The sequence below is a fragment of the Streptomyces sp. FIT100 genome, assembly GCF_024584805.1.
GTDB lineage: Bacteria > Actinomycetota > Actinomycetes > Streptomycetales > Streptomycetaceae > Streptomyces.
Window position 1 is genome coordinate 6,438,720 of the sequence record NZ_CP075715.1, and the last position, 230,686, is coordinate 6,669,405.

At 71.6% G+C, this 230,686-nt stretch carries 183 protein-coding genes and 3 pseudogenes (2 of these 186 only partly in view); 95 read left to right on the forward strand and 91 right to left on the reverse strand.

Going from position 1 to position 230,686, the window contains the following annotated elements:
• From KK483_RS28920 to KK483_RS28940, 5 genes are all read left to right on the forward strand, one after another.
• Nucleotides 1-360, forward strand: partial view of an ABC transporter substrate-binding protein gene (locus tag KK483_RS28920; RefSeq protein ID WP_262008147.1) — the 3' portion only. 924 nt of this gene lie to the left of the window's left edge; the window shows 360 of its 1,284 coding nt (coding positions 925-1,284); its start codon lies beyond the left edge, outside the window; the stop codon is at nt 358-360.
• Entirely contained in the window at nt 357-1,316 is a 960-nt protein-coding gene (locus tag KK483_RS28925) for a carbohydrate ABC transporter permease (RefSeq protein WP_262008148.1), read from the forward strand. Before KK483_RS28920 ends, KK483_RS28925 begins: the two co-directional genes overlap by 4 nt.
• 149 nt (nt 1,317-1,465) lie before the next feature.
• The gene (locus KK483_RS28930; RefSeq protein ID WP_262009725.1) at nt 1,466-2,242 is read left to right on the forward strand and encodes a carbohydrate ABC transporter permease; all 777 of its coding nucleotides are present in this window, start codon (nt 1,466-1,468) and stop codon (nt 2,240-2,242) included.
• The gene (locus KK483_RS28935) at nt 2,239-2,910 is read left to right on the forward strand and encodes a hypothetical protein (protein WP_262008149.1); all 672 of its coding nucleotides are present in this window, start codon (nt 2,239-2,241) and stop codon (nt 2,908-2,910) included. The genes KK483_RS28930 and KK483_RS28935 overlap by 4 nt, the downstream gene beginning before the upstream one ends.
• Nucleotides 2,907-3,353: a hypothetical protein gene (locus tag KK483_RS28940; protein ID WP_262008150.1), complete on the forward strand. Its 447-nt coding sequence runs from the start codon at nt 2,907-2,909 to the stop codon at nt 3,351-3,353. The genes KK483_RS28935 and KK483_RS28940 overlap by 4 nt, the downstream gene beginning before the upstream one ends.
• Here the strand turns inward: KK483_RS28940 and KK483_RS28945 are convergent.
• The 15 genes from KK483_RS28945 to KK483_RS29010 form a co-directional block, all read right to left on the reverse strand.
• Nucleotides 3,343-4,236 carry a sirohydrochlorin chelatase gene (locus tag KK483_RS28945; RefSeq protein WP_262008151.1) on the reverse strand — a complete coding sequence of 298 codons (894 nt, stop codon included), beginning with the start codon at nt 4,234-4,236 and terminating at the stop codon, nt 3,343-3,345. The two genes, KK483_RS28940 and KK483_RS28945, sit on opposite strands and share 11 nt — an antisense overlap.
• An 8-nt stretch (nt 4,237-4,244) precedes the next feature.
• On the reverse strand, nt 4,245-5,141 hold the full coding sequence (locus KK483_RS28950) for an ABC transporter permease (RefSeq protein ID WP_262008152.1): 897 nt from the start codon (nt 5,139-5,141) through the stop codon (nt 4,245-4,247).
• Nucleotides 5,128-5,943, reverse strand: coding sequence for an ABC transporter ATP-binding protein (locus KK483_RS28955; RefSeq protein WP_262008153.1), 816 nt, complete (start codon nt 5,941-5,943; stop codon nt 5,128-5,130). Before KK483_RS28955 ends, KK483_RS28950 begins: the two co-directional genes overlap by 14 nt.
• A 37-nt stretch (nt 5,944-5,980) precedes the next feature.
• Entirely contained in the window at nt 5,981-7,108 is a 1,128-nt protein-coding gene (locus tag KK483_RS28960) for an aliphatic sulfonate ABC transporter substrate-binding protein (protein ID WP_262008154.1), read from the reverse strand.
• A 222-nt stretch (nt 7,109-7,330) separates the two neighbouring features.
• Nucleotides 7,331-8,680, reverse strand: a complete 1,350-nt coding sequence (locus KK483_RS28965) for a sulfate adenylyltransferase subunit 1 (protein WP_262008155.1) — start codon at nt 8,678-8,680, stop codon at nt 7,331-7,333.
• Between the two features lie 2 nt (nt 8,681-8,682).
• The gene (gene cysD, locus KK483_RS28970; RefSeq protein WP_262008156.1) at nt 8,683-9,636 is read right to left on the reverse strand and encodes a sulfate adenylyltransferase subunit CysD; all 954 of its coding nucleotides are present in this window, start codon (nt 9,634-9,636) and stop codon (nt 8,683-8,685) included.
• Between the two features lie 91 nt (nt 9,637-9,727).
• Complete coding sequence (gene cysC, locus KK483_RS28975) at nt 9,728-10,303, reverse strand: adenylyl-sulfate kinase (protein WP_262008157.1); 576 nt, start codon at nt 10,301-10,303, stop codon at nt 9,728-9,730.
• The gene (locus tag KK483_RS28980; protein ID WP_262008158.1) at nt 10,303-11,019 is read right to left on the reverse strand and encodes a phosphoadenylyl-sulfate reductase; all 717 of its coding nucleotides are present in this window, start codon (nt 11,017-11,019) and stop codon (nt 10,303-10,305) included. The genes cysC and KK483_RS28980 overlap by 1 nt, the downstream gene beginning before the upstream one ends.
• Entirely contained in the window at nt 11,016-11,195 is a 180-nt protein-coding gene (locus tag KK483_RS28985) for a hypothetical protein (RefSeq protein ID WP_262008160.1), read from the reverse strand. The genes KK483_RS28980 and KK483_RS28985 overlap by 4 nt, the downstream gene beginning before the upstream one ends.
• Complete coding sequence (locus KK483_RS28990) at nt 11,192-12,889, reverse strand: nitrite/sulfite reductase (protein ID WP_262008161.1); 1,698 nt, start codon at nt 12,887-12,889, stop codon at nt 11,192-11,194. Before KK483_RS28990 ends, KK483_RS28985 begins: the two co-directional genes overlap by 4 nt.
• A gap of 126 nt (nt 12,890-13,015) precedes the next feature.
• Nucleotides 13,016-13,099 carry a putative leader peptide gene (locus KK483_RS35380; RefSeq protein ID WP_313879519.1) on the reverse strand — a complete coding sequence of 28 codons (84 nt, stop codon included), beginning with the start codon at nt 13,097-13,099 and terminating at the stop codon, nt 13,016-13,018.
• A 156-nt stretch (nt 13,100-13,255) separates the two neighbouring features.
• The gene (locus tag KK483_RS28995) at nt 13,256-13,822 is read right to left on the reverse strand and encodes a GNAT family N-acetyltransferase (protein WP_262008162.1); all 567 of its coding nucleotides are present in this window, start codon (nt 13,820-13,822) and stop codon (nt 13,256-13,258) included.
• 121 nt (nt 13,823-13,943) lie between these two features.
• Entirely contained in the window at nt 13,944-15,326 is a 1,383-nt protein-coding gene (locus KK483_RS29000; RefSeq protein WP_262008163.1) for an FAD-binding oxidoreductase, read from the reverse strand.
• Nucleotides 15,327-15,459: 133 nt separating this feature from the next.
• Complete coding sequence (locus KK483_RS29005) at nt 15,460-16,743, reverse strand: helix-turn-helix domain-containing protein (RefSeq protein WP_262008164.1); 1,284 nt, start codon at nt 16,741-16,743, stop codon at nt 15,460-15,462.
• Between the two features lie 265 nt (nt 16,744-17,008).
• A complete protein-coding gene (locus KK483_RS29010) occupies nt 17,009-18,652 on the reverse strand; it encodes an acyl-CoA dehydrogenase family protein (RefSeq protein ID WP_262008165.1) in 1,644 nt (547 codons plus the stop codon).
• A 17-nt stretch (nt 18,653-18,669) separates the two neighbouring features.
• On the opposite strand from KK483_RS29010, the gene KK483_RS29015 reads away from it, so the two are divergent.
• Nucleotides 18,670-19,809, forward strand: coding sequence for a YihY/virulence factor BrkB family protein (locus tag KK483_RS29015; RefSeq protein WP_262008166.1), 1,140 nt, complete (start codon nt 18,670-18,672; stop codon nt 19,807-19,809).
• A gap of 282 nt (nt 19,810-20,091) precedes the next feature.
• Nucleotides 20,092-20,823, forward strand: a complete 732-nt coding sequence (locus KK483_RS29020) for an AraC family transcriptional regulator (protein WP_262008167.1) — start codon at nt 20,092-20,094, stop codon at nt 20,821-20,823.
• Here KK483_RS29020 and KK483_RS29025 read toward each other — a convergent pair.
• Nucleotides 20,763-21,155, reverse strand: coding sequence for a VOC family protein (locus KK483_RS29025; protein ID WP_262008168.1), 393 nt, complete (start codon nt 21,153-21,155; stop codon nt 20,763-20,765). The two genes, KK483_RS29020 and KK483_RS29025, sit on opposite strands and share 61 nt — an antisense overlap.
• A 127-nt stretch (nt 21,156-21,282) precedes the next feature.
• On the opposite strand from KK483_RS29025, the gene KK483_RS29030 reads away from it, so the two are divergent.
• Nucleotides 21,283-22,143 carry a response regulator transcription factor gene (locus KK483_RS29030; protein WP_262008169.1) on the forward strand — a complete coding sequence of 287 codons (861 nt, stop codon included), beginning with the start codon at nt 21,283-21,285 and terminating at the stop codon, nt 22,141-22,143.
• A gap of 5 nt (nt 22,144-22,148) precedes the next feature.
• A complete protein-coding gene (locus KK483_RS29035; RefSeq protein ID WP_262008170.1) occupies nt 22,149-23,273 on the forward strand; it encodes a sensor histidine kinase KdpD in 1,125 nt (374 codons plus the stop codon).
• A 279-nt stretch (nt 23,274-23,552) separates the two neighbouring features.
• Here KK483_RS29035 and KK483_RS29040 read toward each other — a convergent pair whose 3' ends face one another.
• Together KK483_RS29040 and KK483_RS29045 are read right to left on the reverse strand one after the other, a co-directional pair.
• Nucleotides 23,553-24,254: an MgtC/SapB family protein gene (locus tag KK483_RS29040; RefSeq protein ID WP_262008171.1), complete on the reverse strand. Its 702-nt coding sequence runs from the start codon at nt 24,252-24,254 to the stop codon at nt 23,553-23,555.
• A 639-nt stretch (nt 24,255-24,893) separates the two neighbouring features.
• Nucleotides 24,894-28,175: a DNRLRE domain-containing protein gene (locus KK483_RS29045; RefSeq protein WP_262008172.1), complete on the reverse strand. Its 3,282-nt coding sequence runs from the start codon at nt 28,173-28,175 to the stop codon at nt 24,894-24,896.
• Between the two features lie 719 nt (nt 28,176-28,894).
• On the opposite strand from KK483_RS29045, the gene KK483_RS29050 reads away from it, so the two are divergent.
• The 4 genes from KK483_RS29050 to KK483_RS29065 all read left to right on the forward strand — a co-directional run bounded on the left by KK483_RS29050 (nt 28,895) and on the right by KK483_RS29065 (nt 39,531).
• The gene (locus tag KK483_RS29050; RefSeq protein ID WP_262008174.1) at nt 28,895-36,571 is read left to right on the forward strand and encodes a ricin-type beta-trefoil lectin domain protein; all 7,677 of its coding nucleotides are present in this window, start codon (nt 28,895-28,897) and stop codon (nt 36,569-36,571) included.
• Nucleotides 36,571-37,023, forward strand: coding sequence for a hypothetical protein (locus KK483_RS29055; protein WP_262008175.1), 453 nt, complete (start codon nt 36,571-36,573; stop codon nt 37,021-37,023). The genes KK483_RS29050 and KK483_RS29055 overlap by 1 nt, the downstream gene beginning before the upstream one ends.
• A gap of 272 nt (nt 37,024-37,295) precedes the next feature.
• Nucleotides 37,296-38,609 (forward strand): phytase, encoded by a 1,314-nt coding sequence (locus tag KK483_RS29060; RefSeq protein WP_262008176.1) that lies wholly within the window; start codon nt 37,296-37,298, stop codon nt 38,607-38,609.
• Between the two features lie 151 nt (nt 38,610-38,760).
• The gene (locus KK483_RS29065) at nt 38,761-39,531 is read left to right on the forward strand and encodes a sensor domain-containing protein (protein ID WP_262008177.1); all 771 of its coding nucleotides are present in this window, start codon (nt 38,761-38,763) and stop codon (nt 39,529-39,531) included.
• 69 nt (nt 39,532-39,600) lie between these two features.
• Here the strand turns inward: KK483_RS29065 and KK483_RS29070 are convergent, their stop codons facing one another.
• Nucleotides 39,601-40,767 carry a serine hydrolase domain-containing protein gene (locus KK483_RS29070; RefSeq protein WP_262008178.1) on the reverse strand — a complete coding sequence of 389 codons (1,167 nt, stop codon included), beginning with the start codon at nt 40,765-40,767 and terminating at the stop codon, nt 39,601-39,603.
• 200 nt (nt 40,768-40,967) lie between these two features.
• On the opposite strand from KK483_RS29070, the gene KK483_RS29075 reads away from it, so the two are divergent.
• Nucleotides 40,968-41,234 (forward strand): hypothetical protein, encoded by a 267-nt coding sequence (locus KK483_RS29075; RefSeq protein WP_262008179.1) that lies wholly within the window; start codon nt 40,968-40,970, stop codon nt 41,232-41,234.
• Here the strand turns inward: KK483_RS29075 and KK483_RS29080 are convergent.
• Entirely contained in the window at nt 41,209-41,772 is a 564-nt protein-coding gene (locus KK483_RS29080; protein ID WP_262008180.1) for a cupin domain-containing protein, read from the reverse strand. The genes KK483_RS29075 and KK483_RS29080 overlap by 26 nt on opposite strands.
• Nucleotides 41,773-41,794: 22 nt before the next feature.
• A complete protein-coding gene (locus KK483_RS29085) occupies nt 41,795-42,919 on the reverse strand; it encodes a type III polyketide synthase (RefSeq protein ID WP_262008181.1) in 1,125 nt (374 codons plus the stop codon).
• 350 nt (nt 42,920-43,269) lie between these two features.
• Between KK483_RS29085 and KK483_RS29090 the strand changes: the two genes are divergently transcribed.
• Nucleotides 43,270-43,506: an acyl-CoA carboxylase subunit epsilon gene (locus KK483_RS29090; RefSeq protein ID WP_262008182.1), complete on the forward strand. Its 237-nt coding sequence runs from the start codon at nt 43,270-43,272 to the stop codon at nt 43,504-43,506.
• Between the two features lie 137 nt (nt 43,507-43,643).
• Here the strand turns inward: KK483_RS29090 and KK483_RS29095 are convergent.
• A pseudogene (locus tag KK483_RS29095) lies at nt 43,644-43,976 on the reverse strand (hypothetical protein); the annotation flags it as partial.
• Between the two features lie 289 nt (nt 43,977-44,265).
• On the opposite strand from KK483_RS29095, the gene KK483_RS29100 reads away from it, so the two are divergent.
• Entirely contained in the window at nt 44,266-44,694 is a 429-nt protein-coding gene (locus tag KK483_RS29100) for a DUF488 domain-containing protein (protein ID WP_262009726.1), read from the forward strand.
• Here KK483_RS29100 and KK483_RS29105 read toward each other — a convergent pair.
• From KK483_RS29105 to KK483_RS29125, 5 genes are all read right to left on the reverse strand, one after another.
• Complete coding sequence (locus KK483_RS29105; RefSeq protein ID WP_262008183.1) at nt 44,679-45,530, reverse strand: amidohydrolase; 852 nt, start codon at nt 45,528-45,530, stop codon at nt 44,679-44,681. The genes KK483_RS29100 and KK483_RS29105 overlap by 16 nt on opposite strands.
• Entirely contained in the window at nt 45,527-45,838 is a 312-nt protein-coding gene (locus KK483_RS29110; RefSeq protein ID WP_262009727.1) for an L-rhamnose mutarotase, read from the reverse strand. The genes KK483_RS29105 and KK483_RS29110 overlap by 4 nt, the downstream gene beginning before the upstream one ends.
• A 65-nt stretch (nt 45,839-45,903) precedes the next feature.
• On the reverse strand, nt 45,904-46,923 hold the full coding sequence (locus KK483_RS29115; protein ID WP_262008184.1) for an aldo/keto reductase: 1,020 nt from the start codon (nt 46,921-46,923) through the stop codon (nt 45,904-45,906).
• 129 nt (nt 46,924-47,052) lie between these two features.
• On the reverse strand, nt 47,053-47,865 hold the full coding sequence (locus KK483_RS29120; protein ID WP_262008185.1) for a VOC family protein: 813 nt from the start codon (nt 47,863-47,865) through the stop codon (nt 47,053-47,055).
• 53 nt (nt 47,866-47,918) lie between these two features.
• Nucleotides 47,919-49,022, reverse strand: coding sequence for an amino acid ABC transporter permease (locus KK483_RS29125; RefSeq protein ID WP_399015245.1), 1,104 nt, complete (start codon nt 49,020-49,022; stop codon nt 47,919-47,921).
• Nucleotides 49,023-49,773: 751 nt separating this feature from the next.
• Here KK483_RS29125 and KK483_RS29130 point away from each other — a divergent pair.
• The 11 genes and pseudogenes from KK483_RS29130 to KK483_RS29180 all read left to right on the forward strand — a co-directional run bounded on the left by KK483_RS29130 (nt 49,774) and on the right by KK483_RS29180 (nt 60,840).
• Entirely contained in the window at nt 49,774-50,979 is a 1,206-nt protein-coding gene (locus KK483_RS29130; protein WP_262008186.1) for an LLM class flavin-dependent oxidoreductase, read from the forward strand.
• Entirely contained in the window at nt 50,976-51,512 is a 537-nt protein-coding gene (locus KK483_RS29135) for a GNAT family N-acetyltransferase (protein ID WP_262008188.1), read from the forward strand. The genes KK483_RS29130 and KK483_RS29135 overlap by 4 nt, the downstream gene beginning before the upstream one ends.
• A complete protein-coding gene (locus KK483_RS29140) occupies nt 51,509-52,486 on the forward strand; it encodes an ABC transporter substrate-binding protein (RefSeq protein WP_262008189.1) in 978 nt (325 codons plus the stop codon). The genes KK483_RS29135 and KK483_RS29140 overlap by 4 nt, the downstream gene beginning before the upstream one ends.
• Before the next feature lie 33 nt (nt 52,487-52,519).
• Entirely contained in the window at nt 52,520-53,536 is a 1,017-nt protein-coding gene (locus tag KK483_RS29145) for an amino acid ABC transporter permease (protein ID WP_262008190.1), read from the forward strand.
• A gap of 68 nt (nt 53,537-53,604) precedes the next feature.
• On the forward strand, nt 53,605-54,357 hold the full coding sequence (locus KK483_RS29150) for an amino acid ABC transporter ATP-binding protein (protein WP_262009728.1): 753 nt from the start codon (nt 53,605-53,607) through the stop codon (nt 54,355-54,357).
• A gap of 48 nt (nt 54,358-54,405) precedes the next feature.
• Nucleotides 54,406-55,404, forward strand: coding sequence for an ABC transporter substrate-binding protein (locus KK483_RS29155; RefSeq protein WP_262008191.1), 999 nt, complete (start codon nt 54,406-54,408; stop codon nt 55,402-55,404).
• Nucleotides 55,405-55,564: 160 nt separating this feature from the next.
• On the forward strand, nt 55,565-56,122 hold the full coding sequence (ssuE, locus tag KK483_RS29160) for an NADPH-dependent FMN reductase (protein WP_262008192.1): 558 nt from the start codon (nt 55,565-55,567) through the stop codon (nt 56,120-56,122).
• Nucleotides 56,119-56,667, forward strand: a pseudogene (locus KK483_RS29165) (glutathione S-transferase family protein); the annotation flags it as partial. The gene ssuE and the pseudogene KK483_RS29165, both read left to right, overlap by 4 nt.
• Nucleotides 56,652-57,887, forward strand: a pseudogene (locus KK483_RS29170) (ATP-binding protein); the annotation flags it as partial. The pseudogenes KK483_RS29165 and KK483_RS29170, both read left to right, overlap by 16 nt.
• A 296-nt stretch (nt 57,888-58,183) precedes the next feature.
• Nucleotides 58,184-59,344: a ribosome small subunit-dependent GTPase A gene (rsgA, locus tag KK483_RS29175; protein ID WP_262008193.1), complete on the forward strand. Its 1,161-nt coding sequence runs from the start codon at nt 58,184-58,186 to the stop codon at nt 59,342-59,344.
• Between the two features lie 134 nt (nt 59,345-59,478).
• Nucleotides 59,479-60,840: a DNA-3-methyladenine glycosylase 2 family protein gene (locus KK483_RS29180; protein ID WP_262009729.1), complete on the forward strand. Its 1,362-nt coding sequence runs from the start codon at nt 59,479-59,481 to the stop codon at nt 60,838-60,840.
• A 339-nt stretch (nt 60,841-61,179) separates the two neighbouring features.
• Here the strand turns inward: KK483_RS29180 and KK483_RS29185 are convergent, their stop codons facing one another.
• Nucleotides 61,180-61,656: an SAM-dependent methyltransferase gene (locus KK483_RS29185; RefSeq protein WP_262008194.1), complete on the reverse strand. Its 477-nt coding sequence runs from the start codon at nt 61,654-61,656 to the stop codon at nt 61,180-61,182.
• A 39-nt stretch (nt 61,657-61,695) separates the two neighbouring features.
• The gene (locus KK483_RS29190; protein ID WP_262008195.1) at nt 61,696-63,087 is read right to left on the reverse strand and encodes a Tat pathway signal protein; all 1,392 of its coding nucleotides are present in this window, start codon (nt 63,085-63,087) and stop codon (nt 61,696-61,698) included.
• 370 nt (nt 63,088-63,457) lie between these two features.
• Between KK483_RS29190 and KK483_RS29195 the strand changes: the two genes are divergently transcribed.
• From KK483_RS29195 to KK483_RS29215, 5 genes are all read left to right on the forward strand, one after another.
• Entirely contained in the window at nt 63,458-64,078 is a 621-nt protein-coding gene (locus tag KK483_RS29195) for an ATP-binding protein (RefSeq protein ID WP_313879488.1), read from the forward strand.
• Nucleotides 64,079-64,581: 503 nt separating this feature from the next.
• A complete protein-coding gene (rfbB, locus tag KK483_RS29200) occupies nt 64,582-65,595 on the forward strand; it encodes a dTDP-glucose 4,6-dehydratase (protein ID WP_262008196.1) in 1,014 nt (337 codons plus the stop codon).
• A gap of 3 nt (nt 65,596-65,598) precedes the next feature.
• A complete protein-coding gene (locus KK483_RS29205; RefSeq protein WP_262008197.1) occupies nt 65,599-66,618 on the forward strand; it encodes an ATP-grasp domain-containing protein in 1,020 nt (339 codons plus the stop codon).
• Nucleotides 66,615-67,763: a DegT/DnrJ/EryC1/StrS aminotransferase family protein gene (locus KK483_RS29210; protein WP_262008198.1), complete on the forward strand. Its 1,149-nt coding sequence runs from the start codon at nt 66,615-66,617 to the stop codon at nt 67,761-67,763. The genes KK483_RS29205 and KK483_RS29210 overlap by 4 nt, the downstream gene beginning before the upstream one ends.
• Entirely contained in the window at nt 67,751-68,167 is a 417-nt protein-coding gene (locus tag KK483_RS29215) for a low molecular weight protein-tyrosine-phosphatase (protein ID WP_262008199.1), read from the forward strand. The genes KK483_RS29210 and KK483_RS29215 overlap by 13 nt, the downstream gene beginning before the upstream one ends.
• A gap of 23 nt (nt 68,168-68,190) precedes the next feature.
• Here KK483_RS29215 and KK483_RS29220 read toward each other — a convergent pair whose 3' ends face one another.
• From KK483_RS29220 to KK483_RS29235, 4 genes are all read right to left on the reverse strand, one after another.
• Entirely contained in the window at nt 68,191-69,360 is a 1,170-nt protein-coding gene (locus KK483_RS29220; protein WP_262008200.1) for a glycosyltransferase, read from the reverse strand.
• 189 nt (nt 69,361-69,549) lie between these two features.
• On the reverse strand, nt 69,550-71,898 hold the full coding sequence (locus tag KK483_RS29225; RefSeq protein WP_262008201.1) for a glycosyl hydrolase family 95 catalytic domain-containing protein: 2,349 nt from the start codon (nt 71,896-71,898) through the stop codon (nt 69,550-69,552).
• Nucleotides 71,899-72,079: 181 nt separating this feature from the next.
• Nucleotides 72,080-72,562, reverse strand: coding sequence for a DUF456 domain-containing protein (locus KK483_RS29230; protein WP_262008202.1), 483 nt, complete (start codon nt 72,560-72,562; stop codon nt 72,080-72,082).
• Between the two features lie 190 nt (nt 72,563-72,752).
• Nucleotides 72,753-73,751, reverse strand: a complete 999-nt coding sequence (locus KK483_RS29235; RefSeq protein WP_262008203.1) for a helix-turn-helix domain-containing protein — start codon at nt 73,749-73,751, stop codon at nt 72,753-72,755.
• A gap of 198 nt (nt 73,752-73,949) precedes the next feature.
• Here KK483_RS29235 and KK483_RS29240 point away from each other — a divergent pair, with 198 nt between their 5' ends.
• From KK483_RS29240 to KK483_RS29255, 4 genes are all read left to right on the forward strand, one after another.
• Entirely contained in the window at nt 73,950-77,711 is a 3,762-nt protein-coding gene (locus KK483_RS29240; RefSeq protein WP_262008204.1) for a S8 family serine peptidase, read from the forward strand.
• Between the two features lie 157 nt (nt 77,712-77,868).
• Nucleotides 77,869-79,371 carry a protein phosphatase 2C domain-containing protein gene (locus KK483_RS29245; RefSeq protein ID WP_262008205.1) on the forward strand — a complete coding sequence of 501 codons (1,503 nt, stop codon included), beginning with the start codon at nt 77,869-77,871 and terminating at the stop codon, nt 79,369-79,371.
• Between the two features lie 53 nt (nt 79,372-79,424).
• Nucleotides 79,425-81,167, forward strand: coding sequence for a pyruvate dehydrogenase (locus KK483_RS29250; protein WP_262008206.1), 1,743 nt, complete (start codon nt 79,425-79,427; stop codon nt 81,165-81,167).
• A 136-nt stretch (nt 81,168-81,303) separates the two neighbouring features.
• A complete protein-coding gene (locus tag KK483_RS29255) occupies nt 81,304-81,711 on the forward strand; it encodes an ATP-binding protein (protein ID WP_262008207.1) in 408 nt (135 codons plus the stop codon).
• Nucleotides 81,712-81,814: 103 nt separating this feature from the next.
• On the opposite strand, the gene KK483_RS29260 is transcribed toward KK483_RS29255, so the two are convergent.
• Together KK483_RS29260 and KK483_RS29265 are read right to left on the reverse strand one after the other, a co-directional pair.
• Nucleotides 81,815-82,912, reverse strand: a complete 1,098-nt coding sequence (locus tag KK483_RS29260) for a DUF2637 domain-containing protein (protein WP_262008208.1) — start codon at nt 82,910-82,912, stop codon at nt 81,815-81,817.
• 202 nt (nt 82,913-83,114) lie between these two features.
• Complete coding sequence (locus KK483_RS29265; RefSeq protein WP_262008209.1) at nt 83,115-83,972, reverse strand: (2Fe-2S)-binding protein; 858 nt, start codon at nt 83,970-83,972, stop codon at nt 83,115-83,117.
• A 151-nt stretch (nt 83,973-84,123) separates the two neighbouring features.
• On the opposite strand from KK483_RS29265, the gene KK483_RS29270 reads away from it, so the two are divergent.
• Nucleotides 84,124-84,918 carry a GntR family transcriptional regulator gene (locus KK483_RS29270; RefSeq protein WP_399015262.1) on the forward strand — a complete coding sequence of 265 codons (795 nt, stop codon included), beginning with the start codon at nt 84,124-84,126 and terminating at the stop codon, nt 84,916-84,918.
• A 125-nt stretch (nt 84,919-85,043) separates the two neighbouring features.
• On the forward strand, nt 85,044-86,723 hold the full coding sequence (locus tag KK483_RS29275; protein ID WP_262008210.1) for a hypothetical protein: 1,680 nt from the start codon (nt 85,044-85,046) through the stop codon (nt 86,721-86,723).
• On the opposite strand, the gene KK483_RS29280 is transcribed toward KK483_RS29275, so the two are convergent.
• Nucleotides 86,711-87,631, reverse strand: coding sequence for an SDR family NAD(P)-dependent oxidoreductase (locus tag KK483_RS29280; RefSeq protein ID WP_262008211.1), 921 nt, complete (start codon nt 87,629-87,631; stop codon nt 86,711-86,713). The genes KK483_RS29275 and KK483_RS29280 overlap by 13 nt on opposite strands.
• A gap of 81 nt (nt 87,632-87,712) precedes the next feature.
• Here KK483_RS29280 and KK483_RS29285 point away from each other — a divergent pair, with 81 nt between their 5' ends.
• The gene (locus KK483_RS29285; protein ID WP_262008212.1) at nt 87,713-88,300 is read left to right on the forward strand and encodes a TetR/AcrR family transcriptional regulator; all 588 of its coding nucleotides are present in this window, start codon (nt 87,713-87,715) and stop codon (nt 88,298-88,300) included.
• A gap of 102 nt (nt 88,301-88,402) precedes the next feature.
• On the opposite strand, the gene KK483_RS29290 is transcribed toward KK483_RS29285, so the two are convergent.
• Both KK483_RS29290 and KK483_RS29295 read right to left on the reverse strand, forming a co-directional pair.
• Nucleotides 88,403-89,176 (reverse strand): hypothetical protein, encoded by a 774-nt coding sequence (locus tag KK483_RS29290; protein ID WP_262008213.1) that lies wholly within the window; start codon nt 89,174-89,176, stop codon nt 88,403-88,405.
• Between the two features lie 225 nt (nt 89,177-89,401).
• On the reverse strand, nt 89,402-91,111 hold the full coding sequence (locus KK483_RS29295) for a PucR family transcriptional regulator (RefSeq protein WP_262008214.1): 1,710 nt from the start codon (nt 91,109-91,111) through the stop codon (nt 89,402-89,404).
• A gap of 282 nt (nt 91,112-91,393) precedes the next feature.
• On the opposite strand from KK483_RS29295, the gene KK483_RS29300 reads away from it, so the two are divergent.
• From KK483_RS29300 to KK483_RS29330, 7 genes are all read left to right on the forward strand, one after another.
• Nucleotides 91,394-92,284 carry a xanthine dehydrogenase family protein subunit M gene (locus KK483_RS29300; protein ID WP_262008215.1) on the forward strand — a complete coding sequence of 297 codons (891 nt, stop codon included), beginning with the start codon at nt 91,394-91,396 and terminating at the stop codon, nt 92,282-92,284.
• A gap of 2 nt (nt 92,285-92,286) precedes the next feature.
• Nucleotides 92,287-92,883: a (2Fe-2S)-binding protein gene (locus KK483_RS29305; RefSeq protein WP_262008216.1), complete on the forward strand. Its 597-nt coding sequence runs from the start codon at nt 92,287-92,289 to the stop codon at nt 92,881-92,883.
• Nucleotides 92,883-95,288 carry a xanthine dehydrogenase family protein molybdopterin-binding subunit gene (locus KK483_RS29310; protein WP_262008217.1) on the forward strand — a complete coding sequence of 802 codons (2,406 nt, stop codon included), beginning with the start codon at nt 92,883-92,885 and terminating at the stop codon, nt 95,286-95,288. The genes KK483_RS29305 and KK483_RS29310 overlap by 1 nt, the downstream gene beginning before the upstream one ends.
• A gap of 1,055 nt (nt 95,289-96,343) precedes the next feature.
• The gene (locus KK483_RS29315) at nt 96,344-97,807 is read left to right on the forward strand and encodes an NCS2 family permease (protein WP_262008218.1); all 1,464 of its coding nucleotides are present in this window, start codon (nt 96,344-96,346) and stop codon (nt 97,805-97,807) included.
• A gap of 45 nt (nt 97,808-97,852) precedes the next feature.
• Nucleotides 97,853-99,004 (forward strand): XdhC family protein, encoded by a 1,152-nt coding sequence (locus KK483_RS29320; RefSeq protein WP_262008219.1) that lies wholly within the window; start codon nt 97,853-97,855, stop codon nt 99,002-99,004.
• A 130-nt stretch (nt 99,005-99,134) separates the two neighbouring features.
• Nucleotides 99,135-101,549, forward strand: a complete 2,415-nt coding sequence (locus tag KK483_RS29325; protein WP_262008220.1) for an FHA domain-containing protein — start codon at nt 99,135-99,137, stop codon at nt 101,547-101,549.
• A 13-nt stretch (nt 101,550-101,562) separates the two neighbouring features.
• A complete protein-coding gene (locus KK483_RS29330; protein ID WP_262008222.1) occupies nt 101,563-102,390 on the forward strand; it encodes a hypothetical protein in 828 nt (275 codons plus the stop codon).
• A 46-nt stretch (nt 102,391-102,436) separates the two neighbouring features.
• On the opposite strand, the gene KK483_RS29335 is transcribed toward KK483_RS29330, so the two are convergent.
• Nucleotides 102,437-103,762, reverse strand: a complete 1,326-nt coding sequence (locus KK483_RS29335) for a streptophobe family protein (protein ID WP_262008223.1) — start codon at nt 103,760-103,762, stop codon at nt 102,437-102,439.
• A gap of 464 nt (nt 103,763-104,226) precedes the next feature.
• On the opposite strand from KK483_RS29335, the gene KK483_RS29340 reads away from it, so the two are divergent.
• Complete coding sequence (locus tag KK483_RS29340; RefSeq protein WP_262008224.1) at nt 104,227-105,489, forward strand: DUF6777 domain-containing protein; 1,263 nt, start codon at nt 104,227-104,229, stop codon at nt 105,487-105,489.
• A 30-nt stretch (nt 105,490-105,519) separates the two neighbouring features.
• Nucleotides 105,520-107,670, forward strand: coding sequence for a SpoIIE family protein phosphatase (locus tag KK483_RS29345; protein ID WP_399015272.1), 2,151 nt, complete (start codon nt 105,520-105,522; stop codon nt 107,668-107,670).
• A 263-nt stretch (nt 107,671-107,933) separates the two neighbouring features.
• Here the strand turns inward: KK483_RS29345 and KK483_RS29350 are convergent, their stop codons facing one another.
• From KK483_RS29350 to KK483_RS29365, 4 genes are all read right to left on the reverse strand, one after another.
• Nucleotides 107,934-109,676, reverse strand: coding sequence for a PP2C family protein-serine/threonine phosphatase (locus tag KK483_RS29350; protein WP_262008225.1), 1,743 nt, complete (start codon nt 109,674-109,676; stop codon nt 107,934-107,936).
• A gap of 325 nt (nt 109,677-110,001) precedes the next feature.
• Nucleotides 110,002-111,126 (reverse strand): PP2C family protein-serine/threonine phosphatase, encoded by a 1,125-nt coding sequence (locus KK483_RS29355; protein ID WP_262008226.1) that lies wholly within the window; start codon nt 111,124-111,126, stop codon nt 110,002-110,004.
• Nucleotides 111,119-113,317 carry an FUSC family protein gene (locus KK483_RS29360; protein ID WP_262008227.1) on the reverse strand — a complete coding sequence of 733 codons (2,199 nt, stop codon included), beginning with the start codon at nt 113,315-113,317 and terminating at the stop codon, nt 111,119-111,121. The genes KK483_RS29355 and KK483_RS29360 overlap by 8 nt, the downstream gene beginning before the upstream one ends.
• Nucleotides 113,314-113,718 (reverse strand): hypothetical protein, encoded by a 405-nt coding sequence (locus KK483_RS29365; RefSeq protein WP_262008228.1) that lies wholly within the window; start codon nt 113,716-113,718, stop codon nt 113,314-113,316. Before KK483_RS29365 ends, KK483_RS29360 begins: the two co-directional genes overlap by 4 nt.
• A 227-nt stretch (nt 113,719-113,945) precedes the next feature.
• Here KK483_RS29365 and KK483_RS29370 point away from each other — a divergent pair, with 227 nt between their 5' ends.
• The 3 genes from KK483_RS29370 to KK483_RS29380 all read left to right on the forward strand — a co-directional run bounded on the left by KK483_RS29370 (nt 113,946) and on the right by KK483_RS29380 (nt 116,263).
• Complete coding sequence (locus KK483_RS29370) at nt 113,946-114,824, forward strand: DMT family transporter (RefSeq protein ID WP_262008229.1); 879 nt, start codon at nt 113,946-113,948, stop codon at nt 114,822-114,824.
• A 64-nt stretch (nt 114,825-114,888) separates the two neighbouring features.
• On the forward strand, nt 114,889-115,641 hold the full coding sequence (locus KK483_RS29375) for a Clp protease N-terminal domain-containing protein (RefSeq protein ID WP_262008230.1): 753 nt from the start codon (nt 114,889-114,891) through the stop codon (nt 115,639-115,641).
• A gap of 163 nt (nt 115,642-115,804) precedes the next feature.
• Nucleotides 115,805-116,263 (forward strand): SPW repeat protein, encoded by a 459-nt coding sequence (locus tag KK483_RS29380; RefSeq protein WP_262008231.1) that lies wholly within the window; start codon nt 115,805-115,807, stop codon nt 116,261-116,263.
• A gap of 145 nt (nt 116,264-116,408) precedes the next feature.
• Here the strand turns inward: KK483_RS29380 and KK483_RS29385 are convergent, their stop codons facing one another.
• Nucleotides 116,409-118,496: a SpoIIE family protein phosphatase gene (locus tag KK483_RS29385; RefSeq protein ID WP_262008232.1), complete on the reverse strand. Its 2,088-nt coding sequence runs from the start codon at nt 118,494-118,496 to the stop codon at nt 116,409-116,411.
• A 216-nt stretch (nt 118,497-118,712) separates the two neighbouring features.
• Between KK483_RS29385 and KK483_RS29390 the strand changes: the two genes are divergently transcribed.
• The 5 genes from KK483_RS29390 to KK483_RS29410 all read left to right on the forward strand — a co-directional run bounded on the left by KK483_RS29390 (nt 118,713) and on the right by KK483_RS29410 (nt 125,815).
• On the forward strand, nt 118,713-119,636 hold the full coding sequence (locus KK483_RS29390; protein WP_262008233.1) for a MurR/RpiR family transcriptional regulator: 924 nt from the start codon (nt 118,713-118,715) through the stop codon (nt 119,634-119,636).
• Between the two features lie 316 nt (nt 119,637-119,952).
• Nucleotides 119,953-121,818 carry a methylmalonyl-CoA mutase subunit beta gene (locus KK483_RS29395; protein ID WP_262008234.1) on the forward strand — a complete coding sequence of 622 codons (1,866 nt, stop codon included), beginning with the start codon at nt 119,953-119,955 and terminating at the stop codon, nt 121,816-121,818.
• On the forward strand, nt 121,818-124,007 hold the full coding sequence (gene scpA, locus KK483_RS29400; RefSeq protein WP_262009733.1) for a methylmalonyl-CoA mutase: 2,190 nt from the start codon (nt 121,818-121,820) through the stop codon (nt 124,005-124,007). Before KK483_RS29395 ends, scpA begins: the two co-directional genes overlap by 1 nt.
• Nucleotides 124,008-124,013: 6 nt before the next feature.
• Nucleotides 124,014-125,018: a methylmalonyl Co-A mutase-associated GTPase MeaB gene (gene meaB, locus KK483_RS29405; protein WP_262008235.1), complete on the forward strand. Its 1,005-nt coding sequence runs from the start codon at nt 124,014-124,016 to the stop codon at nt 125,016-125,018.
• Between the two features lie 332 nt (nt 125,019-125,350).
• Nucleotides 125,351-125,815, forward strand: coding sequence for a peptidoglycan-binding protein (locus KK483_RS29410; RefSeq protein ID WP_262008236.1), 465 nt, complete (start codon nt 125,351-125,353; stop codon nt 125,813-125,815).
• A 336-nt stretch (nt 125,816-126,151) separates the two neighbouring features.
• On the opposite strand, the gene KK483_RS29415 is transcribed toward KK483_RS29410, so the two are convergent.
• Together KK483_RS29415 and KK483_RS29420 are read right to left on the reverse strand one after the other, a co-directional pair.
• Nucleotides 126,152-126,970 (reverse strand): alpha/beta fold hydrolase, encoded by an 819-nt coding sequence (locus KK483_RS29415; RefSeq protein ID WP_262008237.1) that lies wholly within the window; start codon nt 126,968-126,970, stop codon nt 126,152-126,154.
• A 111-nt stretch (nt 126,971-127,081) separates the two neighbouring features.
• Nucleotides 127,082-127,753, reverse strand: coding sequence for a DUF4097 domain-containing protein (locus KK483_RS29420; protein WP_262008238.1), 672 nt, complete (start codon nt 127,751-127,753; stop codon nt 127,082-127,084).
• Nucleotides 127,754-127,979: 226 nt separating this feature from the next.
• On the opposite strand from KK483_RS29420, the gene KK483_RS29425 reads away from it, so the two are divergent.
• Entirely contained in the window at nt 127,980-128,735 is a 756-nt protein-coding gene (locus KK483_RS29425; RefSeq protein ID WP_262008239.1) for a GbsR/MarR family transcriptional regulator, read from the forward strand.
• 102 nt (nt 128,736-128,837) lie between these two features.
• Here KK483_RS29425 and KK483_RS29430 read toward each other — a convergent pair whose 3' ends face one another.
• The 8 genes from KK483_RS29430 to KK483_RS29465 form a co-directional block, all read right to left on the reverse strand.
• Entirely contained in the window at nt 128,838-129,629 is a 792-nt protein-coding gene (locus KK483_RS29430; protein ID WP_262008240.1) for a FadR/GntR family transcriptional regulator, read from the reverse strand.
• Between the two features lie 5 nt (nt 129,630-129,634).
• Nucleotides 129,635-130,657, reverse strand: coding sequence for a D-erythronate dehydrogenase (gene denD, locus KK483_RS29435; RefSeq protein WP_262008241.1), 1,023 nt, complete (start codon nt 130,655-130,657; stop codon nt 129,635-129,637).
• Entirely contained in the window at nt 130,654-131,457 is an 804-nt protein-coding gene (gene otnI / locus KK483_RS29440; RefSeq protein ID WP_262008243.1) for a 2-oxo-tetronate isomerase, read from the reverse strand. Before otnI ends, denD begins: the two co-directional genes overlap by 4 nt.
• A 42-nt stretch (nt 131,458-131,499) precedes the next feature.
• Nucleotides 131,500-132,804: an MFS transporter gene (locus tag KK483_RS29445; protein WP_262008244.1), complete on the reverse strand. Its 1,305-nt coding sequence runs from the start codon at nt 132,802-132,804 to the stop codon at nt 131,500-131,502.
• 88 nt (nt 132,805-132,892) lie between these two features.
• Nucleotides 132,893-133,582 (reverse strand): aldolase, encoded by a 690-nt coding sequence (locus tag KK483_RS29450; RefSeq protein WP_262008245.1) that lies wholly within the window; start codon nt 133,580-133,582, stop codon nt 132,893-132,895.
• On the reverse strand, nt 133,579-134,910 hold the full coding sequence (gene otnK / locus KK483_RS29455; protein WP_262008246.1) for a 3-oxo-tetronate kinase: 1,332 nt from the start codon (nt 134,908-134,910) through the stop codon (nt 133,579-133,581). Before otnK ends, KK483_RS29450 begins: the two co-directional genes overlap by 4 nt.
• A gap of 1 nt (nt 134,911) precedes the next feature.
• Complete coding sequence (gene ltnD, locus KK483_RS29460; RefSeq protein WP_262008247.1) at nt 134,912-135,844, reverse strand: L-threonate dehydrogenase; 933 nt, start codon at nt 135,842-135,844, stop codon at nt 134,912-134,914.
• Nucleotides 135,845-136,166: 322 nt separating this feature from the next.
• Nucleotides 136,167-136,976, reverse strand: a complete 810-nt coding sequence (locus KK483_RS29465) for an SDR family NAD(P)-dependent oxidoreductase (RefSeq protein WP_262008248.1) — start codon at nt 136,974-136,976, stop codon at nt 136,167-136,169.
• 473 nt (nt 136,977-137,449) lie between these two features.
• On the opposite strand from KK483_RS29465, the gene KK483_RS29470 reads away from it, so the two are divergent.
• Nucleotides 137,450-137,965: a hypothetical protein gene (locus KK483_RS29470; protein WP_262008249.1), complete on the forward strand. Its 516-nt coding sequence runs from the start codon at nt 137,450-137,452 to the stop codon at nt 137,963-137,965.
• On the opposite strand, the gene KK483_RS29475 is transcribed toward KK483_RS29470, so the two are convergent.
• Nucleotides 137,897-139,078 carry a magnesium and cobalt transport protein CorA gene (locus tag KK483_RS29475; RefSeq protein ID WP_262008250.1) on the reverse strand — a complete coding sequence of 394 codons (1,182 nt, stop codon included), beginning with the start codon at nt 139,076-139,078 and terminating at the stop codon, nt 137,897-137,899. The two genes, KK483_RS29470 and KK483_RS29475, sit on opposite strands and share 69 nt — an antisense overlap.
• 657 nt (nt 139,079-139,735) lie before the next feature.
• On the opposite strand from KK483_RS29475, the gene KK483_RS29480 reads away from it, so the two are divergent.
• From KK483_RS29480 to KK483_RS29490, 3 genes are all read left to right on the forward strand, one after another.
• Nucleotides 139,736-141,493, forward strand: a complete 1,758-nt coding sequence (locus KK483_RS29480) for an ABC transporter permease subunit (RefSeq protein WP_262008251.1) — start codon at nt 139,736-139,738, stop codon at nt 141,491-141,493.
• Nucleotides 141,494-141,615: 122 nt separating this feature from the next.
• Nucleotides 141,616-143,079, forward strand: a complete 1,464-nt coding sequence (locus KK483_RS29485) for a nitrate/sulfonate/bicarbonate ABC transporter ATP-binding protein (RefSeq protein ID WP_262008252.1) — start codon at nt 141,616-141,618, stop codon at nt 143,077-143,079.
• A gap of 3 nt (nt 143,080-143,082) precedes the next feature.
• Complete coding sequence (locus KK483_RS29490) at nt 143,083-143,766, forward strand: MgtC/SapB family protein (RefSeq protein ID WP_262008253.1); 684 nt, start codon at nt 143,083-143,085, stop codon at nt 143,764-143,766.
• A 542-nt stretch (nt 143,767-144,308) separates the two neighbouring features.
• On the opposite strand, the gene KK483_RS29495 is transcribed toward KK483_RS29490, so the two are convergent.
• The 3 genes from KK483_RS29495 to KK483_RS29505 form a co-directional block, all read right to left on the reverse strand.
• Complete coding sequence (locus KK483_RS29495; RefSeq protein WP_262008254.1) at nt 144,309-144,725, reverse strand: metalloregulator ArsR/SmtB family transcription factor; 417 nt, start codon at nt 144,723-144,725, stop codon at nt 144,309-144,311.
• 109 nt (nt 144,726-144,834) lie between these two features.
• Entirely contained in the window at nt 144,835-145,770 is a 936-nt protein-coding gene (locus KK483_RS29500) for a CorA family divalent cation transporter (RefSeq protein ID WP_262008255.1), read from the reverse strand.
• 29 nt (nt 145,771-145,799) lie between these two features.
• On the reverse strand, nt 145,800-145,985 hold the full coding sequence (locus KK483_RS29505; protein WP_262008256.1) for a hypothetical protein: 186 nt from the start codon (nt 145,983-145,985) through the stop codon (nt 145,800-145,802).
• A gap of 602 nt (nt 145,986-146,587) precedes the next feature.
• Here KK483_RS29505 and KK483_RS29510 point away from each other — a divergent pair.
• The 6 genes from KK483_RS29510 to KK483_RS29535 all read left to right on the forward strand — a co-directional run bounded on the left by KK483_RS29510 (nt 146,588) and on the right by KK483_RS29535 (nt 152,209).
• Nucleotides 146,588-146,737 carry a hypothetical protein gene (locus KK483_RS29510; RefSeq protein ID WP_262008258.1) on the forward strand — a complete coding sequence of 50 codons (150 nt, stop codon included), beginning with the start codon at nt 146,588-146,590 and terminating at the stop codon, nt 146,735-146,737.
• Nucleotides 146,734-146,823 (forward strand): K(+)-transporting ATPase subunit F, encoded by a 90-nt coding sequence (gene kdpF / locus KK483_RS29515; protein ID WP_242330691.1) that lies wholly within the window; start codon nt 146,734-146,736, stop codon nt 146,821-146,823. The genes KK483_RS29510 and kdpF overlap by 4 nt, the downstream gene beginning before the upstream one ends.
• Nucleotides 146,824-146,855: 32 nt before the next feature.
• Nucleotides 146,856-148,520: a potassium-transporting ATPase subunit KdpA gene (gene kdpA / locus KK483_RS29520; RefSeq protein WP_262008259.1), complete on the forward strand. Its 1,665-nt coding sequence runs from the start codon at nt 146,856-146,858 to the stop codon at nt 148,518-148,520.
• Nucleotides 148,517-150,664, forward strand: a complete 2,148-nt coding sequence (gene kdpB, locus KK483_RS29525) for a potassium-transporting ATPase subunit KdpB (RefSeq protein WP_262008260.1) — start codon at nt 148,517-148,519, stop codon at nt 150,662-150,664. Before kdpA ends, kdpB begins: the two co-directional genes overlap by 4 nt.
• A 22-nt stretch (nt 150,665-150,686) precedes the next feature.
• Nucleotides 150,687-151,382: a potassium-transporting ATPase subunit C gene (locus KK483_RS29530; protein ID WP_262008261.1), complete on the forward strand. Its 696-nt coding sequence runs from the start codon at nt 150,687-150,689 to the stop codon at nt 151,380-151,382.
• A gap of 137 nt (nt 151,383-151,519) precedes the next feature.
• A complete protein-coding gene (locus KK483_RS29535) occupies nt 151,520-152,209 on the forward strand; it encodes a response regulator (protein ID WP_262008262.1) in 690 nt (229 codons plus the stop codon).
• 46 nt (nt 152,210-152,255) lie between these two features.
• Here KK483_RS29535 and KK483_RS29540 read toward each other — a convergent pair whose 3' ends face one another.
• The 6 genes from KK483_RS29540 to xylB all read right to left on the reverse strand — a co-directional run bounded on the left by KK483_RS29540 (nt 152,256) and on the right by xylB (nt 160,404).
• Nucleotides 152,256-153,356, reverse strand: coding sequence for an endo-1,4-beta-xylanase (locus KK483_RS29540; RefSeq protein WP_399016207.1), 1,101 nt, complete (start codon nt 153,354-153,356; stop codon nt 152,256-152,258).
• A 37-nt stretch (nt 153,357-153,393) separates the two neighbouring features.
• Nucleotides 153,394-156,603, reverse strand: a complete 3,210-nt coding sequence (locus tag KK483_RS29545) for a glycosyl hydrolase 115 family protein (protein WP_262008264.1) — start codon at nt 156,601-156,603, stop codon at nt 153,394-153,396.
• 409 nt (nt 156,604-157,012) lie between these two features.
• A complete protein-coding gene (locus tag KK483_RS29550; RefSeq protein ID WP_262008265.1) occupies nt 157,013-157,219 on the reverse strand; it encodes a hypothetical protein in 207 nt (68 codons plus the stop codon).
• Between the two features lie 255 nt (nt 157,220-157,474).
• Nucleotides 157,475-157,606: a hypothetical protein gene (locus tag KK483_RS29555; RefSeq protein WP_262008266.1), complete on the reverse strand. Its 132-nt coding sequence runs from the start codon at nt 157,604-157,606 to the stop codon at nt 157,475-157,477.
• A 322-nt stretch (nt 157,607-157,928) separates the two neighbouring features.
• A complete protein-coding gene (locus tag KK483_RS29560; protein ID WP_262008268.1) occupies nt 157,929-158,786 on the reverse strand; it encodes an acyl-CoA thioester hydrolase/BAAT C-terminal domain-containing protein in 858 nt (285 codons plus the stop codon).
• Between the two features lie 133 nt (nt 158,787-158,919).
• The gene (gene xylB, locus KK483_RS29565) at nt 158,920-160,404 is read right to left on the reverse strand and encodes a xylulokinase (protein WP_262008269.1); all 1,485 of its coding nucleotides are present in this window, start codon (nt 160,402-160,404) and stop codon (nt 158,920-158,922) included.
• 266 nt (nt 160,405-160,670) lie between these two features.
• On the opposite strand from xylB, the gene xylA reads away from it, so the two are divergent.
• The gene (gene xylA / locus KK483_RS29570) at nt 160,671-161,840 is read left to right on the forward strand and encodes a xylose isomerase (protein ID WP_262008270.1); all 1,170 of its coding nucleotides are present in this window, start codon (nt 160,671-160,673) and stop codon (nt 161,838-161,840) included.
• Between the two features lie 363 nt (nt 161,841-162,203).
• Nucleotides 162,204-163,469: an ROK family transcriptional regulator gene (locus KK483_RS29575; protein WP_262008271.1), complete on the forward strand. Its 1,266-nt coding sequence runs from the start codon at nt 162,204-162,206 to the stop codon at nt 163,467-163,469.
• Nucleotides 163,470-163,723: 254 nt separating this feature from the next.
• On the opposite strand, the gene KK483_RS29580 is transcribed toward KK483_RS29575, so the two are convergent.
• Nucleotides 163,724-165,625, reverse strand: coding sequence for a glycerophosphodiester phosphodiesterase family protein (locus tag KK483_RS29580; protein ID WP_262008272.1), 1,902 nt, complete (start codon nt 165,623-165,625; stop codon nt 163,724-163,726).
• 478 nt (nt 165,626-166,103) lie between these two features.
• Complete coding sequence (locus KK483_RS29585; RefSeq protein WP_262008273.1) at nt 166,104-167,204, reverse strand: LacI family DNA-binding transcriptional regulator; 1,101 nt, start codon at nt 167,202-167,204, stop codon at nt 166,104-166,106.
• 140 nt (nt 167,205-167,344) lie between these two features.
• Between KK483_RS29585 and KK483_RS29590 the strand changes: the two genes are divergently transcribed.
• The 4 genes from KK483_RS29590 to KK483_RS29605 all read left to right on the forward strand — a co-directional run bounded on the left by KK483_RS29590 (nt 167,345) and on the right by KK483_RS29605 (nt 172,900).
• Nucleotides 167,345-168,652, forward strand: a complete 1,308-nt coding sequence (locus tag KK483_RS29590; RefSeq protein ID WP_262008274.1) for an ABC transporter substrate-binding protein — start codon at nt 167,345-167,347, stop codon at nt 168,650-168,652.
• A 26-nt stretch (nt 168,653-168,678) separates the two neighbouring features.
• A complete protein-coding gene (locus KK483_RS29595) occupies nt 168,679-169,626 on the forward strand; it encodes a carbohydrate ABC transporter permease (RefSeq protein WP_262008275.1) in 948 nt (315 codons plus the stop codon).
• On the forward strand, nt 169,626-170,444 hold the full coding sequence (locus KK483_RS29600) for a carbohydrate ABC transporter permease (protein WP_262008276.1): 819 nt from the start codon (nt 169,626-169,628) through the stop codon (nt 170,442-170,444). The genes KK483_RS29595 and KK483_RS29600 overlap by 1 nt, the downstream gene beginning before the upstream one ends.
• 125 nt (nt 170,445-170,569) lie before the next feature.
• The gene (locus KK483_RS29605) at nt 170,570-172,900 is read left to right on the forward strand and encodes a glycoside hydrolase family 3 N-terminal domain-containing protein (RefSeq protein WP_262009734.1); all 2,331 of its coding nucleotides are present in this window, start codon (nt 170,570-170,572) and stop codon (nt 172,898-172,900) included.
• A 140-nt stretch (nt 172,901-173,040) separates the two neighbouring features.
• Here KK483_RS29605 and KK483_RS29610 read toward each other — a convergent pair whose 3' ends face one another.
• Complete coding sequence (locus KK483_RS29610; RefSeq protein ID WP_262008277.1) at nt 173,041-173,496, reverse strand: Lrp/AsnC family transcriptional regulator; 456 nt, start codon at nt 173,494-173,496, stop codon at nt 173,041-173,043.
• 148 nt (nt 173,497-173,644) lie between these two features.
• On the opposite strand from KK483_RS29610, the gene KK483_RS29615 reads away from it, so the two are divergent.
• Together KK483_RS29615 and aspA are read left to right on the forward strand one after the other, a co-directional pair.
• Nucleotides 173,645-174,667, forward strand: coding sequence for an asparaginase (locus KK483_RS29615; RefSeq protein ID WP_262009735.1), 1,023 nt, complete (start codon nt 173,645-173,647; stop codon nt 174,665-174,667).
• Between the two features lie 141 nt (nt 174,668-174,808).
• Nucleotides 174,809-176,272 carry an aspartate ammonia-lyase gene (aspA, locus tag KK483_RS29620; RefSeq protein WP_262008278.1) on the forward strand — a complete coding sequence of 488 codons (1,464 nt, stop codon included), beginning with the start codon at nt 174,809-174,811 and terminating at the stop codon, nt 176,270-176,272.
• 290 nt (nt 176,273-176,562) lie between these two features.
• Here the strand turns inward: aspA and KK483_RS29625 are convergent, their stop codons facing one another.
• Nucleotides 176,563-178,329 carry an acyl-CoA dehydrogenase family protein gene (locus tag KK483_RS29625; RefSeq protein WP_262008279.1) on the reverse strand — a complete coding sequence of 589 codons (1,767 nt, stop codon included), beginning with the start codon at nt 178,327-178,329 and terminating at the stop codon, nt 176,563-176,565.
• A gap of 48 nt (nt 178,330-178,377) precedes the next feature.
• Nucleotides 178,378-178,995, reverse strand: coding sequence for a TetR/AcrR family transcriptional regulator (locus tag KK483_RS29630; protein WP_262008280.1), 618 nt, complete (start codon nt 178,993-178,995; stop codon nt 178,378-178,380).
• A 168-nt stretch (nt 178,996-179,163) separates the two neighbouring features.
• Between KK483_RS29630 and KK483_RS29635 the strand changes: the two genes are divergently transcribed.
• Nucleotides 179,164-180,423: a Gfo/Idh/MocA family protein gene (locus KK483_RS29635; protein ID WP_262008281.1), complete on the forward strand. Its 1,260-nt coding sequence runs from the start codon at nt 179,164-179,166 to the stop codon at nt 180,421-180,423.
• Nucleotides 180,424-180,486: 63 nt separating this feature from the next.
• Here KK483_RS29635 and KK483_RS29640 read toward each other — a convergent pair whose 3' ends face one another.
• A complete protein-coding gene (locus KK483_RS29640) occupies nt 180,487-181,728 on the reverse strand; it encodes a GDSL-type esterase/lipase family protein (RefSeq protein ID WP_262008282.1) in 1,242 nt (413 codons plus the stop codon).
• 186 nt (nt 181,729-181,914) lie between these two features.
• On the opposite strand from KK483_RS29640, the gene KK483_RS29645 reads away from it, so the two are divergent.
• The 3 genes from KK483_RS29645 (at nt 181,915) to KK483_RS29655 (ending at nt 186,689) form a co-directional block, all read left to right on the forward strand.
• Nucleotides 181,915-182,265 (forward strand): hypothetical protein, encoded by a 351-nt coding sequence (locus tag KK483_RS29645; RefSeq protein ID WP_262008283.1) that lies wholly within the window; start codon nt 181,915-181,917, stop codon nt 182,263-182,265.
• 141 nt (nt 182,266-182,406) lie between these two features.
• A complete protein-coding gene (locus KK483_RS29650) occupies nt 182,407-186,027 on the forward strand; it encodes a CHAT domain-containing protein (RefSeq protein ID WP_262008284.1) in 3,621 nt (1,206 codons plus the stop codon).
• On the forward strand, nt 186,024-186,689 hold the full coding sequence (locus KK483_RS29655; RefSeq protein ID WP_262008285.1) for a hypothetical protein: 666 nt from the start codon (nt 186,024-186,026) through the stop codon (nt 186,687-186,689). Before KK483_RS29650 ends, KK483_RS29655 begins: the two co-directional genes overlap by 4 nt.
• A gap of 30 nt (nt 186,690-186,719) precedes the next feature.
• Here the strand turns inward: KK483_RS29655 and KK483_RS29660 are convergent, their stop codons facing one another.
• Both KK483_RS29660 and KK483_RS29665 read right to left on the reverse strand, forming a co-directional pair.
• Entirely contained in the window at nt 186,720-187,280 is a 561-nt protein-coding gene (locus KK483_RS29660) for a hypothetical protein (protein ID WP_262008286.1), read from the reverse strand.
• A gap of 106 nt (nt 187,281-187,386) precedes the next feature.
• Nucleotides 187,387-187,800 carry an arsenate reductase ArsC gene (locus KK483_RS29665; RefSeq protein ID WP_262008287.1) on the reverse strand — a complete coding sequence of 138 codons (414 nt, stop codon included), beginning with the start codon at nt 187,798-187,800 and terminating at the stop codon, nt 187,387-187,389.
• A gap of 117 nt (nt 187,801-187,917) precedes the next feature.
• On the opposite strand from KK483_RS29665, the gene KK483_RS29670 reads away from it, so the two are divergent.
• Both KK483_RS29670 and KK483_RS29675 read left to right on the forward strand, forming a co-directional pair.
• Nucleotides 187,918-188,232, forward strand: a complete 315-nt coding sequence (locus KK483_RS29670) for a helix-turn-helix transcriptional regulator (RefSeq protein WP_262008288.1) — start codon at nt 187,918-187,920, stop codon at nt 188,230-188,232.
• A 46-nt stretch (nt 188,233-188,278) separates the two neighbouring features.
• Entirely contained in the window at nt 188,279-189,073 is a 795-nt protein-coding gene (locus tag KK483_RS29675) for an aquaporin (protein WP_399015312.1), read from the forward strand.
• 105 nt (nt 189,074-189,178) lie between these two features.
• Here the strand turns inward: KK483_RS29675 and KK483_RS29680 are convergent, their stop codons facing one another.
• A complete protein-coding gene (locus KK483_RS29680; protein ID WP_262008289.1) occupies nt 189,179-189,586 on the reverse strand; it encodes a peptidoglycan-binding protein in 408 nt (135 codons plus the stop codon).
• A gap of 283 nt (nt 189,587-189,869) precedes the next feature.
• Here KK483_RS29680 and KK483_RS29685 point away from each other — a divergent pair, with 283 nt between their 5' ends.
• From KK483_RS29685 to KK483_RS29700, 4 genes are all read left to right on the forward strand, one after another.
• Nucleotides 189,870-190,571 carry a DivIVA domain-containing protein gene (locus tag KK483_RS29685; protein WP_262008290.1) on the forward strand — a complete coding sequence of 234 codons (702 nt, stop codon included), beginning with the start codon at nt 189,870-189,872 and terminating at the stop codon, nt 190,569-190,571.
• Between the two features lie 206 nt (nt 190,572-190,777).
• On the forward strand, nt 190,778-191,638 hold the full coding sequence (locus tag KK483_RS29690) for a hypothetical protein (RefSeq protein ID WP_262008291.1): 861 nt from the start codon (nt 190,778-190,780) through the stop codon (nt 191,636-191,638).
• 16 nt (nt 191,639-191,654) lie between these two features.
• On the forward strand, nt 191,655-192,698 hold the full coding sequence (locus tag KK483_RS29695) for a cation diffusion facilitator family transporter (RefSeq protein ID WP_262008292.1): 1,044 nt from the start codon (nt 191,655-191,657) through the stop codon (nt 192,696-192,698).
• A 41-nt stretch (nt 192,699-192,739) separates the two neighbouring features.
• Nucleotides 192,740-194,182, forward strand: a complete 1,443-nt coding sequence (locus KK483_RS29700) for a hypothetical protein (RefSeq protein ID WP_262008293.1) — start codon at nt 192,740-192,742, stop codon at nt 194,180-194,182.
• 178 nt (nt 194,183-194,360) lie between these two features.
• On the opposite strand, the gene KK483_RS29705 is transcribed toward KK483_RS29700, so the two are convergent.
• Nucleotides 194,361-194,960: a TetR/AcrR family transcriptional regulator gene (locus tag KK483_RS29705; protein ID WP_262008294.1), complete on the reverse strand. Its 600-nt coding sequence runs from the start codon at nt 194,958-194,960 to the stop codon at nt 194,361-194,363.
• A gap of 163 nt (nt 194,961-195,123) precedes the next feature.
• Here KK483_RS29705 and KK483_RS29710 point away from each other — a divergent pair, with 163 nt between their 5' ends.
• The 5 genes from KK483_RS29710 (at nt 195,124) to KK483_RS29730 (ending at nt 200,662) form a co-directional block, all read left to right on the forward strand.
• Complete coding sequence (locus KK483_RS29710; RefSeq protein WP_399016211.1) at nt 195,124-195,762, forward strand: ATP-binding protein; 639 nt, start codon at nt 195,124-195,126, stop codon at nt 195,760-195,762.
• Nucleotides 195,763-195,873: 111 nt separating this feature from the next.
• Nucleotides 195,874-196,545 carry an epimerase gene (locus tag KK483_RS29715; protein ID WP_262008296.1) on the forward strand — a complete coding sequence of 224 codons (672 nt, stop codon included), beginning with the start codon at nt 195,874-195,876 and terminating at the stop codon, nt 196,543-196,545.
• Between the two features lie 532 nt (nt 196,546-197,077).
• A complete protein-coding gene (locus KK483_RS29720; RefSeq protein WP_262008297.1) occupies nt 197,078-199,648 on the forward strand; it encodes a Pls/PosA family non-ribosomal peptide synthetase in 2,571 nt (856 codons plus the stop codon).
• 92 nt (nt 199,649-199,740) lie between these two features.
• Nucleotides 199,741-200,028 carry a DUF1905 domain-containing protein gene (locus KK483_RS29725; protein WP_262008298.1) on the forward strand — a complete coding sequence of 96 codons (288 nt, stop codon included), beginning with the start codon at nt 199,741-199,743 and terminating at the stop codon, nt 200,026-200,028.
• Nucleotides 200,029-200,137: 109 nt separating this feature from the next.
• Nucleotides 200,138-200,662, forward strand: coding sequence for a DUF1062 domain-containing protein (locus KK483_RS29730; RefSeq protein ID WP_262008299.1), 525 nt, complete (start codon nt 200,138-200,140; stop codon nt 200,660-200,662).
• A 45-nt stretch (nt 200,663-200,707) separates the two neighbouring features.
• Here the strand turns inward: KK483_RS29730 and KK483_RS29735 are convergent, their stop codons facing one another.
• The gene (locus KK483_RS29735; RefSeq protein WP_262008300.1) at nt 200,708-201,859 is read right to left on the reverse strand and encodes a hypothetical protein; all 1,152 of its coding nucleotides are present in this window, start codon (nt 201,857-201,859) and stop codon (nt 200,708-200,710) included.
• 232 nt (nt 201,860-202,091) lie between these two features.
• Between KK483_RS29735 and KK483_RS29740 the strand changes: the two genes are divergently transcribed.
• The 3 genes from KK483_RS29740 (at nt 202,092) to KK483_RS29750 (ending at nt 205,625) form a co-directional block, all read left to right on the forward strand.
• Nucleotides 202,092-203,057: a formylglycine-generating enzyme family protein gene (locus tag KK483_RS29740; RefSeq protein ID WP_399015318.1), complete on the forward strand. Its 966-nt coding sequence runs from the start codon at nt 202,092-202,094 to the stop codon at nt 203,055-203,057.
• Nucleotides 203,058-203,154: 97 nt separating this feature from the next.
• Nucleotides 203,155-204,630 (forward strand): sulfatase-like hydrolase/transferase, encoded by a 1,476-nt coding sequence (locus KK483_RS29745; protein WP_262008301.1) that lies wholly within the window; start codon nt 203,155-203,157, stop codon nt 204,628-204,630.
• Nucleotides 204,631-204,785: 155 nt separating this feature from the next.
• Nucleotides 204,786-205,625, forward strand: coding sequence for a DsbA family protein (locus KK483_RS29750; RefSeq protein WP_262008302.1), 840 nt, complete (start codon nt 204,786-204,788; stop codon nt 205,623-205,625).
• A gap of 144 nt (nt 205,626-205,769) precedes the next feature.
• On the opposite strand, the gene pflA is transcribed toward KK483_RS29750, so the two are convergent.
• From pflA to KK483_RS29770, 4 genes are all read right to left on the reverse strand, one after another.
• Nucleotides 205,770-206,486 (reverse strand): pyruvate formate-lyase-activating protein, encoded by a 717-nt coding sequence (gene pflA, locus KK483_RS29755; protein WP_262008303.1) that lies wholly within the window; start codon nt 206,484-206,486, stop codon nt 205,770-205,772.
• 89 nt (nt 206,487-206,575) lie between these two features.
• Entirely contained in the window at nt 206,576-208,846 is a 2,271-nt protein-coding gene (gene pflB / locus KK483_RS29760) for a formate C-acetyltransferase (RefSeq protein WP_399015322.1), read from the reverse strand.
• 106 nt (nt 208,847-208,952) lie between these two features.
• Nucleotides 208,953-210,368, reverse strand: a complete 1,416-nt coding sequence (locus KK483_RS29765) for a NarK family nitrate/nitrite MFS transporter (RefSeq protein ID WP_262008305.1) — start codon at nt 210,366-210,368, stop codon at nt 208,953-208,955.
• 379 nt (nt 210,369-210,747) lie between these two features.
• Nucleotides 210,748-211,611: an endonuclease/exonuclease/phosphatase family protein gene (locus tag KK483_RS29770; RefSeq protein ID WP_262008306.1), complete on the reverse strand. Its 864-nt coding sequence runs from the start codon at nt 211,609-211,611 to the stop codon at nt 210,748-210,750.
• Between the two features lie 256 nt (nt 211,612-211,867).
• Between KK483_RS29770 and KK483_RS29775 the strand changes: the two genes are divergently transcribed.
• Nucleotides 211,868-212,686 carry a GntR family transcriptional regulator gene (locus tag KK483_RS29775; RefSeq protein WP_262008307.1) on the forward strand — a complete coding sequence of 273 codons (819 nt, stop codon included), beginning with the start codon at nt 211,868-211,870 and terminating at the stop codon, nt 212,684-212,686.
• Nucleotides 212,687-212,746: 60 nt separating this feature from the next.
• On the opposite strand, the gene KK483_RS29780 is transcribed toward KK483_RS29775, so the two are convergent.
• The 9 genes from KK483_RS29780 to KK483_RS29820 form a co-directional block, all read right to left on the reverse strand.
• Nucleotides 212,747-212,935 carry an MbtH family protein gene (locus KK483_RS29780; protein WP_262008308.1) on the reverse strand — a complete coding sequence of 63 codons (189 nt, stop codon included), beginning with the start codon at nt 212,933-212,935 and terminating at the stop codon, nt 212,747-212,749.
• Nucleotides 212,932-216,867, reverse strand: a complete 3,936-nt coding sequence (locus tag KK483_RS29785) for an amino acid adenylation domain-containing protein (RefSeq protein WP_262008309.1) — start codon at nt 216,865-216,867, stop codon at nt 212,932-212,934. The genes KK483_RS29780 and KK483_RS29785 overlap by 4 nt, the downstream gene beginning before the upstream one ends.
• Nucleotides 216,864-217,091, reverse strand: coding sequence for a phosphopantetheine-binding protein (locus tag KK483_RS29790; protein WP_262008310.1), 228 nt, complete (start codon nt 217,089-217,091; stop codon nt 216,864-216,866). Before KK483_RS29790 ends, KK483_RS29785 begins: the two co-directional genes overlap by 4 nt.
• A 5-nt stretch (nt 217,092-217,096) precedes the next feature.
• On the reverse strand, nt 217,097-217,729 hold the full coding sequence (locus KK483_RS29795; RefSeq protein ID WP_262008311.1) for an isochorismatase family protein: 633 nt from the start codon (nt 217,727-217,729) through the stop codon (nt 217,097-217,099).
• Nucleotides 217,730-217,742: 13 nt separating this feature from the next.
• Entirely contained in the window at nt 217,743-219,383 is a 1,641-nt protein-coding gene (locus KK483_RS29800; RefSeq protein WP_262008312.1) for a (2,3-dihydroxybenzoyl)adenylate synthase, read from the reverse strand.
• A 53-nt stretch (nt 219,384-219,436) separates the two neighbouring features.
• The gene (locus tag KK483_RS29805; protein ID WP_262008313.1) at nt 219,437-220,633 is read right to left on the reverse strand and encodes an isochorismate synthase; all 1,197 of its coding nucleotides are present in this window, start codon (nt 220,631-220,633) and stop codon (nt 219,437-219,439) included.
• A gap of 61 nt (nt 220,634-220,694) precedes the next feature.
• Entirely contained in the window at nt 220,695-221,492 is a 798-nt protein-coding gene (locus KK483_RS29810) for a 2,3-dihydro-2,3-dihydroxybenzoate dehydrogenase (RefSeq protein ID WP_262008314.1), read from the reverse strand.
• Nucleotides 221,493-222,788: 1,296 nt separating this feature from the next.
• Nucleotides 222,789-224,735, reverse strand: a complete 1,947-nt coding sequence (locus tag KK483_RS29815; RefSeq protein WP_262008315.1) for an RICIN domain-containing protein — start codon at nt 224,733-224,735, stop codon at nt 222,789-222,791.
• 145 nt (nt 224,736-224,880) lie between these two features.
• Entirely contained in the window at nt 224,881-226,902 is a 2,022-nt protein-coding gene (locus tag KK483_RS29820; protein ID WP_262008316.1) for a hypothetical protein, read from the reverse strand.
• Nucleotides 226,903-227,148: 246 nt separating this feature from the next.
• Between KK483_RS29820 and KK483_RS29825 the strand changes: the two genes are divergently transcribed.
• The gene (locus KK483_RS29825) at nt 227,149-228,426 is read left to right on the forward strand and encodes an ROK family transcriptional regulator (RefSeq protein WP_262008317.1); all 1,278 of its coding nucleotides are present in this window, start codon (nt 227,149-227,151) and stop codon (nt 228,424-228,426) included.
• A 301-nt stretch (nt 228,427-228,727) separates the two neighbouring features.
• Here the strand turns inward: KK483_RS29825 and KK483_RS29830 are convergent, their stop codons facing one another.
• The 3 genes from KK483_RS29830 to KK483_RS29840 form a co-directional block, all read right to left on the reverse strand.
• Complete coding sequence (locus KK483_RS29830) at nt 228,728-228,949, reverse strand: helix-turn-helix transcriptional regulator (RefSeq protein ID WP_262008318.1); 222 nt, start codon at nt 228,947-228,949, stop codon at nt 228,728-228,730.
• Nucleotides 228,949-229,440, reverse strand: coding sequence for a DUF2975 domain-containing protein (locus tag KK483_RS29835; RefSeq protein WP_262008319.1), 492 nt, complete (start codon nt 229,438-229,440; stop codon nt 228,949-228,951). Before KK483_RS29835 ends, KK483_RS29830 begins: the two co-directional genes overlap by 1 nt.
• A 687-nt stretch (nt 229,441-230,127) precedes the next feature.
• Nucleotides 230,128-230,686 carry the 3' portion of an RNA polymerase subunit sigma-70 gene (locus tag KK483_RS29840; RefSeq protein ID WP_262008320.1) on the reverse strand. It continues 440 nt past the right edge of the window, so the window shows 559 of its 999 coding nt (coding positions 441-999); its start codon lies off the right edge, out of view; its stop codon occupies nt 230,128-230,130.

The window sequence follows — 230,686 nt, forward strand, 5'->3', positions numbered from 1 at the left end:
ATGTTCGTCGGGATCGCGGCCACCACCGAACACCCCGAGGAGTCCGCCGAACTGATCGACTTCCTCATCAACGACAAGGAAGCGGCGAAGATCCTCGGCGCCAGCCGCAGCATCCCCGTCAACGAGTCCATCCGCAAGGAGGTCGTCCCCGGCCTGAAGGACTTCGACCGCACCATCGCCGACTACCAGGCGAGCGTGGAGGGCACCCTCGAACCCCCGCCGCAGGCCCCGCCGGCCGGCGACAACGCCCTGCAGACCACGTTCGCCCGCGACTACGACCAGGTGTCGTTCGAGCGGATGACACCGCGCGAGGCCGCCGAGAACTACATCATCGAGGCGGAGGCGGAGCTGAGGCCATGACCACCACCGACATCCCCGCCGCCGGCGTACGCGCTGCGCGGCGCCCCGCACCGGGGGACAAGCGCCCCCGCCGCAGGCGCGAAGGCGCAGCCTGGGTGTTCCTCTCGCCCTGGGTGCTCGGCGCCGCCGTCCTGACGCTGCTGCCGATGGCCGTCTCGCTGTACCTGTCGTTCACCGACTACGACATGTTCAACCCCCCGCACTGGGTGGGCCTGCGCAACTACGTCCAGATGTTCACCGAGGACCCACGCTACTGGCGCTCGGTCGGCGCGACGCTCGGCTACGTCGTCATCGCCGTACCGCTGCAACTGGCGCTGGCGCTCCTCATCGCCCTCGCGCTCAAGTCCATGAAGCGCGGCAAGGCGTTCTACCGATCCGCCTTCTACGCCCCCTCACTCCTCGGCGCGTCCATGTCCGTCGCCCTCGTGTGGCGGGCAGTCTTCAACGACGGCGGCACGGTCGACAACCTGCTGTCCGCCGTCGGCATCCACACCGGCGGCTGGGTCAACCGGCCCGGCTGGGCGCTGCTCGCCGTGGCGCTGCTGACCGTATGGCAGTTCGGCGCCCCGATGGTGATCTTCCTGGCCGGACTCCAGCAGATCCCCGCCGAGCTGTACGAGGCCGCGGCCGTGGACGGAGCCAGCCGGTGGCGCCAGTTCGTCTCCGTGACACTGCCGATGCTGTCGCCCGTCCTCTTCTTCAACCTGGTGCTGCAGACCATCCAGGCGTTCCAGGTCTTCACGCCCGCCTTCGCGGTCAGCGCGGGCAAGGGCGGTCCTGCCGACTCCACGCTCTTCTACACGCTCTACCTCTACGACCGCGGCTTCGTCGCCTCCCACATGGGCTACGCCTCCGCTATGGCCTGGACGCTGCTGCTCGTGATCGGCGCCGTCACCGCGGTGCTCTTCCGCACCTCGCGCACCTGGGTCTTCTACGCCGACGAGGGGGACCGATGACCTCGACCACCGCAACTCCGGCGGACCAGGGGCCCGTTGACGGGAAGCCCGGCCTTCAGCCTGGCGTTCAGTCCGGCCTTCAGCCCGACCGGCAGCGCGCCCGGCGCCGTGTCGCGCTGCACGCCGTGTGCCTCGCCGCCCTGCTCGTGATGCTCTACCCGCTGGCCTGGCTGCTCGCCACCTCGCTCAAGCCCGCCGACGAGGTCATCGCCAGCCTGAGGCTGCTGCCGAGCCGTCTTGAGTGGTCGAACTACACGACCGCGCTCGACGGAGTCAGCGACGTGCCCGTCAGCAGGATGCTCGCCAACTCCCTGCTGATCGCGGGCGGAGCGGTCCTCGGCAACGTCCTGAGCTGCTCGCTGGCCGCGTACGCCTTCGCCCGGCTGCGCTTCCGGCTGCGCGGGCCGCTGTTCGCGTTCATGATCGCGACGATCATGCTGCCGCACCACGCGGTGCTCATCCCGCAGTACATCATCTTCAACCAGCTAGGCATGGTGAACACCTACTGGCCGCTGATCCTGCCGAAGTTCCTCGCCACCGAGGCGTTCTTCGTCTTCCTCATCGTGCAGTTCATGCGCGGGCTGCCGCGCGAGCTGGAGGAGGCCGCCCGGATCGACGGCTGCGGCCCGTTCCGCAGCTTCCTCCAGGTGATCCTGCCGCTCACCCGGCCCGCGCTGATCACCACGGCGATCTTCACCTTCATCTGGACCTGGAACGACTTCTTCACCCAGCTGATCTACCTCTTCTCGCCGGAGAAGTTCACGCTCACCCTCGCCCTGCGGTCGTTCGTCGACGCCTCCAGCCAGTCGGCGTACGGCCCGATGTTCGCCATGTCGGTCATCGCGCTGCTGCCGATCGTGCTGTTCTTCCTCGCCTTCCAGCGCTTCCTCGTCGAGGGCATGGCCAGCTCCGGGATCAAGGGATGAGCGCACGCGCCCGCGACACGGGCGAACTCTTCGGCCCGCGCACGACCCTGTTCGCGGACATGCTGAGCATCGGGCTTGCGACCGCGGTGGCCGGCCTGCCGCTGCTCACCGCCCCCGCCGCGCTGTCCACCGCCTGCGCGGTGCTCCGCGGCTCGGCCCAGGGCAGGCCCGCCACCGCGGGCCGGTACCTGTCCCTGCTTCGCAGACGCCTGCGGCCGGGCGACCTCGCCGCCGGCGCGCTCGCCCTCGCCGGTGTGCTGCTGCTCGCCGCGGACCTGGCACTGGCCCGGGCGGGGCTGCCGGGAGCGGGCGCCTTCGCCCTGGCCGCCGCCGTGATCGGCGCGTGCGCCGCGACCGTGGCCCTCCGCGCATGTGCACGCCCCGAGTCCCTCACCGACTGGCCCGCCGCGGTACGCGCCGCCGCCCGCGACGCCCTGCGCGACCCGGGCGACAGCGCCCTGACCCTCCTCGCCCTGGCGGCGGCCGTGCTCTGTGCGTGGGCGATGCTGCCGCTCGCCTTCCTGGCGCCGGGGCCGCTGGCCCTCGCGCTCACCGCGATCGACCTGAGGTCCGTGCCATCGGCGTCCCCGGGGTGTTCCGCATCCTCTCCGGTGTGCGGGGGCGGAAACCCAAGTCCGGACAGGGGAGAGGCGGAGACAGGGCCGTGACCAGCAGGATCACTGAACTGTGGTCGGCGCACACCGCGCCCGCTCGGGACGGGTTGTACAGGTCCGACGGTTCGGCGTGCGAGGTCGGGATCGACGGCGCGGCGTTGTCGTGGTTCGACCTCGGCGGCCCCCTCGACCTGGATGCGCTCCTCGACGCGGAGCCGGACGGCGTGACCGGTATCGATATCCATCCGCAGTGTCTTGCCGAGCTGCCGGGCGGGGCCGGCCATGTGTGCGGCGGCGACGGTGCACTCGGCTCGGAAGGGTTCTTCGCGCGGCTCGACTCGGGCAGGAACCTGGTGTGGCTGGTGTCGCCGGCCGATTCCAACCCGTTCGTGAAGGTGGAAGTCCGCGGAACGATCGCCAGGTTCGTCAACAACCTCGGCAACTCGATCACGGTTGACCTGGCGAGTCCCGCATTCGAGGCGCCGTTCAGCCCGTAGCCGCCAGCACCGGCGTGGCGCACGCCTGTGCGTACCGCTGCAGCAGCAGGCGCGCCAGCTCGGGGGAGGGGCCGAGGACGTCCGCCAGGATGTCGGCGCCCGCGGACTCGGCGCCCGTGGCGATGCGGTCCGGGAGGCGGCCCGGGGCGATGACGTACGGGGCCACCGCCACCCGGGCGACGCCTTCGGCGCGCAGCGCCCGCACCGCGTCCTCGGTGCGGGGCAGCGCGGCGGAGGCGAACGCGGGTCGCACGGCGCACCAGCCGGTGTGCCGCAGCTCCCGCGCTGTTTGAGCGATCACCGCGATCGCCTCCGGGTCTGAGGAGCCCGCCGCGGCCAGGACGACCCCGGTCGAGCGCTTGAACCGATCGACCTCGCGACGCCCAGGGGAGTCTCCGGCCGGGGAGCCGGCCCGCCGCGCAGCGGCAGTCGGATCCGGCGTCCCCCGGAGAAGTGCAGTGGCGGGCGTGAGACCCGCCTCGTACAGCCGCCGCTCCAGCGCGTCCAGGAGCAGCGGGGACGGGCCCAGCACCTCGGCCTGGGTGATGCGCAGGCGGGGGTGGCTGGTCCGGGCGTCGCGCAGGACGGCCGGGATGTCGGCCTTGGCGTGGAAGGCCCGCGTCAGCAGCAGCGGCAGCGCCACCACGTCCCGTACGCCGTCGTTCGCCATCCGCTCCAGGACCTGCGGCACCGACGGCGCGTTGAAGTCGAGGAACGCGGTCGACACACGCAGCGCCGGGCGCAGCGCCCGGACGCGCCGCACCAGGGCGTGGACGGTCGCGGCGTGCCGCGGGTCGCGGCTGCCGTGGGCGATGACGAGCAGGGCGGGGCTGTGGGCGACAGTGCTGTGGGTGACGGGATTGTGGGTGACGGGGCTGTGCATCACGGGGCTCAGTTCTTGACGAGCAGCCCGCGACTGCGGAGCACCCAGCGCTCCAACGGGCTGAAGATGAGCAGGTCGATGGCGATGCCGACGATCAGGATGAGGATGATCGCGAGGAACACGCCGGGCATGTCGATGTTGTTGCGGCCGTTCTCCAGCAACTGGCCGAGACCCAGGCCGAGATCGGGCGACGAGGCGATGATCTCGGCGGCCATCAGCGAGCGCCAGGAGAAGGCCCAGCCCTGCTTCAGACCGGCCAGATAGCCGGGCAGCGCCGCCGGCATGACGATGTGCCAGGTGCCGCGGAGGCCGGTGGCGCCCATCGTGCGCCCGGCCCGCAGGAAGAGCGGCGGGACCTGGTCGACGCCGGAGACGAGTCCGTTGGCGATCGACGGGACGGCGCCGAGCAGGATGACCGCGTACATCATCGAGTCGTTGAGACCGAGCCAGATGACGGCGGGCGGCACCCACGCCACCGACGGCAGCGACTGCAGGCCCGACAGGATCGGGCCGATCGCCGCCCGCACGAACCTCACCCGGGCGACGAGCAGGCCGAGCGGCGTGCCGATCGCCAGGGCCAGCAGGAAGCCGAACAGACCGCGCGACACGCTGGTCCAGATGACGTCCAGCAGGGTGCCCTGCAACCACATGTCGGTCAGGCCCGACCACACCGAGGCCGGCGCCGGCAGCTTGTCCTCCGTGGTGACCTTCGCGGAGACGAGGAGCTGCCAGAGGACGAGGACGAGGGCGATGGCGAGGGCCGGCGGCAGGACCTTCCTCACGAGGACCTCGCGCACGGGCGTCCGGCGGATCTCGACGGCGTCGAGCGCGTCCAGGCCCGCTTCGAGCCCGGCGAGGTCGTCCGCCTTCCGCGGCGCCCGGTCGGTGGTCTCAGTGCTGGCCATGGCGGCGGATCTCCCCACGCAGTTCTTCGGTGATCTCGAGCGACAGTTCGGCCACGGCGGCGTCCTCGATACGGCGCGGCTGCGGGATGTCCACCGTCCACTCGCGGGCCACCCGGCCGGGACGCGAGGACAGCAGCACCACACGCTGGGCGAGCCGCACGGCCTCGCGGACGTTGTGCGTGACGAAGAGGACCGACAGGTTCCCCTTGGCGGAGCCGCCGCTGTTCGCGGTCTGCCAGATACGGGTCAGCTCGCCGTGCAGCACATCCCGCGTGATGGCGTCGAGCGCCGCGAACGGCTCGTCCATCAGCAGCAGGTCGCTGTCCTGGGCGAGCGCGCGGGCCAGGGCCACGCGCTGGCGCATCCCGCCGGAAAGCTCGTGCACGCGCTTGCCGTACGCGCCGCCGAGCCGGACCAGCTCCAGCAGCCGCTCGGTCTCCGGGCGACGCTCGGACTTGGGGACCCCGCGCAGCCGCAGGGCCAGTTCGATGTTCTTGCCCGCGGTCAGCCACGGGAAGAGGGCGTGCTCCTGGAACATCAGGGCGGGCCGCCCGCCGGGCGTCGCGATCGCCCCGGCGGTCGGCGCGTCGAGCCCCGCGACCAGGTTGAGCAGTGTGGACTTGCCGCAGCCCGAGGCCCCCAGGAGGGTGACGAACTCGCCCGGCGCGACATCGAGGCTGATGTCGTCCAGGACGAGCTGGCTGCCGGCCGGGCCGGGGAAGGACTTCGAGACGTGCTCGATACGGGCGGCGTGGGACACCGCCGCGGTGCCCTCGGCAGCCTTGGCAAGAGTGCTGGCCATGGTCGTCACCTCCTGGGGTTCTTCGGGGACTTCGGACTTACTCGGCGCCGAGGCCGGCGTCGGACACCTCGGGCCTGCCCTCGGCCTTCAGCACCTTGTTGAGGAGCGTCAGGTCGTAGATCCCGTTCAGGTCGGGCTGTTCGAGCAGCTTCGCCTTGACGGCGTAGTCGGCCTGCGTCCTCAGCGTCGCGGCCAGCGGGTCGTCGGTGATCCGGATGCTCGGCCACGCCGGGTCGATGACCTTGGCGGCCAGTTCCTTGCCGGTCTCCGCCTTCAGCGCCGCGTTGGCCGACGCCTTGGCCTCGTCCGGGTTGGCGTTGATCCACGCGTTGGTCTTCACCGTGCCGCGCAGCACGGCCTCGACGACGTCCGGGTGCTCCTTGAGGAAGGTCTGCGACACGATGATGTTCGTGATCACGAACTGCTTGCCGGGCCAGAGGGTGGTCTCGTCGATGAGGACCTCGGCCCCCTCGGAGACCAGCTTGGACGCGGTCGGCTCGGGCACCCAGGCGCCGTCGATGGAGCCGGACTTGTAGGCGTCCGGGGTCACCTTGTTGTCGGTGCGGACCACGGAGACATCGCCCTTGCCGCTCTCCGCGTCGACCTTCCAGCCCTGCTCCGCGATCCAGTTGAGGAACGCGACGTCCTGCGTGTTCCCCTTCTGCGGAGTGGCGATCCTCTTGCCCTTGACGTCGTCCACCGACTTGATCTTGTCCGGGTCGACGACCAGCTTCACACCGCCGGAGGCGGAGCCGGAGATGATCCGCAGGTTCTTGCCCTCGGACTTGACGTAGCCGTTGATGGACGGCGAGGGGCCGATGAAGCCGATGTCGAGCGAGCCGCCGTTGAGGGCCTCGATCTCGGACGGTCCCGCGTTGAAGGTCTGCGGCTTGACCGTGGTGCCGCCGAGCTCCTTCTGGATCAGGCCCTGCTCGAGGCCGACCAGCGCGGTGGCGTGGGTGAGGTTCGGGAAGTAGCCGATCCTGACGGTGTCCGCGGAGAGCTTCCTGCCCTCGGCCGCCACCTCGGTCTTCTTGTCGTCGGCGGCTTGGGAACCGTAGCCGCAGGCGGTGAGTGCCACGGCCAGCAGAGGCAGTGCGGCGGCAGCGGCGAGACCGCGGCGCAGGGCAGTACGGGTCGTGCGGCTCGTACGTGTGGCAGGCACGGGAGGTTGTCCTCTCGGAAGCCCGGTGCTCACGCCCCCCGGTGGATCCGGGTGTGTCGGGACGCGGCCGGGAGCTCGGCTGGTCGATGTCTTCGTCTGTGGTGCGAGCGGGGTGTCGCGGCGGTCATCGCGCACATCGCGCGACACCTCCCGTGCCCGCACCGAGGGCGCCGCTGCCCACGCGGCCGCCCTCCTTCGCGAAGGTGGCGAAGGCGTCCGTCATCAGAAGTCCCACCCCTCGTCGTCCTGGACCGGCGCGGTCCTGGCGGTGGCGAAGGACTCGCCCGCCATGCCTGCCGCCAGGGTCGTGCCGTCGGCCGGGTCGATCAGCAGGAACGATCCGGTGCGGCGGGAGTCCGCGTACGTGTCGAGCGCGAGGGGCTCGGCGGTACGGACGCGGACCCGGCCGATGTCGTTGGCCACCAGCTGCCCGGGGGCCGGGTGCTGGGACAGGTCGTCGAGGGTGAGCCTCGACGGGATGTCCTTGACGATCGCCTTGACCGTGCGGGTGGTGTGCTTGAGCAGCACCCGCTGGCCCACCGTGAGCGGCTGGTCGGCGACATGGCAGACCGTCGCCTCGACGTCCTGTGTCGTCGCGGGCGCGTCGCCGCTCGGCACGATGATGTCGCCGCGCGAGACGTCGATGTCGTCCGCCAGGAGCAGCGTCGCCGACTGCGGTGTCCAGGCGACGTCCACCGGCGTCCCGAGCAGGTCGATCCCGGCGATCGTCGAGGTGAGGCCGGAGGGCAGCACGGTCACGCTCTCGCCGACCCGGAACGTACCGGCCGCGATCTGTCCGGCGTAGCCGCGGTAGTCGGGGTGCTCGGCGGTCTGCGGTCGGATGACGTACTGCACCGGGAAGCGCGCGTGGCAGCCGGTCAGGTCGTGGCTGACCGGCACGGTCTCCAGGTGCTCCAGGACGGTGGGGCCGCCGTACCAGTCCATGTTCGCGGAAGCCTCCACGACGTTGTCGCCGGCGAGCGCAGAGATCGGGATCGCCGTGATCTCGGGGACGCCGAGCTCGCTCGCGTAGGCCGTGAACTCCTCGGCGATGGCGGCGAAGACGGACTCCTCGTAGCCGACGAGGTCCATCTTGTTGACGGCGAGGACGACGTGCGGGACGCGCAGCAGCGCGGCGATCGCGGCGTGCCGGCGGGTCTGCTCGACCACTCCGTTGCGGGCGTCGACCAGGACCACCGTCAGCTCGGCCGTCGAGGCGCCCGTGACCATGTTCCGGGTGTACTGCACATGCCCGGGGGTGTCGGCGAGGATGAACCGGCGCCGCGGCGTGGCGAAGTAGCGGTACGCCACGTCGATCGTGATGCCCTGCTCGCGCTCGGCCCGCAGGCCGTCCGTGAGCAGCGCCAGGTCCGGGGCGTCCTGGCCGCGGGAGCGCGAGGCGTGCTCCACGGCCTCCAGCTGGTCGGCGAGGACCGACTTGGAGTCGTGCAGCAGCCGGCCCACCAGGGTCGACTTCCCGTCGTCGACGGAGCCCGCGGTGGCGAAGCGCAGCAGGGTGGTGGCCGACAGCTGCCCGGCGAGCTGCTCGGCCGGATCGGCGGTGCTGGTCATCTCTAGAAGTACCCTTCGCGCTTGCGGTCTTCCATCGCCGCCTCCGACAGCTTGTCGTCGGCGCGGGTCGCGCCCCGCTCGGTGAGCCGGGACGCGGCGATCTCGGCGATCACGGCGTCCAGCGTCGTCGCCTGGGAGTCGACGGCGCCGGTGCAGGACATGTCACCGACCGTGCGGTAGCGGATCAGGCGCGTCTCGACGCTCTCGCCGTCCTTCGGACCACCCCAGTCGCCGGCCGTCAGCCACATCCCGCCGCGCGCGAAGACCTCGCGCTCGTGAGCGAAGTAGATCTCCGGCAGCTCGATCCCCTCGCGCTGGATGTACTGCCACACATCCAGCTCGGTCCAGTTGGACAGCGGGAAGACCCGCACATGCTCACCCGGCGCGTGGCGGCCGTTGTAGAGCTGCCACAGCTCGGGGCGCTGACGCCGCGGATCCCACTGCGAGAACTCGTCCCGCAGCGAGAACACCCGCTCCTTGGCCCGCGCCTTCTCCTCGTCACGCCGACCGCCGCCGAACACCGCGTCGAAACGGTGCTCCTGGATCGCCTCGGTCAGCGGCACCGTCTGGAGCGGGTTACGGGTCCCGTCCGGCCGCTCCTTGAGCACACCACGGTCGATGTAGTCCTGTACGGAAGCCACATGGAGCCGCAGACCATGCTCGGCGACCACACGGTCCCGGTACCCGATGACCTCCGGGAAGTTGTGCCCGGTGTCCACATGCAGCAAGGAGAACGGGACCGCCGCCGGGGCGAACGCCTTCAGCGCCAGATGCAGCATCACGATCGAGTCCTTGCCCCCGGAGAACAGGATCACCGGCCGCTCGAACTCACCCGCCACCTCACGGAAGATGTGCACACCCTCCGACTCCAGCGCATCCAGATGCGTCAGCGCGTACGGGCTGTCCTCCCCCGCACCGCCCGCGGTACCGCTCACATGATTGATGCTGGTCGTCACGCTGCGCCCCTTTCGTGTGCTTCTCCGCCCGCACGGCGCAGAGGTGCGGCCATCGTCTTCGTCCGCGGACCGGCGGCCGTGCCCGCGTCGCTCACAGGAGTCCCCTCTCGCCGAGCAGCGCGTACAGCGACGCCGCGGACTCCTGCACGGTCTGGGTGTGCGACTCGATCCGCAGGTCCGGGGCCTCCGGCTCCTCGTACGGGTCGTCGACCCCGGTCAGGCCGCTGATCTCACCGGCCGCCTGCTTGGCGTACAGCCCCTTCACATCCCGCACGGAGCACACCTCCACCGGAGTGGCGACATGCACCTCCACATACGCGGTGCCCTCGGCGCCGTGGCGCTTGCGGACCGCCTCGCGGCTGTCCGCGTACGGGGCGATCACGGGGACCAGCACCGTGACGCCGTTCGACGCGAGCAGCTCGGCGACGAAGCCGATCCGCTGGACGTTGGTGTGCCGGTCCTCGCGGCCGAAGCCGAGGCCCGCCGAGAGGAACTCGCGGATCTCGTCCCCGTCGAGCACCTCGACACGGCGGCCCTCGTCGCGGAGCCGGCCCGCCAGCTCGTGGGCGATCGTGGTCTTGCCCGCGCTCGGCAGCCCGGTGAGCCAGACGGTGGCCCCAGTCACGTGCTTCCCCCCTGAGTTCTCGTCGTTCTCATCGGTCGTCATCAGCCGTGCAGTCCGCACTCGGTCTTGCCGCGGCCGGCCCAGCGGCCGGCACGGGCGTCCTCGCCCTCCAGGACCCTGCGGGTGCAGGGGGCGCAGCCGACGGAGGCGTAACCGTCCATCAGCAGCGGGTTGGTGAGCACGCCGTGCTCGGCGACATAGGCGTCCACGTCGTCCTGCGTCCAGCGGGCGATCGGGGAGACCTTGACCTTCCGCCGCTTCTCGTCCCAGCCGACGACCGGGGTGTTCGCCCGGGTCGGGGACTCGTCGCGGCGCAGCCCCGTCGCCCACGCGTCGTACGCGGTCAGCCCCTCCTCCAGCGGCTTGACCTTGCGCAGTGCGCAGCACAGGTCCGGGTTGCGGTCGTGCAGCTTCGGGCCGTACTCGGCGTCCTGCTCCTCGACCGTCCGGCGCGGGGTGAGCGTGATGACGTTGACGTCCATCACGGCCGCGACCGCGTCGCGGGTCCCGATGGTCTCGGGGAAGTGGTAGCCGGTGTCGAGGAAGACGACGTCGACACCGGGGAGTGCGCGGGAGGCGAGGTGGGCGACGACCGCGTCCTCCATGGAGGAGGTGACGCAGAAGCGCGGGCCGAAGGTCTCGGCGGCCCACCTCAGGATGTCCAGGGCGGTGGCCTCTTCGAGGTCCCGCCCGGCCTGCTCGGCGAGCGACCTGAGCTCGTCGGTGGTGCGCTCGTGACCGGCCTGAACCGCTGTCATATCTCGTTCCCTCCACCGTCGTTGCGCTGAACGCCCCGGGCGAGCAGCCCGAGGAACTTCAGCTGGAAGGCTCGATTGCATGCCGCGCATTCCCAGGCGCCGTGGCCCTGCTCGTTCGGACGCAGGTCCTCGTCGCCGCAGTACGGGCAGTAGAAGGGGGCGGCACGCTCGCTCACGACAGTGCCTCCTCCGACGCGCGCGCCGCCCAGGCCGCGAAGCGTTCGCCGTCCTCGCGCTCCGCCTCGAAGCGCTTGAGGACGCGCTCGACGTAGTCGGGCAGCTCGGCGGAGGTGACCTTGAGGCCGCGGACCTTGCGTCCGAAACCGGCCTCCAGGCCCAGCGCACCGCCCAGGTGCACCTGGAAGCCCTCCACCTGGTCGCCGTTGTCGTCCAGCACCAGCTGGCCCTTGAGACCGATGTCCGCGACCTGGATACGGGCGCAGGCGTTCGGGCAGCCGTTGATGTTGATCGTGATCGGCTCGTCGAACTCGGGGATGCGGCGCTCGAGTTCGTCGATCAGCGAGGCACCGCGGGCCTTGGTCTCGACGATGGCCAGCTTGCAGAACTCGATACCGGTGCAGGCCATCGTGCCGCGCCGGAACGGCGACGGCTGGACGCGCAGGTCCAGCGCCTCAAGAGCGGCGACCAGCGACTCGACCTGCGCCTCCTCGACATCGAGGACGAGCATCTTCTGTTCGGCTGTGGTGCGCACCCGGCCCGAGCCGTGTGCCTCCGCCACATCGGCGATCTTGGTGAGGACGGTGCCGTCGACCCGGCCGACGCGCGGCGCGAAGCCGACGTAGAACCGGCCGTCCTGCTGCCTGTGCACGCCGACGTGGTCGCGCCACCGCTGCACGGGCTGCTCCGGGGCGGGTCCGTCGACGAGCTTGCGCTCGAGGTACTCGTCCTCCAGCACCTGGCGGAACTTCTCCGCGCCCCAGTCCGCGACCAGGAACTTCAGCCGGGCGCGGGTGCGCAGCCGGCGGTAGCCGTAGTCGCGGAAGATCGAGATGACGCCCTCGTACACGTCAGGGACCTCGTCCAGCGGCACCCAGGCGCCCAGCCGGACACCGATCTTGGGGTTGGTGGAGAGGCCGCCGCCGACCCAGAGGTCGAAGCCGGGGCCGTGCTCGGGGTGGTTCACGCCGACGAAGGCGATGTCGTTGATCTCGTGGGCGACGTCCAGCAGCGGGGAGCCGGAGATCGCGGACTTGAACTTGCGCGGAAGGTTCGAGAAGTCCTTGTTGCCGACGATCCGGCGGTGGATCTCCTCGATGGCCGGGGTGCCGTCGACGATCTCGTCCTCGGCGATGCCGGCGACCGGCGAGCCGAGGATGACCCGGGGGGTGTCACCGCAGGCCTCGGTGGTGGACAGGCCGACGGCCTCCAGGCGGTCCCAGATCTCGGGCACGTCCTCGATGCGGATCCAGTGGTACTGGACGTTCTGCCGGTCGGTGATGTCGGCGGTGCCGCGCGCGAACTCCTGGGAGATCTCGCCGATGACCCGCAGCTGCTCCGTGGTCAGCCGGCCGCCGTCGATCCGGACGCGCAGCATGAAGTACTCGTCGTCCAGCTCCTCCGGCTCCAGGATCGCCGTCTTGCCGCCGTCGATCCCGGGCTTGCGCTGGGTGTAGAGCCCCCACCAGCGCATCCGCCCGCGGAGATCGTTGGGGTCGATCGAGTGGAATCCGGCCTTCGAGTAGATCGTCTCAATGCGTGTCCGCACATTGAGACCGTCGTCGTCCTTCTTGAACTGCTCGTTGCCGTTCAGCGGCGTGAAGTGGCCAACGGCCCACTGACCCTCGCCGCGGTGGCGTCCGGCCTTGCGGCGGGGCGTGGCGATAGCGGGTTTTTCAGGGGTGGCGGCCATGGCGGTATGTCCTTCGGGACTGCGGGAGGGATGCCCTGACCTGCACGGGCGCACGCCGACATGGTGCGGCGCGGAGGTACGCAGAGGTCGGGAGTTGTCTCGGGGATCGCGGCTGAGCTGGTTCGATCAGCTCGCCGGACAGATGGCGCTGGACATGCGGCCGAGGTCGACGTGCCGCCGACTCACCAAGGCAATTCCAGCTCGAGACATGACGGAAGCGTGTCACGGGACTTTGGAGCCAGTCCACCGCTATCCATCATCTGGACATCACTGTCCCGGATCGCGAGACAGTGTGTCGCTGGTCACCCGGCGCCGCCACGCAGGCCCTGCCGCGCGCGCCGCGCACCGCGAGGGCAGCCCTGCCGTTCAGCCGCGGGCGCCGGGCCAGGGCCCGGGGGCCACCGCCTCCGGCTCCTCCTCGACCTTGGTGTCGAAGAGCGTGAAGCCGCGCTTCCGGTAGTTGTCCATCGCGTGCGGCCCGTCCTTGGAGCAGGTGTGCAGCCAGACCCGCTTCGTCGGGGGCCTGCCCGGCCAGCGGTCCGCGAGGTCCCAGGCGCGCGCGGTCCCGTACGACAGCAGGTGGCCGCCGATCCGCCGCCCCCGGAACGCCGGGATCAGCCCGAAGTACACGATCTCGACGACGCCTTCCTCCTGCGCCTCCAGCTCGATGTACCCGGCGGGCGTGCCCTTCTCGTACGCCACCCAGGTCTCCACCCCGGGCCGGTTCACGGCCTCGTCCCACTGCGCGTACGTGAGACCGAGCCGGTCGGTCCAGTGGATGTCCCCGCCGACCGCCGTGTAGAGGAAGCGGCTGAACTCGGCCGACGGCACCTCGGACCGTACGATCCGCACCTCGCCCGAGGGCTCCGCGGCCGGGCGCAGATCGGCCGACGAGGTCTGCTCCAGGGACCACGTGGTCACAGTGATGCTCATGGCGGCCAGGGAACCACGCCTTCCCGCCGGGGACAAAACGCCTCCCGGCGTGGTCCGCACCCGCTGGGGGGTTCGGACCCTGCTCGGGGGTCCGCACCGTGCTCAGGGGTCCGCACCGTGCTCAGGGAGGCGCGGGCTCCACGTTCTGGTTGTGGCGGAAGACGTTGTCCGGGTCGTAGGCCCGCTTGACCTGCGCGAGCCGGTCGTAGTGGCCGCGGTAGGTGGACCGGACCCGGTCCTGGCCCTCGCCCTCGCCGATGAAGTTCACATAGGCGCCGCCCATGGAGTACGGGTGCAGGGCCCTCCAGTAGTCGCCGCTCCACTCCCTGACCGCGTCCGCCCGGGCCGGGTCCGGGTCGACACCGGCGATGACGCCGGACCAGACGGCGTCGCGGTAGTCCCAGGCCGTGTCGTCGCGGCCCACCTGGTGCGCGGCGCCGTCGACCGGGTACAGGTGCATCGTCGAGAGCGGCGTCGGCAGGCTCTGCCCGTACCTGAGATGGACGTCGATCGCGCCGTCGTCGATCCGGTCGAAGAAGTCACCCCGCCAGTACCACTGGTACCCCTTCGGGTACAGGTCGTCGTACATGCTCTGGAGCGCCGGGTACGGCATCGGCGTCGCGAAGTGGAAGGCCGGCGGGGCCGGCTCGTCCACGACGGTGAGCACCTTGTCGGTGCGGTCCGGGTCACCCGTCCAGCACCACAGCACACCGCACATCCGCCGCCCGTGGATCTCCTCAGGGAACGGCGGCCCCGGAGGCACGGTGAGCAGGGCGAAGAATCCGTACACGTCCATGGCCGCCCGCGGCAGGAAGTCGCGGTACCACCCCAGCACCTCGGGGGTCCGCTCGACCGGCCACAGACTCACCCCCACCCCGACCGTGTCCACCGGGTGCAGGCGGTACGTGAACGAGGTGACCACCCCGAAGTTCCCGCCGCCGCCCCGCAGCGCCCAGAACAGCTCGGGGCGCTCGTCCTCGCTCGTCGTCACGAAGGTGCCGTCGGCGAGCACGACATCCGCGCCGAGCAGATTGTCGGAGGTCAGGCCGTACTTGCGGGTCAGATAGCCGTGGCCGCCGCCGAGGGTCAGTCCGCCGACGCCCGTCGTCGAGTTGATGCCCGACGGAATCCCCAGTCCGAAGCCGTGGGCCGCATGGTCCAGGTCGCCGAGCACACTGCCGCCCCCGGCCCGGGCGGTCCTGGTGACCGGGTCGACGCGCACCCAGCGCATCAGGGACAGATCGAGGGTGAGCGCGCCGTCCGCCAGGCAGAGCCCGGGGCCGCTGTGCCCACCGCCGCGGACCGCGAGGTCCAGACCCCGCTCGCGGGCGAAGGCCACCGTGCGCATCACATCCGTCGCGTCCACGCACCGGGCGAACGCGGCGGGGCGCCGGTCGATCATCGCGTTGTAGATCGCACGGGCCTCGTCGTACCCGGCGTCCTGCGGGCCGATCACCGGGCCGCGCAGTGCGTCGCCCAGCGCAGCGAGAGTCGCGCCGTCCATGGGAGCTCCTCGGCGGGCGCACGCCCGGCACCACCCAGGGCCGTCCGGTCTCCGGTCCTGCCGGCCGCACTGTGGATCACTTTCAGGGTTCCATCGGCTCCCCGCCCGCGCAACGCGGCCTCGCCGGGGCTGTTCAGACGGGGTGCGACCGGGCCTCCGCGACCGCCGGAGCCGAGGAGTGCGGCAACAGGTCCGCCGGATGCGGCGGTCGCACGACCTCCACGTCGACCTCCTCGCTGAAGCGGTACGGCCGGTGCTCCAGCACCCCCGACAGATAGCGCCGCACCCGGGACATCTCCGCCCGCACCGTCACCGTCCGGGTCGGGTCGCCGAAGACGTCCGCCGCCAGCTCCGCCGCCGTACGCCCCTGCGGGTGGCGCGCCAGCACGTACAGCAGCTCGGCGTGGCGCGGGCTCAGCTCCTGCGTCCAGCTGCCCGCGGGCCCGGACACCGCGACCGTCCAGCGGCGCGGCCGGCTGACGTCGAGCACGATCCGGTGCGCCGTCTCCGCAGGGGCCGACTCGTCGGGCCGTACCAGCCAGCCGCCGGGCAGCGGCTCGACGGTGCACATGCCCAGCGACGGCAGCCACACCCGGCCCGCCCGGAACGACTTGGGCAGCGGCAGCCGGTCCACCGGCGCCATGCCCGTCACCGCCGCCGTCCACCCGTGCGGGTCCACGGCCAGCGCCCGGCCGCCGAGCCGGCACAGGATCGGCGCCGCCACCGACCGCAGCCGCTCGACGGTGCGCAGCCGCCGGTCGCGCAGCTCCGCCTCGGCAAGCCGGGCCACCGAGTCGACCAGCGCGAGCGTCGCCGGATGGAAGCTGGAGGCGGGGCCGCTGACATCGACGATGCCGAGCAACTGCCCGTCGCGCGGATCGTGCACGGGCGCCGCGGCGCAGGTCCAGTTGTGCAGGGCCTGCACGAAGTGCTCGGCCGAGTGGACCTGGACGGGCCGGCGCGCGGCGAGGGCGGTGCCGATCGCGTTGGTGCCGGTGGTGGACTCGTTCCAGGCAGCACCCTCCTCCAGCCAGATGCCGTCGGCCTTGCGCATGACGCTCGCGTTGCCCTCGCGCCACAGCACCCGGCCCTGATCGTCCGTCACCACCACGATCTGGAGCGAGGCGTCGGCGATCTCGGTCAGCCCACCGCTGAGGGTCCGCATGACCTCGCCGAGCACCGTGGCCCGCCGCCGGTGCTCGAGCTCGTCGGGCTGGAGCAGCACGCTGCTGGTGTCCCGGTCGGGGTCGAAACCGAGCCGGAACATGCGCTGCCAGGAGGCGTCGATGACCGGGCGGGGCGCGACGGGGGGCCGGCGGCCGGCGAGCGTCGCGGCGCGCACCTGATGCAGCAGGCGGCTCGCACCGACGGCGTCCATGGTGGCGAGCCGTGTCATGTCGAGAGCTGTGTTCTTCATCGATACCCCCGCCGCGCGTTGTGCCGGATGCCGTCCCGGCCGGTCGTACCGGTCCGGTGCCATCGGTCCGTTCGTCCGTCCCCATCGTGCCGCTCGCGCCCGCCCCGGGAGGACCGCTTCACATATCTCCTGCAACGGTCTGCAACTCTGGCAAACAACAGCCCGGTGCATGAAGGTGACATGAGCTGAGGGTGGTGCCGTGTCGGCGCAGCATCACCCTCGGCTCTTTCGCGACCCGTGCCCGTCATGCCTCGGCCCGTGCCCGTCACGCCTCGACCCGCGCCCGTTCCACCACCGCCGCCAGATCGAGCCCGTACGGCAGCGTCCCGAACGCCGCCCCCCAGTCCCCGCCGAGCCGCGAGGCGCAGAACGCGTCCGCGACCTGCGGCGGCGCCCAGCGCACCAGCAGCGCCCCCTGCAGCACCAGCGCCATCCGCTCGACCAGCCGCCGCGCCCGTACCTCCACGGTCTCCAGATCGGCCAGTTCGGTCAGCATCGCCTTGATCGCGCCGTCCAGCCGGTGGTCGGCGCCCCGCGCCCTTCCGACCTCCTGGAGATACGCGTCCAGCGCCTCCGGCTCGCGCTGGAGCGCGCGCAGCACATCCAGCGCCTGGACATTGCCCGACCCCTCCCAGATCGAGTTCAGCGGCGCCTCCCGCAGCAGCCGCGGCATCCCGGACTCCTCCACATAGCCGTTGCCGCCCAGGCACTCCAGGGCCTCCGCCACCATCGGCGTGCACCGCTTGGCGACCCAGTACTTGGCTGCCGGCACCGCGAGCCGCAGCAGCGCCCTGTCCGCCTCGCCGTCCGCGTCGTACGCGGCGGCGAGCCGCATCCCGAGGACCGTCGCCGCCTCCGACTCCAGCGCCAGATCGGCCAGGACGTTGCGCATCAGCGGCTTGTCGACGAGCGGGCCGCCGAAAGCGCTGCGGTACGAGGCGTGGTGGACGGCCTGCGTCAGCGCCTGCCGCATCAGCGCCGCCGAGCCGAGAACACAGTCGAGCCGGGTGGCCGCCACCATCCCGATGATGGTGCGGATCCCGCGCCCCTCCTTCCCGACGCGGCGCGCCCATGTGCCGCCGAACTCGACCTCGCCCGACGCGTTCGACCGGTTGCCCAGCTTGTCCTTGAGCCGCTGGATCGCGAAGGCGTTGCGCGTGCCGTCGTCGAGCACCCGGGGCACGAGGAAGCAGGTCAGCCCTCCGGGGGCCTGCGCGAGCACGAGGAACCCGTCGCACATCGGCGCCGAGCAGAACCACTTGTGCCCCGTCAGCTCGTACTCCCCGGCCGCCGCCAGCGGCACCGCGCGGGTCGTGTTCGTCCGTACGTCGCTGCCGCCCTGCTTCTCCGTCATGCCCATCCCGAACAGGGCCCCCGGCTTCCGGCCGGCCGGCCGCAGGCCCGGCTCGTACACCCGTGAGGTGAGCCGGGGCTCCCACTCGGCGGCGAGCACCGGGTCCGTGCGCAGCGCGGGCACCGCGGCGTGCGTCATCGACACCGGGCAGCCGTGCCCGGCCTCCACCTGCGACCAGACCAGGAACCCCGCGGCGCGCCGCACATGCCCGCCGGGCCGACCCCAGGCGTTCGTCAGCCCCGAGCCGACCGCCTTGCCCAGGAGCCGGTGCCAGGCCGGATGGAACTCCACCTCGTCGATCCGGTTGCCGTACCGGTCGTGCGTGCGCAGCACCGGCGGAAAGGCGTTGGCCTGTTCCCCCCACCGCTGGGCCTGGGCCGAGCCCGCGGTTCTGCCGAGCAGCGCCAGCTCCTCCCGGGCCTCGGCGAGGAGCCCCGGCGGCCCGGGCGCGAGATGCCGCTCCACCGCCTCGGCGAGCGGGCGGTCCGTCGTGAAGACGTCGTACCCCACCAGGGGCGGAGCCTGGTTGGTCACGGTGTGGGTGCTGGTCGCCATGCCGATACGGTAAGGAGGTGCAGGCAGCAAACGAAACACCCGAGCGGCCCCCCTCCGGCCGTCTCCACCGGGCGCAGGTCCTCTACCGCAACGTCTCCAAGCGGAGGCTGGCCTGGCTGCTGCTGAAGGACACCGTCAATTCCTGCATCGAGTACCGCATCCTCGGGCTCGCGGCGGAGGCGGCGTTCTTCACGCTGCTGTCCCTGCCTCCGCTGCTCCTGGGCATGCTGGGCCTGCTCGGCTACGTCGACAACTGGACCAGCACCACCACCGTCGCCTCGATCCAGGAGAACATCCTCGGCGCGGCCGGCACCGTGCTCTCCGACCGCGGCGTCAACGAGATCGCCAAGCCCCTGCTGGAGGACGTCACCCGCGGCGGCAGGCCGGACGTGATCTCCCTCGGCTTCGCGATCGCCCTGTGGTCGGGGTCGCGGGCCGTGAACGTCTTCATCGACACCATCACCGTGATGTACGGGCTCGACGGGCAGCGCGGCATCGTCGCCACCCGGCTGCTGGCCTTCCTGCTCTACCTCATCGCCCTGCTGATCGGCGCGGTCGTGCTGCCGCTCGCGGTGGTCGGCCCCGACCGGGTCGTCGAGTTCCTCCCCTTCGGGACGGAAGTCGTCGCCGTCCTGTACTGGCCGGTGGTGATCCTGCTCTCGATCGCCTTCCTCACCACGCTCTACCACGTGTCCGTGCCGGTCAGGTCGCCGTGGGCCGAGGACATCCCGGGCGCCCTGGTCGCCCTCGCGATGTGGGTGCTGGGCAGCTTCGTGCTGCGGATCTACCTGACCAGCACGGTGGAGGGCCCCACCATCTACGGATCGCTCGCGGCGCCCATCGCCGTACTGCTGTGGATCGGCATCTCCGCGTTCGCCGTCCTGGTCGGCGCCGCCGTGAACGCCGCCATCGACCGTGTCTGGCCGTCCGTCGCCACGGCCGCCGCCCGCGCCGCCAACGAGCGCGTGCGCGCCGCCCACGCCGCCGAGCTGGTCGCCAGGGCGCGGCTGGCGGAGGGGGAGAGCGAGGACTGGGAGGAAGGCGAGAACGGCGGGGTCATGCCGTCCGAGTTCCCCGAGCGCTGGTCGAAGTTCCTGCCCCCGGACGATGTGAAGTCCCGGCTCCAGTCGGGCCGGGACCACCGGCAGCGCCCCTAGGTCGTGCCGTCAGAGTCCCGTCCGCAAAGTCCCGTCCGCCCTGAGGACGCGCACGCGCTGCTTTCGACGACACGGCCAGGCCCTGCCGGGGCCGCTAGGGCGTGTTGCGAAAGTCCCGTCTGCGCGGCGGCGTCTGGCACGCACGCTCGCGGCGTTGTCGGTCGTCGGCGCAGCCCGCTGCGCTCTCCTTCCTCCGCCTTGCGATCGCACGCACCAGACGCCGCCGCGCCCGCCCTACGGGCGGACGACGCTACTTTCGCAACACGCCCTAGCCTCGGGGACATGTACGCGGAGCGGGCCTCGCGCCTCGACGGGGCCGTCGTCTGGAGCCGCAGCGAGTCCGGCGGCGGGCCGGTGGTGCCCGTGCTGCCCGACGGCTGCATGGACCTGCTGTGGAGCGACGGGAGGCTGCTCGTCGCCGGGCCCGACACGCACGCGTACGCCCCGCCCGGCACACGCGCCCGGTACGCGGGCGTACGGTTCCCTCCGGGCTACGCGCCCGCGTTCTTCGGGGTCCCCGCGCACGAGCTGAGGGACCGGCGGGCCGAGCTCGCGGAGCTGTGGCCCGCCGGACGCGTCCGGCGGCTGGCCGAGCGCATCGGGGACACCCCGGACCCGGTCGCGGAACTGGAGGCCCAGGCCCTGCGGCACGCCGCCGACGTACCGGCGCCCGATCCGCTGCTGAGGGCGGTCGCCGCCGCCCTGGACCGCGGCTGGTCCGTCGCCGCCACCGCCGAAGCCGTGGGGCTCGGCGCACGGCAGCTGCACCGCAGGTCCCTGGACGCCTTCGGGTACGGGCCCAAGACACTCGCGCGGGTGCTGCGGCTCCAGCGGGCCCTGGGGCTCGTACGGGCCGAAGTGCCCTACGCAGAGGCCGCGCTCGCCGCGGGCTGCACCGACCAGGCGCACCTCGCACGGGAGATGCGGGACCTGACCGGGCTCACCCTGGGCGCCTATGCCGCGTTGGCGAACAGCGAGACCCCCGAGCCGTCGGGGTCGAGCACGACCGCGTAGCGCTGCCCCCAGACGGCGTCCCAGGGCTTGAGGTGGCCGCGATGGCCTGCCGCGACGAGCTCTTCGTACACCTTGTCCACCTCGGCCGGGCTGTCGCAGAGGAAGCACAGACCGATGCGGTCACCGCCCTCGGGCCGGGTCCAGCCCGGATCGAAGGACCTGACGGTCTCCTCCGTGTCGAACAGCACGCGCAGTCCGCTCGGCAGCACCGCCTCGGCGTGCGGCGCGGAGTCGGCGTCCGCGGGGATGTCCAGGCCGAGACGGCGGTAGAAGGCGAGCGAGGCGGCCATGTCGGCGACGACGAGGCCGATGGCGTCGAATCGTGGAGTCATGCCCCCACCGTAGGAACCCGTCCGGCCCGTGGTCTTGTACGAATCGGACGCCTGCCAAGGGACCGCGTCACGGATTCGTAAGGGGGCGGGCGCACCGCCGGAGGCCCGGACGGACGAGACTGGGCGCATGCAGAACATCCTGGTCGTCGACGACGATCCGACCGTCGCCGAAGTCGTCACCGGCTATCTGGAGCGCGCCGGCTTCGCCGTGCACCGCGCGGCCGACGGCCCGCAGGCGCTGCGGGCGGCGGGGGAGCGGTGGCCGGACCTGGTCGTCCTGGACCTGATGCTCCCCGGCATGGACGGGCTCGAGGTCTGCCGCAGACTGCGCGGCCGGGCCCCGGTGCCGGTGATCATGCTGACCGCGCGCGGGGACGAGGACGACCGGATCCTGGGCCTGGAGATCGGCGCGGACGACTACGTCACCAAGCCGTTCAGCCCGCGCGAGCTGGTGCTGCGCGTCGAGTCGGTGCTGCGCCGCAGCCAGGCCGCGGCGGGCGCGCCGCCCGTCGGGGAAGCCGTCAGCCGCGCGGGCATCACGCTGGACCCGGCCGCCCGCCGCGCCGTCAAGGACGGGCGCGAACTGGCCCTGACGCTGCGGGAGTTCGACCTCCTCGCCCATCTGATGCGCCACCCCGGGCAGGCGATCGGCCGGGAGCGGCTGATGCACGAGGTGTGGGGCTGGGAGTTCGGTGATCTGTCGACGGTCACCGTCCATGTCCGGCGGCTGCGCGGCAAGATCGAGGACGATCCGGCCAGGCCGCGGCTGATCCAGACCGTGTGGGGGGTCGGGTACCGCTTCGACGTCCCCGAGGAATCCGGCGCGGGGGAGGCGCACGCCCGGGAGGGTGGGAACGGGGGGAACGGGGGGAACGGGGGGCACGGGAGGCCCGGCGGAAACGGCGGAAACGGCGGAAACGGCACACCGGTACGCGCCGACGACGTACCGGTGCGCGCGGACGACGCAACACCGGCCGAAGGGGCGTGAACGCCATGAGCGACTTCCTCCTCATCGCACTCTTCTCGTTCCTCGGCGCCGCCGCGGCCGGACTGCTCGGCGCCTTCGTCCTGCGCCTGCTGCGGCACCGGACGGTCACCGTGTCCCTGACCGTCGTCGCCGCGGTCACCGTCCTCGCCATGCTCGCCGGGACCCTCGCGGTCGCCCAGGCGATGTTCCTGAACTCGCACGACCTCCAGGTCGTCACCATGGTCGTCGCGATGGCCGCGATCGTGTCGCTCGCCACGGCGCTGCTCCTCGGCCGCTGGGTCGTCGCGCGCAGCCGCGAACTGGTCCGCGCGGCCCGTACGTTCGGCGAGGACGGCAGCTTCGCCGCGCCCGGCAGCGCGGCCACGGCCGAGCTCGCCGAGCTGAGCAAGGAGCTCGAAGCCACCAGCGCCCGGCTGGCCGCGTCCCGGGAGCGGGAGCGGGCCCTGGAGACCTCCCGGCGGGAGCTCGTGGCCTGGATCTCGCACGATCTGCGCACCCCGCTCGCCGGGCTGCGCGCGATGTCGGAGGCGCTGGAGGACGGCGTCGTCCAGGACCCGGAGCGGTACTTCAAGCAGATCCGCACCGAGGTCGACCGGCTGAACGAGATGGTCGGGGACCTCTTCGAACTCTCCCGCATCCACGCCGGGGCGCTCGCCCTCACGCCGACCCGGATGTCGGTCTACGACCTCGTCGGCGAGGCCCTCGCGGGCGCCGACCCGCTCGCGCGCGAGCACGGGGTGCGGCTGGTGGGGGACCGGGTCGAGCCGGTGCCGGTCGAGGTGGACGGCAAGGAGATGACGAGGGTCCTGGCCAATCTGCTCGTCAACGCGATCCGCCGGACACCGGCCGACGGAACGGTCGCGGTCGCGGCGGAGCGCCGCGCGGGCTCGGTCGTGCTGTCGGTGACGGACGGGTGCGGGGGGATCCCGGAGGAGGACCTGCCGCGCGTCTTCGACACCGGTTGGCGGGGCAGCCAGGCGAGGACGCCCCCGGCGGGGGCGGGGCTGGGGCTGGCGATCGTACGGGGCATCGTGGAGGCGCACGAGGGCCGTGCGGACGTGCGGAACGTGTCGGGCGGTTGCCGCTTCGAGGTCACCCTCCCGCTGAGCGCCGCCCCGCCCGGCGCCTGACGCCACGGCCGGAGGCCGCAGGGGGCAAGCCCCCAGGCCCCCGTACGGCCTTCGGCCGTGTCCTCAAACTCCCCCAGAGCTTCGCCTGGGAGGTGCCCCCAACGGGCTGGAAAACCCAGCCCCTCCGGCGTTTGAGGAGCGGGGTCTGGGGCGGAGCCCCAGTTACGGGAAGGGGCGGGGTGGGGGAAGGAGCCCGGCGCCGGCAGGCCGGGGCCCGGCCTGCCGGCGCCGGGCCCCGGCAGGCCCAGAGCCTCAGGCCGGCCCCGTCAGGCCGGAGCCTCAGGCCGGCGCCGTCTGGCGCCAGGCGGCGGAGGCCACCGAGGGCTCCATGCTGATGCGGGCCACCGCGCTCTCCACGGCCGTGCTGTCCGTGCCCTCCGCCGTGATCTCGGCACGGATCCGCACCAGCCCGGCCTCGCCCTCCACCGCGTCCGCCTCCGCCGACTGGACGGCGTGGAGTCGGCTCTCCGGGCCGGTCAGGGACTGGATCAGGAGGGTGCGGACATGCGCCTCGTGCTCCGCCGAGACGACCGCCTCGACGCAGTACGGCACCGGCACCTCGTCCCCCGAGCCCGGCCGGCGGTCGATGGTGCGGGTCGCGGACCGCAGGGCCGTGTTCACCGCGACGATCGCCACCGCGCCCGCGAGGGCCTCCCACGGCTTCCCGGCCCCGGCCAGGCAGCCGACGGCGGCCGAACACCACAGCGTCGCCGCGGTGTTGATGCCCGTCACATTGAGCCCGTCGCGCATGATGACACCGGCACCGAGGAAGCCGATGCCGGAGACGACCTGCGCGGCGACCCGGCTGGGCGAGGAGTCGTCGAACGAACCGGAGAGCAGGACGAACAGTGCGGCACCCGTGGCGACCAGGGTGTTCGTACGCAGTCCGGCCATGCGCTGGCGCCACTGGCGCTCGATGCCGATGAGCGCGCCGGAGAGCATGCCGGTGCCGAGGCCGAGGGTGAAGTGGATCGCGTTCATGGGGTACCTCCGTCCGCGTGGCGCGCACGGCCGAGGATCGTGCCGCGGCGGCGGGGCCTGCCGACGGCACGGTCCACGTGCGGTGCGGACCGGTGCGGGGAACGAAACCGGGGGCGGAGGGGCCGGAGGGGTACGGCACAGCGCCGTACGCCGGAGACCGACCCGGCACACCGGGGGAGTCAGAAGATCAGAAAGACCGGGGGCTGCCCTGGGGGCGGCGTGGACTGGGAGGTTCTGCGGTCATCGCTGCCCCCTTTCCGGTTGCCCGTGAGGAAGAAATCGACGGGCCGACCCGAAGAAGTGTGCCTTTTGTTCCGCCTGCAAGCAAACCCGCTCGTGAGGACCTCTGCCCATCCGCGCGGCCTGCCCGGCCGGGCGCGTCACCACCCTCAGCGATCGGCCCCGGGCGGATCTCCGCCCGCCGCACGCACCGCCAGCCGGCGGGTGTGGTCCGCCCCGTGGACGCCGGACGTCCCGCCCTTGCGCAGCGTAACGAGACCGGCGTCACGCAGTACCTTCGGATGCAGCGGCACCTTCGGACACAAGGGCGCGCCGCTACGCACCCGCCTTGCGGCGTGGTGCGTGGCGGCGCGCCCTGTCAGGAGGCCGATTCCGCGGCGCCCTCCCGGCGCCGCGTCGTCAGCCGAGCGTGAGCATCGACGTCCAGCCGATCTCACCGACCTGGTAGCGCGTCCCGTGAACGGTGCGGCCGCCGGGGTAGAACCAGAGCTTCCCGTCCGGGGTGACCGCCCAGAAGTCCGGGATGCCGTCCCCGGTGGCGTCCGGGGTGCCACGGAGCAGGGGCATGCTGGCCTTGCCCCAGCCTGCGGTTCCGTAGACCTCGTCCTTGCCGGTGGCCGAGTTGCCCGCCAGGGCGAGGGAGTTCAGGTCGACACCGCCGCCCGCGGCCGGCTTGCCGTGGCGCAGTTGCAGTCCCTTGTCCACGTACTCGGCGCGGAAGAGCATGTCCGCGACGCCGTCCCCGGTGAAGTCGGCGACGGTGAGGATGTCCCGGTCCGCCCATGCCGCGTCGTGGAGCAGGCGTGCCTCCTTGAACGCGCCTCCGGTGTAGCCGGTGAACGCCCACAGGTCGTCGCCCGCGATGGCGAAGACATCGGGGAGCTTGTCGCCCGTGACGTCCTGGGTGGTGACGATCTCGGTGAGCGTCGCCGGATCCGGCGCGTTCGCGGGCAGCAGCACGTCCAGCCGCCGCTTGATGTCGAAACTGCCGTAACCGTCACCGGGGTAGAGCGAGAGCTTCCCGTCCGGCGTCCGCGCGAGCATGTCGGTGATGCCGTCGCCCGGGTACCAGTCAGCGGTGTGGCTGATCAGGGTCGCCGGCGAACCGTCGCTCCCCTTCCAGAAACCGTCGGCCAGCGGCTTGCCGCCGTCGTGCGCGGCCGGGGTGTGGACGTGCAGGTCGCCGCGGCTGTCGCCGCCGTAGGAGCGCAGGTTGCCGGTGCTGTCGACCGCCAGCATGTCGTCGTAGGTGTCACCGTTGACGTCGCCCGGCTCGTCGCCCGAGTCGCGCGGACTGACGTAGTGCAGGTACTTCGTGGCCGTGGGCGACATGTTGCCGGCCGCGTCGACCGACTTCACGTAGAGGATGTTGGGCCCGGCGTACGGCGGTGAGAGCGGCACACCGTCCGCGGCGTCGGCGACGGTGGCGCCCAGGTGGTAGCTCTCGAAGTTGAACGAGTAGACGAACCTGACCGTGCCGTCCCCGGTCGCGGCCGGAGTGATCTTGAAGTCGCCTCCGGTGCCGAACGGGACGGTGCTCCACGGCTGCTGCTCGTCGTCGGCCATCGGGAAGACGGTGGAGCTCACGTCGGGCGAGTTCGGCGCGGTCGAGTCGTACACGAAACCGCAGTCGACCGTGCCCGCCGGGGCGTACGTGGAGGCTGCCCCGCTGTTGTCGAGGGCTCGTACGCGCCAGAAGTACGTCTTTCCGTTGACGAACTTGGTCTCGGTGCCGTCGGCTCCGTCGAGGGAGACGGACGCCTTGCCGGTGGAGTCCACGGCGACATTGCCGTCATGGACCCTCGCGGTGCTGCCGGACTGCCAGACCTCGAAGTCGAGGTACTTCAGGTCCCCGTCGGGGTCGCTGCTCTTGGCGTCGAAGACGAGGTCGCTCTTGCCGACGGCCGCGTAGGGGGCGGTGGTGTCGCAGTCCGGGCCGGGCGTCATGTGGAGCTGGGTGGGCTCGGCCGGCTTGCGGTTGTAGACGATGGTGATCTTCGGAGCGGACTCGCCCTCGGCCTTGAACTTCTTCCAGGAGTACGAGGAGTTCTCGGTGCTGGCCCGCAGACCGATCGTGAAGTTCGTCCAGCCGGCGTCCGCCGCGTCCTGGGCGATGGCCTTGCCGTCGTAGGTGACGTAGGCGTCGGGGCAGGAGGAGTTGTAGCCGTGGGCGAAGGACTTCTTGCCGAGCTCCGTCTTCCACGCCGGCTGCTTGTTCCAGGTCGTGCCGGAGGAGATTCCGTCGGTGTGCCACAGCTGGACCTCACGCGGCTCGCAGGACCAGGAGTAGGTCTCCAGGAGCTGGATGGTCGCGGAGCTGACGGTGGCGCCCTTGAAGGCGGTGGACCAGCCGAGGCGGAAGAAGGAGCGGGAGAGTCCGCCGGTGGTGGACTCGTAGCCGACGCGGGCCTCGGTGGTGCCGGTGTTGTAGTTGGCGCCGTCGTAGAAGCTGGAGTCGGGGTGCTTCGCGTAGGTGGTGGTCCAGTTCTTCGTCTTGCCGTAGACGGACGGGTCGATGAAGGCCGGCCAGACGGTGTCCCGAGCGGCGAGCAGTTTCTCGTCGGGGACGATGGTGAGGACGGCCGACCGGCCTCCCTGGCCCGTCATCGCGGCGTTGCCGACGGCCCGGTGGGTGCCCGGTTCGGGGCCGGACAGATGCGGCAGGGCGAAGGCCCCCGCGCCGGGGGCGCCCGCGGCGGACGGCTTCGCCGCGGCGGGCTCCGCGGAGTTCGAAGGCGCGCCGGAGGTGGCGGGAGCGCTCGACTGACCTGGTTGCGGGTCGGTGCCCTCGGTGACGGCGGGTTTGCCGGCGGAGTCCCACATGAAGGGGGTGGGTGATCCGGCGATCTCCTGGCCCTTGGTGTCCTTGGCGCTGACGGCCTTGGTCACCGGGTCGAGGTGGAAGGTGAGGTCCGGCGAGGTCAACCGGTAGGAGATCCGGTCGAGTTCGGGGTTGGCGGCGGCCTCGGGGGTGTGCACGATGAGGACATGGCCGAAGCCGCTGTCGCGGGCGGTGAGCATGAGGTCCACGCCGTTGAACACGTTGCGGTAGAGCGCGCTCGCTCCGTCGATGACGGGTTCGGGGAGCTCGCCGGGCCACCCCATGGTGATCTCGTGGCCCTCACTGGTGAAGGTGACCAGGTCGGTGTACTCGGTGGCCTCGTCGGCGACGGTTTCGAACCGGTACGAGGACGTGGAGTCGCCGCCGACCGTGAAGGCGGCGTGCTCGGCCGTGCTCTTCGCACCGTTCCCGGCCAAGTGGCCCTTGTGTGTACTGCCGTTGCCGTCGGAGAAGACGACCGGATCGGCCGCCGCCTTCGGCGCCCAGCCCTGGTCGGTGCGCACGAGCGTGGTGTCGATCGGCTTCCACGCGCCGTTCACCTTGGCGCGGACCGGCGCTGCGTGGGCCGTCAGCTGGAAGCTGCGGTCCGGCAGGGCGTACGTGGTGGAGGTGGCGCTGCGCAGCGATGTGACCTCGACCCGCTTGCCGGTGCGGACGGCCTCGGCCTGCGCGGCGTTCTCACCGACCGGCCCAGCGGCCTTGGCCGGGGCGCGATCCGCGGCACCGTCGCCCACCCACTGCGGGATGAGCAAGGTGGCCCCGAGCGCGGCCGCGACAAGAGCCGCCACCCCTGCCGTGGTGCGCCGGGGCAGAGCCCGGATGAGACGAAGACCTTCCACGGTCCTGAATTCCCTCCCTGAACGGCAAGCCAACAGCCGGTTAATTCCACGTTGCCGTTTCTCTTCCGCAACGCGTCTATTTCCGGGCATGGCAAAGCCGTGACCTACCGCTGTCCCCCAACCCTGTTCCTGCGTGCCATCGGCTGACCGACGGAATTCGGCAGGGCGGGTCGACGCAGAGCATGGCCGATGGTTCACGTGGCAGCCACACACATGGTCATTCCGTGAGGGGCGGACGTCGGGATCCCGGGCCTTGGTGACGTGACCCAGGGCCGCGTCGAACCGTCACTTCGCGCACCCGTGCTGCCGATCTCAAAATGGTGCAAGGAGTGGCCAAGCGGCAGAAGTTGACGATCAATTGGTGATGAGTCTGCCGAGCTTGTCCGTCGTGCCCGAATTGGATGTTGTTGATATCCAAAGGCATCTTGATCGCCACGCTGGGGCAATTGGCATTTCTTGAAAGTGCTCGACACCGAATGGCCGGTGATCAAGGTCACATGGCACGGTGAACGTTTGACTGCGCGTGAATTCATGACCGAGCATTCGGCTCGTCAAGGTTCACTTGATGCTGCGTTTTTGCAGATTCGGTGTGTGCCGTTTTCGGTTCGACTGGGTGGGGGGCTTCGGCCGTCGTGTGGGGATCGCTTTCTTGGAGCGGCCGGGGTTTTCTTCCCGGCACGGAGGCCGCGCGGCGCAGACGCCGTAAGGCGCGCGCCGGTGTGATCACCGGGGTGGCTGTGGCCCTGACGGTGAGCCTGATGCCGGGCGCGTACGCGGTGCCGCCGCCGGACGGCACCCGGCTCGGTGTGGACCTCGTCGACCTGCCCGAGGCCGACGTGGCCCCCGGCGAGAACGGCGGCTCGCTCGCCGAGATGACCACGCACGAGGTGCCGCCGGTCGTCGACTACGAGCCGACGAAGACGGCTGCTCCGGTTGGTGCCGCGGCAGTCGAGACGGTGACGGGGTTGACCGCGGGGGAGACGGTCCCGGTCGGCACGTTGCCGGTCGGGGTCGGTGCGCCGGGGACGGCGACGCCCGAGGAGACGGCGGCGCTGGAGGGTGACTGGCAGGTCGCGCTGGCGGACCAGTCCGAGTTGGCGGATACGGAGATCGAGGGTCTGGTCTTCACGGTGACTCCGCCCGCGACGGCCACGGGCAAGGCCGTGGTGGCGGTGGACTACACGGAGTTCGCCGAGCTGTATGGCGCCAACTGGGCGGACCGGCTTCAGTTGGTGCAGTATCCGCAGTGTTTCCTGACCACGCCGGATGTGGAGGGGTGCGACGAGCCGACCGAGGTCGACACGCAGAATGTCGTGGAGGCCAAGAGCGGCGATGATCCCGGCGATGGTGTGCTGGATGGTGAGCGTCGTATCGAGGCGACGGTTGATGTCGCCTCGCTGACGGATCCGGGTGCGGGTGGTGCGTCGCCGGCTGCCGCGAAGGGCGGCATGGGCACGGTCGATGACGCGCTGTACCGGCCGTCGGGGGCGAGGGCTTCTGCTACGGCGGTTGCTGCGACGGCGCTGACGGCGGCTGCGGCCGAGTCGGGTTCGTCGGTGTTCGTGGCGCAGTCGTCGGGTGGTGGTTCGAAGGGTGATTTTTCGGCGACGCCGTTGGTGAGTGCGGGTTCGTGGACGGCCGGGAGCAGTTCGGGCGGGTTCTCGTACTCGTATGCGATGCAGGTGCCGCAGGTGCCTGGTGGTCCGGCGCCGAGTGTGGGGTTCGGTTACAACTCGCAGGTGGTGGACGGTCGTACGTCTGCCTCGAACAATCAGCCGTCGTGGATCGGTGATGGTTGGGAGTACAACGCGGGGTCCATCACGCGTACGTACAAGTCGTGTCGGGATGACCGTGAGGGGTCTGCGAACAACGAGAATCGCAAGACGGGTGATCTGTGTTGGGGTTCGTACAACGCGACGATGACGCTGGGTGGTACGACGACCGAGCTGGTCCTGCCGGACGGCGCGGAGGCGGAGTCGGACCAGTGGGTGACCGCGAACGGTGACGGTTCGCGTGTGGAGCTGGTCAAGGACACGGGTCTGGGTAACGGGGACGCGGACGGGGAGTACTGGCGGGTCACTACGCGTGACGGTATGCAGTACCACTTCGGTCGGCACAAGCTGCCCGGTTGGAGTGACAACGGCGCCGCTGCCGACGACCCGGTCACCGACTCGGTGCTGTCCGTTCCGGTCGCCGGCAACCACTCCGGTGAGCCCTGCCGCGCCACCGCCTTCGCGGACTCCTTCTGCAAGCAGGCGTGGCGGTGGAACCTCGACTACGTCGTGGATCCGCAGGGCAATGCGATGTCGTTGTGGTGGGAGAAGGAGACCAACCACTTCGCCCAGAACCTGAAGTTCAAGTCGCCGGTGAAGTACGACCGCGGTGGCTATCTGACCCAGATCGACTACGGCCAGCGCGAGTCGACGCTCTTCTCCGCGCCCCCGGTTGCCCGTGTGTCGTTCGCCGTGGACGAGCGCTGCTACGCGGAGGACGGCATTGCCTGCACGGATGCGAACTTCGCTTCCGGTGACTTCGCCAAGAACCGGATCTGGTACGACACCCCGGCCGACCTGTACTGCTCCGGTGCGTCCGGCAAGGAGTGCTACGTCCCGGTGCCGACGTTCTGGTCGCGCAAGCGGCTCGCGTCGGTGACCACGCTGGCCCAGCGCACCGAGGGTTCGACGGCGCTGTCGAAGGTGGACTCCTGGACGCTTCAGCAAGCGCTGCCGGCGGACCGGACCGACGAGGGCGTGGCGCTGTGGCTGGAGTCGATCAGCCGCACCGGCTTCGACCCGGCGGGTGAGGTCATCGCCCTCCGCCCCGTGCAGTTCGTCGCGAACACCGCGTCGATGCCGAACCGGGTCAAGGAGGGGTCGGGCGACCCGAATCCGGTCTTCGACCGCCTGCGCATCGAGCGCGTCGTCAACGAATACGGCGGCGAGACGCTGGTCGACTACGCCGCGCCGGTCGGCGCGTGTGCGACCGGTTCCGGTTTCCCCAAGCCCGAGGAGAACACCGGGCGGTGCTTCCCGGCGTACTGGCACCCGGACCCGGACAAGGCCGACGAGTCGATCGACTGGTTCCACAAGTACGTCGTCGACAATGTCCAGGAACTGGCCGGCATCACCGGCATCCCGCCGACCACGACGTCGTACGAGTACGTGGGTGGTGGTGCGTGGGGTCTGAACCAGGCCGAGTTCTCGAAGAAGAAGACCCGTACCTATGACCAGTGGCGCGGTTACGAGTTGGTGCGGACGATCTCGGGTGCCGACCGCACGGACACGTACGAGGGCACGCAGCGGTCGATGAGTGAGACCCGGTACTTCCGGGGCATGGACGGCGACCCACTGCCGGGCGGCGGCAAGCGCTCCGTCGAGCTGAAGGACAGCACGGGCGCGACCATCGCCGTGGACAAGCTGGCCTACCAGGGCCGGGTGGGCGAGACCCTCACCTACAACCGTAACGGCGGGGATCTGCTGACGCGGTCGGTGGACTACCCCACCCACCAGGTGCTGGCCACCCGGACGAGGCACGGCGGCATACCCGCGCTCCAGGCTTTCCGAGTGCTGGCCGACCACAGCATTTCGGTCACCCGTGCCTCCGGGACGCTGCCCGGGGACACCCGGACGTGGCGCACGATCAGGACCTCGACCGAGCACGAGGACACCTACGGTCTGCCGGTGAAGGTCGAATCGCAGGGCGACACCGACAAGACGGGTGATGAGACCTGTTCGGTGATGTCGTATGTCCACAACACCGCCAAGCACCTGATCGGTCTGTCGAAGGAGACTTTGACGACGGCTGGGACGTGTGCGGATGCGGCGTCGGCGACTGGGGCGGACTGGATTTCGGGTTCGCGGGTTGCGTATGACGCGGGTGCGTTCGGTGCCGTGCCGAGTGTGGGTCTGGCGACGACGACGTGGGATGTCAGCGGTTCGGGTGGTGGCTGGACGCAGGCGGGCACGGTCGAGTACGACAGCTACGGCCGTCCGACGCGTACGACGAATGCCGAGGGCAAGGCGGACACCACTGCCTATGATCCGCCGACCGGTCAGGTTCATGCGATCACGACGATGAATGCGTTGTTGCATTCCTCGACGACGGAGATTGAGCCGGGTCGTGGGACGACGTTGAAGGAGACGGACGCCAACGGCCGTACGACGGTGTATGCGTATGACGCGTTGGGGCGGGCGACGAAGGGTTGGAACATCAACCAGCCGGCGAGTGAGCCGCCGTCGGTGGAGTTCGAGTACAACACCACGGCGGGTGAGCCGGTGTCGGTGGTGACCCGGGCGTTGCGTGAGGACGGCGGGTACGACACGTCGACCGTCTTCTACGACGGTCTGGGGCGTGAGCGGCAGCGGCAGGATCCGGCGGTCGGTGAGGGCCGGCTGATCACGGATATCAAGTACAGCGCGAACGGGACGATTGAGCGGACCAACAACGCGTACTACGCCACGGGTGATCCGCAGAAGGTCATGTATGAGGTCGAGTCCGACTTCAATGTGCCCAATGCGACGCTGTACAAGTATGACGGCGCGGGACGGCTGTTGCAGGAGACGCCGTACGAGGCGGGTACGGAGCGGCCGGAGAAGGCGAGCAAGTACGAGTACGGCTTCGACTACTCCGTCGCCGTGGAGCCGACGGGTGCGGCGACCCAGCGGAGTTGGACTGATGCGCTGGGTCGGATTGTGCAGGTGGACACGTTCACGGATCCGACCCGCACGGTGGCTCGTACGACGAAGTACGGGTATGACGCGCGTGGTGACAAGGTCCGGGCAACCGAGCACAAGACGACTGCCGCGGCGGCCTCTGCGACGTGGACCTGGGAGTACGACGCGCGTGGCCGCCTCGTCTCGGCGACCGACCCGGACGCGGGGACGTCCTCGACGACGTACGACACGCTGAACCGGCCGGTCACCACGACGAAGACGGTCAACGGCCAGCCTTTGACGGTGTGGAGCGGTTACGACGCTTTGTCGCGGCCGACTGCGCAGCGGCTCGGCTCGTCGAGCGGGACGAAGCTGACGGAGTTCACGTACGACTCGCTCAGCGGGGGCAAGGGTCTGCCGGTGTCGGCGACCCGCTACACCGACAACCTCGCGTACACGACTTCGGTGACCGGATATACGGCGGATTACAAGCCGACGGGTAAGACGCTGACGTTGCCGTCGACGACGGCGGTGCTGTGGGGCCTGGAGCCCAGCTACACCTACAGCTACGACTACACGAAGATGGGCCAGCCGCGTTCGGTGACGCTGCCGAAGGCCGGTGCGTTGGCGGCGGAGAAGGTGATCACCCGCTACAACCAGGACGGGCTGCCCGTCTCCACGTCGGGTCTGGACTGGTACACGGCGGAAACCACCTACAGCGCCTACGGTGAGGTGCTGCGCACGGCGACGGGTGAGCATCCGAACCGGGTGTGGACGACGAACCTGTTCGACGAGCGCACCGGTGAGCTGACCGAGTCCATCGTCGACCGCGAGTCGATCACGGACACGACAGTGGTGCCCGACCGCCGGGTCAACTCCCGCAAGTACGCCTACGATCCGGCGGGCAATGTCACGTCGATCGCGGACACCTCGAATTCGGTCACGGACCGGCAGTGCTTCACCTATGACCATCTGGGTCAGCTGACGGAGGCGTGGACCGCGCCGGGTGCCTCGTGCAAGGCGGCGGGTAAGGCGACGGCGGAGCCGGCGTACGCGGACGGCACGAAGAACGTGACCGCGAGCAGCAACGGCTACTGGCAGTCCTACAGCTACGACGAGGTCGGTAACCGTAAGGAACTGGTCAAGCACGACCCCGCGTTCGATGTGGCGAAGGATGCCACCACGACGTACACGTACGGGGAGAACGGTAAGCCGCACACGCTGACGAGTCTGTCTTCCACCTATACCTCGGATGCGGGTGCGGAGATCATCGAGGACGCCGCGTTCGAGTACGACGAGTCGGGCAACACGACGTCGCGGACGTTCGGTGGGGATGAGCAGGCGCTGACCTGGACGTGGGACGGCAAGGTCGAGAAGGTCACCGGCTTCGGCGAGAACGGTACGGGGCCGTGGAACGGCCTGGCCGGGAAGTGCCTGGACCTGGGCGGGGCCTCCACGACGCCTGGGACGGCGATCCAGCTGTACTCCTGCAACAGCAGCAAGGCGCAGAACTTCCGTATCGACGCGGCATCGAGCACGGATCCGACGACGGGTTCGCTGAAAATCCTCGGCATGTGCGCCATGCCGAAGGACGGTGGGACCGCCAACGGCACGCTGATCGTGATCGCCGCGTGCACCGGCGCGGAGAACCAGAAGTGGCAGACCATCGAGGCGGGGCACAAGCTCAAGCACATCGCCTCGGGCAAATGCCTGGACGTGCCGGCCGCCAACTCCGCCGACGGCACCGACCTGCAGCTCTACACCTGCGACACCAACGGCACCGCCCAGTCATGGACCCCCGCGAAGGAGACCACCTACATCTACGGGCCGGGCGGCGAACGCCTCCTCGCCCTCAACGGCAGCGAACGCACGCTCTACCTGGGCGACACCACCGTCTCCATGACCGTCAACGCCACCCACTCCTACACCGAGCGCTACTACGCCCAGCCCGGCGCACCGACCGTGATGCGCCACGTCCTCGGCAACAGCGCGCCGAACCTGAGCGCACAGATCACCGACCAGAACGGCACCGCCTATCTCAACGTGACGCTCGCGGCCGGCAACAAGCCGCAGTTCTCCAAGACCGACCCCTTCGGCGTCAAGCGCAGCGAGACCAACAGCTGGCGCTCGCACCGCGGATACATCGGCGGCGACCAGGACACCGGCAGCGGCCTGGTCCACCTGGGCGCGCGTGAGTACGACCCGGCGCTCGGCCGGTTCATCTCGGCCGACCCGGTACTGGACCTGAACGACCCGGTCCAGAAGAGCGGCTACGTCTACTGCGAGAACAACCCGGTCACCTACGCCGACCCGACGGGTATGGCCTCGGAGAACCCGGGCATGGAGTTCGGCGGCCCGTCCAACGGTGAGATCGCCGCGGCCAACGCGACGCTGAACACCTCGATCTCCAGCGTCATCCTGAGCATCGGCTGGGCGGCGCTGAAGGAGTTCGTCGGCTGGAACGACGTCGTCGGCTGCTTCTCCCGGGGTGACCTGTGGGCCTGCGGCAGCCTCTTCGCCAACGCGATCCCCTGGACCAAGCTCTTCAAGGTCGCGGGCGTCATCGCCGCCGCCTACCGCATAGCCAAGGCCATCGGCGCCCTGATGAAGGCCAAGGAACAGGCCCGCAAGGTCCTCGCCCTGGCCCGCAAGGCAGCCGAACTGGCCCGCAAGGCGGCAGAAGCGAAGAAGAAGGCCGCAGCCCGCGCCGCACAGTTGAAGAAGCGAGCGGAACAGGCGGCGACCAGAGCGGCCAAGGCGGCCGCGAAGAAGACCGGAAACCAGGCCCAGAAGCAAGCCAAGAACCAAGCCAGACAGGCGTCCAAGCCGATCGCGAAGAAGGAGGCGGCGAGCAAGCCGCCGGCGAAGAAGGCGGCAGAGCCGGAGCCCGACTCCAAGCCGTCGGGCACCTGCCCCAGCAGCTTCGTCCCCGGCACGCTGGTCCTGATGGCCGACGGCACCACCAAGCCCATCAAGGACGTCAAGAACGGCGACAAGGTCCTCGCCACCGACCCCGAAACCGGCGAAACCAGCGTCGAAACCGTCACGGCGGAGCGCAAGAGCAAGGGCTTCAAGCACTTCGTCAAGGTCACCATCGACACGGACGGCGCCAAGGGCACGAAGACGGCGTCCGTCACCGCCACCGACAAGCACCCCTTCTGGGTCCCCGAGGTCGGCAAATGGCTCGACGCCACCGACCTCAGGACCGGCCAATGGCTCCAGACCGGCACCGGCACCTACGCCCAGATCACCGCACTCCAACGCTGGACCAGCAAGACCGCCACCACCGTCCACAACCTCACCGTCAGTGACCTGCACACGTACTATGTGCTGACAGGGACCACGCCGGTACTCATCCACAACTGCGACGACTTCATCGGCCCCAAGGACCATGTGGCCCTGGGGCGGGAGATGAAGGACGGAACGGCCAGTGTCGAGGACTTCGCGGACGCGATTCAAGCCCGTCATTTCATGAATTCCACCGACTGGCAGGGTGACGTGCAGGGCGCTATCAACCGGCTTGGCCGGGGTGAGGGCAACATTTCGTTCCTGCTTGACGGCCTTCCCGGGGGAACCCAGGGTCCAGCCAAGGCTCTCAAGCTCGCCAGGGAGGCCATGAAATCCAAGGGAGGAGCGATGGCCACCCAGTGGGAGCTCGTGGAGATCGACAAAGCGGGCCTGATGGGCCAGGTCGACTTCTACCGCTGGAACAGGCGGTTGGGCGCGTACGGGAAGGTGAAGTGATGGCAGTTCCCTCGGACCTCGGCTTCTCCGACGATCGAAGCTTCAGCCTGATCGATTACCGACACAGTCACTCGCATGCGGTCCTGCGTGGTTTCCCGCCGTTCGACGATCTTGTAGTGGAGCGCGGCGAGGGCAAGGTCCTTGACCTGTACTTCGTCGGCGTCCAGCGGATTTCCTGCTGGAAGGACATCGGTCCTGTTCATCTCCGGGCTGCGGACGCTGCGGAACGCGCCACTTTGGAATCCCGCATCGGGCCGATCGGGAAGAAGTGGGTTTTTCTGATCGAACCGGACTCGATCGAGAGCTATGTGATCGCGGGGCGTGTTCTGTGGGCAGAGTTCGTGCTTCCGACCCCGTTCACGCTTCCCAGCCCACTCGTGAGCCTCAACCGCGAGGAGGCGGAGACATACCGGCCGGTCGATGGCGTCGTGCATTCGACCCGTGCGTACTGAGGCCCCCCGGGCCTGGAGCGTCACACTGGAAGTGAATGGCTGTTGAGCGCGTATCGGCTGTGGTGCGCGCCCAACACGTCAGAGCCAACTGAATGAGGGCCTCGGCCGGAGACATACGGCCGGGGCCCCTTGCCTTCGGGTTGTGTTCGGCCGTTCACCGACGGCACATGCGGCCACCGCTCTCCGTACCCGTTACCGCCATCTCGGCGGTCGACGCTCACGCTCGGCAATTGCCATGTTCCCGACAGTGCGACCGACCGTCAGGAGACCTCATGAGACGGCACCGTCCCGTCCGATCCACCGCTCTCGTTCTCGGTACCGCCCTCGCCGCGCTCAGTGCCGCCGTGCCGCCCGCGGGGGCGCAGGCGGACGGGGGGCGGGCGCTTCCAGGGGTGGTGCCGAGGGCTGAGGCGGCCACCCTGTACGACGACGAAGCGGGCGGCAACGCCAACGCGGACGACCCCGCCATCTGGCGGAACGACGCGGACCCGGACCGGAGCCTGGTGGTCGCCACGGCCAAGGAGGGCGGGCTGCGGGTGTACGACCTCGACGCGAAGGTCGTGCAGTCGATCGCCGCTCCGCCCGCGCCCGGGCCCGACGACGCCCCCGGGCGGTTCAACAACGTCGACCTCGTCCACGGGGTGGAACTGCCCGGCGGGCGCGCCGACGTCGCCGTCGTCACGGACCGCGGACACGACCGGCTCCGCGTGTACCGCATCGACCCCGGCCGCCGCGGCGGCCCGCTCACCGAGATCACCGACCCCGCCGCGCCGGCCGTGTTCTCCTCCGGCCAGGAGGAGATCAACGAGCAGGCCACCGCGTACGGCCTCGCCACCTGGACCGACCCGGCGAGCGGGCGTGCGTACGCGCTCGCCAGCCGCCGCAGCCGTACCGGTATCGCGCTGCTGGAGCTCGTCCCGACGCGCGCCGGCACCGTCACCTACCGCACGGTCCGCACCGTCGAACTCCCCGCAGCCTTCCCGCTTCCGAACGGCACCACCTGGCAGCCCTGCGGCGAGCCGGGTGAACTGCCCCAGGTCGAAGGCATGGTGGTCGACCCGGCCAGCGGCACGCTCTACGCCGGTCAGGAGGACGTCGGTATCTGGCGGATACGCGCCGACCTCAGCGGAAAGCCGAAACTGCTCGACAAGGTCCGCGAGTTCGGCGTCCCCGGGACCTACGACGAGGAGACCGAGGAGTGCGCGCCCGGCGCGGACCCCGGCTACGGCGGCAAGCACCTGTCGGCCGACGTCGAAGGGCTGACCCTGCTCACCGAGCGCACCGGCGACGACGGCTACCTCCTGGCCTCCAGCCAGGGCGACAACACCTTCGCCCTCTACGACCGTGAGCTCTCCGACGCCAATGAGTACGAGGGCGGCTTCCGCGTCTCCGCCGCCTCCGCGGCCGTCGACGGCTCGGAGGAGTGCGACGGAGCGGCCGTCCTCAACGCCCCGCTCGGCCGGCGGTACCCGCGCGGGCTCCTGGTCGTCCAGGACGGCCACGACGCCCCGGGGGACGGCGACCGCGAGGCGACCAACTTCAAGTTCGTCGACCTCGGTGACGTCATGGACCGTATCGACGACTGAACCCTGGCGGACACTCGTGGTTCGTAGGGCGTTTTCCCTGGTCACACGCCCATCACAATCAAGTACCGGGCAGTGTCGCGGTGATCGTCGGAGGTCTCCCGGACCCGTAGGTTGACGCTGTTCGTCATCTGAAAACAGAGAAAGTTGCACCATGCGAAGAACTGTCCTCCGCCGGTCCGCCGTCGCCACTTCCCTCGTCTCCCTCGCCCTCCTCGCCACCGCCTGCGGCGGCGGTCAGGAGTCGGGGGACGAGGGCAAGGGCAAGACGGTGAGCGAGCAGCCGAGCGCCTCCGCCCCGGCGGCGGCCAAGGCGCTGACGGCGGCCGAGCTGGAGAAGGCCGCACTGGCCCAGGGCGACGTCAAGGGCCACAAGGTCACGCCTCCCGGGGCGGGTGACATCGGAGAGAAGAAGGACATCGCCGTCGACAACCCGGCCTGTGAGCCGCTCGCCCACACCGGCGCCGGCCTGTCGTACGGCACGCCGGTGGCCGACGTGCAGCGCAAGGTCGTCAGTGAGCCCGAGAAGCCCTCGGACACCACGTCCCCCGACGCGCTCGCGGCGGCCTTCAACGTGACGATGACGATGGTGGCTCTCTCCTCCTACGAGGCCACGGGCGCCGACGATGTCTTCGACGCCCTGACCGGCGCCGGCGATGCGTGCGCCGGCGGCTTCACCATCACCACGAAGGGGGAGAAGCAGAAGGTCACCAAGGTCGAGAAGGCGAGCATCACCGCTGGTGAGGAAGCGGCCGCCTGGACCGTGACCAGCGAGCAGGGCGGCACGGCCATGGTGACGACCATCACCGTCGTCCGCCAGGGCTCGACCCTCGCCTCCTTCTCCTCGGCGAACCTCGGGGCCCTGGACAAGCCCTCCCCGCTGCCGAAGGCCGTCATCGACGCCCAGGTCGCCAAGCTCGGCTGAGCCGTCTCGTCCCGTAACCGCCTCCTGTGCCCCGGCGATCCGCAAGCGCGGACCACCGGGGCACCGTGCTCACAGCGCCCCGTACACCGCCGCGACCAGCGCCATCTTCCGCGGGTCGTCGGCGATGTGCGGCCCCATCCGGTTCATCACGTACCCGACCGAGACGCCCGCCTCCGGGTCCGCGAGGCCGCACGAGCCGCCGTAGCCGTCGTGGCCGAACGCCCGCGGGTTCGGGCCGTACGAGCCGTTCGGGCCGCTCAGCCAGAGACCGAGGCCCAGCTCCGTGTCGTGGGCGAAGCCCGCGCCGAGGACGAGGTCCCGGCACGGGCCCTGGCCCTCCCGCACCCGCTCCGCGGCCTCCGGTGAGAGCACGCGGCGCTCGCCGAGCAGGCCGCCCGAGGCGAAGACGCCGTACAGGGCGGCGACCGCGCGGGCAGTCCCGTGGCCGTTCGCGGCGGGGATCTCGGCGGCGCGCCACTCGGGGGTGTTGGCGGTCGCGGCGGTCACCAGGGGGTTGGCGAGCGCGGCCACGGCCGCGGGCGCCAACTGTGCGAAGGCGGCGGCCTGTTCGCTGCCCGCAGGCGCCGGTGGGTGCACCAGCTCGGCGGCGCGGTCCGCCTCCTTCTCCGGCAGGCCGATCGTGAAGTCGACGCCGCCGGGGCCGGTGACCTCCCGGTGCAGGAACTCACCGGGGAGCAGTCCGGTGATGCGCCGCACCACCTCGCCGACCAGGAAGCCGTACGTCATGGCGTGGTAGCCGGACCGGGTGCCGGGCTCCCACCACGGCTCCGTCGCCGCCAGCCTGGACGTGGTCGACTCCCAGTCGTACAGGTCGTCCAGCGTGTGCGGCACCCGCAGCCCGCACAGGCCCGCGCGGTGCGAGAGCAGATGCCGTACGGGCATGTCCTGCTTGCCCGCCGCGGCGAACTCCGGCCAGTACGAGGCGACCGGGGCGTCCAGGTCGAGCAGTCCCCGGTCGGCGAGGATGTGCGCGCACAGGGCCGTCGGGCCCTTGGTCGTCGACCACACATTGACCAGGGTGTCGCGCTGCCACGGGCGGGTCCGCGCCCCGTCGGCCCACCCGCCCCACAGGTCGACGACGGTCTCGCCGCCGGCCACGACCGTGACGGCTGCGCCCAGTTCGCCGCGTTCGCGGAAGTTCTCCTCGAACGCGGCCCGCACCGCGGAGAATCGCTCGTGGCAGTGGCCCTCGATACGCGGAACGGGTTCGTCCATGGCTCCTCCGCCTCCAGTCCGCGCTGCCGTCGGCAGCCGGCAGTCCGGCACCCGGCAGTTCGGGTACCCCGGCAACATACCGACTGGTCGGATCGGAGTGAAGAGGCCCGTTGTCAGTGGCATGGGGCAGGGTGGACGGTGCTCCGTCGTATCGACCGAGCGAGCACGGAGCCACATCACACGAGAGGAATGGCCGACCGATGAGCGTGACCGCTGTGACGACGTCCCGTGAACGAGCCGCCGCCCAGGCGTATCTGCGGTTGCTGAGCGCCGTGCGCGCAGCGCTCGCCGCACCCCCCGGTGCCGCCCCGCCACCCCCCGCGCTCACGGCCCCGCTGGCCGAGGCGGACCAGGCCCTGGCCGCCGCGGGCCTCGCGGGAAATGAGGCAGAGCTCTTCGGCCTGGTGAGCGAGGTCCACTCGGCCGGCGTCACCCGGCGCACTACGCGTGGTGGCGCAGGGGCGTGAGCTGCTCGATGTCGTAGCGGGCGCGCAGTTCGGCGACGGCCGCGTGGTCGGGCGGGCCGCCCGCGTCGAGGATGTCGAGCAGTTCCTCGAAGTAGCGCTCGTGGTCGGGCGGCGGGGACGCCTGGAAGAACATCCTGGCCGGTTCGTCCGTGCGGTTGGCGAAGGCGTGCGGACAGCCGGGAGGGACGACGATGACCGTGCCGGGGCCCGCGCGGACCGTGCGGCGGCCCGTCGACGACTCCCAGTGGCGCCAGTCTTCACGGGTCCGCACCCGCGGCTCGAAGGCGAGCACCTCCAACTCGCCTTCGAGCACGTAGAAGAGCTCCTCGCTGCGGGTGTGGACATGGGCGCCGACGTCGAAGCCGGGGGAGACCACGACCTCGAAGCTGGACGCGAACCGGGAGTGCTCGCCCGTGACTTTGAACGTCACCTCATGGGCGGCCGTGCGGATCGTCCGGCCGTGGCCGCTCGGTACGAGCAGCCCTTCGGCCGGCTCGACGAGTGCGGCCCTGGCCAGGGCGCCTGCATGTGCGGTCACAGGATCACTCGTTCCGGTCCGGTCAGGCCCGCGGCGCGGGGCCGGGCGTGGGCGCCGGGGCGGGTGCGGGCATCGGCATGCCCGAGGCCCGCCGCCCGCCGGGGACGGACCAGCGGCCCAGCGACATCTCCGCGGTGATGCCCGGACCGAACCCGGCGAGAATGCCCTTCGCCGAGTGCTCCGTGCTCCCCTCCTCGAAGAGTCTGCGCAGGGCGTCGAGTACGACGGCGCTGGCGATGTTCCCGTACTCGGTGAGCGTCGCCCGGCTGAAGCGGAAGGCCTCGGGCTCGACTCCGAGGAACATGCTGAGGTCGTCCAGGATCCGCGGCCCGCCGGCGTGGATGATGTAGAAGTCCAGCGCCGTGGCGTCCCAGCCGTGGTCGGCGGCCAGCTCCTTGAGCGCCGGGGCGAGCGGTTCCATCGTGCCGGGGACGCGCTTGTCCAGCTTGAAGTGGAAGCCGGTGTCCCGGACGTCGTAGGCGATCCAGTCCTCGGTGTGCGGGACCAGGTACGAGCCGTTGCGCTCCAGTTCGACGCCGATGCCGCCCCGGCCGCGTACCACCGCTGCCGCCAGGCCGTCCCCGAAGAGGCCGTTGGAGAGCAGATTGCCGACGTTCACATCGGTCGGCTGGTAGCACAGCGAGCAGAACTCGCAGGCCACGATGAGGGCGTTCGCCTCGGGGTAGGCGGTGCAGAAGTCGTGCGCGCGGTTGATCGCGGCACCGCCGGCCGCGCAGCCCAGTTGGGCGATCGGCACCTGACGGACGTCGGTGCGGAAGTCCATCTCGTTGATCAGCCACGCGGTGAGCGACGGCATCATGAAGCCCGTGCACGACACGAAGATGATCACGTCGATGTCCTCGGCGCGGACCTCGGCGTCCTGGAGCGCCTGTTGGATCACCGCGGGCACGCGCGCCTTGGCCTCGGCCTCGTAGACCGAGTTCCGATGCTCGAAGCCCGGATGCCGGAGTGTCTCCTCGATCGGTCGCAGCAGATGCCGCTTCGCCACCCCGGTGTTCTCTATGAGCCGGAGAGCCAGCCCCAGTTGCGGATGGTCCGCGTGCACGGTCCGTGCCAGATCAAGGGTCTGCTCCATGGTGATCACGTGGTCGGGAACCGACACCGTGGGTTTGCACAGCGTAGCCATGACGTGTCGCCCTTCTCTCGCTTTCGATCAAAAGGATGTGCGACAGGAAGCGGTTTCGCTCGCTGGGGGAGGGCCTGACACTTGCGCCGAACGGGTGATGGACGGCGCTCTTCCGGGCCGGTGGACCGCCGATCGGGAAGGGATGGGCTCCGTGAGGGGGCCGTAAGCGCTCACCGGGTGCGAACCGGTGTGGCGCATGAGCACAAGTGGGCGTGAGGGCGAACGTGCCCCTGTGCGAGCACCAGGCACAAGCGCACAAGCGCCGACGAGCACCCACCGGGAGATGAACCCGATGACGGAGAACGCGATACGCAGGCCCGGCTTTCGAGCGGTGGGTCGGTGAGCCTGCCATGAACTGCGACATACGGATCGTGCAGGGAGACCCCGACGAGGACGAACTGGCCGCGCTGATGGCGGTGCTCGGCGTCCTCGCGTCCACGCGCCGGAGCGGGCCCGGCGCCGCAGCGCCCCGGGCCGGGGAACGCAGAGCCCACTGGGACCGGGCGTGGGGCGGCGGCTTCGCACCCTGCGGATCCTGGCGGGAACGGGACAGGTCGGTGGCGGCGTTCGACCCCGGGTCCCGCTGAGCTTCCGAAATCTCGAACCAACGGAGCCGCCGAACTGCGGAGCCGCCGAACCCGCGGAGCTACCGAATCGCGAAGCTGTCGAGCTGCTGTCGCCGCTCGCCGTGCCCGGGCGCGACGGCCCGGGCGCGGCGAGCGGGTCACACGAGCAGCCGCAGCGCGGTGTCCGCCACCCCGAGCCGGACCGTCTGCCCCCAGGTGAGTTCGAGCGCGTCGGACTCCATGCCGTCGCCGAAGGCGACCAGCCGGTCCGACTCGACGGTGAGCCGCAGCCGCTGCCCGCCCGTCAGTGCCCCCTGCACCAGGGAGGTTCCGGTGGCGGGCGACGGCCACGCCTCGCGCACGTACCAGACCAGCCGGGGCTCGGCCGGTGCCGGCAGGGCGGGGCCGCCGCCCCGCTCCCGCCAGAGCGACCGCAGCCAGCCCGTCGCCCCCGTCCCGGTGCCGACCAGTACCCCGGACGACGTCAGGGCGTGGAACCAGAAGCTGAGCCCGGTTCCGTCGTGGACGAGCTTGCCGCGCCTGTGGTGGCGGACGTGGGCGGTGGGTGCGGAGCGGAGATGGCGCCAGCCGAGGCGCCGGGTGATGTCGGCCATGGAACCCCCTGTTTTCGTCATCGAGACGATATTGCTCCAGGATGGTTATCGTCAAGGGGACGAAATTGAGGTGAGGGTCGCGCTTGCGCGGCACGGCGCTCGGCGCCAGGCTGACCGAATGGACGGCGACACGGACCGCAATGCCGACGGCGATACGGACGGCGACATGGACCGCAACGCGGACGGCGATACGGACCGCAACGCGGACGAGGCGACCGACGGCATCACTGTGCGCAGGGTCTACGACGCCCCGGCACCCGGCGACGGCACCCGCGTCCTCGTCGACAGGCTCTGGCCCAGGGGAGTCTCCAAGGAGCGGGCCGCCGTCGACGAGTGGCTCAAAGAAGTCGCCCCCTCCAACGAGTTGCGCACCTGGTACCACAAGGACGCCTCCCGCCACGCCGAGTTCGACGCGCGCTACCGGCAGGAGCTGGCGCAGGGCCCGGCCGCCGACGCCCTCGATCGGCTGCTCGCCCTCGCCCGAGGCGGTCCGGTCACCCTCGTCACCTCGGTGAAGAGCATCGAGGGCAGCCATCTGCAGACGCTCGTCGACGTCCTGCGCCAACCGGGCGGCACAGGTCAGACGAGCCCGTAGACGCGGTCGGCGGTCCCGCCGAACACCGACGCCCGCTCCTCCTCGCCCAGTTCCGCGGTCAGCGCCCGCGCCGCCTCCAGCACATCACCGTACGAGGACGCCAGCCGGCACACCGGCCAGTCGGAGCCGTACATCAGCCGGCCGGGCCCGAAGGCGTCCAGGACCGTCCCCGCGTACGGGCGCAGGTCGTCCACCGTCCACGTCTTCCACTCGGCCTCCGTCACCATCCCGGACAGCTTGCAGAAGGTGTTCGGCAGCGCCGCCAGCTCCCGGACCGCCGACGCCCACGGCTCCAGCTCGCCACTCGCGATCGGCGGCTTGCCCAGGTGGTCGAGGACGAACGTCAGCCCCGGATGTGCGGCGGCCACCCGGACCGCCGCGGCCATCTGATGCGACCGGACCAGAAGGTCGTACACGAGCCCGGCGTCCGCGACCGCGCGCAGTCCGCGCTGTACGTCGCCGCGCAGCAGCCACTCCGGGTCCCGCTCGCCCTGCACCGGGTGGCGGATGCCGACGAGCCGGTCGCCGCCCGGCAGTCCGCGCAGCGCGGCGAGGGCGTCCCCGACCCCCGGCGAGGTGAGGTCCGTCCAGCCCACCACGCCCGCGACGAGAGCGCTGCCATCGGCGACGGCGAGGAACTCAGGGGTCTCCTCGGCGACCGGGACGGTCTGCACGAGCACGGTCGCGTGCACCCCGGCGGCGGACGTCTCGGCGCGCAGCTCGGGGAGGAGGAAGTCCCGGCGGATCGGGGCGAGTTCGCCGGTGATCCAGTCCTGGTCACGCACGGAGAGGTCCCACAGGTGGTGGTGGGCGTCGACGAGGCGCACGGGGGTCACAGCTCCCAGGCGACGGGGAGGCCGGCGCCGGCGCCCTCCGCGGAGTAGTCGTGCACCACGTCGAGCAGCTCGGCCATCCGCGCCTGCCAGGCGATGTTGACCGGCAGGCCCTCCAGTTCGGCGAGCAGCCGCGCGTAGTCGGTGCACTCGATGACGTGGAAGAGGTCGGTGCCGCTGCGCCAGATCGTCCACGAGGTGGCGCCCGCGGTACGGATCGCCGCCCGCAGCTCCGCCGGGACCTCGCGGTGCGCCGCCTCGTACTCCTCGATCCGGTCGGCCCGGACCCTCGTGTGCAAGGCCACCCTCATGGTGCCCGTGCCCGTGCCCGTGCTCGCGTCCGTGCCCGTGTTCATGTCCGTGTCCGTGTTGCTGCTCATACCGGCTTCACCAACCCCTCCTCCGCGAGTTCGGCCCACAGCGCGTCGGGTACGGGCACAGCCCGCATCGCCGCCGCGTCCTCGATCTCCTCCGCCGACCGCGCCCCCACCAGCACGCTCGCCACGGCCGGATGGCGCAGCGGGAACCGGAGCGCCGCCGCCCGCAGCGGCACGCCGTGCCGCTCGGACACGGCCTTGATGCGCAGCGCCCGGTCGAGCACGTCCTGGCCGACGGCCCGGTAGTCGTACGTCGCGCCGGGCTTCGGGTCCGCCAGCACGCCCGAGTTGAACACCCCGCCGATCACGACGCTCCGGCCGCACGCCTCCGCCTCGGGCAGCAGCTCGTCCGCGGCCCGCTGGTCGAGCAGTGTGAACCGGCCGGCGCACAGCACCGCGTCGACATCCGTGTCCCGGACGAACCGGGTCAGCATCTCGGCCTGGTTCATGCCCGCGCCGATCGCCCGCACGGTCCCCTCCGCCCGCAGCCGTTCCAGCGCCGGATACGCCTCACGGAACGCCTGCTCCCCGTGGTCGTCCGGATCGTGGAGATAGACGATGTCGACCCGGTCGAGACCGAGGCGCTCCAGGCTCTCCTCGATGCTGCGGCGCACGCCGTCGGCGCTGAAGTCCCAGCGACGGCGGTACGCCGTGGGCACGGCGAAGCCGTCGGCGAGGTCGCCGCCCGGGTCCCTGTCCGCGCCCTCGTCCGACTCCGACTCCGACTGCGGCTCCGACTCCGGCTCAGGCTCCGGCTCCAGGAGCCGCCCCACCTTGGTGGAGAGCGTGTACGCGTCCCGGGGCCGCCCGCGCAGCGCCGCCCCGAGCCGCCGCTCGGAGAGCCCGAGCCCGTAGTGCGGCGCGGTGTCGAACGTACGCACACCCGCGTCCCAGGCGGCGTCCACGGCGGCAGCCGCGGCCTCATCCGGAACGGCGCTGAACAGATTGCCGATACCGGCCGCCCCGAAGGCCAGTTCGGTCACCGGGCAGCCGCTCCGCCCGAGTGTGGTGCTGCGCATCGGATCCCCTCCGCCGTTCGTTCGGCCGCCGCATATTTATCAGATCAATGGGCGTGCGCAACACCCTTCTGTCCTGGTTCTCCTGACGGAAGGGGGTGATTGGTCGGATGTCTGGAGGGTTCGGGGGATTCAATGCGCGGGATGTTGCGGGGGCTCGGGGGCGCCGCCGGACTCCTCGCACACCCCGGCCTCCTGGGATTCCCCGGACGTCAGATGGAACAGTCCGCCCTCCGGGTCGCGCAGCGTCGCCACCCGTCCGAGAGGGGTGTCACGCGCGGGCGCCGCGACGCTGCCGCCCGCCGCGACCGCCCGCTCCACCGCGGCGTCCACATCGGAGCGGCAGAAGTGCACCTGCCACTGCGGCCGGATGCCGGGATCCGGCGAACCGGCGACCCCGCCGCCGTACATGGCCGCGACCGTCCGGCCGCCGGTCCGCAGGATCACGCGGTCGTGCTCGTACCGCACATCGATCCGACCCGGCTCCTGGGCGTCCCATTCGAACACTTCGCCGTAGAACAGGGCTGCGGCGAACGGGTCCCTCGTGTGGAGCTCCAGCCACGCCACGGCGCTCGTCCCGCGCCCCGCGTGCCAGCCGACGGCGACCGGCCCCTCCCAGACGCAGAAGAGCGCGTCCTGGGTGTCGGCGGCCCAGGCCATCCGCCCCCGTCCGAAGGCGATCGGGCCCACCGCGACCGTGGCGCCCCGCTCACGGATGCGGGAGGCCACGGCGTCCGCGCTGTCCGCCGCGAAGTACGCCGTCCAGGCGACGGGCAGCCGTACGCCCATCGTCCGGGTGGACTCGATGAGCCCGGCGACGGGCACGCCGTTCGCGTACCCGACGATGTCCGCGCCGTGGTCGTCGATCCCGGGCGCGAACTCCCAGCCGAAGACCGCACCGTAGAACTCCTGGGCGGCACCCATGTCCTGTGACGTCAGGCTCACCCAGCAGGGCGTGCCCTGAACCCCACGTGTGGTGGTCGCCAAGGCCGCTCACCTCATTCTCGGAACGTGGCACCCCTGCGCATGCGCCACTCCCTCACACCCTTCAACACAATGAGGAGGGTCGCCACCGCAGAGGCAACCGGGTGAGGCGAGGCGGCCCTCATCGGCCGGGACGTCCCGCGGGCGTAGTGCCGCTCGATGTAGTGCTGGCACGCGCTCAGGACGGTGGTGACGGCCACGTACCAGAGTGTGGCGACCATCAGCATCGGGATGACCTGGTAGGTCTGGTTGTAGACCAGCTGCACCGAGTAGAGCAGGTCGTGCACGGCGAGCACGCTGACGATGCTGGTGCCCTTGAGCGTGCCGATCAGCGTGTTCCCGGCGGTCGGCACGATCGAGCGCATCGCCTGCGGGATGACGATCCTGCGCAGCGTACGGCGCCGGCTCAGCCCGAGCGCCTGCGCGGCCTCGGTCTGGCCGGGCTCCACGGAGAGGATGCCGCCGCGCACCACCTCGGCGGCGCAGGCGGCCTCGTGCAGCGTCAGGCCGATGACCGCGGTGAGGGCCGGACCGAGCAGGTTCACCGTCTGGACGGTGACGATCTGGGGTCCGTACGGGATGCCGAGGCCGAGCGTCGGGTACAGGGCGCCGATGTTGAACCAGAACAGAAGCTGCACGAGCAGAGGCGTGGAACGGAAGATCCACACGTAGCCCCAACTCAGCGTGGCGAGGACGGGGTTGGCCGACAGTCGCATCACGGCGAGCACGGTGCCCAGCAGGAAGCCGAGCACCATCACCGCGGCGGTCAGCCACAGCGTCAGGAGGAGACCGTCGAGCACGGCGGCCGTGGTGAAGTACCGCACGACCACGTCCCATTGGAAGGCGTCGTTGCGGACGACGGAGTCGATCAGCGCCGCGAGGACCAGCAGCGCGGCGGCAGCGGCGAGCCGGCGGCCGGTGTGCCGGCGCGGCACGATCCGCGGCAGGTCGGGACCGGGACCGGGACCGGGACCGGGTCCGGGGTCGGGGCAGGAGCCAGGGGCGCCGGCCTGGCGCCGTCTGCCCGCCGTGGCCGTTCCGGTGTTGGGCTCGGTGCGATCAGGGCGATCGGAGCGATCGGTGCGATCAGTGAGAGGGGGAAGGGGAGGCGTGATCATCGGGAGGCTCTCCGGAGGAGGCAGTCGCGGGCAGGATCCAAACGACAGGACCTGGGTGTCCACCCGGTGGCACCCGTGCGCGAACGAACCCTGCGCGGCTGTTGCGCGGGCACGGTGCAGGTGCGGCCGGGGTCCGTCGTCACACGCTCGCCACGTCCCTCAACGCGGCCGGAGCGGCTGCCGCGCACGGCGGAGCCGGTCCGTCTCGATCGTATGCGCCCGCCGCGTGGATGTGTCAACCATGCGTGGCGGGCGGGCAGTCGGGGCCGTCCGGCATCCGGGCACTGCTTGACGCACAGCACGAAGTCCTGCTCAATTGGTCCCATGAATGCCCAGCCGCGCTTGGTCACGCGCGATCACATCGACTTCGGTCGGGTGTGGTCCGCGGCGTGTTGCGCCTGACTCGGCAGCGGGCCGTCTGACCGGCCCTTCCCTCCCTCGGTGACCCTCTCGGTGACCCCGTCGCGGGCCGAGTTCCCCATGCGCGCGCTGCCGCAGCACCGTTTCCCTTCCGTTCCGTTTCCTTTTCCTTCCGACGCCCGGCGTCGTCACGCCTGCCTCGACCAGCAGCAGTTCTCCCGACGGGCCGTCTCCGACGGACCACCCCCGGACGGACCACTCCTGACCGTCTGCTCCTGACGGTCTCTCAACCATGGTTCTGTCAAGGCCCTTTCGGCCCCTGGCCGCGATCGCGCCGGGGGCCGCCCGGTCCTGCCCGCACGCGACCCACAGCCCTCCGAAAGGCCACACCATGCCCGTGGAATTCCTCGGCATCGCCGCCACCGACGACGGCTCCGAAACCACCGCGCGCTCCGGCGCCGCCTTCGACAAGGAGTACACACTCCGGCTCGCCCGGGCGCACGAGGACCACGGCTGGGACCGGGTGCTGTTCGCCTACGGCTCCGGATCGCCCGACCCCGCGCCGGCCGCCGCGTACATCGCGAGCAGGCTGGAACGCCTCCAGATCCTGCTCGCCCACCGGCCCAACGTCTCGTACCCCACCTTCGCCGCCAGGACCTTCGCCACGCTCGACCGGATCAGCGAGGGCCGGCTGGCCGTCCACTTCATCACCGGCGGCAACGACCACGAGCAGCGCCGCGAGGGCGACACGCTCACCAAGGACGAGCGCTACGCCCGCACCCGCGAGTACATCCGCATCGTCAAGAAGATCTGGACCACTCACGAGCCCTTCGACCACGAGGGCGAGCACTACCGCTTCCACGACTTCGTCAGCGACGTCTTCCCCGTCCAGCAGCCGCGCCCGGACGTCTCCTTCGGCGGCTCGTCCCCGGCGGCGTACGCCGCCGGGGGAGCGGAGGCCGACATCTACTGCCTGTGGGGCGAGCCGCTGGAGCGGACCGCCGAGCAGATCGAGGCCGTGAAGGCCGCCGCGAAGGCCGCGGGCCGTACCGATGTGCCGCGCATCCAGGTCGCGTTCCGCCCGATCATCGCCCCGACCGAGGAGCTGGCCTGGGAGAAGGCCCACCGCACGGTCGGCGCCATCAGGCAGCGGCGCGAGGACGGTCTCGTACGCCACCACCGCCGCGGTGCCCCGGAGGCTGCAACTCCGCAGAACGTCGGCTCGCAGCGGCTGATCGCGATCGCCGAGGCGGGGGAGCGCTACGACCGCGCGCTGTGGACCCCGACCGCCGCCGCGACCGGCGGCGCGGGCAACTCCAACGCCCTGGTCGGTACCCCGGAGACCGTTGCCCGGGCCCTGCTCGACTACTACGACCTCGGCGCGGACATCCTCTCCGCCCGCGGCTACGACCTGCTGGGCGACGCCATCGACTTCGGCCGGTACGTGATTCCGATCGTTCGCGACGAGGTCGCCAAGCGGGACGCCGAGCGAGAGGCCAAGCAAGACGCCGAGCGGGACACCGAGCGGGACACCGAGCGGCCTTCGGCCGGCGGCGACCAGCACGGCACACAGGCCCTCACGGCGGTGCACGGATGAGCTTCGCAGCCGAACTGACGGTCGTTCAAGTGGCCGTGTCCGACCCGCGCGTCAGACCCCTGCTGCGCGAGCTCGGCGAGGAGTACTCGGCGCGCTACGGCCACGACGCCCACACCGAACTCGCCCGCTACCCCGACGAGGAGTTCATCGCGCCCCACGGCGGCGTCCTGCTCCTGCTCCTCGAACGCGGCGAGACCGTCGCGGGCGGCGCCTTCCGCCGCCACGACGAGGCGACGGCCGAACTCAAGCGGATCTGGACGCACTCCGCCCACCGCCGGCGGGGCCTGGCCCGGCGCGTCGTCGACGAGCTGGAGCGCGAGGCGGCCGCCCGCGGCTACCGGCGCATCTACCTGACCACCGGGCCACGCCAGCCCGAGGCCCGCGGTCTCTACCTGGCCGGCGGCTACACACCCCTGTTCGACACGGAGGCGGACCCGGAGACCATCGGCCCGCTGCCCTTCGAGAAGCACCTCGACGCCGAGGCGCATCCAGGAACCGCCAGGACACACACCGGAAAGGCAGCCGACCTGTGAAGCTCCCCGGCACCCGCGCCCGCGCCCGCACCCGCCTGCCCGCCGTCGCCGCCCTCGCGCTGCTGCCCCTCCTGGCGCTGACCGCCTGCGGCTCCGGCGGCTCCGGCGGCACCGACCGCACGACAGCGGCGGGCGCCCAGGCATCACCCGCACCGACCGACGACCCGGTCGCCGCCGTACGCACCGTGGACTCCGTCGCCGAGCTGCTGCCCGCCGGCGTACGCGAGTCGGGAACGCTGCGGATCGGCAGCTCGACCGGCTTCCCGCCCGGGGCGTACTACCCGAACGGCCAGGACGAGCCGCCCGCGGGCCAGGACATCGACATCGCCGACGCGGTGGCGAAAGTGCTCGGCATCAGGCTGGAGCGGCAGGACGCCTCCTTCGAGACGATCCTGCCCGCCCTCGGCAGTGGCAAGTACGACGTCGGCACCGGCAACTTCGGCGTCACCGCCGAACGCCTCAGGACCGTCGACTTCGTCACCTACATCAACGACGGCCAGGGCTTCGCGGTGAAGAAGGGCAGCACCGCGCTGAAGACCCGGGTCGGCGACCTCACCGAGCTGTGCGGGCTCACCATCGGCACCGGTGCCGGCACGACGTTCGAGGCGACCCTCACCGCGCGGAAAGGAGTGTGCGCCGAGGCCGGCAAGGAGCCGTACGACGTGAAGGTCTACTCCGAGAACGGCGCCACGTTCACCGCGCTCCAGCAGGGCCGGATCGACGTCGTCATGTCGACCATCAACGGCCTGCGCCACCAGGCCGCACAGCCCGCCGCGCAGACCGCCTTCCTCGGTGAGCACCACCGCCTCGACGTCGGGTTCGCGTTCAGGAAGGGCTCCCCGCTCACCGCCGCGTTCCGGGCCGCGGTCAACCAGCTGATCAAGGACGGAACGTACGCCCGGATCCTCAAGAAGTGGGGAACCACCGCCTCCGCGATCGACGCATCGCGGATCAACCCGCCCGAACACCGTTGAGAGCTGGGCAGGAAGGTGAGCAGGAACACGACGATGGGACTCACCACCGACCCCGCGCCGCCCGGCGCGGCCGTCCCGGGCACCGGCCCCGAAGCCCCGTCCCGGCGACCCGCAGCATCTGACGACCCGACCTCGCTCACGGTCGTACCCGCCCGCCACTACGGCCGGTGGGCCGCGGCAGCCGCCGTGACCGTGCTGGTCGCCCAGTTCGTCCACGGACTGGTCACCAATCCGGTCTGGGAGTGGGCCGTCTTCCGCGACTACGTCCTGTCCGAGACGATCGTCCAGGCGGTGGGGGTGACCCTCCAGCTCACCGCCTACGCCACCGTGCTCGGCTTCCTCCTCGGCACCGTCCTGGCCTTCATGCGGCTGTCGCGCAGCCCCGTGCTGAGGACCGTCGCCTGGACCTACGTCTGGATCTTCCGGTCCATCCCGATGATCGTCCAGCTGGTGTTCTGGTTCAACCTGGGCGCCCTCTACCGGGAACTCGGCGTCGGCATCCCGTTCGGCCCGGTCCTCTGGTCCGTGGACAGCAACAGCCTGATCGGCACGATCGGGGCCGCGCTGATCGGACTCTCGCTCCACCAGGCCGCGTACGCCGCCGAGATCGTGCGCGGCGGCGTCCTCTCGGTCGACCACGGGCAGCTGGAAGCCGCCGCGGCGCTCGGCATCCCCCGGCTGCGGCAGATCCGGCGGATCGTGCTGCCACAGGCGATGCGCGCGATCCTGCCCACGGCCGGCAACGAGATCATCGGCCTGCTCAAGGGCACGTCGGTGGTCTACGTGATGGCCATCGGCGAGCTCTTCTACCAGGTGCAGGTGGTCTACGGCCGCAACGGCCGGGTGATCCCCCTGCTGATGGTCGCCACCGCCTGGTACGTGTTCCTGACCTCCGTGCTCTCGGTCGCCCAGTACTACGTGGAGCGCCGCTACGCCCGCGGCGCCGACCGCACACCGCCGCCCACCCCGCTGCAGCGCGTCCGGCGCCTCGTACGGGATCTGGGCACGGCGAACGAGAACCGTCCGCGCACCGCGAAGGAGAAGCCATGAGCGACGTCATCAGCGACGCCCGCAGCGACGCCGTCAACGACGCCGTCAACGACGCCGTCAACGACGTCATGGTCGACGTCCGCGGCGTCCACAAGAGCTTCGGGCCGCTGGAGGTGCTGCGCGGCGTCGACCTGAGGGTCCGCGCCGGCGAGGTCACCGTGATCCTCGGCCCCTCCGGCTCGGGCAAGTCCACGCTGCTGCGCACCATCAACCACCTGGAGAAGGTCGACCGAGGCTGGATCGGCATCGAGGGTGAGCTCATCGGCTACCGCCGCTCCGGCGACAAGCTGTACGAGCTGAAGGAGAAGGACGTTCTGAAGCAGCGCACCCACATCGGGTTCGTCTTCCAGAACTTCAACCTCTTCCCGCACCTCACCGTGCTCGACAACCTCGTCGAGGCGCCGGTCTCCGCGCTGCGCCGGCCGCGCAGGGAGGCGGAGGAGGCCGCCCGCCGGCTCCTGGAGCGCGTCGGACTCTCCGACAAGGCCGGCGCCTATCCGCGGCAGCTGTCCGGCGGGCAGCAGCAGCGCGTGGCGATCGCCCGCGCGCTCGCCCTCGAACCCAAGGTGCTGCTCTTCGACGAGCCCACCTCGGCGCTCGACCCGGAACTGGTCGGCGAGGTCCTCGACGTCATCAAGGACCTGGCCCGCACCGGAACCACCATGATCGTCGTGACCCATGAGATCGGCTTCGCCCGCGAGGTCGCCGACACCGTGGTGTTCATGGACGACGGAGTCGTCGTGGAGCAGGGGTCGCCCGCGGCCGTCCTGGACGACCCGCGGCACGCGCGCACGCGCGCCTTCCTCTCCAAGGTCCTCTGAGCGACCGCCCTTTCCCGCCGGCCACGCAACCACTTGAGGGGAACGACCATGACCACCCGCCGCACCGTCTCCGCCGTGATCGGACTCGCCGCCGCCCTCGTCCTCGGAGCCTGCGCCAACCCCACCGACGGCGGCACGACCGACGTCGCGGCCCCGGGCAGTGGCTCGGGCAGCGGCTCGGACAGGACCACCACGAAGATCGACAACAGCCCCGACCAGAAGCGCGTCACCACGCAGAAGGTCGCCTCCATAGCCGCCCAGGTGCCCGCGGAGGTCCGTAAGAGAGGCACCCTGGCGATCGTCGGCTCCGCCGACAGCTCGCCACCGCTGGGCTTCTACGCCACCGACGACAAGACCCGCATCGGCGTGGAGATCGACATCGTCCATCTCGTCGCCGACGTCCTCGGGCTCAGGCCCGAGTACACCCCGGTCTCCTGGGAGAACATCTTCGTCGGCCTCGACAGCGCCAAGTACGACGTCGGCTTCAGCAACATCACCGTCACGGAGGAGCGCAAGGAGAAGTACGACTTCGCCACCTACCGCAAGGACGACCTCGCCTTCGAGGCGAAGAAGGGCAGCGGCCTCAAGGTCGCCGACCACAAGGACGTCGCGGGCAGGACTGTCGCCGTGGACACCGGGACCAACCAGGAGAAGATCCTGGTCGAGTGGAGCGAGCAGGCCGAGAAGGCGGGTCTCGAACCGGTGGACATCAAGTACTACAAGGCCCCCGCCGACACCTATCTCGCCCTGGAGTCCGGCCGTATCGACCTCTTCCTCGGCCCCAACCCGACCGCCGCCTACCACGTCGCATCGGCCGGCAGGACCGAGATCGTCGGTACCTACTCCGGTGCGGGCGCCACCCTCCAGGGCCTCATCGCCGCCACCACCAAGAAGGACAGCGGTCTGGTCGAGCCGCTCGCCGCCGCGCTCAACGAGGTCATCGACAACGGCACCTACGCCCAGGTGCTGGAGCGCTGGGGCCTGTCGAACGAGACCGTCGAGAAGTCGGAGATCAACCCGCCCGGCCTGCCCAAGACCGGCGAGTAGCCGAGCACGAACCAGCGGCTCTTCCTTACAGGCCCCTCCGCGCCGGCCCCTCCGCGCCCGGCCTCTCCGCCCCTCCGCCCTCCGCCTCGGCCTCTCCGCCCCGGCCCTTCCCCACCGGCGCCGCCGTCCGACATCCCCCGACCCTGAAAGGTCCCCGGCCATGGCCACCATCCTGTCCGTCTCCGGAAGCCCTTCCGCCACCTCCCGCACCGCACGGCTGCTGCGCCATCTCGACGACCGGCTCACCGCGCAGGGCCACGACGTGACCGCGCTGGACGTCCGTACCCTCCCCGCCGAAGCACTGCTGGGGGCCGACTTCCGGGACCCGGCGATCATCGAGGCCGCGGCCCTGTTCGAGCGGGCGGACGGCGTCGTGATCGGCACCCCCGTCTACAAGGCCGCCTACTCCGGGCTGCTGAAGTCGCTGCTCGACCTGCTCCCGCAGTACGCACTGGACGGCAAGACCGTCCTGCCGCTCGCCACCGGCGGCACCACGGCGCACGTCCTGGCCATCGACTACGCCCTGCGCCCGGTGCTGAGCTCGATGGGCGCCGCGCACATCGTCCCCGGCTGGTTCACGCTCGACCAGGACATCACGGTCGACGACGATGGCACACTGAGCGTCGCACCCGACGCGGCCGAGGGCCTCGTCCAGGTCACCGACCGCTTCTCCGCCGCACTCGCCGGCCGCAGGACGCTGCTGGCGGCCGCCGGATGAGCGCCGCGAGCGAGCCCGGACGCCTCTCCTCCACTCGTCCGCACACGGTGCCGTCCTTCAGGAGCCGGATCGGCTGCGACGCGCGCAGCGGCTACCCCGCCGTGCCGCACCGCTACCGGCTCCACCTCGCGCTGTCCTGTCCGGAGTCACTGCGGATCGCCGTCACGCACAGCCTGCTCGGCCTGGAGGACACCCTCCCGGTGACGCTGCTGCCCGCCGTGCCCGACGCACCGGATGGCGGCCACCTGGCGTTGGGCCCCCTGTACGAGGCCAGTTCGCACCAGCACCCCGGCCCGGCCCTGGCGCCGGTGCTCAGCGACAGCTGGACCGGACGGATCGTCAGCACGCACGCCCCCGGGATCCTGCGGGACCTGGCCCGGAGGTTCGGCGCCCGCGGACCGTGTCTGTACCCGTGCGGTGCCGACGAGCGGATCGAGGCCGTCGGCCGGCTCTGTGACCAGGACATCAACGCGGCGGCGCAGCGCGCCGGCCGGTCCGGTGCCGGCGCCGAGGCGCGCGCCGCCGCGCTCGCCGCGCCAGTCCGTACCACTTCTCCGACTGGGCCGAGGCCGTCGACGCGCTCCTTGCGCTGGGCACGGAGCGGCCCGTGCCCGTCGTGATCGACGAGTTCCCGTACCTCGCCAAGGCGAATCCGGAGCTCCCCTCGATCATCCAAGAGGCGCTGCGGACGCTGCGCGACCAGCGCAGCGGCTCCCGCACCCGGCTACTGCTGTGTGGCTCGGCGCTGTCGTTCATGGGCAGGCTGCTGTCCGGCAACGCCCCCTTGCGAGGCCGGGCTGGGCTGGAGTTGGTCGTCCGCCCTCTCGACCATCGCCTGGCCGCCGAGTTCTGGAACATCACCGACCCACGTCTGGCCCTGCAGGTCAACGCGATCGTGGGCGGTACACCCGCGTATCGCCGGGAATTCGCACGTGGCGACACCCCGAACGGAGCCGACGACTTCGACGACTGGGTCGTCCGCACCGTCCTCAACCCAGAGACCCCTCTGTTCCGCGAGGCCCGCTATCTGCTCGCGGAAGAGCCCGACCTGCGAGACACCGCGCTGTACCTGTCCGTGCTGGCCGCAGTCGCCGACGGCAACGCAACGCGCGGGGGCATGGCCGGGTACCTGGAGCGCAAGGCCACCGACATCGCGCACCCCATCAACGTCCTCGAAGACGCCGGCCTGCTGCTCCGGGATGCCGACGCCTTCCGCGACAACCGCCCCACCTACCGCATCGCCGAACCGCTGATCGGCTTCTATCACGCCATCATGCGGCCGGTCTGGGACCAGCTGGAACGCCCCGGCAGCGCAACCCGGGTCTGGCAGGCCAGCCGCCGCCGCTTCACCAGTAACGTCCTTGGTCCCCATTTCGAACAGGTCTGCCGCGACTGGGCGCTGCACCACGCCGCCCCAGAACTTGTCGGCGGTCTGCCTGCCCGGGTCGGACACGGCGTGGTACACGATCCCAAGGCCCGCGTCGGACACGAAGTGGATGTGGCGGTCATCGGCATCGCCGACGGCTCCAGGCCACCGCTCCTGGCCATCGGCGAGGCCAAATGGAACGACATCATGGGCATCGCCCACATCGAGCGCCTCCAGCACATCCGGGAGCTCATCACCCAGGCGGGACGCTACGACACCACCAGCACCCGACTCATGTGTCTCAGCGGTGCAGGCTTCAACGACAAGGCATACGCGACCGCACACGCCGACCCGGATATCCAACTGGTCGACCTGGAAAAGCTCTACGGCATGGCGTGACCCGCGCCCGTGTGCGCGGTGCCGGGGCCATGCCGCGATCGTCGCCGAATGGGTTGCCGTAATTCGATGGCGTCACTGGCCCGGGTACCTCTAGGGTCGGCTCTGTTGTAGCGGCGACCGGGGGTTGCCGCAGGTGACTTGGTTTGTCTGGGAGGTGTGACCGATGGCTGTCGTTGAGATGGGCGCTGCCCGCATCCGGAAGTTCATCCAGTCCACCTCCGTGGCCTCCGGCTGACCTCTCTACTTCTCCCGCGCCAGTGAGCGCGGTGCCGGGCCACCCTTGTGAAGGGTCACCCTTGTCTTCCTCTTCTCTCCTGGGTTCGTCTTCGTCTGCCTCGCATCCGCTCGTGCCGTACGGCTGGGATGCGGACTGGGAGGCCGAGTTCGCCCCGTATGCCGCGCAGGGCCTCCTGCCCGGCCGCGTCGCGCGTGTCGACCGTGGCCTGTGCGACGTCATCACCCCGGCCGGCGTCGTCCGTGCCGACACCGAGTTCGTCGTTCCCCGTGACCCGATGAAGGTCGTGTGCACGGGGGACTGGGTCGCCGTCGACCCCGAAGGCAGTGACCCGCAGTACGTGCGGACGCTGCTGCCGCGCCGTACCGCCTACGTGCGGTCGACGTCGTCCAAGCGTTCCGAGGGCCAAGTCCTGGCCACCAACATCGATCACGTCGTCATCTGTGTATCGCTCGCGGTCGACCTGGACCTCGGACGGATCGAGCGGTTCCTGGCGCTGGCCATGTCCAGTTCGAACGGAGAGGCACTGCTGCATGACGCGGCGGACTCCTGGGAGAGCGGGGCGCAGCCGCTCGTCGTCCTGACCAAGTCCGACCTCGTGCCGGACGCCACCGGCAGGTCGTACCTCGTCCAGGACGTCGAAACGGCCGCGCCCGGAGTGCAGGTGCTCGCGGTCAGCTCCGTGACCGGCGAGGGCATGGACGTGCTCGCGGCGGTCGTCTCCAGCGGTACGAGCGTGCTGCTCGGCGTCTCCGGTGCCGGCAAGTCCACGCTGGCGAACGCGCTGCTCGGCGAGGACGTCATGGAGGTCCAGGCCACCCGCGACATGGACGGCAAGGGCCGCCACACGACGACCACGCGGAACCTGTTCGCGCTCCCGGGCGGCGGTGTCCTCATCGACACGCCCGGGCTGCGCGGCGTCGGCCTCTGGGACGCGGAAACCGGCGTCGGCCAGGTCTTCTCCGAGATCGAGGACCTGGCCGAGGAGTGCCGCTTCCACGACTGCGCCCACGAGTCGGAGCCGGGGTGCGCGGTGCTCGCCGCGGTCGCGGACGGCACGCTGCCGGAACGCCGCCTCGACAGCTACCGCAAGCTGCTCCGCGAGAACCAGCGCATCGTCGCGAAGACGGACGCGCGGCTGCGGGCGGAGCTCCGCCGCGACTGGAAGCTCCGCCACGCGGAGGGCCGCGCGGCGATGGCCGCCAAACGCGGCCGCCTGTAAGCGGGGTTTTCCCAGAGCCGGGGTCCGGGGGCACCGCCCCCGGACCCCGGTCGGTGCGGAGAAGCCACGTCCGAAAACCGCCAGCCCCGACTCCGCCGCCGACGCACACTGGAGGGGTGACCCGACGACACCCCATGGACGAGGACACCCGGTACGAGGCGGTGACCAGCCGCGACGCCCGCTTCGACGGCGAGTTCTTCTTCGCCGTCGAGACCACGGGCATCTACTGCCGTCCCAGCTGCCCCGCCGTCACCCCCAAGCGCAGGAACGTGCGGTTCTTCCCGACCGCCGCGGCCGCTCAGGGGCACGGCTTCCGGGCCTGTCGGCGGTGCCGGCCCGATGCCGTGCCGGGGTCCGCCGAGTGGAACGTACGGGCCGACGTCGTGGGGCGGGCCATGCGGATGATCGGCGACGGAGTCGTCGACCGCGAAGGCGTCGGAGGGCTCGCGGGCCGGCTCGGGTACAGCGCACGGCAGGTGCAGCGCCAGCTCAACGCCGAGCTGGGCGCCGGGCCCGTCGCCCTCGCCCGCGCCCAACGGGCGCACACCGCACGGGTGCTGCTCCAGACCACCGGGCTGCCGGTGACCGAGATCGCGTTCGCGTCCGGGTTCGCCAGCGTGCGGCAGTTCAACGACACGATCCGGCAGATCTACGCCCGCACCCCCACCGAACTCCGCGCCGAGGCCGGCACGGAACGGGCCGCGGGCACCGCCGGGATCCCGCTGCGGCTCGCCCATCGCGGCCCGTACGCCGCGCGCGAGGTCTTCGACCTGCTCGCCCGCGGGGCCGCGGACCGTGTCGAAGAGGTCGTCGGTGCGCCCGGCGCCCGTACCTACCGCCGTACTCTGCGGCTGCCGCACGGTTCCGGCATCGTCGCCGTCGACGAGCGCTCGCCCGGTTCGTCGTGGCTGGAGGCCCGGATCCACCTGACCGATCTACGCGATCTCACCACCGCCGTGCAGCGGCTGCGCCGGCTCTTCGACCTGGACGCCGACCCGTACGCGGTCGCGGAGCGCCTCTCCCGCGACCCGCGGCTCGCCCCTCTCGTCGCCGGCCGGCCGGGACTGCGCTCGCCCGGTGCCGCCGAGCCCGAGGAGTTCGCGCTGCGGGCCGTGGTCGGTCCCGCGGAGTCCGAGCGGCTCATCGAGGCATACGGCAAGCTCCTGGACCGGCCGTGCGGCGGGCTCACCCATCTCTTCCCCGAACCCGCCGCCCTGACGGACCATCCGGTCGCCGGACCGCTCGCGACCGCCCTCGCCGACGGCGACGTCCGGCTCGACCCGGGCGCCGACCGCGACGAGGCCGAGCGGACGCTGCTCGCCGTGCCCGGGGTGTCACCCCGCACCGCCGCGCTGATCCGGATGCGGGCCCTCGGAGACCCGGACGTGGCCCTCCCCGGCGACCCCGCCACCGAGACGTGGCGACCGTGGCGCTCGTACGCCACGCGCTACCTGGAGTCCGCCCGCCTGCCTGACCAGGCCGCGGCTGACACCTAGCACTGTCCGCCCGCAGGCGTGCCCGAAGGGCTCCGTGGAGGGCGTGCCGGGTGCCGGGCGCCAGGCCGAAGTCGTCAGACACGGCCCCGGAAACCGCGCGGCGGCGGACGTGGGGACCGGCCACATGGCCTGGCGATGCGCAGGACGCCTTGCTGTGGTTCGCAGCCGCACCCAGCGGGTCACCCCGGCCTCCCGCATTCTCGCTGGGTGCGTGGAATCGCGCGCCGGGGTGAGCCCTTCAGACGTCTCGAAAGCTGTGTTGTCGAGCCGCATTCGCGTGGTCAGGGCACGGCCGAAATCGAGATTCAGGTCGCGGTAGGTCGATAACAAGGCAATTTCCTAGCGAGAGGCAGTGGTCCAGTAGTCCGCCAGCATCTCGCCGGGCCAGGCGGGTTCATGGACCGGGCCTCGCGGCCCCATTTCTGCGAAGAAGGGCGAGAGATCGTAGATCTTCGTGCCGACCACAGCGTCCAGATCGGTCACGTGCAGCCTGAGCCCGTCGATTTTGAGCAGCCGTGGGAAGCTTTGTGCGAGTTGGTTGGGGCGCCGGTGGTTGCGATGAGCGAACGTTCCCGTTGCCGGCCACTGTGGGTTTCCGCGCGGACTGCGGGCGTGGTACTCGACATCGTCCGGCGATGCCTGGTCGAAGTGCCACACGACCACCAGGTGGGAGAACTCCTCCAGGCCCTGCACGGAGTCCACGGGGAATTCGGCCTCGTCGAGCTGGATCACCGACTCGACGCCACCCCAGTAGTCATCCGCGACCTCGGTACGGCCCGTGACCACTTCCCCGATCGGCTTGATCTCCAGAGCCATGGCCCCAGCCCTTCTTCTCGGCCTCAATGACGCTTGTGATCAATCTACTTGGGCCAGGTACGAGGCCGCGCGGGCGTCGAGCACACCCACTGCGGGGATACCTCGCTTGCGGTAGGGCGACAGCAGGCGACGCATGTCGACGACCGCCTGCCGAGCCCGGCCGGAGTAGATCCCGTCCTCCATCGCGTCAAGGACGCTGGTCCACGTCGCGCATGCCTCTTCGACGCCGCCCTGGGCAATCTGCGTCGCCCCCATGTACCCGAGGGTGATCGCGTGCGTGCGCCGGAACGCCACGCCGCGCGTGCGCACGGAACGCCGGAACTCCTTGACCGCCCGTTGGCGGTCGCCGAGATCTCGCAGGGTGCACGCGGTCTCGTGTGCCAAGGAAGCCTCGCCGAAGAAGAACGTCCGGTCCGGTTCCTTGATCCCGTCGTGGGCGTTCGACAGGTCGTCCTCAGCGCGAAGCAGTGCCCTTGCCGCCTGCTGCTTGTGACCGTTCGCGGCGAGGGTGCGTGCATGCACCACGCCGAGGAGAGCTCGCTCGCGGGGAGCGGCTGCCGTGTACCGCTCGCCGTGCACCGACGCCTGAGCGATCTGGAGGGCCTCGCAGCGAAAGCCCAGGTCGAGCGCCTGGTGTGCCATGGCACGCAAGATGTGTCCGCTCAAGGGTGCGTCGCCGGAACGGGCAGCGAGCTTCACGGCGGTGTTGAAGCGCTGGAGTGCGACGGCATGCTCGCCGTTGTCAAAGGCCATCCAGCCCGACACGTACGCGAGCTCGGCGGAGGCGGAGAACATCGCGCGTCGGGTCGCATCGTCGGTGAACCGGCCCCGGAGGAAGTTGTGGGCTTCGTGCCTCAGGTACTCGTCGACCGCCCGTCGGCCGTGGCCACCACCGCGCCGCTGGTCCATGCGCGAAAAGGCCAGGGTCAGCTCTCGTACGGTCTCGACGTCTGCGCGGCCGACACGTTTGCCCGCCGAGAACTCCTCGGTCGGCGGACGAGACATGGCGTCCCACCACGTCTCGTTCGGCAGGATCAGGGCCGCTGCTGAGTACACCCCGTCCACCAGCAGTCGACGTCGGTCCGTGTCCACGCCAATCCCCAAGTCCTTCAGCGCGATCAACGGATCAACGCGCCAGTCCAGCGCCCCTCCCGCTGGTGAGGCGGAAGCTGCAAACCCGATCTCTTGTGGCGTGATGTCACGCTTCAGACGACGGGACAGCGTCTGGCACAAAATAGCGGGCGCGACCCCTGACGGCTGGACGCCTCCCACCCACATGCTCACGTGGGAGCGTCCGATCTTGGAGTTCTCCCGCACTTCGCCGTTCAGTGTCTCTGCGGCGACCCGGTTGTACGCGGCTGTGGCCTGCGCTCGTGACCAGCCAGCTTCCAGGAGGAGAGCAGCAAGCTGCTCGTTTCTCTGTCGCGCCATCCTGCCCCCCGGCCACTCAAGAACGATCTTTGACCACGTTGCCCAGGCCGCCCCGGAGGTGGCTCCGGGACGGACACAGATCCAACGCAGTGTTCCACTGACCCTGGTGCAGACACGGTGGTGGAAGCCAACGTGTCCAGGCGCTGGCCGCCGGTGTTCTGCCACGAGGTGTCTTCGGGCGTGAGGATCGTAACGGTGAGGCCCCCGGGTAGCGACGACAATCCAGACGTCGACGAGCCGGTCCTGGAGACCCATCAGGATCTCGCTCCCGGCCTGGTGGCTTCGGAGAAGGGCGTCGCACGCCGTCGGCGCGCTCTCGACCTCCATGGGCTCTGCTTCCCAGGGCCCGTGGTGCGCCTACCGACACCTATTGGCGATCTTTGACCACCTTGACCACGTTCCAGCCCTTGACCCCATACCCATCACCCTGGTTCAGCGGTTCGCTCTTGTATGTCAGCTACTCGACGAGCGGGAGAACTCACATGAATTCCTCTTCTGGCCGATCCACCGTCAGCGCCTTACGCCTGGGTGGCGTTGGCCTGCAGCAGTACAGCGCGACTGGCTCCCGGTGACCCGCGACTCCGCAGTCGCGAAGCCAATCACTCGGAAGTCGCGGGCCTTCGAGGTGGCCTTCGCTCCTGATCCGGCCTGCGTTGCCCGCGCACGCCAAATCACCGGCGCATTCCTGGAGCCGTGCAACGCGAACGGGGAGCTGGCGGAGAAGATCGTGCTCGCCGTCTCTGAGCTGGTCACCAACGCCATCGAGCACGGAACGGGAGAGGTAGGGCTCCGGATCCGATACTCCGACAGCGATGTGCGCATCGAGGTCACCGATGGCAACCCCACCCCCGCCCAAATGCGGTCCGCAACGGATGAAGACGTGTCGGGCCGCGGCCTGTTCCTCGTCGCTGTCCTCGCACGGGAGTGGGGCGTCAGCGAAGACGGTGGGACGACATGGTGCGTCTTCCGCGTCCCTGCGGGGAGGGCGTGATGGGTCACCGCCTACGTAACCGACGCCGAGCTGCTGAGCCGTCCTGGCACCTCCAAGCACGAACGCAGCGCAGGCTCGCCTACCCCTACCCCTACCCCGCTCCCTCGCTGACGAGCGGATCAGCGACGAGCTGACTGACCCCCTGAAGAAGCTCTCGGCGACATGCCGCGTCCCGCGTCCCGCAGTCTGTAGGAACGACAGTCTGTCAGTCCGCCCCGGTTGCCCCTTCCGCGACTGCCGCCCTGATCCGCATGCCTGCACCGCACGCCGTCCCACCGGTGCGCAGTTCCAAGACCGGGGCCTCCTTCGCTTGCAGGAGGAAGCAGCGCCTGACCGCGCCCCGGCCGGGCTCCGTGGGGGGAGCCAGCGGCCGGCCCGCTCATCCACCCGACCGTTGACCGGTGCGTGACGCTCCGAGACGGCGGGCGGGGCGCATCACGCTCTCCACCCTTCGCTCCACACGGACGACTTGCACCGACCATCACTCGAGATAGGTCAGTCCCATGGACAAAATCCTGGTCACAGGCGGAGCCGGATTCATTGGCTCGCACTTCGTCAAGAGGTTGCTGGCGTGTGAGGACACTGCCGAGGTAACCGTCCTCGACGCCCTCACCTATGCCGGCCAAAAGGAGAACCTGGCGGACGTTCTCCTCTCGCCGAAGCTCAGCTTCATCTGCGGCAACATACTCGACCAGCCTCTCGTCGACGAACTGGTCCAACGGCACGACGCGATCGTGCACTTCGCTGCTGAATCGCATGTCGATCGCTCGCTCTTCGAAGCGGCAACGTTCCTGACCACCAACGTGCTGGGTACTCACACCCTCTTGGACGCGGCCGGGCGCCACGGTGTGCAGAAGTTTGTGCATGTCTCCACCGACGAGGTCTACGGGCCGATGGCGACTGGCTGTGCCACGGAAAGCTCCCTTCTCAACGCGACCGTCCCGTACGCGGCGTCCAAGGCCGCGAGCGACGTCATGGCGTTGTCCGCCTTCCGAACCGACGGTGTCCCAGTGTGCGTAACCCGCTCCTCCAACCAGTACGGTCCGCACCAGTACCCAGAGAAGATCATCCCCTTGTTTGTCACAAACCTGCTCAAGGGCGTGCCCGTCACGCTTCACGGCCGTGGCCAGCATGTGCGCAACTGGCTGCACGTCGAGGACAACTGCCAGGGCATCGAACTCGTCCTCCGCTCCGGTATTCCCGGCGAGGTGTACAACATCGGTGGCGGCACCGACATGACCAGCAAAGAACTCACCAAGCTGCTGTTACGTATGTGTGGTGCCGACTGGAGCTCGGTGACATACATCCCGGACCGTAAGTCCAACGACATCCGATACGCGATGGACTGGTCGAAGATCGCAGACGATCTCGGCTACCGACCCACCTGGTCGCTCTCGGACGGACTGGCGCAGACCGTCGAGTGGTACCGCAGCCATCCCGAGCGGTGGGCACCGGCTGCGTGCGATGCAGGAGCGCCCATGGCGGAAATCAACGTCATCGAACTCGCGGAGGACTGAGCCATGGCCCCGACCAAGCGCATCCTGGTGACTGGCGCCGGTGGCGCGCCGGGCTTCGACCTCGCTCGCCACCTGATGCGGCTCGGCTGCGACGTGATCGCCGCGGACGCCAACCCGCTTGCCTGCGGCCTCACCCTGCAGGGCGTCGCGCCTCGCATCCTGCCGCCGGGCGGTCACCCCGACTTCGGCATGCTGCTGCTGGAGCTGTGCCGCAACGAGCAACCCGACGCGCTGATCTCCACCGTCGAGCATGAACTGCCCGCCCTGGTCCGGGAGCAAGACATCCTGGCGGAGCTCGGGGTGCGGACGTGGCTACCCAGTCCTGACGCGGTTGCTGCGGCTGGGGACAAGGCGGTCTTCCACGCCGTTCTCAGCGCCCAGGAGATCCCCACACCGATCACGTTCCTCCCGCCCGACATCGACGAGGCCCCGGAGTACGGGCCGCTCGTTGTCAAGCCCCGTCAAGGGCAGGGCGCCCAGGGCGTGCACTTCTGTGAGACCCGCGCCCAAGCGAAGGTGCTGTGCGAACTCGTGCCCGATCCCATCGTGCAAGCGCGTGTCCGCGGACAAGAGTTCACGGCTGACTGCCTCGTCGACCGTACGGGCCGCGCCTCCGTCATCTTGCGCCACCGGCTCCTGGTCAAGGCCGGTCTGTCGGTGGTCAGCCGCACGTTCCATGACGACGAAGTGGCTGAACAGGTCAAACGCACCCTGGCGGCCGTCGGCATGGTCGGCCCCTGCTGCGTGCAGGGCTTCATCTGCGATGGCGGGGACCGGGTGATCGTGACCGAGACGAACGCCAGGCTTGCCGGGGCGTTTCCCCTCGCTGAAGCGGCCGGGGCTGCCCTGGTGCAGCAGACCCTCAATGGCCTCTTCGAGCTCCCTGTCGATCACGCGCAGCTTGCCTACACGGCGAACGTGTACCTCACCAAGTGCTTCGAGACCGTCTCCGTAGGCCCGTGGCCCCCGGCGCATACAACTGGTGGGCATGGCGATGGCGGGTCAGGAGAGGACGAGCGATGACCATGGCCGCCCCCGATCCCTTCGAGGCAGCCGAGAACGCCCGCCCGTTCCTGCACGGGCAGGAGGCCACAGCGATGACCGAAGCCCTACAGGCTGGGCAGTACGGACACAACCTCCTCGTTGAGCAGTTCGAGCAGTCCGTGGCCGCTTACCTCGGAGTGTCTGACATGGTGGCGGTCTCATCCGGCACCGCCGCCCTGCATGTCGCCCTCCTGGCCGCCGGCGTCGGTCCGGGTGACGAAGTGATCGTCCCGTCGCAGACCTACTGCGCCACGATCCACGCGATCGTCGCCTCCGGCGCCCACCCGCGTTTCATCGAGATCAACCCGAAGACGCTGTGCATCGAAGCCCACGAGGTCCTGGCCGCGCTCACGCCGACCACGCGCGCCGTCCTTCCGGTGCTCTACGGAGGCAGGGCGGTCGATCTCTCCAGCATTCGAAACGAGTTGACCGAAAGGCGAATTGTGGTCATCGAGGACGCAGCCCACGCGTTCGGCTCTCGCTGCGCAGGCATCCTTGTCGGGGCGCAGCCAGGTGTGCTCACCTGTTTCTCCTTCGGCCCGATCAAGAACCTCACTTGCGGGCAGGGCGGCGGCGTCGTTCCGCGCACCGCCGCGGAGGCGGATGCCCTGCGGAGCCTGCGCGCGCTCGGTATCACGCAGTCCCAGCATCAGCGCGCTGCGACCACTTCGTACACCGTCGAGGGATTCGGCCTGCGAGCCACTATGTCGGCGCTGAACGCCGCCGTCGGCGTGGTCCAACTCCAGCAATTCGAGGCCGTAGCGGCCAAGCGGAAGGACCTGTGGCGCGCGTACGCGAGCCGCCTGCGCACATGCGCCGGGGCGAGCCTGGTCGACGTGGATGTGGACCGTACGGTCCCCTTCAACTGCGTCGTGCACGTTGACGACCGCGACCGCGTCTTTACGGAACTGCGAGAGCTGGGGATTGGTGTTGGCGTGCACTACCCGCCGAACCACACCCAACCTGCCTTCGAGCGGTGGTACCGGCCATTGCCCATCACCGAGCAGTCCGGGCAGCAGCTCATGAGTCTGCCCTTTCACCCGGCCATGACCGAGGAGGACGCCAGGTACGTCTGCTTGGCCCTCGCGCGTGCCCTCCGAAAGGGCAGTCCGTGCGCATCCTGACCGTGTGCCTCGGCAACATCTGCCGCTCGCCGTACGCCGCGAGCGTGCTCGCGTACCACGGAGGCGCGACAGTGGAGGTCCGGTCGGCGGGTTTGCGGGACAAATGGGCCGGCATGCCCGCTCACGAGCGGATGCTTGAACTCGCCGCGGCCCGTGGCTTCGACCTCACTGCTCACCGAGCCATGCGGGTGACCCTGGAACTGGTCGGGTGGGCGGACGTCGTCTTGGCCATGGACCGTGCGGTCCTCACAGAACTGGGTGGCCAGGCCGACGACACCACCATCCACAAGTTTGCCCTGTACCTCGGTGACCGGGACGTGCCCGATCCGTACGGGGGTGACTCGGCGGCCTTCACCGCCTGCGCTGACGTCATCGAGGCGGCCGTGAACCAGCACCTCCCCTGATGCCGCCCCGTCGAGCTGGGGCCCTACGTTCCGGCCGCAGCGAGCATCACGTCGACCAGGCGGTCGGCAGCATCGGGACGACCGAACGAGCGGGCGCGCTCAGCCATCGCCGCACGCCGCTCGGGGTCGGTCAACAGCGGCGCCACAGCGTCGCGGAGCCGCACGGCGGTCACGTCGTCGACCAGTGCAACGGCGGCCCCGTTGTCCGCCAAGTGCCTCGCGTTGTGCGCCTGCTCGTTCCCGGCCGACGTGGCGAGCGGTACGAACACTCCGGGCTTGCCCAGTGCCGTCAGCTCGGCGATTGTTCCCGCACCGCTTCGGGAGATCACCACGTCGGCCAGCGCGAGGATGTCGGGCAGCTCGGCGCCCACGTACCCCGTCAGGTGGTAGCGCGCTGCACTCGGCGCGGGCAGGTGCGCGGTGTGCTGCCGCAGCTCGGTGACATTGTCCGGGCCGCACTGGTGGACCACGTTGGCATGCTCCAGCAGCCACGGCAGTGCGTCGCGCACGAGGCGGTTGATCTGCTGGGAACCCTGCGCACCGCCCGTCACGTAGACGGTCGGCAGACGCCGGTCGAACCCTCGCAAGCCCAGGGCGTCGATGGCCTTGTCGGCCTGTCCGGTGAACACCTCCGCTCGCACCGGGTTCCCGGTCACCACCGCTGCGGCGCGCACGCCTTCCGGAAGCAGCGGCAGTGTGGACTCCGAGGACACCGCCACCCGCGTCGCCGCGCCGGCCAGCGTCTTGTTGGCCAGGCCCAGACGCACGGTCTGCTCGTGCACGACCAGGGGGACATGGCACAGCCGGGTCGCCGCGATGCCGACGGGCACGGCAACGTATCCGCCGGTCGCCAGCACCACGTCGGGGCGGAAGTTGTTGATCGCTTTCCGGGCCTGGAGCACGCCGATCGGGACGCGACTCATGTCCGCCACATTCGCCCGGGAGACCAGCTTGAACGGATTCTTCGAGCGGCGGATCTTGCCCGTGGCGACTGGCGTGAAGGCCACACCTTCAGCGGCTGCGACCTTCGACTCCAAGCTGTTGGCCTGACCCACCCAGAGCACTTCCAGCCCGCGGTCCTGCGCCGAAAGGCGGGACTGAAGCGTGCGCAGCGCAGTCAGGGCCGGGTATGTGTGCCCGCCAGTCCCGCCACCAGTAACGACCAAGCGGAAGGGACGGTGATTGCTGCTCACAGAGACGGCTCCAGTCACTCTCGAACACTGCACGAAATCGGGCGGGATCAGAGCCCGCGAGGCGTGGCGGCCCAGGCCCCGAGCCTCCCACAGCCAAAGGCCCGTCGACTGCATGTCCAACCCGGTCCTGCCAACGTGCCTGCACCCGGTCGGAGGCGTGAGACGAACAGGCGCCACTGCCGTGTTCGCTCAGGCGGGCAGCCCCCACGGTGGTGCCGGTTCGGTCGGGGTGACCGGGCGGATGGTCAGGTCCGGGCGGTCGCCGCGGGCGGTGATCAGCGCGGACTCGTCCTTGGGCAGGGGGATGCGTACGACGCCCTCGCCCTGGTCCTCGTACGGCAGCGGCCGCCCCCGACCGTCGTGCACGTCGACCGGGCCCTCGATCCCGTGGCGCACGGTGCATGGCGCACCCGCCTCGCTCCGTAGCCGCACCCAGCGGGTCACCCCGGCTTCCCGTACGGCGCTCAGCAGGAAGGCGCCCTGGGTGCGGAAGTCGTGGACCGTGACGTCGCGCCAGACGGCGGGGAGGGCCGGGAAGACACGGATGACGCCGCCCCAGGACTGGCAGACCATGTCGTGCAGCGACTGGGCCGCGGACAGCGGTGTCTCGATCACCGGGCCCGACTCCTGGTACATGGTGTTGGGCTGGATGAACCGGCGCATCAGCTCGCCCAGGTACGTCAGCGCGTCCTCGCCCTTGCCCAGCAGGGCCGACATCGATGCGGCGCCCGTGAACGTGTAGCCCTGGAGGGCGCCTTCGAAGCTCACCCAGTGGTCGAGCGAGGTCTCGATCAGCGCCCGTTCCCCGGGGGTGCGGCCGGTGACCTCGTGGAGTGGGTAGACCGCGAGGAGGTGGGAGTAGTGCCGGTGGGACTTGGCGAAGGGCACCCCGGCGCCGATCATGTAGCCGTTGGCGTCCACGGGGTACGGCACGAGCTTCGCGAGCACCTCCTGCCAGCGCGCGGTCAGGGGGTCGTCGACGCCGAGCTCCCGCGCGGAGTCGAGGAGCGTGCGGCAGCCCCAGCGCAGCAGCATCAGGTCGTAGTTGCAGTCGGGGGCGTCGACCCCGTACTCGGGCGAGAAGGTGGGCGGCAGATGCAGCCTGCCGTCCGCTCCCGGCGTGAGGAAGTGCAGGTAGTAGTTGACCGCCTTGCGCAGCAGCGGGAAGAGGGTGTCGCGCAGGATCGACTCGTCCATGGTGTGGCGGTAGGACAGCCAGACGTTGTGCAGCGCCCAGACGAGGTTGCCGATCTCGGGGGTGGGAGGGTTCTGGCCGGGGATGCCGACCCCGTAGCCGTTCCCCGCGGGTGTGTGGAAGCCGTTGCGCAGCCGTATGTCGGTGGTGCGGGGCATCCCTGCCGAGTCGGCGCGGTAGGCGGGGGCCACCTCGGCCGACAGCTGCTCCCGGAACTCGCTCAACGCCCGGGTGACGGCGTCGAGTTCGAGGTGGTTGGAGCCGTGGATCAACCAGTACTCCAGCTGCACGTTGAGGTTCCACCAGGTGGCGGGCCAGGGTGTGGGTTCCAGCCAGGGGCCGCAGGTCGCCATCACGGGTGCGTCCCTGCGGGCGGCGGAAGCCGTCTTGTAGAGCTGGATCCAGTAGAAGCGCTGCAATCGCGCGTCCGGCACGGACAGGAAGCTCTTGCGGTAGAAGCGCTGCCACCACACGCGGTGGGGGAGTGCGAGCACGTCGTACGGCACCGCCGACGCGCCCCGTACGGCCTTCAGGGCCCGGTCGCGCGCCGTCGTGCCGGGGAAGGAGCGCGCCACGGAGACATGCAGCGTGCGCCGGTCACCGCGGGTGGTCTCGCGCCAGGCCGTGGTGTGCTGACCGCCCGCCAGCAGTGGCTGTACGGCGGCGGTCGCGTCGCCGTGCCGTTCGACGACGGCCGGCGGGTTGCCCTCGTAGCCCTCCGGCAGCGGGCGGAACGCGGCGCGCGGGCTGATCGCCTCGGCCGGGTGGAAGACCCAGCGGAAGCCGCGCTCTCCCTCGCTGGGGGTGACCTCGACGACGAGCACGGAGGCGGAGGTGTGGACGAAGCCACGCAGGTGCAGCGTGCCCGCGGTGGTGGTGAGGCTGCCGGTCAGTTCGGCGTCGCGCAGCCGCAGCCGCCAGTCGACGGCGGTGACGGTGCCGACGGGTTCGAGGGTGAAGTGGCCGACGGGCAGCCGCGCGAGACCGAAGAGGGAGCCGAACTCCGGGCGGTGGTCCTGGACTTCGGAGTGCTGGACGGTGAAGCGGATCGCGTTGGCGCCCGGGCCGGGCTCGGCGTAGATGCCGGAGCCCAGGTATCCGTTGCCGAGGAACGGCCCTTCGTACCAGGTCGCGGGCGACCGCCGCCAGACGAGGTCGGCGTCGTCGAGGACCGTGCGCCAGATGTCCTCGCGGGGGCCGGCGGCGTCGGCGCGGAGGGAGGCGGCGCCACCGGCCGGGGGCGTGGCGGCGTGTGCGGGACCGGACACCGCGCCCCCGGCGACGAGCGCGCTGCCGACCGCCGTACCGCCGGCGAGAACGGACCTTCTGGACAGGCTGACCATGACGCCTCCATTCATCCGAGCTCTTTCCTTGCGGAAGTTAGGAATGTGGCATGGCGCTGTCAATGGGGTGGGAGAGATCCGATGTGTCTCCGTGCCTCGGAACCCGGTCGCCCCTCCCTGCCCATCCCCTCCCTGCCCATCCCCTCCCTGCCCATCCCCATCCGTCCCCGCCCACCCGCACTCAGCCCCGGATCACCGCACCCACCCACACCCCCGCCACCAGCAGACACCCCAGCAGCTCCACCAGGATGCTCGTCCCCGCGGCACGCATCACCGTCCGCGTCGACAGCATCGCCTCGCCGTGCCCGCCCAGCCGCAGCCGCTCGCTGCCGTACACCCCGCCGACGAAGCCCAGCACCGCGCCCACGACGGGCAGCAGGACGAAGCCGACCAGCGCCCCCGCCCCCGCGAACAGCGCCATCCGGGGGGTGATGCCCACCCCGCGCAGCCGCCGCGGACCCAGCAGCCAGACGACCGTCTGATCGACCAGCAGCAGCGCGGTCGCGCCGACCAGCACCCACCAGGCCAGGGTGGTCCTCTCGTGAAGGGACCACCAGGCCACCCCGGACCAGACGAGCCAGGTGCCGGGAACGCCGGGGACCAGCACCCCGCACAGGCCGAGCAGCATCACCATGCCGACCAGGACGAGCTGCCATGCCTCCATCCGCCCAGCGTGCAGGAGCCCCACCGGCCGCGCAGGTCGCGCATGGTGGCGGGCCGTGAGTCCGCCCGTGCCGAACCGGGGCTCGGTCCTGCGTGCCGGATCCCGCCCGTGCAGAGCCGGATCCTGGTCCTGCGTGCCGGATCCCGCCCGTGCAGAGCCGGATCCTGGTCCTGCGTGCCGGATCCCGGTCCTACGCGCCGGACCCCGGCTCGCGGGCCACCCACCCCTTCTCGTACGCATGCCAGCCCAGCTGCAGCCGCGTCGTCACCCCGGCCAGCTCCATCAGCCCCTTGACCCGTCGCTGTACGGTCCGCAGCCCCAGGTCCAGCTGCTTGGCGACGCTCGCGTCCGTCATCCCGGCAAGCAGCAGCGACAGGACCTCCAGATCGGTCGCGTCGGGACCGGTCGTGCTCTCCTCCGTCAGCTGCGCGCCCGCGCCGAGCCGCAGCGGCAGCGCATCCCGCCACACCGACTCGAACAGCCCCATCAGGGACTCCAGCAGTCCGCTCGCGTGGACCACCAGCGCCGCGGGCTCCGAACCCCGACCGGTCAGCGGCACCATCGCCAGCGCCCGGTCCGCGACGACGAGTTTGGTCGGCACCCGGTCCACGACCCGGACCTGCTCGTCGCGGCCGAGCGACGCCGACACCTCGGTGAGCCCGGTCGGCAGCGCCAGCACCTCGCGCTCGATGACGATGCGGTACGCGACCCCGCGCTGCGAGGCCCGCTCCTCCGCCTCGTTCTCCGTCCCCGACACCACCACCGGCTTGCCGGTGACCAGTGCGCACACCTCGTCCGCGGCGCCCAGCTGAAGCTGGAGGAAGCGGTGGGCCACCGCGTCCGCTCCCGTCACCACCTCGACGAGGTCGTGCACGGCCGGCTCCGCCGCCTCCGCCCGGTACTCCTCCGCGAGCAGCGCCGCCGCCAGCTCCGCCTGCTCCAGCTCGTGGCGCTGCTGGGTGAGCAGCGCCCCGAGCGCGACCGCGGGCGGCGCCGCCACCCAGCGGCCGGTGCGGGCGGACGACTGCGCCGCGAGACCGTGCCGTTCCAGCCGGCGCAGCGCACTCTCGGTGTCCGTCTCCGGCAGCGCGAGCCGGTGCGCCAGATCGGGCACCTCCGCGGCGCCCAGCGCCACCAGCGCCCGGTACGCCGACTCCTGCCGAGCATCGAGACCTATCGCTCCCAGCACCCCTGACCCCTCCCCGGACCTGTGCGTTCGCTGTACGCAGGACATGATCGTGGCGGAAAGCGGCCACGGCGTAAACCCGCCGCCCGCATCATCCCTGCATCGTCCGTCGCTCTGCCAAGGTGGCGCCACCGCAGCACCAACAGCCTCCGGACATGAGCGCTTTGGCTGTCTGTGTCCGGAAATTCACTGGGGAGAGCGATGCGCCCGATATCGCGAACGGTCCTGGGGGCAGCCACCGCCGCCGTCCTGGCCGTGACCGCGGTCGCCCCGTCCGAGGCCGCAGGGCCGCAGGACGGACCGGCCGGAAACCGACCGCTGACCGGCACGCGGGCGGCAACGGCCGCCGGGGGACAGCCCGTCACGGTCACCCTCGTCACCGGCGACCGGGTCCTGGTGCGCGGCGCGGGCACCGAGAGCCCCGCGGCGACGGCGCTGCCGCGCGAGGACGGGACCGTACCGCTGCTCCAGACCCGCCAGTCGGGCAAGGACCTGTACGTCTACCCGGAGGGCGCGACCGGCGCGCTCGCCGCGGGCCGGGTCGACCAGGAGCTGTTCAACGTCACCGGGCTGATCCGGCAGGGCTACGACGACGCGCACAGCAAGACCCTGCCGCTCATCGCCGTCTACGGCACCGACGTAGCCCGCTCCGCCCCGGCCGTCCCGCGCGGCGCCGAGCGCTCCCTGGTGCTGCCCGCCGTCGGCGGCGTCGCCCTGAAGGCCGACAAGAAGCAGACCGCAGGCTTCTGGGCCGATGTCACGAGCCCGCGCTCACGCGCCGCAGCCGGCCTGGACAAGCTCTGGCTCGACCGCAAGGTCCGGGCCACGCTGGACCGTTCCACGAAGCAGGTCCACGCCCCCGAGGCATGGGCCGCCGGATACGACGGCAAGGGCACCAAGGTCGCCGTCCTCGACACCGGCGCCGACGCCGAACACCCGGATCTCAAGGGCCGGATCACCGCCCAGCAGAACTTCACGGACGCCGCGGACGCCGGCGACCGCCAGGGCCACGGCACCCACACCATCTCCACCGTCGGCGGCTCCGGCGCCGCGAGCGACGGGAAGATGAAGGGCGTCGCCCCGGGAGCGGACCTCCTCAACGGCAAGGTCCTCAACGACTACGGCGAGGGCGCCACCTCCTGGATCATCGCCGGCATGCAGTGGGCCGTGGACCAGCGGGCCGACGTCGTCTCCATGAGCCTCGGCAGCCAGGAGCCCACGGACTGCTCCGACCCCATGGGCGTCGCCGCCGAGGAACTCGCCCGGACGTCCGGCACGTTGTTCGTGGTCGCCGCGGGCAACTCCGGCCCCGCGCTCAACACGGTCTCCTCGCCGGCCTGCGCGCCCGGCGTCCTCACCGTCGGCGCCGTCGACCGCGACGACTCCACCGCGAACTTCTCCAGCCGCGGCCCCGCGATCGTCTCGCACACCCTCAAGCCCGAGATCGCCGCGCCCGGCGTCGCCATCTCCGCCGCCGCCGCGGGCGGCCGCGGCGTGTACGCGTACCAGTCCATGTCCGGTACGTCGATGGCCACCCCCCATGTCGCGGGCGCCGCGGCCATCCTGAAGCAGCGCCACCCCGACTGGACCGCTCAGCAACTCAAGGCCGCGCTCGTCTCGTCCGCGAAGGCCACGGTCCCCGGCGACGTACGCGAGACCGGTGCCGGCCGGCTCGACGTCGAGGCCGCCGTCGGCGCCACCGTCACCGGTGCACCCGCCGTCCAGGGCGGCGCCTTCAACTGGCCGCAGCACAGCAGCGACCGCACCACCGTCACACTGCCCTACACCAACCACGGCACCACGCCGGTCGGACTCGACCTCGATGTCACCGATGTGACCGGCAACGACGGCTCGCGCGTGCGCTCCACCCCCGCCCGGCTCGGCACCCGCTCCGTCACCGTGCAGGCGGGCGCCACCGCCGAGGTCCCGCTGATCCTCGACCCGTCCGCACGCCTCGACCGCGCCCAGTACGGCGACCTCACCGGACGGGTCATCGCCACCGCGCGCGGCGGCGTCCATGTCTCCACCCCCTTCGCGCTCCACGTCGAACCGGAGACCGTCACCCTGCGCGTCAAGCTCGTCGACCGCGCCGGAAACCCGGCCTCGGGCGCGTCCTCGCTCGACGTCATCGGCACCGACACCGCCACCGGCGAACGCCGCTTCAACGAAGGCGCCGCCGACCAGATCTACCGGCTGCGCCCCGGCTCCTACTTCCTCTCCTCCTTCGTCACCGGCCCCGTCGACGGCCAGGAGAGCATCTCCTACTTCGGCCGCCCGCAGCTGGAGCTGGTCAAGGACACCACGGTCGTCCTCGACGCCCGCAAGGCCCACCGCCTGAAGGTGACCACCGACAGACCCGGGGAGAACCGCGCCGGCACCCTCGCCTTCGCCCGCTCCTGGGACGGCTGGCTCCACGCCGGAACGATCACCGGATCCCGCCAGATCCAGCAGTTCCACGCCTCCGTCGACGGCAGCGCACACGAGGGCGACTTCGAGTTCGGCAGCTACTGGCGCCGCTACGCCCCGCAGATCAGCGAACTCGCCGTCACCGGCGGCCCCGTGCTGCACCCGCTGACCTCCGGCTTCGGCGCCGCCAACCTCGACGGCACGGGTGCGGCCCGGCTCGTCGACGCCGGCACGGGCACGGCGGCGGAGCTCGCCGCGGCCGGGGCCAAGGGCCGGATCGTCCTCGTCCGCGTTCCCGACGACAGCACCTCCGTCGGCGCCCAGGCCCAGGCCGCCAAGGCCGCGGGCGCCGCCGCCCTGATCGCCCACCGGGCCGCGCCCGGCGCCTGGTACCCGACCGCCGGGTTCCTCGGCGCTCAGCTGCCCGCGCTCTCCGTGCCCTCCGACGAGGCCGCCGGTCTGCTCACACGGCTCGCGGCCGGACCGGTCACGCTGCGCTGGAAGGCCACCGCGAAGAGCCCGTACGTCTACAACCTCGCCTTCCCCGAGAACGGCCCGATCACCTCGGACCGCACCTACCGGGTCCGCGACAGCAGGCTCGGCGCGACCGAGGCGACGTACCGCGCGATGGGCACCCCCGCCGACTACCTGGACACCGTCTCCGCGGTGCGCCCGGACACCGGGCAGACCATCTACCTCGGCGGGCTCGTCGACGTGGTCGCGGCGCCGGGCACGCGCACCGAGTACCACTCGGCAGGGACCACGTCCTACGCGCAGACGGTCTCCAGCAGCTTCCCCTGGGGCGAGTTCATGCTCGGCCGCCCGCACGCCTACAGGAGCGGAGAGCGGCGCGCCGAGTCCTGGTACGGCGGCGTCGTCGCCCCGACCGCCCCGCGCGACGCGGCGGGCAAGCCGGTGCTCGCCGCCGAGCGACAGGGCGACCTGATCGGCGTCGCCACCGCCTTCTGGGGCGACAGCGAGCACGACGGTGCGGCCGGGTCCTTCGGCGACATCGGCAATCTGACGCTGACGCGCAACGGCGAGGAAGTCGGCAGCACCGGCTACCCGTTCGGGGTCTTCCAGGTCCCGGCCGGCGACGCCTCGTACCGACTCACCATGAACACCCTGAAGATCGGGCAGCCCGCCGCGGTCTGGAAGCGCTCGACGGAGCTGTCCACCGTGTGGACGTTCCGCTCCGCGCGCGACGACAGCGCGTACTCTCAGGGCATCCCGCTCCTCTTCCCAATCATCGGCCTTCCCGAGGACGGGCTGAAGACCGTCCCGGCGGCCGACGGCCAGAAGCTCACGCTCGCCGTATCGGGGCACGCGGGATACACGCCCGGTGCGCTGGTCTCGGCGAAGCTGTCGTACTCGTACGACGGCGGAGCGAGCTGGACCGAGGCGAAGACCGCGCGGCAGCGCGGCGACGGCAGATGGACCGCGACCGTGGACCACGCCGGCCGGAGCGGTGAACCGGTCACCGTCAGGGCCGAGTTGACCGACGCGAACGGCAACTCCGTCACTCAAACCGTGGTGCGCGCGTACGACGTGCGCTGACCACCCGAACGTCCGCCGGGCGTCCTTCCCGTGGGGGGTGGGGCCGCCCGGCGGACTCCGTAGGGCGTCCGTCGGTGCGTGCGTGCATGCACTCCTTCGCGGACAAAATCTCCCGTTGGGCCGTTTTCCGCTGCGCTTTGCGGTGGACAATAGGGGCATGAGTCAGCAGGGGGAGAAGCCCGCCAACGCCGACGACGACTGGTGGAGCCGGCTGTACGACGAGTCCGCCCCGGACACCGGCCCCGCGGCGCGGGCGGGCGACACGCTGGACGACCGCTTCCACTCCGCGGTGGACACGACGACCGCGGACGGCCCGACGACTTCGAACGGCCCGATGACTTCGGACGGCCCGATGACTTCGGACGGCTCGACGACTGCGGCCAGGGCGACCGCGGACGGCCCGTCCGCGGACGGGCCGACGCCTCCCGCTGCCGGGAAGGGCACCGTTGCCGGCAGCGGTACGGTGCCCCCGGCCCCGCCTGTCGGTCCCCGCCCCCGCGCATGGTGGGAGGAGGCCCCGTCGTCCCCGTCCGGCGCACCGTGGGCACCACCCGCCACCCCACCGGCGCCTCCACCTCCACCTCCACCTCCACCGCCGGCCTCCGCGCCGCAGCCCGGCGCGGATCGTGCCGCCGATCCGGACACGTGTGTGCCCGCGCCGCGCCGGCACCCGGCACCGCCCCCGCGGCCCCGTAGCGGCCATGTGGGCGACCGGCCGCCCACCTACGCCGCCGAGCCCACCGCCCTGCCGGCCGCGGTGCCGCAGGAACTCGGCGAGTTGGTCCCGGACACCGTGCTCGACGGGGCGCGATACGGGGCGTACACCCTGCGGGCCGCGTCCGTGCGCGGGGACTCGGCCCGGTACCGGGGCGAGACCCGGAGGGACGCCCTGCTGGTCGCCCGGTTCGGGGTCGGCGAGGGGGCACTCGTGCTGGTCGCCGTGGCGACCGGGGCGCGGGCCACCGAGGGAGCCCATCGGGCGGCTGCCGACGCGACCCGGTGGATCGGGGGCGCCGTGGGCCGCAGCCATGCCCGGCTCGGCGAGGACATCAGGGCCGGACGGCGCGGCGACCTCAAGTCCGGGCTGCACCGGCTCACCGACCGCTCCTTCGGCAAGCTCCGCGCCCACGCCGCCGAACTCGGCCTGCCGCCCGAGGAGTACACGGCGAGCCTGCGCTGTCTGCTGCTCTCCGCCGACCCGGACTGCCGCACCCGCGTGTTCTTCGGCATCGGCGGCGGCGGACTCTTCCGGCTCCGCGACGGCGCCTGGCAGGACATCGAGCCGCTCGTCCCCGATCCGGAGGCCACCGTGGGCGACCCCGTCGTCGGCTACGGCTCCCCGCCCCCGGAGACCCCCGACGGCGACCGGCTCACCATGGACCTCGGCCTCACGACGGCCCCGTCCCCGTCCCCCTCCCCGGTCCTGCCGCCCGCCGAACCGTTCCGCTTCCGCGCCTCCGTCGCCCGCCCCGGCGACACTCTGCTCCTGTGCAGCACCGGCCTCGCCGACCCCTTGCGCGGAGAGCCCGCGCTCGCTCAGGAGCTCGGCCGGCGCTGGGAGAGCGAGCCGCCCGGCCTCGCGGCCTATCTCGCGGACACCCAGCTCCGGGTGAAGGGCTACGCCGACGACCGCACCGCCTGCGCGGTCTGGGAGGCGTAGGCACGGCCTAACCCGGCAGGCGGCAGCCGCACGGCCGTGGAATAGATGGAGCCATGGCCAAGCAGAACGTCGCAGAACAGTTCGTCGACATCCTCGTCCGCGCGGGCGTGCAGCGGCTGTACGGAGTCGTCGGCGACAGCCTCAACCCCGTGGTCGACGCCGTCCGCCGCCGCGCCGGCATCGAGTGGATCCACGTCCGCCACGAAGAGACCGCCGCCTTCGCCGCCGGGGCGGAAGCGCAGATCACCGGGCGGCTCGCCGCCTGCGCCGGCTCCTGCGGCCCCGGCAACCTGCACCTCATCAACGGCCTCTACGACGCCCACCGCTCGATGGCCCCGGTCCTCGCGCTCGCCTCCCACATCCCGTCGTCCGAGATCGGCCTCGGCTACTTCCAGGAGACCCACCCGGACCAGCTCTTCCGCGAGTGCAGCCACTACAGCGAGCTGATCTCCAGCCCGCGCCAGATGCCCCGGCTGCTCCAGACGGCGATCCAGCACGCGATCGGCCGCAGCGGCGTCAGCGTGGTCTCCCTCCCCGGCGACATCGCCTCGCAGCAGGCACCCGAGAAGACCGTCGAGCACGCCCTCGTCACCACCCGCCCCAGCGTCCGCCCCGGCGACGCGGAGATCGACGCCCTCGCCCGGATGATCGACGAGGCGGAACGCATCACCCTCTTCTGCGGCAGCGGAACGGCCGGTGCTCATGCCGAGGTCATGCAGTTCGCGGAGCGCATCAAGTCACCCGTCGGCCATGCGCTTCGCGGCAAGGAGTGGATTCAGTACGAGAATCCCTACGACGTCGGTATGAGCGGCCTCCTCGGCTACGGTGCCGCGTACGAGGCGACGCACGACTGCGACCTGCTGATCCTGCTCGGCACCGACTTCCCGTACAACGCCTTCCTCCCCGACGACGTCAAGATCGCCCAGGTCGATGTGCGGCCCGAACACCTCGGCCGCCGCTCCAAGCTCGACCTCGCCGTCTGGGGCGATGTGCGCGAGACGCTGCGCTGCCTCACCCCCCGGGTGCGGATCCGCAGCGACCGCCGTTTCCTCGACAAGATGCTGAAGAAGCACGCCGACGCCCTGGAAGGCGTCATCAGGGCCTACACCCGCAAGGTCGACAAGCACGTCCCGATCCACCCGGAGTACGTCGCCGCAGTCCTCGACGAACTCGCCGACGACAACGCCGTGTTCACCGTCGACACCGGGATGTGCAACGTGTGGGCCGCCCGCTACATCTCGCCGAACGGCAGCCGGCGGATCATCGGCTCGTTCACCCACGGTTCGATGGCGAACGCCCTTCCCCAGGCCATCGGAGCGCAGTTCACCGACCGCGACCGGCAGGTCGTGTCGATGTCCGGCGACGGCGGGTTCGCCATGCTGATGGGCGACTTCCTCACCCTCGTCCAGTACGACCTTCCGGTGAAGATCGTCCTCTTCAACAACTCCTCGCTGGGCATGGTCGAGCTGGAGATGCTGGTCGCGGGCCTGCCGTCGTACGGGACGACGAACCGCAACCCGGACTTCTCGGCGATCGCACGGGCAGCGGGCGCCTTCGGCGTGCGCGTGGAGAAGCCGAAGCAGCTCGCGGGAGCGCTGAAGGACGCCTTCGCCCACAAGGGCCCGGCGCTCGTGGACGTGGTCACCGATCCCAACGCCCTCTCGATCCCGCCGCGAATCAGCGCCGAGATGGTGACCGGGTTCGCGCTCTCGGCCAGCAAGATCGTGCTGGACGGGGGCGTCGGGCGGATGGTCCAGATGGCCCGTTCGAATCTGCGGAACGTGCCACGTCCGTAACGCCGTGTAAATCGGCATGCGTGGCGGGACGGGGCCGGGGCATGCATTTGGGAGTGCTTGTTCGACAAGGTCGACAAAGTCGACAGGGTGTGGCCGGGGGCCCGGGAGAGAGGACCGTTCCGACGTGCAGTGGGGGATGAAGACGAGGCGTCAGGAAAGGTCCGGACAATGGCACCGCAGGGTGGGGCGTGCCGATCTCACTGCCGTGCCGGAGGTGAGGAGAGCCGTCCGCACCTTGGTGGGCCAGTGGGGCGAGCCGGGCTCTGCCGAGGTGGCGGAGCTGCTCGTGAGCGAGCTGGTGACCAACGCGCTGCTGCACACCGAGGAGGGCGCCGTGGTGACGGCGACGGTCGCCCCGGCCAGACTCCGCGTCGAGGTGCGGGACTTCACACCGGGGCTGCCCGAGCCGCGGGTGGCGGTGGCCGACGACTCGGCAAACGGCCGCGGGCTCTTCCTCGTGGAGAACCTCGCTGACGCCTGGGGCGTGCAGGCGTATCCGGCGGGCAAGGTGGTCTGGTTCGAGCTGGACGGCGGGCAGACCTGAGGGTCCCTCGCGGTCTGCCCGCCGGTGCCGGTGCCGGTGCCGCTGCCGCCGCCGGTGCCGGAGCTGGTGTCCGTGTCCGTGCCGACGCCGGTGTCGTGGGGGCTCAGCCGAACTGCTGCTCCAGATCCTTGAGTTTCCGCTCCAGCGAGTCGAGCCGGGGGAGCGTCTGGGTCTCGTCCTCGGCGGTGAGGTCGACGGTGACAGGTGTGCCCGTTGCGCCGCCCTCGGCAGTCTTCACGGCCTGGAGCGAGGGCCGGGAGGGCCGGGAGGACTGCGCCGGCTGTCCTGGCTCGGCCGCCGCGCCGGCTTCCACGGCCGTGGCCTGCGCCGCCGTGGCCGCTGCCGGAGTGGCCGAGCCGGTCACCGTGTGGGCGGCGATGTCCACCGGGCGCCCGCCGCGTGCGCGGCCCCACGCCCGGTGCTGCCGGTTCAGCGCCCGCAGATGGGCGCGCTCCCGCTTCTCCCGGTCGCGCCGGCGCGTGCGCTCCTGCTCCTTCTGCCGCCGGTCCTCGCGCACCTCGTCGACCGCCTCGTCCAGCGTCCTCACGCCCTCCAGGAGCATCAGCGACCAGGCGCCGAAGGTCTCCCGGGGCGCCCGCAGCCACCGTACGACCCGGATCTGCGGCAGCGGGCGGGGCACCAGGCCCTGCTCGCGGAGTGCGGCCCTGCGGGTCTGCTTCAGCGCGCGGTCGAAGAGCACCGCCGCCGACAGCGACATGCCCGCGAAGAACTGCGGGGCGCCCGCGTGGTCGATGCCGCGCGGCGCGTGCACCCAGTTGAACCAGGCGGCGGCGCCCGCGAACGCCCACACCAGGAGCCGGGAGCCGAGGGCGGCGTCACCGTGGCTGGCCTCGCGGACCGCGAGCACCGAGCAGAACATGGCGGCGCCGTCGAGGCCGAAGGGGACCAGGTACTCCCAGCCGCCGGAGAGGTTCAGATTCTGCTGCCCGAAGCCGACCAGGCCGTGGAAGGAGAGGGCGGCGGCCACCGCGGCACAGCAGAAGAGGAGCAGATAGGAGGCGGTGCCGTAGATCGCCTCCTTGCGCCGGCGGCGTTCCTCGCTGCGCTCCCAGGAGTCGTCGGCCGCGGCGCCGTCACGGGCGCGCCTGCCGCGCGCGAGCACCGCCACCGCCCCGACGACTCCCGCAAGCATCACGCCGCCCGCGAGCAGCCAGTTCAGCGATATCTCGGTGATCATCATGCGGGGTCCCTTGCATCCTTGCGTCTGCGTCTGCGCTTTGCGTCTGCGTCGCGGCACGGCGATATCGCGCGCCATACTGGCCGAAGTGCCGTGACGGGCAGGGAGTTTCACCGCAAGAGGGCGCGAAGGAGGGGACGGGGCCCGCGAATAGGTGCCTTCTTCTCGAACGCACGGCGGGGAAGGGGGATATGAGTTCGATCGCCTACGAGGCGCTGAGCCTGCGCACGCGGTCGGCGTCACAGGTGCGCGGACAGGTCACACAGGTGTCCTCGGGGCGCAGTGTGTAGAAGAGGCAGCAGCTCGCCCGGTCGCGGGTGGGCAGCGCCCGGCCGTCGGGCCCGCTGAGCTCGCGGAAGCCCGCCGTGCCCACGTACGGCTTGGTCGTGCCGGGCAGCAGCGCCTCAAGCTCCGCCATCGCCCGCCGCTCCTCGCCGAGCAGATCCGCGATGTACCACAGGCCCTCGACGATCTCGTCCGTGGCCATGCCCCACAGGGCGCGGCCGCGGCGGCGCATGCGTGGCCCGAAACCGCCGAGCACGGGCGCGATGTGCTCGGCGACGGCGTCCCGCACCTCCGCGCGCAGCGCGTCCTCGTCCGGTACGACGCGGGCGCCGGGCAGCGCGGCCGCCGGGTCGCCGGGCAGGCAGGCGAAGTCGCGGACCCGGACCGTCATCCGGCCGAGGGCACGCTGGAGGGAGACGTCCTCGACGGGTATGCGCGGCACCCTGCGGTCGAGAAACCAGGGGACCGTGATGAGCAGACAGGCCGGCCAGGCGTAGCGGTGCAGTCCGAAGCTGGCCACCACGTCGGGGCGGGCCTGCTGCCCGTAGTCCCGCAGCACCTGCGCGTTGTCCCAGGCGAGGAACGCGTCGAGGGCCGGGCCGCCGGCCGCCAGGTCCGCCGCCGCGACCCAGCCGCCGCCCCGGGGCGCCTGCTCGCCGTCCGCCAGTTCCTGCACACGCAGCCCGGGAAAAACCTCCGACATGCGCGCATACGCGTCCGTGCAGGGCGATGTGCCGGCGACGGGCCGTGAGCTGGGGAGAACGGCGGGAATGGTCATTCGGGGGACCACCGAATCGCGATCGTTAGCAGGTTAGCCTTACCTTACCCGATGCGATCGATGTTTGAACTGTCGGCCCGTCCGCCTATGGTGCACAGGGGGCCCGCGGCGCGCGACCCGGGCCCCGGGACGACGCCGGAGGAGGACCCGGGTGGAGCAGGGCAGAGCGCGCGAGGCCGCCGCGGCGCGCCCGTACGCGTTCTCGTACGGGACCGAGGCGGAGGCGCGCATACCGGAACAGGCGAGCCGGGCCGTCGAACCGGCCCGGGGCGAGCACACGCACAGCGAGCCGCCCCCGCCCGGCTCGCCCGCTCCCCGTGCCGCCGTCCAGCGCCACTCGGTCCGCGGCCAGATCCTCCGATCCCTGCGCACGGCCCTGGTCAGCGGGGAACTTCGCCCCGGCGAGGTCTACTCCGCCCCGGTGCTCGGCGAACGCTTCGGCGTGTCGGCGACCCCCGTGCGCGAGGCGATGCAGCAGCTCGCTCTCGAAGGCGCCGTGGAGGTCGTCCCGAACCGCGGCTTCCGCGTCGTCGAGCGCTGCGCACGCCAACTGGCCGACCTCGCCGAGGTGCGGGCCCTCATCGAGGTCCCGGTCATGCTCCGGCTCGCCCGCACCGTGCCCGCCGCCCGGTGGGACGAGCTGCGCCCTCTCGCCGACGCCACCGCCGCGGCCGCGGCGACCGGCGACCGCGCCCGCTACGCCGAGTCCGACCGCGCCTTCCACCGCGCGGTCCTCTCCCTCGCCGGCAACGAGCAGCTCGTCGCTGTCGCCGACGATCTCCACCGCCGCGCCCAATGGCCCCTCACCAGCGCCCCGGCCCTGCGCCGCGCCGACCTCGTCGCCGACGCCGCCGAGCACTCGGCGCTGCTGGAGGCCCTGGTCGCGCAGGACCTCCCGGTGGTGCAGGCACTGGTGCGGGAGCACTTCACGGGGGCGGACCGCTGAAGGCACCTCGCAACGCCCCGGCGGCCACGGGCCCCGACGCCGCCGCGGCACTGCTGCGCCGGGTCACGGCCCCGGACGGGCCGCGCCTGTGTCTGACCTCCGGCGACCTGGAACGCGCCGCGCCGGTGCTGGAGGCGGCCCACGCGGTCGTCTCCCTTGCGGGCCAGAGCGGCCTCGGTGCGGCGTGGGCGCTGGCGAACCGGCTGGGTGTGGTGGCCCGGACACCGGCCGAGCTGGTCCAGGCCCTGACCGCGGGCGCTCGCCGTACGGTCATCGTCCTGCGGGACCTCCACGCCGCGGGGGAGCCGGGCGAGGCGGCGGAACTGATAGCCCGGCTCGCGGAGTTGGGCACGGTGCGCCTGCTGGTCGAGGCGCGTACCGGGACCCCGGCGCGCGAGCGGCTCCTCGCACTGCGGCCCGCGATCCTTGACCTGGATCTGGACCTGGAACTGGACTTGGACCTGGATCCGGACGTGGACCTCGATTCGGACGCGGACGCGGACGTGGACGCGGACGCGGACCTGGATCCGGACGCAGACGTGGACGCGGATCCGGACGCGGGCCTGGACCTGGAGCTGGGCGTGGACGCGGGCCTGGACGTGGGCGTGGCGTCGGACCCGGGCACGGACCCGGCAGGGCGATTCGGCTGCCCGGTGGCCGCTCCGGCACAGCCCGCGCCGGCTGGTCTGGACGACCCGGCCGCCGTCTGCGCCGCCGACCCGGTGCACATCACCGCCGCCTACGCCCACGGCGACGACGACCACGGCGGGTTGCGCCCGGCCTGGCTGCGGGCCGGTCAGGCGCTCAGCCGCGAGCAGACCCCGGCCGAGCGCGCGCTGGTCCTGCTGGCGGCGCTCGGCGACGGGGCGGATCCGCGGCACCGCCCCACCCTCGCCGAGCTCGCGGACGCGACGCCCTGGCGGGTCGTACGGACCCGCGTACAAGGCGATCTCGCGCCGCCGTGGCCCGGCCCGGTCACCGCGCTGGCACCCGGCGCGGGCCCGCTCGCCGGCCGTCTCCTCGCCGCCGACCGGCTCGGCACCGTACGCGTCCTCGACGCGGTCGACGCGAGCCCGGTGGACCGGCTGACCTCAACGGCCCGGCTACCCAAGGCGCTTGCCTCACTTCCTGACGGCACGGTGCTCCTCCTGGACAGACGGGGCCTTCTGCACGCCGCGGGCCCGACGGCCGGCGCGGGACGGCTCACCGATGCAGTCAGGGCCACCCTCAGCAGACATCCGGGGACCGCCCTCGCGACGGTCGCCGGTGCGGTGGCCGTCGGCGACCGCATGGGCTCCGTACACGCCTTCGGCCTCGCGGGCGTTCACCAGGCGGCTCTGCACAGCGGTCGCGTCACCGCGTTGACCGCCGTCGAGCTGCCCTCGCCCGTGATCTACAGCGGCGGCGCGGACGGCGTGGTGCGCGCCTGGTCCCCGGGGCACGGTCCCGTCCCCGCGCCCCTCGTCGAACGTCCCCACCCCGTGACCGCCCTCCACGCGACCGCAGCCGCGAACGGTCCCCTCCTCGCCGTCGCCTGGGCCGACGGACTGGTCGAACTCCGCCACGTCACCACGGGCGACGTCCTGCCCTTCCGCCCGGGCCCACCGGTGCGGGCGGTCACCGTGACCGGCACCGGTACTGGCACTGGCACCGGTACCGGTACCGGAGCCGGAGCCGGAGCCGGAGCCGGTACCGGAGCCGTCGCCGGTGTCCACGGCGCGGATGCGGTCGCCGTGGGAATGGACGAGGCGCTGGTCCTTCTCTCCCCCTGCGGCATCTCGGGGCCGACGCCTCATACCGGGTAGACGACGCCGGTCAACTCCTCCGACACCGCCCAGAGCCGGCGCTGCACCGCCGTGTCGTGGGACTTCGCGTTGGACTTCACGACCTTCGGGTGGCCGCGCATCTCGCCCATTCCGTCGGGGCCGTAGTACTGCCCGCCGGTCACCCGCGGGTCGGTCGCGGCGCGCAGGGACGGGAGCGCACCGTGCGCGGCGTCCTGGGTCATCAGCGGTACGAGGAGCCTGTCGAACAGTGTCTGCACCAGCGGGCTCGCATTGCGCGCCAGTTCGGTGTTGGAGCCGCCGGGGTGTGCCGCGACCGAGAGCGTCGTGCCCTTCCCGGCGAGCCGGCGCTGGAGTTCGTAGGCGAAGAGCAGGTTGGCGAGCTTGGACTGCCCGTACGCACCGGTCCTGCTGTAGCGGCGCTCGGACTGCAGGTCGTCGAAGTGGATGGACGCACCGAAGCGGTGGGCACCGCTGCTGACGGTGACGATGCGCGAGCCGGGCACCGGGAGGATGCGGTCGAGGAGCAGGCCGGTGAGGGCGAAGTGGCCGAGGTGGTTCGTGCCGAGCTGGAGCTCGAAGCCGTCCGCCGTGGTCGACTTCGGGGTCCACATCACGCCTGCGTTGTTGATCAGCAGGTCGATGCGTTCGTGGGTGGTGCGCAGCTCGGCTGCCGCGGTGCGGACCGAGTCGAGTGAACTGAGGTCGAGCCGCTGCAGGGTGACGGCGGCGCCGGGGGCCCTGGCGGTGATCCGGTCGGCGGCGTCCTTGCCCTTGTCGAGGTTGCGCACGGCGAGGACGACGTGCGCGCCGCGCTCGGCGAGCGCGGCGGCGGTCTCGAAGCCGAGGCCGGTGTTGGCGCCGGTGATGACGGCGGTGCGGCCGGTCTGGTCGGGGATGTCGATGGCGGCCCACTTGGTGTTGGTCATGGCATCAATGTAGGCGGTGCCTACAAAGTTGTCAACGACAACAATGGTGGCGGTGGCAACATCTTTCGTATGCTGGTCCGCATGGCTGAGCACCCCTACCACCACGGAGACCTGCGCGCCGCCCTGCTGAAGGGCGCGGAGCACACCCTGCGAGAGAAGGGAGCCTCCGCGCTGTCGCTGCGGGAGCTCGCCCGCTCGATCGGCGTGAGCCACGCCGCACCGAGCCGTCACTTCAAGGACAAGCAGGCCCTGCTCGACGCGCTCGCCCTGAGCGGGTTCCAGCGCCTCACCCTGGAGCTGCGGCAGTCCGCCACCGACGGCGGCACACAGGCCGTACTGACCGCGCTGGCCAGGGCGTACGTGGGCTTCGCGACCGTCAATCCGGAGCTGCTGGAGGTGATGTACGCACGCAAGCACGAGCCGAACGCCTCCGAGCAGCTCACGGAGGCCGTGGACCAGCTGGTCGAGGCGGTGGTACGGCCGATCGCCGACGGGCAGGCCGCCGGGGACATCGTCCCCGGGGACACCATGGGCATCGCCATGGTCGTGGCGGCGACCCTCCACGGGATCGCCTCCTTCGCGGCCAACGGCGCCCTCACCCCGGAAGCGGTCGCCGACATCCTCGACGACGCGGTCCACCATCTGCTCCGCGGACTGACCCCACGCTGACGCGGCCCGTGCAGCCCCACGCTGACGCGGGCCCCATGCTGACGCAGGCACCACGCTGACGCGGGCCCTGCGGTGACGCGCCGTCCGGGACCGGGGGCTGCCTCAGACCGCCGGTGCCGCCTGGGCCGGCGGGGTCAACTGGTCCGCCAGCCAGGTCGGTACGCCGCCCAGCAGCCGGAACAGGCGCATCGCCTCCGCCCGCAGGCGGCCCGCCTCCGGTTCGGGCTCGGTGTCGGCGAGGGCGGCCAGCGCCGGTGCCGTGCCGATCAGGTAGCCGAGGTCCTCGCGGATACGGAGGGACTCGGTGAACCCGTGTCTGGCCTCGGCCAGTTCGCCGTCGCGCAGGGCGAGGGCGGCCAGATGGCGCCAGGTGAAGGAGAGCAGCAGGGTGTCGCCATGGGCGTCGGCGCCGATGTGGGCACGGTGGTACGAGGCACGGGCGGCCTGGGGGGATTCCGCGAGGTGCTCCGCGACGAGGCCGCGGCGGAAGTCGAGGAGGGGGCGGCCGGGGGAGTCGGGGGCGAGCAGGGCCGCCGCGCGGCCGAGGGCGGCGCGGGCCTCGTCCGCGCGGTCGCGGACGCTCAACACGGTGGCCGCGTAGGCGAGATGGCCGCGCTCGCAGGCGGCTGCGCCGCGCTCGTCGTTGTCGCCCGCCGTGGCCTCCGCCGTGCGCAGGGCGTCCTCCGCGTCCGGCCAGCCCTTTCCGGTGAACAGACAGCGTTCGACGAGCAGGGCCGCACGCTGGAGCGCGAGCGCGGGGGCGGCGGAGTGCGGGGTGAGCAGGGCCGCCGCGTCCGTCCAACAGCCGCGTGAGCGCAGCCGCCATACCGCGGTCTGGAGTGGATCGTCACCTGCAGTGGTTCCGGAACCAGACATGGCGGTATGCGCCACATTGCCCTCCCCGAGCGCGCCATTGTGCTGTTGAGTCAGACCGAATCTCAGCATGGATGGGCGGGCGCGGCCAAGGGGTCTGGTGAATCAGTTCACAATCATCGTGCGCTGAACCCTGTCGGGACGGCGGGATCCCCTGGGATTCACGTCGGGAGGCGGGCGGGTGAACGTACAGGTCACGGTGTTGACGAGTCCTCAGCGGCGCGGTCCTCAGCTCATCCGCAGCGCGAGGAAGAAGTCCAGCTTGTCCTCCAGCCGCGACAGATCACGCCCCGTCAGCTGCTCGATCCGCCCGACGCGGTAGCGCAGCGTGTTCACATGCAGATGCAGCCGGGTCGCGCACCGCGTCCACGAACCGTCGCAGTCCAGGAACGCCTCCAGGGTCGGGATCAGCTCGGCGCGGTGGCGCCGGTCGTAGTCCCGCAGCGGATCCAGCAGCCGGGCCGTGAAGGCGCGGCGGACGTCGTCGGGGACGAACGGCAGCAGCAGCACGTGCGAGGCCAGCTCGTGGTGGCCCGCCGCGCACACCCGGCCGGGGCGGGCGGCGGCGACACGGCGGGCGTGGCGGGCCTCCTCCAGCGCGCCGCGCAGGCCCTCCGCCGAGTGGACCGCGGCACTGACACCGAGGGTGAGCCTGCCGTCGCCGTCGAGCCCCGCGGACAGCGGGTCGTGGACGGCGGCGAGCAGGGCGTCCGCGTGCAGCCCGATGTCGGACGTATCGGTGGGAGGGCTGTCGAGCAGATCGGCGTCGGCGGTGATGCTCAGCCCGGGGAGCGGTACGAGCGCGATCGCCTCGTCACCGGTGTGCGCCACGGCGATGCGGTCGGCGGATTCCGAGCCCGTCGAAGCCGGGTCGACCAGGATCTCCTCCAGCAGCGACTGGCTGACGGGCCCCGCGTCGACCGGGGCCCCGCCGCCCTCCTGCTCCCACTCGACGCGTGCGACGACGACCTGCCAGTGCGGCGCGGTCCCGAGGCCCGGCAGCAGCACGGGCGCGGCGACCCGCAGCCTGGCGGCGATCTCGGCGGGCGCGGCGCCGCTCTGGACGAGCTCCAGGACCTCCTGGGCGAGCCGGCGCCGTACCGTACGGGCCGCCTCGCGGCGGTCCCGCTCGACGGCGATCAGCTGGGTGACGCCCTGGAGCAGGTCCAGCCGGGCGGCAGGCCAGTCCGATGCGTCGGCCTCGACCGCGAGCAGCCAGTCGGAGAGCACGGTCTCGCGCACGTCGCGCGCCGCGGGCGCCGCGCCGCGGCCGGTGTTGCGGATCGGGAAGAGCGAATACGCCGTACCGCCGGCGGTCGCCCGGTGCGGACCGCGCCGCCCCGTGCGGGTCGCGGCCAGGTGCTCGCCGGCGAGCGCGGCGCTCACCTCGGCGGTCAGCGGGTCGCCCGCGCCCGCGATCTGGCGGCCGGTGGGGGAGAGCACCCAGGCGTGGAGGTCCAGGTCGGAGCCGAGCAGGTCGAGGACCACCTCCGGTCCGCCGCCCGCCGGGCCCGAGGTCATCAGCCGGCGGTGCCGGTCCACGACGGCGGCCAGGTCCCCGGCCCGCTCGCCGGACACCTGCCGTACGACATGCTCGGTGATCGTCGCGAACGCGACGGACTCGTTGACGGCGAACAGCGGCAGTCGGTGGCGTGCACACGCCACGACGAGGTCGTCCGGGACATTGCCCAGCTCCGCTTCACCCGCGGCGAGCCCGACGACGCCCGCGCTTGCGAGAATACGGACAAAGGGCTCGGAATCCTCGGCGGAGTGACGCCAGGCGAGACCGGTGAGGACCAGCTCGCCGCCCGAGAGATAGCGGCTCGGGTCCCGCAGGTCGGTCGTCATCACGCCACGGACGGTGCGGTCCAGCTCGTCGTCGCCGCCGAGCAGCCGCAGTCCCAGCGCATCGGTCTCCAGCAGTGCGCGCAGCCGCATCTCGTCGCCGCCGATCTGTCTCGTTGTTGCCGTTGGACCGAGGTGTTCGTGCCAATGGGTTTCCGGAGGAAAGCCGTGAGGTTACCGGCCCCCTTCTTTCGTTCGAATCTACAAGACGAGGGTGGCGACCAGCCAACTCCTTCATGTTTTCGGTGACTGCACCCGGCGAGGCGGTGCTTGTGTACTTGGGCCACACCGCGTTAACAGGACATGAACATCCAGCCGAGGGCCGGCCGTCCCCAGCCCCCGTGAACGACCGAATCACGTAGAAGAGAGCCACTCATGGACTTCCTTCGCCCCGCCAGCTGGGAGGAGGCGCTCGTCGCCAAGGCCGAGCACCCCACGGCTGTGCCCATCGCGGGTGGCACCGACATCATGGTCGAGATCAACTTCGACCACCGGCGGCCGGAGTACCTCCTGGACCTGAACCGCATCGTCGAGCTGCGCGAGTGGGAGATCGGCGAGGAGAACGTCCGACTGGGCGCCTCCGTCCCGTACACCCAGATCATGGAGAACCTCCGGGCCGAGCTGCCCGGACTCGCCCTCGCCTCGCACACCGTCGCCTCCCCGCAGATCCGCAACCGCGGCGGCGTCGGCGGCAACCTCGGCACCGCGTCCCCCGCCGGCGACGCCCACCCGGCCCTGCTGGCCGCGGGCGCCGAGGTCGAGGTCGAGTCGGTGCGCGGCGCCCGCTTCATCCCGATCGACGAGTTCTACACCGGCGTGAAGCGCAACGCGCTCGCCCCGGACGAGCTGATCAAGACCATCCACATCAAGAAGGCCGACGGGCCCCAGCAGTACTCGAAGGTCGGCACCCGCAACGCGATGGTGATCGCCGTGTGCGCCTTCGGTATCGCCCTGCACCCCGAGACCCGCACCGTGAAGACCGGCATCGGCTCCGCCGCGCCCACACCGGTGCGCGCCAGGGCCGCCGAGGAGTTCCTGAACGCCGCACTGGAGGAAGGCGGCTTCTGGGACAGCGGCAGGATCATCACCCCTTCGGTCGCCAAGCAGTTCGCCGAGCTCGCCTCCGCCGCCTGCAACCCGATCGACGACGTCCGCGGCACCGCCAAGTACCGCCGCCACGCGGTCGGCATCATGGCCCGCCGCACCCTCGGCTGGACCTGGGAGCAGTACCGCGGCACCGGCCGCACGCTGGAAGGAGCTGCCTGATCATGCGAGTCAATTTCACGGTCAACGGCCGTAGGCAGGAAGCCGACGACGTGTGGGAGGGCGAGAGCCTCCTCTACGTGCTGCGTGAGCGCCTGGGTCTGCCCGGCTCGAAGAACGCCTGCGAGCAGGGCGAATGCGGCTCCTGCACGGTCCGGCTCGACGGGGTGCCGGTGTGCTCCTGCCTGGTCGCCGCAGGACAGGTCGAGGGCCGCGAGGTCGTCACCGTCGAGGGCCTTGCGGACTTCGCCAAGCAGCGCGAGGAGCACGGCGGTTGCGCGACCGGTGCCTGCGGTACGTCGCTCCAGGACGCGCAGGGCTGGACCGCTCGCCCGTCCGGCGGGGCCGGCGACTCCCAGACCGGCGAAGGCACCGAACTCGCCCCGATCCAGCAGGCGTTCATCGACGCCGGCGCCGTGCAGTGCGGCTTCTGCACCCCCGGCCTGCTGGTCGCCGCCGACGAACTCCTCGAGCGCAACGCCTCACCGTCCGACGCGGACATCCGCGAGGCGCTCTCCGGCAACCTCTGCCGCTGCACCGGCTACGAGAAGATCCTCGACGCGGTCCGCCTCGCGGCCGCCAGGCAGGAAGAGGCGGTCTGATGGCCCGGAACCCACGAGTCGCCACCGTTCCCGCCGGCACCCCCACCAAGGTCACCCAGGGGTCGCAGACCAAGGGCGGCATCGGCGAGTCCACCCTGCGCCCCGACGGCACGCTCAAGGTGACCGGCGAGTTCGCGTACTCCTCGGACATGTGGCACGAGGACATGCTGTGGGGCCAGACGCTCCGCTCCACCGTCGCGCACGCCGAGATCAGGTCGATCGACATCTCCGAGGCCCTGGCCATGCCCGGCGTCCACGCGGTCCTCACCTACGACGACCTGCCGACGGAGATGAAGAACTACGGCTTGGAGATCCAGGACACGCCGGTCCTCGCGCACGGGAAGGTCCGCCACCACGGCGAGCCGGTGGCCCTCGTCGCCGCCGACCATCCCGAGACGGCCCGCCGCGCCGCCGCCAAGATCAAGATCGACTACGTCGAGCTGCCCGTCATCACCGACGAGGCCTCGGCCACCGCGCCCGGCGCGATCCTGGTCCACGAGGGTCGCGACGACCACCACATCGACCATGTCCCGCACCCCAACATCGTGCACCGGCAGCCGATCGTGCGCGGCGACGTGGCGAAGGCCCGCGAGCGCGCCGACGTCATCGTCACCGGCGAGTACACCTTCGGCATGCAGGACCAGGCATTCCTCGGCCCCGAGTCCGGCCTCGCCGTACCGGCCGAGGACGGCGGCGTCGACCTGTACGTCGCCACCCAGTGGCTCCACTCCGACCTGCGCCAGATCGCCCCGGTCCTCGGCCTGCCCGAGGAGAAGGTCCGGATGACCCTCTCCGGCGTCGGCGGTGCCTTCGGCGGCCGCGAGGACCTGTCGATGCAGATCCACGCCTGCCTGCTGGCGCTGCGCACCGGCAAGCCGGTCAAGATCGTCTACAACCGGTTCGAGTCCTTCTTCGGACACGTCCACCGCCACCCGGCGAAGCTGTACTACGAGCACGGCGCCACCAAGGACGGCAAGCTCACGCACCTCAAGTGCCGGATCGTCCTGGACGGGGGCGCGTACGCGTCGGCCTCCCCGGCGGTCGTCGGCAACGCGTCCTCGCTCTCCGTCGGACCGTACGTCGTCGACGACGTCGACATCGAGGCGATCGCGCTCTACACCAACAACCCGCCCTGCGGGGCGATGCGCGGCTTCGGCGCGGTGCAGGCGTGCTTCGCCTACGAGGCCCAGATGGACAAGCTCGCGAAGAAGCTGGGCATGGACCCGGTGGAGTTCCGGCAGCTCAACGCCATGGAGCAGGGCACCATCATGCCGACCGGGCAGCCGGTCGACTCACCGGCGCCGGTCGCGGAGCTGCTGCGCCGCGTCAAGGCCATGCCGCTGCCGCCCGAGCAGCAGTGGGTGACCACCGAGGGCGCGGACGTCCGGGCGCTGCCCGGCGGCCTGTCCAACACCACGCACGGCGAAGGCGTCGTGCGGGGCGTCGGCTACGCGGTCGGCATCAAGAACGTCGGCTTCTCCGAGGGCTTCGACGACTACTCCACCGCCAAGGTGCGCATGGAGGTCGTGGGCGGCGAGCCGGTCGCGACCGTGCACACCGCGATGGCGGAGGTCGGCCAGGGCGGTGTCACCGTCCACGCGCAGATCGCCCGTACGGAGCTGGGCGTCACCCAGGTGACCATCCAACCGGCCGACACCCAGGTCGGCTCGGCCGGCTCGACGTCCGCGTCCCGTCAGACGTACGTCACCGGCGGCGCCGTCAGGAACTCCTGCGAGCTCGTCCGCGAGAAGGTCCTCGAACTCGGCCGGCGCAAGTTCGGTACGTACCACCCCGCGTGGGCCACCGCCGAGCTGCTGCTCGAAGGCGGCAAGGTCGTCACCGACGGCGGCGAGGTCCTCGCGGACCTGGCGGACGTCCTGGAGGACGAGTCCGTCGAGATCGAGGCCGAGTGGCGGCACCGTCCGACGGAAGCCTTCGACCTGCGCACCGGCCAGGGCAACGGCCACGTCCAGTACTCCTTCGCCGCGCACCGCGCGGTCGTCGAGGTCGACACCGAGCTCGGCCTGGTCAAGGTCATCGAACTGGCCTGCGCCCAGGACGTCGGCAAGGCGCTCAACCCGCTGTCCGTCGTCGGCCAGATCCAGGGCGGTACGACCCAGGGCCTGGGCGTGGCGGTCATGGAGGAGATCATCGTCGACCCCAAGACCGCGAAGGTCAGGAACCCGTCCTTCACGGACTACCTCATCCCCACGATTCTCGACACGCCGACCATCCCGGTCGACGTGCTCGAACTCGCCGACGACCACGCCCCCTACGGTCTCCGCGGCATCGGCGAGGCCCCCACCCTGTCCTCCACCCCGGCCGTCCTCGCGGCGATCCGGAACGCGACGGGCCTGGAACTCAACAGAACACCGGTCCGCCCGGAACACCTCACGGGCACGTAGCCCCACCGGGGGCCTCGGGGGACCCACGTCCCCCGGGCCCCTGGGGCCGGCCCCGGAGGGCCCGGGAGGACTTCGTCCTGCCGCCCGCCCTCCGGGGGACCTCGGGGCCTGCGCCCTCCGGGCGCGGGTTTCCGGGGACGAGGCCCGCGGGGCCTCCTCCGGGGAGGTTCCGTGGACTTCGTCCATCGGGCCCTCTCCGGAGGGGACTTCGAGGGCGTGCCCCCTGGGGTCCCCGAGGAGGGATGCCGAGGCCGTGTCCTCCGGGTCTCTCCGGAGGGGACTTCGCGGGTGTGCGTCCTGGGCTCCCGCAGGAGGGATGCCGTGGGCGTGTCCTTCGGGGCTCTTCGCGGAGAGGTTCGTGGGATTGGTCCCGGAGGATCCCCGACGGGGATCCGATGGCTCGGGCCCTGGGGCCCATCGGAAGGGGGAGCCAGGGGACTTCGTCCCCGGGAACCTCTCCGGGGGCGGGTGGGCTTCGGCCCTTCGGGTCCTCGCCGCAGCCGGCGGCGGGAGCCCTGGGCCTCACGGCCCGGACCCCTGCGGGGGCGGTTGGCCCCGCAGCCTGGCGCTCGGGGTCTCCTACGGCGAGGTTCCGAGGACTTCGTCCATCGGACCCTCTCCGGGAGGGACTTCGGAGGACGTGTTCCTCCGAGGCTCGCCACGGAGGGACCAGGGACCAGGGAACCGGTCCCGGAGGGCTCGCCCTCCGGGACTCCGCCGCCGGTGGGACTCTCCGGGCCTCGCGGCCCGGGCCCCTCCGGGGGTTACCGGACCCCGCACCGTGGGGGTCCGGAGGTCCGGGGCGCTGCCCCGGCCCCCCTCACGGGGGAGAGGGAATCCGCGGGACTTCGTCCCGCGGAACGGCCCTCAGCAGCAGCACCTGAAGAACTGCGGAGCGAAACGCCCGGGGAACCCCGGGAGTTCCCCGGTCCGCAGACCGTTCGTCTCGGGCCGTCCCCCGGGTCGTGCAGCCAACGCAAGATCCCAAATCCCGCAGCTCGTCCGACGGTTCGAGCCCCTGCGGGTGCCCCTGTGAACCTTGGGAGTAGGCAAACATGACCCAGTCGTCAGTGGAGCCGAAGACCGCCGCGGAGGATGCGGGCCGCGGCTCGCACGTGCCCGCCGGTAGGTCTTGGCTCGACCGGTACTTTCACATATCCGAACGAGGATCGACGGTCGCGCGTGAGGTGCGCGGCGGCATCACCACCTTCATGGCGATGGCGTACATCCTCCTGCTCAACCCCCTGATCCTCAACGGCCGGGACGTCGACGGCAACGTCCTCGGCCAGCCGGGACTCATCACTGCGACTGCCTTCGCGGCCGCCGCGTCCACCCTGCTGATGGGCTTCCTCGGCAAGGTGCCGCTCGCGCTCGCGGCCGGACTCAGCGTGTCCGGTGTGCTCGCCTCCCAGGTCGTCCCGCAGATGACGTGGCCGCAGGCCATGGCCATGTGCGTGATGTACGGCCTGGTGATCTGCCTGCTCGTGGTCACCGGGCTGCGTGAGTTGGTCATGAACGCGATCCCGCTCGCACTCAAGCACGGGATCACCATAGGCATCGGCGTGTTCATCGCCCTGATCGGGCTCGTCAAGGCCGGTTTCGTCGGCAAGGGCTCGGAGTTCGGGCCGCCCGTCACGCTCGGCGCCGGCGGTGAGCTCGCCGGCTGGCCGGTGCTGATCTTCTGCCTCACGCTGCTGCTGATCTTCATGCTCCAGGCGCGCGGCGTCCCCGGTGCGATCCTGGTCGGCATCGTCGTCGGGACGATCGTCGCGGTCGTCGTCCACAACGTCGCGGGGCTCGACGCCAAGGCGTGGAACATGGCCCCGCCGGAGCTCGGCGACAGCGCGGTCTCCATGCCCGACTTCTCGCTCTTCGGGCAGGTCGAGTTCGGCGGCTGGGGCGACGTCGGCGCGATCACCGTCGGCTTCATCGTCTTCACCCTCGTCCTGGCCGGGTTCTTCGACGCGATGGCCACCATCATCGGCGTCGGCACCGAGGCCAAGCTCGCCGACGAGCGGGGCCGTATGCCGGGCCTGTCGAAGGCGCTGTTCATCGACGGTGCCGGCGGTGCGATCGGCGGCGTCGCGGGCGGTTCCGGCCAGACTGTGTTCGTCGAGTCCGCCACCGGCGTCGGCGAGGGCGCGAGGACCGGCCTCGCCTCGGTCGTCACCGGTCTGTTCTTCGCAGCCTGCCTCTTCTTCACCCCGCTCACCGCGATCGTGCCGCCCCAGGTCGCCTCCGCGGCCCTGGTCGTCATCGGCGCGATGATGATGCAGAACGCCAGGCACGTGGACTGGAGCGACCGCGCCGTCGCCGTCCCGGTCTTCCTCACGGTGGTGCTGATGCCGTTCACGTACAGCATCACCCCGGGTGTGGCCGCCGGTGTCATCTCGTACGTCGCGATCAAGGCCGCCCAGGGCAAGGCCCGTGAGGTGGGCGGTTTCATGTGGGGCCTGGCCGCGATCTTCGTCGTGTTCTTCGCCCTCCATCCGATCGAGGGGTGGCTGGGGGTCCACTGACCCCGCACGCCCTCCACGCATCCACAGACCCCAGAGGAGACCGACATGCTGGACATCGCCGACGAGCTGCACCGGTGGGTCGAGCAGGGACGCGAGTTCGCCGTCGCCACCGTCGTGGCGGTCGGCGGCAGCGCGCCCCGCCAGCCGGGTGCCGCTCTCGCCGTCGACAGCGAGGGCACGGCGATCGGGTCGGTCTCCGGAGGGTGCGTGGAGGGCGCGGTCTACGACCTGTGCCAACAGGCGCTCCAGGACGGCGGGACCGTCCTCGAACGCTTCGGCTACAGCGACGAGGACGCTTTCGCCGTGGGCCTGACCTGCGGCGGGATCATCGACATCCTCGTCACCCCGGTACGCGCGGACTCTCCCGCCAGGGACGTGTTCGCGGCCGCGCTGTCCGCCGCCGCCGGTGGGGAGGCGGCGGCGGTCGCGCGGATCACCGACGGGCCGGCCGACACCATGGGCCGCGCGCTCCTGGTCCGTACGGACGGCTCGTACGAGGGGACGCTCGGCGGGCACCCCGAACTGGACCGGACCGCCGCAGGCGAGGCCCGTGGCCTGCTCGACGCGGGCCGCACCGGCACCGCCGCCATCGGCGAGGACGGCTCCCGCTGCGGACGGCCGCTGACGCTGCTCGTCGAGTCGAGCGTGCCCGCCCCGCGCATGATCGTCTTCGGCGCGATCGACTTCGCCTCCGCGCTCGTCCGCGTCGGCAAGTTCCTCGGCCACCATGTGACCGTGTGCGACGCCCGGCCCGTCTTCGCGACGAGGGCCCGCTTCCCGGAGGCGGACGAGATCGTCGTCGACTGGCCGCACCGCTACCTGGAGTCGACGGAGGTCGACGCCCGTACGGTGCTGTGCGTGCTCACCCATGACGCCAAGTTCGACGTGCCGCTCCTGGAGCGAGCGCTGCGGCTTCCCGTCGCGTACGTCGGGGCGATGGGCTCCCGTCGCACCCACGAGGACCGCAACCGCCGGCTGCGCGAGGCCGGCGTCACCGAACTGGAGCTCGCCCGGCTGCGCTCGCCGATCGGACTCGACCTGGGTGCCCGTACGCCCGAGGAGACGGCCCTGTCGATCGCGGCCGAGATCGTCGCCGCCCGGCGCGGCGGCAGCGGGGTCTCGCTCACCGGTGCGCACACCCCGATCCACCACGACGGCCCGCGGATACCGGCGGGGACCATCGGGTCGGTCGCCTGACCCGGTGCCCCGGCGGGCAGCGATCCGACGCCCGGGCGGGGGCCTGGCCCGCGGGCGGCAAAGCCGTCGCCCTCGCACGGCAGCCGTCGCCCCCCGGGCGGGCAATAGGGGCAAAAGTTAGAATCGCGGCATGGGAGAGCGTCCCGTCGCGTCCACCGCGCCCGAGCTCGTCCTCGAAACCGACGGGGGCTCGACGCTGATGAGCCCCGGCCGGGTCTACCACGTCGGGCGCGACCCGACGAGCGAGATCGTGCTCGACGACGCCCGTGTCTCCTGGCACCACGCCATCCTGCGCACCGAGGCCGGGCACTGGACGGTCCAGGACGCGCACAGCACCAACGGCACCTACGCCGACGGCCACCGCGTCCACGCGTGGGACGTCGGGCCCGGCACCGTCATACGCTTCGGCAACCCCGCGGACGGGCCCCGCGCCGTCCTCACCGAGCTGCCCGTGACCGAGCCACCGGCCGCACCCGCCCGCGCTGCCGCCGCCGTACCGCCCGTGGCACGCCCCGCCACGCTGCGCCCCTCCGCGGCGCACCCCTCCGCCGTCTCGGTCCCCTCCGCCACCGGCACCTTCCGCCAGCCCACCAGCGTCCGCCCGCTGCCCGCCCGCACGGTCAGGATCGGCCGCGCCGCCGACAACGACCTCGTCATCGACGACCTCGTCGTCTCACGGCGGCACGCGGAACTCAGGGCGCGGCCGGACGGCACGTACGAGATCGCCGACATCGGCAGCCACAACGGCACCTACCTCAACGGCCGCCGCGTCACCCGTGCCCCGGTGACCGAGAACGACATCGTCGGCATCGGCCACTCCACGTTCTGCCTCGTCGGCGACCAGCTCCAGGAGTTCGTCGACTCCGGCGAGGTCTCGCTCGACGTGCAGGACCTCGCCGTGTCCGTGGACAACGGCCGCAAGGTCCTGCTCGACCACGTCTCCTTCCCCGTCGGCGAGCGATGCCTGCTCGCCGTCGTCGGACCGAGCGGCGCAGGGAAGTCCACCCTCCTCAACGCCCTCACCGGGCTGCGCCCCGCCGGCCACGGCACCGTCCTCTACGACGGCCGCGACCTCTACCGCGACTACGCGGAGCTGCGCAGCCGCATCGGACTCGTCCCGCAGGACGACATCCTGCACCTCCAGCTCACGGTGCGCGCGGCCCTGCGGTACGCCGCCGAGCTGCGCTTCCCCGGCGACACCGGGCAGGCCGAACGCGAGGCCCGGGTCGAGGAGGTCATCCGCGAACTCGGTCTGGAGCAGCGGGCGGACCAGCCCATCCACACCCTCTCCGGCGGCCAGCGCAAACGCGTCAACGTCGCCCTGGAACTGCTGACGAAACCCTCGCTGCTCTTCCTCGACGAGCCGACGTCCGGGCTCGACCCCGGCATGGACCGCTCGGTCATGCACCGGCTGCGCCGGCTCGCCGACGACGGCCGCACCGTCATCGTCGTCACGCACTCCGTGCTGAGCCTGGACGTGTGCGACCGGCTCCTGGTGCTCGCGCCCGGCGGGCGGGTCGCCTACTACGGGCCGCCCGACGACGCCCTCGGCTTCTTCGGCTTCGACGACTGGCCCGAGGCGTTCGAGGCGTTCGAGAACGACAAGGGCCGCGACTGGGCGGCCGAGTACCGGACGTCGACGCACCAGCAGCAGTACATCGCCTCCAGCCCGCAGCCCAGGCTCGACCGCGACCGGCAGCCGGAGAGCTTCACACCGCCCCCGCCCACGGCACAGGGCTGGGGCGCCCAGCTGAGCACGCTCGTACGGCGCTACACATCCGTCCTCAGCGCCGACCGCACCTTCATCCTGATCATGGTCGCGCTGCCGTTCGGCATGGGCGCGATGGCCAGGGGCCTGGCCGGAAGCAAGTTCACCCAGGAGACCGCGATCGACGCCCTGCTCGTGCTGTGCGTCGGCGGGGTGCTGACCGGCGCGGCGAACGCGGTGCGCGAACTCGTCAAGGAACGCGTCATCTACCGGCGGGAACGGGCCGTCGGCCTCTCCCGATCCGCCTATCTGATGTCGAAAGTGGTGGTCCTGGGCGTCATCACCGTCCTCCAGGCCGTCGTCCTCACCCTGGTCGCGCTCCTCGGGGTCGACCTCAGCGCCCCGGGCGGCAACGGCGTCGTGATGCCCCCGCTCCTCGAAATCACGCTGGCCGTCGCCTTGTTGTCGTTCACCGCGATGATGTTCGGCCTCCTCATCTCCGCGCTCGTGCCGAAGGAGGAGGTCACCATGCCGCTGCTGGTGCTGCTCACCATGGTCCAGGTCGTCTTCTGCGGTGCGCTGCTGAAGCTGGACGGCGTGGTGGGCCTGGAGCAGTTCGCATGGCTGGTGCCGGCGCGGTGGGCCTTCGCGGCCATGGCGGACACGGTCGCCATCGCCCGCATCGTGCCGGGGCCGGACACCGGCGACGCGATGTTCGAGCACGCCACCGGGGTGTGGCTGCTCAACATGGGCATGATGGTGGCGCTCTGCGTCGCCCTCTGGATCGCCGTCGCCCTGCTGCTGCGGCGCCATGAACCCGCAGTGATGAGGAAGTAGAGGCGGAGGCGACGTGATCGATCCCGATGCCGTACCCGTGCCCGGGTTCCGGCCCACCCATGTGGTCCCCGGCGACGGGCTGCCCACCTGGGAGGCGCCGGACATCAACCGCCCCAGCACGGCACTCGACCCGTTCCTGCCGGTCGAGCTCGTCGACCGGCGCGGCGACTGGGGGCACGTCCGGTGCGCCAACGGCTGGGCGGCCTGGGTCGACGGGCGCCTCCTCGTCGCCGTACCGCAGGCCCCGGCGCTCGCCGGTCAGCCGCCCGCCCGCACGGCCGACCCACGGCCGCTGCTCGCCCGTGTGGAGGAGGCGCTGGCCCGCTACCGGCGCGCGGCGGAGGAGCTCGCCGCGGGCCTGTCGGACGGCGAGACCTTCCGCGGCGGGACGCAGGGCCTGCGGGTGGGCGTGGTCGTCGACGGAGAGGCGCTGTGGCTGTACGAGGCGGAGCACGAGCGCTGGGTGTACTGCGACGGCGCGCGGCTGGCCACCTTCGCGACCGCCTCACCGCCGTCGGACGCCGGAGCGCCGGAGGCCCCGGCCGGTCCGGCCGCCCCCGCTCCCGCCGCTCCCGCCGCTCCCGCCGCTCCCGCCGCTCCCGCCGCTCCCGCCGCTCCCGCCGCTCCCGCCGCTCCCGCTCAGGCCGCGCCGGCAGGTGCCCCGCCGCCCACCCGGATCGTCAGCCCGAACGGGCTCACTCCGGGCCCTCCGACGGCCCCCGGCCCCTCGGCCGCCCCCGGACCGCCGACCGCCCCGGGCGGACCGGGCGCGCAGGGTGGACCGGGCGGACCGGGCGGACCGGGCGGACCGGGCGCGCAGGGCGGACGGGACGGCGGCTGAACGGCGGCGGGCGCGATCAGGGCATTCAGTCAGGCAGGGCATTCGGTCAGGGCGCCGGGACCTCGCCGCGGCGCTGGACACGGGTCGCCAGGAGCGCACCGAGGAAGCCCGCCACCAGGCCCCACGCCACCGCCAGGCCCACCGCGGACCACAGCCGCGGCGACAGCGCCACCTCACCCCCCAGCCCCGCCACCTCGCCGATCCCGATCAGGGACAGGCCGTACCGCGCTTCCACCCGCACCAGCAGGCAGACCACCAGCACGGTCAGCGCGAGCGCGACCGCCATGTGCACCGCGTGCCGCCACGGCGGCATCCGCGCCGGCGACCGCACGGCCATCAGGAACGCCGCCGCGACCACCAGCACCGCCGCGATCACCAGCAGCCACCACACCCGTCCGTCCCGTTCGGCGAGCGTCGAGAGATTGACGGTGCCCCCTTCCGGCGTACGCAGCACCTCGTCCAGCACCCGCGGCATCGGCAGCCCGAACGGACCGTCCACCCGCCCGTCCCACGAAGCGCCGAGGCCGAGCGTGAACGCCAGCCACACCAGGTTGGGCAGGCCGAGCAGGATCACCGCGAAGGTACGGCCCGCGTGCCCCTGGGTCGCGGCGACGACCAGGCCGGCGCACAGCCCGAGCACGACGTACCCCAGCAGCAGCGCCACCATCGCGAACGCCGCCGGGCGCACCGACTCCTGGAAGCGCACCAGCCGGGCGGGCAGCGGCGCCTTCCGCGACACCAGGAGCGCCACCGCGACCACCCCGATCAGCCAGAGCAGGCCGAAGAGGAGCGTGAGGCCCGTGTCCGCCGCGAACCCCGCCTGCGGCGAGGCGTCGAGGAGTTCGCCGATGTCGCTGACGATGGAGTCCTCGCCGAGGGGGATGTCGAAGCGGTAGCGGGCCAGGGCGGCCAGACCGGCGAGGCCCAGCAGCCACAGCAGCGCGAGGCGCCCGAAGCGGGCGAGGAGCTCGCCGGTGCCGGCGACGGCGCGATGGCGCAGGGGGCGCAGGAACAGCCATGCCGTCACGAGGGCGCCGACGAGGCTCACCGACAGCGGCAGCGCCGTGAGCTCCGCCTGCGACTCGGCGATGACCCCGGCGTCGCCCGCGAGCTCCACCGTGCCGCCGGCCGCCATGACGACCACGGCGGCGACCAGGTGCGGGGACGCGCCGCCGGGGAGACCGGCGCCGCCCGCCGCCCACAGGCCGAGCGACGCCACCACGACCATGGCGAGGAGGCCCGCCACGACCGCCAGCAGCGCGTCGCCCCAGTCGCGGACGGCGCGCGCGGCGCCGCCCCGGCCGGTCGCCCGCGGGGATCTCCGCGATCCCGGCGATCCCTGCTGGTCCACGCTGCCGCCGTGCTGGCTCACGCTGCCACGGTAAGCAGCGCGGAGGGGCCCCGCGCGCCGGGAGGTCCGACCGCGTCCGCTTGCGGGCGGTACAGAGCGCGAGCACACAATTGGGGCAAAGGTGTCATGGGGCAGAAGGCTCAGGGACCAGGAGGCGTCAGGGAGCAGGAGGCGCCAGGGACCAGGAGCCGTCAGGGGTCAGGAACGAGGAGTCCGTGACCGAGCAACCGCCGTCAGGCCGTCCGACAGGGCCTCCCTCCGGCCCGCTCTCCGGAGGGGAGGCCCCGCCTCCGTCACCGCCCGGACGGTCCTCGCAGCCGCCGGGCGGCCCGCGGGGGACCGGTGGCGGCCCGGGCAGGTCGGGGGCGGGTGGCCCCGGCCGCCCGAGCGGCCCGCCCAGCGGTCCCAGCGGCCCCGGGGACACGGGCGGCGGCCCTCGCCCCGGCCCGCGCGAGGGAGGCGGCGGCGAGCCCTGGTACCGCTCCGTGCCGAAGATCGCGACCGTCGCCGCGCTGGTCGTCGCCGTGGCCGTGCTCGCCATCGTCCTCACCCGCCCCCAGGGCGGCGGCACCCCCGCCGAGGGCGAGGTGCTCCTCCAGGCCGCGTCGAACACCGGCCCCGACCCGTACACCCAGTCCTCGGCCAACGGCACCGCCGAGGCGCCGCCCGCCGCCGTGCCGGCCCCCGACGGGGCCACGCCACCCGGCGGAAGCAAGGTGCGGCCCGTGGACGGCGCGATCCCCGGCCTCTACGGCGGCACCCGCAAGCAGCCCAGCTGCGACACCGAGAAGCAGATCGGCTTCCTGACGGCCGAGCCGGACAAGAACCGCGCGTTCGCCTCGGTGCTCGGCATCGAGCCCGCCGCGGTCCCGGACTATCTGCGCTCCCTGACCCCCGTGCAGCTCCGGGTGGACACCCGCGTCACCTACCACGGCTTCAAGGACGGCGCCGCCGCTCCGCCCTATCAGGCCGTGCTCCAGGCGGGCACGGCCGTCTTCGTCGACGACCGCGGCGTGCCCCGGGTGCGCTGCGCCTGCGGCAATCCCCTCACCGACCCGGTCCTCGTCCAGGGCAACCTCAAGCGCACCGGCGAGCCGTGGGACGGATTCGACCAGTCCAACGTCGTGGTCGTCCGGCCCGCGCCCCAGCCCGTGGAGGACTTCGTCGTGTACGACCCCGCGGACAAGGGCTACTTCTCCCGTGACCGCGGTGGTTCGGCCGAGCACGACAAGCCCGTACCACCGCCGCGCGACCCCTGGACACCGACGCCCGTCCCGGCCACGCCCGAGCCCGGGCATCCGTCGGACGGGAGCCCGTCGACCGGCCCGCCCGAGGAGGGGACCACCAGCGAGCCGGGCACCGGGCAGCCGACGGACCGGTCACCGCCCGACGACACCGGGACGTCGCAGGAACCCGGGAAGCCGGAGTCGCCGAAGGAGCCCGAGTCACCGGGAAAGCCGGAATCGCCGGAGCCGGACAAGCCCGAGTCACCGGCCAAGCCCGAGTCACCGGCAAAGCCGGAGTCCCCGGCGAAGCCCGAGTCGCCGGCCAAGCCGGAGTCCCCCGCCAGGCCCGAGCCCCCGGCCGAGCCCGAGTCTCCGAAGCAGCCCGAACGGACCACGCCGGAGGACCAACTGCCCTACACGCCGCCGCTCGCCCCGGACTCCCGGCCCGCCCCCGAGTCCGAGGCCCCGCGGACACAGCCGCAGCAGCCGCAGCCGGCTCCCCAAGGGCCCGTACGCCCGTGACGAGCCCAGACGGGAGGAGGTGAGCGGGACATGAGAGACCGGCCCGTGCCCGCGTCCTTCCCCCCTGGCCTCTCCGCGGAGGGCAACCGGCATCCGCTGCTCTCGCTCGCCCTGGCCGCGATGCTGGACGAGGTCCACGCCCACTCGGGCGCCGTCTACCTGATGGCACCCGACGGGAAGGTGCTGGAGATGGCCGTCACGGCCGGGCTCCCGAGGGCGTTCGCCGCACCGTGGGAGCGGGTCGGCACGAGCGCGCCGATCCCCGTCGCCGACGCGGTACGCGAGCGGCGGCTCGTCTGGGTCGGCAACGACGAGGAGATGGCCGCCAGCTATCCACGGATCGCGGTCGTCCTGCCCTATCCCTTCGCGCTCGCCGCACTGCCCGTGGCCACACGGGACACGGTCTACGGCGCGGTCTACGTCACCTGGCCCGGCTCCCATCCGCCGACCCTCTCCGACTGGGAACGCGACCACCTCAGCGACGCCTGCAAACGCCTCGCGCTCCGCCTGGAACGGGCCGCCCGGGCGGGCCATCCCGTGCAGGTCGAACCCGATCTGCTCGGCGACATCGCTGCGACGGGAGAGCCGGCTTCCGGAGAGGCGGAGCAGATGGTGAGCCGCATCCCGGAAGGGATGCTCAACCTCGATCTGAACGCCCGGGTCACCTTCGTCAACGACGCCGCCGCGGGGCTGGTGGGCCTCGCCCGTAACCGGCTGGCGGGACGGCAGCTGTGGAGCGCGCTGCCCTGGCTCAACGACCCGGTCTACGAGGACCGTTACCGCGCCGCGCTGATCAGCCAGCAGCCCACCTCGTTCGTGGCCCTGCGTCCGCCCCGTGACTGGCTCTCCTTCCGGCTCCACCCGAGCACCAGCGGGCTCACCGTGCGCATCAAGCCGGCCCGCACGGAGCCCCGGTCCGAGCCGCACACCGGGGACCCGACGGACGTCGGCCCCGCCCGGCTCATCGTGATCTCCCATGTCCTCAGCCTGGCGGGCGGGCTGACGGAGGCCGTGGGCGTGGACGACGTGATCGAGCTCGTCGAGGACGAGTTCATGCCCGCCGTCGGCTGCCAGGCTCTGGTGATGCTCGCCGCGGAGGCGGGGCGGCTCCATGTGCTCGGCCACCGCGGCTACGACGACCCGCACATCGTGGAACGGTTCCACGGAATGCCGCTGACCGCGCAGACCCCGGGTGCGCAGGCGCTGGTGACCGGAGTGCCGTCGTTCTTCGAGTCCCTCCGCGAGCTCGAACAGGTGTACCCGACGCGCCAGACCACGCGCGACGGCATGGCCGCCTGGGCCTATCTGCCGCTCATCTCCTCGGGCCGGCCGGTCGGCACCTGCGTCCTCGGCTACGCCGAACCGCATCACTTCCCGCCGGACGAACGCGCCGTGCTCACCAGTCTCGGTGGCCTCATCGCCCAGGCCCTCGAGCGGGCCCGGCTTTACGACACCAAGCACCGTCTCGCCCACGGGCTCCAGGCCGCCCTGATGCCGCACTCCCTGCCGGAGCTGAGTGGCCTGGAACGGGCCGCCCGCTATCTGCCCGCCAACCGCGGCATGGACATCGGCGGCGACTTCTACGACCTGGTGCGCGGCGACATGGTGCACGGTGACGAGGTCGGGCCGGCGGCCTTCGTCGGCGACGTGCAGGGCCACAACGTGACCGCGGCCGGGCTGATGGGCCAGGTCCGCACCGCCGTCCGCGCCTTCACCGCGGTCGGACAGCCGCCCGGCGAGGTGATGGCCCGCACCAACCGGCTGCTGATCGACCTCGACACCGAGCTCTTCGTCAGCTGTGTGTACGCCCAGCTCGACCTGGTCCGCAACCGGGCCCGGATCGCCCGTGCCGGCCATCCGCACCCGCTGCTGCGCGAGCCCGACGGCTCGGTCCATGTCGTCGACATCCCCGGCGGTGCGCTCCTCGGCATCGACGAGAACTCCCGCTACCCGGTGACCGACGTCCCCCTGCCGCCCGGCTGTGTCCTCGTCCTGTACACCGACGGGCTGGTCGAGGTCCCCGGCATCGACTTCGACGAGGGCCTCGCCGACCTCGGCGCCCATCTCTCCGACGCGGGTGAACTGCCGCTGGAGGAGCTCGCCGACAGTCTGCTCCGGCACACGGAGCGAACCCATGAGCGCGGCGACGACGTGGCGCTGCTGCTGCTGCGGCCCCACTAGGGCATGTCTGACACATTTCGCCTGGCGCGCCCGGCACCTCCGTCGGAGGATCACCCTCGTACTGGACGTCCTTGGACGACCCCGACAGTGCAGCGTGGGGGCACCTCCGTGCCCGAAGCGCTTCGGATGCCGTGCGACGACACGCGCCGGATGCCGTGCGCTCCACTCCGTGGGCAGACGGCGCCATTTGTCAGACACGGCCCAGGGGCCGGCCCCGCGGACCCCGTCCGGGACCCCGGTTCTGAGCCCGGTCCCGGATCGGATCAGGCCCGCGGGGCCTGCCCCTGCACCGGCTGTTCCTCGGCGGCGGTGTGCCGGCGGCGGATGCGCGCCGCGAGAAGGGCCACGTCGTCCTCCGCCTTGTCGGCGCCCAGCTCCCTGACCACCTGGTCGACGAGCTCGTCCACCGGGATGCTGCACGGCATCCGGAGCCCGGTCAGCCGGGCCAGCGACTCGTCGATGTCCTCGCCGCGCCGCTCGACCAGCCCGTCCGTGAAGAGCAGCAGTGTGTCGTCCGAGGTGAGCTCGCGGGTGACGAGCTCGTACCCCCCGAGGCCCGTGCCGAGCGGCGGCCCCGCCGGTACGTCGAGCAGGTCCACCGTCCCGTCGCCGGTGAAGACGACCGGTGGCAGGTGGCCGGCGCTGGAGAACGAGCCGATCCCGCGGGCCGGGTCGACCCTGACGAGCAGACATGTGGCGGGCCGGGCGCTGGTCTCCGAGATGGCGATGTCGAGCTGGCGCAGCACCCGGTGCGGCGGCAGATCGGCCGCGGCGACATCGCGCAGCATGGCGCGGTACGTGTTCATCTCGACGGCGGCGTCCACCCCGTGGCCCATCACATCGCCCATGACCAGCAGGGTCCGCCCGTAGTGGAGCCGTACCGTCTCGAACCAGTCCCCGCCGACCAGATTGCTGCTGCCGACCGGCAGGTAGCGGGTGGCGAACTCCAGGTTGGGGTGCGGCTTGCCGGGCTCGGTCAGCAGGGCGCGCTGCAACTCGACGGTGGTCTGCTGCTCGGCCGCGAACTCCCGGGCGTGCCCGATGGCGACGCCCGCGCGCCGCGCCGCGTCCCGGGCGATCAGGGTGTCGTTCCCGCTGAAGGAGGACTCCGTACGGGCCAGCTGGACGACGCCGAAGACCTTGCCCGACGGTCCCGTCAGCGGCACGGCGAGCACCGCCGCGCGGGCCCCGACGCCGTGCTCGGCGACCGGCAGACCGGACGCGAGCGCCTTCGCGACCGCGGGGCCCGCGGTGCGGCGCTCCTCCCCGTCCCCGTGGCCCTCCCTTTCGTCCGCGTCCCTGTCCCCGTCCGCGTCCGCGTCCGTGCCTGTGTCAGCGGCTGCGGCTGCGTCTTCGTCGTCGACGAACAGCTCAGCGACGCCGGCCGTGGCGGCCCGCGTCAATTCGGCGGGACTCGGGTTCCTGGGCAGCGAGCCCCCTGGCGGCGGTGGCGCTACGACGTCGACGGCCGCGGCCTCCGCGAGCCGGGGGCTGAGGAACCCCACCAGCTCCCGGCAGGTGGTGGCCTCGTCGAGCGAGGTCCCGATCCGTTCGGCGGCCTCGTCCGCCGCGGCGAGCCGGATCCGGGCCAGCTCCAGCTCTTCGTACAGTTCGGGGACTTCCGTCTCGACCACGATGCACAGGACGCCGGTCACGCTGCCGCGGTTCTCCATGCGGATGCAGGTGGTGTGGAAGCCGCCGCCGGGTCCGGTGACCCGGGTGCGGGGGATCCCGTCGTCGAGGACCGACGCCAGTACCTCCGCCGGGCCGAGGTACTGCTCCGCGGACGTGCCGGGGGACCGGCCCGCGAGGTGCTCCTGCGGCTCTCCGGTGATCAGGCAGTAGGAAGGGTTGGCGAAGAGGTAGCGGAGGTCGATCCCGAGAACGGCGGTACCGGCCGTCGTGTCCCGCAGAGCATCCTCCAATGCCCAGGCGCCGGGGCTGTCCGCCTCGGACGTGCGGAGCCCGTGACGGCCCTGGAACCAGTCCCGACGATCGGCTGCCACACGATCACCTCCTCCCCTCACGGGGCGGTGACCCCAGCTTGCTCCACAGCCCCATCAATCGCATCACCTGAGCGGTCGGACCTGCTCGGACCCGCCGGGACGCACTCCGCCCGGGTATCGGCGCGCCCGCCTTTTCGAAGGGCCACAATGGTCCTGTGGAACGCGTGGACGCGGACCGAAGTGATCAGACCGTGATGCGCGCCCGGAGGGTGCCGGCCCTCATCGCGGAGGCCCATGACACGGAGCCCATGACACGGAGGCCCTCGGCGGCGCACTGGGCCGGTGAGGTCAGGCCGGACACCCCTTGCACCCCCTGCCGCACCGTCTACAGCCGCTTGGCCAGCGTCAGCGCGAGCACGGCCTGGTCGTCGTTGTCGGTGTTCGTCGCACCGGCCGACCAGCGCTCCGTGTCGGACCGTACGAACGCCACGACGGCTTCGGGGTCCGGCACCCTGCCCGTCGCGAACCGCTCCGCCAGCCGGTCCAGGACCGGATAGAAGACGCCCGCCGCGTCCCGTGCCTCGCTCACTCCGTCCGTGTGGACGAGGAGCACCTCGCCGGGCCGGAGCGCATGGACCGTCGTCCGCGCTGGGCGGCCGGAGCACAGGCCGCCGAGCCCCAGCGGCAGCGCCGGCTCGGTGGCCAGCCGCCGGACGCCCTGCGGGCCGACGACGATGGGCGGCGGATGGCCGCGGTCGACGATGCGGACCTCCCGGCCCGACGGCGGGAACTCCAGGACCAGCGCCGTGACGAACAGCTCCGGGTCGCCGTCCTCGCCCGGGCTGTTGCGGGCGATGCTGAGTTCGAGACGGTCGGCGAGACTGCCCAGGTCCGGCCACTCATGGGCGGACACCCGGAAACTGCCCAGGACCGCGGCGACCGTCTGCACCGCGTCCATGCCCTTGCCGCGCACGTCACCGATGATGGCCCGCACGCCGAAGGGGGTCGCGCACAGGTCGTACAGATCGCCGCCGACGAGCGTCCCGCCCTCACCGGCCGAGTAGAACCCGGCGGCCCGCACCGGGCCCAGGTCCCGGGGCACCGGCCGCAGCAGGGTCTTCTGCATCGCCTCGGCCACCGAGTTCGCCCGGATCAGATGCTCTCTCGTCCGCTCCCGCTGCGCGGCCAGGGCGATGCTGGCGGCCCCGATGACCACCGTGGCCACGTACAGCGCCACATGGTGCTGCTCGCCGAAGTGCCCCGGGCGCAGCGCCGCCAGCAGCATCTGCAGCCCCAGGCAGACGGCGGTCGCCAGGGCCGTGCCCCGTGGCCCGCGCGTCGCCGCGGCCAGCGGAGGTACGCCGATGAGCAGGAAGCTCACCGGTTCCTGCCCGCGGACGGCGACCTCCGCGACGAGGTCGAGCACGATCGTGAGGAACGGCAGCCACCAGATCCAGTTCTCGCGCAGGGACGGCGGCCGACGCCTTCGGCGCGTACGTCTGTCAGGCATGGGGCGCACCCTCGGAGCCCTGCCCGCCGGGACCGGCCGAGGCGGCCGGATCCGTGTCGCGGAGCGAGTCCTCGATGCGTCCGAGCTGGGCGTTGAGGCTCCTCAGCCATGTCTCCAGGTCGATCAGCGCGGGCAGCGGCGGGGCGTCGTCCGGCGGGGTGAAGGGAGGATCCGGTGTGCGCGGGCGCTGCTGGTCGCCGGTGGCGAGCGCCGCGATCCGGTCGGCGGTGGCGGCCACCCGGACGGCCGCGTCGCGGGCCCATGCCGCGGCGGCGGGCGGGACGCTGACCTCCGGCAGGTCGAAGCGGGGCAGCCACTGGGCGCCGATCAGCACGTGGTTGGCGGCGATGAGCACGGCCTGCCAGTCGGCGCGGGCCGCCGCAGGGGTGGTCGCCGGCTCGCTGCGGTACTGGGCGTACGCGGCCTCCGCGAGCTTCAGCCGGTGCAGGGTGGGCAGCGTGGACGGGGGAGTCACGGTGCCGGGCCGGGGGGCCAGCAGCATGTCCGCCGTCCCGGTGACCAGCGGGCCGCAGCAGCGCAGCAGCGCGGCCATGGTTCTGCGCACCTCCCGCCGGGCACCCGCGGGCCATGCGAGCAGCCCGCACAGCAGGCCGATCACGCTGCCCGTCACGATGTCGAGGATGCGCGCCCCGGCCAGTTCCCAGGAGGCCGGGGCGATCTGGGCGAACGCCGACGCCACGACGAGGGTGAACATCCCCTGCGCCCACGCGATGCCGAGCAGCGGTCCCAGTGAGAAGGCGGCCAGCATGCCGGGCGCGAGCATCACGGCGTACGCCTCGGTGTGCTTCCCGAAGGCGATGAGCAGTCCGCCGGCGACCACGGCGCCCACGAGGTTCCCCGCCAGCACCTTGCGCACCGTCCCCCAGGTCTGCCCGACGGTGGTCGTCCTGCCCAGTGTCAGCACGGCGAGCATCACCCAGAACCCGTGCGGCAGATCGAACGAGCCCGCCACGAGCCGCGCCGCGCCGAGGCCCAGCGCGGTGCGCACGGCGTTCTGGAACTGCACCGACCGCAGCGTCATATGGCCGAACAGCCGCTTCGCCCACAGCCATGCTGTGCTCCTGTCGGCGTACCAGAACAGTTCCTGCGGCTGGATCGGCTCCGTCCGCCGGCGCCCGTCCGCGCCGATCTGTGCGGCGGTCTCCACGATGCGGGCCGACTCGGCGATGCCCAGAACGGCCGACTGCCGCCGCAGCACGCGCACCGGCGGCACACCGTCGGGCGGCCCGGTCGCCTGCTGGAGCCGCAGCGTCTGGAAGTCGACCACCGCGTCGTGCAGCGGACCGGGCTTCGGCGGCATCCTGCCGTCGCGCAGGGCGGCCGCCGTCGCCCGGCAGAGGGTGGAGACCCGGGCCAGGAGCGCGTCCGAGGCGGCTTGGGCGCGCTCCGTGGCGCCGTTGTCGACGGCGGCGCCGCGCGCACCGCACGCCTCGCCTGCGCGTGGCGCGTGTGCGAGTGCGTCGGCGGCGTGGGCCAGTTGTTCCAGCAGCCGGCGCGTGGCCGAGCCCGCCTGGGTCAGGGCCCGGTCCCTGCGTCCGGGGCCCGCGGGGCGTTCGGCCTCGGGGACGTCGGACAGCCGCAGCCGCCGGCCGGCGTCCCGGAGACCGCCGGGGGAGGCGGTGGAGGGGTCCGCCGCCGCGCCCGCCGCGATGGCGAGCGCCTCCGCCATCCGGGCCCGGTACGGGGCGGCTGCCGGAGCGGGCAGCAGGAAGAACTCGCAGGCCGCCAGGGCAAGGAGCCCGGTGGTGAGGCCCGCCAGCCGCAGCCCGAGGGTGTCCGGGGCGTACGGCGGCACGCACGCCAGGATGTAGAAGAGCTGGAGTCCGGGACCCGCCCCGGCGGCCCGTGGGCCCGCGACCGCCGCGAAGGCGAGGCAGAAGCCGACGACCAGCATGCCCAGCACCGCCGCCCAGGTCGTCACCGCCAGCGCGGTTCCCAGCGTGACCAGCAGCAGCCCGATGGGCAGCGATTTGAGAATGACGGTCGCCCGCTGCCGCCCCGAGCCGGGGATCGACGCGAGCCCGCCGAGCGCCACGGGCCCGAACAGCGCGTACAGCGCCATCACGGGCTTGTCGAGCCCGTACAGGTACGCGTAGAAGCCGGCGCTCGCGGCGATGGTCACGCGCAGCGCCCGGTGCAGGACCGCCTTCCGGTCCGGTGCGCCGCTCATGGCGGGCCCTCGCCGGTCCACCCGCCGTCCTCGGGGGCGCGGCCCGCGGACGGCGGGTGGACCGGCGCTCTCCGGGCCGGCAGCGTGCTCCGGCGGCCGAAGACCTCACCCGGTCGGCCCCCCACGAGGGAGAAGGAGCAGACGGCGTGCGGGTAGGCCGGGAGTGTCCACGGGGCGGCCGGCGCGGTGACACCGGAGTCGCCCGCGACGCCGGAGTCGTGCGTGACACGGGAGTCGTGCGTGATGCCGGGGCCGTGCGTGACGCCGGAGTCGTGCGTGACGCCGGGGACGGCCGGGCCGGGGCCGGGGAAGCCGGGACGGGTGCGGAACAGCCCGGGCGTGCCGGCGACGAAGGCCCCCGTCCGCGCGGCCGGTGACGACGCTGCCGACGCTGCGCGCATGGGCACGTTCCTCTCCGCCGACGCCGACCCGACGTGGTGAGCCGGCCGGGACCGGCGAACCGCTCCCATTGTCGGACGGTGCCCCAGGGCACGCAGCCCGTGAAGATCCCACCACCCCCGGAGGGCGACGCGCTGCGGTCCCGCCGCGGGCCGGTCCGGATCGCGCGGAGTGGTGGGCCCGGGCCACCATGGCAGCAGGTCCGAGGGCAGAGGCGGGAGGTCGTACGGTGCACATCCTCCTGCCGGTCTTCTTCGCGCTCGTCTCGGCGCTCAGCAACGCGATCGCCACCGTGCTCCAGCGCCGGGAGGCGCTGAGCGTGCCCAGCTCCGACGGCCTCCGGCCGGGGCTGATGCTCGATCTGCTGCGGCGGCCGCTCTGGCTGGCCGGGATCGCCGCCGTGATCGCGGCCGGTGTCTGCCAGGCCCTGGCCCTCAACACCGGGGCGCTGGCGATCGTGCAGCCCCTGTTCGTCCTCGAACTGCCGCTGGCGCTGATCATCTCCTCGATCGTGATGCGCCGGGGTCTGCCGCGCGCCGGCTGGCTGGCCGTGGCCTGTGTGGTGGTCGGTCTCGGCGTCGCGCTGGGCGCCCTGTCCCCCGTCGGCAACCGCACCGAGGTCCCGGTCGGACGCTGGCTCCCCGCCCTCGTCATCGGCGCGGTCGCGGTCGTCGTCCTCGCCGTCACGGCGCTGCGGCGCCCCCAGGGCCGGACCCGGGCCGCCTGCCTGGGCGTGGCCACCGCGATCAGCTACGCGCTGACGGCGGCGCTGATGAAGGAGGCCACCCACATCCTCGACGACTCCGGGGTCGGGGCGTTCTTCACCGCCTGGCAGACCTACGCCTTCGCGGTGACCGGCGGGAGCGCGCTCTTCCTGCTGGAGAACGCGCTGCAGGCGGGTCCGCTGGTCGCCTCCCAGCCCGCGATCACGCTGGGCGACGCGACGGTGAGCCTCGCGCTCGGCGTCACGTTGTACGAGGAGCACGTGCGCTCCGGCTGGTGGCTGCTGCCGCAGCTGCTGGGCCTCGCGCTGATCTCCTTCGGTGCGGTGGCGCTCGCCCGTATGCCGCTCACCGAGTCGCTCGTGGCGGCGAACAAGGCCCCTTGACCCCGAGCCGACCGCTGTCAACCCGAGGTTGACGCCATCGGGGTGTCAACCTAAGGTTGACATCATGACGACGAACCCGAAGCCGCGCAGCACGGCATCCGTACGTCTCGACGACCTCATCGAGGCCATCAAGAAGGTGCACAGCGACGCGCTCGACCAGCTTCAGGACGCGGTGATCGCCGCGGAGCACCTGGGCGACGTGGCGGACCATCTGATCGGCCACTTCGTGGACCAGGCCCGGCGCTCGGGCGCGTCCTGGACGGACATCGGCAAGAGCATGGGCGTCACCCGGCAGGCGGCCCAGAAGCGCTTCGTGCCGAAGGAGGACGCGGACCTCGACCTCAGCCAGGGCTTCAGCCGCTACACCCCCCGCGCCCGCAGCGCGGTCGTCGCCGCGCACAGCGAGGCCAGGGCCGCGGGCAGCGCCGAGGGCCGCCCCGAGCACCTCGTCCTCGGCCTGCTGGCGGAACCCGACGGTCTGGCCGCCAAAGCGATGATCGCCCAGGGCGTCTCCCTGGAGGCCGTGCGCGAGGCCGCGACGGCGGCGCTCCCCCCGGCGGTCGAGGACGTCCCCGAACTCGTCCCGTACGGCCCCTCGGCGAAGAAGGTCCTGGAGCTCACCTTCCGCGAGGCCCTGCGCCTCGGGCACAACTACATCGGCACCGAGCACATCCTCCTGGCCCTCCTCGAGCACGAGAACGGCGAGGGGGTCCTGAGCGGACTCGGCATCCGCAAGGACGCGACGGAGGAGGACGTGGCGCGCGCGCTGCAGTCCGTGCTCGACGCCCAGCGGGCCCAGCAGCCGCCGCAGGAGTAGACCCGGGCGTGCCGCGGTCGGCGCCCCGCGGTCGGCGCCCGCGTGCCGGGGTGCGCGTGGGGTGTCCCGAAGTGCCAGGCGCCAGCCATTGACCGGAACGGTACAAAAAGCGTTCTATTGCAGGTGAAAGGGGCAATTCGGCTCACAAGGAGGCGTTTTGTAAATGACCACGCACCCGAGCATCGAGCAACACCCCGACCTGGCCGAGATGCGTGCCCGCTTCGAACGGGCGACCACGACTCCCCGCGCCCAGGCGATAGAAACCCTGGCCCTGCTCACGGGCCTCTACCTGGCGGCCTCGCCGTGGATAGCCGGCTTCAACGGCCTGTCCACGCTGGCCGTGAGCAACCTGATCACCGGCGTCGCGTACGCGCTGTGCATGAGCGGCATCGGCTCGGCGTACGAGCGCACGCACTCCATGGCCTGGTGCGCCATAGCCATCGGAGTGTGGACGATCATCTCCCCGTTCGTCGTGTCCGGCAGCGTCGCCACGACGCGCACCATCGTCAACAACGTCATCGTGGGAGTCCTGGCGCTCTGCCTCGGCCTGGCCATGGCCGCGATGACCGGCGGCGGACGCAGGACGGGCGGCGGTGGCGGCCTGCGGTACGGAGAGCGCTGACGCGCCCGTCGTCCCGGGGCGGCGCCCCGCGGACGAGCCCAGTCCCTTGACCCCCGAAATCACGGAAGGACCCCGGCCCTCGTACGTACGGCCGGGGCCCTTCCCCGTGCGCCGCCCTCACCCCTGCGCCCCTGCCGCGCGACCGTCAGTCGCCCATCACGCACGCGATCAGCAGGGCGACATCGTCCTGCCCGGTCCCGGGGCGAAGCGACTCCAGCAGCCGGTCGCACGTCTCCTCCAGCCCCGGACGCGGGCTGTCCAGCAGCCCGAGCAGCACGTCGAGGCGGACATCGATGTCCTGGTCCCGGGTCTCGACCAGCCCGTCCGTGTAGAGCACCAGCCGGTCGCCCGGGTCGAGATCGACGGTCACGGCCCGGAACGCGACGCCCCCGACGCCGAGCGGGGCGCCGGTGGGCAGCTCCAGCAGCTCGGGGCGGCGGCCGGGCCGCATCAGCACCGGTGGCAGATGGCCGGCGGTGGCGATGGTGCACTGCGCCTGATGGGGGTCGTACAGCGCGTACAGGCAGGTGGCGATGTACGACTCCAGGCCGATGGTGATCGCGTCGAGATGGCGCAGCACCTGCGCGGGGTCGAGGTCGAGCGCCGACAGGGTCCGGGTCGCGGTGCGCAACTGGCCCATGGCGGTCGCGGCCTTGATGCCGCTGCCCATCACGTCGCCCACCACCAGCGCCGTCCGGTCCCCGCCGAGCGGCAGGATGTCGTACCAGTCGCCGCCCACCTCGCCCGCCGCACCGGCCGGCTGGTAGCGGGCGGCGACCTCCAGGCCCGTCACGTTCGGCGGCGGCTGCTGCGGGAGCAGGCTGCGCTGGAGCGTGAGGGCGGTGTCGCGCTGCTGCTGGTACCAGCGGGCGTTGTCGATGCACACCGCCGCCCTGGCGGCCAGCTCCGAGGCCAGCAGCACGTCGTCGGCGTCGAACGGCAGCGGGTTGCGGAACCGCTTGAGGTCCAGGGCGCCCAGCACCTCACCCCGCGCGATCAGCGGCACCGCCAGATACGAATGGACGCCGGCCTCGGCCAGCAGTACGGCGGCGTCGTCGTCGCGGGCGATGTCCGGCAGGTCCGCCTCGCCCACCTGGGGGACGACGACCGGCCGGCCGGTCCGCACACACTGCGTGACGAGGCGGTCGGCGTCGTACCGCGCGACCTCGCCGGGCGGGTCGGCCGCCCGGACCGCGGGCGTCGGGTGGGCCGTGGAGACGGCGAGCGCCCGGAAGACCGCGGTGCCGCCGGCCGGGATCTCCTCGCGCCTGCCCTGGACGGCCGAGTCCAGGACGTCCACGGCGGCGATGTCGGCGAGCTCGGGCACGGCGACATCGGCCAGCTCCCGGGCGGTCACCCGCAGGTCCAGAGTGGTTCCGATGCGCACCGACGCGTCGGCGACCAGGCTGAGCCGGTGCCGCGCCCGTTCCGCCTCCATCGCCGACTGGTGCCGGTCGGTCACGTCCACGACCGAGGCGGCGACGCCCAGGATCCGCCCGCTCGGGTCCTCAAGGCGGTACAGCGAGACCGACCAGGCCCGCTCGGACTCCGGGTCGGCCGGGGCCCGGCCGACCACCTGCCGGTCCACCAGCGGTGCGCCCGTCTCCAGGACCTTGCGCATCGCGCCCTCGATGGCGGGGTCGTCCCGGAACGGCACCGTCCCGCCCACCGGCCGGCCGATCTGCTGAGCCGCCGGGACCCCGTTGATCCGTTCGAGTGCGGCGTTGACCGCGACGTAGCGGAGCTCGCCGTCGAGCACGGCGAGTCCGATGGGGGACTGGTCCACGAGGCGTACGGACAGCGCCAGGTCCCGCTCCACGCGGCGCAGCGTCGCCTGCTCGGTGGCCAGGCCCAGCGCGTAGAAGCCGCCGTGCTCGTCCTGGAGCCGCATGTTGCGCATCTCAAGGAGCCGCATGTCGCCGTCCTTGTGGCGGACGGGGAAGACGCCCGCCCAGCTCTCGCCGCTGCCCATGACCCGCGTGAACAGTCCGAGCACCACATCGAGGTGCTCGTCGGCGACCAGCAGCTGCGCCGCGTACTGCCCCAGCGCCTCCTGCGCGGTGTAGCCGAGGAGCTCCTCCGCCGCCGGGCTCCACAGCGCTATCCGGCCCTGGTCGTCGAGGACCACCGCGGCCATCCGCAGGACGTCGAGCAGGCCGCCCGGCGGGGCAGGTCCGAACTCCACCTGACCGGCCGCGGCCGGACCGGCGGAGAACGCGTCCGTGCCACCCATTCCCAAGCAGCTCCTCCCGCCGCCGTCACGGCGTACCCGTGCCCGCCGTGCCCGCCCCACCGGACCCGCGCGCGTTCCATACTCCCTCCGTGACCATGGACACGCACCCCCCGCGCACCGGTCCGTCCGCCCGCCCGCTACGGAGCGTGCGACCGGCGCAACAGTAGTGCGGCTCGCGCTATGTTGAGCACGAAGGGGACAAGAAGGAGGCTGGCGGTGCCATCAGGGCAGCAGGCGCGTGCACAGGCGTCTGCGATCACGCCGGGGCGGCAGTCCCCGGACCTGGAGCCGTCCCCCGCGGACAAGGTCCGCGCGCTGTTCGGCGGCCACCGCCTCTCACCCGGACAGCGGCGCATCGCGCAGTACATCACCGACCACCTCACCGAGGCCGCGTTCCTGTCGATCACGGATCTCGCGGACCGCGTGGGCGTCAGCCAGCCGTCCGTGACGCGGTTCGCGTCGTCCCTCGGTTTCAGCGGGTACCCGGCGCTGCGCGAAGCACTCCAGCCCATCGCGCTCAGCGCGCTCGCCGGCGCCGCGGACGCCGGGGCAGAGCTGCGCCGCAACGAGCTCCAGGCCGCCGTCGACGCCGAGATCGGCAACCTGGAGAGCCTGCGCCGGGTCTTCGCGGACACCGACCAGGTCCTGGACATCGGCCGCGAGCTGGCCCGCTCGGTCCCGCTCACCGTCCTCGGCCTGCGGATCTCCGCCTCGCTCGCGGAGTACTTCGCCTACGGGGCGCGCCGGATCCACCCGGATGTACGCCTGGTCCCGCGCGGCGGCAGCGCGGCGTACGACGCCCTGCTCCAGTCGCGCGAGGCGGGCGGCACCTGGGTGCTGGCCTTCGCGATGCCCCGGCACGCGAAGGAGACCCTGGCGGCGGTGCGGGCCGCGCGCCGCACGGGGCTGCGCGTCGCCCTGATCACCGACCTCACGCTCGGCCCGCTGGTCGACGAGGCCGACCTGACGCTGAGCGCGGGCACCGGATCCCGCCTCGTCTTCGACTCGTACGCGGCGCCGGGTGTGCTGTCGGCCGCCATCCTCCAGGCGATGGCGGACGCCGATCCCGAGCGCACGCAGCAGCGCCTGGAGAAGTACGAGCAGGCCGCGGAGCAGCACGACTTCTTCCTCGACTACTGACCGACCGCTGCGTGGCGGCGCCGCCACGCAGCGGGGTTCTCCCGTCACCCAACAGAATGAAATTTTTCATACCCTTGCTTACTTGGCGGTATATTTGTTTACTGCACTGGCACCCGGACGACACTCCTCCTCGTCGGATCCACGGTGTTCTCGGCGGGCACTCCGCTCCCCTCGGGGTGCCCGCCCCCGGCGGTCCCGGCCGGCCCCTGGGCCGGGCCGTCGGCCGGTCCCCCTCCCCTTCACCAGGCCGGAGAGAGGGCTAGATCACAAGGGCCTCCTCTGCTGCTCATCCGTGTGGCTGGCCTAGCATCCGAGCATGACGGTTCTCCCCGATGACGGGCTCCCGCTCGCTGCCGAATTCCCGGACGCCGCCCATGAGGAGTGGCAGCGCCTCGTGGCAGGCGTGCTGCGCAAGTCGGGCAAGGACGTGTCCGGCGCGGCCGCCGAGGAGGCGCTGGCGACCGCCCTCGACGACGGGCTCGCCGCCCGCCCCCTCTACACCGCGCGCGACTCCGCGACCGGTACGGGGTACCCCGGGTTCGCCCCCTACCTACGCGGCAGCAGGCCGCTCGGCGGCTGGGACGTGCGCCAGCGCCACGAGCACCCCGACCCCGGACGCACCAACGAGGCCGTGCTCGCCGACCTGGAGAACGGGGTCACCTCGCTCTGGCTGACCGTGGGCGGCCCCGGTGTGCCCGTCACCGGACTGGCCCGTGCCCTCGACGGCGTCTACCTCGACCTGGCGGCCGTCGTGCTCGACGCCGCAGGTGACACGCCCGCCGCCGCACGCGAGTTGCTCCGTATCCACGAGGAGCGCGGCGTCCCCCGCGACGCGGCGCACGGCAACCTCGGCGCGGACCCGCTGGGCCTCGCCGCCCGCACGGGCGCCGCGGCGGACCCGGCGACGGACGCGTACCTGACCGAGGCCGCCGACCTGGCGCGCCGCTGCCACGACGGCCACCCGGGACTGCGCGCGCTCACCGTCGACGCGCTGCCGTACCACGAGGCCGGCGCCTCCGCCGCCCAGGAGCTGGGCGCCTCGCTCGCGACCGGCGTGGCCTACCTGCGCACACTCACCGCGGCCGGGCTGAGCGCCGGCGCGGCCTGCGGCCAGCTGGAGTTCCGCTACGCGGCCACCGCCGACCAGTTCCTCACCATCGCCAAACTGCGGGCGGCCCGCCGTCTGTGGGCCCGCGTCGCCGAGGCCGCCGGGGCCCCGGAGAGCGGCGCGCAGCGCCAGCACGCCGTCACCTCGACGGTGATGATGACCCGCCGCGACCCGTACGTGAACATGCTGCGCACCACCCTCGCCACGCTGGGCGCCGGGGTGGGCGGCGCGGACGCCGTGACCGTCCTGCCCTTCGACCACGAGCTCGGCCTGCCCGACGCCTTCGCCCGCCGGATCGCGCGCAACACCTCGTCGATCCTGCTCGAGGAGTCCCACCTCGGCCGGGTCGTGGACCCGGCGGGCGGCTCCTGGTACGTGGAGCGGCTCACGGCCGAACTCGGCGACGCCGCATGGGCGTTCTTCCAGGAGCTGGAGCGGGCCGGCGGCCAGCGGGCCGCGCTGAGCTCCGGACTCGTCGGCGACCGGATCGCCGCCACCTGGAAGGAGCGCAGCAGGCGGCTCGCCACCCGGCGCGAACCCGTCACCGGCGTCAGCGAGTTCCCGCACCTGGCCGAGAAGCCCGTCCAGCGCGAGCCCGCGCCCGAAGCCCCCCGGCACGCCGGTGCCCTGCCCCGGGTCCGCCGCGACGAGGCGTACGAAGCCCTGCGCGCCCGCTCCGACGCCCATCTGGCCGCCACCGGTACCCGGCCGCGCGTCTTCATCGCGGCGCTCGGCCCGGCCTCCGCGCACACCGCGCGCACGGCCTTCGCGTCCAACCTCTTCCAGGCGGGAGGCGTGGAACCGGTGCACGACCCCGTGAGCGTGGACGCCGCCACGGCCGCCGACGCCTTCGCCCGCAGCGGCGCCGCCGTCGCCTGCCTCTGCTCCAGCGACGCGCTGTACGAGGAGCAGGCCGAGGAGGTCGCCAAGGCGCTGAAGTCGGCGGGCGCCGACCAGGTCTTCCTGGCAGGCCGTCCCGGCGAGCGCGCCGGGGTCGACGCGTATGTCTTCGCGGGCTGCGACGCCGTGGCCGTCCTGTCCTCCGTCCTCGACCGCATGGGAGTTGCGGCGTGATGCAGATCCCCGACTTCTCCGAGATCCCCCTGGACCCCGGCACCCCGCCCGTGGCCGCCACCGAGGAGCAGTGGCGCGCGGCCGTGGAGGAGACGACCGGCGGCAGCGCCGACGAGCTGCTCTGGGAGACCCCGGAAGGCATCGGCGTCAAGCCGCTGTACACCGGCCGCGACCTGGAGGGCCTCGACTTCCTGGACACGTACCCGGGCATCGCCCCGTACCTGCGCGGCCCGTACCCGACGATGTACGTCAACCAGCCCTGGACGATCCGCCAGTACGCCGGCTTCTCCACGGCCGAGGAGTCCAACGCCTTCTACCGGCGCAACCTCGCCGCCGGGCAGAAGGGCCTGTCGGTCGCCTTCGACCTGCCCACCCACCGCGGCTACGACAGCGACCACCCGCGCGTCACCGGCGACGTCGGCATGGCGGGTGTGGCCATCGACTCCATCTACGACATGCGGCAGCTCTTCGACGGCATCCCGCTCGACCGGATGACCGTGTCGATGACGATGAACGGCGCCGTCCTGCCCGTCCTCGCGCTCTACATCGTGGCCGCGGAGGAACAGGGCGTACCGCCCGAGAAGCTGGCCGGGACCATCCAGAACGACATCCTCAAGGAGTTCATGGTCCGCAACACCTACATCTATCCGCCCAAGCCCTCGATGCGGATCATCTCCGACATCTTCGCGTACACCTCGCAGAGGATGCCGCGCTACAACTCCATCTCCATCTCCGGCTACCACATCCAGGAGGCCGGGGCCACGGCCGACCTGGAGCTGGCCTACACGCTCGCCGACGGCGTCGAGTACCTGCGGGCCGGGCAGGAGGCCGGCCTTGACGTGGACGCCTTCGCGCCACGGCTGTCCTTCTTCTGGGCGATCGGCATGAACTTCTTCATGGAGATCGCCAAGCTGCGGGCCGCCCGGCTGCTGTGGGCCAAGCTGGTCAGGCAGTTCGACCCGAAGAACGCCAAGTCGCTGTCGCTGCGCACCCATTCGCAGACCTCCGGCTGGTCGCTCACCGCCCAGGACGTCTTCAACAACGTCACACGCACCTGCGTGGAGGCGATGGCGGCCACCCAGGGCCACACCCAGTCGCTGCACACCAACGCCCTCGACGAGGCGCTCGCCCTGCCCACCGACTTCTCCGCCCGCATCGCCCGCAACACCCAGCTGCTGCTCCAGCAGGAGTCGGGCACCTGCCGGGTGATCGACCCCTGGGGCGGCAGCGCGTACGTCGAGAAGCTCACGTACGACCTCGCGCGCCGGGCCTGGCAGCACATCCAGGAGGTCGAGGCGGCCGGCGGTATGGCCCAGGCCATCGACGCGGGCATCCCGAAGCTCCGCGTGGAGGAGGCCGCGGCCCGCACCCAGGCCCGGATCGACTCCGGCCGTCAGCCGGTGATCGGCGTCAACAAGTACCGCGTCGAGAACGACGAGCAGATCGAGGTCCTGAAGGTCGACAACTCCTCCGTCCGCACCCAGCAGATCGCCAAGCTGCGGCGGCTGCGCGAGGAGCGCGACGAGACCGCCTGCCAGGACGCGCTGCACGCGCTGACCCGGGCCGCCGAGGGCACCGGCAACCTGCTGGAACTGGCCGTGAACGCCGCCCGCGCCAAGGCGACCGTCGGCGAGATCTCCGACGCCCTGGAGAAGGTGTACGGGCGGCACGCGGGCCAGATCCGTACGATCTCCGGCGTGTACCGCAACGAGGCAGGGCAGTCGCCCTCCGTGGACCGCACCAGGAGCCTGGTCGACCGCTTCGAGGAGGCGGAGGGCCGCCGTCCGCGCATCCTCGTCGCCAAGATGGGCCAGGACGGACACGACCGCGGCCAGAAGGTGATCGCCACCGCCTTCGCCGACCTCGGCTTCGACGTGGACGTCGGCCCGCTGTTCCAGACCCCGGCCGAGGTGGCCCGGCAGGCGGTCGAGGCGGACGTCCATGTCGTGGGCGTGTCCTCGCTGGCGGCAGGCCATCTGACCCTCGTCCCCGCGCTGCGCGAGCAGCTCGCCGAGGAGGGCCGCGACGACATCATGATCGTCGTGGGCGGCGTCATCCCGCCGCAGGACGTCCCGACCCTCCTGAAGATGGGCGCGACAGCGGTCTTCCCGCCCGGCACCGTCATCCCCGACGCGGCCCACGACCTGGTCGAGCGGCTCGCCGCGGCACTGGGCCACGAGGGCCTGTAGCCGCCCATGCCCCTCGACCTGGACAGCTACGTGAAGGGCGTGCTCGACGGCAGACGAGCCTGGGTCGCCCGCGCGATCACCCTCGTCGAGTCCACCCGCGCCGACCACCGCGCCCTGGCCCAGCGGCTACTGACCGAACTGCTGCCGCACACGGGCAGGGCGCGGCGGATCGGCATCAGCGGGGTGCCCGGCGTGGGCAAGTCGACCTTCATCGACGCGTTCGGCACCATGCTCACCGGCCTCGGCCACCGGGTCGCCGTCCTCGCCGTCGACCCCTCGTCGAGGCGTACGGGCGGCTCCATCCTCGGCGACAAGACCCGCATGGAACGCCTCGCGGTCGACCCCGCAGCCTTCGTCCGGCCGTCGCCCTCGGCGGGCACGCTGGGCGGCGTCGCCAAGGCGACCCGCGAGTCCATGGTCGTGATGGAGGCGGCCGGCTACGACGTGGTCCTGGTGGAGACCGTCGGCGTCGGCCAGTCCGAGACCGCGGTCGCCGGCATGGTCGACTCCTTCCTCCTGCTCACCCTCGCCCGCACCGGCGACCAGCTCCAGGGCATCAAGAAGGGCGTCCTCGAACTCGCCGACGTCATCGCCGTCAACAAGGCCGACGGCCCCCACGAACGCGACGCCCGCGCCGCCGCCCGTGAACTCGCGGGCGCGCTGCGGCTCATGCACCCTGTCGATGCCGCCTGGACCCCGCCGGTGCTGAGCTGCAGCGCCCGCGAGTCCGCCGGCCTCGACACCGTCTGGGACCGGCTCGAACAGCACCGCGCCCTCCTGGACGCGGGCGGGCGCCTCGCCGCCAAGCGCCGCGACCAGCAGGTCGCCTGGGCGTGGTCCATGGTCCACGACGAGCTCCTCGGCCGGCTGCAAGCCCACCCGGCGGTACGGGCCCTCGCTCCCGTGCTCGAACAGCAGGTCCGGGAGGGGGAGTTGACGGCGACGGGGGCGGTGGAGCGGCTCCTGGGGGCGTTCGGGGAGACGCCCGGGCAGCCGGGCGAGGACCAGTGAAGTGTGGCGGGAATCCGCCCCCATGAGCCCGGGGGTTGGCCCGCGTCATCGACGGGGTCGCGTCCCTGGTGGCGGCGGAGGTTCGCGGCAAGGGGCGGGCCAGGCGGATCAACCCGCGGGCAGTCGTTATCGGTCAGCTCCTGACAAACGGCCCAGTTGAATACGGTAGAAGAGGTAGCTTCTGCCCGTAACGCGCTGAAGCGGGCGGGCCCCTCACGGCCGGCGCCGCCTCTGTGCGCTGCGACCAAGACAGGGCGGGCACGTCGACGCGCCCCGATGACGAGCGCATCAGGCGCGTCGGGTGCCGCCCAACGGCCTGAAGGGGGAGAACAATGCGACCGAGTGTGATGACGAGGACTCTCGTCAGTGTCACTGCTGCCGTCGGTATCGCCGCCGGGAGCCTGGCGGGGGCGAGCGCGAGCTTCGCGGCGCCCGCGCCGGTGTCGAAGCCTGCGGTGAGTTCCGAAGCTGTCGTTCCGCTCGCGGTGGTCAACCTCGGCCTGAGCACGACGCAGGCCAAGTACGTCCAGTGCTGGCTGAAGGCGAACTGGGGATACACCGGGGCGCTCGACGGTCAGCTGGGCACCAACAGCTGGAAGGCGTTCCAGCGCAACCTCAAGGCGCACTGGGGGTACACCGGCGCGATCGACGGAATCGTCGGCAGCGGCACGGTGAAGGCGCTGCAGCGTCTGCTCAAGGACAGCTGGGGCTACACCGGTGCGATCGACGGAATCGCCGGTTCGGGGACCCAGGCCGCGTTCAAGCGGTTCGCCGACGCCTGCAGCGGCTGGTGCTGAGCGGCCTCCCGTGTGAGCGCGTAGGTTCGTTCTTCGCGCTCTGACCTCAGAGACGGCGGTCTTGGCGTGTCTCCCAAGGCCGCCGTCGGAGGCGAGGGCTGTCCTTGCTCTCGCCCCGCTGGTCGACAGCGCGGTCGTCGCGTACGTCGCCTCGGGGCATGTCTCCTCCGGTGCTGTCCGGTGTTGTGGTGCCGCGGAGCGTGAACCGCCGTACCAGCGTGCCGGTCGGCCTCGAACACGCGGTGGACGACCGCGCGGACTGCGCACGGTCCGCCCGGCAGCGACCGTCGCCGGTGTGCCGCTGCCGGGCGGACCCTCAGCCCGCTGGTCAGGTCCTCAGCGCCGGCCCTGGTCCAGGGCGGCGACCTCCCGTACGGCACCGGCGATGCCGCGGAAGTCCTTGCGCAGGATCGCGCCGTGGTTGCTGTCGACCTTCGCGTGGACCTTGATGTGCGCGTTGCGGGCGGTCACCGTATCGAGGCTGGTGCGTATCCGTTCCTGCTCATCGCCGCGACTCCCGAGGGACGTCCCCGAGGCGACCACGTATCGCACCGGGACGGTGATCCCGTCCAGCAGGGGGCCCAGCTCGCGCTCACGGGAGAGCCTGCCGAGCTCGATGTTGCTGTCCGCCTGCTGTTCGGCGGTCATCCGCGGCGTCAGGCCCGTCGGGCGCAGCAGCGGCGTGAACCATCCCATGCGCCGGAACAGCTTCCGGATCCGCTGCTCCATGGCCTCGTCGAGCCAGTCGTACGGGAACGCGCCGTCGACCAGGACCGCGCCCACGGTGCGGTCCGGATTGCGGTCGGCCCAGTGTGCCGCGACCATCGCTCCGTAGGACCAGCCCACCAGCAGCGCCCGGTCCACACCCCTGGCCGCGAGAACGGCATCGACGTCCCGGACGGCGGCCTCGAAGGAATAGTCCGCCGAACGCTTCGACTTCGTGCCGCGAGCGCGCTCGTCGTAGGTGATGTGCCGCCACCCCGAGCCGAGTTCGGCGACGGCCCGACGCCAGTACCCCTGGGTGGCGAACTGGCCGTTGAGGTACACCACAGGGATACCGGGGCCGCCGGTGTCGGTGACGGCCAGGGCCGTGTCGTCGACCGGCACCATGCCGGTCCACTTCGTGTCGGTCGAGGAAGTGCTGTCCTTCGTCATGTGTCCCACCTGGTCGTGTAAGGGGTCTTGGGCGACTGCTTCAGGCACTGCACACGGATCGCAGGCCGCTGGATCCGACCGGCTGTCATCCGGACCGCGTCGGCTCCTGCTTCACAGGCTGCGGGCGGTGATGTCGCCGTGGTCGGTGGTCGCGTGGACGGTCAGGCCGGCCGCGGTGCCCTCGGTGTTCTTCAGGGAGTTGTGGATCCGGCCGGTGCCGGTGCCGGCGTCCAGGGAGGCGGAGACCCCGCGGGCGGCGCCGACCGTCACGTCGCCCATCCGGGTGCGCAGCACCACCGTGCCGGAGGTGGCCTCGGTGATGTGGATGTCGCCCTTCTGGGTGCTGATCTCCGCGGGTCCGGTCAGGCGGCCGACCGTGATGTCACCGGCGTGGGCGGTCAGGCGCACGCTCGCGGCCTCGTCGATCCTGACCGTGCCGTGCGCGCCCTCGCAGGCGATGTCACCGAGCCGTCCGACGCCCCGGAACTCGGCGGCGGCTGCCTTCGCCTCGATGCGGGAGCCGGCGGGCAGCCGGACCGTCACCTCGATCGATCCGGACGCGCCGAGGATCTGGTTCTTCTCTGTGGGGGCCGTGATCCGCAGGACGCCGCCGCCGAATTCGACCTCGGTCCGCTCGGCCGCCTTCACGTCGCGGCCCTTGGCGGCGTCGACGGGCAGGATCTCGACGGTGGTGTCGGCCCGGTCGGCGGCGATGACCTGGATGCGCCCGGCGGGGATGTCCAGGACGGCGGAGATCGCGGCGGGGGTGTCGAACGTCTGCATGATGCTCTCCTCGTGTGCTCGTCGTTTCTGACACCGGAAACGCTACGTTGCGTTCAAGGTCGGGGCAACTAGTTCGTTGCGAAGAGATTGCGTAAGCACAGGTCAGGGTGCAGATTTCATTGCAACGGATGTAAATCTAATGCAATGCCAGCTGCTCCGGTCGTTGCATTGGACTATGGGTGAACGCTACGCTGACGGCATCAGGGACGGGCGGAAGGAGATCGCGGTGCCGGGAGGCAGACTCACCCAGCAGGAACGTCAGCAGATCGCGCTGGGACTGGCCGACGGCCTCGCCTACGCGGAGATCGCCAGACGCCTCGACCGCCCCACCTCGACGATCACGCGTGAGGTGATGCGCAACGGCGGCCCCACCGCCTACCGCGCAGACCTGGCCCACCGTGCCACCGAGCGCCGCGCCCACCGGCGCAGGCGCACCCCGCCCCGAGAGCAGGGGACGCCGCCGCAGCGGCACGGGCGCGACGACCTGGCCGTGCGCGAGTACGAGGAGGCGTTCACCACCCTCCTGATGCAACAGGGCCTGCCCAAGATGACGGCTCGCGTGCTGACCTGCCTGTTCGTCACCGACGCGGGCAGCCTCACCGCGTCCGAACTCGTGCAGCACCTCCAGGTCAGTCCGGCGTCCGTCTCCAAGGCGATAGCGTTCCTCGAAGACCAGGGCCTCATCCGCAGGGAACGCGACGAACGCCGTCGCGAGCGCTACTTCGTCGACGACGACGTCTGGTACCAGTCGACGATCGCCGGCGCCCGAGGCATCGCCCAGGTCGCCGAGACCGCGCGGCAGGGCGTCGGCGTCCTCGGCCCCGGCACCCCGGCCGCCGCCCGCCTCGAGAACATCGCCCGCTTCAGCGACTTCATCAGCGAGAGCATCCTCCGCGCCGCGGAGCAGGTCCGCGAAGTCCTCCACACGAAACCCGACGTGGGCTCGGACGGCACCGCCGAGCCACGTCCGGATCGCGGATAGACAGCCGTCACGAGGGTCACGGCAGGTGGTCCCAGGCCGGCCTCTTCAGCCCGGGCCGACCGGCGGGCCGACCGGCGGGCTGGTCGGCGGGCCGGCCGGGTGTCAGCGACCGGCGTCCACGTCCGGCTCGACGTCCGGGTCCACGTTCAACTCCACCTCCAGCTCCTCGGCCTCGGTCCAGAAGCCCTCGTCCGCGTCCTGGAGCCGGGCGGCGGCGTGGTGCATATGGCGACGGGCCGCCGTACGGGCCGCTACGGCGTCGCCCGTCTCGATCGCGGCCAGGATGGCGTGGTGCTCCTGCCGGACCGCTTCGATGAAGTCGCCGCGGCGGGCCTCGTTGGCGCGGGTGACGCGGATGCCGCTGCGCAGCACCTCGCCGAGGTACCGCACGGTCGCGACCAGGACCGTGTTTCCGGTCGATTCGGCGATGGAGCGGTGGAAGGCGAGGTCCTCGTCCACGCCGTCGCCGCCGGACGCGACCGCCGCGTCGATCGCGTCCAGCGCCTGGCGCATCCGGGCGACGTCGTCCGGTGCGGCGCGGATTGCCGCGAGGGACGCCGCCTCGCCCTCCATGGCGCGGCGAACCTCCACGATCTGCAGCACCTTGGCCTTGGTGTCGGTGGCGTCGGCGGTGGCGGCTTCCAGGTCGAGCGGGCGGGTGCGCCGGGGCAGGACGAAGACGCCGAGGCCCTGGCGCGGCTCCACCAGGCCCGCGTTGCGCAGCCGCGACACGGCCTCGCGGACCACCGTGCGGCTGACACCCAGCTGCTTGACCAGCTCGACCTCGGTGGGCAGCTTGTCGCCCTCGGCCAGCCGTCCGGACTCGATCTCCTCCGCGAGGATCGCGGCGACCTGGTCCGCGAGCCGGACGGGACCGCTCACCTTGGAAAACATGGTTTTCAGTCTATCGGCGCCGGCCCCGTCGCCTCCGCTGCGATGAGGTCGAGGAAGTCCCGGACCACCGACGCGAAGTCCGGGTCGGGCTCCAGACCGAGCGCGGCGGCCCTGGCGTTGTCGAAGGCGGCGGGCCACGAGCCCACGAGGGACTCGGTGCCGGGGTCCGGAGCGACCGTCACCAGGTCGGCGACGGCGTCGCCGGCCACCCGCCGAAGCGTGGCCAGCATCTCGGCGACCGTGACCGTGAGCGCCGGGAGGTTGACCGGCACCCGGCCGTCGAGCAGGCCGGGACCCGCGCCGCGCTCGGCCTCGGCCACACGGAGGATCCCCTGGACCGTGCGCCGCGGCGAGGCCAGGGCCACCCGCAGTTCGGGGCGGACCGGGCAGACCGCGGGGAGGCCCGCCAGCGGCTCGCGGATGATGCCGGAGAGGAATCCGGAGGCGGCCGCGTTCGGCTTGCCCGGCCGCACCGACACGGTCATCAGACGGGCGACGCGTCCGTCCACGAAACCGCGGCGCGTGTACTCGGCGACCAGCTGTTCGCAGACCAGCTTCTGGGCGCCGTAGCTCGACCGCGGCGTGGGCAGTGTCGCCTCGCTGACCACCGCAGGCAGCGGCAGCGCGGGGTCGCTGCCGTAGACCGCGACGCTGCTGGAGAACACGACCAGCGGCACCGGCCCGCCGGCGGCCGACTGCGCCCGGGCGGCTTCGAGCAGTGCGCGGGTCGTGTCCACGTTGGCGCTCATACCGAGGTCGAAGTCGGCCTCGCACTCGGCCGAGACCGCGGAGGCGAGGTGGATCAGCACGTCCACCGGCTTCGCGAACACCTCGTCGAGGCGGTCGGCCAGGTCGCCCTGGACGATGTCGACGAGCGGGTGCTCCGCCAGCGGCGACCGGGGCGGCACGAACCGGTCGGCGAGCACCAGCCTGCCGATCGGGACACCGCGGAACGTCCGCGTCTCCAGCAGGGCGCCGGCCACCTGCCGGCCCAGGAAGCCGAAGCCGCCCGTGATGACGATCCTCATGCGTCTTCTCCTCGATGGTTCCGCAGCCAGCCGAGACCCTCGCTCGTGCCGGCGCGGGGGCGGTACTCGCACCCGATCCAGCCGTCGAAGCCCAGGTCGTCGATGACGTCGAACAGATGGCGGATGCTGAGCTCGCCCTCGTCGGGCTCGTGGCGGTCGGGCACGCCCGCGACCTGCAGATGGCCGACCCGGCCGGTCGGCAGGTCGCGGCGCAGGGTGGCGGTGAGGTCGCCCTCGACGATCTGGCAGTGGTAGAGGTCGAGTTGCACCTTGAGGTTCGCGGCTCCCACCTCCCGCACGACGGCGTGGGCGTCGGCCTGCCGGCTGAGGAAGTAGCCCGGCATGTCACGGCCGTTGATCGGCTCGATCAGGATGTCGACGCCCACCGCGGTGGCCCGCTCCGCCGCCCAGGCGAGGTTGGTCACGTAGGTGTCGCGGTGCTCGGCCAGCTCCGCGGGTGTCGCGTCCGGCCGCACCAGCCCGGCCATCATGTGCACCCGCGGGCAGCCGAGTGCTGCCGCGTACTCAAGGGCGCGGTCCGTCGTGGAGCGCAGCTCCGCCTCGCGGCCGGGGAGCGCCGTGAGCCCGCGCTCCCCGGAATCCCACGCTCCGGGGGGCGCGTTGAAGAGCACCTGGCGCAGACCGTGGTCGTCGAGCCGGCGGCGCAGCCCGGTGGCGTCGTACGCGTACGGGAAGAGGTACTCGACGGCCTCGAAGCCGTCCGCCGACGCCGCGGCGAAGCGGTCGGGGAAGTCGTGCTCCGTGTACATCATGGACAGGTTCGCGGCGAACCTCGGCATGGTGGCTCCTGTGCTGCCTGTGCGGCGACCGGGACGGCCCGGTCAGCGGTTGACGACCTGCTTGCTGGTGGTGAGCACCGCCCCGGCGCCGACCACCAGGCTGAGTGCAAGAACGTACATCGGGACCGACGTCGAGCCGGTGGCGTCCTTGAGCGCGCCGATCATGTACGGACTGACGAACCCGGCGAGGTTGCCGACCGAGTTGATGACGGCGAGGCCGACTGCGGCCGCGGTGCCGCCGAGGAACGCGGTGGGGAGCGACCAGAACAGCGGTGAGCAGGTCAGCACCCCGGCGGCGGCGAAGGACAGCGCGGCCAGGGACAGCACCGTCGAGCCGGACCACCCGGCGGCCAGCGAGAACCCGACGGCGCCCATGAGGCTCGGGACGACCAGGTGCCAGCGGCGCTCACGGCGCTTGTCGGCCGAGCGTCCGAACAGGTTCATGGCGACCAGCGCGGCGATGTACGGCACGGCGCTGAGCACCCCGATCATGAGGTTGCCCTCGATGCCGGTGGACTCGACGAACGTGGGCATCCAGAAGGTCAGGGCGTACTGGCCCATCACGAAGCAGAAGTAGATGAGGCACATCAGCCACACCTTGGGCTCGCGGAAGGCGTCCCGGACCCGGCCGTGCACCGTCTGGTGCGCGGCGTCCTCGGCGATCGCCCGCTCGACGACGGCCTTCTCGTCGTCGGTGAGCCACTTGGCGGCGCGCACGCCGTTGTCGAGGTAGAAGAGGGTGACCACGCCGATGACGACCGCGGGGACGGCCTCCAGCAGGAACATCCACTGCCAGCCGTTCCAGCCGCGCACACCGTCGAACCGGTCCATGATCCAGCCGGAGAGCGGGTTGCCGAAGATTCCGGCCACCGGGATGGCCGACATGAACATCGCGATCACGCGGGCGCGGCGGTGCGAGGGGAACCAGTAGGTGCAGTAGAGGATCACGCCTGGGTAGAACCCGGCCTCGGCGGCGCCGAGCAGGAACCGCAGCACGTAGAACGTCGCCTCGTCGGTGACGAATACGAACGACGCGGAGACCAGGCCCCAGGTGATCATGATCCGGGCGATCCAGGTGCGCGCGCCGATGCGCTGGAGCATCAGGTTGGAGGGGACCTCGAAGAGGAAGTAGCCGATGAAGAACAGGCCGGCGCCGAGACCGTACGCCGCCTCGCTGAAGCCGAGGTCGTCGGACATCTGGAGCTTCGCGAAGCCGACGTTGACCCGGTCCAGGTACGAGAAGGCGTAGCAGAGGATGAGGAACGGGACGATACGTCGCACGACCTTGCGGAAGACGGCGTTCTCGCGGGTGAGGTCGGGGGCCTCGGCCGTTGTGGGGAGGGACATGGCGGAATCCTTCGTGCGGCTCGGGGGATTCTCGGACAGGCGGGGATCAGGTCACCGGGCGGGACCGGTCACCCCGTGGGGGAGCTGGTCACCACTCGGCGCCGAACGCGGACCTCAGCTCGTCGAGCGCGTGGGCGGGGAGCGGCTCGGGCCGACGGTCGGTCAGCAGCCAGAGACGCGCCGTCTCCTCGAGTTCTTCGAGGACGGCGAGGGCGGTGGCCGCGTCGGGGCCCCAGACGACGGGGCCGAGCCGGTCGAGCAGAACGGCCCTGATCGGCGTACCGATCGCCGCCCCCTCGGCGATCCGGGCGGTCACCAGATCGGCCACGCGCGGGTCGCCGGGCCGGTGGTACGGGATGAGCGGGACGTGCCCGACCTTCATCACGTAGTACGGCGTGATGGGCGGGAGCACGTCGCCCCGGCTCCACACGCCGGCCAGGGTGAGCGCGACCAGGTGGGTGGAGTGGGTGTGCACGACGAACCGGGCCGCGGGGTCGGCGGCGTAGATGCGCCGGTGGAGCGTCAGGGTCTTGCTTGCGCGGTCGCCAGAGAGTTGCTCGCCCTGGGCGTCGACCAGCGCGAGGCGGTCGGGTTCGAGGAAGCCCAGGGCGGCATCGGTGGGGGTGATCAGATGGGAGTCGCCGATCCGTGCGCTGATGTTGCCCGCGCCGGCGTGGACGTACCCCCGGGCGAACAGGCTCGTGCCCACCCGGACGATCTCACGGCGGGCCCTGTCGACGGCGGTGTCCGCGCGGGCGGCCTCCGGATGCCCGGTCATGAGCGGGCCTCCTCGTCGGGGAGAGCGGACGCGTTCGCGTCCAGCCGGGCGAACGCGTCCGTGAAGAAGCCGGGGCCGCCGAAGTTCCCGGACTTGAGCGTGATGTGGAGCGTGTCCCCGCCGGGCAGGACCGCCGCGCACCACGGCACACCGGGGTCGATCTGCGGTCCGATCCGCAGCCCGGAGACGCCGAGCTCCCGGACGACCGCGCCCGATGTCTCACCGCCCGCGACGACGAGCCGGCGGACACCGCGCTCCACGAGTCCTCGTGCCACGCGGGCCAGCGTCCGCTCCACGAGCTCACCGGCCTCGGCGGCGCCGAGCCGGTCCTGGACGGCACGGACCGCGTCGGGCGCCTCGGTGGAGTGGACGAGGACCGGTCCGTCGGCCAGGTGGGACTCGGCGAAGGCCAGGGCCCGGCCGGCCACGTCCTCGCCGGCCGCGATGCGCAACGGGTCCACGCCGAACGCGGGCCGACCGGTGCGTAGGAACTCCCGGACCTGGCCGTTGGTGGCGGCCGAGACCGAACCGGAGACAACGGCCGCGTGGCCGCCGGGCGGTGGCAGCTGCGCCGCGGCACGGGACGGCTCGAACCCCCAGTTCGCGGGCAGGCCGATCGCCAGGCCCGAACCCGCGGTCACCAGGGCCAGATCCCGGACCGCGGACCCCAGGCGTACGAGGTCGTCGTTGGAGACGGCGTCGACGACGGCGATCCCGAAGCCGTCCTCGCGCAGGGCGTCGATACGGGCCCGGATCGCCTCGGCGCCTGCGGCGACAGCGGTGTGGTCGACGAGGCCGACCGCCCGCTCCGTCTGCGCGCCGAGGACGGCGACCAGGTTGGAGTCGGTCATCGGCGTGAGCGGGTGGTGGCGCATTCCGCTCTCGCTCAACAGCACGTCGCCGACGAAGAGATGGCCCTTGAACACCGTGCGTCCGTTGTCGGGGAAGGCAGGGGTCGCGATGGTGAAGCCGGCGCCCAGCGCATCCATCAGCACCTCGGTGACCGGCCCGATGTTGCCGGCCGGCGTCGAGTCGAAGGTGGAGCAGTACTTGAAGTAGATCTGCTCGGCGCCCGCGGCACGCAGCCAGGCGAGCGCGCGGAGCGACGCCTCGACGGCGTCGGCGGCGGGGACGGTCCGCGACTTCAGCGCGATGACGACGGCGTCCGCGTCCACCACCGGGGCCGCGCCCACGACGTGCGCGTCGCCGGCACCGGCGGGCGGTACGTCGATCAGCTGGACGACGCGCATGCCCGCGCGCACCAGGTTGTTGGCAAGGTCCGTGGCGCCGGTGAAGTCGTCGGCGATGCACCCGAGCCGGATACCCATGTCAGACCTCCGCCGGCTTCTCGGGCAGGTCGATCCCCGGGAAGATCTTGATGACCGCGCTGTCGTCCTCGGCTCCCAGCCCGGACGCCGACGCCTGGAGGAACATCTGGTGGGCGGTGGCCGCGAGGGGGAGCGGGAACCGCTGCGGCCGTGCGGAGTCGAGCACGATCCCGAGGTCCTTGACGAAGATGTCGACCGCGGAGAGGGGTGTGTAGTCACCGGCGAGCACATGCGCCATGCGGTTCTCGAACATCCATGAGTTGCCGGCGCTGTGCGTGATGACCTCGTACAGCGCCTCGGCGGGAACGCCGGACCTGATGCCCAGCGCCATCGCCTCGGCCGCCGCGGCGATGTGCACGCCCGCGAGCAGCTGGTTCACGGCCTTGACCGTCGAGCCGAGTCCCGCGCGGTCACCCAGCCGGTAGACGGTGCTGCTCATGGCGTCGAGCACCGGGCCGGCGAGCGCGTACGCGGCGGCGGAGCCCGAGGTCATCATGGTGAGTTCGCCCGCGGCCGCACGCGCGGCCCCGCCGGAGACGGGGGCGTCCAGGTAGAGCACGTCCCGGTCGGCCAGGCGCCCTTCGAGCCCGGCGGACCAGCCGGGGTCGACCGTGGAGCACATGACGAAGACGGCGCCCGGGCGGAGCCGGCCGGCCGCCCCGTCGGCGCCGAACAGCACCGACTCGACCTGCGCCGCGTCGACCACCACGCCGACCAGGACGTCCACGGCGGCCGCCAGTTCGCCGGCGGTGCCGAACGCCGTACCGCCGTCACGGGCGAAGTCCTCGGCCACCTCGGGCCGCAGGTCGTGGACGCCCACGTCGTGGCCCGCGTCGCGCAGGCTGCGGGCCATGCCGAGGCCCATGGTCCCGAGTCCCACCACGCCCACGCGCGCACTCACGCGTGGCCGCACCGGCCTGTCCTGGTCGTTCATGCACATCCTCGTCTCGCTGTGCCGTCTCGCTGTGCCGTTCCGGTGCGTCGGCCGGGCGGCGATCGGGTCATATGATGACCTGAGGATATGAGGTGGCGCACTGTGGCGTCCGTCACACGAGGCAGGTCTCCATGCTCTCGCGGCGGGAGGCCGGGCGCTCCGGAGGCGCCTTGCGGGCCGAAGGCGAGTGGGGGGCGGCCCGCAAAGGGCCGCCCCCCACGGGGAGTTCAGCGCTGGCCGGCCTTGCGGCCGTGGTTCGCCTTCTTCTTGCGGCGGGCCTTCTTCTTGCGTGCGCGCTTCGACATGGAGGTGCTGTGTCCCTTCAGACGGTGTGACGGACGAGGACGTCCGCGAGCTTGTTGAGGCGCTTGACGGTGCGGTCGTCGGTCGCGCCGGGCGCCGGTTCGACGCGCTGGTCGCGGTCGTAGTAGGCGCCGTTGACGATCTCGGTGGCCGGGTCGCAGAGCCGCACGATGCGGGCGGCGCCCTCGGCGGGCGACGCTCCCTCGTGGGCGTAGAGGGGGAGCAGGTCGGTCGCGCAGATGCCCGGGTGGACGGAGACCGCGGCCACGCGGGGATCGGCGGCGAAGACGGTCAGCGCCAGCTGCGACTGGGCGTAGGCGGCGAGCCGCGAGTAGCGGCGGGCGCGGTTCGGGTCGCTCCACTGGATCGAGCCGGTGCGGTGCAGCGAGGACGACACATTGATGACGCGTCCGCCCGGTTCGCTGGTCAGGGCCTGCTCCAGCAGGTTGGTGAGCAGGTAGTGGGCGAGGAAGTTGACCTGGAAGGCGAGTTCGTTGCCGTCGGTGGTGACGGTGTGGCGCTCGGGTGCGGCGATGGCGGCGTTGTTGACGAGGACGTCCAGGTGCGGGTGTTCGGCGACGACCCGGGCGGCCATCGCCTCGACCTCCTCCAGCCGGGCGAAGTCCGCGGCGTACGCGCACAGGCGCACCGCGTCGATGCCGGCGGTCGCGACCAGCGCGTCGACCGCCGCCCGGCTCTCCTCGGCGGTGCGGCCGTGGACGAGGACGGTCGCGCCGCGCTCGGCCAGCTGCCTGGCGGTCTCGAAGCCGATGCCGGAGGTGGCTCCGGTCACCAGGACCGTATGTGACGAAAGGTCTGATGCAGACATGGTCTTCCATGGATGAGGGCATGCCTCGGCGCCGGACAGTGGGCGACGAGGCGTGCGGCTACGCAGAAGGGGCGCCGGACCAGGTCACGGCGCCCCGGGGGCTGCGGAACGCGCGTCAGCGGGGGGCGGGCGGTTCCGCGCAGCGGGGCACACGACGGGGCGCCGGATTCGGCGGCCGGTCGAGAAGGAGCCACTCGCTGTTCACAACGCCCATCGAACCCGCGGGAATCCGCGGCTTCAAGCGTGACCGCCGTTCCCTGACGCAGCTCTGACACGCCGCCCGGCCCGGGTACGTACGTTCCGGCTGCGACCGGGATCCCGGCCGCAGCCGGAACGTACGTACCCGGGCCGGGGCGGCCCGTTCGTGGGGACGCCCGCCCGCCCGCGAGCCGGGCTCCGCCTCAGGGGATCATTGCTGCACTCGGATGCCTGGAGAGGCGTCAGGAAAGCCGTCGGGAAGGCCGTGATGCCGCGTGGAGCGCACCGAAGAATGCGTCGACTTCCGGCTGAGCACCGCCCAGCTCGCCGTTCCGCTCCTCGGAGGCGTCGCCCTGGCGACCGGCCTGCTCTACCTGGCCCTGGCGTGGACGGCCGACCCCATGGTGGCCGCGGAGCTGCGTGCCTGCGCGTTCGCCGGCGGGGCGGGTGTCATCGGCGCCCTGGTCCTGTCTCCTCACGGCGCCGGCGCCCGGCTGACCCTCGAACACCTGGTCATCGTCTCCTCCTTCGGGCGCAGGCGTCACATCCGATGGGCGGATGTCTCGCGCGTCGACGTGCGCCGCACCGCCGGAGTGCGCCAGGTGAGCGTCTCGCTGGTGACCGGTGAACGCCTGGTCCTCGCCGCTCCGATGTCGTTCCTCGACCCTCGATTCGACGCCCGTGTCGGGGAGTTGACCGACCGGTGGCTCCGGCATCGAGGGCTACAGCCAGTCGCGGCGCTTGAAGACGATGTACAGCGTGACGCACACCAGGACCATCAGGGCCAGTGAGAAGGGGTAGCCGAGGATCCAGTTGAGCTCCGGCATGTGGTTGAAGTTCATGCCGTAGACCGTGCCGATGAGGGTGGGGGCGAAGAGGATGGCCGCCCAGCTGGAGACCTTCTTGATCTCGTCGTTCTGGGCGTGGCCGGCCTCGGCCAGCATCTTCATCTCCTCGTTCTGGGCCTGGTTCACGAGGGTGGCGTTGACCGTGAGGATGTCGGTGAGCATCTGGCGGAAGCCGTTCACGCGCTCGACCACGGTCGTGTCGTGGTCCGCCACGTCCCGCAGATAGCGCTGGAGCTCCTCGTCGGTGCCGTACTTCTCGAAGCCGGCCTCCAGGCCGTTCATGATCGTCAGCAGGGGCCGGGTCGCCCGCTGGAACTCGACGACCTCGCGGGAGAGCTCGTAGATGCGGCGGGAGACCTTCGGGTCGCCGCCGAAGACCTCGGTCTCGATCTCGTCGATGTCGTGCTGGAGGCCGGCGACCACGGGCGCGTAGCCGTCGACGACCGCGTCGAGGATCGCGTAGAGCACCGCTTCAGGGCCGAGTGCGAGGAGCTCGGGGTCGTCCTCCAGCCGTTTGCGCACGACCGCCAGGTCCGGGGCCTGACTGTGGCGCACGGTCAGGACGAAGCCCGGGCCGACGAAGACGTGGAGCTCCCCGAAGTCCACCTCCTCGGTCTCGTCGATGTACCGGGCGCCGCGCAGGACGACGAAGAGCGTGTCCCCGTACCGCTCCAGCTTCGGCCGCTGGTGGGCGACGATCGCGTCCTCCACGGCGAGCTCGTGGAGGCCGAACTGCTCCGCCGCCTCCCACAACTGCGCGGCCGACGGGCGGTAGAGCCCGATCCAGGCCATCGTGCCGGGCTCTCCCGGCAGCCGCTCGTAGATCTCTGCCAGTGTCGAGGGCGTCTCGATGCGCCGCCCGTGGCGGTAGATCGCCGCGTCCACCACGCTGCGCGCCAGGGGCGAGGGAGGCGGCTCCTGGTCCGCTCGCGGGTCCATCGAGTGCTCGGGCGCGGGGCCGCTGCCGTTGCCGGTTCCGGCGCCGCCCACGGCGGCCGGGCGCAACGGCCACTTGCCCGCTCGTGCGCGAGCCGCGCGTGCACGCCAGTCGGACATGGCTCGAACCTCCAGGGATCCGCTCACTTCAGCCTATGACGGACCGGCCGGGCGGCGCGGCGGACCAGCCGGAACGGCAAGAGAGTCGGCAAGCCATCCCGAACTGGGACGGAGCTCACATTCACCGATCCTGGCACGCCTGTCACCTGGGCGCACGCGGCACCGCCCGCCATCAGGCGTGACGAGAGGGCGCACGGAGTCGCCGTGGCGGCGGACCGCCCATTTGTGTAGTAGCGCAACAAACGCCACACTCATGGAGTCGGGCCGCCGCCTTCGGGCTGCGCGGCACGACTGCCCTCACGGCACCCCCTGTGAACGACACCTCACGGAAGGAGGCAGTCATGGACGCCGAACCTCCCAGTGCCCGCTGCCTCCCCGGCAACCGCTGACGAATCCCTCGCTCGGTCCCCGTCCACGCCCGCCGGCACGGACGGCTCCCGGAGGTGTCCGGTGGAGCCTGGCTGGATCAGCCAGGACACCGCCGCCGCATGCCTTTCCCCGTACTTCCCGTACGCCTCGTACCTTCCCGTACGCCGCGTACTCCCGTACCCCCACACCGGCCCGCGTTCCCGGGCCCGCCCGCCACTGCCTCAGCCAAGGCCGGACCGGGCGGGTGCGGTGCCTCGGCTGCGACCGCTGTGGGCGGAGGTTCATGTGATGTCGTTCAAGACGGACAGCGCAGCCCCGCGCACCACCCCCCTCACCGCCCGTACCGCTCCCCGCCGGCCACGTATGCCGTGGGCGGACGTGGTGGTCGCCGCGGCGGTGCTCGTCCTGCTGTACGTGACGCTGCGGGTCGGCCAGGGGACCACGGTCTCCTTCACCCCCGACCAGGCCGCCCACGTCGACACCGATCCCTCGCGGCTCCCCTACGACGCCGCCCGCTCGCTGCTGCGGATGTTCGCCGCGCTCGCCGCCTCGATCGTCTTCACCTTCGTCTACGCCTACGCGGCGGCGAAGAGCCGGCGGCTGGAGCGGATCCTCATCCCGGCACTGGACATCCTCCAGTCGGTGCCCGTCCTCGGCTTCCTGACCGTGGCCGTGACCGGGTTCATCGCGCTGTTCCCCGGCTCGATGCTCGGCCTGGAGTTCGCGGCGATCTTCGCGATCTTCACCTCCCAGGCGTGGAACATGACCTTCGGGTTCTACTCCTCCCTCACCTCGCTGCCCCGCGAACTGGACGAGCTCTCCCGCTCGTTCGGATTCACCCGGTGGATGCGGTTCTGGAAGGTGGAGCTGCCCGCCGGCACGATCGGCCTGGTCTGGAACGGCATGATGAGCTTCGGCGGGGGCTGGTTCTTCCTCGTCGCCTCCGAGGCGATCAGCGTCAACAACCAGAACTACGCGCTCCCCGGCGTCGGTTCCTACGCCGGTGCCGCGATCGCGGACGGCGACCTCGGCAAGGTCGGCTGGGCCGTCCTCGCCATGGCCGTCATGGTGATCGGTGTGAACTTCCTCTTCTGGCGGCCGCTGACCGCCTGGGCGGAGCGGTTCAAGAACGAGCAGTCCGAGGCGAGCGAGGTCCAGAAGTCCGTGGTGCTGGACCTGCTGCGCCGCTCCCGCTGGCCGCGGCTGACCGGCCGCGCCCTGCGTCCCGCCGGACGCGCCCTCAACCGGGCGGGCCGGGTCCTCGGTATCGACGACCGTCCCCTGGCCGTGGACCGCAAGCGGCAGCGCACCGGCGACATCGTCTTCGCCGTCGTCGCGGGCGCGCTGATCCTGTGGGGCCTGGCCGACCTGGCCGGCTATCTCAACGCCCGTACCGGCCTCGGCGTGTTCGGCGAACCGCTGCTGCTCGGCCTGGTGACGCTCGCAAGGGTCGTCGTCCTGGTGGCCGTGGCCACGGTCGTCTGGGTGCCGATCGGCGTGAAGATCGGCTTCTCGCCGAAACTGACCAGGATCGCCCAGCCCGTCGTGCAGGTGCTCGCCAGCTTCCCCGCCAACTTCCTCTTCCCGCTGGCGGTCTGGTTCTTCCTCAAGACCGGGCTGTCGATCGACGTCGGCGGCATCCTGCTGATGGCGCTCGGTGCCCAGTGGTACATCCTCTTCAACACCATCGCCGGCGCCATGGCCGTCCCCACCGACCTGCGCGAGGCCATGGACGACCTGGGCGTACACGGCTGGCAGCGCTGGAAGCGGCTGATCATCCCCGGCATCTTCCCCGCGTACGTCACCGGCGGCATCACCGCGAGCGGCGGTGCCTGGAACGCCTCGATCGTCGCCGAGATCGTCACCTTCGGCGGTACGACGCTCACCGCCACCGGCCTCGGCGCGTACATCGCCCAGGCCACCGAGGCCGGTGACTTCCCCAGGCTGCTGGCCGGCGTCGCGGTGATGAGCGTGTACGTCGTCGCCCTCAACCGCCTCGTCTGGCGCCGGCTGTACCGGCTCGCCGAGAGCCGCTACGCGCTCTGAACCCCGTACTTCCGAGCCCCGGTACCTCCGAGCCCAGGTACTTCCGAGCCCAGGTACTTCCGAGCTTCCGAGCCTTCGTACTTCTGAACTTCCCTCCTTCCTTTCACGCCTTGGAGTCCGTCATGGTGATGAACACGCTGCGCAACCTCCGCTCCACCCGCTCCCTCACGCACACCCTCCTCGCCCCCGGCGTCCCCGGCGCCTCCGGCGCCCCCGCGCGCCCGGCCGCGGACGGAGAGGTGCTGCTGGAGACGGCCGCTCTGACCAAGTCCTACGCCGGCGCCGACGGCGAACTGCCCGTCCTGTCCGGCATCGACCTCCAGGTCCGCGCGGGCGAGGTCGTCGCCCTGCTGGGCAGGTCCGGCTCCGGCAAGTCCACGCTGCTGCGCTGCCTGGCCGGCCTCGTGCCCGCCAGCTCCGGCGACGTCACGTACCGAGGCGCCCCGCTGACCGGGGCCAACCCCGGCACCGCCATGGTCTTCCAGACCTTCGCCCTGCTGCCCTGGCTGACCGTGCAGCAGAACGTCGAACTCGGCCTGGAGGCCAAGGGCCTCTCCGCCGACGAGCGCGCCGAGGCCGCCCTGCGGGCCATCGACCTCATCGGGCTCGACGGCTTCGAGTCCGCGTACCCGAAGGAGCTCTCCGGCGGTATGCGCCAGCGCGTCGGCTTCGCCCGCGCGCTCGTCGTCGAGCCCGACGTCCTGCTGATGGACGAGCCCTTCTCCGCCCTCGACGTCCTCACCGCGGAGAACCTGCGCGGCGAGCTGATGGAGCTGTGGGAGTCCGGCCAGTTCCCCACCCGCGCCATCGTGCTGGTCACCCACAACATCGAAGAGGCCGTGCTGATGGCCGACCGGATCGTGGTCCTCGGCTCGCGGCCCTACGGCACCATCCGCGAGACCATCGACGTCGGCCTGGAGCGGCCCCGGGACCGCAACGCGCCCGCGTTCGAGGAACTGGTCGACCGCGTCTACCGCACCATGACCGGCCGCGAGAAGGAGACGCGCACCCCCGGGCGCGGCGACGCGGTCGAGCCCGAGCGGCGCACCCCCGCCAACACCCCCCTCCCGCCGGCCGGAGTCGACGGACTCTCCGGACTGGCCGAGATGGTCGCCCACCGCGGCGGCAGCTGCGACCTGGCCGACCTCACCGACGAACTCGGCCTGGAGGTCGACGACATGCTGCCGCAGGTCGACGCCCTGGAACTGCTCGGCTTCGCCACGGTCGGCGGGGACGACCTGGTGCTCACCGAGGCAGGCACCGACTTCGCCCGCGCCGACGTCCAGCACTCCAAGACGATCTTCGCCGACGCCGCCATGGGCGCGCCGCTGGTGCGGCTGATCGTCGCCAGCCTGCGGCAGAACCCGAAGGGCACCCTGCGCGCCGGGTTCTTCCGCGACGTACTCGCCCACCACTTCACCACCGAACAGGTCGCCCAGCAGCTGGAGACCGCCACGGACTGGGGCCGCTACGCCGAGCTGTACTCGTACGACGCCGAGCCGCAGGAGTACCGCCTCGACGAGTCCGGTACGAGCACCGGCACGGCGGCCGGAGCGAGCGCCCGTGCTGCGGGCCGGGAGGGCTGAGGCATGACCATCGTCACCTTCGCCACCGGCGTCGGCACGGGGATGCTCGCCGGCGCGCTCATCGGCGTCGAGCGCCAGTGGCGCCAGCGTATGGCCGGGCTGCGCACGAACACCCTGGTCGCCACGGGCGCCGCGCTGTTCGTCCTGCTCTCGGGAGCCTTCGACGACTCCTCGCCCAGCCGGGTCGCCGCGCAGGTCGTCTCCGGCATCGGCTTCCTCGGCGCGGGCGTCATCATGCGCGACGGGCTCAATGTGACGGGCATCAACACCGCGGCGACGCTGTGGTGTTCGGCCGCGGTCGGCTGCCTGGCCGGAGCGGGACTGCCCCTGTACGCCCTCGCGGGCGCGGCGGCGATCGTCGGCGTCAACACCGCCCTGCGCCACCTCGCCCACGGCCTGGACCGCCAGCCCGGCTCCGGCGAGGAGGTCCCGACGCCGTACGCGGTCGAGGCCGTCGTCTCCGCCCGCGACGAGGCCCACGTCCGTACGCTGCTCGTCCAGTCGCTCTCCGGCTCCGCCGGACGGCTGCACGCGGTGGACTCCAGCGGCGGTCCCGAGGACGGCCAGGTCCGCATCCGCGCGGAGATCACCGCCGACGGCGCCGACAGCACGGCGGTCGAGACGGCGGTCGCCCGCATCAGCATGGAGCCCGCGGTCGCATCGGCGTCCTGGCGCCACGTGGCCTAGGCCGTGTCTGACGAATCCCGCCTGGTGCGCGGCGTCCGGCACGCACTCCCCCGTAGCCCTTCGGGCACGGGAGGTGCCCCCACGCTGTGTTGTCGGAGTCATCCGAGTACGTCCAGTACGAGGATGATCCTCCGCCTTGCGATTGCACGCACCGGACGCCGCGCACCCCGCCCTGCGGGCGGACGGCGCCATGTGTCAGACACGACCTAGGGGTGTCTTCGAAGTCCCCTCTGCCCGGTGGCGTCTGGCACGCTCCTCCAGAGCTCGCGCCAGGGGTCTGCCCCACCCCCGTGGCCCTTCGGGCACGGGAGGCGCCCCCAGCGAATGGACTCCGTCCTCCCCTTGCGATCGCACGCACCGGACCCCGTCGGGCCTGCCCTTCGGGCGGACGACGCTCCTTCGAAGACACTCCCCGGTGCTGTGGCCGGACGCCGCGAGCGACTCGGCTGACCTGCCCGGTCACCGCACCAGGCGTACGGAACATGCACCGTCCGCCCGAAGGGCGGGCCCGGCGGCGTCCGGGGAACACCCCCCGGATGCCGCTACTCGGTCACCGGCCGGCGCCGCGGCCGGGGCGTGGCGCGTGCGGTCGCGCGCGCCTCCTGTGCGGCGGCCGTCGCGCCGCCCGGGGCCGCAGCCGTGCCGCCGGGCGCCGCGGAGTCACCGGCCGCCAGCATGGCCGTCTCCAGCAGCTCGCGGACACGGGTGCCGTCGGCGCGGTAGTAGATGCGGGTGCCTTCCCGGCGGGAGCTCACCAGACCGGCCGCGCGCAGCTTCGCCAGGTGCTGGGAGGTCGCGGCGACATGGGCGCCCAGCATCTCCGCCAGCGCGCTCACCGGCAGTTCGTCGTGGCTGAGGGCCCACAGCAGCCGGTAGCGGGACGGGTCGGCGATCGCCTTGAGGACCGCGACGGCCCGGTCGGCTGCGGCTGAGTCCCACGACGTGACTTGCGCTCCCATGCAAGTAGCGTAACCGCCCGGGACCGGTGCGCGAGGGCAGGGCAAGGACCCCCGGAATCCACGGGGGATTCCGGGGGTCCGCCCGGCGGCGGCGCCGGGACGCCGTCCGTCAGCGCAGCCAGCCGCGGCGGCGGATGTACCAGAGGGGGATGAGCGCGGCGACCAGCGTCAGCAGGGTGGTGACGAGGAAGCCGTGCTCCCAGGAGAGCTCGGGCATGTCGGTGAAGTTCATGCCGTAGAAGGTGGCGATCAGTGTCGGGGGCAGGAAGACCGCCGTGATGATCGTGAACACCTTGACGATCTGGTTCTGCTTCACGTCCAGCGAGGTCATGATCGACTGCTGGAGGTAGCGGACCTTGTCGTGCTCGTAACTGGCGTGGTCCTTCACCCCGTTGATGTCCGCGACGAGTACGTCGATCAGCACGGCGAGCTCCGGGTGCCGGGTGCCGGCCTCGGCGCGCAGGTGGCGGGCGGCGCGGGCGAGCATCAGCTGGGACTCCTGGGAGCGCGAGACGATCTCCTCGGCGGAGTTCATCCGAGTGATGGTGTCCTGCATGTCGCTGACACCGATGTCGGTGCCGTGCTCGTCGTAGCCCTGGGTGGCGAGTGTGATCTCGTCGCTCATGTCCTCCAGGGCGTCGCTGGCGTGCTCGATGACCCGCTCCTGCGCCTCGTTGAGGGCGTACAGCAGCGCGTACATCACGCCGTGTGCGCTCTCAGCGAGGTGCGGAAGGCGACGCATCCGGGCCAGGGCCTTGTCGAACGGGGCGAAGTGGGCCCGGGGCTGGAGCGTGACGAGCACGTCGTCGCCGAGCGCGAGGACGAGCCGCTCGCGGCGGATGGTGTCGCCGCTGCGGATGTTGACGGCGACCGGCAGGTAGACGAACCTGTCGGTCTCCCACACCCGGTTGCCCGCGGTGCCGAAGTCGACGCCGGTGAGCTTGCGGGCCTCGGCCGCGGCCTCCTGGTCGCCGACGGCGACCTGGACCCAGCGCCGGCGCAGGCCGGCGACGTCGTGGGCGGCCGTGAGGATCTGGTTGGTCATGGTGCCCCTCCTTGAAGACGCTCGGAAGTTCAGGGGTTGTAGGGGGAGGTGGACGAGGAGCCCGCGGGGGCGGGCGGCGGCTCCGGTGCGCCGTAGTGGACGACGAGGAGTCCGGCGCAGATGAACAGGTACAGGGCGATGGTGAAGACGATCGCCTGGCGCTCCAGATTGGGCCGCTTGGTCCTGGCGGCGGCGGACTTGGTGAGCATGACCATGGAGGACACCCCTCGGGTGATGTGCTGAATGCTGACAGGGGAGGGCGGCCCGTCCCCGAAACGCAGGCGCGCGGGCACCAGGCGGGCAGGTATGCGTGCAGGCACCGGGCGCGCAGGTATGCGGGAGCGCATGTAGGCATGCAGGCACGCGCGGACCACACGGCACGCACGGCACGCACCGACGCCGTGAACGGCGCCGCGTGAATCGGTCAGACGCGGCGGAGCGCGGCCGGACGCGCGGTCTCACGCGGGGCCGGACTGTGGCCAGGACTGCTGGTGTCCATGTCCGCCCCCTCTCAAGCCGGGCGCGGGGTGCGTCCCGCGCGGGATCCAATAGCCCGGCACCGCGACGGCCGGTGCAACAGGGCAGCCGGCGCGGACCGGGCCGAGCGAGACCATGCTTGCATATTTGCGCAACAAGCGGCAAACCCGTGCGCAGCCTGCGCCGAAACCCGCCAGGGGCCGCGCTGAACAGCGCAGACACGCCGTCTGAGGTCCTGGTGGCGAGGTCCGGCGCCCTGTTTCCGCCGCCGCGCGGCCGTCCGCGTACGAGATGCGTCAATACGGCCCTGCGGTCCGTATGGGAGGCGTTAACGCGCGCCGTGTCGTGGCCGAAAAGCTGTTTCCTCGAATCGTCCGAGTATCCGAATCTCTTCCAGGAGCTCACGATGGCCGACCTGGCCTTCGTCGTCACCACGATCGCGGTCTTCGCGCTGGTGGCTCTCGCCGCCAAGGGGGTGGCGAAGCTGTGACTGCCGAGAACATCGTCGGCCTGATCGTCGCCGTCGCCCTGCTGGGCTATCTCGTCCTCGCCCTCGTCAAGCCGGAGAGGTTCTGACAGTGACATCAGTCGCTTCCGCTCCAGGTGATATGAGCCCCGTCCTCGCCGGTGTGCTCCAGCTGCTCGCGCTGATCGCGGCGCTCGCGCTGGCCTACCGTCCGCTCGGTGACTACATGGCCCGGGTCTACTCCTCCGACAGGCATCTGCGCGTCGAGAAGTGGATCTACAAGGCCATCGGTGCCAACCCGACCGCCGAGATGCGCTGGCCCGCCTATCTGCGCGGCGTCCTCGCCTTCTCCGCCGTCAGTGTCCTCTTCCTCTACCTGCTCCAGCGCGTCCAGGGCAGCCTGCCCGGCTCGCTCGGCTTCTCCTCCATCGACCCGGACCAGGCGTTCAACACCGCCGCGTCGTTCGTGTCGAACACCAACTGGCAGTCGTACTACGGCGAGCAGGCCATGGGCCACGTCGTGCAGACCGGCGGCCTCGCGGTGCAGAACTTCGTCTCCGCGGCCGTGGGCATCGCCGTCGCGGTGGCGCTCGTGCGCGGTTTCGCCCGGTCCCGCACCGGTGAGCTGGGCAACTTCTGGTCCGACCTGGTCCGCGGCACCGTCCGCATCCTGCTCCCGATCTCCGTGGTCGGCGCGATCGTCCTGGTCGCTGCCGGTGCCATCCAGAACTTCGCCGGCATCCACGAGGTCGGCCAGTTCATGGGCGGCAGCCAGCAGTGGAACGGCGGCGCGGTCGCCTCGCAGGAGGTCATCAAGGAGCTGGGCACCAACGGCGGCGGTTACTTCAACGCCAACTCGGCCCACCCGTTCGAGAACCCCAACGCGTTCACAAACCTCTTCGAGATCTTCCTGATCCTGCTCATCCCGTTCTCGCTGACCCGCACCTTCGGCAAGATGGTCGGCTCGGTGCGCCAGGGCTACGCGATCCTCGCGACCATGGGCATCATCTGGGTCGGCTTCGTCGCCCTCATGTGGTGGACCGAGTTCGCGGGCCGCGGCCCGGCCTTCGAGATCGCGGGCGGCGCGCTGGAGGGCAAGGAGACCCGCTTCGGTATCGGCGCCTCGTCGATCTTCGCGGTCTCCACGACGCTCACCTCGACCGGCGCGGTGGACTCCTTCCACTCCTCCTTCACCGGCTTCGGCGGCGGCATCACCATGCTGGGCATGCAGCTCGGCGAGATCGCCCCCGGTGGTGTCGGCTCCGGCCTCTACGGCATGCTGATCATGGCGATCATCGCGGTGTTCATCGCGGGCCTCATGGTCGGCCGTACGCCCGAGTACCTCGGTAAGAAGATCGGCACCCGCGAGATCAAACTGGCGGCGCTCTACATCCTGGTCACCCCGGCGCTGGTGCTCTGCTTCACCGCCGCGGCCATGGCCCTGCCGACCCCGGGCAACTCGATGACCAACAGCGGCGCGCACGGCTTCTCCGAGATCCTGTACGCCTACACCTCCGGCGCGAACAACAACGGCTCCGCGTTCGCGGGCCTCAACGCCGACACCCAGTGGTTCAACACCACGATCGGACTGGCCATGCTGCTCGGCCGGTTCCTCCCGATGGTGTTCGTCCTGGCGCTGGCCGGCTCGCTCGCCGAGCAGAAGCCGGTCCCCGCCACCGCGGGCACGCTGCGGACCGACAAGCCCCTCTACGCGGGCCTGCTGGTCGGCACGATCCTGATCATCACCGGTCTGACCTACTTCCCGGCCCTGGCGCTGGGTCCGCTCGCCGAAGGGCTGGCGTCATGACCACGAACGTAAAGAAGCACGAGGACGCTGTGGAACAGACGTCTACCGCCACCCCGACGCGGGCCCCGCACCAGGACGTTCCCACCGGGCACAAGCCCGACGCCGGGCGCGTGGGCGCGGGCCTGTTCGACCCCAAGCAGCTGGTCAAGTCCTTCCCGGACGCGATCCGCAAGCTCGACCCGCGCGTGATGGTCAAGTCGCCGGTCATGTTCGTGGTCCTGGTCGGCTCGGTGATCACCACCGTGCTGGCGATCAAGGACCCGGGCGACTGGTTCGGCTGGGCGATCGCCGCCTGGCTCTGGCTCACCACGATCTTCGCCAACCTGGCGGAGGCCGTCGCCGAGGGCCGCGGCAAGGCGCAGGCGGACACCCTGCGCAAGGCCAAGACCGACACCGTGGCACGCCGCGTCGTCGGCACGAACGAGGAGCGGGTGCCCGGCACCGAGCTGCGCATCGGCGACCTCGTCGTCTGCGAGGCCGGCGACATCATCCCCGGCGACGGTGACGTCGTCGAGGGCGTGGCCTCCGTGGACGAGTCGGCCATCACCGGCGAGTCCGCCCCGGTCATCCGCGAGTCCGGCGGCGACCGCTCGGCCGTCACCGGCGGTACGAAGGTGCTGTCCGACCGGATCGTCATCAAGATCACGACGAAGCCGGGCGAGACCTTCATCGACCGGATGATCAGCCTGGTCGAGGGCGCCGCACGGCAGAAGACACCCAACGAGATCGCGCTGAACATCCTGCTCGCCTCGCTGACGATCGTCTTCCTGCTCGCGGTCGTGACGCTGAAGCCGTTCGCGATCTACGCGGGCGCCGATGCGCAGACCTCGATGATCGTGCTCGTCGCGCTGCTGGTCTGCCTCATCCCGACGACGATCGGCGCGCTGCTCTCGGCGATCGGCATCGCCGGTATGGACCGCCTCGTCCAGCGCAATGTGCTGGCCATGTCGGGCCGTGCCGTCGAGGCCGCCGGCGACGTCTCCACGCTGCTGCTCGACAAGACCGGCACGATCACCCTCGGCAACCGCCAGGCCGCCGAGTTCGTCCCCGTCAAGGGCACCACCGAGCCCGAGGTCGCCGACGCGGCCCAGCTCTCCTCGCTCGCCGACGAGACCCCCGAGGGCCGCTCCATCGTGGTCCTCGCCAAGGAGAAGTACGGGCTGCGCGAGCGCCACCAGGGTGAGCTCGCCCACGCCACCTGGGTTCCGTTCACCGCCCAGACCCGGATGTCGGGTGTGGACGTCGACGGCAGGAAGGTCCGCAAGGGCGCGGCCGGTTCGGTCATCACCTGGGTCAAGGAGCAGGGCGGCGAGGTCGCGGACGACGCGGACACGCTCGCCAACAGGATCTCGGAGGCGGGCGGCACTCCGCTCCTCGTCGCCGTGAAGGACGACAAGGGCGCCCGCGTCCTCGGCGTCATCCACCTCAAGGACGTCGTCAAGGACGGCATGCGGGAGCGGTTCGAGGAACTGCGCCGCATGGGCATCAAGACCGTCATGATCACGGGTGACAACCCGCTGACCGCCAAGGCGATCGCCGAGGAGGCGGGCGTCGACGACTTCCTCGCGGAGGCCACGCCCGAGGACAAGATGGCGCTCATCAAGCGGGAGCAGGCCGGCGGCAAGCTCGTCGCGATGACGGGCGACGGTACGAACGACGCCCCTGCGCTGGCCCAGGCGGACGTCGGCGTGGCGATGAACACCGGCACCTCGGCCGCCAAGGAGGCCGGGAACATGGTGGACCTCGACTCCAACCCGACCAAGCTCATCGAGATCGTCGAGATCGGCAAGCAGCTCCTCATCACCCGAGGCGCGCTGACCACCTTCTCGATCGCCAACGACGTGGCGAAGTACTTCGCGATCATCCCCGCGATGTTCGCGGTCGCCTACCCGAGCCTGGACAAGCTCAACGTCATGGCGCTGTCCTCGCCCGAGTCCGCGATCCTCTCCGCGGTCATCTTCAACGCGCTGATCATCATCGCGCTCGTGCCGCTCGCCCTGAAGGGCGTGCAGTACCGGCCGACCAGCGCCGACAAGATGCTCCGCCGCAACCTCGGGATCTACGGCCTCGGCGGCCTCGTCGCCCCGTTCATCGGCATCAAGATCATCGACATGCTCATCTCCCTCATCCCCGGGCTGCGTTAATCCAGAAAGAGTGCTGAACGCCATGAACACTTCCTTCGGAAACGCGGCACGGCTGATCGGGGCCGGGCTCCGCGCCCTGCTCGTCCTCACCCTCGTGACGGGCGTCATCTACCCGCTGGTCGTCACGGGCATCGCCCAGGGCCTGTTCAACGACAAGGCGAACGGTTCCGAGATCAAGAGCGACGGCAAGGTCGTCGGCTCCTCGCTGATCGGGCAGACGTACAACCTGCCCAAGAAGGCTGCATCTGATTCGACTACGGCCGACGACGCGGAGGAGGCGGCGGTCCCGGACCTGAAGTGGTTCCAGCCGCGCCCGTCCAACGGCCTCGGCAGCAACAGCGTCAACACCCAGTACTCGATCATCCTCTCCGGGGCGACCAACCGCTCCGGCGACAACGAGGACCTGATCCAGTGGGTCAAGGACGCCAAGGCCGCCGTGGTCAAGGACAACTCCACCGCCGACTACAAGGTCACGCCATCGGACGTGCCGGCCGACGCCGTCACCTCCTCCGGCTCCGGCCTGGACCCGCACATCTCCCCGGAGTACGCGGAGCTCCAGGCCCACCGGGTCGCCGAGAAGAACGGCCTCCCCGTCGCGGAGGTCGAGAAGCTCGTCGCCGACCACACCCAGGGCCGGACCCTCGGCTTCATGGGCGAGCCCCGGGTCAACGTCCTCGAGCTCAACATCGCGCTGAAGGACCTGGCGAGCAAGAGCTGAGCAGGGGCCGAGCAGTGGCACGTCAGGCGGGAGCCGGCAGTCCGGGACGTATCCCCGGCCCGCCGGCTCCCGTCGGCGCATCACGCCACGGCCCCGCCCCACGTCCCGACTCCGTACAACAGGAAGGCCGCACACCGATGACCCGGGTGCTCGTCGTGGAGGACGACCCCCAGCTCGTCCGGGCCCTCACGATCAACCTCAAGGCCCGCAAGTACGCGGTGGAGGCCGCGACCGACGGCGCCGCCGCCCTCCGGCTCGCCGCATCCGCCCCGCCCGACGTGGTGCTTCTCGACCTCGGACTCCCCGACATGGACGGCCTGGACGTCATCAGGGGGCTGCGCCGCTGGAGCCGGGTCCCGATCGTGGTCGTCTCCGCCCGCCGCACCTCCGACGAGAAGATCGAGGCGCTCGACGCAGGCGCCGACGACTACGTCACCAAACCGTTCGCCATGGACGAACTACTGGCCAGGCTGCGGGCCGCCGTACGCCGCAACGAGTCCGCCGCGTCCGCCGCCGACGAGACCAGGGTCGTCATGACGGAGCAGTTCACCGTCGACCTCGTGGCCAAGAAGGTGAAGCGTGCGGGCGGCGACGACGTACGGCTCACGCCCACCGAATGGCATCTGCTGGAGCTGCTGATCCGCAACCCCGGACGCCTCATCAGCCAGCGGCAGCTGCTGGAGGAGGTGTGGGGCCACTCCGCCGGCAACCGGACCAACTACCTGCGCGTCTACATGGCGCAGTTGCGGCGCAAACTGGAGGCCGACCCCTCCCACCCCCGCCACCTCATCACCGAACCCGGCATGGGCTACCGCTTCGAGGAGTGAGAACGCACCCGCCGGCAGCGGCGGGTGCGAAGCGGAGGGCGGGGCCTCAGCGCCCCGAGGCCAGCTCCCTGCGGACGGCGTCGTACGCGGGCTTCGGCGCGAAGTCCTCGTCCAGCAGGTTGGCCGCGCCCTGGCCGTCGAACCAGCCGGGCACCCACGAGTACGTGTCGGTGAAGCCCCAGACCGTGAACGACGTGCAGCTGCGGACGCCGAGGCAGGCGTCGAGCAGCCGCCGGTAGTCGTCGGCCTGGCGCGCCAGCTTCGTGTCGTCCGCCGGCAGGTCCATGCGCACGTCGACCTCGGTGAACGCGGTCTCCATGCCGAGCGCGGCGAAGCGTTCGAGGTTGGCCCGCACGTCGCCCGGGAAGCCGTACCGGATGTCCAGGTGGCCCTGGATGCCGAATCCGTGGACCGGTACGCCCTGGGCGCGCAGCGTCCTGGCCAGCTCGTGGTAGGCCGTGGACTTCGCGTTGACGCCCTCCACGTTGTAGTCGTTGAGGAACAGCCTGGCCCTGGGGTCGGCGGCGTGGGCCCAGCGGAAGGCGTCGGCGATGTAGGACGGGCCGAGCTGCCGCAGCCAGAGCGAGTCGCGCAGGGTGCCGTCGTCGTTGAAGACCTCGTTGACGACGTCCCACTGGTAGATGTCGCCCTTGAAGTGCCTGACCTGCGCGGTGATGTGGTCGCGCAGGATGCCGCGCAGCTCGGAGGGGCCGATCGAGCCGTCCGCGACACCCGAGGTGAGCCAGGCGGGCAGCTGGTTGTGCCAGACGAGGGTGTGGCCGCGCACGGCCTGGCCGTGGCGTTCGGCGAAGGCCACCAGGGCATCGGCCTGCGACCAGTCGTACGTGCCGCGCTCGGGCTCGACGACCTCCCACTTCATGACGTTCTCGGCGGTGACCGAGTCGAACTCGCGGGCGGTCAGGGAGCGGTACGTACGGTCGCCGGCCAGCGCCGTGGTGTCGACGGCCGTGCCGATGCGCAGGTCCTGGCGTGCGGCGAGGGAACGCAGCGAGGCGTTCCGGTCGGCGTGGCCGGGCCGGTCGCGGTGGTCGTGCGCGGAGACGGCCGGTGCGGCGCCGAGCACGAGCACGGCGGCGGCGCCCGCGGCCAGGGCGCGGGCGAGGGACCCGGGAAGCGGTCTGGACATCATGGGGAACTCCTTGGAGGGAAGCGGGTGGTCGGCGTCAGCGCAGGCGGAGGCTCTCCTGCGGGCCGAGGTAGGTGTCCGGCAGAGCGCCGGTGTCGATCAGCAGCCGCTGGAGGACGACGGTCGGGTCGACCATCCAGAACGTCAGCCGGTGGACGCCGGGGGAGAGGGTGTGCCGGGTGGCGGTGCGGCTGGCGTTGTCGGAGGTGTTGCGCGCCCACTGCGTGTTCATCACCCCGTCGTCGGACCCGCTGACCGCGATGATGTCCACGGTCTGCGGGGCGTCGTCGTCGAAGGAGACGGCATAGCGCAGCCCGCTGTGGGGCAGCACCGGGTTGCGCGGCGACAGGTACGCCCAGAGGGTGACGGGGCCGCCGGTGAGCAGGCTGACCGTGTACTCCAGCCGCGGTGAGGAGCCGCCGGGGGTCTGCGAGGGCGCCGTGACCGGGACCGGTGTGAGGCCCGCGGCGTTGCGCCCGATGCCGTCGATCCGCTGCCAGGCGATGCCCCGTGCGCCCACGATCCGGTCGGTGTGCTCGGCGTCGACGGCGATGTAGCCGCCCGCCTCGACGAAGCCGCGCAGACCCCGGACATCGGGGTTCTCGGCGACCGCCGTCACGGGGACGCTCACCCCGTCCGGGCCGTGCACGACCAGGGTGGCCTCCGTGGTGCCGCGCGGGGCCCTGCGCCAGTCCACGCTCACCGTCACCCGCGTCTGCTTCACGACCCGGCCGGCCGGGCGGTCGACCCGCAGCCACGGCGCCGAGGACTCGATGCGGTAGTCGAAGGGCGCGCCGCCGCGGTTGAAGACCTCGACGTACGGGTCGGGGGCCGTGCCGTAGCGGCTCAGCGGCGGCAGCTTCGCGGCGGTCGCGGCATGGGGCCACCAGGCGCTCGAACCCGAGACGGCCACCCCGAGCGCCGCCGGGCCCGGGATCTCGATCCGGCGCACGGCCGGGAAGATCTCGTCGGGGATGGCCACGTTGTTCAGCTCCGGCTGCTGCCAGGGAGCGTTGGGGCCGTAGCGCTCCACGTCGCCGTAGCCGATGTGCGGCTGGGTCTGGAAGCCCTGCCATTTGCCGCCCGCGATACGGGAGTTGAAACGGTCGGCGAGGGCGAAGTCCCTGTCGAGGCAGGTCTCGGCCCGTGCCGCCTGCTCGTTGGTCGCCGCCCTGCCCTGCTCGGCGTAGCGCAGATTGGTGAACTCGGCCTCGCGCAGGGCGTAGACGTTGGCGGTGGCGGCGACCTCGTAGCCGACGAGTTCGAACCAGGCGTCCTGGGCGGAGTGCGGCAGCCGGCGGCCGATGCGCTCGGCGCGCTCCGCCAGCTCCTGCCACTGCTCGGTGACGCGTTCCAGCTCGCGGTGGTGGTCGAGCGAGAACGGGGTCGCCTTGTCGTCGTAGACGATCGCGGACGAGTCGGTCGCCGGGTCCTTCGCGGGGTCCAGGGTGATGCGCCGGTTGAGGAGCTCCGGCTTGCGCAGCGACTGGAGCCGGGCGTAGTCGGCGAGTACGGAGGCGATCGCGGCGGCCTGCGTCTCGCCGAAGTTCTGCGCCGCGTAGCGGCGTTCCCACGCGGGGATGGACTCCAGGTCCCAGCGGTCCGGGTTCCAGGCGTAGTCCAGGAAGAACTGGGTGGGCACCTCGTTTCCCTTGAGGTCGCCGACGTTGGTCATCCAGAGGGTGCGATTGCCGTACGCAGCAGCCTGCCGCAGCTGGTCCCACAGGTTCGGCAGCGAGGTCGTGTCCACCCACTTGTAGTTGCGGCCGACGCCGACGTAGTCGAAGTGGTAGTAGAGGCCGTAGCCGCCGGAGCGGGCGGGCTCGGCCGGGTCCGGGTGCTTGCGGATGTTGCCCCAGTTGTCGTCGCACAGCACGACCGTGACGTCCTCGGGGGCGCGCAGCCCGCGCGCCCAGTAGCGCTGGACCTCCTTGTAGAGCGTCCAGACCTGAGGGATGTCGGTGAGGTCCCGGCCCGTCTCCTCGGCGAGGATCTGCCGCTGCGCGGCGATGATCTCCTGCATCAGCTCGATGCCGTCGCCGTCGGGGAGGCTGACGTCCCCGTTGCCGCGCATGCCGAGGGTGACGACGCCCTCGAAGTCCTGCTCCACCATCCGGCGGATGCCGTCGCGCCAGTACGCCTTGATCGCCCCGGCGTTGCGGCGGAAGGACCACTCGCCCGTGCCGCCGTAGGGGTCGCGGCCGGGGGTGACGATGTTCCCGGCGCTGTCGCGCACGGCGGCGACCGCGTGCCGGTTCCACTCCTCGATACCGCGCATCATGGGCGCCTCGTGGGAGGTCCCCATGACGATGCCGTACTCCTTGGCGCGCGCGTGGTTCTCCGGGTCGTCCTCGGCGAAGGCGCGCCCCCACACCGCGGGCCACAGGTAGTTGGCCTTGAGGCGCAGCATGACCTCGAAGACCTTGGCCCAGAAGTCCGCGTTGAAGCCGCCCGGGTAGCCCTCGGCCTTGCCCGGCCCGAAGTGGCCCGGCGCCCAGGTGCCGAGCGCCGGGTTCTCGTCGTTGATGAAGATCCCGCGGTACTTCACGGCCGGGGTGCCCTGGGTGTGCCGGCCGGGCAGGACGTAGAGCGCGTCCCGGTGTTCGGGCCGCACGTCGTCCCACCAGTACCAGGGCGAGACGCCGATGCCGCAACTCACGTCGTACGCCCCGAAGACGGCCCCGCGGGGATCGCTTCCGGCGATGACGAACGCACGGTCCACGCCGGGCAACGGCCGCTCGACCACGGTCTGGAGCGAGGTCTCCCAGCGCCCCGCGACGCCTTCCGCGTCCAGCGTGCCGTTCGCGACCAGCCGGTCGATCAGCGGGCTGCGCCCCAGCGTCCCGATGAGCACCAGCTCCCGGCCCGCCTCGGGGACGTCGCCGTTCCTGGCCTTCCTCAGAGCGGGCCGGACCCCGGTGACGCGCTCGATGTCGTCACACAGATCCGCCGCGACCCGCACGACGCCGGGATGGTCACCGGCGTCCACCACGACGGCCGCGGCGCGCCCTGCCCGCGCCAGCGCGAACGCCCCTTCGCGGGGACCGAACGAGATGTACGCACCGAAGTCGGTGACCCGGGGCGCCCCGCCCCCGGTGTGCGGCCGTGGCGGGGTGGCCGCCTCGGCCTGCCCCGCAATTCCCGGTATGCCCCCGAAAGTTGTCAGCGCGAGCGCACCTGCTCCTACACCGGCGCCTGCACCGAGCACCGCTCTGCGGCGTGGATCGGACGGGCGGTTCTCGCTCATTGCCACTCCTTTGTGCGCATCTGTCACATGAGTTGACGCCTGCGAGACAGATCCTGGGTGATGAACGCCGCCGAAACAATGGAGTGTCATGGTCGAAACATTTTCGAACCGGTGAGGTGGGCAGGGATGTTGGCCCACTCAGGGATACGAGGCCGGCGGTCACCGCGAAGCGTGGCTACGCCCGGCGGACGGTTCCAGCGGGACACGGATCTCCGCCATGGCCTGGCCGGCGTGGGACACGCCCATCGCCTTCGACAGCACCCCCGAGGACACCGCCGACGCCGCTGTGCGGTGGCTGCGCCAAGGCACGTAGGTGAAGGAGTCCGGCGAGGCCACTTCCGAGGCCGGCGTCACGGCTGACGGGCCGGCCGCCCCCGGAGCCCCACGCCCGGGGGATCCGCAGGAGTCCCTACCGGGCCTCTTCGTCGAGCTCCACAGGCAGATCGGTGTGGCCCTCGGACCAGGGGTTCACCCAGCCGCACACCGTGCATGCGTACCGTCCGTTGATCCCGTGCAGCTCCGTACCGCACTGATGACAGTCCGTCCGCGTGATCTCGATGTCCATCGCGGGCGCGGGCGCGGGCACGGGATCGGATCCGGGGTGCGGGGTGGTCATGCCTGGAGAGTACCGCCGACGGCGGAGGGGTAACCCCGGACGCCCACCCGCACTGGTTCAGGCAGTACCAGCGGCCGTCGCTGCCCTGCGTGGCGCCACCACCGCAACTCGGACAGTTCATGTCGGTCTCCCCTCATCGCGCAGCCGCTGCTTCACCCGCAGGACTGCGAACGGAGCCAACGGCGGAGACTGCCTTCATAGGCGGCAGCGCCGCAGCTGGGACAGGCCATGTCCGGCCGTTCTCGGGAGGGCACTTCACGTGCCGGCACCGGCACCGGCATCGGCGCCCGAGGCCGGGGCCGAGTCGATGGCGGACGCCAGCCGCCGGGCGCGCCGCCGGAAGTGCCGCAGGGCGGCCTCCGCGCCGAAGCCACGCGGCGTGGGCAAGCGGCGCCACGCCTGGTCGGCACCGATCTGCGCGACGTGCGCCGGGGCGTCGCCCGTGGGCAGGCGGGCGATCAGGGGCGGGATTCTCCCCGTACCCTCGGACCGGTACCCCGAGTCCCATGGCCCCCAGGTCCATCGCCAGACGCTGAGCGTCCTGGCGGACCATACGCGCCCGCTCCTGGCCGGCCGGTCCGGGCAACGCCATGCGGCTGCGCCGCGCAGTCGTTCCGGGTTCGTTCGCGACCACCGTGCGTCCGACCAGGCGGACCGGTCGCGTCGGCCGCGAGCCGGCTCATCGGTACCGGCTCCGCATGAGGCCGGTTCAGCCCTCCTCGCGGAGCAGGCCGAGGATGTGGGGCCAGGCCGCCGCCCCCAGCAGCGCGTCGGCTTCCGGCGTGCCCCCGTACAGGAATCGCGGGGAGGCCGGCAAGGGGCTCTCGCCGGGAAGACGCGGGCGGTGGCCGGCGTCGTGGCGGGCGATCAGACGCACAGGGGAGCCGGACGCGCGCCGGCGTCGCGCCAGTTGTTCGGCGAAGGGAAGCGACGGCCACATCGCGTCGTCGCCGCCTGCGACCAGCAGGAGGTCGGCCCGGGCCGTGTCCACGGGGATCTCCGCCGGAGGGAGCATGTGCGCGAAGGTCCGCTCGCTGAGTTCGTACCATCCGCGGATCGCGACGGGTCCGCCGCGCGGTTCCGCGGGAGTCCAGGAGTCGTCCAGCGGGACGAAGGGCAGCGCCTGTCCTCGCCACGTCCAGGACGATCGCCAGGGGCGCTGCACTCCGTCGCGGCCCGGGCCGACATTGCCCCACACCCGGGACGTGGGCGACAGCGCGATGACGACGTCCACGCGCGGATCGTGTACAGCCGTGAGCATGGCTGCCTCGGCCCCTTTGGAAACGCCCAGGACGCCGATGCGCTCCGCCCCGTTGGCCCGGAGGGAGTCGATGGCGGTGACAAAGGTCTCCAGGGGGATCTCGCAGATACCCGGAGACTGGCCCGGCCCGCCGAACCAGCGGATCGACAGGGCCGTCATGCCCCGCCGGGCGAGGATGCGCGCTCTTTCCCGCTCGATGCGCCCGCTGGAGCCCGCAAGGACCAGAACACCGATGTCGCTGCCGCCGACAGGAATGACCAGGACGCCTTCCCAGGGCCCGGTCTGCTCGTGCTCGATGACATCCATGTGGTCCCCCTGCCTGGTGGTCCCCCGCCTGCGGCCCGCCTGCCGCCATGGTGGCCCGGGCGCCGTCAGCGCCCACCGAACGGGGGCGCGGTGCCGACCCGGACGCAACACCGGACGGCGCCGCGCCCCGAGCTCAGCGGTCGCCTCCCGTCAGCAGCCCGCCCGCGTCGCCCAGGACCGATTCGATCCGTCCCCACGTCGCCTCGTCCCGTGCCACGGCGGGCAGTTCGCGGCCCCGGCCCGTGCCCCAGCGGGTTGCGACGGCCACCGGGTCGTCGCCGCTTGCCGCGCCGGTGGCGAGGGCCGCCGCGCCGAGTGCGACGAGTTCCTGGGACTCGGGGATCAGGACCGGGCGGCCGGACAGGCGGCGTACGGTCTCGACCCAGGTGTGTCCCTGGGCGCCGCCGCCGATGAGGCGCAGCGGGCGGGAGCGGACCTCGGGGTCGGCCGGGTCGAGGCCGGCGGCGACCAGGAGTTCGTCCAGGGCGCGCAGCACGGTGAAGACGGCGCCCTCGTAGGCGGCGCCGAGGAGCTGGCGTGCCGTGGTCGCGTGGCGCAGACCGGTGAGCAGGCCGGAGGCGCCCGGAAGGTCGGGGGTGCGCTCGCCGTCGAGGTACGGGAGCAGGACCGCGTCGCCGCCCGGCTCCGCGTCCTCGCGGTCGAGTCCGAGCAGGGCTGCGATCTTGTCGACGGCGAGCGTGCAGTTGAGCGTGCAGGCAAGCGGAAGATAGGTGCCGTCGGCGGCGGCGAAGCCGGCGAGCGCCGCCGATGCGGGCCGGGTGCGGGTCGCGGCGAAGACGGTGCCGGAGGTGCCGAGGCTGACCACGGGGTGGTCGAGCAGCCCGGCGCCGCCGAGGCCGAGGCCGACCGCGGCAGCCGCGTTGTCGCCCGTGCCGGCGGCCACCGCGATGCCCTCGGGCAGGCCGAGCGCGACGGCGGCCGCCCGGGTCAGCGAGCCCACCCGCTCGGCGCCGCTCGCTGCCACGGCGGGCAGCAGGGCCGGGTCGAGGCCGACGAGGTCGAGCAGGCCGGGGTCGTACGCGCCCGTGGCGGTGGAGTACCAGCAGGTGCCCGACGCGTCGCCCGGGTCGGTCGCCGCGACGCCGGACAGCCGCTCGGTGAGGAAGTCGTGCGGCAGGCGTACGGCGGCGGCCGCGCCGGCGAGTGCCGGCTCGTGCTCCCGCAGCCACTGCCACTTGGTGGCCGTCATGGACGCGACGGGCACGCTGCCGGTCCTGGCCAGCCAGGCGTCCGGGCCGCCGAGCGCCTCGGTGAGCGCGGCCGCCTGGGGGGCCGAGCGGGTGTCGTTCCACAGCAGGGCGGGGCGCAGCGGGCGGCCCGCTGAGTCGAGGGTGACCAGCCCGTGCTGCTGGCCGGCGACCGCGATACCGGTGACGGCCGACGGGTCCGTACCGGACTCCTTGAGACCGGCGGCGACCGCTTCGCGCAGCGCCTGCCACCACTCCTCGGGGTCGGACTCCCGTGCGCCGCCGTCGCCGGTGACGGTGTGGGCCGCGCGGCCCACGGCCAGGATCCGGCCGGTGGCGGCGTCGGTGACGGCGGCCTTGGTGGACTGGGTGGAGCTGTCCACACCGATGACGACGGGCGATGTCGGCACTGCGCACCTCACTGGTGATGCCCGGATACCCCCAGGCTTTTGGTTATACGAACAACAAAATATGTCCACCAGGCGAGCGCTCGTCAAGAGGCGCCGACACCGTGGCAATGCTGATCAGAGTAGGAGAATGGGGGAGGGCCTCGGCCGGCTCCCCTGAGTCCGTGGCCGGTGGGTGGGGGCTTGGCGGGAGCGAATTCTTGAGGTATTGGTTAGGGAACAAACAAATCCCGATACGCCGCCGACGCCGTTACCCAAGGGGCCGCACCATGTCCGATCGCTTCACTCCCACCCCGCAGGACAAGTTCACCTTCGGTCTGTGGACCGTCGGCTGGCAGGGCCGCGACCCCTTCGGCGAGGCCACCCGCCCGGCCCTCGACCCCGTCGAGTCCGTCGAGCGCCTGGCCGAGCTCGGTGCGCACGGTGTGACCTTCCACGACGACGACCTGATCCCGTTCGGCTCCTCGGACGCCCAGCGCGAGGCGGTCGTCAAGCGCTTCAAGGACGCGCTGGAGCGCACCGGCCTCAAGGTGCCGATGGCGACCACCAACCTCTTCACGCACCCCGTCTTCAAGGACGGCGCCTTCACCGCGAACGACCGCGACGTGCGCCGCTACGCCCTGCGCAAGACCATCCGCAACATCGACCTCGCCGTCGAGCTCGGCGCCACCACCTACGTCGCCTGGGGCGGCCGCGAGGGCGCCGAGTCCGGCGCCGCCAAGGACGTCCGGGTCGCGCTCGACCGGATGAAGGAGGCATTCGACCTCCTCGGCGAGTACGTCACCGAGCAGGGCTACGACCTGCGCTTCGCCATCGAGCCCAAGCCCAACGAGCCCCGCGGCGACATCCTGCTGCCGACCATCGGCCACGCCCTCGCCTTCATCGAGCGCCTGGAGCGCCCCGAGCTGGTCGGCGTCAACCCGGAGACCGGCCACGAGCAGATGGCCGGCCTGAACTTCCCGCACGGCATCGCCCAGGCGCTGTGGGCGGGCAAGCTGTACCACATCGACCTCAACGGCCAGTCCGGCATCAAGTACGACCAGGACTTCCGCTTCGGTGCGGGCGATCTGCGCCAGGCGTTCTGGCTCGTCGACCTGTTGGAGACGGCCGGTTACGAGGGCCCCCGCCACTTCGACTTCAAGCCGGTGCGCACCGACGGCTTCGACGGCGTGTGGGAGTCCGCGAAGAACTGCATGCGCAACTACCTGATCCTCAAGGAGCGCGCCGCGGCCTTCCGCGCCGACTCCGAGGTCCAGGAGGCGCTCGTGGCGTCGCGGCTCGACGAGCTCGCGCGGCCGACCGCCGCCGACGGCCTCAAGGCGCTGCTCGCCGACGCCTCCGCCTACGAGGAGTTCGACGTGGACGGCGCTGCCGAGCGCTCCATGGCGTTCGAGCGCCTCGACCAGCTGGCGATGGAGCACCTGCTCGGCGTCCGCTGACGCCGCCCCGTACTGGCGGCCGCCGGGACCCCCGCCCGGTGGCCGCCGCCGCTCCGACGCCAGGCGCTCCGACGCCAGGCGCTCCGACGCCAGGCGCTCCGACGCCAGGCGCTCCGGAGTCACGCGCTCCGGAGTCACGCGCTCCGACGCCAGGCGCTTCGGAGTCACGCGCTCCGAAGTCACGCGTTCCGCAGCCATGTGCTCCGAAGCCGGGCGGGCGAGCCGCAGGTGCTCAGGCCGCCGGTGGTCCGCAGGCCGCCGGGAGGCGTACGGGGAAACGGCGGGATATGTTTGTCTGCCGCCCGATTCGTGAGCTGCACCCGCGGCAGGCCGTCCTGCCCCGGGGCAGGTAGGAGTGCGTACGTGTCACAGAGCGCCGCCGACGCGGCCCGCTCAGCCGGGGCGGCCCCTGTCGACCAGGTGGCGGTGCGCCGCGTCAACCTCGTCCGGGTGCTGGGCGAGGTCCGTTCGGCAGGCCCGCTGTCGAGGGCGACGGTCGCCCGGCACACCGGGCTGACCCGTGCCACGGTCTCCAGCCTCGTCGCGGAGCTGATCGAGCGGAGGCTGCTGCGCGAGACCGACTACCAGCAGGACGGCACGGTCGGACGCCCCGGACGGCGGCTGGAGATCGACGGCAGGGGAGTGGCCGCGCTCGGCCTGGAGGTCAACTCCCGCTATCTGGCCGCCTGGTCGATGGACCTCGCCGGCCGCACACTGCAGGAACGGCGCCTCGTGCACGACGCGACGCGCCAGGACGCGGGGCACACGATCCGGGCGCTCGCCGCGCTCGCCGCCGAGCTGATCGACAGCGCCCGCGGGACCGGGGCGCACACGGCGGGCATCGGCGTCGCCGTCCCGGGCCCGGTGGACATCGCCACCGGTCTCGTGCGCTCCGCGCCGAACCTGCACTGGCACAACGTCCCCGTCGGCGCCCTGCTGCGCGATCTGCTCGGGCTGCCGGACGACGTGAGCGTCGTCGTCGACAACGAGGCCAACCTGGCCGCGCTCGCCGAACGCGGCCACGGGCAGTCCAGGGCCGCCGACCTGGTGTACGTGACCGGGGAGGCGGGCATCGGCGCCGGCATCGTCGCGGGCGGGGCGCTGCTGCGCGGCTCGGGCGGCTTCAGCGGGGAGCTCGGGCACATCCAGGTCGACCCCGCGGGCGAGCGCTGCGCCTGCGGGCGCATCGGCTGCCTGGAGACCAAGGTCGGACTGCCCGCCGCGATGCGGACCGCCGCGCCGGACCTGGCGAACGGCGCCGCCGCGGGTGCCGCCGCGTACGACCCCCAGGAGCAGGCCACAGAGCTGCTGCGCCGCGCCACGGCGGGCGACCCGCAGGCCCTGACCGGCCTGGACGCGATCGGCCGCTGGCTGGGCATCGGCCTGGCGATCCCGGTGAACCTGCTGAACCCGGACGTGATCGTGCTCGGCGGCTACTTCGCGGCCGTCGCCCCGTACCTGATGCCCGCCGCCATGCGCGAACTGCGCGAGCGGGCCGTCGCGGGGGACGCGGCGGTGTGCCGGGTGACCGGCTCGGCCCTGGGCTTCACGGCGGCGGTGCGCGGCGCGGCGGACGTCATCGTGGAGGAGATCTTCGCCGATCCCGGCCGGGTGGCCGCCGCGGCATAGGCCCTGGCTCCGGCTCCGAAACCTCTTCGAAACTCTTTACACCACACCCGAGTTGAGTTGCGGCTTCCGCCCACTCATGGGTGGCGGTGGCGGTGGCGGCGGTGGCGGAGCCACGCGGGCCTGGAGCGGCTCGCTCCTGACCCGCTGCGCACCGGGCCGGGAACAGGGCCGCGGCACCCCGGGGACCGGCCCCCGGGGTGCCGCTCCGTTTCCGCGGCCCTGCGTGCGGCTGTGCGGCAGCCGCTCCGCACGCCCTATGCGGCAGGCGCCCTCAGCTCCCTCGCCTCGGCAGCGATCAACTCGGCCGTCGCCGTGGGCAGTTCCCCGCGCTCGCCCGCCTTCTCCGCCAGCTTCTCCAGACGGTCGTACCGCCCGCGCGCGAGGCAGTCGAGCAGGTCGCCGACCGTCTGCTGCCGGCCGGCCGAGGCGAGGATGAGATGGCCGAGGCCGGCCCGGGAGGCCCGTACGGTGAAGGTGCTGGTGGCGACCGTCGTGCCACCCGGTCCCGTCGCGGTCAGCCGCAGCGTGTGCTCGCCGGCCTTCAGCGCCGTCAGGTCGAGCGTGGATCCCGGCTCGTACGGCTCGCCGTCCAGCGTGAGCGCCATCTTCGCGGGATCGGCGTGCTCGGTGGCGACGGCGAGCACGGGGCGCTGGGCGCGGTCGAGGACGGCGCCGTTCGCCGGCGACGTGACCGCGGCCCGCGGCTCGGGGGCCGGCTCGGGGGCCGGAGCGGCCTGGCTCCGTGCCTGGTTCCAGCCGGCCAGCTCCGCCGGGCGGTTGGTGATGATCCCGTCGACGCCGTACTCGTCGTAGGTGCGCCACTGCGCCGCCGAGTCGACGGTCCACACCATGACCGCCACACCCGCCTCGTGCAGGTCGGCCACCACACCCGGCCTGGTGCCGAGTGCGGCGCCGCTCGGGTTGTACGACGTCAGGTGCAGGTCGGCGGCGACGGCCACGGGGTCGGCGTCCAGCGTGCTGCGCAGCAGGCCGAGGGGGAGTTCGGGGGCCAGCTCGTGGACCCAGCGCAGATGCTGGGGCTCGAAGCTCTGCACGAAGACACGGCCGGTCATGTTCTCGGCCCGTACGACGTCGATCATCGAGGCGACCTCGTCCCTGGTGTCGGCGCGCTTGACCTCCAGGAGGAGGTTCCCGCCGCGCTGGCGCAGATCGGCCAGTTGCGCCCGGAGCGTGGGAACGCGGGCACCGGCGAAGTGCGGCGAGAACCAGGAGCCCGCGTCGAGACCGTCGAGCTGCGCGGCGGTGAGGGTCCTGATGTCCCCGGTGCCGTCGGTCGTGCGGTCCACGGTGGTGTCGTGCATCAGGTACGGCACGCCGTCCTTGCTCAGCTGGACGTCGTCCTCGATGAAGTCGGCGCCGGAGCGGCGGCCGACCTCCTGCGCGAACATCGTGTTCTCCGGCGCGGACGAGGAGGCGCCGCGGTGGGCGATGACCGCGGCCGGCGCACCCTCGGGGCGGAGGTAGCCGTTGGGGCCGAGCGCGGTGACCTTCACCTCGTCGAAGGAGACCTGCGAGCCGTTGACCACCAGGGCCAGACCGCCGTCGGCCGAGCGCTGGAGGCGGTTCGTGCGCATCAGCTGCCTGCCGTCGAGGAACCAGGCCGCCTGGTGGCCGTGGACCTCGATGCGGACCTTCACGTCCCGGCCGGTGGCGGCGGCGTAAGGGGCCGAGGCGGTGTCCGTGACGTTCCAGGTGCCGGCCGTGGTGAGCTGGGCGAACTCGACGCCGTTGGCGGCGGTGCTGCCACTGCGGAGGGTCGCGATCCACCACGGGGTCGCCCCGGAGGCCGGGACGTCGAGCCCGAGTGCGAACCAGCGCGTCGCCTCGGCGACGGACTCGAAGCGGGCGGTGGCCTCGAACCGGTAGTCCGTCAGATGAGGTCCGAAGGTGAGCTTCCTGGTGCCCGAGGCCGCGGTGCCGACCAGTCGGCCGTCCTTGACCTGCCAGTCGCCGTCGACGGCACGCCAGCCGGCGGGGAGCGAGCCGGACCCGAAGTCCTCGGACACGACGACGTCCCCGGGCGCGGGGCTGGTGCCCGCCCGGGCCGGCGGGGCGGGGCTGAGCACGGCCAGCGAGCCGATGACGGCGAGGGCCGTACAGGCGCGTACGGAGGCGGACTTGGCGTAGGAGATCATGCGGGGAGGGTAGGGGCCCTGCCCCAATCCCAGGCGTCGCGATCCTGGCGCCGAGCGAAACCCACGGCGGCGGGTGCCTCAGGCGGGGCTCGGCGGGGCTCGGCCCCGCTGCCCTGGTCGCCCTGCGCCGGGCGGGCGCGTTGCGGCTGCCGCCTGAGTGGAAGCCGCTCACGAGCCCCGGCCTGGTTGCCCCGCGGGGTGCGGCCTCCGCCGGTGGGTGGGCCGGTGTCCCACGGCTCTGTCCCATGGTCGCAGTCGCCCCGCCCCGGGGCGCGTCGCCGGGTGCGCGTGCGCTGCGCGTGCCGTCTTGGTCCGATGCCCAGGCGGCCGATGTTCGACCACTTGGTCGGGACGATTGCGTACAAACCCACCCACGGGGCCGTATGCAGACCTCAAGGTTCAGGGCGCGACGTGGTCCATGAGGGGCCGGGGCGGACGGCCCGAGCCCAGGTTGCCCGGGCGGGGCACCGGGCCCGGGTCAGCGCTCCGTGCGGGCCGCCGGGACGGTCTGCGGCGCGGCCTCCGGGGCCGCCTCTGCCCCGGCCTCCCGCGGCGGCGGGGCCGTGCTGTTGCGCACGACGAGGCTCGTCGCCAGTTCCAGCCTCGTCGCCGACGGCTCCTCCGTACGAAGGCGCAGCAGCATCTGCGCCGCTTCCTCCGCCATCTGCCGCAGCGGCTGGTGCACCGTGGTCAGCGCCGGGCTGGACCAGCGGGCGACCTGGACGTCGTCGTAACCGACCACGGAGAGGTCGTGCGGGACGCGCAGCCCGCTCACCCGCGCCGCCTCCAGGACGCCGAGCGCCTGGAGGTCGCTGCCCGCGAAGATCGCGGTGGGCCGCTGCGAACGCGGCAGCGCCAGCATCTCCGTCGCCCGGTCGAACCCGCCCTCCACATGGAAGTCGCCGAACCGGACGAGCTCGGGGCCGGTCTCCAGGCCGGCCATGTTCATCGCCGAGCGGTAGCCGTCGAGGCGGGCCAGGGAGCAGAGCATGTCCTCGGGGCCGGTGATGATGCCGATGCGCCGGTGGCCGAGCTCGATCAGATGGCGGGTGGCCGCAAGTCCGCCCGTCCAGTTGGCCGAGCCCACGGAGGGCACGTCCGGCTCGGGGTCGCCCGCCGGATCGATGATGACGAAGGGGATGGACCGCGCCCGGAGTTGCTGCTTGACCGACTGGGGCAGCGCGGAGAAGACCAGGACGACGCCGATCGGGCGGCGCTGGAGCACGCCCTCGATCCAGTCGGGGCTGGGCGAGTGGCGGGTGCCGCTCTCGGTGAGCACCACGCTGGCCTGGTTGGCCTTGGCGACGTTCTCCACACCGCGGATCAGCTCCAGTGCCCACATGCTGTCGAGTTCGTGGAAGACGATCTCGATGAGCGGGGCCTCCCGGGACGACCGCGCCGTCCGCCGGTAGGCATGGGTCTCCAGGAGGCGCTCCACTTTGATCCTCGTCGGCGGTGCCACGTCCTGCCGGCCGTTGAGGACCTTCGAAACTGTCGAAATGGAGACGCCGGCCTTCTTGGCCACCTGGGCCAGGGTGATTCGGCCCAACTCCTCGTCATCGCGCATGGCGAGGAGCATAAGGCACGGGACAACGGCCGCAACAGCGTAACGCTTTGGTAACTCGCCGTTCGAGGGTTGACCCCCCTGGTGACGGGGCCTAGCGTCCCCTCTCGTGAACTTTCGGTAATGGTGCCGAAATAGTTTCGAGAGGCGAGGCGATGAAGCGACGCGTACGGTTCCCGCGGACCGCCGTCATCGGCGGTGTGACGCTGGCAATGGCGCTTTCACTGGCCGCGTGCGGCGGGGACTCCGACGACTCGGCAGGCGGGTCCAACGAGATTCACGTCCTGGTCTACGGTGACGCGACCAACAAGGTCGAGAAGCAGCTGGTCGACACCTTCAACAAGACCTCCGAGGTCAAGGTGGTCCTGGACACCATTCCGGGCGCGGACTACCAGGCCAAGCTGCAGACGATCATCAACAGCAAGCAGGCCCCCGACGTCTTCTTCAACTGGGGCGGCGGCAGCATCAAGCCGTTCGTCGACGCCGGCCTGCTGATGCCGCTGGACGACTTCATCGCCAAGGACGCGGGTCTGAAGGACAAGTTCCTTCCCTCGGTGTTCAACACCGCCGTCGTCGACGGAAAGCCGTACGGCGTCCCCATGCGCGGCACCCAGCCCGTCCTGATGTTCCACAACAAGAAGGTCCTCGCGGACGCCGGCATCACCCCGCCGAAGACCTGGGACGAGCTGCTCGCGGCGGTCAAGACCCTCAAGGGCAAGGGCGTCACCCCGATCGCGCTCGGCGGCGGCGACAAGTGGCCGACGCAGATGTGGTACCAGTACGTCTACGACCGCGTCGCCGGGCCCGAGCTGTTCCAGAAGGCCATGACGGGTGACAAGAGCGCCTGGGAGAGCGCCGAGAGCAAGAAGGCCCTCTCCATGATCAAGGAGCTGGTCGACGCGGGCGCCTTCGGCACCAACTTCGACTCGGTGAAGTTCACCGACGGCGGTTCGCCCGCCCTGCTGGCCACCGGCAAGGCCGCCTTCGAGCTGATGGGCTCCTGGGAGTACTCGACCCTCCAGGACGCCCACCCGGACTTCGCCAAGAACGACCTCGGCTACGGCACCTTCCCGACCGTCACCGGCGGCAAGGGCGACCCGGGCAACCTCGCCGGCAACACCAACAACTACTACTCGGTGCTGAAGACGACCAAGCACCCCGAGGCCGTCGCCGACTTCCTCAAGCTCATGTACTCGGACGACTTCGTGAAGTCGCAGCTGTCCATCGGCAACCTGCCCACCACGACGAACACCCCGGACTTCCTCGACACCTCGGCGAGCCCGGAGTACTCGAAGTACCAGTACGACCTGGTGGCGAAGGCCCCGGCGTTCCAGCTCTCCTGGGACCAGGCGTACCCGCCCGCCGCGACCACCACGATCCACTCGGCCGTCCAGCAGTTCTTCAACGGCCAGATCGACGCGGACGGATTCATCAAGCAGATGCAGTCCCTGCCGGCCGCCTGACCCACCACTGATCCGGATCATCTGACATGACCACTGCCACTGCACCCGCCGTGGACAGCGAGAAGTCCGAACGGACCGGCCGGGCCCCCGGCCGGTCCGGCATCGGAGTGGGCCGCCCGGGCTTCGCCTGGGCGGCTCCGGCCGCGCTCTTCTTCGGACTCTTCGCCATCGTCCCGCTCGGCATGCTCGTCGTGCTGTCCTTCGCCAGCTGGAACGGCCTCGGCGAGCCCGAGTTCGCCGGTTTCGACAACTGGAAGAAGCTCCTCGACGACCCCGTCATGCTGGAAAGCCTCTGGCTGAGCGTGCTGCTCACCGTGCTCGGCGTCGCCGTCCAGACCCCGATCAGCATCCTGCTGGGCGTCTGGGCCGCGGGCCGCCAGCGGAACCGGGCGGTGCTGACCGCCATCTACTTCGTCCCGCTGCTGCTCTCCATCACGGCCGTCTCCGTGCTGTGGCGTGCGGTGCTCGACCCCAACTTCGGTGTGCCCGCGCAGGTCCAGTGGCTGTTCGGGGACGGCAATCTGCTCGGCAAGCAGGCATCCGCGATCGGTGTGCTCGTCTTCGTGGCCACCTGGCAGTTCACGCCCCTGCACACCCTCATCTACCAAGGCGCGGCCCGCGCGATCCCGCAGGTCCTCTACCAGGCCGCCGAGATCGACGGGGCCGGCAGGGTCAGGAAGTTCTTCCACATCACGCTGCCGCAGCTGCGCAACAGCGTCATCACCTCGGTGATCCTCATGGTCGTCGGCGGTCTCACCACCTTCGACACCGTGCTGATCCTCACCCAGGGCGGCCCGGGCACCGACACCACGATCAGTGCCTACTACATGTACCAGAAGGCCTTCAAGAGCTTCGACTTCGGCACGGGATCCGCCATCGCGCTGCTCCTCGTCCTGGTCGCCACGATCATCTCGCTGATCACGGTCAAGCTGTCGGGCTACGACAAGATGCGCAGCACCCAGGAGGGCGTGTGATGAAGAGCCGTCCCAACTACCTGGCGGGGTTCGGCTCGCTCGTCTGGCTCTTCCTGGTCGGCCTGCCGCTGTACGTCATGCTGATCGCGACGTTCCAGAGCCGCGCGGACTACGCGGCCAACGGCCCGCTCGCCTTCCCGGAGAACTTCACGCTCGACAACTACATCAACGACCTCAACGAGGGCTTCGGGCAGTACTTCCTCAACACGGTGATCGTCACCGTGGCGGTGGTCGGCATCGTCCTGCTGCTTGTGCCGCCGCTGGCCTACGCGATCGTCCGCAGCCAGGGCCGCACCACCACCGTCGTCTTCCGGCTCTTCCTGCTCGGCCTCGCGATCCCCTCGCAAGCCGTGATCGTCCCGATGTTCTACGTCATCAGCAAGGCCGGTCTCTACGACAACCTCATCGGCGTCATCCTGCCGACGGCGGCCTTCGCGATGCCGGTGTGCGCGCTCATCCTCACCGGTGTGATGCGGGACATCACCCCCGAGCTGTACGAGGCGATGACCATGGACGGCGCCTCGCCCTGGCGGACCTTCTTCCAGCTCGTCCTCCCGCTCTCCAGGAGCGGCCTGTCGACGATCGTGGTCTTCTCGGCGCTCCAGGCGTGGAACGGCTTCCTCTTCCCGCTCGTGCTCACCCAGTCGGCGGAGACCAAGGTGATCACCATGGGGCTCTACGACTTCCAGACCGAACACGGAGTCGACATCCCGGGCCTCCTCGCCGCCGTGGTCCTGTCCATGCTCCCCATCCTGCTCGTCTACCTGTTCGCCCGTCGTGCCCTGGTCCAGGGGCTGATGGGCGTCGGAGGAAAGTGACCGACAACGTGGCTGTAGAGGACAACCTGGCCGTGGAGACCTCCGTGGAGACCGATTCCGCCCGTACTCTCTGGCGCGATCCGTCCCTCGACGCGGAGACCCGCGCCGAGGCCCTGATCGCCGAGATGACCCTCCAGGAGAAGATCGCCCAGCTCTTCGGCGTCTGGGTGGGCGCGTCGAACGAGGGCGCCGAAGTCGCCCCGCACCAGCACGACATGGAGGAGGCGCCGGACCTCGACGAGCTGCTGCCGTACGGCCTCGGTCAGCTGACCCGGCCCTTCGGCACGGCCCCGGTCGACCCGGCGATCGGCGCGCTCTCGCTGGCGCGCACCCAGCGCCGTATCGCCGAAGCGAACCGTTTCGGCATCCCGGCACTCGCCCATGAGGAGTGCCTCGCCGGCTTCGCCGCCTGGGGCGCCACCGCCTACCCCGTGCCGCTGTCGTGGGGCGCCACCTTCAACCCCGCGCTGATCCGCGAGATGGCCGCCGCCATCGGCCGCGACATGCGCGCGGTCGGCGTCCACCAGGGCCTCGCCCCCGTGCTCGACGTCGTACGGGACGCACGCTGGGGCCGGGTCGAGGAGACCGTCGGCGAGGACCCGTACCTCGTCGGCACCGTCACCACCGCCTACGTCCAGGGCCTGGAGTCCGCCGGCATCGTCGCCACCCTCAAGCACTTCGCCGGGTACTCCGCGTCCCGCGCCGGACGCAATCTCGCGCCGGTCGGCATGGGCGCCCGCGAGCGCGCCGACATCATCCTGCCGCCGTTCGAGATGGCCGTGCGGGAGAGCGGCGTGCGCTCCGTCATGCACGCCTACACCGACACCGACGGCATCCCCTCCGCCGCCGACGAGCGGCTCCTGACCGGACTGCTGAGGGACACCTGGGGCTTCACCGGAACGGTCGTGGCCGACTACTTCGGCATCGCCTTCCTCAAGACCCTGCACGGAGTGGCCGGCACCTTCGGCGAGGCGGCCGGCGCCGCGCTCGCCGCGGGCGTGGACGTGGAGCTCCCGACGGTCAACACCTTCGGCGAGCCGCTCCTCGAAGCGGTCGCGGCGGGCCGTGTGCCCGAGGCGCTGATCGACCGTGCGGTACGGCGCGTACTGGTCCAGAAGGCCCAGCTCGGCCTCCTCGACCCGGACTGGAGCCCGCTCCCCGAGGCGCTGTCCGAAGCCGCTGCCGGAACCGGGGCCGGCCCCGGCGCCGGATCGGAGGCGCTGCGGGGCACGATCGGCCTCGACACGGACGCCAACCGGGCCCTCGCCCGCCGCGTCGCCGAACAGGCGATCGTCCTGCTCCACAACGACGGCACCCTTCCGCTGGCCCCGGCCGCCGGCTCCGAGGAGCGCACCGCACCGGCGCGGATCGCGCTGATCGGCCCCAACGCCGAGGTCCCGACCGCGGTCCTCGGCTGCTACGCCTTCCCCGTCCACGTCGGCGTCCAGCACCCCGAGGTCCCCGTCGGCATCGAACTGCCCACCCTGCGCGAGGCGCTGGCTGCGGAGTTCCCCGGCAGCGAGATCGTTGTGGCCCCGGGAGCGAGCGTCGACGGCACCGACACCGACGGCTTCGCGGCCGCGGCCGAGCTCGCCAGGGACGCCGACATCGTTATCGCCGCGCTCGGCGACCGCGCCGGACTCTTCGGACGCGGCACCAGCGGCGAGGGCTGCGACGCCGAGTCGCTGGCCCTGCCCGGCGTCCAGCAGCAACTGCTCGACCTGCTCCTCGACTCGGGCACCCCGGTCGTGGTGACGATGCTGGCCGGACGGCCCTACGTGCTCGGCCGGGCGGCGACGGAATCCGCCGCCGTCGTCCAGTCCTTCTTCCCCGGCGAGGAGGGCACCCGGGCCATCGCCTCGGTGCTGAGCGGCCGGACCGCCCCGGAGGGACGGCTCCCGGTCAGCGTGCCCCGCCACCCCGGGGCCCAGCCGTCCACGTATCTGGCGGCGCGGCTCGGCCACTCCAGCGAGGTCTCCAACATCGACCCGACCCCGGCCTTCGGCTTCGGGCACGGGCTTACGTACACCACGTTCGAGTGGACCGACCTGGCCGTGGACGTCGAAGAGGCGGCCACGGACGCCGAGTTCAGGCTCTCCTGCACGGTCCGCAACACCGGCGGCCGCGAGGGCACCGAGCTGGTCCAGCTCTATCTGCACGACCCCGTCGCCTCGGTGGTGCAGCCCGTGCAGCGGCTCATCGGCTACGCCAGGCTGGAGCTGGCGCCCGGCGCCTCCGTACGGCTCCACGCGTCCGTCCCCGCCGACCTGGCCTCCTTCACCGGCCGCGACGGGCGGCGCATCGTGGAGCCGGGTGAGCTGGAGCTGCGGCTCAGCGCCTCCAGCACCGAGCCGCGCCTGACGGCGCGGGTCATGCTCACCGGTGCCGTACGGGAGGTGGACCACCGGCGGCGTCTGCACGCGCAGTTCACGACGGAGCAGCCTGTGACGTCGTGATCACGACGTCACAGCTGAACTGCTGTCACAGCTGAACTGACGGTACAGCCGAACTGAAGAGGCACAGCGGAACCGAGGAGGCACCCGCGCGTGCACCACACCTCGTGGTGCACGCGCCGCGGTGTCCCCTGGGCGGCCGGTCAGCCGTCGACCGGCAGACCGCGCGGTTCCTTGATGCGCTTCATGATGATCTGCGAGTTGACCTCCGTGACACCGGACAGAGCGGTCAGCTTCTCGATCCACAGCCGCTCGTAGGCGCGCAGGTCCTCCACGGCGATCCGCAGCAGGCAGCCCGGGCTGCCGAAGAGCCGGTACGCCTCGATGACGTCCGGGACGTCCTGGAGCGCGGCCTCGAACGACTCGACCACCTCGCGGTCGCGCTTCACCTCGATGGAGACGAGCACCTCGAAGGCCCGCCCGACCGCCTCCGGGTCGATGACCGCCCGATAGCCCTGGATCACCCCGTCCTGCTCCAGCTGGCGCACGCGGCGCATGCACGGGGACGGGGTCAGGCCCACGCGCTGCGCCAGCTCCTGGTTGCTCAGCCGTCCGTCGTTCTGGAGCTCGCGCAAGATAGCCCTGTCGATCTGGTCCATGGCGCAATTATCCACCACGTCGATGGCGCAAGCGGGGCGAAACCGGCGAACAAATTGCGCGATACACCTTCTATCATTGCGTGTGGATTCGCCGCCTCGCCGCGGCGCGTACGCCACGGGCACGCACACCACGGACGAGGAGGGCACAGTGGGACGCATCGTCGTCATCAGCACCGGCGGGACCATAGCCAGCCGCTGGCAGGGAGCGGGGTTCGCCGCCGACGCGCACGGCCGGGAGGTCATGGCGACCGCCGCGGTGCCCGAGGGCGTCAGCGTCGAGATCGTCGACCTGTTCAGCGTGAACAGCCCCCGCCTCACCACCCACCACCAGCTCACCCTGCTCCACACGGTGCACGAGGTGCTCGCCGACCCCGGCGTGGACGGCATCGTCGTCACCCATGGCACCGACACCCTGGAGGAGTCCGCCTTCCTGGTCGACCTCCACCACGACGACCCGCGCCCGGTGGTCTTCACGGGCGCCCAGCTCCCGCTCGACGCCGCCGACGGCGACGGACCCGGCAACCTCCACGACGCGCTGCTGACCGCCGCCACCACCCGCGGCCTGGGCGTCCTGGTCGCCTTCGACGGCAAGGTGCACGCCGCCCGCGGCACCCTCAAGACGCAGACGCTCGCCGCCGACGCCTTCGCCGACCCGTCCGGCGCCCGGATCGGCAACATAGGCTTCGGCCGGGTCTCCGTACTGCGGCAGCCGCAGCGCCCCGCCGCACTGGCCCTGCCCGCCGTACCCGGCGCAGCGCCCCGCGTCGACATGGTGATGCACCACGCCGACGCCGACCCCCTGCTGCTCAACGCCGCCGTGGACGCCGGCGCCCAGGGCCTCGTCCTGGTGGCCACCGGCGCCGGCAACGCGACCCCCGAGATCGTCGAGGCCGTCGCGTCCGCCACCGCCCGCGGCGTGCTCGTCGCCCTGACCACCCGGGTCCAGGCCGGCCCGGTCACCGAGATCTACACCCATGGCGGCGCGGTCGACCTCGTCGCCGCGGGCGCCGTGCCGACCGGCACCCTCCGCGCCGGCCAGGCCCGCGTCGCCGTACTCAGCGCACTGCTCGCCACCACCGACCCGCGGGAACGAGGCCGCGTGCTGCGCCACGCGCTCGGTGAGGCGGTCACCACCGACGACCGCCCGGCGGCGGAACTCGTCCAGGCATAAGCCGTCCCGGCGCGACCCTTTAAGCCGTCCCCGCGCGACCCGTCTCGCCGCAATCCGTCCCGGCGCGACCCGTCCCGGCGCGACCCGTCCCGGATCCCCTCACCCTTCGCGTACGCACCCGACAGGAGAGTCCGCACCTCCATGGCCACGCACCTCCACGCCCAGCGCGGGGAACACCCCGCGTTCCCCGCCGAGTTCCGCAGCGAGCACGACCTGCTCGGCGACCGGGACGTCCCCGCCGACGCCTACTACGGCATCCACACCCTGCGGGCCGTGGAGAACTTCCCCATCACCGGCACCCCCATCTCGGCCTACCCCGACCTCGTCACCGCCCTCGCCTGCGTCAAGCAGGCAGCGGCCCTCGCCAACCGCGAACTCGGCCTGCTCGACGGCCGCAAGGCCGACGCGATCGTGACCGCCTGCGAGGAGATCCGGTCCGGGAAGCTCCACGACGAGTTCGTGGTCGACGTGATCCAGGGCGGCGCGGGCACCTCCACGAACATGAACGCCAACGAGGTCGTCGCCAACCGGGCACTCGAACTCCTCGGCCACACCAAGGGCGAGTACACCCGACTGCACCCGCTGGAGGACGTCAACGCGGGCCAGAGCACCAACGACGTCTACCCGACCGCCGTCAAGATCGCCCTCGACTTCGCCGCCCAGCGGCTGCTGGACGCCATGGACGTGCTGCGCTCGGCGTTCGAGGCGAAGGCCGAGGAGTTCGCCGACATCCTGAAGATGGGCCGTACGCAGCTCCAGGACGCGGTGCCGATGACCCTGGGCCAGGAGTTCGCGACGTACGCCGTCATGCTCGGCGAGGACCGCAAGCGGCTCACCGAGGCCCGGGCGCTGATCCACGAGATCAACCTCGGCGGCACGGCCATCGGCACGGGGCTCAACGCCCATCCCCGGTACGCGGCGCTGGCCGCCGGGGAGTTGCGGTCCATCACCGGACTGCCGCTCACCGTCGCCGACGACCTCGTCGAGGCCACCCAGGACGCGGGCGCGTTCGTCCAGCTGTCCGGAGTGCTGAAGCGGATCGCGGTCAAGCTCTCCAAGACCTGCAACGACCTGCGACTGCTGTCCTGCGGCCCGCGCGCCGGCTTCGCCGAGATCAACCTGCCGCCCGTACAGGCCGGTTCGAGCATCATGCCCGGCAAGGTCAACCCCGTCGTCCCCGAGGTGGTCAACCAGATCGCCTTCGAGGTCATCGGCAACGACATGGCCGTGACCATGGCCGCCGAGGCCGGCCAGCTCCAGCTGAACGCCTTCGAACCGATCATCGCCCACAGCCTCCTGAAGAGCCTCACCCACCTGCGGGCCGGCTGCCTGACCCTCGCCGACCGCTGCGTCACCGGTATCACCGCCAACCGCGAGCACCTCGCCGGGCTCGTCGCCCACTCCATCGGCCTGGCGACCGCGCTCAACCCGCACATCGGCTACGAGCAGGCCACCGCCGTCGCCCAGGAGGCCCTGAGGACCGGCCGCAGCGTGCAGGAACTCGTCCTCGACAAGGGGCTGCTGACCGAGGACGAGCTCCAGCGCATCCTGCTCCCGGACAATCTCGCCCGGCCGCACGGCAGCCACCGCCGCCAGGTGCATTGACCCGGAGCGTTGTTGACGCCGCTGAACGGTGGGTGCACTCGTGCGGCGGACGACCGTCCGGCAACGCCGGACGATCCCCCTGCGTCGGGTACGAGGGTGCCCCGCGGGCGGACGGCGCCGTGCGGCAGGGTGGGCCGGTGCTCAGCCGGTGGCGCCCGGCACTCGGGCGATGACGGCCGTGAGGTCCGTGGCGGGCGGCAGGGTGCCGAACGCAAGCCCCTGGTCGCCGGCGTCGGGTACGAGGGTGCCCCGCGGGCCGGAGGGCGCCGTGGGGCAGGGCGGGCCGGCGCTCAGCCCGTGGCGCCCGGCACCCGGGCGATGACGGCCGTGAGGTCCGCGGCGGGCGGCAGGGTGCCGAACGCAAGCCCCTGGTCGCCGGCGAGCCGTGACGCGCAGAACGCGTCCGCCACGGCGGCCGGGGCGTGCCGGACGAGCAGGGAGCCCTGGAGCACCAGGGCCATGCGCTCCACCAGCCTGCGCGCACGCAGCGGCGCGTCCTCGGTGAGCACCAGCTCACCGCGCAGCCTCCGCCACGCCTCGTCGAGGCGGGCGTCCCCGCCCGCCGCCGCCTCGATCTCGGCGCCGAAGGCCGCCAGGGACTCGGGCTCCCGGGCCAGGGCGCGCAGCACGTCGAGCGCGTTCACATTGCCCGAGCCCTCCCACAGGCCGTTGAGCGGCGCCTCCCGGTACAGCCGGGGCATGCCCGACGCCTCGTCGTAACCGTTGCCGCCCAGGCACTCCAGCGCCTCGGCGACCGCCGCGGGCTGGCGCTTGCACACCCAGTACTTGCCGACCGCCGTGGCCAGCCGCAGGAACGCCCGCTCCTGCGCGTCGCCGCGCTGCGCCCGGTCGGTCGCGCCCGCGATCCGCAGCGCCAGGGTGGTCGCCGCCTCCGATTCGAGCCCCAGATCGGCGATCACATTGCGCATCAGCGGCTGGTCGATCAGCTTCGTGCCGAACACGCTGCGGTGGCGGACGTGATGGGCCGCCTGCGCGAGCGCGGCCCGGATCCCCGACGCGGAGCCGAGGACGCAGTCGAGCCGGGTCATCGTGACCATGTCGATGATGGTCCGCACCCCGTGCCCCGGCGGGCCGACCAGCCAGGCCACGGTGTCGTCGAACTCGGGCTCGCTGCTGGCGTTGCTGCGGTTCCCGAGCTTGTCCTTGAGCCGCTGGATGCGGAAGGTGTTGCGGCTGCCGTCCGGCAGCACCCGGGGCACGAGGAAGCAGGACAGCCCTCCCCCGTGGCCGTCGGCACGGGAGGTGCCCCCAGGCACCTGCGCCAGCACCAGGAAGAGGTCGTTCATCGGGGCGCTGGTGAACCACTTGTGGCCGCGCAGCCGCCAGGTGCCGTCCTGCTGTTCGGTGGCCACCGTGGTGTTGGCACGCACGTCCGTGCCGCCCTGCTTCTCGGTCATGCCCATCCCGGCGAGCAGGCCGCGCTTGCCCGCCGGGGCGCGCAGGCCCGGGTCGTACGTGCGGCTCGTCAGCAACGGCTCGTACACCGCGGCGAGTTCGGGCGCCGACCGCAGAGCGGGGACGGCGGCGTACGTCATGGAGACCGGGCAGCCATGGCCCTGTTCGGCCGAGCTCCACACCATGAACCCGGCCGCGCGCGCCACATGCGCGCCCGGCCGGACGTCGGCCCAGGGCGCGCCGCCGAGGCCCTCGCCGATCGCCACCTCCATCAGCGCGTGGTACGAGGGGTGGAAGTCGACCTCGTCGATCCTGTTGCCGTAGCGGTCGTGGGTGCGCAGCACCGGCTCGTGGCGGTTCGCCTCCTCGGCCCACCGCTGGACCTGCTCCGACCCGGCCAGCCGGCCGATGCGGTGCAGGTCGTCGGCGTACCAGCCGGCGCCCTCGCGCCGCAGCCCCTCCAGCAGGACGGCGTCGTCGGCGACATCGTGGCCGACGAGCGGCGGCGCCTGGTTGGTCACCTCATGGGTGCACGCGGTGGGGTTGCTGCTCAGTGCGGTGCCTGCGGTGGCTGTCGTGCCTGCGGTGGCTGTCGTGCCTGTGGTGCCTGCGGTGCCTGTGGTGCCTGCGGTGGTGGTCATCACGGTCCTCGGGATTCGAGCTCGATCGGCTGATGGTGCGCGGTGCTCTCACGGGGCGGGTGCGGCGCCCGCGCACCGCAGGGACATCGCCACCAGCTCGGTGACGAGACGGTCGGCGGCGTCGCCCTCCGCGGGCGCGGACAGCGGGTCCACCAGCACCTCGCCGATCGCCCCGGTGAGGGCGGCGGCGGTGACGTCCGGATCCTGATCGGGGAGCAGTCCCGCGGCGATGCCCTCGCGGATCACCTCGGCGAACACCTCGCGGTAGCGGTGCCGGAACAGCAGCCGCTCCTCGCCGACCGCCGGCTCCGCCGGTGCCGCGAGCAGGGCGTGGGCCAGACCGCGGGACTCCATGGCGCGGCGGGCGAAGACGCCGACGCCGAGCGCGAGCCGCTCGACCGGGTCCCCGCTGCCCTCCCTGAGCACCTCGCCGAGTACCTCGACCTCCCGCCCCGACGCGCGCCGGAAGACCTCGACCGCCAGCGCCCCCTTGGAGGGGAAGTGCTGGTAGACCGAGCCGACCGACAACCCGGCCGCGGCGGCGACCGCCGTGACGGAGGCGTTCGCCCAGCCCACGTCGGCGACGACGGCGGTGGCCCGCTCCACCAGGTGCTCCCTGGCGGCGGCGAGGCGGTCCAGCTCGGCGGGCGTCTTGCGGTAGGCCATACAAAGAGTGAACCACCATTCAGAGCTTCATGCCAGACCCCTGGGCAGGGGCGGGAAAGCCAGGTGCGAGGGCGCGTCGACCACCGGCTGGCGGCGCCGGCGAGGGTGTTCGGGGGAGAGTGGTAGAAAGCGCTTCCTATGGGGTTCGGGAGTCGCTAGGGTCGCCGCATGGCACCTGTCACCCTGCTCGTCGTCGGCGCCGGCGACCGCGGAACCGGGCACGCCCGGTGGGCCCTCGACCACCCCGACCGCGCGAGGGTCGTCGCCGTCGCCGAACCGCGTGACGTACGCCGCGCCCGTTTCGCCGAGACGCACGGCATCGCTCCGGGGAACGCCGTCGCCGACTGGAAGGACCTCGTCGTCCGCGGCCGGATCGCCGACGCGGTGCTCATCTGCACGCCCGACCGGCTGCACGTGGAACCGGCCGCGGCCTTCGCCGCCCTCGGCTACCACATCATGCTGGAGAAGCCGATGGCCCTCGACGAGACCGCGTGCCGGGAGATCGTCGCCGCCGTCGAACGGGCCGGGGTGATGCTGGCCGTCGGCCACGTCCTGCGCTACACCCCCTACACGCGCACCCTCAAGCGGCTCGTCGACTCCGGGCGGATCGGCGACATCATCAGCGTCCAGCACCTGGAACCCGTCGGCTTCTGGCACCAGGCGCACTCCTTCGTACGCGGCAACTGGCGCCGCCACGACGAGTCGACGTCCATGCTCATGGCCAAGTCCTGCCACGACCTTGACTGGTTGCAGTACGTCATCGGCAGCCCGCCCGCCCGGGTGTCCAGCTTCGGCCGGCTGTCCCACTTCACCGCGGCCAACCGGCCCGAGGACGCCGCCGACCGCTGTGCGGACTGCTCCGTCGAGGCCGGCTGCCCGTACTCCGCCCGGCGCCTGTACGGCGGCATGCTCGACCGGGGAGAGCACGTCTGGCCGCTCAGCGTCGTCGTGGACGACTTCACGCCCCCCGCGCTCGACGAGGCCCTGCGCACCGGACCGTACGGCCGGTGCGTGTACGCCTGCGACAACGACGTCGTCGACCACCAGGTCGTCGCCATGGAGTTCCCCGGCGGGGCCACCGCCACCTTCACCATGACCGCCTTCACCGAGCTCACCAATCGCCGCACCCGGATCTTCGGCACCCGCGGCGAGCTGACCGGTGACGGCGATACCATCCGCGTGTACGACTTCCTCACCCGCACCGAGGAGACCGTCACGCCCGCCGGGCACGGCGAGATGTCGGCGGCCGGGGGCCATGGCGGAGGCGACGCGGGGCTGATGGACGCCTTCGTCGGGGCCGTCGCCACCGGGGACCGCACGCTCGTGACATCGGGCGCGCGCGACTCCCTCGCCAGTCATCTCGCGGTGCTCGCGGCCGAACGTGCCCGGCACAGCGGCACCGTGGAGCCCGTGCCGGACGTCTCCTGAGCACCTGATCGCGGCGCGGCCGCCGGCTCAGATGCCCCCGCGGGCTCAGGCGCCTCCGCGGGCTCAGGCGCCTCCGGCGGCGAACGGTCCGCCGGTGGTGAACGGTCCGCCGGTGCCGAAGGCCAGTGCGGCGAAACGCTCGCCGATGCGGTGGTGCGTGGCGGCGTCGGGGTGGAGCTGGTCGGGCAGCGGCAGCTCGGCGAAGTCGGCCTCGCCGTACAGGTCGCGGCCGTCGAGATAGTACAGGTTGGGATCGTCGGTCGCCCGCATCTCCACGATGCGGGACAGCTCGTCCCGGATGACATTGAGCGTCAGCTTCCCGGCGGCCCGCTCCGCGGGGTCGCCCACGGCCCGGAAGCGGAGCTTCCCTTCGCTGAGGTCGGTGAAGTCCGCGGCGCTGGGGCCGGGGGTGTCCTCGTGGATGGGGCACAGGACGGGCGAGACGACCAGCAGTGGAGCGGTGGGGTGCCCCTCGCGGATGGTGTCGAGGAAGCCGTGCACCGCCGGCGTGAAGGCGCGCAGTCGCATCACGTCGGTGTTGACCAGGTTGATACCGATCTTGATGCTGATCAGGTCCGCGGGGGTGTCCCGCATGGCACGGGCGGTGAACGGGTCGAGCAGGGCGCTGCCGCCAAGACCGAGGTTGACCAGCTCCACGCCGCCGAGGGAGGCGGCCAGCGCCGGCCAGGTCGAGGTGGGGCCGGCGGCGTCGGAACCGTGGCTGATCGAACTGCCGTGGTGCAGCCACACCTTGCGGCCCCGGTCCGGCACGGCCTCGACGGGGGCGTCGGTGCGCAGGGCGACCAGGTGGGTGACCTCGTTGTACGGCAACCAGATCTCGATGTCCTTCATCCGGTCCGGAAGGCCGGTGAACCGGACGGTGCCGACCGGTCCCGGCCGGGTTTCGGCGGATCCGGTGGCCATGTCCACCATCAGCACGTTGCCGCCGGTCACACTGGACCGGCCGGCCAGGCGGCCGTCGACGAGCAGGTCGTACGCCCCGTCAGGGCGCGGCGGGGCGCCCCGGTAGGCCATCTTGGTGCGGAGCGCGTCCAGTTCGACGGCCGTGGCCCGGGTGCGCAGGACCAGTCGTACGCCGGAGGGCTGCGCCTCCACCATGGCCAGCTGCCCGTTTCCGCACTGTGCGCGGGCCCGGGCGGGGAGCCGGTGCGGCAGCACTCCGTGCTGGGTGCGCTCCAGATCGAGAGCGCCGCGCAGCAGCTCCGCGGTGACGGGCGTGGTGATCCAGTCCGTCGGCCGGTGCGTGCTGGCGGTGTCGGGGAGCTCGTCGTGCTGGTCGTCCATGCGCTCAGCCTGTCAACCGGATTCCCGGTCCGCACCCGGTTTTCGGCCTGCCCGCCATGCGCCGGCTGCGGGCAGTGGCGGACAGGAACCGTCAGCTCCCTGGGGTTCGTCTGAACGTGTTCAATAGTATGGGGTGCGGCGACCTCGCCGAGGAGCCGCACCGGCCGTACGGAGGACAGAGCAACGATGAACATCACGCGTGCGTGCCGTCTCGCCCGGGTCCTGGCAGCGGCGTACATCGCCCTGATTGCGGCGGGCGGTGTCGCCCACGGGCTGGCCGGCGGCCCGGAGAACGGGCCGGAGAGCCTGTACTCCACGCTCTACCTCGCCTCGTGGCCCGGCTCCGTGCTCGTCTTCGTCCTCGTGGTGCTGCCACTGGCCGCCGCGACCGGCGGCTTCGACCCGGACGCCCGGGCCGGGAGCCCTTTCGGCCCCGTGGCCCTTCTCGTCGGCGGAGCACTGCTCAACGTGGGCATGGTGTGGGGCGTCCTGCGCTTCGTCCGGCTCTTCGTGCGCGAGGCCAGCCGAGCCCGCTGACGGACGGCGCACGGCGGCGTACACGGCGGGGCGTACATGGTGGGGCGTACACGACGGTACGGGCCGCCAAGGACATCGGTTCCGTGGGAGAGTTGACCGCTGTGCCGTGGTCGGCGGTCGGCCGGCGCGAAGGGGGAGGCCGTGCGGTTGTCGCGGGACGTCACGGGGTGGGCGTTCCTGGCGGAGGTGGGCGGAGTCCGGCATGCGGGCCTTGCCGTCGGCCTCGCCGGCGTCAGTCCGTTCACGACGGGTGACGGGGCCGGCGGCAGTCTCTTCGCCCGCGCGCGTGCGTGGGGCATGCCGGTGCTTCGTTCGCTCGACGAACTGCCCTTCGGCGCACCTGCCGACCCCCGGTGGTGCGTCGTCCAGGACGCCCGCGGGGCGCTGTGCGTCCGCAGCCCGGACGGAGCGCTCTTCGCGCACGACCTGGACCTGGAGCGGCCGCCCGGCTGGGCCGAGGCGGGGGAGGCCACGGGGTCGGTGCTCCTGGTCGTCTCCCATGTGTTCCCGGCCACGGCCGATCCCCAGGAAGCCCTTGCCTTCGAGACGTGCCAGGGCATGGTGTGCGCCGGCCCGGTGCGCTTCGGCACGCCGTCGCGCGCCGAGGACACGACGCCGACGGTCACGATCACCTTCGATCCCGCGGGTCGGCTGTGGGACCTGGCGAACCTCGTGTGCGAGCGGGTCCTGTCGCCGGCCGAGGCGGCGCGGCGGGCGCGCGAGACGGAACGGATCCGTCGCGGTCTGGCCGAGGGCGGGTACCTCGCGATGTCGGCCGAGGCGATGCTGGACCTGCTGATGCGGGAGGAGTTCGTCGACCACCGCGGCCTGGTGGAACTCGTCCACGTCTACTGGCGGTTGGTCGCGGAGCTCGCCGACGCCTGCGGGGTGGAATCCGCCTGGGGGCGCGCCGCGCTCCGCACCGCCGAGTCGGCCGTACCGCTGGTGGCGGACCGGTGCGAACGCGAGGTGTTCGAGGCGGCGGACGCGGTGGCGACGCGACTGATCGACAGGCTGAGCGATCCCGGCGATCCCGGCGACCCTGGCGGTCCCGGCGACCCTGGAGTTCCCGCCGACCCTGGCGGTCCCGGCGGCCCTGGCGACACGGCGGCCATGCATCAGGCAGGCGCGGAGCTGGAAGCCGCGCTCCTGGCTGCCGCCCGGTTGCGGTTGGCCACCAGGGGCCCGGAGGACTTCGCCGCCGACGCCTACGCCCGCGGGGGGCGGACCACCTGGGCGGCACGGATGGAGGCGGAGCTGTACCGCACGTGGTACACCGACGAGGAGCCCTTGCAGAAGGACTCTCCCCGCCTGGCGACCGAGGCGGTGCACCTGCTGGTACGGGCGCTGCAGCTCGACGGCGGCGTGCAGCTGCCCCGCGTGATGGCATCGCTCGCGCAGAGCCTCGGCGGCGAGCAGGGCAGCGGCCGGGAGGCCGCCGGCGCCGCGCTGCTGCTCCTGCTCGACGCGCCCGTCCTCTCCGAGCCGGATCTCGCGCTGTTCCTGATCAGAGTGGTGGACGGGGCCCCGCCCGAGGCGGCCGACGCCGTTCTCACAGCGGTGTTCGCAAGGCCCTTGGCAGACTTCGTCGCCGACCACGGCAGGGCCGTGACGTCCCGGGTGATCAGCCAGGGGATCAACCTGGCCCGGGAGCGCGCCCACCGGCCGCTGCTGGAGACCGCACTGGACTGGGCGGAGCGCCTCGACATGCGCCCGGACCCCGCGCACCGCAGACAGCTGATCGAGGCCCGGCTGCACGCGCTGCCCGGCGACCCCACCGACTGCTCCACGCTCGACGAGGCACTCTCCCTTGCGGTCCCCGACCACTGGACACCGGCGCAGCGGTCGGCGGCACTGCTCCACATGGCCGCGCACGCCCGCGACCGGCGGCAGCCCGCGCTGGGACTCACCCTGCTCCGCCGGGTGACGGGCAGCGCGAGCGAGGAACTGCGGCTGCTCGCGGGGGATCTGCACCACCAGGCGGCCGAACTGGACCAGCCGATCCCGGGTCCGATGCCGTTCCCGTGGGGCTACTACACGTACGCCGCGCTCTCCTATGCCTCGCTGGGCTTCGAGGACCTGGCCAGAGCCGCCCTGGTGCCGCTGGCGCAGTACCTGGGCAGCCTGCGCGGAGAGGATCTCAAGGGGGCGCTGTACGCGCTCATCGTGGACCTTCCGAACTTCGACACCAGCGGCGCGCCCGAACTCGGCGAGGTGCTGCGCGACCTCATGCACACCGCCGTGTGGCAGATGGCCGCGGAGTACGAGACGCTGCCACCGGTGCTGATGCTCGGACTGCACCAGGCGGGCAAGGGAGCGGAGCTGGGCGCCTGGTCGCGTATCGACGGCCCGCTCGAACTGCCCGTGCACATCCAGCACTTCGTCGGCATGCTGCGCGACCTGGAGGGCCCCGCCGCCGTCGCGGACGCCGCACCGCACCTTCCGGACGGCCTGGATTCCGCACCGGACGTCCCGGATTCGGCATCGGACGTCCCGAACTACGCACCGAACCTCCTGGACGTCCTGGACGTCGACCGCCGTCCCCCCGGCGGCGACGACACCCAGGTCGCCAGGAACCTGCGCCGACGGATCTCCTCCTTCATCGACGTCGAACTGCGCCGCCGCTCCGCCCCGTTCGTCGACGAGCAGCGCCTGTGGGCACACGTGCACGAGCTGCTGGACGACAGGACCGTGCTGCTCACCTGGTTCCTCCCCATGCACGTGCGGGGCGCGGCCGTCCTGCTGGCTGTCACGCGGCAGGGCAGAGCGCTCTTCGTCCACCTCGGGGGCGGTGACGGCGAGAGCCGCGGCAGGCATCCTCTCGCCGACCGGATCGAGGCGATCCGGACGGAGATCCAGCACGACCCGCTCTTCGCCGACGTCACACCGGAAGGCGCCCGGCTCCTGGAGTTCAACGACACCCTGCTCGGCGTCGGCGACCGGTGGGCCGAGTGGCGCGCCCAGGGCAAGGACCGGCTGCTGGTGTGGCCGCACGGAGCCTTGCACTACCTGCCGGTCCCGTTGTGCCGCGCCGGTGGCCGCACGATCGCCGACGACTGGACCGTCACCACCATCGCCGGCCTCGAAGCCCTGGCACCCTCGGCCGCCCCCGCCCCCGCCCCCGCCGCCCCCGCCGCCCCCGTGCGGGAGCGGCGCACTGCCGTGCTCGCCTCGGCCGCGGGCGGTGTCCCCTACGGTCTGCAGGCCGAACCGGAGCTGGAGTCGCACGCGCGGAAGGTCGGCGAGGCCGTGGGCGTGGACGCCGTCACCGGCCCCGAGGCCACCCGGGCCGCACTGCTCGCGGAGCTGTCCACGGCCGACGTGGTCCACATCGCGGTCCACGGGACGATGGACCAGGACGCGCCGTGGATGCAGTGCCTCTACCTCAGCCCGGACGGTGACGACGACGGCCGGGTCTTCGCCCACGACTTCCTCGGAGCCGACCTGCGCGGCGTCCGTCTCGTCACGCTCGCCGCGTGCGAGTCCGCGCTCGGCCGGTTCGACCACGGGGACAACGTGCGCGGCATCCCGTCGGCGCTCGTCGCGGCCGGCGCGCAGGCCGTCGTCGGATGTCTGTGGCCTGTGCGACCGGACCCGGCCACGTACTTCTACGACGACATGCATCGCCGGATCGCCCACGGCGCGGACGCGGTCCAGGCGTTCCGCGACGCCCAACTCGCCACTCGTGTCCGGTATCCCGCATACCGTGACTGGGGAGCGTTCACCTATCTGCAAGGACGGAGCATGGGAGCCGACACATGACCGAGATCCGGATGCACGACGTCGAACTCCTGCCGGAGCGCACGCTCGGCGGTCCCGTGGATGCCGAACCACTTCGCGGCAGGCTCACGTTCGGCTGGGACGTGCTGCCCGGGGACCACGAGGCGGCGCCCGCGGAGTGGCCGGCGTATGTCAAAGCCACGCCGGACCGGGAGTTCAGGCAACTGCTCATGGTGTGTTCGTTCCGCCCGGAGACACCGGAGAGCAGAGGTACGTTCCGCCACGCCTCCCTCGGCATCGCCCTGTCCGTGCCGGACGGCGCGGCACGGCCCGTCGCACGGCTGATCGAGCCGGGGGAGCGCACCCGCTCCCTCGCAAGCACGGGTGGCCTCAACTTCACCGTCAAGGCAGGTGTGCTGGACCTGGGCGTGGAGAAGCCGGCGGGTGCCGAATCGGTGAGGGAGGAGTGGGTCGTCCGCGGCCATGGCGCTTCCCAGCCGAACCCGCAGTGGGAGTTCCGCGGCGTCAGGCGCGTCCCGCTGACCGGCGACCACCCGGTGGCCGCACTGGTGGAGCTTGTGCCGGGGCAGGTCAACACGGCGGAGGTGGTCGTGGCGGCGGAACTGGAACACCGCAGCTGGGGTGTACGCCGCTACCGGGCCCGACTCGAGCGGGAACCGCACTCCATCGTGCTGGCAGGCTGAACGGCCCCCGCGGATCCCCTCCGCGGCGCTTCAGAGGCTGTAGGTGACCACAGCGCGGGCCGGGAAGCGGAAGTCGTCGCCGTGCGTGGGGGAGACCTCGACCATGACGGTGACGCTCGAACCGGTGGTGCTTGTGGAGTGGTAGATCCAGACGGGGCCCCGCAGAGGGGACCCGCACAGGCCCTCGGGGAGCTCGATCTCGTCGTCGGCGTCTCCTTTGGTGCCGTACTCCTCGTCGAACAGGGGCTTGCCTTCCGGGAGGATGCCCGCGCGGTGGAGGTAGTCCGGTATCCGGTTGCTGACGAAGGTGACCTCAGCGCTGCCGTTCCTGGTGACGTAGTGGATGTCGGAGGCACCGGCGGGAATCGGTGCCCCGCCGGCGTGGATCACGCCTGGCAGACGTGTGTCGCTGCCCTCGCAAGCCCGGGCGTCCCCGAACGGATGGAACAACTCGTTCCGGAACAGCCAGACCAGGCCGCCCGCCACCAGGGCGAGGACGGCCACCACGACCACCAGACAGGACAGGCGCCGCCGCAACGCGGAGCCGCCGCCCGCCATTTCGTTCACGTCATCCGCGCTTTCGGCACCCATGACACGCCCCCCTCAGGCTTCCCGCACCGTGTCCTCAGCGTGCCGCAGGAGCAGCATTCACGCCTGAGTGTGCGTACTCATCCTGCATGTCGACCGAGACGGCCTCCTACGCGGTCCGCTCCGGTGCGAGCTCCTCGATCAGGCCCTCGACGAGCTTCCTGATCTCGTCGCGGATCGGCCGTACGGACTCGACGCCCTGGCCGGCCGGGTCGTCCAGGGTCCAGTCCAGGTAGCGCTTGCCCGGGAAGACCGGGCAGGTGTCGCCGCAGCCCATGGTGATGCAGACGTCGGACTCCTTGACCGCGTCGACGGTGAGGATCTTCGGGGTCTCGGCGGAGATGTCGATGCCGACCTCGCGCATCGCCTCGACCGCGGCGGGGTTGACCTGGTCGGCCGGGGCGGAGCCGGCGGAGCGGACCTCGATGCGGTCCCCGGCCAGGTGGCTCAGCCACCCGGCGGCCATCTGGGAACGGCCGGCGTTGTGGACGCAGACGAACAGTACGGAGGGCTTCTCGGCCATCGCGGGTCTCTCTCGTGTCTCGCGGACGGTGTGGTGCCATGTCACGCACGGATATCAGGTACTTCTGACGTCAGTGCCTGGTGGCGTCAGCAGCCACTGATGTGACAGTATCAGCCCATGATGACGTCAGTCGACACTGACCTGATCCGGGTGCTCGCCGACCCGCTCAGGCTGCGGATCGTGACCCTGCTGGCCCGCGAGACGCTGTGCACCACGCACCTCGTGGAGGAGACCGGTGCCCGGCAGACCAACCTCTCCAACCACCTGCGGGTGCTGCGCGAGGCGGGTGTGGTGGACACGGAGCCGTGCGGGAGGTTCACGTACTACCGGCTCCGCCCCGAGGTCATCGAGTCGCTCGCCGGTCAGTTCGCGGACCTCGCGGAGACGGCGCGCGCCGGCGCAGAGGCGAACGTCAAGCGGTCCTGTCCCTGAGCATCCCGCGTCGTCGCGACCGTCCCGACCGCATCGAGGAGTCCTGTTGAGCGCCACTGACGCCGCCCTGCCCGAAACCGCCGCCCGGACCGCGGCGGAGCCCGCCGCAGCCATGGCCACCGAGGTCACATCCGCGCCCGACGCCTCGCCGTCCGGCTCCCCTCGGGCCGCACGAGCCGCCGCCGAACTGGTCGGCACCGCCGCCCTCGTCGCCGTGGTGGTGGGTTCCGGGATCCAGGCGACCGCGCTGACGCAGGATGTCGGCCTCCAGCTCCTGGCCAACTCGATCGCCACCGTCTTCGGCCTCGGCGTCCTCATCGCCCTGCTCGGGCCGGTCTCCGGTGCGCACTTCAACCCCGCCGTCACCCTGGCGGAGTGGTGGACGGCCCGCCGTGGCGGCGCCGGGGTAACCGGCCGTGACGTGGCCGTGTACATACCCGCGCAGACGGTGGGCGCGATCGCGGGTGCGATCCTGGCGGACGCGATGTTCGGCGAGCCGCTGGTGAAGTGGTCCACGCACGATCGCTCGGCGGGCAGTCTGCTGCTGGGGGAGGTCGTCGCCACGGCCGGGCTGATCCTGCTGGTCTTCGGTCTCGCCCGCACCGGCCGGCTGCGCTTCGCGCCGGTCGCGGTCGCCTCGTACATCGGCGCCGCCTACTGGTTCACCTCGTCCACGTCCTTCGCCAACCCGGCCGTGACGGTAGGCCGCGCCTTCACCGACACGTTCGCCGGTATCGCGCCGGGTTCGGTGCCGGGGTTCATCGTCGCCCAGCTCGCCGGCGCCGTCGTCGGCCTGGCGCTGGTGGCGGTCGTCTTCCGCGGAGCCGAGCGGGCGTGCTGATGAGATGAATGCCTGGGGTGGCATTCGTCGAATCAGAGCTCATTGCTGACGGCGACAGCGCGGGCGGACCGGTCGCAGCCGGCTTCAGGCGCGGGCCAGCCGGCTTCAGGCACGGGCGCGGCCCGGATACGGGTCGTAGCAGTCCGGGGCCGGGTGGTAGAGCACATGCCAGGTGCTCGGGTCGACGACGCCACTGCGGGGCAGGCCGTGGCAGCCCTGGATCCAGCGGATCTTGTCGAGCAGACGGCCGTCGAAGACACCGTCCACGGTGAGCTTGGGCGGTTCGCCTCCCCAGCGGTTGCTCAGGCACTGCGCCTGCCGAACAGCCCGGCTGTCCCGGTCCTCCCGGCCCTCCCGTCCGTCGCGGCCGTACCGCAGGACGGGGCGGTCCGCCTTCGGGGCGTAGGAGCATCCTTCTTGCGCAGGCACGGCTGCGGCCTGCGGCGCGGCGGCGCCCAGGGACGCGGCGAGGAACAGCACGGCGCCTCCGGCGATGAGTCTGCGCACCCGCATATGACCTCCCCTTGTCGTCCGTTCGGCCCGGCCGGCTTGCGCGGCACGGAATCCGGAGTACGTGTGCCGCCCATCCTCTCCGGTCCCCGTACGGCCCGCGACTCGACCTCGCGTAAGCCCGGCGGGCGGCCGGGACCGGTCATGTCATCCGCCTATATGGATTACCGTGCCGCTGAAGCATTCCGGCGTGTCGTGTTTTCGGTGTAACCGTCCGGGAAATGCTCGCTGCGGAGAAATTCTCACGAACGAATCTCCGTGCAGGAGAAGGGGTTGGTGAAGGGCTGTGAATCTCGCGCCCCTCGGACATGAATATCAGTCGGGCGAAGAAAGCGACGCCCATGCGCTGCGCCCGGTCCATGAAATCTGCGGCAGGGACCAGCCGTGGCTGACACCGGAAGACGTTCACAACCAGGTGTTCACCACCGTACGTCTGCGTGAAGGCTACGACCTCGGTGAGATCGACGGTTTCCTCGGCCGGGTGGAAGGCACCCTGACGGCCCTCTACCGGGACAATGCGACCCTGCGCGCCGATCTGGAGACCGCCGCACGCGCCGCCGAGCGGGCGGCAGTTCGGGGCGGGGGCGCCGAGCGCATCGTCGCCCTCGCGCAGAAGGTGGCCGACGAGGCCGTTGCCGAGGCGTTCGAGAAGGCCGAGCAGATCGTGAAGGAGGCCGAGACCCGCGCTGCCTCGGTGGAACGGCGGGCTCGTGACCAAGTGGCCGGTATCCAGCGCGAGGTCAGCCACCTCAGCGAGTTCGCGGCCCATTTCCGCGGGCGCCTCCAGACGAGCCTGCGAACGCAGATGCAGGCAGTGGAGGAGCAGCTCAACAGGCTGGACGCCGCCATCGACCCCACACCACCCGCGACAGCGACAGGAACCGGCCGCTATGAGACGCCGGTGACGATGCTTCACCAAGACGGTCCCGACAACTGGCGGGTCGGCGCGCAGCGGGACGGACACCTCACCGACGAACACCGGGCCTGAGCGCCCGGGAGAGCGCCCCGAGTGCTCCGAGTGCTCCGAGTGCTCCGAAAAGGCACCACCGGCGCCGCAGTGGACGGTCCGTCGAGCACCGGCAGGTTCACAGCTTTCAGAGCACAGCTTTCAGAGCAGAGCTTTCACAGCTTTACCCCGAGGAATCTTCGCCGTGATCTCGCCATTCCCGGAAATGAAACACAAGGGTGGTCAACGTGGCGTCGACATATTCGCGATTTCCTGTCCATCTCGGAAATGACGCACTGAACCCGGCCGGTGGAACCCTCGGACAGAATCCCCCCGACACAGGTGCGTGGATCGCGGTCCTGATCATCTGCACCGCCACGCTCATCGGGGCCTGGCTCGCCCGGCGCAACGCGGAACGCATCGGCCTGTGGCTTTCCATCGCCTCGGCGGTCATGCTCGTCACCGCGGTGACGGACATCGTTCCGGACGTGCTGAGGGATTCGCTCGCGACCGGTCTCCCGCTCTGGGCCCCCGCCCTGTCCGCCGCCGCCGGCTTCACCGTGGTCGCGTACTTCACCCGCAAGGGCTGCGGGCACGGCCACGAGCACGGCCCCGAGCACGAGTCCGCACAGCGCCCCGGCCGGCACGCACCCGGGCGTCACAGACGAGTGAGGCAAGCAGTCGGTGCGATCGCCTTCGGCGGCATGGGAACAGCCGCCGCGCTCAGCACTCACCGGGTCGTCGAAGGCGCGACGCTGGCGCTGATCGTCTCGCTGCCGATCATCCTCGCGCTGACCGTCCACTCGGCGAGCGAGGGACTCGCTCTCACCGCCATGCTCGGCGAGGCGAGGGAACGGCTCTCACCCTGGCTGGTGATCTCCGCGCTCAGCCCGGCCGTCGGGGTCGTCGTTGCCACGGTCCGACCGCTGCCGATGACGGTCGTGCCGGTGCTGCTGGCGCTCGTCGGCGGTGTGCTGCTGCGCACCGGGATCGTCGGGCTGAGGCTCGCCGCGAGCAAGCGGAGGTCGGGGGAGCTGCGCCGCCGGCACATGGCGATCTCCATCGTCGCGGCCTCCGCCATCGGAACCCTCATGGTGATGGCCCACTGACGCGGGAGGAAGCAGGATGGGAACCCCTCACGAGCAGCGGCGTCATGCCGGTCATGACCACGCCGGTCATGACCACGCCGGTCATGACCACTCCGGTCACCATCACTCCGGTCACCACCACGAGTTGAGCCCCGACGGAGATCGCCGCTGTCTGACGGCGGCCCTCGTCCTGATCACCGGCTTCATGGCGGTCGAGGTCGTCATCGGCATCACGGCCCGATCCCTCGCCCTGATCTCCGACGCGGGACACATGCTCACCGACGCCGTCTCCCTCGTCCTCGCTCTCGTGGCGATGCGCCTCGCCGCCCGTCCGGCGCGCGGACACCTCACCTACGGGCTCAGACGGGCCGAGATCCTCTCCGCCCAGGTCAACGGAATCACCCTGCTCCTGCTCGGCGCGGTCCTCGCGTACGAGTCCGTACGCCGGCTGATCGCACCACCGGAGGTGGCAGGCGGACCGGTGCTGGCCACGGCGCTGGCCGGCGTCGCCGTCAACGTCGCCGCCGCCTGGCTCATCAGCAAGGCCAACCGTTCCAGTCTCAACGTCGAAGGCGCCTTCCAGCACATCCTCAACGACCTCTGGGCGTTCGTCGGGACGGCGGCGGCCGGTCTGGTCGTGCTGCTCACCGGATTCACCCGGGCCGACGCCCTGGCCTCGCTCGTCGTGGTGGCCCTGATGGTGAAGGCAGGCTACGGACTCGTCCGCGCGTCCTGGACGATCCTCCTCGAGGCGGCGCCGGCAACCCTCGCGCCCGATGCCATCGGCCGCGAACTCGCCGCATCGGACGGGGTCGTGGAGGTCCACGACCTCCATATCTGGACCATCACCTCCGGATATCCGGCGCTGTCCGCGCACGTCCTGGTCGCCGAGGAGTTCGACTGCCACGCCGTCCGGGCCGGACTGCAGCGCCACCTGGCGGCCGGGTACGGCATCGAGCACACCACGCTCCAGGTCGACCACGCCCCTGCCGGCCCCGCGCCGGCCGAGCCCGAGGCGCACTGCGCCGATCCGCACGGTCCCGTCCACCGGGCCATGGCCCCGGGCCGGGGGCATGGATGACGCCGGATCGCGGGTTCGTCCCGTACGCACAGGAGTCGAGCGTGACGGCGACCGCCTGGATGGACAGCCTGTGGGACCCGGGGGCTCGCCTGCTGCGCGCCCCGGCCTCGCTGGCGCCGCACACCCACATGGTCCGCGAGACGATCTGGTACGCCGTGGGGCTGCTCACCCGGGCCGGGACGTCGGACAGAGCGCGCGCCGTCGAGGCGGTCGAGAGGGTACTGGCACACCAGTTCACGCTTCCCGGTCATGTCGGGCACGGCACCTGGCGCCGCTGGCCCGACGAGCAGGACCCGGCTCCCGACGCGGCGGAGTGGCGCGACTACGACCCCAACTGGCGGGAGTTCATCGGCACCGCGCTGCTCCTGGTCCTGCACGAGTTCGAGCCCGACCTGCCCGCCGCGCTGGTCGCACGGATCGACGACGCCCTGACCCTGGCCACGGCCGGCTCCCGGCAGCGCGGGGTGTCGGCGCACTACACCAACATCGCACTGATGGCGGCGTACCTCTACGACGCGGTCGGCGACCGGCACGGCCGGGCCGAGCTGCGCGGGGCAGGAGAGCTCCTGGCCACCGAGGTGCACACCGTGTGGGCGCGGACCGGTGCCTTCCCCGAGTTCAACTCGCCCACGTACTACGGCGTGGACCTCTTCGGTCTCGCCCTGTGGCGCGGCCTCGCGCCCTCGCCCGTCCTGCGCGGACTCGGCGCGGTGATGGAAAGGCGGCTGTGGGAGGAGATCGCCGCCCGCTACCACCCGGACCTGCGCAACATCGCCGGTCCCTACGACCGCACCTACGGGATGGACCTCCAGCGCTACGTCTCGCTGCTCGGGCTGTGGATCCAGCTCGCCACGCGAGGCGCCCAGGCCCCCCTCCCCGCCGGGGGACCCGGCGCCGCGGACCACGCGCACGACTGGTGCTTCGCACCCTGCTTCGCCCTCCTCGCGAGCACACCGCCCGCGGACGTCACCGCGCGGCTCACGGCCTTCTCCGGGCGCCGCCACGTGGCCACGACCGTCACGACAGCACCGCGCAGGGTCGCCACGTCGTGGATCGGCGAACGCCATCTGATCGGCGCCCAGGACGCGGGCGGTTCCCACGACGAGTGGGACGACCAGTCCTGCCCGGTCGCGGTGCACTGGCGGGCACCGGGCACCTCCCACGGCGTCCACTGGCTGAGGGCGGCTCCAGGGACCCCGGTCGACGCCACCGTCGACCGGGAAGGAACCCTGCGGCTCACCCACTACGCCCGCCGGAACCCGGGACGGCCGCTGCGCTTTGTGGCGTATGCACCACGGTCCGCGCCGGACGATGTGACGGCCGGCCACTGGCGGTTGCCCGGCCTGACCGTACGGGTGGAGTCGGCGGCCGGCATCGACGCCGTCACCGCCCACTCGGACGGCCTCCTCCACATCACGTACGCGCCCGTGGACGCGCCGCACGAGGGCGGCACGGAGTTCCTCCTGCGGTTCACCCCGGCCTGAGGCCCTACCCGCGAGCTCAGGCTGCCGCCCGCCAGGCGTCGACGAGTGAACGGACAGACGGGAACCGGTGCTCCGGGGCGGGGAGTTGAGCCGTCGGCTCAGTGGTCGTCGGCGTCGACGTCGGCGCCGGCGTCAGGGGGCAGTGGCCATGGCGTCCCGGCCGGGCGGAGGCCGGGCTTCACCGGGCGAGGTGCCAGCCGGGAGCGAGGCTGTCGAGGAGTGTGCGGAAGGCCGCGTCCGCCCGGTCCCAGTCGCCGTCGGCCAGCGGAGTGACGAGCAGTCCGAGGGCCGTGCCGACCAGGAGGGTCGCCTCGTTCCTGGCACGATCCTCGGGCAGGCCCAGTCCGAGGAAGAGGGGGGCCAGCAGGGCGGCCCACTCCCTCACGGCGTCGTGCGCGACCGGCCCGTACGGCGCGGGGTTCATCAGGCTGGCAGCCATCAGTTCGAAGTAGAGGGGCAGTACGGGGCGGCGGTCCGGCGCGGAGACCCGTCGCCACATCTCTTCGAGGAACCGCCGCAGGGCCTCCGGGTCGTCGACGGGACCGAAGCCGTCGAGCGCGTGACGGAACCGCAGGAGCGGGCGCCGCTCATCGACGGCGAGGGCTTCCGCCACCAGGCGCTCCTTGGTGCCGAAGTAGTAGAGGAGCATGCGGTCGCTGGTGCCCAGCGCCCGGGCCATGGGGCGCAGGGACAGGTCGGCAAGCCCGTGGTGGATCACGTACTCGCGGACGTCGTTGAGCAGAGCGCGCCGTTTGGCGGGGTCGGGTGGCCGCGCCATGGGAACTCCCCGGGGGTGTAGTCAGGTGGTGACCTGTGCGATGTCTGATTGATCCTTTTCCTTACCTTCTTTACCGTAGCACTCGCTACATGTATATTTGTTCGTGTAGCGAGTGCTACATGAACGCTGCGTGACCTCCGCAGCAGGAAAGAGGCTGATCCGCATGGTCGCCCACGCCGATTCAGGGCGCCGTCCCGGCAGGTGGGTTCCCACTGGCGGAGACCGGCCCGACACCGCCCGTGCGCAGCACGGCTGCCGGAGGACGTGGCTCGGACGTTGCATGACCCTGTGGGCGCGCAACGTGGAGCCGCTGCGCCCGCTCGACGCGCCGGCCGCCCGTGCCAGCATCTGGGACGCCTCCTGGCCGATGCCGGACGAGCCGGCCTCGGTCGGCCACGCTCGGCGGCTGGTCGCCGCGCAGCTGAACGCCTGGGGCGTGGCCGATCTCGCCGACCTGGGTGACACCACGGTGCTGCTGACCAGTGAGCTGGTCACCAACGCGCTGCGTCACGCGCCGGGTCCCATGCGGCTCAACCTCCGGATGTCCGGGTCGCGCCTGCGGTGCGAGGTCGAGGACACCAACGACGCCCGCCCCTTCCCTCGTGTCGCCCACGCCGACGCGGAGGGTGGACGCGGCCTGGAGATCCTCGACCTGCTCACCGACGCGTGGGGCAGCCTCACCACGGCGACCGGCAAGACCACGTGGTTCGAACTGATGGTTCCCGTCGCCTGCCCGCGGCAGCCGGACGGCTCCTCCGCTCCGGCGCCCCGGGTCGGGGGCCTCGCCCCGGTCCGTGGGTGAGGCGACCGGCCCCCTTCCCGATGTTGTCGTTGACATCATTGTTGTCGGCGCCTACATTGAAGGGGTCACGTACAGCGCGTCCCCGATGGGCGTGATCCAGGATGACGGACGATGGGCCAGCCATTCATGAAGGGTGTTCTGCGCGAGTGCCTGCGCGACGAGGCGGTGAGCGAGGTCGTGGTGGTCGGGCGCTCGAAGACCGGCGTCGGGCATCCGAAGCTGCGTGAGATCGTCCACGCCGATCTGGCGGAGCTGATGGCGCGGCCGGGCATGCAGGAGGAGCTGTCGGGGTACGACGCGTGCTTCTTCTGTCTCGGGGTCTCCTCGGCGGGCATGACGGAGGAGGCATACCACCGTGTCACCTACGAGTTGACACTGACGGTGGCTCGCGCCCTCTCCGCCTGGAACCCGGACCTCACGTTCGCGTATGTGTCGGGACAGGGGACGGACAGCTCCGAGCGGGGACGGAGTATGTGGGCCCGGGTCAAGGGGAAGACCGAGAACCACTTGCTCCGGCTGCCTGTCGACGCGTACATGTTCCGGCCGGGGTACATCCAGCCGATGCACGGCATCACCTCGAAGACCCCCCTGTACCGGGCCGTTTACGCGGTCGCCGCGCCCCTCTACCCCCTCCTGCGGAGACTTGTGCCGAACCAGGTCACGTCCACCGAGCGGTTGGGACGCGCGATGATCGCCGTCGCGGCGGCCGGAGCACCGCACCGTCTCCTCGGCACGCGGGAGATCAACAACGCCGCGGTCCTGCACACCGCGGTCCTGCCGTGACGGCATCCGACGCTCGGTGCCGGCAGCACCCCCGCCGGTCGGCGGGGGTGCTGCCCGCCGGTCGGTGGGGACGCTCCAGCCGGTCGGCGGGGGGAACAGGGCTCCCTGTGACAGGAGATCGAATCTCAAGTATGTTTCAGTCTTAGCGCTGCTGTGAGTTGTTCGGGCCGACCGGAGAGGTCTTCATCGGCCATCAGAGCAGGCTTCCTTGTGTTCGGTACGGAATTGCTGCAGCAGTGGAAAACCTGCCCGTTCATACCGACTGGAGCGAGCGCCGCCCGGCGCTGAAAATCGGGACGTATCGAGCGGCCGATACCGCAGTTTCCAGGACTGCGCGGGAGAGCCAGGCGATTCCGACGAAGAATCCACACAGTTGTAGTCGCGAACGATGGGTGACCCATGAGTTCGCCTCCTGTGACGGGATCATTGCCGATGGTCCACTGCCTTTCGGCTGCATACCCGACTGCTTCCTCCGGTACGGACGCGTGCCGCACGGACCGGCGCGAGCCGGTAAGTCCTGGAGGGAGTTGTCGTGACGCATTCGGCAACGGCCGGCACCGAGACGCTGCTGGCCGAGGTGCTGGCGGGCGTCCTGCGTGTCGATGTCGACCGGGTTCCGGTGGATGGGCATTTCTTTGCCGATCTGGGCGCGGATTCCCTGGTGATGGCGCAGTTCTGTGCGCGGGTGCGGAAGCGGGATGATCTGCCGGCGGTGTCGATGAAGGATGTCTATCGCCACTCCACGATCGAGAGCCTGGCCGCCGCGTTCACGGACACGGCCCCCACCGCCGGACCCGCCGCCCGCCCGACGGCCACCGCCCACCCCGCCGCCACAGCCACAGCCGGTGGCATGGTGGCCGAGCCGCCGAGCGGGCCGCCGCCCGGGTCCCGTCCGTGGCATTACGCACTGTGCGGAACGGCCCAGTTGCTGACGTTCCTCGGCTTCTCCTGCCTCGGCGCCCTCGTCGCCTTCCGCGGCTACACATGGATCGCGGCGGGCTCCGGGACTGCCGACGTCTATCTCCGGGCGGTCGCGTTCGGCGCGGTGGTCCTCGTCGGGCTGTGCGCCCTTCCTCTCGCGGCCAAGTGGATACTCATCGGCCGCTTCACCCCCCGCAGGATCCCCGTGTGGAGCTTCGCCTATCTGCGCTTCTGGTGGGTCAGGACGCTCATCCGAACCAGCCCCGCGCGCCTGTTCGCCGGGTCGCCGCTGTACGTGCTGTACCTGAGAGCCCTCGGTGCGCACATCGGAAAGGGCGTCAGCATCTTCACGCGCTTCGTCCCGGCCTGCACCGACCTGATCTCCATGGGCGAGCGCACAGTCGTCCGCAAGGACGTGCTCCTGTCCGGCTACCGGGCGCAGGACGGCTGGATCGAGATGGGCCCGGTCACCCTCGGCGCGGACGTGACCCTCGGTGAGCAGGCGGTGCTCGACATCGGCACGTCGATGGGCGACGGATCCCAGCTGGCCCACGCCTCCTCCCTTCATCCGGGGCAGACCGTGCCGCCCGGTGAGGCATGGCACGGCACACCGGCGCGGCCGGCGAGCACCGACTACCGGGCCGTCGAGCCCGTGGAATGCGGCACTCTGCGCAGGGCCCTCTACAGCCTGTGGCGGCTGATGGCCATCGTGCTGGTGTACCTGCCGCTGACGGTGGCCGGTGTGACGCTGGTCCTCACCGCCGCGCCGCAGCTGGATGCGGTGGTGTCCGCCGGGCCGCCGGTCTTCACGAGCCTCGCGTTCTTCCTGGAGGCGCTCGTCGCCTCCCTGGTCGTCTTCGTCGGCGGCCTGCTCGTGGGACTGCTGACGATGAGCACGGTGCCGCGGCTGCTCAGCCTGCTGATCGAGCGGGGCAGGATCTACCCGCTGTACGGCTTCCACTACAGCATCCAGCGGGCGGTCACCCGGATGACCAACTTCAGGTTCTTCACCACGCTGTTCGGGGACAGCTCCGCGATCGTGCACTACCTGCGCACTCTCGGCTACGACCTGTGCCGTTACCGGCAGACCGGGTCGAACTTCGGCCTGCTGGTCAAGTACGACACCCCCTACCTGAGCCAGGTCGGCACGGGAACGATGATCGCCGACGGACTGTCGGTCATCAACGCCGACTTCTCCAGCACGTCGTTCCGCGCCTCCCGGGCCGTGATCGGGGCGAAGAGCTTCCTCGGCAACAACATCGTCTACCCCCCGCGGGCCCGGACCGGCGACAACTGCCTGCTCGCGACGAAGGTCATGGTCCCCATCGAGGGGCCGGTGCGGGAGGGCGTCGGTCTGCTGGGCTCACCCAGCTTCGAGATACCGCGCACCGTTCTCCGCGACAGCAGGCTCGACCATCTGGCCCGCGGCGACGAACTGCGCCGCCGGCTCGCCGCCAAGAACAAGCACAACGCGTCCACCGCCGGCCTGTTCCTGCTGACGCGATGGTTCCACTTCTTTGTGCTCGCCCTCATCGCCATGGCCGCCTTCGATCTCTACCACGCCCTCGGGCCGCTGGTGTTCGCCGTGTCCGGACTGCTCACACTGGCGTTCACCGTCGGCTACTTCGCGCTGGTCGAGCGGGCAGCCATGGGATTCCGCCCGCTCAGGCCGCTGTACTGCTCGATCTACGAACCGGCCTTCTGGGCACACGAACGCTTCTGGAAGCTGGGCGCGATACACCACTACATGCAGGTCTTCAACGGCACCCCGTTCAAGTCCCTGGTCTGGCGGCTGCTGGGCGTCAGGATCGGCCGCCGGGTCTTCGACGACGGTTGCGCGATGGCCGAGCGCACCCTCGTCAGCATCGGGGACGACTGCACCCTCAACGCCGGGACCGTCATCCAGTGCCACTCACAGGAGGACGGCGCCTTCAAGTCCGACCACATCAGCATCGGCGCGAACGTGACCCTCGGCGTCGGCGCGTTCGTGCACTACGGCACCAAGGTCGGCGACGGCGCCCAACTCGCCGCAGACTCCTTCCTGATGAAGGGCGAGGAAGTCCCCTCCGGGTCGCGGTGGAGCGGAAACCCGGCCTCGGAGGCCGAGGCCGAGACCGTGGACGATCCCGAGCACGCCGCGCCACCGCCCGGCCCCGCAGCCGGTCGGTCTCCTCTCCCTTGACCCTGCCGTCAGGAGTGGTTTCGACGAAGCGCGGATCCGCTTGCGGGTACGCTGGCGCGGCGTGGCCGTCACCGCGGAAGGGGACCGACCTCATGCAGCTCGTCTTCGCGGGCCGGGTGATCGAATGGCGCGGGCCGTCGCCTTACTACTTCATCCCCGTGCCGCACGAACAGTCCACCGACATCCGCGAGGTGGCCGCGGCGGCCACGTACGGCTGGGGCGTCATCCCGGTCGAGGCACGGATCGGTGAGGTCGCCTTCGCCACGTCGCTCTTCCCCAAGGACGGCGGCTACCTCCTGCCGCTCAAGAACGCCGTGCGCAAGCCGCAGGGCCTCTCGGTGGGTGACGACGTGACGGTGGAGATGACCGTCCGCCTCTGATCCGTGCCCTCGCCGCCGAAGTGACCGGCACCGTCCCGGCCTTCCCACCGGAGGGAAGCAAGGGCCTGCTCGCGCGGTGAGGCGCTCGAAAACCAGTGGAGCAGCGCCGGTGTGCGCCAATCCGCTCGTTCTCCGCCGTTGCCACGCCTGCGTGTCCGTGCGCTTCCGGGCGAGCGGCAAATTTCGCGTCAACGCGCACCACAAGCTCATCGACGCCTGGCTCCTCGCGCTCTGTACCGCTTGCGGGGAAACGGCAAAGCTCACGGCCCTGGAGCGGACGAATGTGCGCTCCGTACGACCTGAACTGCTCGACCGGCTGCATGACAACGACCCCGGCCTGACAGCCGAACTGCTCCAGCATCCGGTCGTGCAGCGCCGCAATCGCATCGCCCTCGACTGGGACGACGCCTGGCGCCTCGACACCGGCGGAACGGATCACCTGGACCGCGAGGTGATCGACGTCTCGGTCCGGTTTGCGGCACGGATCCCTGTCCGGCCGGTGCGCCTGATCGCTGAAGGGTGCGGTCTTCCGCGGGCCGAGGTCGAGAGGCTGATCACGGAGGGGAAACTCGTTTCGGCGGCTCGGCTGAGCGGCAAGCTCTCCGGCGACTTCACCTTCACGCTCAAGCGCTGAGCCCTCCTCGGGACCTCGGACCTCGGGACCGTCCTCGGCGCCGCGCTATTTCTGCGGGTCCCGGAAGCGCCCGAAAGCCTTCGTGAGGGCACTGAGCGGAGAGCCGTCCGTCTTGACCGGCGCCTGTGCGGGCAGCCGGGGCACGCCGTCGCCACCGGTCGCCTCGGCCAGCGCGGCCAGCGCCGCCTCGGCCGCTTCCCGGTACAGGTCGCGGGAGTTCGTCATGGCATCGAGCGCCTCGGCGTACCTGGCGACCATGCCTCGGGCGTGGACCAGCTCCTCGTCCGCGGTCAGCAGGTGCCAGCCCCGCCGCAGCCGGGTCAGGGCCTGCTCGGCCTCGGCCGGCAGCGGCCGCGGCAGTGCGGCGAACTCCTTTATCCTGTCGAGCAGTTCGGTCGGTTCCGAGCCGTCGAGGAAGACATTGCGCACCGTGAAACGCTCCGCGTCGTACCCCGCGCCCTGCGGCGCCGTGGGCAGGACGACGGCGCCGCCGCGCGGCATCCGTACGTTCAGCTCACGCTTCATCGCGTAGTCGGCGATCTGCGCCTGCTCCGGTGTGCCCCGGTGCTCGACCACCCGGTGCCGCAGGCTCGGTGGCAGGAACGCCGAGACCGGCTGCTGCCCCATCACGTCCGGCGTCATCGCCTCGTGCACCACGACATGGATGAACCAGCTCTGCCGGGCGCAGTCCCGCAGCCGGTGGCGCAGCTCGTCGTCGTCCTTCGGCAGGTGGTTCGTCGTCCGCAGGCGCACGCCCGGCACCGTGTCCTGGTCCCAGGCGACCAGGTCGCTGTCGGGCCAGAACATGGTCGCGGGCGAGGGCCAGTGCGCGTCCCACGGCCGCTCCGCCTCGGCGGCGAGGACCCAGGCGATGCCCTCGCTCTCCTTGCGGCGTGCCTCGGGATCGTACGTGGTCAGCTGTGCGCGCACCGTGACGTCGTCGGCCACGCGCCAGCGGGCCTCGAAGAGGCGGCGGGCCGAGGGGCCGAGGTCCGCGGACTCGTCGCGCGGGTGCATGACGGTGGAGCGGGCCGCCTCGGCGGGGCCGAGGTCGAGGAAGCCGTCGAGCACCCCGGCCGCCTTGAGGGCGATCAGGTTGCGCCGGACGTCCTGCTCGGGCTCGGGCCCGAGGTGGCGCCCGCGCCCCAGCCACACGGTGTCGGGGACGGTGGTCGAGGAGCTGCTGTTTTTGGCCATGGAATCGTTCTGTGAGTGATCGGGGCCCGACCAGTATGGTCCGTGGACCTGACGAGGGGAGCGGTACCCCGTCCGGGGTGTCGCCACGCCCCAGGGGGACCTGCCGTGGCTGCACCTGGACCGCCCGGCGCACTCGGCGCGTGCGAAGGCCCGGCGGGAGCGACCCTTGACAGTGATCGGCCGCGGGTGCGATCAATGCGGGGATCTTTCGAGCCACGCGAGGACGCCCGTGATGCACAGCCGCCCCAAGACGCCTGCAGTCCCCGACGCCCGGAGCACCGGCGGTTGTTGTGCGGCGTCCCGGGGACAGACCGTGCCTGCGGGCGCGGTCGCCGAGGCCGTGGGCACCCCGGCACCGGTCCGGGAAACGGTGCCGGACCGGCACCGCGCGGCGGCCGAACTGCCCGGCGGCCGGTTCCTGATGGGCTCCGACGACAGTGAGGGATATCCGCAGGACGCCGAGGGGCCGGTACGGCCGGTGGATGTGGCGCCCTTCGCGGTCGGCCGGTACGCCGTGACCAACGCCTTGTTCGCCGAGTTCGTGGAGGCGACCGGTCACCGCAGTGACGCGGAGGAGTTCGGCTGGTCGTACGTCTTCGCCGGGTTCCTGCCCGGTGTGCTGCGCCGCGACTCGCCACGACCGGCGGGGACTCCCTGGTGGTGCGGCGTACGGGGCGCGGACTGGCGGCGGCCGGAAGGCCCCGGCTCCTCGGTCGAGGGCCGCTGGGACCACCCGGTGGTGCACGTCTCCTGGCGGGACGCCGCGGCCTACTGTGCGTGGGCCGGCGGCCGGCTGCCCACCGAGGCGGAGTGGGAGTACGCGGCGCGCGGCGGTCTCGAGCAGGCCCGCTACCCGTGGGGCGACGAGCTGACACCGGACGGCGAGCACCGCTGCAACATCTGGCAGGGCCGCTTCCCCACCCGCAACACCGCCGAGGACGGCCACAAGGGCACGGCTCCCGTGGACGCGTACCGCCCCAACGGCTTCGGTCTGTTCAACGCCGTCGGGAACGTGTGGGAGTGGTGCGCCGACGCCTGGACTGCGGACGCCCGGGAGCGGGTGATGCGCGGCGGCTCGTACCTGTGCCACGCCTCGTACTGCAACCGCTACCGGGTCGCCGCCCGCACCCGCAACTCTCCCGACAGCAGCGGCGGAAACGTCGGCTTCCGCATGGTGACCGGACGTCCCGCCCCCTAGTTCCCGATTCCGCTGCCCTGCTTTTCCCGCTCCAGTTCCCGAGTGCACCGAAAGGCCCCGCGTGAACGAGCGCCATCCCCGCCAGACCGTGATGCTGATGACCGACGCGACCCGCTGGGACATGCTCGGCTGCTATCGCGACACGGGCACAGCCACCCCGCATCTGGACTCCCTTGCCGCCACCGGCACCCGCTTCGAGCGTGCGTACACCACGCAGCCGGTCTGTGCCCCGGCCCGCTCCGCCCTGTTCACCGGCGTCTGGCCGCACACGAGCGGCACCTGGTCCAACAACCAGGCGCCGGGTCTCGACGTGCCCACGCTCGGGCAGCGGCTGCGTGACGCGGGCACCCCGGCGGCGTACATCGGCAAATGGCATCTGGACGGCACCGACTACTTCGGCAACGGCCGCTGCCCGGACGGCTGGGACGAGGCGTACTGGTACGACATGCGCCGCTACCTCGAAGAGCTCACCCCCGACGAGCGCGTGGCCTCCCGCGACCCGGCCACCACCGCCGACCCGGGCGTGGACAGCTCCTTCACCTACGCGCACCGCTGCACCGACCGCGCCCTCGCCTTCATCGCGGCTCACGCGGACGAGGACTTCCTCCTCGTCGTCTCGTACGACGAGCCGCACGACCCGGGCATCACCCCGCCCCCGTACGGCGAGAAGTACCGTGACTACGTCTTCCCGTACGACGACAACGTGCTCGACGACCTCGCGGACAAGCCCGCCCACCAGCGCACCTGGGCCGGTCCCCGGCTGACCGAGGACCGCGGCGACGGCTACCGCCGCAACGTCGACACCGGCAGCTTCTTCGCCGCCCAGGAGTACGTCGACAGCCAGATGGGCCGCATCCTCGCGGTGGTGGCGGAGCGCACCCCGCAGGCGATGGTGCTCTACACCTCCGACCACGGCGACATGCTCGGCTCGCACCGGCTCCATGCCAAAGGCCCGGCGATGTACGACGAGATCGCCCGCATCCCGCTCGTCGTCCGGCTCCCCGGCAGCACCGCTCCGGGCACGGTCAGCCCGCACCCCGTCTCGCACATCGACCTGGCGCCCACGGTCCTGGAACACCTGGGAGTGCCCGTACCCGACTTCCTGCCCGGCCGCAGTCTGGCGCCGGCCCTCGCCGACCCGGACCACCGCGTCAACGAGGCGGTCTTCGTGGAGTTCGGCCGCTACGAGGTCGATCACGACGGCTTCGGGGGCTTCCAGCCGATGCGCGGCATCCACGACGGCCGACACAAACTCGTCGTCAACCTCCTCTCCGACGACGAGCTCTACGACCTGGAGTCCGACCCCGGCGAGATGCGCAACCTGATCACCGACCCGGCACACACAAGGATCCGCGACGGCCTCCACGACCGCCTCCTGGCCTGGATGAACGACACCCGCGACCCGTTCCGCGGCAGCTACTGGGAACGCCGCCACTGGCGCACCGACGCCCGCGAGGCCACGTGGGCGTACGACGGCATGACCCGCCAGCGTCCCGACGACCCCGGCTACCAGCCGCGGATGCTCGACTACACGACGGGCCTGGAGATGACGGAGACGGTCCGCAGCAAATAGCGCCTGCTCACCGCAGACACAGAGGCCAGGTCGCGCAACAAGGGACCTTCGGGCCGAAGACGGGGACTTTTGCCGGGCGCGGCGGCCGCTCGGGCGCAGTGCCATGGAAAGGGGCGCATGTGCGGCCACCCGTCCGACGAACTGCCGAGGAACCGATGAGCGACAACTCCATGAATCCGCGGGGAAGCGCCACTTCCCCGAAGCCGACGCAGAGGGCGACCGCGAAGCAGAAGGCGGCCGCCCTTCGCGAGGCCGAGGCTGCTCGTGCCCGTCGGCGCCGGACGCTGCTCACGGTCGGCGCCATCGGCACCGCGCTGGCGGTCGGTGTCCTGGTGGGCACCCAGTTGACAGGGCGCACCGCCGACGCCGACGACTCCTCGGCCTCGGGTTCCGCGCGGCCGCTGGTCGTTCCCGCCAACACCTCCGGCGAGGACGGCGTCGTGGTTCCCTACGGCGACAAGGACGCCAAAGGCACCCTGACCGTCTACGCGGACATGCGATGCCCGTACTGCGCGGCCGTCGAGAAGCAACTCGGTCCCGCCGTCTCCGAACTGGTCGCGGACGGAACGATCAAGGTCGAGTACAGGATGGCCGCCTTCCTGGACGGCGCGCTCGGCGGCAAGGGGTCACACACCGCGTTGGCCGCTCTCGGGGCAGCGGCCAACGAGAGCCCGCGGAAGTTCTTCGAGTACCAGCACGTCCTGTACGCCAACCAGCCTTCCGAGGAGCAGGACTCCTTCGCCTCCACCGCCAAACTGGTCGACCTGGCCAAGAAGGTCCCGGGGCTGAACTCCGCGCAGTTCAACAAGGCGGTCAAGGAGAAGACCTATCTGCCCTGGGCGCAGAAGACCGCCGACAAGTTCCACGAGTACGGGATCAGCGGTACTCCGACCTTCATGGTCGACGGGAAGCGTGTGACCGTGCTGGACGACGAGGGGCGGCCGGTGAGCAAGCGGGCCTTCGTCGACGAGGTCAGGAAGACCGTCAAGGGGTAGCCGCGAGCGGGTCCCCGGCGGCCGGGCACGCCGATCGCCCGGCCGTCGGGGTCACGCACGGCAGGTGCACGGGCCCCGGACCCGGGGCCTCCGTACAGCGCGTACAGCGTTCGTACGGCGCAACGTACCGTGCTCGTACGGCCGTCAGACCGCGGTGAGACCCTCGGCCACGAAGATCGCCTTCGCCGCGGCGACCTCCGTGGCCGTCGGTACGGGCGTGTCGCGGAGGGGGACGTCCCTGCCGAGGGCCGCCCACTTCGCCTCGCCGAGCTTGTGGAAGGGGAGGACGTCGACACGGGAGACATTGCCGAGACCGGCGGCGAAGGAGGCGACCCCTTCGACGTTCGCGGGGTCGTCGGTGAGCCCCGGGACGAGCACGAAGCGGACATGGACCTCCGTGCCCAGTCCGGCGAGGCGCCGGGCGAAGTCCAGGGTCGGCGCGACGGGGCGCCCGGTCACCTTCAGGTAGGTGTCCGGGTCCCAGGACTTGATGTCGAGGAGGACGAGGTCGGTGTCGCGCAACAGCGCGTCGCTCGCCCGGGCACCGAGGAAGCCCGAGGTGTCCAGGGCGGTGTGCAGTCCGAGCTCGTGCTTCATCCGGTGCAGCAACTCGCCGGTGAACACGGGCTGGAGGAGCGGTTCGCCGCCGGAGACGGTGGCGCCGCCGCCGGCGGCCGCGATGAAGCGGGTGTACTTCCCCGCCTCCGCGATCACGTCGTCGGCCGAGGTGCGCACGCCGTCGCGGATCCGCCAGGTGTCGGGGTTGTGGCAGTACAGACAGCGCAGCGGGCAGCCGGAGAGGAAGGTGACGAACCGGGTCCCGGGACCGTCCACACCGGTGGAGAGGTCCCAGGAGTGCACGGATCCCTCGCTGGGCCGCCTCGTGGCCGCCGCGGCCGGGGTCTGCGCGGCCCCCGGAACGCACTCCCGGGGCCGCGCGGCCACGCCGTTCACAGCGAGCCGTGGAAGGTGCGGTTCACCACGTCGAGCTGCTGCTCCCGCGTGAGCCTGACGAAGTTGACCGCGTAGCCGCTGACGCGGATGGTCAGCTGCGGGTACTTCTCGGGGTGCTCCATCGCGTCCTCGAGCACGTCACGGTTGAGCACGTTGACGTTCATGTGGAAGCCGTCGCTTGCCGTGTACCCGTCGAGGACGCCCGCCAGGTTCGCGATCCGCTCCTCGTGGGTGCGGCCCAGGCCGTCGGGGGTGACCGTGCTGGTCAGGGAGACACCGTCCTCCGCGTTCCCGTACGGGATCTTGGCGACCGACAGCGCAGAGGCGACGTAACCGTGCTTGTCCCGGCCGTTCATCGGGTTGGCACCGGGCGAGAACGGGGCGCCGGCACGGCGGCCGTCCGGCGTGTTCCCGGTCTTCTTGCCGTACACCACGTTCGAGGTGATCGTCAGCACGGACTGGGTGTGCTCCGCGTCCCGATAGGTCGGGTGTGTGCGCAGCATCGCCATGAACTCCCGGACCAGCCGCACCGCGATCTCGTCGGCACGGTCGTCGTTGTTGCCGTAGGCGGGGTAGTCGCCCTCGACGGTGTAGTCGGTGGCGAGGCCGGTTGCGTCGCGGTGGACGGTGACCTTGGCGTGCTTGATCGCGGAGAGCGAGTCGGCGGCCACCGAAAGGCCGGCGATGCCGCAGGCCATGGTGCGGCGTACGTCGCGGTCGTGGAGCGCCATCTCGATGCGCTCGTAGGCGTACTTGTCGTGCATGTAGTGGATGACGTTCAGAGCGTGCACGTACACGCCCGCGAGCCACCGCATCTGTGCGTCGAGCTTCGCCAGCACCTCGTCGTAGTCGAGGACGTCGGAGGTGATGGCACCGGTGTCCGGGCCGACCTGGGCGCCTGACTTCTCGTCCCGGCCGCCGTTGATCGCGTACAGCAGGGCCTTGGCGAGGTTCACCCTGGCGCCGAAGAACTGCATCTGCTTGCCGACGGGCATCGCGGAGACGCAGCAGGCGATGGCGGTGTCGTCGCCGAACCGGGGGCGCATGAGCTCGTCCGACTCGTACTGCACCGAGGAGGTGTCGATGGACACCCTGGCGCAGAACTCCTTGAAGCCGCGCGGCAGCCGGGGCGACCAGAAGACCGTCATGTTCGGCTCGGGGGCCGGGCCGAGGTTGTAGAGGGTCTGGAGGTAGCGGAACGAGGTCCGGGTGACGAGCGGGCGCCCGTCCTCGCCCATTCCGCCGATCGACTCGGTGACCCAGGTCGGGTCACCGGAGAAGAGCTCGTCGTACTCGGGGGTGCGCAGGAAGCGGACGATGCGCAGCTTGATGATGAAGTCGTCGATCAGCTCCTGGGCCTGCTCCTCCGTGAGCCGGCCGGCCCGGATGTCGCGGTCCAGGTAGACGTCGAGGAAGGTGGAGGTGCGGCCCAGGGACATGGCGGCGCCGTTCTGCTCCTTCACCGCCGCCAGGTAGGCGAAGTACAGCCACTGGACGGCCTCGCGGCCGGTGGCGGCCGGGCCGGAGATGTCGTGGCCGTAGGAGGCGGCCATCGCCTTGAGCTCGCCCAGGGCCCGGATCTGCTCGGCGAGTTCCTCGCGCAGCCGGATCGTCTCCTCCGGTGAGCGGCCGCCCGCGGACAGGGAGTCGAGCTCCGTCTTCTCCTGCTTCTTGGCCTCGATGAGGCGGTCGACGCCGTAGAGCGCGACCCGGCGGTAGTCGCCGATGATGCGGCCGCGGCCGTAGGCGTCCGGAAGACCGGTGACGATGCCGGCCTTGCGGGCGGCGCGGATCTCGGGGGTGTAGGCGTCGAAGACACCGGCGTTGTGGGTCTTGCGGTAGTCGGTGAAGACCTTCTCCAGCTCCGGCGACACCGGGTAGCCGTAGGTTTCCAGGGAGGTGGCGACCATCCGCCATCCGCCGTAGGGCATGATCGCGCGCTTGAGGGGGGCGTCCGTCTGGAGGCCGACGATCAGCTCCCTGGCCCGGTCGATGTAGCCGGGCGCGTGCGCGGTGATGGTCGACGGGATGTCGTACGCGACGTCGTGGACGCCCTTGCGGATCTCCTCGGGGAACTTGTCGGTGATCGCCTTCCACACCGCTGTGGTGCGCTCGGTGGGGCCGCTGAGGAAGGACCCGTCGCCCTCGTACGGCGTGTAGTTCCACTGGATGAAGTCGCGGACGTCGACGGTGTCGCGCCACAGGCCGCCCTGGAAGCCTGCCCAGGCTTCGCGTTCCGTGGTTGCCATCGGCGGGGTGGAAGTCATGGCTTTGCTGCCTTCCGGGTTGCGTGCGGTGGAGCGGCCCTGGCCGGGCCTGTGGCTCATGGGGGCGGGGCGGGGGCGGGCGCGGCGGTGGCACGGCCGCCGGCGGTCAGCTCGGGGCTTCCGCGCCCTTGCGGGCGTAGTACCACCAGGTGATCGCGATGCACGTCGCGTAGAAGCCCACGAAGCCCCACATCGCGCTGGTGACGGCGAAGTTGGCGAACAGCGCGGGGATGAAGAAGAAGCCGTACGCGGCGATCGCGGCGGTGAAGCCGGTGACGGCACCGGACTCCATCTCGGTCTGCTTCAGGGCCCTGGCGTACTCGGGCGTGTCCTCTGCCAGGCCCTTCAGGTGCCGACTGCGGAAGATCACCGGGATCTGCCGGAACGTCGAGCCGTTGCCGATGCCGGAGGAGACGAAGGCCGCGAGGAAGCAGAGGAAGAAGCCCGTGAAGTTCCCGCCGTTCCCACCGGTCGGCAGGAAGAAGATCACGCCGGTGATCGAGGCCGCCATGCCGGCGAACGACAGGAGGGTGACCCGGGCGCCGCCCAGCTTGTCGGCGATCCAGCCGCCGGCCCAGCGGGCGAGTGCGCCGAGGGCGGGGCCCATCCAGGCGTAGGTGGCGACCGAGTAGTCCGGGAAGGTGGTCTTGATCAGCATCGGCAGGGCCGCGGCGAAACCGATGAAGGAGCCGAAGGTGCCGATGTACAGCCAGGTCATCAGCCAGGTGTGCTTGCGGCGGAAGATGATCCGCTGCTGCCGGAAGGAGGTGGCGGCCGTCTTCAGGTTGTTCTGGCCGAACCAGGCGAGCGCGGCGAGCAGGACCAGGACGGGTATCCACAGGAACGCGGCGTTCTGGAGGTAGACCTCGCCGCCCGTCTTGGCGTTGTGCTGGCCGGCGCCGATGGCGATCACCGAGCTGGTGATGACGATCGGCGTGAGCAGCTGGACGACGGAGACGCCCAGGTTGCCCAGGCCGCCGTTGATGCCGGTGGCGTTGCCCTTCTCGCGCTTGGGGAAGAAGAAGCCGATGTTGGCCAGCGCGGAGGAGAAGTTGGCGCCACCGACGCCGCACAGGGCCGCGATCACGGCCATGGTGGTGAACGACGTCGAGGTGTCCTGGATGGCCAGGCCCAGCCAGACGAGGGGGACGACCAGGACGAGCGTGGACAGCGCGGTGAAGGTTCGCTGACCGAACTTGGGTCCCAGGAAGGTGTAGAAGATGCGGGACGTGCCGCCGGTGAGGCCGGGGATGGCCGTCAGCCAGAACAGCTGCGAGGTGCTGTAGCCGAATCCGACGTCCGTGAGATTGGTGGCGGTGACGCTCCACACCTGCCACACCACGAAGGCGACGAGCAGGGCGGGAACGGCGATCCAGAGGTTGCGCCGGGCGACGCGCTTGCCGATGGAGCTCCAGAAAAGGTCGTTCTCGGGCTCCCAGTCGGTGATGTCGCGGCCGGGTCGGTACTGCGCCGGGTCGAAAGACCGCCGGGTCGCGGCGGCCATTTCCTGAACGGCTGACATGGCTGTCCTGGTGGGTGAGTAGGAAAGTCCTTGCTCTTCCAGGTTTCTCCCGGGGGCAGCGGGAGGTGAGAGGCCATGGTCAGCAGTGCGAGGCGACCTAGGTCCCGTCGCCCGGCGGACTTCCGGTACCGGTGCATGGGTCCACCTGGTCCCTGCCGGAGATCTCGGGGGAGCGCCGACGGCGGGTGCCCCGAGGCCCGGGCCCGCGCCTCGCCCCCTGGCCCGGGCCCGCGCCTCGCCCCCTGGCCCGGGCCCGCGCGTCGCCCTCTGGTGCGGGCGTGCGCGTCGCCCTCTGGTGCGGGCGCGCGGCAGGCGGATCCCGGGCCTGCCGGGCGCCCGCACCCTCTGGGGACGCCTGTGGCCGCAGGCGTCCTCTCGGTCAGAGGTTGAACGTGGCCACCACGGCCAGGTGGTCCGAGGGCCAGTTGCTGCCTCCGCCCCAGGTGCGCGCCCTCGTCGCGTCGAGGGAGCCGCCGCGGTAGAGGATGAGGTCGATCCGGTCCTGCGGCTCGGGGCGGCCCGCGTTCCACTTCACCACCGGGGACCAGGTGTTGCCGGGCGTCAGGAGCTCGCTGGGATTGACCTCGCGGTACGCGTCCCAGTACCCGGCGTCCGCGAATACCTTGGTGGCCGGCCACTGCACCACCGAGTTGCAGTGCGTCGCCTGGGTGCTCGCCGTCCAGTCCAGGTGCGAGGGGGTGTTGAAGTCACCGGCGATGATGGCCGGGCTGGAACCGGCCCAGCTGAGGATCTCCTGGGCCTGCTTCTTGCGGTTGGCCTCGTCGGCGTAGATCGTCGCGTAGCTGTCGTTGTCGAAGCAGGCGTTGTACGGGCCGTACTTCGTGTAGTCGAGATGCGCCGAGTAGATCCACACGCCCTTGATCTTGACCGCGACCGTGCCGTTGCCGCTGGAGGTCCAGTCCTGCCCTTCGAAGGGCAGACGGCTGATGATGTCGACGTGGGTCCCGGTGTTGGTGGCGTACCAGCCGAGCTTGTCGGCGATCTGCTTGGTGGAGTTGCCCGAGTACTCCTGGAGCGAGACGACGTCCGCCCCGGCCTTGGTGATCTCGCCGGCGATCTTGCTGACGCCGTCGGTGACCTGGGTGCCACCGTGCCAGGTGTTGAAGCTCATCACGGTGAGGGTGTCCGCGGCGGACGCGGCGGGCGCGGGTCCGGCGACAGTGAGGGTGAGCGCGGCGGCGAGGCCCAGTCCGGCCGCCCGGCGACGGAATTTCATGTTCATGCCATGGTGGTATCAAGCGGTGGTATGCCACAGGCGGAGCCGCGGTGAACGGCTGGGGTGAACACGTTCATCACCTGCGCACGACTCCATCCGATGCCGCATGCGGACCGCCCGGTCCCGGCTGCGCGCGCCGTGGGGGTGGCGTGTGTTTCAGGTAGTGGGATGTCCGGGATCGGACTTGCCTCAGAGGTGTAGACCAATGCTAGCTTGATGCCGCACCGCGCTCGGACCGTCACATTCCGTGAGGTGAGTCTTTGTGTCCCCGTCGCGCCGTCAGCGTGATGCCGTTCCGGCCTATCTGCGCATCGCCGCACATCTCGAGGGTGAGATCGCAGCGGGCTGCATGCCCGTACACGCCAAGCTGCCTCCCGAGCGGGTGCTCACCGCTCGGTTCGGCGTCAACAGGTACACCGTCAGGGCGGCTCTGCAGCACCTGCGGGAGAGGGGGCTCGTGGTCACGGACCGCCGGGGCACCTTCGTGGCCGGGACCGCCGCAGCGCCCCGCTCCGGCTCCGCCACGTTCCGCACCGCCCGTGCGGAAGGCGCGGATGTGGAACAGGCCGTGCCGATCTTCCCCGTCGATGTCGTCGGCTGTCTGATTTCGGGGCAGCTGTTCAGCGCATCGGTCTCCGCGGCCATGGCCGAGCTGCTCGGCATCCCGCCCACCCGGCAGGCGCTGGTGCACCACCAGCGCGCGGTCACCGTCGCGGGCGAGCCGATGCACGAGGCCGTGACCCGCTTCACACCCGTCGCGACGGTGGAGGTCCCCGAACTCTCCCGATACCTGCCCCGCCTGCCGGTGACCGACCCCGACCTGCGGCTTCTCCACCAATGGGTCGTCCGGGCCGGATTCCGTCCCACGGTCAGGGAGACGATCACGCTCACCCGCCACGCCGCGCAGCACGGTCCCGGGGCCGCCCCCGAACTGGCCGTGCGCCGGCACCTGTGCGACCAGCAGGGGCGCCTGCTCGCCGTGACCGACCTGACGTTCCACCGCGCATGGCAGCAGATCACCCTCGACTACACCGACCCTGCCGCGAGCACCCACTGCGTACAGGCAGGTCCGGCACGCTGACCGGGTGCCAGGACGCCGTGCCCCGGCGCGCGGGCCGGGGGCCCCGTGCGCCGACGAGGATCATCGCCATGCCGCATCCACCAGGCGCACGCAGGCGTCGTATGGGGCCGGGCCGAAGCGGGCGCTCCAGCCCGGCGGTACGGCGCGCCAGGCGGGCCACAGGGACAGCTGCCCGTGGGCGTTCTCCAGCACGAGGTGGGTGTCGTTGCCGTCGGGGCCCGGATCGAACGGACCGACTTCACTGCTCATGCGTCGAGCTCCTTCAAGCGAGCCGTCAGGATGGCGGCGATGTCGTCGAGGTGGCGGTCCTGCAGCAGCTGTGGATGGGTGCAGTCCAGGTCGTGGTTGACGATCGCGCCGCTGACGTGCGCGTGCCATGCCTGCCATGTGAGCCAGTCCTCCGTCCGCGGCGCGGCTGCCGTGAAGAAGAGCAGGTTGCCGTCGTAGGGGCGGTGCCGGTGCTCGCGCACCATGCGCGCGTGGTGGGGCACGACTTCGAAGATCTTCGACAGGGTCCGGTCGCTGAGCCCGGCGAGGGGGCTGCCCGCCCGTCGCAGCGTGGCCAGCACGTCCTCGCGGGTGCGCTCGTCGGTGCGGTCGAAGCCGGCCATGCGGAGCACCGCGGTGAGCGCGTCGCCTTCCTCGGGCGCCGGCCGCTCCCGCCACTGCTCGGTCGGGAACGCGTCGCACAGTGCGAGGAGGTCGACCTCCTCCTCGGCCTCCTGGAGCATGCAGGCCACGGTGTGCGCGAGGATTCCGCCGAGGGACCAGCCGAGCAGCCGGTACGGACCATGTGCCCGCACCGCGCGGAGGCACTCGACGTAGTCGGCCGCCTGTCCCCGCAGAGTGTCCGGCAGCGGCTCGTCGCGGACCAGGCCGCGCGCCTGGATGCCGTACAGGGGCTGGTCCGGACCGAGGCGGGCGGACAGACCCGCATAGCACCAGGAGATGCCACCGCTCGGGTGGAACGCGAACAGCGGGGTCCGCCCGCCGTCGGTGCGCAGCGGAAGGAGGACGTCGAGGGCCTCTTCGGCCGAGCTCCCTCCGAGTCCTGCACCGTGTGGCGATCCCGCGGCCTTGAGCCGGGCGGCGAGAGCGGCGGGGGTCGGCGCCTCGAACAGCGAGCCGATGGTCAGCTCGGTGCCGTACTCCTCCCGCACCCGCGCCACCAGTTGTACCGCGGACAGAGACGTGCCGCCCAGGTCGAAGAACGCGTCGTCGGGACCGGCCCGTCCGACCCCGAGCACCTCCGCGAACAGCCGCTTCAGCGCCTCCTCGAGCGGGTCGGACGGACACCCGGCGTCCTCGGCGCCGGTGAGGACGGGGGTGGGCAGCGAGCGGCGGTCCAGCTTGCCGTTGGGACTCAGCGGCAAGGCGTCGAGGCGGACGACCGCCGCCGGGACCATGTGTTCCGGCAGCACCTGGGCCAGTCGGGCCCGTACGGCCGCGGGATCGGCGTCACCGGTCACGTACCCGACGAGCCGGTCGTCCCGCACCAGGGCGCACGCGCCGTCCACGTCGGGCTGTTCCACCAGCGCGGCCTCGACCTCGCCCAGCTCGATGCGCTGCCCGCGCAGCTTCACCTGGCGGTCGGTGCGGCCGAGGTAGTCGAGCTCGCCCTGATCCGTCCAGCGCGCCAGGTCGCCCGTGCGGTACATCCGGCTGCCCGGCGGCCCGAAAGGGTCGGCCACGAACCGGGACGCCGTCAGCGCGGGGCGGTTCAGATAGCTGTCGGCCAACTGCCGGCCCGCCAGGTACAGCTCACCCGGGATGCCCGGCGGGCACGGCTGGAGGGCCGCGTCCAGCACGTACAGGCGGGTGTTCCACACCGGCCTGCCGATCGGAACCGGGCCGCTGCTGTCCGGGGCGCACAGGTGGTACGTGACGTCGACGGCGGCCTCCGCCGGCCCGTACAGGTTGTGCAGTTCGACGTCGGGCAGCGCCCGTACGAAGGCGTTCAGCGTTTCCGGGGGCAGGGTCTCGCCGCCGCAGAAGACCCGGCGCAGCCCCGTACAGGCGGACGTGTCGGCCTCGGCCAGGAAGGCATGGAGCATCGACGGCACGAAGTGGCAGACGGTGACGGACCGTTCGCGGATCAGACGGGCGAGTTCGACCGGATCCTTGTGGACCCCCGGCTCGGCGACGACCAGCGCCGCGCCCTCGCGCAGCGGCCAGAAGAACTCCCATACGGACACGTCGAACGAGGACGGGGTCTTGTGCAGCACCCGGTCGCCGGCGGCCAGCGGGTAGGTGTGCTGCATCCATCGCAGCCGGTTGTCGATCGCCCCGTGCGAGACGACGACGCCTTTGGGGCGGCCCGTGGAGCCGGAGGTGTAGATGACGTACGCGGGGTGGGCGGGCGTGAGCGGACGTGCCGGGTTGACCGGCGGGTAGGGGGAGATGTCGAGTTCGTCGAGGACGACGAGCGGGACCCCGGCGTCCTCGGGAAGGCGTCCCGCACGGTCGACAACGGCGCACACCGGCGCCGCGTCCCGGAGCATGTACGCGAGTCGCTGCGCCGGATAGTCCGGGTCGAGCGGCAGATACGCCGCACCCGACTTGAGCGTGGCGAACACGGTGGCGACCAGCTCCGGCGAGCGGGGCACCGAGACCGCGACCACGGCACCCGGCCGGGCGCCGAGGGTCTGCAGGTGCCGGGCCAGCCGGCTGGCGTGGGCGTTCAGCTCCGCGTACGTCAAGGAGACGTCCCCGTACACCAGGGCGGTCGCGTCCGGAGTGTCCATGGCGCGTGCCTCGATCGGGCCGATGAGCGTGGTCGGGGGCAGCGTGCGTTCGGTCTCGTTGAACTCCCTGAGGACCAGGGCGTGTTCGGCGGGCGTGGCGATGGGATGGACGGCGAGCGGCTGCTGCGGGTCGGTGGCGGTGAGACGGTCCAGCAGGTGGAGGAAGCGGTTCTGGTGGGCGGCGAGGTCGGCGTCCTCGTAGAGGGCGGGGTTGCCGTCGTGGTCGATGCACAGACCACGGCCGTCGGCGCGGGCGTAGACGTTGACCCTCAGGTCGTCGACCGGTCCCGCGGCCAGGTTGCGTGCCCGAGCGGGCGCACCCGCGAAGTCGACGGCGTAGTCGAAGGGCATGATGTTGAGGACCGGGCCGATCAGGGCGCGGTTCTCGCTGAGCAGTCCCAGGTCGCGGCGGATGTCCTCGTAGCGGTAGCGCTGGTGGCGGCGCGCTTCGCGGATGCCGAGCACCACTCGGTGCACCAGTTCGGCCAAGGTCGCGTCGGGGGAGACGGTGAGCCTGAGCGGCAGCACGTTCATCACCATGCCCGGCACGCGCAGCGCGGCCGACCCCAGGCGGCCCATCATGGGCAGGCCGAGCACGACGTCGGACCGCGCGGTGGCGCGCGAGACGTAGAGGGCCTGCGCGGCGAGCAGTACGTCGGGCCAGGTCGCGCGGAGCCGGGTGCCCAGTTCCTGCAGACGCTCGGTGGTCTCGGGAGGCAGCTCGACCGTGCGGCGGCGGAACGTGCGCGAGGGCAGCGCGCCGCGGCCCGCGAGCCGGGGCGCGGCGGGCAGGTCGGCGAACGTCTGCGTCCAGTGGGCCCGGTCGGCCGCGAAGGCGTCGGACGAGCGGTAGGCGGCGTCCTCGGCGACGAGGTCGGCGAGGGTGCCGAAGGTGCGCGGGGCGGGCATCTCGCCTCGGGCGAGCGCCGTGTAGAGCTCGGCCGTGCGCCGTACGAGGAGCGAGTAGCCGAAGCCGTCGATGACGAGGTGGTGGATGCCCTGGTACCACAGCCACCGCTGTGCGCCGACCCGGAACAGGGCTTGCCGGAAGAGCGGTCCCGTCGTCAGATCGCAGGGCTTGGCGAGGTCGGCGCGCATCCACGTCTCGGCCTTCAGCTCGGCGCCGTCACCGTCGTGCAGGTCGAGCACGGTCAGCGGGAGCTCGACGGCCGCGCGTATGTGCTGGCGCGGTCCGTCCGGGCCGTTCTCGATGCGTACGCGCAGGGCGTCGGCCTCGGCGGTGACGCGGCGGAGCGCCGCGGCGAAGAGGTCCGGGTCGAGCGGCCCGTCGATGTCCAGGCACTCCGCGGTGTTCTGCGCGGGGCTGAGCGGATCGAGGGCCTGCGCGTACCACATGCCCGACTGGGCAGCCGTCAGCGGCAGCACGCTGGCCGGGGTGCCCGTGCCGGCGCCGGTGGTCGTGGCGGCGGCGGTCATGACGCCCCCAGCAGCGGCGCCCAGGCGTTGATGGCCGGCTGCTCGGCGAGGTCCGCGAAGTCCGCGTCGACGCCGTGCTCGCGGCGCCAGCGTTCGAGTAGCGTCATGATGCGGACCGAGTCGAGTCCGTATTCCACGAGGTTCTCGTCGAAGGGGATGTCCGCGGGGTCCTCGCCGAGACAGTCGGCGACATCGCCGCGGAGCTGTTCCAGAGTGATGGCCACGGTGCTCAGAACTCCTTGAAGAGCGCGTCGGTGGTGGTCACGAACGCGCAGCGGCCGGCGGCCCAGCGCAGGGCCATGTCGTGGTCGTCGCGGGAGAAGTCGGCAACGGCATCGGCGACGACGAACGCCTGGATGTCCCGCATCCACGCGTCGCAGGCGGTCACCAGCACGCCGATGTGCGCGTACACACCGATGACGACCAGCTGGTCGCGGCCGGTCTCATGGAGCAGCTGCGCCAGCCGGGTGCGCACGAACGCGCTGTACTTCCACTTGATCAGGATCCTGTCGCCGGGCTGTGGCGCGACCTCCTCCGGCACGGCGAGCGCCTCGGCGTCATCGGCGGCGCCGAGGCCCCAGAAGTCGAGCTGGAGCCCGCGCTGCTCGGGCGTCTGGCCGCCGCGCTGGGCCGAATACGCGACCGGTACGCCGAGGCCGCGGGCGCGCTCCAGCAGCCGGCCGGTGTTGCCCAGCATCCCCGTCAGCGGCTGCTCGCCGGACGGGAACGCGCCGAGGAAGTGGTTCTGCAGGTCGTGGACGAGCAGCACGGCGCGCGCGGGGTCCGCGGTCCAGGCGACGCGGTTCTCCGGCAGCTCGTCCGCCGACGGCAGCGGGTAGGAGGCGATGGCGGGGAGTGCCATGGGAGAGGGCCTTTCACTGCGGCTCGGTTGCGGCCGCGGCGGACCGCAGCTGCTTCTTGCTGACCTTGCCGACCCCCGTCTCTGGGAAGGCGTCGACGAACTCGACGAGATCGGGGACCTTGTAGCCGGCGACGCCGCGGTCACGGACGAACCGCTTGATGGCGGCCGGCTTCAGCTGCTCGGCACCCTCGCGGAGGATGACGTAGGCGAGGGAGCGTTCCCCCAGGTACGCGTCGGGGACCCCGACGACGGCGACGTCGTGCACGGACGGATGGGCGAGGATGATGTTCTCGACCTCCTCCGGCGCGACCTTCTCACCGCCCCGGTTGATCTGGTCCTTGGACCTGCCGACGACGACGAGGTGGCCCGTCGGGGTGCGGCGCACGAGGTCGCCGGTGCGGAAGAAGCCGTCCGGTGTGAAGGCGCGCACGTTGTGGTCCGGCGCGCGCCAGTAGCCGCGGATCGTGTACGGGCCGCGGGTCAGCAGGTGTCCGACCGTGCCCTCGGGGACATCGTGCCCGGTGTCGTCGACGATGCGGATCTCGTCGTCCGGGGAGATCGGGCGGCCCTGCGTGGCGACCACGGTCTCGAAGTCGTCGTCCAGACGCGTGTAGTTGACGAGCCCCTCGGCCATGCCGAAGACCTGCATGAGCCGGCATCCCAGGGCGGGCTCCAGACGGCGCGCCGCCTCCGCGCTGTACTTGGCGCCGCCGACGAGCACCAGCTCCAGGCTCGCCAGGTCGTGACCGCTCTTCGGACCGGCCTCGGTCCACAGGAGGGCGAGCGGCGGCACAAGACCCGTCATCGTGATCCGCTCCTGCTCGACGAGGGCCAGGGCCGTCGCCGGGTCGGGGCTGGGGGACAGCACCACGGTGCCTCCGGCGTACAGCGTCCCCAGCCAACCCGGCGAACTCATCGGGAAGTTGTGTGCGGCCGGCAGGACGACGAGGAAGCGGGTGCCGGCGTCGACGCCGCAGATGTCGTCGGAGCCCCGCAGCGAGTAGAGGTAGTCGTCGTGGGTGCGCGGGATGAGCTTCGGCACTCCTGTCGTACCGCCCGACAGCTGGAGGAACGCCAGCTCGTGCGGCTCCGGTCCCGGGGGCATGGCGACGGGATCGCGGGGCACGTCGGACAGCGCGGTGTGCTCGCCCGGGTCGCCGACGACGAAGACGTCCCGCAGGCTCGGCGTGCGCTGCGCCACCCGCGTCGCGAGCTCGCGGTGGTCGAAGCCCGCGTGCTGGTCGGGGATCACGTACGCGACGGCCCCGGAGAAGGAGCAGAAGTGGCGGATCTCCGACTCCCGGTGCGCGGGCAGCGCGTACACGGGCAGCGCACCGATGCGGAACAGCGCGAAAACGACAGCGATGAACTCGCCGATGTTCGGCAGGTGGAGGACGACCCGGTCGCCCTTGGACATCCCGCGCGCCGCGAACCCGGCGGCCAGCCGGTCGGCCTGCTCGTCCAGTTCCCGGTACGTCCAGGTGCGGCGCTCGGGGGCCGGGTCGACGAGGGCGATCCGGTCGGGGTGGACGGCGGCGCGCTCGCGCAGCACGCCCCCGAAGGTCTCGCCGCGCCAGTAGTCCGCCGCGCGGTAGCGCTCGGTGAACTCCGGGGGCCAGGTGGGTGCGTCGGTCCCCGGGGTGGCGGCAGTCACCGGACGCAGCGCGGTGGGGTCCCCCCGGCCGGGGGCCGGCGGAGGGAGGGCGGTCACAGCGAAGCCCCCACGGCGTCGAGGAACGTACGGAACTTGGCGCCGGTCTCCGCGGTCTCGGCCTCCGGTGTGGAAGCGGCCACCACTCCGGCTCCCGCGAACAGCCTGAGCGAGCGCCCTTCGGCCTCGGCGCAGCGGATGGTCACGACCCACTCGCCGTCCCCATCCGCGTCCTGCCAGCCGACCATGCCGGTGTACGGGCCGCGCTCGAAGGGCTCCGACTCGGCGATGACGGCACGGGCCACGTCGGTCGGGGTGCCGCACACCGCCGGTGTGGGGTGCAGGGCGGACGCCAGCTCCAGGGAGGTGACGCCAGGGTCGGCGAGCTCGCCCGTCACGGTGGTCGACAGGTGCCACATCGCCGCCGTACGCACCAGCGTGGGCCGCTCGGGCACCTCCAGGCAGATGCAGAACGGCGCGAGCGCCTCGCGCACCGCGTCGACGACGACGGCGTGCTCGTGCAGGTCCTTGGGCGACTCGAGCAGCGCCGCCGCGCGTCGGACGTCCTCGGCCAGGTCGGTGCTGCGCGGCGCGGAGCCGCCCAGTGGGTTCGCGGTCAGGCGGCCGCCCTTGCGGGCGACGAGCAGTTCGGGACTGGCCCCGATGAGCGTGCGACCGGGGCCGCTGGGGACGGCGAAGGTGTATCCGACCGGGTCGCGGCGGGCCAGGCGGCTCAGCATGGCCGGCAGGTCGGGCTCGTCGGGCGAGGTCAGCTCCAGGGTGCGGGCGAGGACGACCTTGGTGAACTCCCCGGACCGCATCCGCATCACCGCCTCGGCGACCGCCTGGCCGTACCGCTCGGGCGCCGGAACCTCCCGCACCTGCCACGCGGTGACCCCCTCCGGAAGTGGCGCGGGCAGGGCGATGAGCGGGTCCTCACGCAGCGGCGGCGCCCACTGGACGGACTGGGGGGAGACCAGCGAATGCGGGGCGTCCGGGGCGAAGGGCACGGAGCCCATGACGACCGGTGCCAGGGCACCCGCCTGTCTCCGTGCGTCCAGCAGGGCGCGCACCCGCCATGTCAACGGCCGTGTGTCGTGGGGCACGTCGGCGGCGGTTCCCGAGCCCAGCAAGGTGCGGTGGGGCGAAGCGATGAACCGGCCGGTGCCCGGGCTGTAGGCGTCGAGCAGGGCGGTCGCCGCGCCGGGCGAGGCGAGCGGCGTGGCGGTGGATTCGCGCAGAGAGGCGGACATGGATGGCTCCAGCGGGGGACGGCACGGTCCGTGGTCGACGAGGCCGCTGCGGGCGGGCGGTTCAGGCCCGCAGGGTGGCGCCGCCGTCGACGTACAGGTCGTGCATGGTGATGTGACGCGCGCGGTCGGACACGAGGAAGACGACCGCCTCGGCGACGTCGGAAGGGTCGGCGATCCGGCCCAGCGGGATGCCGGTGCGGTGCGTCGCGAGGTCTCCCTCGATGACGCGGCGCGCGGCGGCTTCCGGGTCCTGGGTGTCGGAGGCGGTCCACATGGCGCGCTGCATGTCGGTCAGAGTCGAGCCGGGGGAGACCGTGTTGCAGCGGACACCCCGTGGGGCCAGTTCCAGGCCGAGGCATTTGGTGAACATCACGGCGGCGGCCTTGGAGGCGGCGTAGGCGGACAGGCCCGCGCGGGGGATGCCGGCCGCGTTCGAGGCGACGGTGACGATGGTGCCGCGGCCGCGCTCGGCCATGCGGCGGGCGGCCGACCGTGAGACGTGGAAGACACCGGTGGTGTTGACGGCGAACGTGGCCGCCCAGTCCTCGTCCGTCAGGTCCACGACCTGGGAGCCCCGCAGGATTCCGGCGACGTTGACTGCGATGTCCACCGCACCGAGCGTGCGCTCGGTCTCGGCCACGAGGGCCTCGACGGCCGCCCCGTCCGTGACGTCGAGCGGGCGGGCGGTGACCTGGTCGCCGTATTTCTCGGCAAGGGCCTGCACACCCTCGGGGTCCAGGTCGGTGGCGACCACGCGGACGTCCCGTTCGACGAGCGCCGTCACCACCGCCTTGCCGATGCCACGGCCCGCGCCCGTCACAAGGGCGTGCCGTCCGGAGAGTTCAGGGTCAGCACTCACGTGACCACCGCCTTCCGGTTGTCGTCGAGCCCGGGACCGCCGCCTCCGCACTGCCCGGGCTCGTCCACTTCCAGCCGTCCAGCGCGGTCGCGTGCTCGTCACGTCGGCGTTCGGCTGCTGATCGGCAGGCTTTCCGGCCGGCTCGTCGAGGCTTTCGGAGCCAGGCCGGTCGCAGTCAGGGTGCCGGGCGAACACCCGGTCGCCGTGGAGCTGCTCGATGTACTTCTCGATGACCGGCGTCGAGTGACTCTCGCTCTGGATACCGGGCTCGGTCTGGGTGCCGGGCCGGCCGAACCGATCTCCCTCAGCGTATCGCCGATGAACACGCCCTGCTCCACGAAGGCCGTGCCGCCCGCCGAGCGGCGGGCCACGGACACGCTTCCGCACGGGGTGGCCCGCTGTCCTACCGGTTCCGGGAGGGGGCCCGGCCGAGGACCAGGGAACGCGGTGAACAGGCGCCCGGGGTCGAGGAGTTCGTGGTGGGTGTCTTGCTGGGCACGCTGTGCACTCCACCACGTCACGCTGCGCTCCACCACGACGTTGGCACCCGGCGTGGGACACCCGCCCGCTCGATGCGGCGCATGCTTCAGGTCGATGCACATTGCCCCGAGAAGCCGGAACGCGGAGCCGGGGCTATCGTGAAGGTGTCGCCGACGATGAGTCTGTCCGCGGCAAGGCACCGACCTGGGGGTTCGGTGCTCTTCGATGAAACCCGCCGTGGCGCCGTGGCGTCGTGGTACGTCCTCGCGGCGATCGCGGTACGCGGGACGGCTTGACACCGGCGCGGCAGCGTTCATGGCACCGACGACGCCTGCCGGTCAGGTGGCACGAGTCCATCGAGCACACCCCCAGGCGACCCGGTCTCTGGTCGGTGCACACCTATGCCGAGTCGAGCAAGTCGAGCTCACCGGTGACGAAACATGGCCCGCTCCGAGAAGCGGCCGCTCTAGGGAGTGTCTTCGAAGTGGCGTCGTCCGCCCGGAGGGCGGGCCCGGCGGTGTCTGGTGCGTGCGATCGCAGGGCGGAGGAGGGGGAGTCCATGCGGTGGGGGCACCTCCCGTGCCCGAAGGGCCACGGGGGACATCGGCGACCGACGACAACGCAGCGTGGGGGGCACCTCCCGTGCCCGAAGGGCTACGGGGGTGGGGGCACCTCCTAGGCGCGAGCTCTGGGGGAGCGTGCCAGGCGTCACCGGGCAGACGGGACTTTGAAGACACGACCTAGGGGCGCCCGGGGTGTGGGTCGTCCCGCCCCGGCCGGATGACGGCGGCCGGGGCGGGACCGGTGGGAGGGTTGTCAGTCCTCCTTCCGGCCGGTCAGGGCCGGAAGGACCGGCGCGGCGTCCTGGGCCGTGTCACGGTGACCGTGGCCGGGTCGTCCCGCCCGGTCCGCGGGTGTGAGTGTGAGGGTTTGCTCGGTGGTGGTGCGGCCGTTGCCGATGGGGTTGCCGGTGGTGTCGGTCCAGGCGCGGGTGGGTGTGGTTTCGGCCAGTCGGTGCGTGTGGCCTGACATGCCGATTACGAGTCCGCTGTAGCGGTTGACGATGCGGAATGTGCCGGTGGATGTGCCGTTGGTGTTCTTGCCGGGGATGATGAACCATTGCTGGCCGACGGTCGGGCCGCTCGCCGGGGCTTTGGCCATGGTTGGTTTGGTGGCCCAGGCGCGGCCGCTGTTGCGGTGGGAGTCGACACCGAGGAGTTCCCCGCCGGCGGTGTTGGCTATGCGGTAGGAGCCGTCGCCGTTGGAGGTGAAGGTCCACTTGCTGCGGCTGGAGCCGCTTCCCGCGGGGAGCGAGGTGGTGGCCCGGCCGCTTTCGGCTTGTGCGAGGACGCGGCCGTTGCCGCTGCTGATGGTGTAGGCCGTTTGGGAGCGGACGGGGGCGGCGGGGTGGCTGGTTGCGATGGTGGTGTTGTAGTACTCGCCGGAGGTCCTGTCGGAGCATTCCCAGGAGCAGTAGCTGCGGAAGTTCTTGCCGAGGATGGTGGAGCCGGTCTTGTTGACCGAGTCGAGCATCCAGCGGTACCAGGAGCCTGACAGGTAGTCGCCGGAGTCGCCGATGAGCTTCCATTTCTGGGTGGCGAGGTTGTCGGTGGCGTAGAAGCGCTGCGGTTGGGTGGCGTCCTGCGTGATGGCTTCGGGCTGGCCTATGTACAGCCCGAGGTGGGCGTTGTAGGCGATGTTCATGGTCAGCAGGTCCGACTTGGCGGGCAGTTCCCCTGCGGCCTGCTGTTCGGCGACGGTGCCGGGGTTGGCCGGGTCGTAGTCGTTCTCGACGGGGGTGTAGCCGGTCTGGTTGTCGGCGTCGACCGGCTCCATGTTGCTCTCCAGCCCGCCGATGCCGGGCTGGGACCAGGAGCCGTCGTACCACTTCTTCCAGGAGCCGGCCGCCATCTTGGCGGACATCGGCGCGCGGGCGACGTGCCCCCTGCTGCCGTCCGTCCATCCGCCGGGGACGCCGCCCTTGGGGATGGCGCGGGAGTTGTAATAGACGTAGAAGTAGCCGGAGGCGGTGTCCACGAACAGTCGGGGGTCGCCGTTGCCGTAGTGGTACAGGTCGTTGGGGAACGCTTCGTTGTCGCCGCGCTCGGTGCTGTAGTGCGAGGTGAGGACGTGGTCCTTGATGTCCCAGGTCCTGCCCTGGTCACGGGAGACGGCGTAGTCGATCGCGTCGTAGTGGAGGCCGTCGCCGAACGGGTCCGGGGTGAACTCGTTGTGGACGAGGCCGTACCAGTCGCCGGTGTCCGGGTCCACCCACACGCCCATCAGGTCGCAGTAGTTGCGCTGCGAGTAGTGCGAGGTGTCCGGGGCGTACGTGGACTCACGGCCGGTGGGGCTGTTGTTGCAGCGCCAGGTGGTGTCGTCGTTGCGGTCCAGCGCGTTGGCGGGGTTCACCGCGTCGCTCAGGGCGGCGTCGCGCTGGGCGGTGTCGAAGTCCTTGCCGCGGTGGAACGTCCACTTGCGGGGGGCGTCCTCCTCGTACAGGGCGTGGGCGGACTGGTAGTAGAAGGCGCCGTTCTTGTCGATGTAGGTACCGGCGGGAGTGTCGTCGGGATTGGTCCACGGGCCCTTGGCGCCGATGGTGACGCTGTAGGTGGGCGAATCAGCGGGCGCGGCCGCGGACTCGCCCGCGGTTCCGGATACGGACGCGGATGCGGCCACCGGTGCCGCCGACAGCGTGCCGGCCAGCGCCGCGGCCACCGTGACGAGCGCGACAGGGACCGTCGTTCTCCAACGAGCTGACACAGGTCTCCTCTTGTGGGCAGGCCGCCGGGGGAGCGGCGGCCTGGGGTTCAGTGCCTTGCTAATTAGTTTTGATAGAATCCGAACTATTTAAGAGGCTGTCAAGACCCTCAACATCCGGGATCCGGTGGGCAGATGGTCCGGCGGCTCACCACTCGAAGACCGCCCAGCCGCGATGCGGCAGGGCGTCCATGAGTTCCAGCACATCACCGGTCGGTTCGACGGCGGACCGAACCGGCTCGTCCAGGGGTGCCAGCAGGGTGGCCCGTACGGTCCCGTGGTCCGAAGGCAGCTCGGGGCCCGACGGCAGGTGAACGCGCGGACGGGCGGCATCGGCGCTGCCGTTGACCACTGCGAGCCGGCGGGCTTCGCCCGATCGCGACGCGTGCGGGATCAGATGGGGCGCCCCGCTCACCAGCGGCAGCCGTGGATTCTTGCCTTCCAGGAAGCGGACCGCCGCATGGACCAGCAGCCGGTCCTCGTCACTGCGCGCCAGTTCGGCGGGTGCCGTCGCGGCCAGCACGGCGACGCGTCCGCCGAGCGAGTTGACGAAGTGGCAGCGCCCGGTGCCCCAGAGGCGGCCGTCCGGTGTGTGGATGCTCGTGACGACCTGGGCGCCGTCCAGCGGTTCGAGCCGGGCGAGTGCCGGCTGGACGTCGACGCTCAGCAATGTGCCTTCGCCCGCCGGGACGTCCGTCACCACGCGCTCCACGGCGTACGGGCCGGGTGGCGCATGCTCGTCGCGGGAGACCGGCTCTCCGGCCCGCACCCCCAGCAGACCGGCCAATCCCCGCCTGGTGAGGACGGCCGCGGCCACGCCGTCCAGCAGCAGCCCGCCACGCAGCATGTCATGGAGCTCGTCGTCACTGAAGGTGTCGGCGATCCGCCCGAACAGGGCCTGGACCGGGGCGGGTTGCGCGGTGACCGGAACCCCGTACCCGAGAAGGAAGTCGGCTGCCGCTCCGGGGTCGGCCTCCAGCTCCTCCAGCCGGCCCGTGACGGTCGTCAGACGGGAGGCGGTGTCCTGCCGCCAGGGCAGTCCGACACCGAGCGGGACGGGGCGCTCCTGGCCGCGTTCCGCCAGCCAGTCCAGGGCCGGCCGGGAGCGGCGCAGCAGCCGGTCGATGCGCGGGAAGCGCCCGGCGTGCTCGGCGTGGGTGGGATGGACGTTCAGGAGCAGCGCATCGGCCGCGGACAGCTGGGCGGTGACCATCTCCGACCAGGTCTGGGTGTCCGACTTCGACCACGACGTGTGCGGCCAGTTCTCGATCTCGGGCTCGCAGGTCGCATGCCGCGGGCGCAGCGCCCGCTGCAGCTCCAGGGACCAGATCGCGGAGGTCAGGCCGCGCGCCGGGGTGTCGGAGTAGGGCGCGAAGTGCGGTCGGTGAACCACGCGGGACCGCACCGACAGCGCGGTGAACAGGGCGGCCCAGTCCCGCCCCTCGACGGAGTGCGCCGCCGGCGGTGAGCTCATCAGCCCCAGCTGCGACCTGCCGCCGGAGCGCTCCCGCACCACCTCTGCCAGCTCTTCGGCGACTTCGAGCTGCGCGGTGCGCCAGACCTGCTGCAACAGCGTCCGCCAGGGATGCGGCGGGCCGGGTGCGGTGACGGCGGCCACCACCTGCTCCCGGGTGACCGGCTCGCCCGCGAGGCGGGCCAGACGCTCCAGCATGAGCGGCTCGAAGCCGCCGCCCCAGTCCAGTGGCGCGTGGTTGTGGAAGCGGAAGTCGTCCTCCACCCACAGCACCCGGAAGCCCAGTTCGGCGAAGCGCCCGTAGTGCGCGTACAGCCACTTCCGCCACCGGGGGCAGGCGAAGGACGCCTGGGCGGCCGCGGTCCTGCCGGTCGGCGAGACCATGGGGGCGAAGCCGAGCGTGCCGGCCCGGCCCCGGTCGGCATGCCCGGCGGTGACCCAGGGGTTGAGGCTGACGTCCAGGCCGGCGTCGCTCAGTACCGCGAGGGCTTCGGCCGCCGCCGCGAACCAGCTGGTCTCCTCCGGTCCGGCGAGGTGGCCGGTGTACAGCTGCTCGGCCCCGAGGAGCAGCACGACCTCGTCGACCCCGTTCTCCCCGCACATCCTGGCCAGTGCGCCCGCCCGGTCGGCGAGGTCGTCACCGGGGCGAAGCTGGAAGCGCAGGTGGTAGCGCGCCCGCCTGGCGGGTGAGTTCACCGGTCCCTCCCTGCGGCACTCAGCTGTCCGGGAACCACGGGAGCGGCGGCGGGTGCCACCGCCTTCATCCGGCGGAACTTCACAGGCATCTCCTCGGCCGTATTTAATTCGACTACAATCTAAACTTAGTTGTGGCTCGTCAAGCAGGTGGGAGCGAGTACGTCCTGAGCCGGGTGCCCCTCCCCGCAGTCCCCGCAACCGCGTAGGTTGACGGGAAACCGCGTCAATGGAACAGGAGCAGGCCGGGTGAAGGCAGACCTACGCGCAGCAGGCGTACGTGACTTGGGCGGCGAAGGACCGCCCCGGGCGAACGACCGCGCGTCGCTGCGCCGCTCCAACCTCGGCCTCGTACTGCGCCTGCTGCGCGACGCCGGGCCGCGCCCCCGCGCCCAGATCGCGGACGAGACCGGCCTGCCCAAGGCCACCATCACCAACCTGGTCGCCGAGCTGGTGGAACGCGGCCTGGTGCGCGAGGGCGAGACCGAGCGCCACGGCTCCGTCGGGCGTCCGGGCCGCACCGTGGAGATCGACGGCCGTACGATCTGCGGCATCGGCGTCGAGATCAACGTCGACTACGTGAGCCTCATCGCCTTCGACCTGCGCAGCGAGACCATCGTCGAGCGGCACACCCCTCTCGACGCACGCGGCACCGGGCCGGAGGCCGTGCTTGACCACGTGGCGGAGGCGATCGCCGAGACGTCCGAGAGCCTGCGTGCGCGGGGAGTCCGGCCCGTCGCGGTGACCATAGCGGCCCCCGGCGTGATCGGGATGGACACCGGCGTCGTCTCGTACGCGTCCAATATCGGCTGGCGGGACGTCGCCGTCACGGAAGGTCTGCGCACACGGCTCGGCCCCACGGCACCGCCGATCCGGCTGGAGAACGACGCCAAGCTCGGCGCCGTCGCCGAATACCTGGTCGTCGCCGCGTCCGACATCCACGACCTGATCTATGTGACCGGCGAGACCGGCGTCGGCGGCGGCATCATCTCCGACGGCCGGCTGCTGCGCGGATCGGCCGGATTCGCCGGCGAGATCGGCCACATGCCCCTGGGCCCGGGCGGACAGCCGTGCGCCTGCGGCCGGCAGGGCTGCTGGGAGACCATGGTCGGTCTCGCGGCCCTGCTGAGACTCGCCGCGCAGCCCGACGACCCGGTGCACGATCCCACCGTCGAACTGGAGCACCGGCTCACCGAGCTGCGCCGCCGCGCCGACGCCGACGACCCCGCCACCCGAGCGGCACTCGAGCGGATCGCCGACGGCCTCGCGCTCGGCCTCGCACTCCTCGCGGACGTCCTCAACCCCCGGGCCATCGTCCTCGGCGGCTACTTCGCCCACTTCGGCGACTACCTCATCGACCGCGTCCGCGGCGAGCTGTCGGCCCGGGTCATGGCTCCCGAGGCGGGCCGTTGCGAAGTCATGCTCTCCACCCTGGGGTTCAGCGCCGCGGCACGCGGTGGCGCCTACCTGGCGCTCGACCGGGTCTACCAGGACCCGAGCGCCGTCTCCGCCGCCCTCGACGTGTGAGCGGGCAGGCACCCGACGGCCCCGGAAAGCCGTAGACGATCGTTTGCCATCGGGAGGCTGATCGAGCTTGCTCGTCCGGCGCTGGAGCCGGTCGCGGTGCTTGCCCAGTGCGGCTCCGGCACAAAGCGAGCGGCCCGTGACCCGACATGCAGGTCACGGGCCGCTCACTCGGACGACGACGAAAGCATGCCCTCTGCCGGGCGGATCGCGAGGGTCGGGCACCTCGGTGTGGTGGTGCCAGGCGTTTTCACGTCTGCTGCATGCCCGCTGCACGTCCGCTGCACGTCCGCTCTGGGGCGTGTCATCCGCCGGCGGTGCCCTCGGTTTCCCATCGCAGCAGGTCGCCCGGCTGGCACTCCAGCACGTCGCAGAGCGCGGCGAGTGTCGCGAAGCGCACTGCCTTGGCGCGGCCGTTCTTGAGTACCGCCAGGTTGGCGGGGGTGATCCCTACGCGCTCCGCGAGCTCACCTACGGACATCTTCCGCCTGGCCAGCATTACGTCGATGTCGACGGTGATCGGCATCAGATCACCTCGTCCAACTCGGCCTGCATCTGCGCCGCTTCGGCGTCGCGCGCGACGGCCTGGGCGAGCAGCATCCGCAGTACGAGCACGAGGAGCGCGACCCCCAGGATGGCCACGCCGACCCCGCCCATGATCACGGAGACGCCCGGATCTTCCCGCTGGCCCGGCGCGTTGAGGGCCGTGACCGCGAACCATACGAGGGCTGCTGCCACGATCGCGCCGATCACGACGTCCACGTACCGGAAGGCGGCGCGGGAGAACACGGTCCCGCGTCGCACCATCGTCACCAGCTGCCATACGCAGACCAGGGCGACCTGGACCGACACCATGCCCAGGATCGTGATCACGCGCAGCGGGGTCAGCGGGAGCGATCCGTCTTCCGGGTCGTTCCCGCTGACCAACGCCCACACCATCCCTGCCTGTACGAACACGGTGCCGGCGAGCACCACCACGAGCACCGCGCGCAGCGCACCCACTGTCAGCTTTCCCACGGCCCATCCTTCCATCGAGTCACGATGGGAATCTATCGAATATCGATAGATCAAGCAAACGGTGGGACGGAGAGCGGGCGGCGGCCTCGCGCCGTGACGGGACGCCGCCCCTCCAGCGGCATGGCGTTCGCCCCGCGGCGACGGTCGCTGCCGCCGCGAGCCAGGGGCTGCGCAGCCACCGTACGGAGAGGGCCGGAACCGGGACCGCAGCGTGCTCTGCGTCGACCTCCCGCTCATCGCCCTCGGCGGCGCGCTGATCCCGCTCGCCGTCTGGGCCCTCTCCGGCCGCCATGGATGCCGGGCCGGGCCGGCGGTGCCCAGGCGAGTACCGCGGTCGTAGCACCCGCGAGCGAGAGGAAGCATCCAGCGGGTCACGCCGTGCCCCGGCGCCCTCCCCGCTCCCGGTCCTGACTCATACGCAGCAGTGACGGCTCACTGCTACCCCCGGTTTCCTTGCCGCACCGCCCGGCAGCCGGTGACGGAGATCGACGCCGGCAGCCCGAACGGTGCCCTCCCGTCGCGCCCCGCACGTTCCGCACGGCATCGCGCTCACCGTCGTCAGCTCCAGCTGCACCCGCGCGCGGGTGACGACGCCGAACGCGTCGCACCACTCCGCCGCGACCACCGCGACCACCGCGGCACGCGCGGCACGCGCGGCACCGCGCAGCGCGAGCGTCCACACAGGGACTACTCCGCGCCGTCCGCCGGCAGGCGCTCCGGCAGCCCGAGCCGCGGGAACCGGTCGTCGTGGAAGGTGAGGATCTCGGCGATCGCCCCGCCGGTGACGCGCAGGACGTCGATCGTCAGCGGCAGATACGCGCCCTCCTGTTTCCGCCAGTGGTAGAAGGCGACGGCGGGCTGCCGGTTTACGGAGGTGAGGACGGTGCGCAGGCCCTTCATGCCCTCGAAGCCGCTCGCGATCCAGTCGTTCACCACCGCGTCGCGGCCGACGTACAGGCCCGGCGTGGGCGGCATCGAGCAGCGGACGTCATCCCGCAGCAGTGCGGCGAGCCTGGCGACATCCGTGGCCACGCTGGCGTCGGTATAGCGGCGCACCAACTCGCGCGTCCCGGCGTCCTGTTCGCCGCCGGTCCAGTCCTGCCGCTCGGCGGGCAGGTGCACCCGCATGCCGGCGCGGGCCCGCTGCAGCGCGCTGTTCACGGAGTTGACAGAGTCCCCGAGGAGCTCCGCGACGTCCTTCGCCGGCCAGCCGAGCACATCCCGCAGGATCAGCACGGCCCGCGGG

Coding starts and splice junctions, on each gene's coding strand:
- kdpA (WP_262008259.1), top strand. CDS start 146,856: ATGAGCCCCGTCCTCGCCGGTGTGCTCCAGCTGCTCGCGCTGATCGCG.
- denD (WP_262008241.1), bottom strand. CDS start 130,657: ATGAGGATCGTCATCACGGGCGGCTTCGGCTTCCTGGGCCGGCAGGTG.
- KK483_RS29310 (WP_262008217.1), top strand. CDS start 92,883: ATGGCCCGGAACCCACGAGTCGCCACCGTTCCCGCCGGCACCCCCACC.
- aspA (WP_262008278.1), top strand. CDS start 174,809: ATGGCCACGCACCTCCACGCCCAGCGCGGGGAACACCCCGCGTTCCCC.
- KK483_RS29495 (WP_262008254.1), bottom strand. CDS start 144,725: ATGGGAGCGCAAGTCACGTCGTGGGACTCAGCCGCAGCCGACCGGGCC.
- KK483_RS29035 (WP_262008170.1), top strand. CDS start 22,149: ATGAGCGACTTCCTCCTCATCGCACTCTTCTCGTTCCTCGGCGCCGCC.
- KK483_RS29475 (WP_262008250.1), bottom strand. CDS start 139,078: ATGTCCGACTGGCGTGCACGCGCGGCTCGCGCACGAGCGGGCAAGTGG.
- KK483_RS29655 (WP_262008285.1), top strand. CDS start 186,024: ATGACCGAGATCCGGATGCACGACGTCGAACTCCTGCCGGAGCGCACG.
- KK483_RS29630 (WP_262008280.1), bottom strand. CDS start 178,995: ATGGCCTACCGCAAGACGCCCGCCGAGCTGGACCGCCTCGCCGCCGCC.
- KK483_RS29190 (WP_262008195.1), bottom strand. CDS start 63,087: ATGGCGCGACAGAGAAACGAGCAGCTTGCTGCTCTCCTCCTGGAAGCT.
- KK483_RS29635 (WP_262008281.1), top strand. CDS start 179,164: ATGGCACCTGTCACCCTGCTCGTCGTCGGCGCCGGCGACCGCGGAACC.
- KK483_RS29765 (WP_262008305.1), bottom strand. CDS start 210,368: ATGTCAGCCGTTCAGGAAATGGCCGCCGCGACCCGGCGGTCTTTCGAC.
- scpA (WP_262009733.1), top strand. CDS start 121,818: ATGCAGATCCCCGACTTCTCCGAGATCCCCCTGGACCCCGGCACCCCG.
- KK483_RS29060 (WP_262008176.1), top strand. CDS start 37,296: ATGAGACGGCACCGTCCCGTCCGATCCACCGCTCTCGTTCTCGGTACC.
- KK483_RS29465 (WP_262008248.1), bottom strand. CDS start 136,976: ATGTCTGCATCAGACCTTTCGTCACATACGGTCCTGGTGACCGGAGCC.
- KK483_RS29595 (WP_262008275.1), top strand. CDS start 168,679: ATGACCACTGCCACTGCACCCGCCGTGGACAGCGAGAAGTCCGAACGG.
- KK483_RS29645 (WP_262008283.1), top strand. CDS start 181,915: ATGAACATCACGCGTGCGTGCCGTCTCGCCCGGGTCCTGGCAGCGGCG.
- KK483_RS29250 (WP_262008206.1), top strand. CDS start 79,425: ATGGCCAAGCAGAACGTCGCAGAACAGTTCGTCGACATCCTCGTCCGC.
- KK483_RS29000 (WP_262008163.1), bottom strand. CDS start 15,326: ATGGACGGCGCGACTCTCGCTGCGCTGGGCGACGCACTGCGCGGCCCG.
- meaB (WP_262008235.1), top strand. CDS start 124,014: ATGCCCCTCGACCTGGACAGCTACGTGAAGGGCGTGCTCGACGGCAGA.
- ltnD (WP_262008247.1), bottom strand. CDS start 135,844: ATGAACGACCAGGACAGGCCGGTGCGGCCACGCGTGAGTGCGCGCGTG.
- KK483_RS29605 (WP_262009734.1), top strand. CDS start 170,570: ATGACCCTCCAGGAGAAGATCGCCCAGCTCTTCGGCGTCTGGGTGGGC.
- KK483_RS35380 (WP_313879519.1), bottom strand. CDS start 13,099: ATGTCTCGAGCTGGAATTGCCTTGGTGAGTCGGCGGCACGTCGACCTC.
- KK483_RS29530 (WP_262008261.1), top strand. CDS start 150,687: ATGAACACTTCCTTCGGAAACGCGGCACGGCTGATCGGGGCCGGGCTC.
- KK483_RS29280 (WP_262008211.1), bottom strand. CDS start 87,631: ATGACCAACACCAAGTGGGCCGCCATCGACATCCCCGACCAGACCGGC.
- KK483_RS29290 (WP_262008213.1), bottom strand. CDS start 89,176: ATGTCTGGTTCCGGAACCACTGCAGGTGACGATCCACTCCAGACCGCG.
- KK483_RS29500 (WP_262008255.1), bottom strand. CDS start 145,770: ATGACCAACCAGATCCTCACGGCCGCCCACGACGTCGCCGGCCTGCGC.
- KK483_RS29075 (WP_262008179.1), top strand. CDS start 40,968: ATGAGCGTGACCGCTGTGACGACGTCCCGTGAACGAGCCGCCGCCCAG.
- KK483_RS29710 (WP_399016211.1), top strand. CDS start 195,124: ATGGTCGCCCACGCCGATTCAGGGCGCCGTCCCGGCAGGTGGGTTCCC.
- KK483_RS29735 (WP_262008300.1), bottom strand. CDS start 201,859: ATGGCCAAAAACAGCAGCTCCTCGACCACCGTCCCCGACACCGTGTGG.
- KK483_RS29590 (WP_262008274.1), top strand. CDS start 167,345: ATGAAGCGACGCGTACGGTTCCCGCGGACCGCCGTCATCGGCGGTGTG.
- KK483_RS29395 (WP_262008234.1), top strand. CDS start 119,953: ATGACGGTTCTCCCCGATGACGGGCTCCCGCTCGCTGCCGAATTCCCG.
- KK483_RS29415 (WP_262008237.1), bottom strand. CDS start 126,970: ATGACGAAGGACAGCACTTCCTCGACCGACACGAAGTGGACCGGCATG.
- KK483_RS29600 (WP_262008276.1), top strand. CDS start 169,626: ATGAAGAGCCGTCCCAACTACCTGGCGGGGTTCGGCTCGCTCGTCTGG.
- KK483_RS29065 (WP_262008177.1), top strand. CDS start 38,761: ATGCGAAGAACTGTCCTCCGCCGGTCCGCCGTCGCCACTTCCCTCGTC.
- KK483_RS28935 (WP_262008149.1), top strand. CDS start 2,239: ATGAGCGCACGCGCCCGCGACACGGGCGAACTCTTCGGCCCGCGCACG.
- KK483_RS29740 (WP_399015318.1), top strand. CDS start 202,092: ATGCACAGCCGCCCCAAGACGCCTGCAGTCCCCGACGCCCGGAGCACC.
- KK483_RS29610 (WP_262008277.1), bottom strand. CDS start 173,496: ATGGACCAGATCGACAGGGCTATCTTGCGCGAGCTCCAGAACGACGGA.
- KK483_RS29430 (WP_262008240.1), bottom strand. CDS start 129,629: ATGTTTTCCAAGGTGAGCGGTCCCGTCCGGCTCGCGGACCAGGTCGCC.
- KK483_RS29550 (WP_262008265.1), bottom strand. CDS start 157,219: ATGACCACCCCGCACCCCGGATCCGATCCCGTGCCCGCGCCCGCGCCC.
- KK483_RS29715 (WP_262008296.1), top strand. CDS start 195,874: ATGGGCCAGCCATTCATGAAGGGTGTTCTGCGCGAGTGCCTGCGCGAC.
- KK483_RS29070 (WP_262008178.1), bottom strand. CDS start 40,767: ATGGACGAACCCGTTCCGCGTATCGAGGGCCACTGCCACGAGCGATTC.
- KK483_RS28980 (WP_262008158.1), bottom strand. CDS start 11,019: ATGACAGCGGTTCAGGCCGGTCACGAGCGCACCACCGACGAGCTCAGG.
- KK483_RS29100 (WP_262009726.1), top strand. CDS start 44,266: ATGGACCGCAACGCGGACGGCGATACGGACCGCAACGCGGACGAGGCG.
- KK483_RS29725 (WP_262008298.1), top strand. CDS start 199,741: ATGCAGCTCGTCTTCGCGGGCCGGGTGATCGAATGGCGCGGGCCGTCG.
- KK483_RS29305 (WP_262008216.1), top strand. CDS start 92,287: ATGCGAGTCAATTTCACGGTCAACGGCCGTAGGCAGGAAGCCGACGAC.
- KK483_RS29325 (WP_262008220.1), top strand. CDS start 99,135: ATGGGAGAGCGTCCCGTCGCGTCCACCGCGCCCGAGCTCGTCCTCGAA.
- ssuE (WP_262008192.1), top strand. CDS start 55,565: ATGGCCACCATCCTGTCCGTCTCCGGAAGCCCTTCCGCCACCTCCCGC.
- KK483_RS29090 (WP_262008182.1), top strand. CDS start 43,270: ATGAACTGCGACATACGGATCGTGCAGGGAGACCCCGACGAGGACGAA.
- otnK (WP_262008246.1), bottom strand. CDS start 134,910: ATGGGTATCCGGCTCGGGTGCATCGCCGACGACTTCACCGGCGCCACG.
- KK483_RS29230 (WP_262008202.1), bottom strand. CDS start 72,562: ATGGAGGCATGGCAGCTCGTCCTGGTCGGCATGGTGATGCTGCTCGGC.
- KK483_RS28965 (WP_262008155.1), bottom strand. CDS start 8,680: ATGACCAGCACCGCCGATCCGGCCGAGCAGCTCGCCGGGCAGCTGTCG.
- KK483_RS29205 (WP_262008197.1), top strand. CDS start 65,599: ATGGCCCCGACCAAGCGCATCCTGGTGACTGGCGCCGGTGGCGCGCCG.
- KK483_RS28995 (WP_262008162.1), bottom strand. CDS start 13,822: ATGAGCATCACTGTGACCACGTGGTCCCTGGAGCAGACCTCGTCGGCC.
- KK483_RS29355 (WP_262008226.1), bottom strand. CDS start 111,126: ATGCCTGACAGACGTACGCGCCGAAGGCGTCGGCCGCCGTCCCTGCGC.
- KK483_RS29260 (WP_262008208.1), bottom strand. CDS start 82,912: ATGATGATCACCGAGATATCGCTGAACTGGCTGCTCGCGGGCGGCGTG.
- KK483_RS29125 (WP_399015245.1), bottom strand. CDS start 49,022: ATGATCACGCCTCCCCTTCCCCCTCTCACTGATCGCACCGATCGCTCC.
- KK483_RS29625 (WP_262008279.1), bottom strand. CDS start 178,329: ATGACCACCACCGCAGGCACCACAGGCACCGCAGGCACCACAGGCACG.
- KK483_RS29830 (WP_262008318.1), bottom strand. CDS start 228,949: ATGCCGATCACCGTCGACATCGACGTAATGCTGGCCAGGCGGAAGATG.
- xylA (WP_262008270.1), top strand. CDS start 160,671: ATGTCCGATCGCTTCACTCCCACCCCGCAGGACAAGTTCACCTTCGGT.
- KK483_RS29485 (WP_262008252.1), top strand. CDS start 141,616: ATGGTGATGAACACGCTGCGCAACCTCCGCTCCACCCGCTCCCTCACG.
- KK483_RS29225 (WP_262008201.1), bottom strand. CDS start 71,898: ATGGTCAGCCTGTCCAGAAGGTCCGTTCTCGCCGGCGGTACGGCGGTC.
- KK483_RS28950 (WP_262008152.1), bottom strand. CDS start 5,141: ATGGCCAGCACTGAGACCACCGACCGGGCGCCGCGGAAGGCGGACGAC.
- otnI (WP_262008243.1), bottom strand. CDS start 131,457: ATGCCGAGGTTCGCCGCGAACCTGTCCATGATGTACACGGAGCACGAC.
- KK483_RS29345 (WP_399015272.1), top strand. CDS start 105,520: ATGAGAGACCGGCCCGTGCCCGCGTCCTTCCCCCCTGGCCTCTCCGCG.
- KK483_RS29375 (WP_262008230.1), top strand. CDS start 114,889: ATGACGACGAACCCGAAGCCGCGCAGCACGGCATCCGTACGTCTCGAC.
- KK483_RS29150 (WP_262009728.1), top strand. CDS start 53,605: ATGGTCGACGTCCGCGGCGTCCACAAGAGCTTCGGGCCGCTGGAGGTG.
- KK483_RS28930 (WP_262009725.1), top strand. CDS start 1,466: ATGCTCTACCCGCTGGCCTGGCTGCTCGCCACCTCGCTCAAGCCCGCC.
- KK483_RS29540 (WP_399016207.1), bottom strand. CDS start 153,356: ATGTCCAGACCGCTTCCCGGGTCCCTCGCCCGCGCCCTGGCCGCGGGC.
- KK483_RS29780 (WP_262008308.1), bottom strand. CDS start 212,935: ATGAGCAGTGAAGTCGGTCCGTTCGATCCGGGCCCCGACGGCAACGAC.
- KK483_RS29025 (WP_262008168.1), bottom strand. CDS start 21,155: ATGACTCCACGATTCGACGCCATCGGCCTCGTCGTCGCCGACATGGCC.
- KK483_RS29385 (WP_262008232.1), bottom strand. CDS start 118,496: ATGGGTGGCACGGACGCGTTCTCCGCCGGTCCGGCCGCGGCCGGTCAG.
- cysC (WP_262008157.1), bottom strand. CDS start 10,303: ATGACGACCGATGAGAACGACGAGAACTCAGGGGGGAAGCACGTGACT.
- KK483_RS29450 (WP_262008245.1), bottom strand. CDS start 133,582: ATGACCGGGCATCCGGAGGCCGCCCGCGCGGACACCGCCGTCGACAGG.
- KK483_RS29380 (WP_262008231.1), top strand. CDS start 115,805: ATGACCACGCACCCGAGCATCGAGCAACACCCCGACCTGGCCGAGATG.
- KK483_RS29300 (WP_262008215.1), top strand. CDS start 91,394: ATGGACTTCCTTCGCCCCGCCAGCTGGGAGGAGGCGCTCGTCGCCAAG.
- KK483_RS28955 (WP_262008153.1), bottom strand. CDS start 5,943: ATGGCCAGCACTCTTGCCAAGGCTGCCGAGGGCACCGCGGCGGTGTCC.
- KK483_RS29580 (WP_262008272.1), bottom strand. CDS start 165,625: ATGATCTCCTACGCCAAGTCCGCCTCCGTACGCGCCTGTACGGCCCTC.
- KK483_RS29680 (WP_262008289.1), bottom strand. CDS start 189,586: ATGCGGGTGCGCAGACTCATCGCCGGAGGCGCCGTGCTGTTCCTCGCC.
- kdpB (WP_262008260.1), top strand. CDS start 148,517: ATGACCACGAACGTAAAGAAGCACGAGGACGCTGTGGAACAGACGTCT.
- KK483_RS29030 (WP_262008169.1), top strand. CDS start 21,283: ATGCAGAACATCCTGGTCGTCGACGACGATCCGACCGTCGCCGAAGTC.
- KK483_RS29185 (WP_262008194.1), bottom strand. CDS start 61,656: ATGGCTCTGGAGATCAAGCCGATCGGGGAAGTGGTCACGGGCCGTACC.
- KK483_RS29155 (WP_262008191.1), top strand. CDS start 54,406: ATGACCACCCGCCGCACCGTCTCCGCCGTGATCGGACTCGCCGCCGCC.
- KK483_RS29365 (WP_262008228.1), bottom strand. CDS start 113,718: ATGCGCGCAGCGTCGGCAGCGTCGTCACCGGCCGCGCGGACGGGGGCC.
- KK483_RS29320 (WP_262008219.1), top strand. CDS start 97,853: ATGCTGGACATCGCCGACGAGCTGCACCGGTGGGTCGAGCAGGGACGC.
- KK483_RS29115 (WP_262008184.1), bottom strand. CDS start 46,923: ATGCGCAGCACCACACTCGGGCGGAGCGGCTGCCCGGTGACCGAACTG.
- KK483_RS29665 (WP_262008287.1), bottom strand. CDS start 187,800: ATGGCCGAGAAGCCCTCCGTACTGTTCGTCTGCGTCCACAACGCCGGC.
- pflB (WP_399015322.1), bottom strand. CDS start 208,846: ATGACTTCCACCCCGCCGATGGCAACCACGGAACGCGAAGCCTGGGCA.
- KK483_RS29745 (WP_262008301.1), top strand. CDS start 203,155: ATGACCGACGCGACCCGCTGGGACATGCTCGGCTGCTATCGCGACACG.
- KK483_RS29240 (WP_262008204.1), top strand. CDS start 73,950: ATGCGCCCGATATCGCGAACGGTCCTGGGGGCAGCCACCGCCGCCGTC.
- KK483_RS29055 (WP_262008175.1), top strand. CDS start 36,571: ATGGCAGTTCCCTCGGACCTCGGCTTCTCCGACGATCGAAGCTTCAGC.
- KK483_RS29705 (WP_262008294.1), bottom strand. CDS start 194,960: ATGGCGCGGCCACCCGACCCCGCCAAACGGCGCGCTCTGCTCAACGAC.
- KK483_RS29585 (WP_262008273.1), bottom strand. CDS start 167,204: ATGCTCCTCGCCATGCGCGATGACGAGGAGTTGGGCCGAATCACCCTG.
- KK483_RS29145 (WP_262008190.1), top strand. CDS start 52,520: ATGGGACTCACCACCGACCCCGCGCCGCCCGGCGCGGCCGTCCCGGGC.
- KK483_RS29770 (WP_262008306.1), bottom strand. CDS start 211,611: ATGAACATGAAATTCCGTCGCCGGGCGGCCGGACTGGGCCTCGCCGCC.
- KK483_RS29805 (WP_262008313.1), bottom strand. CDS start 220,633: ATGTCCGCCTCTCTGCGCGAATCCACCGCCACGCCGCTCGCCTCGCCC.
- KK483_RS28945 (WP_262008151.1), bottom strand. CDS start 4,236: ATGCACAGCCCCGTCACCCACAATCCCGTCACCCACAGCACTGTCGCC.
- KK483_RS29410 (WP_262008236.1), top strand. CDS start 125,351: ATGCGACCGAGTGTGATGACGAGGACTCTCGTCAGTGTCACTGCTGCC.
- KK483_RS29255 (WP_262008207.1), top strand. CDS start 81,304: ATGAAGACGAGGCGTCAGGAAAGGTCCGGACAATGGCACCGCAGGGTG.
- KK483_RS29020 (WP_262008167.1), top strand. CDS start 20,092: ATGTACGCGGAGCGGGCCTCGCGCCTCGACGGGGCCGTCGTCTGGAGC.
- KK483_RS29445 (WP_262008244.1), bottom strand. CDS start 132,804: ATGTCCCTCCCCACAACGGCCGAGGCCCCCGACCTCACCCGCGAGAAC.
- KK483_RS29640 (WP_262008282.1), bottom strand. CDS start 181,728: ATGGACGACCAGCACGACGAGCTCCCCGACACCGCCAGCACGCACCGG.
- KK483_RS29505 (WP_262008256.1), bottom strand. CDS start 145,985: ATGGTCATGCTCACCAAGTCCGCCGCCGCCAGGACCAAGCGGCCCAAT.
- KK483_RS29210 (WP_262008198.1), top strand. CDS start 66,615: ATGACCATGGCCGCCCCCGATCCCTTCGAGGCAGCCGAGAACGCCCGC.
- KK483_RS29535 (WP_262008262.1), top strand. CDS start 151,520: ATGACCCGGGTGCTCGTCGTGGAGGACGACCCCCAGCTCGTCCGGGCC.
- KK483_RS29420 (WP_262008238.1), bottom strand. CDS start 127,753: ATGCAGACGTTCGACACCCCCGCCGCGATCTCCGCCGTCCTGGACATC.
- KK483_RS29695 (WP_262008292.1), top strand. CDS start 191,655: ATGGGAACCCCTCACGAGCAGCGGCGTCATGCCGGTCATGACCACGCC.
- KK483_RS29265 (WP_262008209.1), bottom strand. CDS start 83,972: ATGACCATTCCCGCCGTTCTCCCCAGCTCACGGCCCGTCGCCGGCACA.
- KK483_RS29085 (WP_262008181.1), bottom strand. CDS start 42,919: ATGGCTACGCTGTGCAAACCCACGGTGTCGGTTCCCGACCACGTGATC.
- KK483_RS28990 (WP_262008161.1), bottom strand. CDS start 12,889: ATGGCCGCCACCCCTGAAAAACCCGCTATCGCCACGCCCCGCCGCAAG.
- KK483_RS29785 (WP_262008309.1), bottom strand. CDS start 216,867: ATGACCGCCGCCGCCACGACCACCGGCGCCGGCACGGGCACCCCGGCC.
- KK483_RS29245 (WP_262008205.1), top strand. CDS start 77,869: ATGAGTCAGCAGGGGGAGAAGCCCGCCAACGCCGACGACGACTGGTGG.
- KK483_RS29360 (WP_262008227.1), bottom strand. CDS start 113,317: ATGAGCGGCGCACCGGACCGGAAGGCGGTCCTGCACCGGGCGCTGCGC.
- KK483_RS29490 (WP_262008253.1), top strand. CDS start 143,083: ATGACCATCGTCACCTTCGCCACCGGCGTCGGCACGGGGATGCTCGCC.
- KK483_RS29660 (WP_262008286.1), bottom strand. CDS start 187,280: ATGGGTGCCGAAAGCGCGGATGACGTGAACGAAATGGCGGGCGGCGGC.
- KK483_RS29480 (WP_262008251.1), top strand. CDS start 139,736: ATGTCGTTCAAGACGGACAGCGCAGCCCCGCGCACCACCCCCCTCACC.
- KK483_RS29795 (WP_262008311.1), bottom strand. CDS start 217,729: ATGGCACTCCCCGCCATCGCCTCCTACCCGCTGCCGTCGGCGGACGAG.
- KK483_RS29040 (WP_262008171.1), bottom strand. CDS start 24,254: ATGAACGCGATCCACTTCACCCTCGGCCTCGGCACCGGCATGCTCTCC.
- KK483_RS29110 (WP_262009727.1), bottom strand. CDS start 45,838: ATGAGGGTGGCCTTGCACACGAGGGTCCGGGCCGACCGGATCGAGGAG.
- KK483_RS29315 (WP_262008218.1), top strand. CDS start 96,344: ATGACCCAGTCGTCAGTGGAGCCGAAGACCGCCGCGGAGGATGCGGGC.
- KK483_RS29180 (WP_262009729.1), top strand. CDS start 59,479: ATGGACGAGGACACCCGGTACGAGGCGGTGACCAGCCGCGACGCCCGC.
- KK483_RS29285 (WP_262008212.1), top strand. CDS start 87,713: ATGGCTGAGCACCCCTACCACCACGGAGACCTGCGCGCCGCCCTGCTG.
- KK483_RS29670 (WP_262008288.1), top strand. CDS start 187,918: ATGATGACGTCAGTCGACACTGACCTGATCCGGGTGCTCGCCGACCCG.
- KK483_RS28925 (WP_262008148.1), top strand. CDS start 357: ATGACCACCACCGACATCCCCGCCGCCGGCGTACGCGCTGCGCGGCGC.
- rfbB (WP_262008196.1), top strand. CDS start 64,582: ATGGACAAAATCCTGGTCACAGGCGGAGCCGGATTCATTGGCTCGCAC.
- KK483_RS29010 (WP_262008165.1), bottom strand. CDS start 18,652: ATGGCGACCAGCACCCACACCGTGACCAACCAGGCTCCGCCCCTGGTG.
- KK483_RS29005 (WP_262008164.1), bottom strand. CDS start 16,743: ATGAAGAACACAGCTCTCGACATGACACGGCTCGCCACCATGGACGCC.
- KK483_RS29750 (WP_262008302.1), top strand. CDS start 204,786: ATGAGCGACAACTCCATGAATCCGCGGGGAAGCGCCACTTCCCCGAAG.
- KK483_RS29135 (WP_262008188.1), top strand. CDS start 50,976: ATGAGCTTCGCAGCCGAACTGACGGTCGTTCAAGTGGCCGTGTCCGAC.
- KK483_RS29130 (WP_262008186.1), top strand. CDS start 49,774: ATGCCCGTGGAATTCCTCGGCATCGCCGCCACCGACGACGGCTCCGAA.
- KK483_RS29560 (WP_262008268.1), bottom strand. CDS start 158,786: ATGGATGTCATCGAGCACGAGCAGACCGGGCCCTGGGAAGGCGTCCTG.
- KK483_RS29545 (WP_262008264.1), bottom strand. CDS start 156,603: ATGAGCGAGAACCGCCCGTCCGATCCACGCCGCAGAGCGGTGCTCGGT.
- KK483_RS29295 (WP_262008214.1), bottom strand. CDS start 91,111: ATGCGGCTGCGCGCACTGCTGGAGACCGATGCGCTGGGACTGCGGCTG.